This is a genomic window from Streptomyces sp. NPDC020489 (genome assembly GCF_044386545.1).
In the GTDB taxonomy this organism is placed as follows: Bacteria; Actinomycetota; Actinomycetes; order Streptomycetales; family Streptomycetaceae; genus Streptomyces.
Genome location: NZ_JBIRUZ010000011.1, coordinates 100,128 through 326,523 on the forward strand (window position 1 = coordinate 100,128; position 226,396 = coordinate 326,523).

Genomic DNA, 226,396 nt, shown 5'->3' on the forward strand with positions numbered 1-226,396 from the left:
CCGGCTCCCGGCTCCCGGCTCCCGGCTCCCGGCTCCCGGCTCCCGGCTCCCGGCTCCCGGCTCCCGGCTCCCGGCTCCCGGCTCCCGGCTCCCGGCTCCCGGCCAGGCGTGGCAGATACCAGCGCTCTCGTCTACGTCGCGAAAAGGATCACGGCCATGCCGATGCCGAGTGCGATGCCCGCGGCCCCGCAGATGACCCCCGCGAGAGCCTGACCGGGGTTGGTGGCCACGCCCCTGCGGGCCTTGCCCCTGCCGATCGCGCCGAAGATCACGCCGAGGACGCCGAGGACGATCGCCAGCGGCCAGAGGCAGAAGACCAGGGCGGACAGCACACCGAGCACCAGACCGGCGGTGCCCATCCCGTTGCTCGGCAGAGCCTGCGCACCGGGCCAGCCGTAGTACCCCTGCGGCGCGCCACCCGGGTATCCGTACCCACCGCCGCCGGGATACCCGTAGGGCAGCCGGCCCGGGCCGTCGGGGGCGATGGGGGGCGGCGGGACGTGGCTGTCCTGGCCGTAGGGGGTCGGGCCGGTCTGCGGCGGGGCGAAGGGGTTCGCGGGAGACGCCTGCTGCGGTGGGGCGAAGGGGTTGGCCGGTCCGCTCGCCGGGGTTTCCGTCCGGCCGTAGGAATCGAACCCGGCGTTCACCGGGGCGGAGGGCGGGGCGAAGGGGTTCGCGGGCGCACCGCCCGGACCCGACGGACGCGCGTCAGGCTCGGCCGGACCACTCACCAACGTCTCCGGTGGCCCGAAGGAATCGAACCCGGCGCTCACCGGACCGGCGGCGTCGCCGGTCACCCCCGGCGCCGCGGAGGGCCGGTCGGGCGAGGCGGACGGATCGGCCCACGGTCGGGTCGGCGGCGGCGGCGTGCCGGGCTGCCCCGGGGCCGTGCCGTCGCCGCCGGGCATCGACGCGACCGTCCGCTGGTCGTGCACGGAGGGCGGCGGCCAGGACCGAGAGGTGTGCTCGGCGAGGGTGTCGCCACCGGCGGGTGCGAACGGCACGTCCTCCGCGGACGCGGCCGGCTCGGCGGCCTCGTCCCTCACCGGCGGGGCCCAGGAGGCACGCTCGCCCGGACCGTCCGCGCGGGCCCCCGGCGACGACGGCTCGCCCGGACCGTCCGCGCGTGTCCCCGACGACGGCGGCTCACCCTGACCGTACTGGGCGGACACCGCGGGATGCTGCTCACCCTGACCGTCCTGGGCCGACACCACGGGATGCTGCTCACCCCGGCCGTCCTGGGCCGACACCACGGGATGCCGCTCACCCCGGCCGTCCTGGGCCGACACCGCAGGACGCCGCTCTTCCCGACCGTCCTGGGACGCCCCCGCGGGATGCTGCTCACCCCCACCGCCCTGAGCCGACACCACGGCACGCCGCTCACCCCGGCCATCCTCAGCCGCCCCCGCAGGCGACCGCTCGCCCCGGTCCTCCCCCGCCGACGCCGAGCGCCGCCCCGCGTCCTCCGCGCCCCGCTTGTCCAGCCCGACCCCAGGAGTCCGGGTCTCGTCCCGTCCGTCCCCGGACCCCGGTGACGCGGTCGCCCCTCGCGCCTCGTCCTGCGGTCGTCGCGCCTCGTCGGACATGGTCGGGGCCCCCTCCGTCGTCTGCCCGTCATGCTACGGGCAGGGCTCCTTCGCCCACCCCGGCGGCCTACGATGATCCCGAGTCATCGATCAGCCGATCACCCGCGCCCCGCCGCTCGCCGGCCGAGGGCGCCGTTCCGGGGAGGAACCTTGACCGAGCACCTCATCGACCCCAGCGTCCCGCGCGACCTGCACGCCTTCATCGCCTCGCTGCCCAAGGCCGAACTGCACGTCCACCACGTCGGCTCCGCCTCCCCCCGGATCGTCTCCGAACTGGCCACCCGCCACCCCGACTCCAAGGTCCCCACCGACCCCGAGGCCCTGGCCGACTACTTCACCTTCACGGACTTCGCCCACTTCATCGACGTGTACCTGTCCGTCGTGGACCTGATCCGCACCCCGGAGGACGTGCGCCTGCTGACGTACGAGGTGGCCCGGGAGCTGGCGAGGCAGCAGGTGCGCTACGCCGAGCTGACCATCACGCCGTTCTCCTCCACCCGCCGGGGCATCGACGAGCGGGCCTTCATGGACGCGATCGAGGACGCCCGCAAGGCGGCCGAGGCCGAGTTCGGGACCGTGCTGCGCTGGTGCTTCGACATCCCCGGCGAGGCGGGGCTGGTCTCCGCCGAGGAGACGGTCCGGCTCGCCACCGACGACCGGCTGCGCCCCGAGGGCCTGGTCTCCTTCGGACTCGGCGGACCCGAGATCGGCGTGGGCCGCCCGCAGTTCAAGCCGTACTTCGACCGCGCGATCGCCGCCGGTCTGCACTCCGTGCCGCACGCCGGTGAGACGACCGGCCCGCAGACGGTGTGGGACGCGCTGACCCACCTCGGTGCCGAGCGCATCGGACACGGCACCAGCGCCGCACAGGACGAGAAGCTCCTCGCGCACCTCGCCCGGGAGCGAATCGCGCTGGAGGTGTGCCCCACCTCCAACATCGCCACCCGCGCGGTCCGCACCCTCGACGAGCACCCGATCAAGGAGTTCGTGAAGGCCGGGGTCATCGTCACCGTGAACTCCGACGACCCGCCCATGTTCGGCACCGACCTCAACAACGAGTACGCGGTCGCCGCCCGGCTCCTCGACCTCGACGAGCGGGGTCTGGCCGAGCTCGCCAAGAACGCGGTCGAGGTCTCCTTCCTCGACGAGCCCGGCAAGGCCAGGATCAAGGACGAGATCGACACGTACACCGCGGCGTGGCTCGCGCCCTGACCCCGCCCCGCCGGGACCGGACCACCACAATGGGCGCATGCAGAAGCTGACCGCCGTGGCGCATCGCGGCGACCCCTACCGCGTCCGTGAGAACACGCTCGACTCCGTGCGCTCCGCGCTCGACCTGGGCGCGGACGCCGTCGAGATCGACGTACGCCTCACCCGGGACGGCGTCCCCGTGCTGCTGCACGACCACACGCTGAAGCGGCTGTGGGAGCACGACCGGCCGCTCACGTCCCTGTCGTCGGACGAGGTCCGCGGCCTCACCGACGGCAGGGTGCCGACGCTGGCCGAGGCGCTGGCGGTCTCCGAAGGGGCCCGGCTGATGCTCGACCTGCCGGGCGCACCGGACGTGCGGGCGGCCCGCCGGGTCGCGGACGTCGTCCGGGAGTGCGGCGCCGAGGACCGGGTGTACTACTGCGCCGGCGCCCAGGCCATGCTCGCCGTACGGGCCGCCGACCCGGCCGCCGAGATCGCCCTGACCTGGACGTCGCTGGCCCCGCCGCGGCCCGCGCTGCTGGCGGCGGTCCGCCCGCGCTGGCTCAACTACCGCTTCGGGCTGGTCGACAAGGCCCTCACCGGGCGCGTCCACCGCGACGGCTACCTCGTCTCCGTCTGGACCCCCGACACGGTCCGCTCGATGCGCCGTCTCATCGCGGCGGGCGTCGACTCGATCACCACGAACCGCGTCGACGCCCTCTGCGCCCTGCGCGACGCCGGCTGACAGCCCTGAGCCCGGGCCTTCGAGCACGGCGGCGAGGCGACGGAGGCGCGGGGCCGTTACACGCGGGAGCGCTGGGGCACCGTCGCCGGATCGGCGGGATTCTCCCGGGTGACGTACTGCGGGACCGGCGCGGTGTCCTTGCCGTTGTCGCGGACCAGGCCGTAGCGGACCGCGCCCTGCGGGGGGCCGTACCGGACGTCGTCCTGGGCCGCCTGCCAGGTGGAGGGGAAGACGATGAGGCCGTAGTCGGCGCCGCGTTCGTTCTGGTGGAGGGTGACGGTGCCGTCCAGGTAGAAGTACTCGTTCTGCCACATCTGCTGGGTGCCGTCTGGCAGGACCGTCCAGCCGAGGGATGGGCTGCCCATGCCCGTCGTGTCGGTGCCGGTGTAGACGTCGTCCATACGGCGGCCGCCGCCGGACGCGACGTGGAAGAGCTCGCCCTTCAGGCCCGTCCAGGTCGGCATGGTCAGCCCGCCGGCGCGTGACTGCGGGGCGATCTGCCAGCGGACCAGGACGTAGCCCTGCCCGCTGAGCGTCACCTTCTCGCCGCGGTGCTGCATGACGGCCTTGGCGCCCCAGGTGCTGGTGATGCCGGACTCGGGGCGGTGCGGCAGGGCGGCGGGTTCGGCGGACGGGTCGGGGGCCTGATCCACGGCGTCGACGACCGTGCCGTAGAGGCCGTAGGGGCCATGGCGATCGGCCTTCTCCCGCGACGGGGTGGGCGACGGCGAGGGGGGCGCCACCGCCGACGGTGAGGCCGTCACCGGCGGTCGGGCCGTGCTCGCCGCCGTGGGGTCGGCGGTGACGCGCGGCGGCGGGCTGTCCGGGGGCTGGGTGACGACGTACGCGCCGCCCGCCACGATCGTCGCCCCCGCCGTCACCGCGACGAAGGGCTGGGTGAGCGCGGCCATCGCCTTCGCGGACCAGCCCACGGAGGCGGCCCCCGCCGCCGCTGCCGCCGTCTTGCCGCCGAGGGCCACGGAGAGGGTGAGGCCCGCGGGGAGCGGGACGAGGGCGATACCGACGAGCAGGCGTTCCGCCGGTACGACGGTCTCGCGGGTGATTCCGCAGGAGCCGCAGCCGCGAATGTGCCGGGCCAGTCGCTTGCGCCAGACGGAGTCGGGCCGCCCGTCCCAGCGGCCGGTCGCCTCGCGCAGGTCGGGGCAGGCGCCGTCGAGGGCGCGGACGATGCCGCGGGAGGTCTCCAGGCGCTCCTTCATCCGCTGGACGCGCACCGCCGCGTGCTGCCGGCTGATGCCGACGGCGGCGGCCAGTTCCCGCCGGGTCAGCTCGCCCGCGACCTCCAGCCACCACAGCGACAACAACTGCCGGTCCTCGTCGTCGAGCCAGCGCACCGCCTCCGCGACCTCGCGCCGCTGCCCGTCCAACTGGAGCCTGAGGACGGTGAGTTCGGCGAAGTCGACGGTGTCGCGCGCACCGGACTCGTCGAGCGGGGCAGGAGCGGCCCGGCGCCGGGACCGGTCCCGTATCTGGCGCATGGCGATGGCGACGAGCCAGGACCGGAAGCTGTCCGGGTCCCGCAGCGAGACGAGGTTGTCGACCGCCCGCAGCATGGTCTCCTGCACGACGTCGTCGACGTCGGCGTGGCCGTTCAGGGCGCGGCCGACGATGTTGTAGACCAGCGGCAGCCAGCCCGCGACCAGGTCGTCCAGCGCCTGCCGGTCACCGGCCTGCGCGGCCGCGATGGTGTCGCGCCACTGCCGCGTGTCCACGTCGTTCCGTCCCTCGGTTCGGTTCTGCACGCACCCTCTCAGGCGGCCCCGGGGTCCGGCTGTGCCGGGGATCACAAGGTGGAGACGGCGTGAAGGCTTCCGGGATAACGGTTTTTCGTGCGCCGCAGCCTCCCCTAGGGGCCGGCCCCGCACAACACCCTTACCGGGCAGGGAAGTTGCTCAGGGTCCCGCCAGGGTGCGGTGCCCTCCTCGCCGACGATCCCGGGGGGCGCGTACCGGCGGACGATGATCACCACACCGATCGCTTGGAGCATCAGATGCGCACCCGGACGTCTGCCGTCACCCTCTCCCTGGCTCTCGCCCTCGCCGCCGGGCCCCTCGTGGCCCCCGCGTTCGCCGCGGCACCGCCCGCCGCCGAGTGCACCTCGAAGGCGCCGGACGCCAAGGCTCTGAGCGCCGCGCTCACCGGGCTCCCGAACGCGGACGCGACCGCCGCGCTCGTCCGGGTCGGTGGGTGCGGCGGCAGGTGGCGGGGCAGCGCGGGCGTGCACGACCTGGCGAGCGGCCGGGCGGCTGACCCGGACGCGCGGTTCCGGGCCGGATCGACGACGAAGGTGGTGACGGCGGCGGCCGTGCTGCGCCTGGCGGCCGAGGGACACATCGACCTGGACAGGCCGGTCCAGCACTATCTGCCCGGCCTGCTCGGCAAGCAGTTCCGGCCCATCGCCGTACGGCAGTTGCTCGACCACACCAGTGGCATCCCGGCCGGCGACGGCCTCGGCACCACCTTCGAGGAGGTGTACGCCCACCGCTTCGACACGCTCACCCGCAGCGGGTCGCCGCGTCGGCGGGTGCGAAGAAACCGGAGTTCTGCCCCGGGAAGCAGCAGCACTACCTCAACATCAACTACACGTTCCTCGGCCTGCTGATCGAGAGGGTGACCGGGCGGCCGTACGCCTCCGAGGCCACCCGGCTGGTCCTCGCGCCGGCCGGCATGCGGGACACCTACTTCCCGGGCACCGACCCCCGCATACGCGGCCCGCACAACCTCGGCTACCAGAGGGTCGAACGGGCCGACGGGACCGTCGAGTTCCTGGACGTCACGGAGTGGAACCAGGCGGACCGGTTCGCGGCCGGGGACATGATCTCCACGACCGCGGACCTGGAACGCCTGATCACCGCGCTCTTCCAGGGACGGATCGTGCCGAAGTCACGGATGGAGGAGGTCTTCGCGGTCCCGACGGACGTCACCGGCGCGAGCTACAGCGCGGGCGGCCTCCAGCGCTTCGAGATCGGCGGGACGGTCTACTGGGTCAAGTCCGGCGGCCGGTACGGCTACAACTCGGCGATCGCCGCGACCAAGGACCTCAGCCGCACCCTCGCCTACTCGGTCAACGCCACCGACGCGAAGAGCGCGGACGCGAACCCGGTCGTCACCGGGATCATCATGGCCGCGCTCAAGTAGCGGGCACGGCCCAGGCGTTGCCCGGAGTGAGCGCCTCCAGCCGCTTGATCTTCCGGCGGACGACATACAGGGGGATCACCCCGAACACCCCGAACGACATGTCGATCACGCTCCACCAGAACGGGATGCCCCGGATCGGCCCGCAGATCAGCGCGAGCGGGATGATCCCGGCGCAGGCGATCATCGCGAACTCGACGACCCAGATGTTGCGGACGGGGTCGCGGTACACGCCGTAGAAGGCGACCGCGATGACGAGGTGGGCGAAGGCCAGCCAGTCGGTGCCGTAGAGGAGGAAGGGGTAGTCGCTGTCGGCGGTGTCGAGGCCCTGGCGGACCCGCACGATCCAGTCCATCAGGGGGTCGGGGGCGGGCAGGTGCCGCAACAGGTCCTCGGTCCAGCGCAGTTCGTGGACGAGGGGGAACGCCGTGGCGCCGCTGAGCACGAGGCACACGACGAACAGGACCAACCAGGCGCGAATGCCCTTCAGCAGGGCGGCTCTGTCGCTCATGGCAGGAGCGTACGCCCGGAATTGAACATGTTCAAAATATCTTTCGACGGTCGCTTCTACGGCTGCTCCGTGGGCGTCGGCACCATGGGCGTCGGCGCGGCGGTGGCGGTGGGCGCCGTGGACGGCGAGGCGGAGGGGACGCCGGGGCTGACGGGTACCGACGTCGCCGGCGCGGACGGCACGGCCGAAGGCTGGTCGGCCGTAGGCGGGTCGTCCGAGGGTCGGTCACCCGATGGGGGCGGCGGCACGGTCGGGGAGCTGCTCGCGGGTGGCGGTGCGAGCGGGACCGCCGGGGACGCGGGGGCCTCGGACGTCGACAGCCTCAGCGGCAGCAGGACGGCGGCGGCGAGCCCGCAGACCACGGCGGTTCCCGCCGCCGCGCGCAGCAGCTTGCGCCGGGTCGCGCCGCGGCGGATCGCCTCGTAGCGTCCGGCGGGCGGGCCGAGGTGGTCGGCGGGGGGCCGCAGGAGGATGGTGAGCGGGTCGTCCGGGTCGAGGTCCGGGTCGTCGTCAGGGCGCGTGATCAAGGCTTCTCCTCAGGTGGGCGCGGAGCAGTTCGCGGGCCGCGTGGAGGTCGGCCTTGACGGTTCCTTCCTTGCGTCCGGTCAGCACGGACACCTCTCGGATCGGCATGTCAGCGTAGTAGTGGAGCAGGATCGGGACGCGCAGTCGCTCGGGGAGGGACTGGACCAGCAGTCGTACGGCGGGGTCGGCCTGCTCGTTGTGCGGGCTGACCGCGGCCTCGTTGCCGGCCCGGCGCACCGCCCGGCGCTCGCGCTCCAGCTTGCGCCAGTGGTCGCGGACGAGGTTGGCCGCGGTGACGTAGAGGAAGCCGCGCGGTTCCTCCACGGCCGTCCAGCGTGCCCACAGCCGGGTGAAGGCCTCCGAGGCGATCTCGTGGGCCGTCTCGTCGTCGTCGACGAGCCGGCGGCACCAGCCGGCGAGGCGTGGGTAGAGGGCGGCGAACAGCTCGGACGCCGCCCTCTCTCGGGACCGTTTCAACGTTCTCCCGCAGAGGTGGACGCGGCGAAGACGATCACGTTGTCGCGGTACCCGGCACCGTCACGGGGTCCGCCGCAGGTGATGAGACGCAGCTCCGGCCGGTCGACGTTCCCGTAGACCGCCTCGGCCGGGAAGTCGGCCTTGGCGACGGTACGGACCTGCGTGACGGCGAACCCGACCGTCGTGCCGTTCTCCAGGCGTGCCTCGACGCGGTCGCCCCGGCGCAGTTCCCCCAGCCGCCGGAACACCCCGTCCCCGTACGCGCCGACCGTGACGTGGCCGAGGAGGACCGAGGGTCCGGTCTGTCCCGGGGTCGGGGAGTGCTCGTACCAGCCGACGCGGTCGTGTGCGGTGACCGGGGGCACCCGTACCGTGCCGTCCGGGGCCAGCCCCAGCCGTATGACGGGGCTGTCGACCCCGATCCCCGGTATCCGCAGCCGCACCGGGGCCGAACGGCCGTGCCGCGTGGCCGACTCGGCGGCCGAGGGGGTACCCGAGCGGCGGCTCGCCGCGGCCCCGTTCCCGGTCTCCTCGCCCGCGCACCCCGCGACCAGCGTGGTCAGCGCCGCCGCGGTGAAGGCACGCCTGGAGAGCGGGCTCACGCGCCGGTCGCCCGCCGACGCCGTACGAGGAGGACGGCCCCGCCACCCAGGACGACGGCCGAGGCGGCACCCCCGCCGACCAGCACGCCCGAGCCGCCGGACCCGGACGAGGCCACACCCGTGTCGGGCGCTCCAGTGGGCACCACGGAGACCTGCCCCTCGGAGGGCGCCACGGTCGGGACGGCACTGGGTTCGGCGGACGCGGAGGGCGCCACGGTCGGGACGGCACTGGGTTCGGCGGACGCGGAGGGCGCCACGGTCGGGACGGGGCTCGGAGCCGCGGTCTCGTCGGCGAACGCGGGTACCACACCCGCCAGGACGGCGGCGCACGCAAGGGCCAGGGCACTGAGGCCGGTTCGGCGCATCAATCGCTCTCTTTCGTCGGTCCACCCGCGGGCTGCGGGACAGATCGAGCGAAGAGACGAACCAACCCCCAACCGGGTTGCAAAGAGATGGCAAAGCCACGCAAGCCCCACCCAGGGGCGCGGGGAACTGCGCGACCAGCCCCCACCCACCCGCACACGAAACACGACGCCCCCGGACGGGAGCCCACCCCCACCCAGGGCCACCACAACACCCTTAGGGGCGCGGGGAACTGCGCGACCAGCCACGACGCACCCGCAGACGAATCACGACGCCCCCGGGCGAAAGGGGCGCGGGGAACTGCGCAACCAGCCCCCACACCCCCGCAGACGAATCCGCCCCCCTCAGCGAAGCGTCACGCGTCCAGCGACGTCATGACGTGCTTGATCCGCGTGTAGTCGTCGAACCCGTAACCCGACAGGTCCTTGCCGTACCCCGACTTCTTGAACCCGCCGTGCGGCATCTCCGCCACCAGCGGAATGTGGGTGTTGATCCACACGCACCCGAAGTCCAGCTTCTTGGACATCCGCATCGCGCGCCCGTGGTCCTTGGTCCACACCGACGAGGCGAGCGCGTAGTCCACGCCGTTGGCCCACTCGACGGCCTGGTCCTCGTCGGAGAAGGACTGGACGGTGATGACCGGCCCGAAGACCTCGTTCTGGATGATCTCGTCGTCCTGCTTCAGCCCGGAGACGACGGTCGGGGCGTAGAAGTACCCCTTGTCGCCGACCTGGTGGCCACCGGCCTCGACCTTGGCGTGCGCGGGCAGCCGCTCGATGAACCCGGAGACCTGCTTGAGCTGGTTGGGGTTGTTGAGGGGGCCGAACAGCACGTCCTCGTCGTCCGGCTGGCCCGTCTTCGTCTCCGCCGCGGTCTTCGCCAGCGCCGCCACGAACTCGTCGTGGATGGACGACTGCACCAGCACGCGCGTGGCCGCCGTACAGTCCTGCCCGGCGTTGAAGAAGCCGGCCACGGAGATGTCCTCGACGGCCTTGGCGATGTCGCTGTCCTCGAAGACGACGACCGGCGCCTTGCCGCCCAGCTCCAGGTGGACCCGCTTGAGGTCCTTGGAGGCGGACTCGGCGACCGACATGCCGGCGCGCACGGACCCGGTGATGGAGGCCATCGCGGGGGTCGGGTGCTCGACCATGAGGCGCCCGGTGTCACGGTCGCCCGTCACCACGTTGAACACGCCCTTGGGCAGGATCGACCCGATGATCTCGGCGATGAGGACCGTCGAGGCGGGCGTGGTGTCCGACGGCTTCAGCACGACCGTGTTGCCCGCGGCGATCGCCGGCGCGAACTTCCACACCGCCATCATCATGGGGTAGTTCCACGGCGCGACCTGGGCGCAGACACCGACCGGCTCACGGCGGACGATCGAGGTCATCCCCTCCATGTACTCACCGGCGGAGCGGCCCTCCAGCATCCGCGCCGCACCGGCGAAGAACCGGATCTGGTCGACCATCGGCGGGATCTCCTCGGACCGCGTGAGCCCGATCGGCTTGCCGGTGTTCTCCACCTCGGCGGCGATGAGGTCCTCGGCGCGCTCCTCGAAGGCGTCCGCGATCTTCAGGAGGGCCTTCTGGCGCTCGGCGGGGGTGGTGTCGCGCCAGCCGGGGAAGGCGGCGGCGGCCGCGGCCATCGCGGCGTCCACGTCCGCCTGTCCGGACAGCGGCGCGGTCGCGTACGCCTCGCCCGTCGCGGGGTTGACCACCTCGGTGGTCCGTCCGTCGGCGGCGTCCCGGAACTCACCGTCGATGTAGTTGCGCAGACGACGCAGCTCGGTGCTCACTGACCGGCCTCCTGTGTCGGGTCGAACTGTCCATTGGTTGAGACACCCACCCTAATCGCCAGTCCCACGTTTTCAACACCCCCGATCGCGCCAAGGCTGCGAAATCCGCAGATGCGACTAAGGTAAACAACGAATTTCATCGCTATGGGCTTGCGAAACCGTCGAGACGTCATGCAGAGTGAGGTCGTGGCCAGTCGAAGCGCAGAGCACAGGGACTCCCGCGAGTCCAGGAGCGGCAGTCCCCAGCTGGATGCCGTCTCCCTCGCCATCATCGAACAGCTCCAGGAGGACGGCCGCCGGCCGTACGCCGCGATCGGCAAGGCCGTCGGCCTGTCCGAGGCGGCGGTGCGCCAGCGCGTCCAGAAGCTGCTCGACCAGGGCGTGATGCAGATCGTCGCCGTCACGGACCCGCTCACCGTGGGTTTCCGGCGCCAGGCGATGGTCGGCATCCATGTCGAGGGCGATGTCGAGTCCGTGGCCGACGCGCTGACCTCCATGGCCGAGTGCGAGTACGTGGTGATGACCGCGGGCTCCTTCGACCTGATGGTGGAGATCGTCTGCGAGGACGACGACCACCTGCTGGAGGTCATCAACCGACGCATCCGCGCCATCCCCGGCGTGCGCTCCACCGAGAGCTTCGTCTACCTGAAGCTCAAGAAGCAGACCTACATGTGGGGAACCCGATAACCGTGAGGACCCGATAACCGTGAGCTCCAAGGACCTCAGCCGCACCGCGTACGACCACCTGTGGATGCACTTCACCCGCATGTCCTCGTACGAGAACTCCCCGGTCCCCACCATCGTCCGGGGCGAGGGCACCTACATCTACGACGACAAGGGCAAGCGCTACCTCGACGGTCTCGCGGGCCTGTTCGTGGTCCAGGCCGGCCACGGCCGCGTCGAACTCGCCGAGACCGCCTCCAAGCAGGCGCAGGAGCTCGCGTTCTTCCCGGTGTGGTCCTACGCCCACCCGAAGGCCGTGGAGCTGGCCGAGCGCCTCGCGCACCACGCGCCCGGCGACCTGAACAAGGTCTTCTTCACCACCGGTGGCGGCGAGGCGGTCGAGACCGCCTGGAAGCTCGCCAAGCAGTACTTCAAGCTCACCGGCAAGCCCACGAAGTACAAGGTCATCTCCCGCGCGGTCGCCTACCACGGCACCCCGCAGGGCGCCCTGTCCATCACCGGTCTGCCGGCCCTGAAGGCCCCCTTCGAGCCGCTGGTGCCGGGCGCCCACAAGGTCCCGAACACCAACATCTACCGCGCCCCGATCCACGGCGACGACCCGGAGGCCTACGGCCGCTGGGCCGCCGACCAGATCGAGCAGCAGATCCTCTTCGAGGGCCCGGACACCGTCGCCGCGGTCTTCCTGGAGCCGGTGCAGAACGCGGGCGGCTGCTTCCCGCCCCCGCCCGGCTACTTCCAGCGCGTGCGCGAGATCTGCGACCAGTACGACGTGCTGCTCGTCTCCGACGAGGTCATCTGCGCCTTCGGCCGCCTGGGCACCATGTTCGCCTGCGACAAGTTCGACTACGTCCCGGACATGATCACCTGCGCCAAGGGCATGACCTCGGGCTACTCCCCGATCGGCGCCTGCATCATCTCCGACCGCCTGGCCGAGCCGTTCTACAAGGAGGACAACGTCTTCCTGCACGGCTACACCTTCGGCGGCCACCCGGTCTCCGCCGCCGTGGGCCTCGCCAACCTCGACCTGTTCGAGCGCGAGAACCTCAACCAGCACGTCCTGGACAACGAGGGCGCCTTCCGCTCCACGCTGGAGAAGCTGCACGACCTGCCGATCGTCGGCGACGTCCGCGGCAACGGCTTCTTCTACGGCATCGAGCTGGTCAAGGACAAGGCGACGAAGGAGTCCTTCAACGACGAGGAGACCGAGCGCGTCCTGTACGGCTTCCTCTCCAAGGCGCTGTACGACAACGGCCTGTACTGCCGTGCCGACGACCGCGGCGACCCGGTCGTCCAGCTCGCCCCGCCGCTGATCTCCGACCAGGGGACCTTCGACGAGATCGAGCAGATCCTGCGCGCGACCCTGACCGAGGCCTGGACGAAGCTCTAGCCTCCGGCGATTCAGCGGATTGTACGGCCCGGGGTGCACCCGTCCGAGTGAGAAGGGCGCACCCCGGGCCGCGTGCTGTCCGGGGTTTCGGCCCCGTCTCTCTAGCGTTCCTGGTAACCGATCGGCTCTGTCTTCGTTCCCCCGCACGGGGGATTTGGCAAGGCAAAAGGATCAGAACCGAGGTGTACGCCATGGTGGCCCCGCCCGACAACGACGTTCTCTGGGCACGCGCCCTGCACTTCACCCACAAGGACGGCTCCCCCGGCCTGGGCGGGGTCTCGCTCGGCGTCCGGGAGGGCGAGATCCTCGCCGTCAGCGGCCCGCGCGGCAGCGGCAAGACCACGCTCCTGCGCTGTCTGTCGGGCCTGCTCCCCGCCCAGCGCGGTGAGGTCTGGTTCAACAGCGTGCCGGTGCACACGATGGGCCCGATGGCCCGCGAGCGCCTGCGCCGCGACCGCTTCGGCTGGATCGACCCGGCCCCGGTCCTCGTCCCCGAGCTGAACGTCTGGGAGAACGCCGCCCTCCCCCTGATGCTCCGCGGCACCGGTCGCCGTCGCGCCAAGGCGGCCGCGCTGGAGTGGCTGGAGCGCCTGGACGTGGGCGACAAGAGCCGCAGACACCCGCACGAACTGCGGCAGTCGGAGCGCCAACGGGTCTGCGTCGCGCGGGCGCTGGCCCCGGCGCCGACCGTCCTGTTCGCGGACGAGCCGACGGCCCCGCTGCACCGCGCCGACCGGGGTCACGTCCTGCGCACTCTGACGACCGCGGCCCGCTCGCACGGCATCACGGTGGTGCTGGCCACGCACGAGGCGGAGACCGCGGCCCTCGCCGACCGCACGGTCTCCCTGCTGGACGGCCGCCGCGTGCACACCGTCCACCTCCCCCCGGTGACCGAGTCGGAAGGCCGGGCCGCGTGCTCGCTCTCCGTCTGACGCGCGGGGCCAAGCCGGCCGTACAGCTGCGCCGCCTGCTGGTGGCACTGGCCTCGGCGGGCACGGGCTTCCTCCTGCTGTGCACCCTCGGCTACGCGATGACCCACCAGGACGACCCGACCGGCTCGCTGCTCCGGCTGGCGTGGTGCCTGACGCCGCTGGCCGCCACGGTCCACTTCGCGGCGGCCGTGGCCCGCACCGACCCCGGCACCCGCCCGCGCCCCGGTCTCGCGGCCATCGGCCTGGGCCCCGCCCGCCTGATGGCCGTCTCGGCGGCGACGACGGCCCTGTCCTGCACGCTCGGCTCGATGCTGGCGCTGCTGTTCTTCCTCCATCTGCGGGGCGATCTCACCGGGATGCCCTTCGACGGAGCCGCCGCGGAGTTCCTGGCCGCGGGAGTGCCCCTGCCCCTGCCGGCGGCCCTGACCCTGCTGGCCCTGATCCCGGTGATCGCGTCGGTCACGGTGGCCCTGCTGCACCGCCCGAAGGACACCCGCACGGCCGCGACCCGGCGGGCGGCACGGTCGTACGGGAGGTTCGGGGCGTACGAGCGGACGGCGGCACGGGAGACGTTCGGGGCGTACGGCAGGTTCGGGTCGCAGCTGCGACGCCGAGGCCGGGAGGCGAGCGCCGCTGTGCCGGCAGGGGGAAGTGAGACCCCCGCCGCAGCTCCCCCTGCGGCTCCCCCTGCGGCTCCTCCCCCCGCTCCCCCCGTCGAGGAGAGTCCGACGGCCCAGGACCCGGCCCCCCACGACCTGGCCCCGCACGTCCTCCCCCCGGCCCCCCGAGAGGCGCCCAAGGGCCTTCCCTGGGGCATCGCGGTCCTCGCCGCGGGCCTGGCCACGGAGGCCTACGCGACGCAGGCCTCGCACCCCCGTGCCTTCACCATGCCCGGCGGCCTCGGCACCGCCCCCACCCCCGTCCTGCTCGGCTGGCTCCTCACCGCCACCGGCCTCGCCCTCGTCGGCCCCGGTCTCACCCACCTCTGCGGCCGTCTCCTGCAGGCCGCCCGCCCCGGAGCCCTCCGCCTCCTCGCCGGCCGCGTGCTGATGGAGGAGGCCACCCGCATCGGCCGCCCCCTCGGCGTGGTGTGCGCGGTGGCCTCCGCGACCTATGCCATGGCGGAGCTCCACACCCCCGGCACCGAGGCCTTCGGCCCCCTCACCACCCTCGGCACCCTGCTGGTGACCGGCTGCACGATCGCGACCCTGCTCACCGCCGCGGTGGAGGCTAAGCACGCCCGCGCCGACACCACCGCGGCCCTGCTGCGCCTCGGCGCCCCCGCTGCCACGCTCCGCAGCGCCGCGGCCCTGCGCGCGGGCGCGGTACTGGCCCTGTTCGCCCCGCTCACCCTCGTCGTCGCCGAGCTGGCGGCGATGCCTCTGACCCGCTGAAGAACGCGTGCGAAAAAAAGATGACCATCCGCCGATGAGTTCCGCCCGGGGCCCCGGTCTACCCACCGAACACACCAACCCCGATGGGAGAGCCCGGACATGACCGCCACCCCCTACCAGCAGATGATCTTCCTCAACCTGCCGGTCGACGACCTCGACGCCTCGAAGGCGTTCTTCACCGCGCTCGGCTACTCGATCAACGCCCAGTTCAGCGACGAGAACGCGGCCTCCGTCGTGATCAGCGACACCATCGTCGCGATGCTGATGACGAAGCCGTTCTACGCGACCTTCACCGACAAGGAGATCGCGGACGCCAGGAAGACCAGCGAGGTGCTGATCTGTCTGAGCGCCGAGAGCCGCGAGAAGGTCGACGAGCTGGTCGACAGGGCCGTCGCCGCCGGCGGCACCGCCTCGGACAAGGTCCAGGACCCCGGCTTCATGTACGGCCGTTCCTTCGACGACCTCGACGGCCACACCTGGGAAGTCGTGTGGATGGACCCGGCCGCGATCCAGGGCTGAAGCCGGTCCGGCCGTTCCGCCGCGGCAGAGGCCACGTTCGCCACAGGCCCTAGCATGGGCGGGTGCAGACGATGCCCGCCCATGCGGCCCACCACGGCGACGGTGAGATCGAGAGCCTCGAGGAGTTCGACGCCACGGTGTCGGCCCGCGGCTCACTCGCCGGCTTCCGTGTCCAGGCCGTCGATCTGACCGACCGCACCCGGGAGTTGCTCGCCACCGACACCTCGGGCGCCGTCTTCCTCGGCTGCCCGATGCGCGAGGAGGCGGCCGCCAAGGTCCACGCGGACGGCGCGCTGGTCTTCCCGCCCGTGCCGGACCTTCCCTTCAACCCCTACCGGGGCCTGCTCTATTCGCCGGAGGAGCTCTTCGACGGGCTCTCCCAGGGCTACGAGGAGACGCTGGACGCCCGGGCGTACGCCTGGTTCCAGCGGACCAAGGCCGACGGCGACATCCTCGCCTCGATGCTGCGCGCCATCCACGACGACGCCGTCTCCGACGCCCTCGACGAACTCCTCCGGGGCGCCCGGGTGGTGGGCGTCATGGGCGGCCACGCGATGGGCCGCGGCACGGACGCCTACGCCGGTGCCGCGCGGCTCGGCCGGGAGCTCGCCCGCGCCGGCCTCACGGTCGCCACCGGCGGCGGCCCGGGCGCGATGGAGGCGGCGAACCTGGGCGCGTACGCCGCTCCCTTCGATGACGAGATGCTCACCGAGGCCCTCGAACTCCTCGCCAAGGCACCGAAATTCACGCCCTCGATCACCGACTGGGCGGCCGCCGCCCTCGAGGTGCGCGCCCGCCGGCCGCGCGGCGGTATGTCCATCGGCATCCCGACCTGGTTCTACGGCCACGAGCCGCCGAACCCGTTCGCCTCGCACATCGCCAAGTACTTCGCCAACGCCACCCGCGAGGACGGCCTGTTGGCCCGCTGCAACGCCGGGGTGGTCTTCCTGCCGGGCGCCGCAGGGACCGTGCAGGAGATCTTCGACAACGCCACGCCCAACTACTACGAGTCACGCGGCGAGCCGACGCCGATGGTGCTCGTCGACCGGGCGCACTGGACCGAGAGGCTGCCCACCTGGCCGCTGTTGCGGTCGCTGGCCCGGGAGCGGTCCATGGAGTCGCGAATCGCCCTGGTTGACCGAATCGAGGAGGCTCCCGAGGCGTTGAAACGTCTTGGTGGTTAATAAGACGGCAAAGCAAGTGCCCAAGGAGCCTCTACACATTGACACTTCTTATGGCGCGCTTATAAACCTGTGAGTCTCGTGGGGATCGTGATGTCACATCACTTCTCCCTCAACCCCCCGCATTTGCGCATCCCGTAAAGGACAAACGTGGCAGTTCTGTCCATATCCCGCCGCACCATCGCCCGTTCCGCTCGCGTCCTCGGAGTCGCCTCCGCCTCGGCCGCGCTCGCGCTGGGTGTCGCCGGCAACGCGCTGGCCTGCAACATCAACGAGTTCTCCGCCGAAGCCAAGTGCGAAGGCACCCAGGGCGTCATCACGGTCACCGACGTCGACAAGGCCGGCGTCGAGGCCACCGTCTCCGTGTACCTCGTGGAGAAGAACGCCGACGTCCGCAAGGTCGGCGAGCAGAAGGTGAAGGGCTCCAAGGAGGGCACCACCATCACCTTCGAGGAGGACTGGGCTCCCAACGCGGAGTACCGCGTCCACGTCGAGGCCCTGCCCTACATCAAGGGTGAGGACATCAAGCCGAACCTGACCACCCCCTCCACGGCCTGCAAGACCGAGGAGGAGTCCCCGACCCCGACGGCCACCCCGTCGCCGTCGGACTCCGCCACCCCGCCGGCCGAGGAGGAGAGCCCGAGCCCGACCCCGTCGGCCTCGGAGAGCGACAGCACCGCCCCGGCGGCCACGCCGAGCAACGCCCCGACCCCGGCCGCCGGTGAGTCCAACCTCGCCGAGACCGGTGCGAACTCCAACACCGGTGTCATCGCCGGTGTCGCGGTCGCCCTGGTCGCCCTCGGCGGTGGCGCGGTCTTCTTCGGCCTGCGTCGCCGTGGGGCGAGCAGCGGCCGCTGACGTCCCGCTCGCAGTACCGCTGTGGCCCGTCCTCCGTCAGGGGACGGGCCACGGTCGTAGGGCCCCTCGGCGGCCGCCGGAGGCCCACGGTCGTACGGCCCCTCGGCGACCGCCGCGCGGCTCAGTCCAGTACGACGACCTCGGCCGCGTCGAACTCCACCCCCACCCGGTCCCCGACCTCCGGCGCCTCCCGCAGCGCGCACGCCGCCTCCAGCCGCGGCGCGTCCCCCTCCGGCCGCAGCCGTACGGCGACATGCGTGCCCCGGAACGTCCGGGCGGTGACCGTGCAGGGCAGCCCCTCGCCGACGCCCACGAGCCGTACCCCCGCGGGCCGCACCAGCAGGTTCCGGACGCCCTGCGCGGCCCCCTCGGGCACGGGCAGCTTCCCCCAGGGCGTGTCCGCGGCCTCGCCGCCGACCAGGCCCTCCACCACGTTCTCGAAGCCGAGGAAGCGGGCCACGAACTCGTCCACCGGCTGCTGCCACACCTCCAGCGGCGTACCGGACTGCGCGATCCGCCCGTCCCGCATCACCACGACCCGGTCCGCGAGCGCGAACGCCTCGCCCTGGTCATGGGTGACCGCGAGCACGGTCGTGCCCAACCGCCCGAACAACTCCCTGAGTTCGACGACCAGCCGCTCCCGCAGCGAGCGGTCCAGCTGCCCGAGCGGCTCGTCCAGCATCAGCAGCCGGGGCCGGGGCGCGAGGGCCCGGGCCAGCGCGACGCGTTGCTGCTCACCGCCGGAGAGCGAGGCGACGGCCCGCCGCTCGGCGCCGGGAAGGCCGACGAGGTGAAGCAACTCCCGCACCCGGTCGCCCCGTTGCTCACGGGCCACGCCGTGCATGCGCAGCCCGAACGCCACGTTTCCGGCCACGTCCCGCTGCGGGAACAGCTGGTGGTCCTGGAACATCAGCCCGACCCCGCGCTTGTGCGCGGCCACGCCCGTCTGGTCGTGCCCGTCCAGCGACACCCGCCCCGCGTCCAGGTGTTGCAGCCCGGCCACGGCCCGCAGCAGCGTGGACTTCCCGCTCCCGCTCGGTCCGAGCACACACACGATCTCGTGCTCGGCGACCGCCAGGTCGACCCCGTCCAGCACGGCCCGGCCGCCGAAGCGGACCGTCGCGCCCTGAAGGCTCAGCAGCATCAGAACTCACCCGTCCGATCGGTCCGCAGCCGCTCGAGGACCAGCAACGACACCGCGCACACCACCATCAGAATCGTCGAAAGGGCCATCGCCTGCCCGTAGTTGAGCTCGCCGGCCCGCCCCAGCAGTCGTGCCACCGCGACCGGCAGCGTCGGGTTGTCGGGCCGCGCGATGAACACGGTCGCCCCGAACTCCCCCAGCGACACCGCGAACGCGAACCCGGCCGCGATCAGCAACGCCCGCCGCACCAGCGGCAGATCGACCTCCCGCCAGACCCGCCAGGGCGACGCCCCGAGCACGGCCGCGGCCTCCCGCAGCCGATGGTCGACGGCCCGCAGCACGGGCAGCATGGTCCGCACCACGAAGGGCACCCCGACCAACGCCTGCGCGAGCGGCACCAGGATCCAGGAGGCCCGCAGGTCCAGCGGCGGCTCGTCGAGCGCGATCAGGAACCCGAACCCGACGGTCACCGCGGACACGCCCAGCGGCAGCATCAGCAGCGCGTCGAAGCCCCGCACGAACCGTCCCGCGTCCCGCCGGGTCAGCGCGGCCGCGGCGAGGCCGCCGATCACCACGGCGATGAGGGTGGCGGCGACGGCGTACTCCAGCGAGTTCCCGACCGCCTCGATGGGCGGGACGAGGAAGACCCCGCCGTCGCTGTGGGTGAGGGCGCGGTAATAGCCGAGGTCGGGGGCGTCGAGCGAGCGCTCCACCAGCACGGCGAGCGGCAGCAGGAGCAGGACCAGCACCGTGAGCAGCACCCCGCCCAGCAGGGCCCACTGCCCCGCCCCGCGCGGCCGCCGGGCCGTCCCGGACGCGTCCACCAGGCGCAGGGCCGTCTCCCGTCGCCGTACGGTCCAGGCGTGCAGGGCGAGGATCGAGCCGACGGCCAGGAACTGGACGATCGTGAGGACCGCGGCCGTGGGCAGGTCGAAGATCTCCGAGGTCTGCCGGTAGATCTCCACCTCCAGGGTGGAGAAGGTCGGCCCGCCGAGGATCTGCACCACACCGAAGGAAGTGAAGGTGAACAGGAAGACCATCAGGGTGGCGGCGGCCACCGCGGGCCCGAGCGCGGGCAGCGTGACCTGCCGCCACGCCCGCGCGCGCGAGGCACCCAGCATCCGCGCGGCCTCCTCCTGCCGCGGGTCCAGCTGGGACCACAGCCCGCCCACCGTGCGGACGACGACCGCGTAGTTGAAGAAGACGTGCGCCAGCAGGATCGCCCACACGGTGGTGTCCAGCCGTACGCCCCACAGCTCGTCGAGCAGTCCCCCGCGCCCGACCAGCGCCAGGAACGCCGTACCGACGACGACCGTCGGGAGCACGAAGGGGACGGTGACCACCGCCCGCAGGATCTGCTTGCCGGGGAAGTCGAGGCGGGCGAAGACATAGGCGCCGGGCAGCGCGAGCAGCAGGGTGAGGGCGGTGGAGGCGAGGGCCTGCCAGGTGGTGAACCACAGCACGTGCCGGATGTCGGACTGGCCGAGCACCTCGGTGATCCGGCCGAACTGCCAGACCCCGTCGGCCTTGAGCCCGCGCGCCACGATGGCGGCGACGGGCCATGCGAAGAAGAGCCCGAAGAACGCGACGGGGACGGCCATCAGGCCGAGCCGTACCGCCGCGCTCCTCCTCCGGCCCTCGCGGGGGGCTACTTCAGTACGAGCGAGGTCCACGACTTGACCCACTGGTCACGGTGGTCGGCGATCTTCGCCGGGGCCATGGTCTCGGGGTCCTTGGCGGCGGGCCCGTACTTCGTGAACTCGGCGGGCACGGCCGCGCCCTCGGTCACCGGGTAGACGAACATGTTGAGCGGCATGTCCTCCTGGAACCTCTTGCTGATCAGGAAGTCGATGAGCGCCTTGCCGCCCGCGCTGTTCTTCGCGTTGCTCAGCAGCCCGGCGAACTCGATCTGCCGGAAGCAGGTGCCCTCGGCGACCCCGGTGGGCGCGGTGGCCGGCTTCGGATCGGCGTAGATCACCTCGGCGGGCGGCGAGGAGGCGTAGGAGACGACGAGCGGGCGGTCGGCCTTGGCCTTCTTCCCGCCCGCGGAGCCGGAGAACTCCTCGTTGTAGGCCTGCTCCCAGCCGTCGACGACCTTCACGCCGTTGGCCTTGAGCTTGGTCCAGTAGCCCGCCCACCCGTTGTCGCCGTACTTGGCGGCGGTGCCCAGGAGGAATCCCAGGCCGGGCGAGGAGGTGGAGGCGTTCTCGGTGACGAGGAGGTTCTTGTACGCGGGCTTGACCAGGTCGTCGAGGGACGCCGGGGGCGCCAGCTCGTGCTCGCTGAAGTAGGCCTTGTCGTAGTTGACGCAGATGTCGCCGTGGTCGACGGGGGTGACCCGGTGCTTGTCGCCGTCGAGCCGGAAGCGCTCGTCGACGGCGTCGAGTCCCTTGGCCTCGTACGGCTGGAAGAGTCCGTTGTCGAGGGCCCGCGACAGCAGGGTGTTGTCGACGCCGAAGAAGACGTCGCCCTGCGGGTTGTCCTTGGTCAGGATGGCCTTGTTGACGGCCTGCCCGGCGTCGCCGTCCTCCAGGACCTTGACCTGGTAGCCGGACTCCTTCTCGAACGCGGCGAGGACGCCCTTGGAGACGGCCCATGAGTTGTGGCTGACGAGCGTGACGGTCTTGGAGCCGCCGGTGGACTCGCCGCTGTCGGACGACCCGCACGCGGACAGCGCGACGAGACCGAAGCCGACGGCGAGGACCGTGGCCTTCTTGGTGATGCTCACTGGATTCCTCCTGGGGTGACCAGGAAGAGACGCGGCCCTGCCCGGCAGCCTCCGAAAGGCTCCGGGCAGGGCGCAACAGCTCGAGTGGTGACCGATCTCCCTACCCAGAATGACCTGGGCCAGGTTCGGAGGGTCTGCGGCCGGTGCCGCACTCTCAGCGCTGTGGCGCTCCCCTGTCGGAATATGAAGATGTACGTACCGGGATCAGGTTACCGCTCGCCGGCCGCGAGCTGGCCGCAGGCCCCGTCGATCTCCTGCCCACGGGTGTCCCGGACGGTGACGGGCACGCCGTGCGCGGCGATCGCCTCGACGAACGCCTTCTCGTCCTCGGGCCGCGAGGCGGTCCACTTGGAGCCCGGGGTCGGGTTCAGCGGGATCAGGTTCACATGCACGGGCTTGCCCTTGAGCAGCCGCCCGAGCCGGTCACCGCGCCAGGCCTGGTCGTTGATGTCCCGGATGAGCGCGTACTCGATGGACAGCCGGCGGCCCGACTTCGCGACGTACTCGAAGCCCGCCTCCAGCACCTCGCGCACCTTCCACCGCGTGTTCACGGGGACCAGGGTGTCGCGCAGCTCGTCGTCGGGGGCGTGCAGCGAGATCGCGAGCCGGCACTTGAAGCCCTCGTCGGCGAACCGGTGGATGGCGGGCACGAGCCCCACGGTCGACACGGTGATGCCGCGCTGCGAGAGCCCGAGCCCGTCCGGCGCGGGATCGGTGAGCGCGCGGATCGACTGCGCGACCCGCTTGTAGTTGGCGAGTGGCTCGCCCATGCCCATGAAGACGATGTTGGAGAGCCGCGCGGGTCCGCCCGGCACCTCTCCGTCCCGGAGCGCCCGCATCCCGTCCACGATCTGGTGGACGATCTCGGCGGTGGACAGATTGCGGTCGAGCCCGGCCTGCCCGGTGGCACAGAAGGGGCAGTTCATGCCGCAGCCCGCCTGCGAGCTGATGCACATGGTGACCCGGTCCGGGTACCGCATCAGAACGGACTCCACGAGCGTCCCGTCGAACAGCCGCCACAGCGTCTTGCGCGTGGTCCCCTGGTCGGTCGACAGATGCCGTACGACGGTCATCAGCTCGGGAAGCAGCGCCTCCTGGAGCCTGCCGCGCGCACCGGCGGGGATGTCCGTCCACTCGGCCGGGTCGTGCGCGTACCGCGCGAAGTAGTGCTGCGAGAGCTGCTTGGCACGGAACGGCTTCTCACCGATCTCGGCCACGACATCCTTGCGCTCGGCAGGAGTGAGATCGGCAAGGTGCCGCGGCGGCTTCTTGGCTCCGCGCGGGGCGACGAAAGTGAGTTCTCCGGGCTTGGGCATGGTCATACCAGTGTCGCAGATCAACCGGAGTGCACCGATCGGCGTCCGTGGTGGCTACCGCCACTCCCACAGGTGGGCGAAGACCGAGCCGTCGCCGCGCTCCCGGGTCCAGAAGCCCGACGCGGGAAGGCCGGGCACCTGGACCTCGGCCTCGTGGAAGACGTACGCGGACGGCAGGCCGGGGTACGACGGGGAGGGCTGCCGGTCCGGGTCCCGGGGCCTGGAGACGCGGCCCAGCACGACTCCCGGTCCCTCGACGCCGAGTTCCTCGGCCACGCACCGCAGTGCGGCGGCGGCCGCGTCCTCGTCGCGCACGATCTTCTCGGCGGGGGGCCGGTTTCGTCGGCGCACGGTGCCGTCGCTCATCAGCTGCGAGGTCTCCACGAGCTCCCGGCCGCCCTGCCGGACGCGCAGGGTCACGACGTCGACGCGGCGCAGCGGCGGATCGTCCTCCAGCGTCGTCTCGCCGGCCTCGATCTCGGCGTACAGCTGCCGGACGGTCTTGGTGCCGTCGGTGCCCCACGAGGTGTGCGGGACGCCGTTCCGCTCCAGCCACTCCCGGAGCCCGCCCAGGCTTTCCGGAACCTCCATGCGCCCGCCCCCCTGCTCACCGCTTCCATGCCGCCGTCCGGCGCGATCCTTCCCGCCCCGCCCGCCGAGCGCCACCTCCTTCCGACAAACGGCAGGAGCCCCCGCCGAAGCGGAGGCTCCTCAGTGTGACCGGGCCGGACCGGCGAACGCTCAGCCGGAGCCGACGAACAGCACCAGCAGCAGCCATACGACCGGAGCCGTCGGCAGGAGCGAGTCCAGCCGGTCCATGATGCCGCCGTGCCCCGGCAGCAGCGTGCCCATGTCCTTGATGCCCAGGTCCCGCTTGATCATCGACTCGCCGAGGTCGCCCAGCGTCGCGCTGGCCGCCACCGCGAGACCCAGCAGCAGACCCTGCCACCAGATGCCGTCGTCGATCAGGAAGTGCATGCTCAGCGCACCTGCGACCATCGCGAAGGACACCGCGCCGAGCAGCCCCTCCCGGGTCTTGCCGGGGCTGATGCGCGGAGCGAGCTTGTGCTTGCCGAAGCGCCAGCCGACCGCGTACGCCCCGGTGTCGCTGACGACGGTCAGGACCAGGAACGTCATGACACGGAACGCACCGTCGTCCGCGGTGAGCATCATCGCGACGAAGGTCGCCAGGAACGGCACGTAGAACGCCGCGAAGACCCCCGCGGTGACGTCCTTCAGATAGCCCTCGGGCGGCTCCGTCATCCGCCAGACCAGGACGGCCAGCGCGGTCAGCGCCATCGCCACCCAGGCGCCCTCGGCACCGCGGACGTACCCGGCGACGACCATCGCCGCACCACCGACGGCCAGCGGAACGAGGGGCGCCCTGATGCCCTTGCGCTCCTCCAGCCGGGAGGTCAGCTCCCACAGGCCGACGACGACGGCGACCGCTATCACTCCGATGAAGGCGGCCTTGACGACGAACAGCGACGCGACGATCACCGCGCCGAGCCCGACACCGACCCCTATGGCCGCACCCAGGTCCCGCCCCGCGCTCTTCTTCTGCGGCGCGGGAGCCGGCTGCGGGGCGTCGGGCATGGGCTCCGGATTCTGCGGCGCCACCGCACGGGGCTGCGCCGACCTGGTCTCGTCTCGGAACAAGGGGCCGCTCAGCCGAGCGGCCCCCCGGTCGTCATCCTGGTCGTCCCCGTACCGGGGTCCGTCGGGCGCGATGGGCATGGGGCGAGTGTGCTGCGCCTCAGGCGCATCGTACGCGGGACCCGCCGGGGCAGCCCCCTGGACAGGCCCCTGGTCGGACGGCCCCCAGTACCCGGCTTGTGGCGGCGCCCCCCAGGAAGAGTCGTTCATCAGACCTCGAGAAGCTCCGCTTCCTTGTGCTTCAGGAGCTCGTCCACCTGAGCGACGTACTTGTGCGTCGCGTCGTCGAGCTCCTTCTCCGCACGGCGGCCCTCGTCCTCACCGATCTCGCCGTCCTTGACGAGCTTGTCGATCGCGTCCTTGGCCTTGCGGCGGACCGAGCGGATGGACACGCGCGAGTCCTCCGCCTTGCTCCTGGCGACCTTGATGTAGTCGCGGCGGCGCTCCTCGGTGAGCTCCGGGAACACCACACGGATGATGTTGCCGTCGTTGCTCGGGTTGACGCCCAGGTCCGAGTCGCGGATGGCCTGCTCGATGTTGCGCAGGGCCGTCTTGTCGAACGGCGTCACGACCGCCATGCGCGGCTCCGGCACGGAGAACGAAGCCAGCTGGTTGATCGGCGTCGGCGCGCCGTAGTAGTCGGCCACGATCTTGTTGAACATCGCCGGGTGCGCACGGCCGGTGCGGATCGCGGCGAAGTCCTCCTTGGCGACCACGACGGCCTTCTCCATCTTCTCCTCGGCCTCGAGGAGGGTCTCTTCGATCACCACTTGCTCCTGCGTGTCTTGAGTAGGCCCGGCTGCTGTTCCATGTGCGTGGGGCGGCGGCCGGCTGCGTCGCGTCTTCTTCCTGCACGGTTCCGGACCGGCAGGACATTGTCCATCCCCCGGTCAGGGACCGGGTGTGTCCCGGGTCAGTCCCGGCTGCCCTGCTCACCCACAAGCGTGCCGATCTTCTCACCCTTGACGGCGCGCGCGATATTGCCCTCCGCCAGGAGCTCGAACACCAGGATGGGGAGCTTGTTGTCGCGGCACAGCGTGATGGCGGTCATGTCGGCGACCTTGAGGTCGCGGGTGATGACCTCGCCGTAGCCGAGGGAGTCGAACTTGACGGCCTCGGGGTTGGACTTCGGGTCGGAGTCGTAGACCCCGTCCACGCCGTTCTTGCCCATCAGCAGCGCCTCGGCGTCGATCTCCAGGGCGCGCTGGGCGGCGGTGGTGTCGGTGGAGAAGTACGGCATGCCCATACCGGCGCCGAAGATGACCACACGGCCCTTCTCCAGGTGGCGCACGGCGCGCAGCGGGATGTACGGCTCGGCGACCTGACCCATGGTGATGGCGGTCTGCACGCGCGAGTCGATGCCCTCCTTCTCCAGGAAGTCCTGGAGGGCGAGGCAGTTCATCACGGTGCCGAGCATGCCCATGTAGTCGGAGCGGGCGCGGTCCATGCCGCGCTGCTGGAGTTCGGCGCCGCGGAAGAAGTTGCCGCCGCCGATGACGACCGCGATCTCCGCCCCGTCGCGCACGACGGCCGCGATCTCGCGGGCGATCTTGTGCACCACGTCGGGGTCCACGCCGAGGCCCCCACCACCGGAGAAGGCCTCTCCGGACAGCTTCAGCAGAAACCGGCCGCGTAGTTTGCCGTCGTCGCTCTTCTGGGCCTTGGTGGTCATGGAGTTCTCGCCTCTTTCAAGGGGTCGCACATACGAAGAAGGCCATTGCCGGTGGGAACTGGCTCGCATCCCATGCGCGGCAATGGCCTCCTCGTCAGATCTGCTGTCGTCCGCCGCGCGCGTGCGTGGCGGCGTACCGGACGACTGCCTACGACCCTATCGGGGTCCGGCGTCGTACGCGGTACGGACTCAGATGCCGACCTTGATACGCGTGAAGCGCTTCAGGGTGACACCGGCCTCGTCCAGAACCTTCTGGACAGACTTCTTGTTGTCCAGCGCGTACGGCTGACCGAGCAGCGTGGCGTCCTTGAAGAAGCCGTTGACGCGACCCTCGACGATCTTCGGCAGGGCGGCCTCGGGCTTGCCCTCGGCGCGGGTGGTCTCCTCGGCGACGCGGCGCTCGGACTCGACGACCTCGGCCGGCACGTCCTCCTTGGAGAGCCACTTCGGCGCGAAGGCGGCGATGTGCTGGGCGACACCCTTGGCCAGCTCGGCGTCGGCCTTGTCCAGCTCGACCAGGACACCGATCTGCGGGGGCAGGTCGGGCATGGTGCGGTGCATGTAGGCGAAGACGAAGCCGTCGGCGAACTGCGCGAAGCGGTCCAGGACGATCTTCTCGCCGAGGTTGGCGTTGGCCTCGTCCACGAACGCCTGGACGGTCTTGCCGGCCTCGATCTCGGAGGCGAGCAGGGCCTCGATGTCGGCTGGGGAGGTCTTGGCGACGTGCTCGGCGATCGCGGTGGCGACGGCCTGGAACTTCTCGCCCTTGGCGACGAAGTCCGTCTCGCACTTCAGCTCGACCAGGACACCGGAGGTGTTGTCGTCGGCGATCAGGGAGACCACGGCGCCGTTCTCGGCGGAGCGGCCCTCGCGCTTGGCGACGCCCTTCTGGCCCTTGATCCGGAGCGCCTCGACGGCCTTGTCGACGTTGCCCTCGGCCTCGTCCAGCGCCTTCTTGCAGTCCATCATGCCGGCGCCGGTGAGCTCACGGAGCTTCTTGACGTCGGCGGCGGTGTAGTTCGCCATGATTCTTGAAGTCTCTCTCGAAGTCTGAGGATCTACGGGCCAACGGCGGGGGCTGAGGGGCCCCCGCCGTCAGAACACCCGAAGGGGTGAGGGGTCAGGCCTGCTCGGCCTCGGCGGCCGGAGCCTCGGTGGCCTCGGCCTCGGCAGCGGGGGCCTCGGCGGCCGGAGCCTCGGCGGCGGGCGCCTCAGCCTCGGCGGCGGGGGCCTCAGCAGCGGGCGCCTCGGCGGCGGCCGGAGCCTCGTCGGCCTTCTTCTCGCCCTCGAGCAGGTCGCGCTCCCACTCGGCGAGCGGCTCGCCCGCGGCCTTCTCACCCTTGTCGCCGGTGGCGACGCCGGAGCGGGCGATGAGGCCCTCGGCGACGGCGTCGGCGATCACACGGGTGAGCAGGGTGACGGAGCGGATCGCGTCGTCGTTGCCCGGGATCTTGTAGTCGACCTCGTCGGGGTCGCAGTTGGTGTCGAGGATGGCGACGACCGGGATGTTGAGCTTCCGGGCCTCACCGACCGCGATGTGCTCCTTCTTGGTGTCCACGATCCAGACGGCGCTGGGCACCTTGGACATCTCGCGGATACCACCGAGGGTCTTCTCCAGCTTGGCCTTCTCGCGCGAGAGCACGAGAAGCTCCTTCTTGGTCAGACCGGAAGCGGCGACGTCCTCGAAGTCGATCTGCTCGAGCTCCTTGAGGCGCTGCAGACGCTTGTAGACGGTGGAGAAGTTGGTGAGCATGCCGCCCAGCCAGCGCTGGTTGACGTAGGGCATGCCGACGCGGGTGGCCTGCTCGGCGATGGCCTCCTGCGCCTGCTTCTTCGTGCCGACGAACATGACCGTGCCGCCGTGGGCGACGGTCTCCTTGACGAACTCGTAGGCGCGGTCGATGTACGACAGCGACTGGAGCAGGTCGATGATGTAGATGCCGTTGCGCTCCGTGAAGATGAAGCGCTTCATCTTCGGGTTCCAACGACGGGTCTGGTGACCGAAGTGGACGCCGCTTTCCAGCAGCTCCCGCATCGTGACGACGGCCATGGCCGTTCTCCTTGTTTTTCTCGGTTATGTACCTGACGCCCACATGCGCCGTGCCACGAAGGACCGAGGGGCGCTGACAGGGACGGGTCGTTGCCGACCGCCGTGTCTGTCGGGGCGTGCGAAGTCGACCCGGTGACCCGGATCGCCAGAAGAAGTGTACGGGACCCGCGGGGCACCGGGTGACGCCGCTGTCCACAACCGGGGTCCGGTCCACAGGTCCCGGCCATGATCGGCGGGCGTGCGGGACGGTTCGGGCATGCGAGCGAAGCGAAGCGTGTGCACGTTGCTGCTGGGACTGGCGCTGCCGGTGCTGACCCCGGGCCCGGTGGCGGGCGACCCGGCTCCACCACCGCCGGCGGCACCGCACCCCTCGGTCCCGGCCATCGGCCGCGCCTGGCCGGTGGGGGTGCGCCCCGCGGTCCTCCGCGCCTGGGAGCCCCCGGCGACGGCCTACAGCCGCGGCCACCGGGGCGTGGATCTCGCGGCGACTCCGGGCACACCCGTACGAGCGGTGGCGCCCGGCCGGGTCGCCTTCGCGGGCCGGGTGGCGGGAAAGGGGGTGGTCTCCGTGGACCTGACGGACACGAACCTGCGGACGACGTACGAACCGGTCACGGCGACGGTGGAGAAGGGCGCCGAGGTGGCGGCGGGCGAGGTGATCGGCACGGTGGATGCGACGGGCTCCCACTGCACGGCCCCGTGCGTGCACTGGGGCTTGCGCAGCGGCGCCACCTACCTGGACCCCCTGACCCTGCTACCACCGTGGCTGCTGCACCGGGGGCCGTCGAGACTGCTACCGGTACTGGGCGTGCCTCTGCCCTGACCCCGGCGCGGTGCGATCGCGGCGGAAGCCGTACCGGCCGACAAGCACCGCCTCCCGGCCCTGGTCACGGGCGCGGCACCGGCCGAGACAGCCACCGGCCCTGGGCGTCGCCCTGCCACAGTCGCGGGCGTCGTACCGGTCCAGACTGCCACCGGCCACGGCGTCACCCTGTCCTGGGCCCGGGCGCCGTACTGGCCGAACAGCCACCGACCCTGGGCGCCGCCCGCCTTGGGTCCGGGGGTCGTGCCGGCCGAGACAGTCACCGCCGCAGGCAGAGTCTCGCCAGCAGGGGGAGCAGCTCGCACCCCAACCGAGGCGGACACCCCGCGGACCTCAGCCCCCCACACCCCGCAGAACCATGGTCACCGCAGCCTCGGTGATCGCCGAAGGCTCCTCCGCCGCCCCCAGCTCGATCCTCCGTACAGCCGCGTCCACCACGCCCTGGAGCAGCATCGCGGCGAGCCGGGGCTCCGTGTGCCCCATCTCCGCCAGCGCCTCGACGATCATCGCGACCAGGCCTCCGTGCGCGGCGCGGATCTTCTCCCGGGCCCCGGCGTCGAGCTCGCTCGCGGAGATGGCGACCACGGCCCGGTGCCGGCGGTCCCCGACGAGAGCGAGCTGTCGCCGCACGTACGCCTCGACCTTGGCCTCGGGCCCGTCCGCCGCGGCCATCGCCGCCGAGACCTCCGCGGCCCAGACCGGGAAGTCGACCTCGCACAGCTCCTCGACGACCGCGGCCCGTGACCGGAAGTACTCGTACACGGACGACCGCGCCAGCCCCGTCCGCTCGGCGAGAGCCGGGAACGTCAGCGCCTCCGTCCCACCCTCGGACAGCAATGACCTGGCCGCGTCCAGCAGGGCGGCTCGCTGCATCGACCGGTGCTCGGCCACGGAGGCCGCTCGAATCCTTGGCACGTCGTCCACTTTACGGACGGACCGTCCCCGACGGGAGACACTCACGCCGACGAAGGTCATCCGGCCAGGTCAGCGACCGAAGGCGGCCAGTTTCGCCCGCAATTGCAGCACCGACTTGGTGTGGATCTGGCTGACCCGGCTCTCGGTGACCCCGAGGACGTTGCCGATCTCGGCGAGGGTGAGGCCCTCGTAGTAGTAGAGCGTGACCACGGTCTTCTCCCGCTCGGGCAGGGTGTTGATCGCCCGCGCCAGGAACCGCCGCAGCTCCCTGTCCTCGGCCACCTCGACGGGGTTGTCGGCGGCGGTGTCCTCCAGCGTGTCCATCAGGCTCAGCCGGTCGCCCTCGCCCCCGACGTGCAGCAGTTCCTCCAGCGCCACCACGTTGGCCAGCGACAACTGGCTGAAGACCGCGTGGAGTTCGTCCACTGCGACCCCCATCTCGCCGGCCACCTCGAGCTCGCTCGGCGTCCTGCGCAGCCGCGCCTCCAGCGTCGCGTACGCCCGCTCGACGTTGCGCGCCTTCTGCCGCACCGAGCGCGGGATCCAGTCCAGCGCCCGGAGCTCGTCGATCATCGCGCCCCGGATCCGGGTGATCGCGTACGTCTCGAACTTGATCTCCCGGTCGATGTCGAACTTCTCGATCGCGTCGATGAGCCCGAAGACCCCCGAGGAGACGAAGTCGGCCTGCTCCACATTGGGCGGCAGACCGACGCTCACCCGGCCCGCCACGTACTTCACCAACGGCGAGTAGTGCAGGATCAGCTGCTCCCGCAGCCGCTCGTCGCCCGTCGCCTTGTAGGAACGCCACAGTTCGTCGAGCGTCGAGGGAGCGGGCGGCCGCACGCTACCGTCGCGGGCGGCTGGGGGGATCGCCGCCCGGTCGGACCCGGAGGTGTGCTGGGGCATTCGTCGCCTTGTGCCGTTCTGCCGTGAAGTGGGGCTGCCTGGGGGAGCTGTCTGTCTGGTGTCGAGTTCGATGCCGAGGTGCCGGTCTGTGCCGGAATCCCCGTGAGCGTAGCGTGACTGGAGTGTCGCAGTGTGCGAAGGGCGGGGCCGGGGGCGTGCGCAGATACGTTCCTTTGACCGCCCCACCGAGTCACGGCGGTAGCCCTGTGTGACCACCGTCCGTCGGTCAACTACGGGAAACCCCAAGGCTTTCGGGGTTCCCCCGGACGGCCGAACACGCTCGGTCAACATCGACGTCCACCGTCCCGGACGGAGATCATCGCCTGGCGTGTCAACTTCCAGCCGTCGCCGTGTCGTTCGACGTAACCAAGTGCTCGGAGTTCGTACAGTCTCGCGATCGCGTCGTCCACCGTCGTCTGCGCGCCCCGCCCGACCTCGGCGGCGGTCGCCGCCCGGCGGGACGGCAGCGCGGCCAGGACCCGCCGGGCGTCCGGCGCGAGCAGGTCGCGCGGCAGGACGGGCCCCCGCCGGTCCGGGGCGAGCTCCCCCATGTCACCGACCAGCTCCACGACTTCCTCGGCGTCGGTGACGAGCACGGCCTCCCCGCGCAGCAGTTCATGGACCCCGGCGGAGAGCCCGCTGGTCGCGGGTCCGGGCACGCCCATGGTGTGCCGGCCGAGCCGCTGCGCCGCCCGCGCGGTGACCAGCGACCCGCTCCGACAGGCCGCCTCCACGACCACGGTTCCCCTGGTCAACGCGGCGATCACCCGGTTACGCAGCACGAACCTGCTCGGCGTCGGATGATCCCCCGGCGGCAACTCCCCGATCACCAGCCCCTGTTCCGCGATCCGGTTGATCAACTCGGTGTGCCCCTGCGGGTAGGGCCGGTCCACCCCGCAGGCCAGCACGGCGACGGTCGCCCCGCCGGCGCCGAGGGCACCGCGGTGGGCGGCCCCGTCGACGCCGTAGGCCCCGCCGGACACCACGACCCAGCCCCGCTCGGCGAGACCGCCGGCGAGCGTGGCCGCCATGTGGGCGCCGTACTCGGTGCAGGCGCGGGCGCCGACCACGGCGACCGACCGGAGCGCCCACATCCGCAGACTGGGTGCCCCGCGCACCCACAGCCCGAGCGGCCGCGCGTCCCCGAGGTCGTCAAGCTGACCGGGCCACTCGGCGTCCCCGGGACACACGAACCGCACCCCCGCACGCCGCGCGGCCTCGAGGTCCGCCCGCGGCTCGGCCCGCCCGGCCCGCGCGAGCAGCCCCGCCCACCGCTTCCCGCTCACCCCGGCCGGCGCGACCTCCCGACCTTCCCGCAGCCACCGGGCCACCTCCCCCACCCCGGCCTCCCGCACCCACCGCCCGGCGACCTCGTCACCGGGCTCGATGACACGGGTGAGGAAGATCCGGGCGAGGAGTTCGTGCTCCGGGTCCTGATCGGCGTTCACGCCGGCGCTCCGAGGGCCATCGGCACGCCCCTGGGGACCCCGGTGCGCAGTTGCAGCGCGAGGGCGACGTCGGTCGCGTCGGGGCGGTCGTGCCCGACCAGGTCGGCGACGGTCCAGGCGACCCGCAGGACGCGGTCGAGGCCCCGGGCCGTCAGGACGCCGCGTTCGAGACAGCGCTCGGCGTCGTCCATCGCGCCCGGTAGCGGGTGCCAGCGGCTGCGCAGCTCACGTCCCGGCACGTCGCTGTTGGTCCGCCACGGGGTGCCGGTGAGGCGCGCCGCCGCCCGCGCCCTGGCGGCCCGCACCCGGTCGGCCACGACCGTGGTCGACTCGCCCCGGGCTCCGCGCCCCGCGAGCTGGGCGCGCGTGACGCGGTCCACCTCGACCCGCAGGTCGACGCGGTCGAGCAGCGGTCCGGAGAGCCGGGCCTGGTAGCGGCGGATCACCGAGGGCGGGCACTCGCAGAAGTCGTCGGTCTGCGAGAAGCGTCCGCACGGGCACGGATTGGCAGCGAGCAGCATCAGGAACTTCGCCGGGAACCGCACGACACCGGCACTGCGCGCGATCACCACGTGCCCCGCCTCCAGGGGCTGCCGCAGTGCGTCGAGTGCCCGGCTGCTGAACTCGGGGGTCTCGTCGAGGAAGAGCACTCCTCGGTGGGACAGCGACACCGCGCCCGGCCGGGCGAAGCCGGGGCCGCCGCCGACGAGCGCCTGCATGGTGGCCGAGTGGTGCGGGGCGCAGTAGGGCGCGACGTCGATGAGGGGTTTGCCGGGTGGCAGCAGACCGGCCACCGAGTGCACGGCGGTGACCTCGAGCGATTCCTCGCGGGTCAGCGGGGGCAGGACGCCGGGCAGCCGTTCCGCGAGCATCGTCTTGCCGGCGCCGGGCGGCCCTTCCAGGAACAGGTGGTGGCCGCCGGCCGCCGCGACCTCCACGGCCGTCCGCGCGGAGAGCTGGCCCACCACGTCGGACAGGTCGTGCCCCTGGTCGTGCTGCGCGGCGCCCATGCTGTGCGTGCCGGTGGCCGCGCCGGCCCCCGGTACCCGCAGCCCGGCCAGGAGCGGGTCGGGGCGGCCGGGTTCGTGCGGCTCCTCGTCGGGGACGGGCTCGTCCGCGAGGACCGCGATCAGCTGGCGCAGGCTGCGCACGCCGAGCACGGAGACGCCCGGCACCAGCGAGGCCTCGGCGGCGGCGCACTCCGGCACCACGACCTGTTCGTAACCGGCGTCCGCGGCGGCCAGCACGGCCGGCAGGATGCCCCGGACCGGGCGCACCCGCCCGTCCAGGCCCAGCTCACCGATCATCATGATGTCGGCGAGCACCCGCGGATCGATCCGCTCCGAGGCACCGAGCACCGCGCACGCGATGGCGAGATCGAACCCCGAGCCCGCTTTTGGCACCGACGCCGGGCTGAGTCCCACCGTCAGCTTCTTCTGGGGCCACTCACCGCCCGAGTTCACCACCGCCGCCCGAACCCGGTCCCTGCTCTCCGTCAGGCTCTTGTCCGGCAGGCCCACCAGCGTGAACGCCGCCACGCCAGGCTCCAGGTCCGCCTGGACCTCGACCACCACGCCCTCGACGCCCACCAGCGCCACCGAGCACGTACGAGCGAACCCCATCTCAGGCCACCCCCCGCGCGTGCTCGACGACGGGTGCGCCGCGGCTCGGCAGGACCACGCCGACCAGGTCGATGCGGACGCCGCCCGGTGGCGCTCCTCCGTGGGCGTGGATCCAGCACGCGGCGAGGCCCCGCAGCCGCTCGGCCTTCTCGGGGGTCACCGCGGCCATCGGGTGCTCGAAGGCACCCGTCCGCCGGGTCTTCACCTCGCAGACGACCAGGACGTCCCCGTCCCGCGCCACGATGTCGATCTCACCCGTCCTGCCACAACGCCAGTTGCGCTCCAGGACGGTCATCCCGGCCGCCGCCAGCCGCCGCGCGGCCAGCGTCTCGCCGTACTTGCCGAGGGCACTTCGTGCGTTCATGTCGGCACCACCTCCGGCACCCACCGTCACGCGAACCGGCCCACCAAGTTGATCTTGGTGGGCTACTCGGCGGTTGTGGACAACTCCGTCACCCGATCGGCGACGGGCGGCATCAGCTGCCCGGAAGCTCCAGGTCGCTCTTGTTGAGCTCCTCGATGTTCACGTCCTTGAACGTCAGCACGCGCACCTGCTTCACGAACCGGGCCGGCCGGTACATGTCCCACACCCACGCGTCGGCCATCGACACCTCGAAGAAAACCTCACCCTGGACCGAGTGCACCTGCATCTCGTAGTCGTTGGTGAGGTAGAAGCGCCGCTCGGTCTCGATCACGTACTTGAACAAACCGACGACATCGCGGTACTCGCGATAGAGCTTGAGCTCCATCTCGGTCTCGTACTTCTCGAGGTCCTCGGCGCTCATGGCATGTTCCCCTTCAGCCGTGCGGTCCCACCATTGTGCGCCAGACCCGTCAGCCCCTAGACGATTTCGGGGTCAAGGGTCACGGGCCCGGCCGGGGGGCCTTCGTCGAGCAGCCTGCGCAGCAGCCCGGCGAGTCTGGTCGGATACACCGTCTCATGCGCCCGGGTCAGTTCCTGACACGTCCACCAGCGCGCTCCGGCGACGCTGCGCCGCTCGAGTTCGGTGAGGGCCACGGCCCGGGTGGCCGTCTGGGTCGTGCGGGCCAGGTAGTACCACTCGTCCTGGTCCCACCGGCGGCCCGCGAACGGGAAGGAGCACATCCGCCGCCACAGCACCGGCCCGAGCTCCACCTCGGTGATGCCGGTCTCCTCCACGAGTTCCCGCAGAGCGGCCTCTTCACGAGTCTCGTCGCCCTCGACCCCGCCACCCGGTGTGAACCACCAGTCGTCGCTCGGATCGTCCGGTTCATGGCCGTGCAGCAGGAGGATGCGGTCGTCCGGGTCGAGCAGCACCACCCGGGCGACCTTGCGCAGCCCGCCCTCGTAGCTGTCCGCCGCGGCCTCAGCGCGCACCCGCGGGCTCCGTCCGGGTCCGGGCGCGCCGCTTGGCCAGCAGACCGGCGACCGGACCGTAGGCCCCGCCGCCGAGGACCAGCACGGCACCCACCACGATCGCGACGGTGATCAGCCGCAGCGGCCCCGGCGAGGACAGCGCGCCGAGCCTCTCGAAACCGGTCGGCCTCTTCAGCATGCCGTCCATCGGCCATACGACGGCGTCGACCCGGGCCGTCACGGCGGACCGCGCGACCGTGCCGCTGGCCGCGTCGGTCAGGTGGGCGCTGGAGTCCAGGGAGCCCTGCCGCTCGTCGCCGAGCAGGAACAGCCGCCCCTCGGGAACCTTCACGGTCGGGATGTTCTTCCACTCGGCCGCGGTGCCCTCGGGCAGATACGGTTCGTCGATCTGCTTGCCGTTGACCGTCAGCTTGCCGTCCGTGCAGCAGGCGACGGTGTCGCCGCCGACCGCGACCACGCGCTTGACCACGGGGGCGTTGGAGACCCAGTTCTTGTCGGTGAAGACGACGACGTCGCCCCGGCGGACCTCGCCGCCGTCGACCCGCTGCGCCAGGACCCGCTGGCCGGCGTCGATCGTGGGCGCCATCGAGCTGGTGGGCACGGTGTACGGCCGGTAGACGACCGCTCCCCAGGCGAACCCGCCGAGGAACAGCACCAGGCCCAGCGCGACGGCCAGCCCGGACAGTCGCTGCCCGGTCCGGCTGCCCACCGGGCCCCTGTTCGTGCCCCCGCCGCGCGGGACCGTACGTGTCGTGCTCTCGCCACCCATGGGTCCGCACCCTACCCGGCGGTACCTGACCCGGTCAGCCCCTTCCCGGGCGACCTCGGTCACCCGTTCCGTAAAGCTTTCACCGGGTCGCCGAGCCCCACGACCAGCGAGCTTTCACCGGAACCGACGGGACCCCGCGATCAGCGAACCACGGCCGGCCGAACCGCCGCCGAGATCACCGCACCATGGCCGGGGCCGAACCACCGCCGAGATCACCGACGTCCCGGCCGGCCGACCGACCGGCCCCTCCCGCTCAGCGCGTCTCCGCCGACGCCGTCCTCCGGCGCCGCCACAGCACCAGCGGCACTGCACCGGCCAGGGCGAGGCCCTGCGGGGCCACCGTCAGAGCGGTGGACGCGGCGGACTGGGTGTTCAGGCCGTCCTGGTCGAAGGTGTCCGGGACGGGCAGGGTGCCCCAGCGGTTGATCGGCCAGGCCTTGACGATGGCGCGGCCGACGACCTCGTCGACCGGGACCATGCCGTGGTACTTGTCGTCCTGGTTGTACCGCGAGTCGCGGGAGTTCTGGCGGTGGTCGCCCATCACCCACAGGAAGCCCTTGGGCACCTTGACCTTGAACTGGCCCATCTCGTCGTCGGTGCACGGGGTGTTGCCCGGGTAGACGTACGACGCCTCGTTCAGCGCCTTGCCGTTCACCTTCAGCGGGCCGGTGCCCTTGCACTCGACGGTGTCGCCGCCGACGCCGATGACGCGCTTGATGAGGTCCTTCTCCTCGGCGGACGGCATCAGGCCGATCCAGCTGAGGAAGGTCTGCACGATGTTCGGGTCGGCCGTCGGCTCGCCGTACAGCCACTTGCTCGGGTCGTGGAAGACGACGACCTCGCCGCGCTCGGGCTCGGAGCCGAACCACGGGGTGAGCTTGTCGACGAGAACACGGTCGCCCTGCTGGAGCGTGTCCTGCATCGAGTCCGAGGGGATCGAGAACGCCTGCACCAGGAACGTCTTGATCAGCAGCGCCAGGACGAGCGCGATACCGATGAGGATCGGCAGCTCCTTCCAGAAGGAGCGCTGGGCCTTCTTCTTGGGGGCCGAGTCGCCCGGCCCGTCCTCGCCTGGCTGTGTCCGCTCGTCCGCGGCGTCACTCCCGGAGGTCACGGCGTCGTCCGTGGCCGGGTCGGCCGCGTCCGCGGGGCGCCCGCGGTTCTCCTCGCCGTCGTGCCCGGACCGTGCGCCAACCGCCACATCCCCCACGCCAACTCCTTACTCTGTGCCGCCGCCTGCCCCATGCGCGGCGCAGGCCCACCACTCCCATAACGAGCGGGAGTTCCGCAGGGCTCGGGAGCTGGATCGTTCTGTTCGGATCGTCGGAGGCAACCCTATGCGACAGTCGGGGAGCCGCAGTCGACCCGGCGGCCGAGTCGGTAAGGGATGAGTATGTTTTCGGCTCCTCCAGGGTGTTCCAGTGGCCGAAGGGCCAGGCGATGACCCTCGCCCGCCCCACCACCGAGTCCTCCGAGACCGTACCCCCGTAGTCGGTGTCCTGATGCGCGCGGGAGTCCGCGGAGTTGGCCCGGTGGTCGCCCATCACCCACAACCGCCCCTGGGGGACGGTGATGTCGAACTCCTGCGTCGACGGGGCGTTGCCGGGATAGAGGTAGTCGCCCTCGGTGAGCGGAACGCCGTTGACGGTCACCCGTCCTTGCGCGTCACAGCACTTGACCCGGTCACCACCGACGCCCACGACCCGCTTGATGAGGTCCTTCTCGTTCTCGGACGGCAGCAGACCGATGAAGGTGAGCCCTTCCTTGACCTGCTTGATGACGACGGGGTCGTCCTTCTTCGGCGTGGTCTGCTCGTCCTGGAGCCAGCCGCCGGGGTCCTTGAAGACCACGACGTCCCCGCGCTGCGGCTTGGAGCCGAACCACGGGGTCAGCTTGTCGACCAGGACGCGGTCGCCGATCTGGATCGTCTGCTCCATGGAGCCGGACGGGATCACGAAGGCCTGGACGAGGAAGGTCTTCAGCACCAGGGCTATCAGCACGGCGACGCCCACGAGGAGCGGTATCTCCTTGACGGCGGAGCGCCTGCGGCGCCGCTTGACCTTGCGCTGGAGCTTGCGCCGCTCCGCGCGCGTACGGCCGCTCCCGGCGGAGCCGGCGGTGCGCCGGGAGCCGGTGGGCAGCAGGTCCTCGGCGGCGCTGCTGGGCACCCCGCGCGGTTTGCCACGGTTACCCATCCGCGCCCTCCGCGGCGGGCACGCGCGCGTAGGCGTCCGGGCGCTCCAGGCGGGTCCAGTGGGCGGTCGGCCACAGGATCCAGTCGGCTCGGCCGATCACCTCGCCGACGGGGACCATGCCGCCGCCGGGCGAGCCGAGGTGGTCGCGGGAGTCGCTGGACCCGCTGCGGTGGTCGCCGAGGAGGAAGAGGCTGCCGTCGGGCACGACCACGTCGAAGTCCACCGAGGACGGGCTGTCACCGGGATACAGGAACGTCGACTCGTCGACCGACCGGCCGTTCACCTCGATCCTGCCCTCCTTGTCGCAGCAGACCACGTGGTCTCCCCCCACCCCGACGACGCGCTTGACGTAGTCCGCGTCCCCGAAGTACCCGGTCCCGTCGAAGACCACCACATCTCCGCGCCGCGGCTCGGCTCCGAAACGGTACGCCAACTTATTTACGAGAACCCGGTCCCCGATCCTCAATCCGTTCTCCATGGATCCGCTGGGAATCTGGAACGGTTGCACCACGAAAGCGTTGAGGAGCAGCAGGAACACCAGACCGAGCAGCGCGCTCAGGGTGATCCGCCCGCCGGGCAGCCACGCGGCGATCCGCGGCACCAACGCGAAACGCGACCGTTCCTCCGACCCCTCTGTGTCCGAGATCTCCTCGGACTCGGAAGGGCGGGAGGAGCGGTCGCGCTCCGTGTGCTGTGCTTCGGTGTCCATCGGGGCCAGATGCTATCCGGCCCCTCTGTGAACTCCCGAACGCGCGATCAGTTGTCGCGCTTCTCCTTGATCTTCGCGGCCTTACCACGCAGCTCGCGCAGGTAGTAGAGCTTGGCGCGACGCACGTCACCGCGGGTGACGAGCTCGATCTTCTCGACGATCGGGGTGTGCACCGGGAAGGTGCGCTCGACGCCGACGGAGAACGAGACCTTGCGGACCGTGAAGGTCTCGCGGACACCGGCACCCTGGCGACGGATGACTACGCCCTTGAACTGCTGCACACGGGAGCGGTTGCCCTCGATGACGCGGACGTGGACGTTGACGGTGTCACCCGGGCGGAACGCCGGGATGTCGCTGCGCAGCGACGCGGAGTCGACGGAGTCGAGAAGGTGAGACATGTCGTCTGCTTTCTTCACCCATGCCACAGGTCATAGGCGGGAGCTAGGTGTATCGGAGGATGCTGTCCGTGTCGGGACGGGCGTCGTGTCCCCCTGTGGCAGGGGCGCACGCCGGACTACGCACAACAGCGACCTATTCTTCCACGCCGTCCACCCGACGCCAAAATCGGCCGTACGGCTCCCCCGCCGGATCGGGCGCCCAGCCCAGGATGGAGAGCACCTCGCGGTCCTTCTTGTCGAAGGCCTTGGGGTCGCAGCGCTCGATGAGGTCGGGCCGGTGGACCGTGGTGCGCTTGAGCGCCTCGTCCCGGCGCCAGCGGGCGATCTTGCCGTGGTGGCCGCTGAGCAGCGTCTGGGGGATCTCCCGGCCGCGCCAGGCGGGCGGCTTGGTGTAGACGGGGCCCTCCAGGAGGTTCGCCATCGCGCCGGGCGCGAAGGAGTCGTCCCGGTGGGACTCGGCGTTGCCCAGGACGCCCGGCAGCAGCCGCGCCACGGCCTCCGTGACGACCAGGACGGCGGCCTCACCGCCGGCGAGGACGTAGTCGCCGATGGAGACCTCGTAGACCGGCATCCGGGTCGCGTACTCGTCGACGACCCGGCGGTCGATGCCCTCGTAGCGGGCCGGCGTGAAGATCAGCCAGGGGCGTTCGGAGAACTCCACGGCGAGTTCCTGGGTGAAGGGACGGCCGCTGGGGGTGGGGACGATCAGGGCGGGCCGGGCGGCGCCGGCCTCGTACCCCTGGGCCAGCACGTCGTCCAGCGCTTCCCCCCAGGGCTCGGTCTTCATGACCATGCCGGGCCCGCCGCCGTACGGGGTGTCGTCGACGGTGTTGTGGCGGTCGTACGTCCACGCGCGCAGGTCGTGCACCTGGACGTCGAGCTGTCCACGGGCGCGCGCCTTGCCGACGAGGGAGACGTTCAGCGGGTCCAGGTACTCGGGGAAGATCGTGACGACGTCGAGGCGCATCACGCCTCGTCCCGGGACGAGGCGATCTCGGCCTGGTCGTCGATCAGACCGGGCGGCGGGGTGATGACCGCCCGCTGCTCCTCCAGGTCGATCTCGCTGACGATCTCCGCCACGAACGGGATCATCACCTCGCTGCCGTCGGGCCGCTCCACGATGAAGAGGTCCTGCGAGGGCAGGTGCGAGATCTCGGTGATCCGGCCCACGACCACGCCGTCCGCGGTGACGACGTCGAGGTCCATCAGCTGGTGGTCGTAGTACTCGTCCTCCTCCTCCGGCAGCTCCTCCGGGTCCACCTCGGCGATCAGCAGGGTGTTGCGCAGCGCCTCGGCGGCGGTCCGGTCATGGACGCCCTCGAAGCGCAGGAGGAGGCGGCCGCTGTGGACGCGGCCGCTCTCGATGGTGAGGGGGCCCGTGGCGGCGGGGTCCGTGAACAGGACGGCGCCGGGGCCGAGCCGCAGCTCCGGCTCGTCGGTGCGGACCTCGACGGTGACCTCGCCCTTGATGCCGTGGGCACGGCCGATGCGAGCGACTACCAGCTGCACTGTGCTTGATCTCCTGGACGACGGTTGAGTACGACTACGGGCCGGGGACGGCCCAGAGGCCCTCCCCGGCCCGAGCCGGTGCTGCGTGCGGCGTCAGCGGACGTGATCGACGTCGACCAGGTCGACGCGGACACCACGGCCGCCGATGGCGCCTACGACGGTACGCAGAGCGCGTGCGGTGCGGCCGTTGCGACCGATCACCTTGCCGAGGTCGTCCGGGTGGACCCGGACCTCGAGCACACGCCCGCGGCGCAGGTTGCGGGAAGCGACCTGCACATCGTCAGGGTTGTCGACGATGCCCTTCACGAGGTGCTCGAGAGCCTCCTCGAGCATGCTCAGGCCTCGGTCGACTCAGACGAAGAGGACTCGGCCGCGGCCTCGTCCTTCTTCTCAGCCTTCTTCTTCTGGGTGATGGCCTCACCCTTGCCCTCGTCGTCGCCGCCGAGAGCCTCGAACGACGGACGCGCGGCCTTCGGAGCCGGCTGGAGCAGCGGAGCCGGGGCGGGCTCGCCCTTGAACTTCTGCCAGTCGCCGGTCAGCTTCAGGATGGCGAGGACGGGCTCGGTCGGCTGCGCGCCGACACCCAGCCAGTACTGCGCGCGCTCCGAGTCGACCTCGATGCGCGAGGGGTTCTGCACCGGGTGGTACAGGCCGATCTCCTCGATCGCACGGCCGTCACGACGGGTGCGGGAGTCGGCGACGACGATGCGGTAGTGAGGCGAACGGATCTTGCCCAGACGCTTCAGCTTGATCTTGACTGCCACTGGAGTGGGTTCTCCTGGTTTTGACGTGATTGGGCACGGCAGATTGCCGCGTGGGGTTGCGGTACCCGAGTGCCCGATGGACGCGTCAGCCGGAGGAGAGAGGGGTCCTGTGCGACTGTCGAGTACAGCTAGCCATTGTGCCACACCCCGCGGGTCGCGTCCGACCCGGGCCGCGGGGAGGCACGCCTGAGGGGCACCCGGCGGTGCAGGGTGCCCCGGGCGTCGTCCGGCACCCACGAGATGCCGGGACTCCACCGGTCGTGGCTAAGCCGCTCCGACGACCTCGGGAATCCGGAACGGCTTGCCGCAGCCGCCGCAGACGATGGGCGCCTGCGCCAGGACCGACGGCACGACGCGCACATTGCGCCCGCAGTCGCAGACCGCCTTCACGCGTACGCCGCCGCCGGAGGAGCCGTGGCGTGCGGCCGGGCCGCGGAAGGAGCGGGCCGTGTCGGAGGAGGTGGCCGCGGTGTGGGCCTTCAGGGCGCGCTGGAGCCGCTCGATGGTCGGGCGGTAACGGCGCTTGGCCTCGGGGTTGAGCGTGACCAACGAGAAACCGCTGCTGGGATGTGGCTCCTCGGGGTGGTCCAGGCCCAGTTCCTCGGCGATCGCGAGGAATCTGCGGTTGTGGTAGCGGCCGGCGCGGGAGGTGTCACGGACGCCGCGCGCGGCGGCGATCCCATGGACTGCCTCATGGAGCAGTCGCTCGAAGGAGAGTTCGTGCCCGCACGCGGACGACGACTCTCCGATCAGGGACTCGGGCGCGGCGAGGTCGGGCAGCTCGGGGTGGTACCGCTGAATGTCGGCCCACGCCTGCGCCAGCTCGGCGGCGAGAACAGGTGGTGTCTGTGTCGTGCTCACGTAATGACAACGAGCGTGGGTGCCCCTGTGTTCCTATTCCGGGGCATCCCAAATAATTTGCACGTACCCGTCAGTTGCCGCTGATGCGTCCTGACGAGGGCGGGTGCGCTGATCTGCGGAGAAGCCTCACAGCTCATACCAAGGCGGTACGTAGTCCGATATACGCCCCGGCGCGTAGACGCCGTACGCGCCCCCGGGGCGGCTGTGGTCCGCGCATGCGCAAGGGGCGTTTCGGTCGCTCTCCCACCGGAAGGGCACTGCCTCGGTAAGCGCTCGCGACGACCGCGACATTACCGCTCCCCCGATCGCCTCCCGCGACCGCCCCGCCCCCGCGACCAGACACCGTACGGTCCTGCCGCCCTCGACCCCCTGGCCTTGCCTTCTTCCCCCGAGGACGGCACGGGCGCCCGCCCGGCCCGCGCCGGTGACGACCTTGGCCGAATCCGCCCCGGCGCCCTTGCCCACGAGGACGAGGCCCCCGAGGGTGACCTCGCCACGCCGTGATCGTACGGGCCCAGGTTGCCGGGACGTGAAATCTCGCCCCGGGCCCACGGATCCCTCAAGCCGGACCCCACAGACCCTGGACGCGCGCTCGAGTGCGGAGTTATCTGGCATACGGGGGAAGTGCGAGCGCACATCACGGGGGCCATGGAAACGGGTACAGCGGTAACTCTCGTCTGATTGGGGCGCTTTCGATGACACCTACGCTCGTGCGGCAGCACCCGACCCGTGCGGGAGCGTCACCCCGTGTGGACCGGCGGGCACGCGCGCGTGACTGGTCCGAGATCCAGGAGCGGATGCTGGTCCCGCTCTACGAGACCGTCTACGAGCGACTCGAAGTCGGTTCCGGCACCCGGCTGTTGGGCCTCGGCTGCGGCAGCGGGCTGGCCCTGCTGATGGCGGCGTCCCGAGGTGCCGCGGTCACCGGTGTCGACTCCTCGTTCCCCGAGCGGGTCACCCTCGCGCGGGAGCGGTTGCTGACCGAGGCGCGGGGCACGCGCGCGCCCGCGGACACCCGGCTCATCGACGGTCAGCCCGGGGACGCGGCCGGCGCGGAGACGCCCGCGTACACCCTGGTGACCGCTTTCGAGCCCATCGGGTGTCTCGCGGGCGACTCGGAGGGGCTCGCCGGGCTCCTCGCCGCCGCGACGCCGCTCGTCGAGCCGGGGGCGCCCGTGGTGCTCGCCGGCTGGGGTCCACCGGAACGGTGCGCCACGTCGTCCGTGCTGCGGGTGGCCACGAAGCTGGCGGACCCGCTGCGCAGCGCGGGCAGTTGGCGCCCCGCCCGCCGTGACGACCTGGAGGAGGTCGCCCAGCGGGCCGGTCTGAAGCCGGACGGCTCCGGCCGGGTCGCCTGCCCCTTCGGCTACGCCGACCTCGACAGCGCCCTGCGGGGGCTGCTGTCGACGGGCCTGTTCGACGCGGCGATATCCGCCACGGACCAGGCGCAGGTGGACAAGGAGGTGACGGAGGCCCTGCACCCGCACCAGCGCCGGGACGGGACGGTGTGGATGCCGAACGTGTTCCGGTACCTGATCGCACGCGTGCCCTGAGGAGGGCCTGCGGAGGCAGCCGCGCGCAAACGCCCTTGGGGGCGCCCCTGCGAAGAGGGGCGCCCCCAAGGGCGTGGACCGGGCCGGGCCGGAGGGCCGTCAGCCCATGAACTTCTTGAACTCGTCCGGCAGTTCGAAGTCCTGCGGGACCTGCTGGCCCGGGACGCCGAAGGCGTTGCCGCCCTGAGCCGCGGCGGCCCGGCGCGCGGCCTCCTCCTGCTCCTGCTGCTTGCGCTTCATCGGGTTGCCGGAGCGCTGCTTGCCCTTGGCCTTCTTCGGCTGCTTCTTGGCGCGGCCGGGGCCGCCGCCCATGCCCGGGATCCCCGGCATGCCGGGCATGCCGCCGCCCTGGGCCATGCGGGACATCATCTTGCGGGCCTCGAAGAACCGCTCGACGAGGTTCTTGACCGCGCTGACGTCGACGCCGGAACCCTTGGCGATACGGGCGCGACGGGAGCCGTTGATGATCGTCGGCTCCTGGCGCTCGGCCGGGGTCATCGACTTGATGATCGCGGCCGTGCGGTCGACGTCCCGCTCGTCGATGTTGTTGATCTGGTCCTTGATCTGGCCCATGCCCGGGAGCATGCCGAGCAGCTTGGAGATGCTGCCCATCTTCCTGACCTGCTCCATCTGGGCCAGGAAGTCGTCGAGGGTGAAGTCCTGGCCCTTCTTGGAGGCCAGCTTCTCGGCCATCTTCTGGGCTTCGGCCTGGTCGAAGGTCTTCTCCGCCTGCTCGATCAGGGTGAGCAGGTCACCCATGTCGAGGATGCGGGAGGCCATCCGGTCCGGGTGGAAGGCGTCGAAGTCGTCGAGCTTCTCGCCGTTCGACGCGAACATGATCGGCTTGCCGGTGATCTGCCGGATCGACAGGGCGGCACCACCGCGGGCGTCACCGTCGAGCTTGGAGAGCACCACGCCGTCGAAGCCGACACCGTCGCGGAAGGCCTCGGCGGTGTTGACCGCGTCCTGGCCGATCATCGCGTCGACGACGAAGAGGATCTCGTCCGGGGAGACCGCGTCCCGGATGTCCGCGGCCTGCTGCATCATCTCCTGGTCGATGCCGAGGCGGCCGGCGGTGTCGACGATGACGATGTCGTGGACCTTGGACTTCGCGTGCTCGATGGAGTCCTTGGCGACCTTGACCGGGTCCCCGACGCCGTTGCCCGGCTCCGGGGCGTAGACGGCCACGCCGGCGCGGTCGGCCACGACGCTGAGCTGGTTCACGGCGTTCGGGCGCTGGAGGTCGGCCGCGACGAGGAGCGGGGAGTGCCCCTGCTCCTTCAGCCAGCGGCCGAGCTTGCCCGCGAGGGTGGTCTTACCGGCACCCTGCAGACCCGCCAGCATGATCACGGTGGGCGGCTGCTTGGCGAACCGCAGGCGCCGGGTCTCGCCACCGAGGATGGTGACGAGCTCGTCGTTGACGATCTTCAGAACCTGCTGGGCGGGGTTCAGCGCCTTGGAGACCTCGGCCCCCATCGCCCGTTCCTTGACGTTCTTGATGAACGTCCGGACGACAGGCAGGGCCACGTCCGCTTCGAGGAGGGCGATGCGGATCTCGCGCGCGGTGGCGTCGATGTCCGCCTCGGAGAGCCGTCCCTTGCCGCGCAGGTTCTTGAAAGTCGCTGAGAGGCGATCGGAGAGAGTATCGAACACGGCGCTCGCGGTCCTCGGGGTCGGTGGCTGCTGGGAATCGCCCTCCAGGGTATCCCGGCGGCACACGTCGCCGGGATCCCCGTTCAACCTCGCAGCGCCTCCTCCAGCTTCCGGGCCACGGAAGCCGCCTCCTGTGACGGCAGCGGCACGTTCCCGTCGCTCGTGACGTAGAAGGCGTCCACCGCGTTGGCGCCCAGCGTCGACACATGCGCGCTGCGCACCCGCACGCCCGCGTCCTCCAGGGCCCGGCCGATCCGGAACAGCAGCCCCGGGGCGTCCTGGGCGCGTACCTCGATGACCGTGGCGAGGCGGGAGGCGGCCGGGTGGACCGAGACACGGGCGGCCGGCGGGATCACACCGCGGCGGCGCGGATACGCCGCGTCCCGTTCGGCGAGGCGGCCCGCGATGTCGAGCGAGCCGTCCAGCGCCCGGACGAGGTCGGCGCGCAGCCGCGCGGCCTGCGGCAGGGAGCCGTACTCCGCCGCCACCCGCCAGTTCAGCAGCAGCACCGCCCCCTCGACACCGTCGGGCAGGTCCTGGGCGCGCAGCTCGGCCGTGCGGACGGTCAGCCGGTGCATGGCGAGCACCCCGGCCACCGCGGGCAGCACACCCGGCTGGTCGGGGACGGCGATCAGCAGCTCCACGCCCAGCGGCTCGGGGTCCGCGGGCGACTGGTCCTCCGCGGCGGCCGGCGGTTCGGTCTGCGCGCGCAGCGACAGCACCGGGCTGCCCGTCGCGGCGGCCTCGATGGCGAGCCGTTCCTGCTCCGCGGTGGGCGCGGCGGCCTCGGGCTCGTCCGGCTCGTCCCCGGCGAGCACGGCCGCCACCCGCTTGACCAGGTCGGCGACGAGGGAACCCCGCCAGGACGACCAGGCGGCGGGGCCGGTGGCCAGCGCGTCCGCCTCGGTCAGGGCGTGCAGCAGTTCGAGGGTGCCCTGCGAGCCGACCGCCTCGGCGACCGAGCGGACCGTGGCGGGGTCCTCCAGATCGCGCCGGGTGGCGGTGTCGACCAGCAGCAGGTGATGGCGTACGAGGCAGGCGAGCACCGCCACGTCCTCGCGGTCGAAGCCGATGCGGGCGGCCACGTCCTTGGCGATGATCTCGCCGGCCACGGAGTGGTCGCCGGGCCAGCCCTTGCCGATGTCGTGCAGCAGCGCCGCGACGAGCAGCAGGTCGGGACGGTGGACGCGGCGGGTGAACTCCGAGGCGCGGACGGCCGTCTCGATGAGGTGCCGGTCCACGGTCCAGATGTGCACGGCGTTGCGCTGCGGCCGGCAGCGCACCCGCTCCCAGTCGGGCAGGAGCCGGGTGATCAGCCCTTCCGCCTCCAGTGCCTCCCAGACGTCGATCGTCGGCTGGCCGGAGCCGAGCAGGGTCACGAGCTGCTCGCGCGCCTCGGCGGGCCAGGGCGTGGGCAGGGGACGCACATGGGCCGCCATGCGCCGTACGGCGTGCAGGGAGAGCGGCAGTCCGGCCTGCGCGGCGGCCGCGGCGGCGCGCAACGGCAGCACGGGGTCGCGCTCGGGGCGGGCGGCGCGGGCGAGCACCACCTCGCCGTCCATCTCCACCACGCCCTCGGCCAGCGGCGAGCGCTCGCCGACCGGCTTCCCGCCGCCCAGCATGGCGCGCAGCCGCGGCCGCACGGCCCGCGACCTGAGCACGCGTCCCACTTCGCGCCAGGTGACGTCACTGGCGTACGAGACGACCCGCGCCGCCTCGTACACCTGCCGCAGCAGTGTGTCCGCGTCGAGCAGTCCGAGCTCGGCGGCGACCTGGTCCTGCTCCTGGAGCGCGAGCCGGTCGGTCGCGCGCCCGGTGGTCAGGTGCAGCGCGTCGCGGACGTCGAGCAGCCGGCGCCGGGCGTCGTCGAGGCCCTCGCGCGGGGCGTCGGCCAGCCAGGAGGCGGCGACGGCGCGCAGGGCGGTGGCGTCCCGCAGTCCGCCGCGGGCCTCCTTCAGGTCCGGCTCCAGCAGGTACTGCAACTCGCCCTGGCGCTCGGCGCGCTCGGCGCACAGTTCCTGGAGTTCGGGCAGGCGCTTGGGGGCCTGGTTGCGCCAGTCGGCGAGGACGGCGCTGCGCAGTCCGGCCGTCAGCCCGAGGTCACCGGCGAGGTGTCGGGCGTCCAGGAGACCGAGCTGGACCTTCAGGTCCTCGCCGGCCGTCTTGCGCGCCTCGGCCGGGGTCCGCACGGAGTGGTCGAGGGCGAGGCCCAGGTCCCAGACCGGGTACCACAGGCGGTCCGCCAGGGTGGCGACCGCGCCGGGGTCGCCGCCGTCGTGCAGCAGGAGCAGGTCCAGGTCGCTGCGCGGGGACAGTTCTCCGCGGCCGTAGCCGCCGACGGCGACCAGGGAGACCCCACGTGCTCCCTGGGCGCCGGAGTCGAACAGCCCGGACAGCCAGTCGTCCGTCAGCTCGGAGAGGGCCGAACGGCGCGGCGGCCCGGACCGCGCCTCCTCGGTGAGGAGGCGCAGCCGGGCCGCCGCGTAACCGCTGGGTCCCGAGTCCTCTGCTTCTTCACGCACGTCCGTACTCGACACCCAGCAGCTCCTGTTCTTCTTCTGTCAGAGCGCGTCGGGACCGCGCTCGCCGGTGCGGACCCTTACGGCCGTCTCGACCGGCAGGGACCAGACCTTGCCGTCACCGATCTTGCCGGTGCGGGCGGCCTTGACGATCACGTCGATCAGCTGCTCGGCGTCGTCGTCCTCGGCGAGGACCTCGATGCGGATCTTGGGGACCAGGTCGACGGTGTACTCGGCACCGCGGTAGACCTCGGTGTGGCCCCGCTGACGACCGTAGCCGCTCGCCTCGGTGACGGTCAGGCCGTGCACCCCGAAGGCCTGGAGGGCTTCCTTGATCTCGTCGAGCCGGTGCGGCTTGACGACCGCGGTGATGAGCTTCATGCGTCCACCTTCTTGCTCGCTCCCGCGGCGGCCGGGGCCCCGACGGTGGCCTTGGCGGCACCGCCACCGGCGCCGCTGAAGTCGTATGCGGTCTCGGCGTGCTCGGCCTGGTCGATGCCGGTCACTTCCTCGTCCTCGGTGACCCGCATGCCGATGGTCTTGTCGAGGAGGAAGGCGAGGATCGCGGAGGCGATCAGGGAGTAGGCGAGGACACCGCCGACACCGGCGAGCTGCTTCCACAGCTGGGTGAAGGAGTGGTCGCCGTAGAAGACGCCGGTCGCCTCGGACTGGCCCTTGCCGCTGGCGAAGAAGCCGATCAGGACCGAGCCGGCGATACCGCCGACGAGGTGGACGCCGACGACGTCGAGCGAGTCGTCGTAGCCGAACTTGTACTTCAGGCCCACGGCCATGGCGCACAGGACACCGGCGATGGCGCCGACGCAGATCGCGCCGATCGGGGTGACCGCGCCACCGGCGGGAGTGATGGCGACGAGGCCCGCGACCGCGCCGGAGGCGGCGCCCAGCGTGGTGAACGCGCCGTGGCGGATCTTCTCGTAGATGAGCCAGGCCAGCATGGCGGCGGCGGTGGCGACCTGCGTGTTGACGAACATCAGCGTGCCGACGCCGTCGTCGTTGCCGAGCCACGAGCCGGCGTTGAAGCCGAACCAGCCGAACCACAGCAGACCGGCGCCGAGCATGACCAGCGGGAGGCTGTGCGGGCGCATCGGGTCCTTCTTGAAGCCGACGCGCTTGCCGATGACGAGGATCACGCCGAGGGCCGCGGCACCGGCGTTGATGTGCACCGCCGTACCACCGGCGAAGTCGATCACGCCCAGGTCGAAGGCCCAGCCACCGGTGCCCCAGACCCAGTGGGCGACGGGGAAGTAGACGATCGTGGCCCACAGCGCGATGAACAGCGCCCAGGCGGAGAACTTCACCCGGTCCGCCAGCGCACCGCTTATCAGGGCGGGCGTGATGATCGCGAACATCAGCTGGAAGACCATGAAGGCCAGCACCGGGATGTTGTACGGCAGCCAGAGGTCGGCCTTGTCGATGCCGCTGAGGCCGACGTAGTCCGACGTCCAGCCGATGAGGCTGCCCTTGTCGGTGCCGAAGGCGAGGGAGAAGCCGTACAACACCCACAGGATGGTGACGATCCCCATGCTGATGAAGCTCATCATCAGCATGTTCAGGGTGCTCTTGACCCGGACCATGCCCCCGTAGAAGAAGGCCAGACCCGGGGTCATGAGCAGCACCAGGGCGGAACAGATGAGCATGAAGCCTGTGTTGGCGGGCGACAGCTCTACGTCTGCCGCCATCGTGATGGCTGGTGCCATCGGCGTCTCCTCGTCGTTGGTACGGCCCCGTGCGGGCGAAGCCTGAGCGGATTGAGGGGTGGGCCGGTTATGCGCCATGAGATTGGCGCAGCGCGGTTTCGGTGGAAGCCCCTCGTTGTTTCGCCGCCGTGACGAAGGCGCCATGCGTGTTACGCGTCGATGAACTGGCGGATATGGGCCGCGACGATCGTTATCGTGGCGCAACCTTCGATGAAGGAAGAAAACCGGCCGCGGTCGGCCTTCCGATGACCTGGCATGGGGGAGCCGAGTCGGGCAGTTCGGGAGGGCCGGCCGCGGCCGGGGTTCGGGGGATTCAGACCGCCTCGGCGGTCTCCGGCAGCTCCACCGCGAGCTTGTCGGTCAGGTCGACGACCTCGGCCAGGTCACCGAAATCGCGTACGGCCGTGTCGACCGTTTTTCGGATACGAGTGTTCACACGCTCGGAGCGGACCTTCTTGGCGATGTGCATGGCCTGTTCCACGAGGACGGTGCTCTGTCGCGGCTCGCGTTGCAGCAGGTGCACGGTGGCCATGCCGATCAGGTTGAGCGCGTACGACCGCTGGTGCTCGGTGTCCCGGGCGAACAGCTCCACGGCCCGCTCCATCAGCGGCTCGGCCAGCGAGGCGTAGGTGGGGCTGCGACCGGCGACATAGGCCAGGTCGCGGTAGGAGTGGGAGTTCTCGCCGTAGAGCTCGGCCTCGGAGAAGAAGCGGATCCAGTCGGGGTCCGGCTCGTCCCAGTCGTCGGCGTCGGTGAAGGTGTCCTCGGCCATCCGAACCGCGCGCTTGCACTTGCCGGGCTGTCCCATGTTGGCGTAGGCGCGGGCCTCCATCGCATACAGCATCGACTGGGTCCGCGGGCTCGCGCAGTCCCGGCTGCCGTACTGCGCGAGGTGGATCAGCTCCAGGGCGTCGTCGGGCCGGCCGAGGTGGATCATCTGGCGGCTCATGCTCGACAGGACGTACGAGCCGAGCGGCTTGTCCCCGGCCTCCTTGGCGGCGTGCAGGGCGAGCACGAAGTACTTCTGCGCGGTGGGCTGGAGCCCGACGTCGTACGACATCCAGCCCGCGAGCTCGGCCAGCTCGGCGGCGACCTTGAACAGCCTGCGGGTGGTGGCCTCGGGCTGGGGTTCCTGGAGGAGGTCGGTGACCTCGTGCAGCTGGCCGACGACCGCCTTGCGGCGCAGTCCGCCGCCGCACTGGGCGTCCCACTGCCGGAACATCACGGTGGTGGACTCCAGGAGGTCCAGCTCGGGCTTGGAGAGCCGGCCGCCGCGCCGGGAGCCGGGGTCCGGCTCGTGGGGCGGGGCGGCCTGGGAGGGCACGAGCCAGCGCTGCATGGGCTCGATGAGGGACGGGCCCGCGGAGAGGGCCAGCGAGGTCCCGAGGAAGCCGCGCCGCGCCAGCATCAGGTCGCTGCGCGAGAACTCGCTGAGCAGGGCCACGGTCTGCGGGCCCGTCCAGGGCAGGTCCACCCCGGACACGGACGGTGCCTGGCGGGCGGCGCGCAGGCCGAGGTCCTCCACGGAGACCACGCAGCCGAACCGCTCGGAGAACAGCTCCGACAGGATCCTGGGGATCGGTTCGCGGGGGTTCTCGCCGTCCAGCCAGCGGCGGACGCGCGACGTGTCCGTGGAGATGTGGTTGGCCCCCAACTGGCGGGCCCGGCGGTTGACTTGGCGGGCGAGTTCGCCCTTGGACCAGCCGCTGCGCACGAACCACGAGGTGAGCAGCTCGTTGGGGCGCTTGTCGCCGCTCGCCGCGCTGCCGGCGCCTGTCACGCTCTCGCCGTTGCCGCTCACTGGAACGCCCCCATCCCTGAGACCACTTGTCACTGAGTGCGCCAAGCCCTATCAGAATGCCGGTAAATACGGCCGCGCGTCCGCTGGTTCTCACCCTTCGAACGGGATACCGACTTGCCTCCGGCATACCCCGAAGTGCATGTGCCCTCAGGCCTCGTGCACTCACAGTAATCCTACGATCACGCCTCCAGCCATGGCGATCCCGGAATCGCCACCATTCGCCACCCCTTCGAATGAACTCACCGTCGCTCACACGCGATTCACTTGACAGAGGACGGCCGGGAGTGGGCGGAGCGGTGCACTCAGGGGCGCACGCGGCCAGGTGCACCACCCGGGGTGCGCCGGAGCGCCGAGCGAGGGCCGCGACACCGCTCAGGTCACTTTCCGTGCGCGTCTCGTAACCACCGGTGCGTCGGACCCGTTGGAGGGGGCATGGGCTTCACGATCGGCAGCAGTCGGGGCATCCGCGACATCCGGTCCTCCTCGCGTCGCCGCGGCCGCTCGTCGGAGTGCACCGCCGTGGCCGAGTTCACCGGACTCTGGGGCTGGGACGTGGTCCCCGGCGCCCGGGCCGCGGCGGGCGCCTGCTCCTGCGGCCGGGCCGACTGCCGGGCACCGGGCGCGCATCCCCTGGACTTCGCCCCCGAGGTGCCCGCCGGGGCGACGCTGGACGAGGTGAGCGGCGCCTGGGCCGAGTTCCCCGGCGCCTCGGTGATGCTCCCGGTCGGCCGGGCCTTCGACGTGATCGAGGTCGCCGAACCCGCCGGGCGCCGCGCCCTGGTCCGCCTGGAGCGCATGGGCCTCCCCCTCGGCCCGGTCACCGCCACCCCCGAGGGCCGCGCCCACTTCTTCGTCGCCCCCGGCGCCGCCGCCGAACTCCCCGCGCTGCTCTACCGCATGGGCTGGGACGACCCCACCTCCCTGGACCTGCGCGGCCTCGGACCCGGCACCCACATCACGGCTCCGCCCTCGGACCGGGGCGGCCTGGGCCCGGTCCAGTGGCTGCGACCCCCGGCCCTCGACTCGGCCACCCAGCCGCCAGAGGCGCGCCTGCTGCTGGGCACGCTGGCCTACGTGGCGCACCGGTCGCGGGCCTAGCGCCGCGACCGGCCCTGTCGTGGACGGCGAAGTGCCCGCTCCCCACTGCACCGTGGGGGCGGGCACTTCTTCGCTTGGCCGACCGCCTACTCCCCGATCAGCGCGTCGACGAACGCCTCCGGCTCGAACGGCGCCAGGTCGTCGGCGCCCTCACCGAGGCCCACCAGCTTCACCGGCACCCCCAGCTCCCGCTGGACCGCGATCACGATGCCGCCCTTGGCGGTGCCGTCGAGCTTGGTCAGCACGATGCCGCTGATGGCGACGACCTCGGCGAAGACGCGGGCCTGCACTAGCCCGTTCTGCCCGGTCGTGGCGTCCAGCACCAGCAGCACCTCGTCGAGCGGCGCCTGCTTCTCCACGACCCGCTTGACCTTGCCGAGCTCGTCCATGAGGCCGGTCTTGGTGTGCAGCCGCCCGGCGGTGTCGATGAGCACGACGTCGGCGCCGGCCTCCTTGCCCTCCTTCACCGCGTCGAAGGCGATGGAGGCCGGGTCGCCGCCCTCGGGCCCGCGCACGGTGTGGGCGCCGACCCGGTCGCCCCAGGTCTGGAGCTGGTCGGCCGCGGCGGCACGGAAGGTGTCGGCGGCACCGAGGACGACCGACCGGCCGTCGGCCACGAGCACGCGCGCGAGCTTGCCGGTGGTGGTGGTCTTGCCGGTGCCGTTGACACCGACGACCATCACGACGCCCGGCTTGCCGGTCTCCGGCTCGGTCCGCACGGTGCGGTCGAAGTCGGTGCCGACCAGCTTCAGGAGCTCCTCGCGCAGCAGGGTGCGCAGCTCGGCGGGGGTCCGGGTGCCGAGCACCCGCACGCGCTCACGCAGGCTGTCGACCAGTTCCTGGGTGGGGGCGACGCCGACGTCGGCGGTGAGGAGGATGTCCTCGATCTCCTCCCAGGTGTCCTCGTCGAGGTGCTCGCGCGACAGGAGCGTGAGCAGCCCCTTGCCGAGGGCGTTCTGGGAGCGTGAGAGGCGCGCGCGCAGGCGGACGAGCCGTCCGGCGGTGGGCTCGGGGACCTCGAGGGCGGGAGGTTCCTCGACGACGACCGGGGCCGAGCCGTCCGGGAGGTCCACCTCCTCTATGGTCCGGCGCGGTTCGTCGCGAGGCGTCTCGGCCTCGTCGCCGACGTGCGGCTCGGTCGGAGGGGCGGTGATGTCGGGCGCTGCGGGAGGCGGCGGGGGCAGCGGCTTCTTACGTCGGCTGCCGACGACGAGCCCGCCGAGCGCACCGAGCACGACCACGGCGATGACTACAGCAAGGATGACGGTTTCCATAACCCGTCCAGTATCGGCCATGGGTCCAGCCCGCACCCCGTACCTGTGCCCCGAAGGGACAAACCACCCTAAAAGCCCCTCCGGCCGCGCTCGCGCAGACCCGCGCGCATGGCCATCTGACACGCCGTCAGCTACCGTCCCCCACCACCGACTGAAGGGGGACCCCCATGCCCGTCACGGTCGTACGCTTCAACCTCGTCGAGCCCGACGCGACCCCCGGCTCCCTGCGCGCCCGCTACCAGGCCGCCCTGGAGATGGCCGCGTACGCCGACGAGCACGGGATCACCACCGTGCAGACCGAGGAGCACCACGGCGTCGCCAACAACTGGCTGCCCTCGCCGTTCGCCTTCGCGGGGGCCGTCTTCGGCGCGACCCGGCGTCTCGCGGTCACCGTCAGCGCGGTCATCGGCCCGCTGCACGACCCGCTGCGCCTGGCGGAGGAGATCGCCGTACTGGACCTGCTCAGCGGCGGCCGGCTGGTGACGGTCGCCGGGATCGGCTACCGGCCCGAGGAGTACGCCCAGTTCGACGTGGACTGGAAGCGGCGCGGGGCGCTCCAGGACGAGCTTCTGGAGACCCTGCTCAAGGCGTGGACCGGCGAGGAGTTCGCGTACCGCGGCCGTACGGTACGCGTCACCCCGCGCCCCTTCACCGACCCGCACCCGCTGCTCCTGGTCGGCGGCTCCTCCCGGGCCGCCGCACGCCGGGCCGCCCGGCTCGGCCTGCCCTTCTTCCCCAGCGCGCACCTGCCGGAGCTGGAGGCGTACTACAAGGAGCGGCTGGTGGAGTACGGCACCGAGGGCTGGACCATGATGCCCGCCGCCGAGACGCCGCTGCTGCACATCGCCGCGGACCCGGAGCGGGCGTGGGCCTCCTGCGGCCCGCACTTCCTGCACGAGGCCCGGACCTACGCCTCCTGGCAGTCCGGTGACATCCGGTCGGCCGTGAGGTCGGCGGCGACCAGCGTGGAGGAGCTGCGCGCGGAGGGCGTGTACCGGATCCTCACGCCGGAGCAGTGCCTGGCCCAGGGGCTCGACAACCTCGTCCTGCATCCGCTGGCGGGCGGGATGCCGGTGGCGGAGGGGTGGCGCAGCCTGAGGCTCTTCGCCACGGAGGTGCTGCCCGCGCTGAAGGGCTGAGCGGCCCGCGACGCACCGCCGCCCCGGCTCGGGCAGTGGCCGAGCCGGGGCGGCGGCAGGATCCGGGGAGAAGGGCAGCGGGGATGGGCCCGTCCCCCCGAGTTCGGGGGGGGCCTCAGCCCATCTCCTCCAGCGTCTTGCCCTTCGTCTCCTTCACGAACTTCAGGACGAACGGGATGGAGAGCGCGGCGAAGACCGTGTAGATCACGTAGGTCGCGGAGAGGTTCCAGTCGGCCAGCGACGGGAAGCTCGCGGTGATGGCCCAGTTGGCGATCCACTGCGCGGAGGCGGCCACGCCCAGGGCGGCGGCGCGGATGCGGTTGGGGAACATCTCGCCGAGGAAGACCCAGACGACCACACCCCAGGACAGGGCGAAGAAGAGGACGAAGACGTGGGCGGCGATCAGGGCGGTCCAGCCCTGCGCGGCCGGCAGCTTGCCGTCGACCAGGTCGAAGGAGAAGGCCCAGGCCTCCAGCGCCAGACCGATCACCATGCCGACCGAGCCGACGAGGGCCAGCGGCCGACGGCCGACGCGGTCCACGAAGATCATGGCGATCACGGTGCCGACGATGTTCACGATCGACGTGGTGAACGAGTAGAAGAACGAGTCCGTCGGGTCCACACCGACCGACTGCCACAGCGTCGAGGAGTAGTAGAACGCGACGTTGATGCCGACGAACTGCTGGAAGACCGACAGGCCGATACCGATCCAGACGATCGGCTTGAAGAAGAAGCTCCCGCCGAGCAGGTCCTTGAAGGACGACTTGTGCTCGGACTTCATCGCCTGCTCGATCTCGCCGACCCGGGCGTCCAGGTCCACGGTCTCGCCCTCGACCTCCTTGAGGATCTGCCGGGCGCGCTCGTGCTTGCCGACGGAGATCAGAAAGCGCGGGGACTCGGGGATCGCGAAGGAGAGCAGGCCGTACAGGACGGCCGGGACCACCATGACGCCGAGCATGACCTGCCAGGCCTCCAGGCCCATCAGCTTGCCGCGCTGGTCGCCGTCGGCCGCGTTCAGCAGGCCCCAGTTGACCAGCTGCGAGATCGCGATGCCGATGACGATCGCGGCCTGCTGGAAGGAGCCGAGGCGACCGCGGTAGGCCGGCGGGGCGACCTCCGCGATGTAGGCGGGGCCGATCACGGAGGCCATGCCGATGGCGAAGCCGCCGACCACGCGCCAGAAGGCGAGGTCCCACAGGGCGAAGGGCAGGGCCGAGCCCACCGCGCTGACCGTGAAGAGCACGGCCGAGATCTGCATGCAGCGGATACGGCCGATGCGGTCGGCGATCCGTCCGGCGGTCGCCGCGCCGATGGCGCAGCCGATCAGAGCGATGGCGATGACCTGGGCCAGCGCCGCGGAGCCGATGTCGTAGCGGTCCCGGATGGCCTCGACGGCGCCGTTGATCACGGAGCTGTCGTAGCCGAAGAGGAAGCCGCCCATCGCGGCCGCCGCCGCGATGAAGATGACATGTCCGAGGTGCTCGGGATGAGCCGCTCCGGCCCCTGACTTCTGCGCCTGTTGCGCTGTGCTGGTCACGTTCAACTCCTAAGGCCATCGGCAACGCTGCCTGAAGGCAAGAACAACGATGCAGACCTTATGCCTTCAAGTTATGAAGTCAACAGGGAGAGGGGTGTGAGAAAACAGGCATCAGTGAGGGGCTTGGGTTCAAGGATTGAATAAATTGAAAAGGGGTAGACGCTACCGCAGCCGTTGGCTGATCACCTTCGAGACACCGTCGCCCTGCATGGAGACGCCGTACAGCGCGTCGGCCACCTCCATGGTCCGCTTCTGGTGCGTGATCACGATGAGCTGGGACGCCTCCTGAAGCTCCTGCATGATCCGGATCAGTCGCTGCAGGTTGGTGTCGTCGAGCGCGGCCTCGACCTCGTCCATGACGTAGAACGGACTCGGCCGGGCCTTGAAGATCGACACCAGCAACGCTACGGCGGTGAGGGAACGCTCGCCACCCGAGAGCAGGCTGAGCCGCTTGACCTTCTTGCCCGGCGGACGCGCCTCCACGTCGACACCGGTGGTGAGCATGTTGTCGGGGTCGGTGAGGATCAGCCGCCCCTCACCCCCGGGGAACAGCCGGCTGAAGACGCCCTCGAACTCCCGGGCGGTGTCGCGGTAGGCCTCGGTGAAGACCTGCTCGACCCGCTCGTCGACCTCCTTGACCACCTGGAGCAGGTCGGCGCGGGTCTTCTTCAGGTCCTCCAGCTGCTCGCTGAGGAACTGGTGCCGCTCCTCCAGCGCCGCGAACTCCTCGAGGGCGAGCGGGTTGACCTTCCCGAGCTGCTGATACGCCCGCTCGGCCGCCTTGAGCCGCCTCTCCTGCTCGGCCCGGTGGAACGGCTTCGGCTGGTTGCGCGGATGGTCGGGGTCCTCCGGCAGCTCCTCGCCCTCGGCGGGCGGGGAGGGCGGGACGAGCTGGTGCGGGCCGTACTCCGAGACGAGCCCGGCCGGCTCGACGCCCAACTCCTCCAGCGCCTTGGTCTCCAGTTGCTCGATCCGCATCCGCTTCTCGGCGCCGAGCACCTCACCGCGGTGCACCGAGTCGGTGAGCTTGTCCAGCTCGGCCTTGAGGTCGCGCCCGGTGCCGCGGGCCACGGTCAGCTCCTGCTCGCGGCGCGCCTTGGCGGCCTCGGCGGCGGCCCGCTCCTGCTGCGCCCGCCCGAGCGACACCTCGACGTGCGCGAGAAGCTGCCGGGCGCCCAAGGCGACGGCCTCGGCGACGGCGGCCTCATGGCGCAGCCGGGCCCGCCGCTGCTCGGCACGCGCGCGTGCGTCGCGCTCCGCCCGGGCGGCGCGGTCCAGGGAGTCGGCCCGGCCGGCGAGCCCCTTGACCCGCTCCTCGTGCGTACGGACCTGGAGCCGGGCCTCCATCTCGGTCTGCCGGGCGTTGGCGCCGTCGGCGGCGAGACGGTCCCGTACGGAGGTGTCGGGTTCCTCCTCGACCGGCATCTCCTCGGCGACGGCGAGACGTTCGGCGAGTTCCTCGACGTCCTGGAGCGCCTTGTCGAGCGCGTCCTGCGCCCGTGCGGCGGCCGCGGTGGACCGCTCGGCCTCCCCCGCGGCGCCCCGCGCCTGGCCGGCGAGGCGACCGAGCCGCTGGGCCACGGCCGACTTCTCCCGGTCGGCGGCACGGCGGCGCTCCCCGAGTTCCTCGACGAGGGCGGCGGCCTGCGTGCGCCGCTCCTGGGCCTCGTGCTGGGCCTCGGTCAACTCCTCGCACCGCACCGCGAGTTCCTCCAGCTCGGCGGCTGCCTCGTCCACGGAGGCCTGGACCTCGAGGAGGCTCGGGGCACCCGCGGAGCCGCCGTGGGCGAAGTGGGCGCCGAGGAGGTCGCCCTCGGCGGTGACGGCGGTGAGGTGGGGGTGGGAGTAGACCAGTTCCTCGGCGTCCTCCAGGGTGGCGACGACGACGATGCCTCGCAGCAGCCGTCGTACGGCGGGCATGAGGTCGGCAGGACCGCGGACGAGATCCGCCGCGTACCGTCGCGTGGTGTCCGCGGGGGCGTCGGGGCCGGTCGCCTGGCTGCCCGCACCCCGCCCGGGCCCGTCCTCGGGGCCGCCCGCCAGCAGGAGGGAGGCCCGTCCACCGTCCTGCTTGCGCAGCAGGCGGATCGCGTCCGCCGCGGCCGAGGGTGACGTGACCGCCAGTGCGTCCGCCGCCGCTCCGAACGCCGCCGCCAGCGCCACCTCGTGGCCCGGGGTCACGCTCAGCAGCTCCGCCGCCGGGCCCAGCAGGCCGGTGAGGCGGTCCTTCGCGCCCAGCAGTATCCCCGTCCCGTCCTTGCGGCGCAGCCCCAGTGCCAGCGCCTCGTGCCGGGCCCGCGTCGCCGCGCGTCTGCGTTCCGCGGTCGTCGCGGCCTCCCGGGCGGCCGTCAGTGCCGCCTCCGCGTCCGCCAGCGCCGCCCTCGCCGCGTCGTGCTGTTCGGCGAGCTCGGCGTCGCCCGCGTCCAGGCCGTCGACCTCGGCCTGGAGAGCCTCGTACTCCTCCTGCGCGGTGACGGCGCGCTCCTGTGCCTCGTCCCGGGCGGCGGCCAGGCGGTCGATCTCGGCCTGGGCGGAGGCGGCGCGGGAGCGGGCCGCGTTGACCTGGCCGCTGAGGCGGGCGAGGCCCTCACGGCGGTCGGCGATGGCGCGGGCGACGTCCTTCAGGCGCCGTTCCTCGTCGGCGAGCGAGCGCTCCAGTTCGGCGCGGTGGGCGACCGTGTCCTCCAGGGCGCGCTCGGCAGCCTCCAGGGCCGCCTCCAGCTCGGCCTCCTGCTCCCGGATCCGGGCCGCCTCACGCTCCATGTCCTCGGGGTCACGGCCCCGGCGCTCCTCCGGGGGCGCCGAGGTCGCGCTCTTCACGCGCGCGTCGGCCAGCGAGACCGTGCCGCGCACCCGCTCGGCAAGCTGGGAGAGCTCGTACCAGGTCTGCTGGGCGCGCTGGAGGCGCGGGGCCAGCCGGCGCACCTCGTCCTCGAGGAGGGCCTCCTGCTGGAGGGCCTTCTTCAGCTGCTGCTCGGCGGCGTCCTTGCGCTCCTTCAGCGCGGCCTCGTCGGCGACCTCGGCCCTGAGCGCCTGGCGCAGCCGTACGAGGTCGTCGGCGAGCAGCCGCAGCCGCGCGTCGCGCAGGTCCGCCTGGATCACGGCGGCCCGCCGGGCGACCGCCGCCTGGCGGCCGAGGGGCTTGAGCTGCCGGCGGAGTTCGTCGTTGAGGTCCTGCACGCGCGCGAGGTTGGCCCGCATCGCGTCCAGCTTGCGCAGGGCCTTCTCCTTGCGCTTGCGGTGCTTGAGCACACCCGCGGCCTCTTCGATGAAGGCCCGGCGGCCCATCGGATCGGCGTGCAGGACGGAGTCGAGCTGGCCCTGGCCGACGATGACGTGCATCTCGCGGCCGATGCCGGAGTCGGACAGCAGGTCCTGGATGTCCAGCAGGCGGCAGGTGTCACCGTTGATCTGGTACTCGCTGCCGCCGTTGCGGAACATGATCCGCGTGATGGTGACCTCGGCGTACTCGATGGGCAGCGCCCCGTCGGAGTTGTCGATGGTCAGCGACACCTCGGCCCGGCCCAGCGGGGGCCGCCCGGTGGTGCCGGCGAAGATGACGTCCTCCATCTTGCCGCCGCGCAGCGACTTGGCGCCCTGCTCGCCCATGACCCAGCTGAGGGCGTCGACGACATTGGACTTCCCCGAGCCGTTCGGGCCGACGACGCACGTGATCCCCGGCTCGAACCGGAGGGTGGTCGCCGAGGCGAACGACTTGAACCCGCGGAGGGTCAGGGCCTTGAGGTGCACGCCGCCGGACTCTACCCGGCGCGGTTGTCTCACTCCATGAACGCGCTGTGTCCCGCGGTTTCACCCATGAACGCGCAGGGCACATCAGACGTTATAGAGGGTGAGGGAGCGCGGGGGAAAGAAAGAAGGGACGCCGAAGCGTCCCTTGCAACTCTGACAACTTAGCGGTTGATACGGGCCGCCCAACCACTGCGTGTGTCGTGCGCGATGCAGTGATCAGGTGAGCGCAGGCTCCGCCTGGTGTGCGTCGATGCTCTCCAGAAGCGAGTCATGAGAAGCGGCAGCCGCGAGCGCGTCGTTCTCGGCCTGGATCCGTACGAGCTCGGATTCGAGGTCCTGAACACGCTGCTGGAGCCGTCGCATCTCGGCGATGAGTCGCGGGTCGGAGCCGCCGACGTAACCGAGAAGCGCCTTTGCCATGATGGATGGTCCTCCACACTGAGTGACCGACCGAAGCGGTGTGGGTCGTGAGGGATGGCACCCGTGTTGCTTGGCACTGTTGAGTTTGTACTGCCGTTCAACCATGCCAAACAGCTAAGGTGCGTGGGGTGTATTTAGCGTCTCACCAAAAAGTTTGACGGTCAACACGATCACGCCCTGTATTGGCGGGCAACCCGGGTGCGCGCGGCCGGGAACGGCGGCGCCGAGACTCCTGCGGGGCCCTCAGGGCGTAGCGATCATTCTTCAGTGCGGAGCCTCCCAGGAAATGCCGTTCTTGGCAACCACCTGGGGCTTTCTGCTTCAGGCAGGTGCCCGTGGCATGCCCCTCCGCTTCCACCCGCCCCGTTTTACCGAACCGACTCAACGGATGGCGAAGCCGTCGTACCCGCCCCGGGGTGTGTCCCAGATCTCGGTGACACCGTCCACGCGTCCGGGCGTGTCGTCACCCTGGAGCCAGTCGAGCAGTCCCTCACACCCCCGCCGGGGGCCCTCGGCGACCACCTGGACCCGTCCGTCGTCCAGATTGAGAGCAAAACCACTCAGCCCGCCGAGCTCCAACGCCTTGGCCCGGGTGAACCAGCGGAAACCCACACCTTGGACACGCCCTCGCACCCACGCAACCAGTCGCACATCCTCGCTCATGAGTGCAACCTAACCAACCAATGTCTCTCTGGACTCTCCCTCCCCTGGCGCCATGCGGTACCGTCCCCTGCCAATGAATCTCATACGAAACTCACTCCATCGTGTGAGTTTTGTGAGTTCGGTCCGACCGCTGGGGACGAGTCGGCCACACAGGACGAGGAAGGCCAGGACACATGGGACGCCACCGACGCTCCGCCGCCGGCCGCGCCGCCACGGGCCGCGCCACCACAGGGGTACCGACCGACGGCTCTTACCCGAGCGGCTACGACCCGCAGCACTCGTACAGCTTGGACCAGCAGTTCTCGTACGACTTCGACGCCGACGCCCGGGGTCCGCACACCGAGTACCCCACGATGGGCATCGCCCCCTATCTGAACCCCGAGGCCCACGCCGCCCGCAGCGACGCCTACCTCTACGCGACCGACGACGAGTACGCCCAGGTGACCGGGACCGTGGCGTTCGCGAGCGAGGGCTTCTCGCCGGACGACGGCCCGCGGCGCGGATCCTCGCACCGCAGGCGCCGCAAGAAGGTCGTGACGCCGGTCAGGACCGGTCTGCTCGGCGTCTCCGCGGCGGTCGCGATCGGCACGGTCGCGGTGGCCACGGGCGTGGTGCCCGGCCTCGACAACTACCAGCTCGGCGGCGGCAACGCCGACAAGGTGCAGGCGGCGGACACCCCGACCAACTCGGCGACCGAGCAGGGCGGCAACTCCGGCAGCGCCGACAGCACCGGCACCGCCGACGGCCGGGACGACGAGGCCGCCAGCCGCGCCGGCGAGCGCGCGTCCTCCCCGACGCCGTCCACCTCGGCCTCGCCCTCGCCCTCGACGGCGGCGCCCACCAAGACGCCGTCGAAGAAGCCGTCGACCACGCCCAGCAAGAAGCCGGAGACCGCGCCGTCGCGCGTGGCGACCAAGGCACCGGCGAACACCAAGGCCCCGGTGACGGTCTCCGCGGAGGCACAGGCCGAGGCCGAGGTGCTGAAGCTGGTGAACGAGGAGCGGGCGAAGGTCGGGTGCAGCCCGGTCGCCGCCAACAGCGCGCTCGGCAAGCTCGCCGAGGACTTCAGCGACGCGATGGCCGCACAGGGCTTCTTCGACCACACCGACCCCAGCGGCAACACCCCTTGGGACCGCGCCGAGGCGGCGGGCATCACCGGCCTCGGCGGCGAGAACATAGCCCGGGGGCAGGCCGACGCGGCCGCGGTGATGGAGGCCTGGATGAACAGCCCGGGCCACAAGGCGAACATCCTGAACTGCGACTTCCAGACCCTGGGGGTCGGCGTGCACTTCGGCCCGGGCGGCCCGTGGTGGACCCAGGACTTCGGGTACTGATCGCACGAGGAACACGCGGGGGACAAGCAAGGTCCACACGAGGGTCACACGAGGGAGCACTAACTCACGGTTAGTGCTCCCTTCTGGTGAGCGCTGTGTTCGCGTACGCTGGAGGTATGGACACCACGCAGGATCTCGCCCTCCCGTACGACGTGTTCGCCAAGGCCTGTCCCTCGCGCGGCACGCTGGAGCATGTGACGGGACGCTGGGGCGCGCTGACGCTCGGCGCCCTGTACGAGGGGTCCCTGCGCTTCAACGAACTGCGCCGACGCGTCGATGGCGTCAGCGAGAAGATGCTCTCCCAGACCCTGCACGCGCTGGAGCGCGACGGCCTGGTGCACCGCGAGGCCCAGCCCACCAACCCGCCCCGCGTGGACTACGAACTGACCCCGCTCGGCCACGGTGTCGCCGAGCGCCTGATCGGCCTGATCCACTTCGTCGAGGGCCGCATGGACGACGTGCTCGAAGCCCGCAGGAGCTACGACGAGGCGCGCGGCGCCCGCTGACACGTCGGGCAGAAGTAGCTGGACCGGTTCATCCAGGGCCGTCGGCGCATCGGTGTGGCGCACCGCTTGCAGGGCAGCCCTTCGCGGCCGTACGCGTCGAGCGAGCGGTCGAAGTAGCCCGACTCCCCGTTGACGTTGACGTACAGGCTGTCGAAACTCGTGCCGCCCACCGACAGGGCCGCGTTCATCACGTCCCTTACGTGGCCCAGGAGTTCCGCCGTGCGCGGGCGGGTGAAGCCGGCGGTCGGGCGCTCGTAGTGGATACGGGCGCGCCAAAGGGCCTCGTCCGCGTAGATGTTGCCGACTCCGCTGATCAACGACTGGTCGAGCAGGGCCCGTTTGATGGTGCTGCGCTTGCGGCGCAGGGCCTGGTGGAAGGCCTCGTCGTCGAACAGCGGGTCGAGGGGGTCGCGGGCGATGTGCGCGATGACGTCCGGCAGGCCGTCCTCGGTGTTGTCGTGCAACGACAGTCCGCCGAAGGTGCGTTGGTCGACGAACCTGAGCTCGGTGCCCAGGCCGTCGGCGAAGCGCACCCGGATCCGCAGATGCTTCTCGTCGGGCGCCTCGCACGGCTGGACCAGAAGCTGCCCGCTCATGCCGAGGTGCGCCAGGACCGACTGGTTGGTGTCCTCGAGCGGCAGCCACAGGTACTTGCCGCGGCGGCTCGGCACACCGACGCGGTGACCCTTGAGGCGGTGCGTGAAGTCGTCGGCGCCGGCGACGTGACGGCGTACGGCGCGCGGGTGCAGCACCTCGGCCGCGGCGACCGCGCGGTGGGCGACCCACCGCTCCAGACCGCGTCGTACGACCTCGACCTCGGGCAACTCGGGCATCGGATCCCCTGTGGCAAGCCGGTGGATGAACCGAGCGCCCGCCCCGGTGCGGGACGGGCGCTCGGTGTACTGCGCTGTGCTGTCAGGCGGAGGCGGGCGCTTCGTCGGCGCCGGCTTCGGCCTCGGCGGCCTTCGCTGCGGCCACCTCGGCACGCTCGTCCGCCGCGGCCCGGATGGAGCGCCAGGCGGACTCGGCGGCCTGCTGCTCCGCCTCCTTCTTGCTGCGGCCGGTGCCGGTGCCGTACGAGACGCCTCCGACGCGGGCGGCAGCAGTGAAGGTCTTCTCGTGATCGGGGCCGGTCTCCGAGACCAGGTACTCGGGCACGCCGAGTCCTTCGGTCGCGGTGAGTTCCTGGAGACTGGTCTTCCAGTCCAGGCCGGCACCGAGGTTGGAGGACTTCTCGATCAGGGGGTCGAAGAGCCGGTGGACGAGTTCGCCCGCCGCGTCCAGACCCTGGTCGAGATAGACCGCGCCGATCACCGCTTCGAGGGTGTCGGCGAGGATGGACGCCTTGTCCCGGCCGCCCGTGCCCTCTTCACCGCGGCCGAGCCGGATGAAGGAGCCCAGGTCCAGCCCGCGGCCGACCTCCGCCAGCGCACGAGAGTTGACCACCGCGGCCCGCAACTTGGCCAGTTGGCCTTCGGGCAGGTCGGGGTGGGTGCGATACAGCGTGTCCGTGACCACCAGGCCGAGCACGGAGTCCCCGAGGAACTCCAGGCGCTCGTTGGTGGGCAGACCGCCGTTCTCGTACGCGTAGGACCGGTGGGTCAGCGCACGCACCAGAAGGGCGGACTCGAGTTGGTACCCGAGCCGCCCTTCCAACAGCGTGTGGGACGAGGCCGTGTTGTCCGCAGAGTTCTTCTTCGGAGTGGACACAGTGCCTCTCACCAGCCGCTCAGACCTCGAGGACCTGGCGCTTGTTATAGGTGCCGCAAGACGGGCACGCGATGTGCTGCAGCTTGGGCTCGTGGCAGCGCTCGCACGCAACCAGGGTGGGGACCGCAGCCTTCCACTGCGACCGGCGGTGGCGCGTGTTGCTGCGCGACATCTTCCGCTTCGGAACAGCCACGGCTACTTCTCCTGCTTCTCGTCGGCGCCCGGTTCGGCGCCGCTGATCTCGTCCTTATCGCCGGGTTCGAGTGAACCGGCGAGTCCCTGCAGTGCCGCCCAACGAATGTCGACGGCGTCATGGTGGTGGTCCGGGTCGTCCGCCAGCCGCGCTCCGCACTCGGAGCACAGACCGGGGCAGTCGTCCTGGCACACCGGCTGCATCGGCAGGGCAAGCACCACCGCGTCACGCAGCACGGGTTCGAGGTCGAACAGGCCGTCCTCGAGATAGAGCGTGTCCTCGTCTTCCTCGGCGTCGTCGGCCGGTTCCGCCTTGGGGCGGCCACGGTCGTCGGCGTCAGGGTACGAGAACATCTCCTGGAAGTCCGCTTCGAGCACCAGCTCCAGCGGCTCCAGACACCTTACGCACTCCCCCTCGGCCTGTGCACGGGCGGTGCCTGTGACGAGCACCCCTTCCATGACCGACTCGAGTCGGAGCTCGAGCTCCACCGGGGCGCCTTCCGGCACTCCGATGACTCCCTGGATACCGAGATCCTTGGGGGCGTCGATCTCGCGGGTCAGGCGCTGCAGCGCACCAGGACGTCGCCCCAGCTCGTGCGTATCGAACACGAGAGGGTTGCGGTGGTCGAGGCGGGCGTTCAGGGCCATTCCTGCTTTCGATCTTCGAGCTCAGAGGGACGCTGCCCCACGGTGTTCCCGGGCAGCGTTAATCGCGGACGTACACGCGACCGAAGAGCCAGGATACTGGACCTTTCCCTCACGGCCCAATCCGGTGGTTCCTTACTGGCCGCGACCCTGCTCGTAGGCCCTCAGCTGCTCCGGCGTGATCATGCCGGTGTCGAAGAGGCTGGTCTCGTCGAGGGCGTACGACTGCTGGGCGTGCTGCGCCTGCCGGTCGTGCGACGCCTGCTGGGACTGCTGGTCGTGCTGGGCCGGTCCGGAGTCGTAGGCCGCCTGCTGGGTGTCGTAGCCCTGGTAGGCGTACGGATCGGCCTGCTGGTAGCCGTAGGGGTCCGGCTGCTGGGCATAGGCGGGCTGCTGCGGGAAGCCGCCGCCGTAGGTGTCCGTCTGCTGGTAGCCGTACGCCGGCTGCTGGTCGTACTGCTGCGGTACGGACTGCTGCTCGGCCTGGGCCCGGTTGTCCTGTTCGGCCAGGGCCGCGAGGTCGGCGAGGTAGTCGGCGTCGCTGGAGTGCTGGACGGTGCCGGTGTCGTCGGCGAGGGCGCCGAGGTCGTCGGAGGCGATCCGGCCGTGCAGCTTCAGGCGGCCCTTGCCGACGGCCTCCAGAGTCTTGGTGAGGACCGCCTCGAAGGCGCCCAGCTTGGTGTCCACGTAGGCGTCGGCGTCCCGGCGCAGGGTCTCGGGGTCGTGGCTGCGCTCGGGGGCGTCCTCGTCCTCGTAGCCCTGCTCGTCGAGGCCGGGGCCGGTCCCGAGGAGCTTCTCGCGGCCGCGGCCGACCGAGCCGATGGTCTTGGTGAGGACGACCTCGAAGTTGGCGAGCTTGGAGTCGACGTAGTCGTCGGCCTCGGCGCGGATCTCCTCGGCCTCCTGGCGGGCCTCGGCGAGGATGCGGTCCGCCTCGGCGCGGGAACGGCGGGCGACCTCGGTGTCGGAGATCAGCGAGCCGCGCTCGGCGTGCGCGGTGGAGATGATCCGCTCGGCCTCCTGGCGGGCCTGCTCGACCATCGACTCCCGGTCGCCGATCAGCTCCTGGGCCTGGGCGAGGGAGTCGGGCAGGGCGGCCCGGACCTCTTCCAGCATCGCGAGCAGTTCGGCGCGGTTGACCACGCACGAGGCCGACATGGGCATCGACCGGGCGCCCGAGACCGAGGCGACGATCTCGTCGAGCTTCTTCTGCACGTCCACCTGTGCTCGCCACTCTCTACCGATGTGTTGGAGACGGACGGGACGACTGTAGCCCCCTCAGCCCCGCAGCCCCATCAGTCCTTGCGCAGCCGCTCGTTGAGCGCCTCCAGGACCACCGGCGGCACCAGGTGGGCGATGTCCCCGCCCCAGGTCGCGACCTCCTTGACGAGCGAGGAGGACAGGAAGCTGTAGGTGGGGTTGGTGGGCACGAAGAGCGTCTCCACGCCCGACAGGCCGTTGTTCATCTGGGCCATCTGCAACTCGTAGTCGAAGTCGCTGACCGCGCGCAGGCCCTTGACGATGGCCGGGATGTCGCGCTGCTTGCAGTAGTCGACGAGCAGGCCGTGGAAGGCCTCCACCCTGACGTTGCCGTACTCGGCGGTGACCTGGCGGATCAGATCGATCCGCTCGTCGATCTCGAACAGGCCCTTCTTGGACTTGTTGATCATGACCGCGACGTAGACCTCGTCGTACAGACGGGAGGCGCGGGAAATGATGTCGAGGTGTCCGTTGGTGATCGGGTCGAACGACCCGGGACAGACGGCGCGGCGCACTTGTGATCCCTCGCTCTCCGGTCCGGTCATCGTGCGTCTTCGCACGTAGAGGCGGCGCGACCGTACCAAAAGGTTCCCTCGCCGTAGCGACGGGACCGGAGCGGCTCGAAACCGTCCGGCCAGAGGAATGCGCCGCCTCTGGTGCTGCGCTCCACGGTGACGAGCGCGTCCGGCGCGAGCCAGCCCCCCGAGCGGAGTGTGAGGAGAATCTCCCGAAGATCGTGATCCGTGACCGCGTACGGGGGGTCGAGGAAGACGACGTCGTACGGCTCGTCGGGCGCCGGTTGCCGGATGATCTGCTCGGCCTTGCCCGCCCTCACCTCGGCGCCGGGCAGGCCGATGGAGCGCACGTTCTCGCGGATGACGCGGGCGGCGCGGGCGTCGGCCTCGACGAGGAGGGTGTGGCTCGCGCCCCGGGAGAGGGCCTCCAGGCCCACCGCGCCGGAGCCGGCGTAGAGGTCGAGGACGCGTTCGCCGTCCAGGGGGCCGCCCAGCAGGGACTGCCAGGTGGACAGGAGACCTTCGCGTGCGCGGTCGGAGGTGGGGCGGGTTCCGTTTCCCGGCGGTACCGCCAGGCGGCGACCGCCGGCTGCGCCGGCGATTACGCGGGTCATCTTCGGTCCTTGCTCGGGGGTGGTGTCAGGTTCAGTGTGGCTGGTCGCGCGGTTCACCGCGCCCCTGGGGGCCTTCCTCACCCCTTGTCCAGGTACTGCTCCCGCTCCTCGTCCAGGAGGGCGTCCAGGGCCGTGCGCAGGGCCGGGAGGTGCTGGAGTTCCGGGTCCGCCGCCACCACCGCCACCGCTTCCTCCCGGGCCTCCGCGATGACCTCCTCGTCCTCGATGACGGCCAGCATCCTGAGGCTGGTGCGGGCCCCGGACTGGGCCTGGCCGAGGACGTCGCCCTCGCGGCGCTGTTCGAGGTCGATGCGGGACAATTCGAAGCCGTCGAGGGTCGAGGCGACCGCGTTCAGGCGCTGGCGGGCCGGACTGGCCTCGGGCATCTCGGAGACCAGCAGGCACAGGCCCGGCGCCGAGCCACGGCCCACGCGGCCGCGCAGCTGGTGGAGCTGGGAGACGCCGAAGCGGTCCGCGTCCATGATCACCATGGCGGTGGCGTTGGGGACGTTGACGCCGACCTCGATGACCGTGGTGGCGACCAGGACATGCGTCTCGCCGGCGGCGAAGCGGCGCATGACCGCGTCCTTGTCGTCGGGGTGCATCCGGCCGTGCAGCACCTCGACCCTGAGGCCCTTGAGCGGGCCCTTGGCCAGCTGGTCGGCCACGTCCAGCACGGCGAGGGGCGGACGCTTCTCGGCCTCGTCCTCGGCGGACTTCTTCTTCCTGGGGTCCACCTCCTCGTCGCCGATGCGGGGGCAGACCACGTACGCCTGGTGGCCGTTGTCCACCTCCTCGCGCACCCGTTCCCAGGCCCGGGCCAGGAAGTGGGGCTTGTCGGCGGCCGGGACCACATGGCTGGCGATCGGGGAGCGGCCGGCCGGGAGCTGGTCCAGGACCGAGGTCTCCAGGTCACCGAAGACCGTCATGGCGACCGTGCGCGGGATGGGGGTGGCGGTCATGACGAGGAGATGCGGGGGCTGCTTGCCCTTGCCGCGCAGGGCGTCGCGCTGCTCGACGCCGAAGCGGTGCTGTTCGTCGACCACGACCAGTCCGAGGTCGTGGAACTGCACCTTGTCCTCGATCAGCGCGTGCGTGCCGATGACGATCCCGGCCTCGCCGGTGACCAGGTCCAGCATGGCCTGCCGGCGCGCGGCCGTGCCCATCGACCCGGTGAGCAGCACGACCTTGGTGGCGTGCTCGGACCCGCCCAGCATGCCGCCCTCGGCGAGCTCGCCCATCATCTCGACGATCGAGCGGTGGTGCTGCTGGGCGAGCACCTCGGTGGGGGCGAGCATGGCGGCCTGACCGCCCGCGTCGACGACGGCGAGCATGGCGCGCAGGGCGACCATCGTGTTGTGGGTGACGGTGAAGTTGTCGGTGACGTAGGTGTGGCTGGGGTGCGCGACGCTGATGCACTGGACACGCTTGCGTCCCACGTGTTCGACGGCCCTGACCCCACGTCGGAAGGTGTTGTACTTCGGCCGACGTCGCACACGCGCGGCCTTGCGAGCCAGCCGGAACGGCGCGTACTCCTCGGGCAAGGCGATGGAGACGTTGTAGGCGGCCCGCTTCGGCAGCACCCGTGCGAGGCCGCCCAGCGAGCGCACGATCCAGGCGACGTCGTCCGCGAGCCGGCGAGAGGCGGAACAGAACGAGATGCTCAGGCCATTCCTCTGGACGGTGCCGTCTGTGTCCAGGAGGCCCTGAAGCATTGCCCAACGATTTTTGACCGAGGTGTTCTTGAACTCGTCGGGCACGAACTTGCCGTGGGACGTCACGCCCCACAGATTCAGGTCGCGCAAGGTCTGGATCACGGGATTACGGGCGCCCCCAGCACGCTGCGCCAACTGGATGGTGTAGTCGTACCGTGAGCCCTTGACGGGAACCAGACGGCATTCAGGTGCAATCGCGGCGGACGCGGCGTCGTGGATTTCCGCGTCGGCCGTAGACAGCCGAAGGTTGTGCCGGAACGAGCCGTCCCCCAGCAGAAGGCCGAACAGGTAGGGATCCAGCGGAAGCGTGCCATCCCCTCCCAGGTCGACGGGTGTGGCACTGGGGAGGTACCACTTCGAGGAGCCGTTCGCCTTGAGCGTGTCGAGACGGATCTCCCGGGTCGTCATGACCTTGGGCGCCTGACCACGGTGCCACCCACAGCTCGTCCCGACGACCCAGAGGTGTTCGTCGTCGCACTCCACGGTGCTGCCATCGGACAGCACCAGCCGCCAGACGTCACGCTCTCCTTGCGGGAAGACGCCGTCGATGAGCGCGATCTCGCCGTTCGGTACGACCACCTCGTCCCCCACGGTCACCTCGCCCATACGCCGGAAACCGGCGGGTGTGAGCACCAACGCGTCGAGGGGCTGGGCCTTGCCCGATCCCACCTCTCCCTGCAACAGCCGGTGCATCGGGTGCTCGGTGGCCAGGTCGTCGAAGATCTCCTTCGACACCTTCCGCTGGCCCTCGGTGAGGGTGAAGGGCAGGCGCGCGTCGAAGGCCGTCAGCAGGCCGTCCGGCCCGGGTCTGCGGGCGACGGCCGGGAGTTGGGCGTCGGCGTGCCGGCGGCGGGCGAGGGCCACCTGGAGGACGAAGGCCTCGTCCCACTTCAGGCGGGAGCGGGCGTCCTCGATGTCGGCCTTGGTGTGCGGGCGGTGGATCTTGAGGAGGGCCTCGGGGAGGGACACCAGGCCGCGGCCGTCCCGGAGGGAGTCCGGGAGCGGGTCCACCGCCTCCTGGGCGTGGGGCAGCACCGTCTGGACCGCCTTGCCGATCTTCCAGGACTCCAGCTTGGCCGTGGCGGGGTAGATCGGGATCAGAGCCCCGGCCCAGGTCTCGACCGTCTCCTCGGCGTCGGAGCGCAGCAATTCGTAGGCGGGGTGCGCGAGTTGGAGGCGGCGGTTGAAGACGGAGACCTTGCCGGCGAACATCGCGCGGGTGCCCGGCAGCAGTTCCTTGTGGGGCTTGTGGACGCCCGCGCCGAAGAAGACCAGTTGGAGGCGGCCGTTGCCGTCGGTGATGGTGACTTCGAGGCGTTGGCCCTTGCCGCGGGGGGCCTTGGCCGAGGCGAAGGTGTGCAGACGGGCGTCGGCGACCTGGGCGACCACCGTGACGTGCTCGTCCATGGGGAGGTCGGCCAGGTGGGTCAGCTGGCCCCGCTCCTCGTATCTGCGCGGGTAGTGGTGCAGGAGGTCGCCGACGGTGTGCAGGCCGAGATGCTCGGCCATCACCTTCGCGGTGGCGGGGCCGAGCACTGACTTCAGCGGCTGTTTCAGTGGTTCTTCCAGTGCGGGCACGAGATCCATTGCACACCACCGCACTGACAATGCCGTATACGTCTGGGAAACCCCTGGTCAGGCGGGCTGTTCCGGCTCTAGGATGGCGCGCTCCGGCCATCTAGCGGTCACCGCCCCACCGGGACCGCCCGACCCCGCGCCGACGACCTCCCCACCCGCGGCGCTCCAGCGATGGACTCCCAGACCTCACAGGCATCCCAGGCCCCTCAGGCATCCCATACGTTCCAGGTCGACCTGCGTGGTCTGGTGGACCTGCTGTCCCATCACCTCTACTCCAGTCCGAAGGTCTATCTGCGCGAGCTGCTGCAGAACGCCGTGGACGCCATCACCGCCCGGCGGGCCGAACAGCCCGACGCCCCGGCCCGGGTGAGGCTGTACGCCGAGCACGGCACCCTGCGGGTCGAGGACTCCGGCGTGGGGCTCACCGAGGCGGACGTGCACACCCTGCTGGCGACGATCGGGCGCAGTTCCAAGCGTGCCGAGGGCCTTCAGGAGGTGCGCTCCGACTTCCTCGGGCAGTTCGGCATCGGTCTGCTCGCCTGTTTCGTGGTGGCCGAGCGGATCCGGGTCGTCAGCCGCAGCGCCCGCACGCCCGGGGCGGCGCCCGTGGAGTGGACGGCGAGCGACGACGGTTCGTACACCGTGCGCACGCTGGCGCCGGAGGCCCGGCCCGAACCCGGCACCACCGTGCATCTGACGGCGCGGGCCGGGGCCGCCGAGTGGCTCACCCCGGAGCGGGTGCTCACCCTGGCACGGGACTTCGGCTCGCTGCTGCCCTACGACGTCCGGGTGGGCGACGAGGCGGTCACCGACCTCCCCGCCCCCTGGGACCGGCCCTATCCCTCCCCCGCCACCCGCAGGGTGGCCCTGGCGCGGCACTGTCACGACCTGTTCGGCTTCACCCCGCTGGACTCGATCGAGCTGACCGTGCCGCTCGCCGGGGTCCGCGGGGTGGCGTACGTGCTGCCGTCGGCGGTCAGTCCGGCCACGCGCGCGACGCACCGCGTGCACCTCAAGGGCATGCTGCTGACCGAGCGCGCCGAACAGCTGCTGCCGGACTGGGCGTTCTTCGTGCGCTGCGTCCTGGACACCGACAGTCTGCGGCCGACGGCCTCGCGCGAGTCGCTGTACGAGGACGAGACGCTGGCCGCCGTGCGGGAGGCGCTGGGCGAGCGGATCCGGGGCTGGCTGACGGGGCTGGCCGCGGGCGACCCGGAACGGTTGGCGGCCTTCCTGTCCGTGCACCACCTGGGCGTGAAGTCGCTGGCCCGGCACGACCGGGACATGCTGCGCACGATGCTGCCGTGGCTGCCCTTCGAGACGACCGACGGCCGGCTGTCCCTGGAGGAGTTCGCGCAGCGGCACCGGGTCGTGCACTTCACCCGGACCGTGGAGGAGTTCCGCCAGGTCGCGCCGATCGCGTCCGCGCAGGGCGTCGGGGTGGTCAACGGCGGTTACACGTACGACAGCGACCTGGTCGAGGCGCTGCCCTCGGTGCGGCCGGGGACGGTGGTGGCCGAGCTGGACACCGACACCGTGACCGCGCACCTGGACGCCGTCGACCCGGCCGAGGAACTGGCGCTGTCCGGCTTCCTGGCCGCCGCGCGGGCCGCGCTGGACCCGCTGGGCTGCGATGTCGTGCTGCGCGCCTTCCGCCCCCTGTCCGTGCCCGCGCTGCACCTGGACGACCGGGCCGCCCGGCACGAGCAGGCGCGCGCGGAGGCCGAGGCGCAGGCCGACGACCTGTGGGCGGGCATCCTCGGCTCGCTGCGCGGCGGCGCGCCCCGCGCGCGTCTGGTGCTCAACCACCTCAGTCCCCTGATCCGGCGGGTCAGTTCGCTCGGCGATCCCGAGCTGATCGGCACCGCCACGGAGTCGCTGTACGGGCAGGCGCTGCTGATGGCCCAGCGCCCGCTCAGACCCGCCGACTCGGCGCTGCTGAACCGGGCCTTCATCGGCCTTCTGGAATGGGCCACGAACGGCGAGGAGGGTCGCTGATGAGCGAGATCACGGACTTCGACACCCTGCGCCGGGCCCTGGCGGAGAACGGGGAGCAGCCGGAGGGCCCCGCCCGCAACGCGCGCGCGGAGCAACTGCTGGCGGCGGCCGAGAAGCTGGACATCCCGCTGGCGGTGATCGAGGCGCTCGGGCACCAGCTGAAGGTCTACAACTACAGCTCCGAGAAGGACAAGATGTTCGTCCCCTTCGCGCGCCTGCTGCGCATGTGGGACGAGCGGCCCGAGGACTTCGACGAGTACGAGACGCACACCCTGCACTGGGTGTTCAAGTGGGTGTCGGCCGGCATGCTCGACCAGCCGCACGTGCCGCTCGCCGCCATCGAGAAGTGGCTCGGCGAGATGGAGCACCGCTACCGGCTCGCCGGACACTCCGAACGCGCGGTGCGCAGCGCCGAGTTCAACGTCGCCGCGCATCTCGGGGACGTGCCGCGCGCGGAGCGGGCGTACGCCGCGTGGCTGGCCGCCGACCGGGACATGATGGCCGACTGTCACGCGTGCGAGCTGCACGGACAGGGCTGGTGGCAGGCCGAGCAGGGCCGGGACGAGGAGGCTCTGCGGCTGTGGGAACCGGTCCTGGAGGGCGAGCTGACGTGTGCCCATGAGCCGCACACCGCCCTCGCGGCCTCCCTGCTGCCGCTGCTGCGGCTGGGCCGCCTCGACGAGGCACGCGCGCACCACCTGCGGGGTTTCCGGCTCGTGCGGACCATGGAGAGCATGCGCGGGGCGTACGCCGACCATGTCGAGTTCTGCGCCCTCAGCGGCAACGAGGCACGCGCGCTGGAGCTGCTGGCGGAGCGCCCCGCGTACTTCACGGACTTCGGGCAGCCGCGCAGCCGGCTGGAGTTCCTGAGCGTGGTGGCGCTGCTCATGGACCGGCTGAAGGGGCTCGGCCTCGGTGACCGGCAGGTGCCGGGACCGGCCGGACGCGTGTGGACGGCCCGTGAACTCGCCGCGCACGCGCGTGCGGAGGCCCTCGACCTGGCCGCCCGCTTCGACGCGCGCAACGGCACGGCCCATGTCAGCGAGCGCACGCGCGCGCGGATGGCGCAGGAGCCCCTGGTGGAGCGGTTGCCGCTCGGGGTGCGCACGACGAGGACCGCCACCCCCGTCGCCGCGTCCTCGCCCCCGCCGCCGGTGCGTGAGGACGCCGAGCCGGATCTGACGGCCCTGATCGCCGAGGCACGGCGGCTGTCGGACGGGCTGCGCCCGCACGCCGTCGAGGCGTGGGCGGCGGTCGCGCGGGCGGCCGAGGGCGTCGATCTCGACCCGCGCGACCGGGCCGAGATCGCCGACCACCAGGCCATGGACCTCGGCCCCGAGGGCGTCGAGCTGTTCGAGCGCGCCGCCGAGCTGTACGCGCAGGCGGGCGACCCGGGCGAGGCGCTCGCGGCACGCGCGCGCGGAGCGTTCGTACGCGCTCTGGGCGGCGACACGCAGGCGGCGCTCACGGCGATCGCCGACCCCTACGACGAGATCCTCGCGCTCTACGCCGAGAACGCCACCGGCGTACGGCAGACGGCGTCGGTGCTGATGGCCCGGGCGCGGATCCTGATGCGGCGGATGCACGAGGGCGGCGAGGCTCCGGAGGGAGCCGACGCCGGGGTGCCGGGCGGGGCGGCGGCCGACGAGCCGGTGACCTACGAGGACGCGGTGATCCAGGAGGGGATGAACGGCGGCGAGGGGAGCCCCTTCGCCCCCGGCCTGGACGTCGCCTTCCACGAGGAGCCGGCCGGGACGAAGGCGTCCCATGAGTTCTCCGACGCCGCCGGCCTCCCCGAAGGCGGCGCCAGGCCGGCCGTCCCCTCTCCCGGCCGTCCCCCCGCCACCTCGGTCCGCACCGCCGCCGAGACCGCCGTACGGGAGGTGCTCGCACTCGTCGACGGCCGCGCCGGGGACGACGTACAGCTCGCCGCGCGGGCCGCGGAGGCGCGCGCGATGCTGGCGGAACTGGCCGAGGACGCCGGGGAGCCGGCGGCTGCCGCGGAGCTGTTCGAACAGGCCGCGGCGGGTTACGTGGACGCGGGGCTGCCCTGGTTCGCGGTGGAGTACGAGGCCCGGTTGGCCCAGCTCGCGCACCATCTGGGCGACATCGCGCGGACCGAGCGGGCGCTGCGGGCCGCGCTCACGCACGGCGGTCCCCATCTGGAGGCGATCGGACGGGCCCAGCTGCACCTCCAGCTCGCCGAGGTGCTGGGCGGCCGGGGAACGGCCGAGGAGGCCGCCGAACACGCGCTGGAGGCGGCGCACTGGGCCGACGAGGCCGGTGAGGCGCGGACGCTGGGCGCGTGGGCGCGGCAGATGCTCGGCGGGCTGCTGCTGCGGCAGGGACGCTGGGCGGAGGCCGCGGAGGTGCTGGAGTCGGCGCTGGCGGACCTGAGCGCCGACCGGCACGGCGACGGCGCGGTCGTCCAGGCGCAGTGGTGGCTCGGCGACTGTCTCAGCGAGCTCGGCGAACACCGCGCGGCGGCCGAACGGCGCCTTCAGGCGGCCGAGATCGCCGCCCTGTGGCCCGAGCAGCACGACCACGCGACGCTCGCCCACCTCGCCGCGGAGTCCCTCGGCAACGCGGGACTGCCCGTCGAGGCGGACCGGGCGTACGCGCGCGCGGGCGACCTGTGGCTGTCCCTGGGCAACGTGCACGGCCTCGTCCGGTCGCTGCGCGCCCGCGCGTGGCTGGCGTTGCGCGCGGAGCAGGGGCAGGGCGAGGCCCGGGAGTTGATGGAGCGTGCGGCAGGCGCGTGCGAGGAGGCGCTGGCCGCGGGCCCCGGCGACGCGGAGGCGCGCGTGCGGCTCGTCGCCGAGCTCGGGCACACCCGTCGGCAGTTCGGTGACCTGCTCGCCCGGTCCGCCGCCGAGGACGCCGACGACGACTCCATCCAGGCCGCCCTGGAGGACGCCCTGTCCCAGGTGACCGAGGCCGTCGTGGTGTTCGCCTCGCTGGGCGACGACGCCCTGCACAGCCGCACGGGCGCCGAACTCGCCGCGGGCTGGCTGGAGGCGGACCTGAGCCGTCCCGACCGGGCGGCGGCACGCGCACGTGCGGTGCTGGCGGCGTACGAGGCCTACGACGCCCACGGGGCCCACGAGTCGGACGCCGGGAGCGAGGAGACCGGCGGCGAGGAGACGGGCGCCGACGAGACGGTGCGGGCCCGGCGCGCGGAGGCGGAGCAGATGCTCCAGGTTCTGGAGGGCCAGTAGCCGCGGGGCCTGAGGCCCGGTGGCCTCCGCGGCGTCGCAGGGCCGTCTACTCGACCCCGATGAGCAGGAGCGCCCCTTGCCGTCCGCCCCGGTAGACCACCGTGTCGACGGCGAGGTAGGTCTCCCGCACGCGTGCCTCGAGATGGTCGGCGATGGAGTCGGGTGCCTCGTCGCCCAGGACGAGGGTGACGAGCTCCCCGCCGGCCGAGAGCATGCGCTCCAGGACCGTCTCGGCGGCGGCGACGACGTCCGAGCCGATCACGGCGACGTCCCCGTCGATCAGCCCGAGGACGTCGCCCGCCTCGCAGATGCCGGCCAGCGTCCAGGACTGGCGTTCGGCGACGGTGACCTCGGCGTAGCGGGTCGCGCCGGCCGCCGAGGTCATCGACACGACGTCCTCGTCGAAGCGGCGCTCGGGCTCGTGCACGGCGAGCGCCGCGATGCCCTGGACCGCTGAGCGCGTCGGGATCAGGGCGACCCGGATGCCCTCCGCGCGGGCCTGCTCGGCGGCGGCGGCCGCGGTGTGGCGCAGGTCGGCGTCGTTGGGCAGCAGGACGACCTCGCGCGCGTGGGCGCGCCGTACGGCCTCGACCATCTCCCCGCTGGCGGGCGGCTCCCCGGGGCGCGCGAGCACGGTGGTCGCGCCGGCCTCGGCGTACAGCCCGGCGAGCCCTTCCCCGGGCACGACGGCGACCACGGCCCGCTGCACCCGTTCCCGGGGCGCCCGCTCCCCGCCCTGGGTGTGGACGTCGCCCAGCCCGAAGTGGGTGATCCGGATCCGGTAGGGCCGTCCGGCCTCGACGCCCGCCTCCACGGCGGCGCCCGCGTCGTCCACGTGCACGTGCACGTTCCACAGCCCGTCGCCGCCGACCACGACGAGCGAGTCCCCGAGCGCGTCGAGCCGCGCCCGCAGCCGGGCCACGGCGGCGTCCTCGGCCTCCAGGAGGTAGATCACCTCGAAGGCGGGTCCCCCGGCCTCCGCAGGGGCGTCCGCGCACTCCTCGGCATCCCCGGCCGCCGAGACCGGGGACGTGATGACAGAGGAGCCGGACGTGACCGCACCGGCAGCCGCTCCGGAAGACGTCCCGGACTCCCCGCGCGCGTGCGGCGCCGCGACGCCCACCGCCCCCGGCGTCTCCCCCGTGAACGTCTCCACCAGCGCCCCCAGCACCGCGACCAGCCCCCGCCCCCCGGCGTCGACCACCCCGGCCCGCTCCAGCACGGCCAGCTGCCCCGGGGTCTCGGCGAGCGCCACCCGTGCCCCCGCGTACGCGGCCCGCGCGACGGACCCGCAGTCGCAGCCGTCGCACAGCTCGGCCGCGTCGGCCGCCGCGGAGGCGACGGACAGGACCGTGCCCTCGACCGGGTGGGCCACGGCCTGCCGGGCGGAGTCGGCGGCGTGCCGCAGGGCGAGCCGCAGTCCGGTGCCGTCGGTGTGAGTCGCCTCACCCTCGGCGGTGAGCACCTGGGCCATGCCCCTCAGCAGCTGGGCGAGGATCGTCCCGGAGTTGCCCCGGGCGCCTATGAGCGCGCCGTGCGCCATCGCCCGGGCGGCGTCGGCCGGCGTCGGCCTGCCGTCGCCCTCCGCGCCGGTGCGGGGGCCTCCGGGTCCGAGCCCGTGGCCCTCGAAGACGGCCTCGACGGCCGCGGCGGCGGACTCCATGGTCAGGTAGAGGTTCGTGCCGGTGTCCCCGTCGGCGACGGGGTAGACGTTGATCGCGTCGATCTCCTCGCGGGCCCGCCCCAGGGCCGTCAACGCCAGGCCGCACCAGGTGCGTACCGCGAGAGCATCGAAGAATGTCTGCGGCACCTGCGCCACCTGCGCCTCCTTGAGCAGCCCGGATGTGGGAGGCAGCGTAGACCTTGAAGGGGTGTCCGCCGGAAGAGGGCCGGGAGCAGGGCCCTGAGCAGCCATGGTAGTTTCGTTCTGCTGGCGCAGTCGTTGTATGCTGCTCCGGTTGCCCGATACACATCGGGCCATTCCCCTGGCAGTGCCACTCAGATCTCTGATCCTACGATCTCGATCCCGGCCCGCCGGGATCCGACCGTAAGTGCATCTGAAGTCTTTGGAGTGACCCGTGGCTGCCAACTGCGACGTCTGCGGCAAGGGGCCGGGCTTCGGCAACAACATCTCGCACTCGCACCGCCGTACGTCCCGTCGCTGGAACCCCAACATCCAGCGCGTCCGTACCGTGGTGGGCGGGACGCCGAAGCGCGTGAACGCTTGCACCTCGTGCATCAAGGCCGGCAAGGTCTCGCGCTGACGCACAGCTAAGCGCGCGGCCACTGCTGGTTCGCTGCATCAAGCCGGTCCACCTCAGGGTGGATCGGCTTTTTGCCGTACCCAGGTGCCGAGGGGCGCGGGCGCCCGTGCCCTGAACCCCGCCGCACGCACGCCCTGAACCGCCGCCCACGCCCCGACCGGCGCCAGACCTACGCCTGAACCCGCGCCGCGCCTACGCCCTGAACCGCCACGCGTGATCCACGGGACCGATGCCGCCCCCCAGCGCGAACCCGGCCCTGATCGCCCCGGTGACGTACTCCTTGGCGGCCGCCACCGCCTCCGGCACGTCCCGCCCCTTCGCCAGCTCCGACGCGATCGCGGAGGCGAGGGTGCAGCCGGTGCCGTGGGTGTGCCGGTTGTCGTACCGGGGCGCCCGCAGCCAGTGCTCCTCGGACCCGTCGGTCAAGAGGTCGACCGCGTCGCCGGAGAGATGTCCGCCCTTGATCAGCACCCACCGCGGCCCGTACGCCAGCACGGCCGCTGCGGCGCGGGGCAGATCCGCCTCGGACGTGACCGTCACCCCGGTGAGTTGGGCCACCTCGTCGAGGTTCGGGGTCGCCACGGTCGCCACCGGGAGCAGCCGCCGACGCACCGACTCCAGCGCGGACTCGGCCAGCAGCGCGTCCCCGTGCTTCGACACCCCGACCGGGTCGACGACCGCCGGGGCGTCCGTCCGGCCGAGCAACTCCGCGACCGTCTCGACCAGTTCGGCCGAGGCGAGCATCCCGGTCTTCACGGCCTGGACGCCGATGTCGTCGACGACACTGCGGTACTGGGCCCGGACGGTCTCCACCGGCAGCGGCCAAGCCCCTTGCACGCCGAGGGAGTTCTGCGCGGTGATCGCGGTGACGACACTCATGCCGTGCACCCCGAGCGCGAGCATCGTCTTCAGGTCCGCCTGGATCCCGGCCCCTCCGCCGGAGTCGGAGCCCGCGACCGTCAGCACCCTCGGCGGCGCGCCCGCGGGCGTCACGACTCGATGTCCCCGAAGTGGTCCCAGCCGCCCTTGCTCGTCCAGGGCGCCCCGTCCACCGTCACCTGTGGCAGCGCCGAGGGGTTGAGGACCTCCCCGATGACCTTCCAGCGGGCGGGCAGCTTCACGTCCGGCGGGAAGGTGGCCACGATCGCGTGGTCCTCTCCCCCGGCGAGCACCCACTGCATGGGGTCGACACCGACCGCCTGCCCGATGTCGTTCATCTGCGAGGGGATGTCGATCGCGCCGGAGCGGATGTCGATCCGGACCTTGCTGGCCTCGGCGATGTGCCCGAGGTCGGCGATCAGCCCGTCGCTGACGTCGCACATCGCGGTCGCGCCGAGCCCCGCCGCCGCCGGACCCGCGTGGTACGGCGGCTCGGGACGCCGGTGCGCCTCCACGAAGGCCCGCGGCGAGCGGAACCCGCGTGACAGCACCGCGAACCCGGCCGCGGACCAGCCCAGCCAGCCGGTCACCGCGACGAGGTCGCCGGGCTGTGCGCCGCCCCGGGTCACGGGCTCCTGGTTGCGCAGGTCGCCGAGCGCGGTGATGGAGACCATGATCGTGTCGCCTCGTACGACGTCCCCGCCCACCACCGACGCGCCCGCCACCTGGCACTCGTCCCGCAGGCCGTCCATCAGCTCGCTCGCCCAGGTGACCGGGAGCTCGGCGGGGACGACCAGGCCGAGCAGGAGAGCCGTGGGCACGGCGCCCATGGCGGCGATGTCCGCGAGGTTCTGCGCGGCAGCCTTGCGGCCGACGTCGTAGGCCGTGGACCAGTCGCGGCGGAAATGCCGGCCCTCCAGGAGGATGTCGGTGCTGGCCACGACCCGGCGGTCGGGAGCGGCCACCACCGCGGCGTCGTCGCCGGGACCGACCCGGACCGCCGGGGTGGTGGTGAGACGGGAGGTGAGCTCCCTGATGAGCCCGAACTCCCCGAGCTCACCAACAGTGCCCTTCATTGCCCTTTCGCCCCTTCTGTCCCTGATCGTGCCCGGTCGCGCCGGACCAGTGTCCTCGATACGGTCGAGGAGACCGTCAACTTCTGTCATGCCTGCACCCCGGCGCGGAGGCCGCGGGCTCCGCAGGTCTCCCCGCGGCACGTGGCGACGCGATACCGTGGCGTTCCTTTTCCCCACATGATCCTCGTGGCCGCCCTGGAGGTTCCGTGGTACAGGCGTACATCCTGATCCAGACGGAGGTCGGCAAGGCGTCGACCGTCGCCGAGACGATCAGCAAGATCCCTGGAGTGATCCAGGCCGAGGACGTGACAGGACCCTATGACGTGATCGTGCGAGCGCAGGCCGACACCGTGGACGACCTGGGCCGGCTGGTGGTCGCCAAGGTCCAGCAGGTGGACGGCATCACGCGCACTCTGACCTGCCCGGTCGTCCATCTGTAGCCCCCGTCTACCCTTGGCCGGTGAACTCTTTCCGTCACCGGCACCGCACTGCCCTCGGGCTGCCCGCCCTGGCCCTGCTGATCGTCACCACAGGGTGCTCCTCAGCAGACGACAGTGAACCGGTGGCGGTTCCCAGCCCGACGGCGAAGGTCGCCGAGCTGTGCCGAAACCTCGACCGTGTCCTGCCGGACAGGGTCGACGGTCTCGACCGGCACGATCCCGAGCCCGCGTCCGCGCTGACGGCGGGCTGGGGAAGCCCGGCGATCATACTGCGCTGCGGTGTCCCCCGGCCGCCGAAGATGGTGGACCCCGAGGTGGCGACCGGGAGCGACCCGAAGGCGATAGCGGGCGCGGTGAACGGCGTCGAGTGGCTCATGGAGAAACAGGACGACGGCTCGACCCGCTTCACCACCGCCAACCGCAAGGCGTACGTCGAGGTGACGGTGGCGAAGGGACGCGACACCGCGGGGATGCTGACCGACATGGCCACGCCGGTCAAGAAGGCGATCCCCTTCGGCAAGTGAGGCGCGGGGGCCGGGGGCGCGGGGGCCGAGGGCGCGGGGTGGCTACCGCAGTCCGGTGGACCGCCGCAGCGCCGCCTGGATCAGCCGGTCCACCAGCTCCGGGTAGCTGATCCCGCTCGCCTGCCACATCTGCGGGTACATGGAGATGGGGGTGAAGCCCGGCATCGTGTTGATCTCGTTGATCACGAACTCCCCGTCCTCGGTGAGGAAGAAGTCCGCGCGGACCAGTCCCTCGCAGGACGCCGCCTCGAAGGCCTCCACGGCGAGACGCTGGACCTCGGCCGTCTCCTCGGGGGTCAGCGGGGCGGGCACCAGACCCGGGGTGGAGTCGATGTACTTGGCCTCGAAGTCGTAGTACGCGTGCGTGTCCGGCGGCGGGATCTCCGCGGGCACCGAGGCGCGCGGGCCGTCCTCGAACTCCAGGACGCCGCACTCGATCTCACGGCCGCGCAGCGCCGCCTCGACGAGGATCTTCGGGTCGTGCCGCCGCGCCTCGGCGATCGCGTCGTCGAGCCCGGACAGGTCGTCGACCTTGGTGATGCCGATCGAGGATCCCGCGCGCGCGGGCTTCACGAACAGCGGCCAGCCGTGCTCGCCGGCGAGGTCCACGATCTTCTTGCGGGCGGCCGCCTCGTCCTGCTCCCACTCGCGGGGCCGAATCACCACGTACGGGCCGACCTTGAGCCCGAAGGAGGTGAACACCCGCTTCATGTACTCCTTGTCCTGGCCGACGGCCGAGGCGAGCACGCCCGAGCCGACGTACGGGACGCCGGAGAGCTCCAGCAGGCCCTGGAGGGTGCCGTCCTCGCCGTACGGGCCGTGCAGGACGGGGAAGACGACGTCGACCTCACCGAGGGCCTTGGGCACCGATCCCGGCTCGCTGTAGACGACTTCGCGGTTCGCGGGGTCGACCGGGAGCACCACGCCGCCCTCCGGGGACTCGGCGAGCTCCTCGATGTCCGGCGTACGGCGGTCGGTGATCGCCATGCGGTCCGGCTCGTCCGCGATGAGGGCCCAACGCCCGTCCCGCGTGATGCCGATCGGCAGGACCTCGTACTTGGTCCGGTCGATGGCCTTCAGCACGGCGCCGCCGGTGACCACGGAGATCCCGTGTTCGGAGCTGCGGCCGCCGGACACGACGGCCACGCGCGGCTTGCGGGACGGCTGCTCGGGGCTCTGGGGGAGGTTCTCGGTGCTCATATCGCGTTGAGAGTACCCGGTGGTAGAGCCCCGATACAGCGTGGCTCGAGGGGTATCGCTCAGCGTCGTTCGGGCTTCGCGCTGCGCGACATCAGCTCCTTGACGGCGACCACGGGAGGCTTGCCCTCGTGCACGATGGCGACGACCGTCTCGGTGATCGGCATGTCGACGTGGTGCCTGCGGGCCAGATCCAGCACGGACTCACAGGACTTGACGCCCTCGGCGGTCTGCTTGGTGACCGCGATGGTCTCCTGAAGCGTCATGCCCTTGCCGAGGTTGGTGCCGAAGGTGTGGTTGCGCGACAGCGGCGAGGAGCAGGTCGCCACCAGGTCGCCGAGACCGGCGAGTCCGGAGAACGTCAGCGGGTCGGCGCCCATCGCGAGCCCGAGGCGCATCGTCTCGGCGAGGCCGCGCGTGATGAGCGAGCCCTTGGTGTTGTCGCCGAGCCCCATGCCGTCCGCGATGCCGACGGCGAGCCCGATGACGTTCTTCACGGCACCGCCCAGCTCGCACCCGATGACGTCCGTCTCGGTGTACGGCCTGAAGTACGGCGTGTGGCAAGCCGCCTGGAGCCGCCGGGCCACCGACTCGTCGGTGCACGCGACGACCGCGGCGGCCGGCATCCGGGCGGCGATCTCGCGGGCGAGGTTGGGTCCGGTGACCACCGCGATGCGGTCCCGGCCGACCTTGGCGACGTCCTCGATCACCTCGCTCATCCGCATGGCGGAGCCGAGTTCGACGCCCTTCATCAGCGAGACGAGGACCGTGTCGGGCGCGAGCAGCGGCACCCACTCGGCGAGGTTGCCGCGCAACGTCTGCGAGGGGACGGCGAGAACGGTGAAGTCGGCGTCACGCGCGGCCTCGGCGGCGTCCGTCGTCGCCCGCAGGTTCACCGGGAGTTCGACGCCGGGAAGGTAGTCGGGGTTGGTGCGCGTGGAGTTGACCGCTTCCGCGAGTTCGGCGCGGCGGCCCCACAGGGTGACCTCGCAGCCCGCGTCGGCGAGCACCATGCCGAACGCGGTACCCCACGACCCGGTGCCGAAGACGGCCGCCTTGACGGGCTTGCTCACTTGCCCCGCCCCTCTTCCTGCTCGACCTTCGGCAGAGTCTGCGCGGAGGTCCTGCGCCGCTGCTCGATCCGCTCCTGGCGCGGGTCGTAGGGTGTCTCGGGCGCCTTCGCGCCGCGGATCTCCTCCAGCTGGCGGGTGATGGCGGCCATGATGACCTCGGTCGCCTCCTTCAGCAGTTCCGGGGTCATCTCCTTGTCGTAGAAGCGGGAGAGGTCCACCGGGGGGCCCGCGAGGACGTGCGAGGTCTTGCGGGGACGGAGGTTGAGCTTCTTGGCGTACGGCGGCAGCAGTTCGTTGGCGCCCCACTGCGCGACCGGGATCACCGGGCACCTGGTCTGCAACGCCACGCGCGCGGCGCCCGTCTTGCCGGTCATGGGCCACTGGTCGGGGTCCCGGGTGATGGTGCCCTCGGGATAGAAGGCGACGCACTCACCGCGCTCCACCGCGGCGATCGCGGCCCGGAAGGCGCTCAGCGCGTCCGTGGTCTCGCGATAGACGGGGATCTGCCCGGTGCCGCGCATGACGGCCCCGACGAATCCCTTCTTGAAAAGAGCGCTCTTCGCGAGGAATCGCGGAACACGGCCGGTGTTGTACTGAAAGTGTGCGTAGGCGAAGGGATCGACGTGCGAATTGTGGTTCACCGCGGTGATAAATCCACCGTCGGCCGGAATGTTCTCCATTCCGCGCCAGTCCCGCTTGATCAGAACCACCAGCGGCGGTTTGGCGATCACCGCTGCCAGGCGGTACCAGAAGCCGATTCTGCGGCGGGGCACGCGGACACCTTCCTCTAGGGCCTTGAGGGCCGCACAAGTGTCGCCCCAGGCCGCCGGTCTGTCGAGAACACCGTACGCCTAGCGGCGACGACCGCCAGATGGACCAGGTGACGGCTGAGTGACAATGCTCGCGACAAGAGAGGGACGGAACGCTCGTGCAGTGGACCTTGGTCATACCCCTGAAGCCCTTGGCGCGGGCGAAGAGCAGGCTCTCGGACACCGCCGACGACGGGCTGCGCCCGGGCCTGGCCCTCGCCTTCGCCCAGGACACGGTGGCAGCCGCGCTGGCCAGCCCCGCCGTCAGGGATGTGGCGGTCGTCACGGACGACGCCCTGGCCGCACGGGAGCTGGCAGCCCTGGGGGCCCGGATCGTGCCGGACGAGCCGCTGGGCGGCCTGAACGCGGCGCTGGCGTACGGGGCGGCGGCCGTACGGGCCGCGCACCCGGAAAGCGCGGTGGCGGCCCTCAACGCCGATCTGCCGGCCCTGCGCCCCCTGGAATTGGCCCGGGTCCTGGACGCGGCCACGGAATTTCCCCGTGCTTTTCTCCCGGATGCGGCCGCAATCGGTACGACACTGCTGGCCGCCGGGAAGGGGCAGGAATTGCGCCCGGCATTCGGCACGGATTCCCGGGCCCGGCATCGCGGGTCGGGGGCGGCGGAACTGAGCCTGCCCGGGGTGGACTCGGTACGCCAGGACGTGGACACCGCCGAGGACCTGCGGGCGGCGTTGGCGCTCGGGGTGGGGCCCCGGACGGCGGCGGCGACGGCCCGGCTGCTGATCCCCGGGCAGTAGGCTGCCTGCCATGCAGGCGACCGCTTACACGTACGACCCCGAGACCCGCAGCGGCCAGGTGCTCCTCGACGACGGCACTCCCGTGCCCTTCGACGGACCGGCGTTCGACGCGGGCGGTCTGCGGCTGCTGCGCCCGGGGCAGCGGGTGCGCATCGAGATGGACGGCTCCCGGGTCACTCTGGTGACCCTCCAGACCTTCTGAGACCGGAGCTCGTGAAAGCCCCCTGAACACGCCGCGGGCCGGACTCCGTCACGGAGTCCGGCCCGGCGCGTGAGTACCGGTGCGCCCTTACCTCTTGCGGGCGGTGGTCTTCTTGGCGGTGGTGGTGCGGGCCGCCGACTTCTTGGCGGGGGCCTTCTTGGCCGTCGCCTTCTTCGCCGGGGCCGACTTGTTGGCCGTCGCCTTCTTGGCGGTGGTCTTCTTCGCGGTGGTGGTCTTGGCGGCGCCCGTGGTCTTCTTGGCGGTCGTCTTCTTCGCCGTGGTCTTCTTGGCGGTCGCCGTGGTCTTCTTGGCGGTCGTCTTCTTCGCCGTGGTCTTCTTCGCGGCCGCGGTCGCCTTCTTCGCCGGGGCGGCCTTCTTCGCGGCGGCCTTCTTGACCGTCGCCGAAGAACCGCCGGTCAGGCTGCCCTTGGGAGCCTTCTTGACGGCGACCTCGCCGCCGCGCGGGAGCTTCTTCGAGCCGCTCACCAGGTCCTTGAAGCCCTGGCCGGCGCGGAAGCGCGGAACAGAGGTCTTCTTGACCCGAACCCGCTCGCCCGTCTGGGGGTTGCGGGCGTACCGGGCCGGCCGGTCGACCTTCTCGAACGAACCGAAGCCGGTGACCGAGACCCGGTCCCCGCCGACGACCGCGCGGACGATGGCGTCCAGGACCGCGTCGACCGCGTCGGCGGCCTGCTGACGGCCACCGACCTTGTCGGCAATCGCTTCTACGAGCTGCGCCTTGTTCACGTCTTCCCCTTCGGAGACATTGCCAGAACGTAAGTGTTCAAGCGTTTTCGCACGTTAGGCAGATATATACCGCAAATCAAACACGAAACGGGCTTATCACCCTTGTGCCGCAACGGGTTCGGTGGTCTCGGACTTGTTCAGCGTTCCTCTTCGGGGATTCGACCCGCGTCGAGGTCCGCCGTGAAGGCCTCCAGACGCCTTGCCGCATCGGCGAGATCGTGCTTGGCCGCGGCCGTAATGACCAGCAGCTTCCGGGTCAGCGCCATCCGTACGCCCTCCGGGACTTGCAGTGCGCGCACTGTTGTGTGCGCTTCCTTGAGTTGGTCCGCGACTGCCGTATAGAGCTCGAGTTGGCCGTCGTGTTCCATGCACAGATTGTGCCATCTGGGGCGAGTTGTCGCCTGCTCAGGGTGCAACTGCCGCCTCAAACGGCCTTCCGGGCTCTTGCGGAAGTCGCGGCTGTACAGGTCGCGTACCCCGGCAACACCCCGCCTAACGTGGGAAGTTGAGGGCGCCCGCGCGGGCGTGCAGGGCCGTTCGGGTGCAGACACAGCCGTACCCCCGATCGGGCTGATCGGGGGTACGGCGGGGGTGTTGCGGTGGCCGGAATTCGACCTGTTGGGCGGCTCCGGGTCAGACCTGCAGCGTCCGCGGCTTGTACGAGGGGCGCTTGGCCTCGTAGGCGGCGATGTCCTCCTCGTTCTGGAGGGTGATGGAGATGTCGTCCAGACCGTTCAGCAGCCGCCAGCGGGCGTTCTCGTCGAGCTCGAAGGCGGCGGTGATGCCCTCGGCGCGCACCTCGCGGGCCTCAAGGTCGACCGTGACCTCGGCCGTGGGGTCCTTCTCGGTGAGCTCCTGGAGGGCGTCCACGATCTTCTGGTCCAGAACCACCGTGAGCAGGCCGTTCTTGAGCGAGTTGCCGCGGAAGATGTCGGCGAACCGGGAGGAGATGACGGCCTTGAAGCCGTAGTTCTGCAGGGCCCACACCGCGTGCTCGCGGGAGGAACCGGTGCCGAAGTCGGGACCGGCGACCAGGACCGTGGCGCCCTTGCGCTCCGGCTGGTTGAGGATGAACGTCTCGTCCTTGCGCCAGGCCTCGAACAGCCCGTCCTCGAAACCGTCCCTGGTCACCTTCTTGAGCCAGTGAGCAGGGATGATCTGGTCGGTGTCGACGTTGGAGCGGCGCAGCGGGACGGCCCGGCCGGTGTGCGTGGTGAATGCTTCCATGACTGATCAGACTCCAGCGGCGACAGGGGCGTCGGACAGGTCGGCGGGCGAGGCCAGATGGCCCAGCACGGCGGTCGCGGCCGCGACCTGCGGTGACACCAGGTGCGTACGACCGCCCTTGCCCTGCCGGCCCTCGAAGTTGCGGTTGGAGGTGGACGCGGAGCGCTCACCGGGCGCCAGCTGGTCCGGGTTCATGCCCAGACACATCGAGCAGCCCGCGTGCCGCCATTCGGCGCCGGCCTCCTTGAAGACGACGTCCAGGCCCTCGGAGACGGCCTGGAGACCGACCCGCGCGGAGCCCGGGACGACCAGCATCCGTACGCCGTCGGCGACTTTGCGGCCCTTGACGAGCTCGGCCGCCGCGCGCAGGTCCTCGATACGGCCGTTGGTGCATGAACCTACGAAGACGGTGTCCACCTTGATGGAGCGCAGCGGCTGACCGGCCTCCAACCCCATGTATTCCAGGGCCTTTTCGGCGGCGAGGCGCTCCGAAGCGTCTTCGTACGAAGCGGGATCGGGGACGTTCGCCGAAAGCGGCGCGCCCTGGCCGGGGTTGGTGCCCCAGGTGACGAACGGCGACAGTTCGGCGGCCTCGATGACGACCTCGGCGTCGAACTCGGCGTCGTCGTCCGTCTTCAGGGTCCTCCAGTACGCGACGGCCGCGTCCCAGTCCTCGCCCTTGGGCGCGTGCGGGCGGCCCTCGAGGTAGTCGAAGGTGGTCTGGTCGGGGGCGATCATGCCCGCGCGGGCACCGGCCTCGATCGACATGTTGCAGATGGTCATCCGGGCCTCCATCGAGAGCTTCTCGATGGCGGGGCCGCGGTACTCCAGGACATAGCCCTGGCCGCCACCCGTACCGATCCTGGCGATGATCGCCAGGATCAGGTCCTTGGCGGTGACGCCGTCGGGCAGTTCGCCGTTGACCGTGATGGCCATGGTCTTCGGGCGGACCAGCGGCAGCGTCTGGGTGGCCAGCACGTGCTCGACCTGGGAGGTGCCGATGCCGAACGCCAGACCGCCGAAGGCGCCGTGCGTGGAGGTGTGGGAGTCACCGCAGACCACGGTCATGCCGGGCTGGGTCAGGCCCAGCTGCGGGCCGACGACGTGCACGACGCCCTGCTCGACGTCGCCCAGCGGGTGCAGGCGCACACCGAAGTCGGCGCAGTTCTTGCGCAGCGTCTCCAGCTGGATCCGGGAGACCGGGTCCGCGATGGGCTTGTCGATGTCGAGGGTCGGGGTGTTGTGGTCCTCGGTGGCGATGGTCAGGTCGAGCCGACGCACCTGGCGACCGCTCTTGCGCAGACCGTCGAAGGCCTGCGGGCTGGTCACCTCGTGCAGCAGGTGCAGATCGATGAAGAGGAGGTCGGGCTCGCCCTCGGCGCGCCGGACGACATGGTCGTCCCAGACCTTCTCCGCGAGTGTCCTACCCATCGCTTTCCCTCCGGCCGGCAAAGGTGCGCCGACCCAACTAGAGATCTTCAGGAAGCGGTGCCCGTGCCCCCTGTTGTCCGGGCAGCCGCCGCCAGGCCCGTTTGGTCCGCGGGCCGCTGTATGTCCAAGGGTTGCGCGTCTCACGAAAAAAGGAACTTGCGTTTCACAGAGTGAGACGTGAGTATCGTTGCATGGACAACAGTAGCGGCGTCGGCGTTCTGGACAAGGCAGCCCTTGTCCTCAGCGCCCTGGAGTCCGGTCCGGCCACCCTCGCGGGGCTTGTGGCGGCCACCGGACTGGCACGACCCACGGCCCACCGGCTGGCCGTGGCCCTGGAACACCACCGCATGGTGGCGCGCGACATGCAGGGCCGTTTCATTCTCGGCCCCCGCCTGGCGGAACTGGCTGCGGCCGCGGGTGAGGACCGCCTCCTCGCCACCGCCGGCCCGGTCCTCACCCACCTGCGGGACGTCACGGGCGAGAGCGCGCAGCTCTACCGCCGCCAGGGCGACATGCGCATCTGCGTCGCCGCGGCCGAGCGCCTGTCCGGCCTGCGGGACACCGTCCCGGTCGGCTCGACGCTCACCATGAAGGCCGGCTCCTCGGCCCAGATCCTGATGGCCTGGGAGGAGCCCGAGCGCCTGCACCGGGGGCTTCAGGGCGCCCGCTTCACGGCGACGGCCCTGTCGGGCGTACGGCGCCGCGGCTGGGCCCAGTCGATCGGCGAGCGCGAGCCGGGCGTCGCGTCCGTCTCCGCGCCCGTGCGCGGCCCCTCCAACCGCGTGGTGGCCGCCGTGTCGGTCTCCGGCCCCATCGAGCGCCTGACGCGCCACCCGGGCCGTATGCACGCCCAGGCGGTCATCGACGCCGCCGCCCGCCTCTCGGAGGCGCTGCGCCGCACCGGCTGACCTCGGGACACGACCAGCGGGGAGGACCTGCCCCAACGCCGCGGCAGGCCCTCCCCGTCCCCCGATCCCCCCGTCAGTTGGCTCCTTCGGCCACCTTCGCCCCCGCCGACCGGTGCGCGAACCGGTCGTTCGCGGTACGGCCCCGCCGCTCCAGCGGCACCTGACCGTGCGCGGCCGCCAGCCCGAAGGCCGGCATGTCGACGTAGATCGACTCGTACGACCCCTCGGGCACCACGTAGGCCTCGTGCCACAGCCCCACATGCTGCCGGAGCCTGCCCTTCCGTTCCTTGCGGTTGAGGGCTCCCCAGGCCCGCCGGTGGAACATGTCGGGCGCGTGCGCGTAGGCGTACAGCTTCTCCTTGGACTCCCAGTACTGAACGACGTAGTACGTCCGCGGCGAGGCCGTCAGCAGGACGTGGCCGAGCAGACCGCGCTCGGGCGCCTTCCCCAGCTCGCGCAGCATCCGCGGCATGCCCGCCAGCACCGGCAGCCAGTGGTGCACCGCCCAGAAGTGGTTGATGCGCATGCCGATCAGCAGGACGACCACGTCGCCCTCGGCGTCCGCGGTGGTACGGCCCGAGACCGGCCTGGCGAACATGACGAGCCCCCGTTTCCCCTGTCGGATAGCGGCACTATCCTTGTAAGCGGTGCTTGGATAGTGGCACTCCCCAATGAAAGGCGCAAGGCATGCGGCTGGCCGAACTGAGCGAGCGCAGCGGGGTGTCCACCGCGACGATCAAGTACTACCTGCGCGAAGGGCTGTTGGCCCCCGGCCGGCAGGTCAACGCGACGACGGCCGAGTACGACGAGGAGCACCTGCGCAGGCTGCGGCTGATCCGCGCGATGATCCAGGTCGGCCGGGTGCCGGTGGCGACGGTGCGGGAGGTGCTTGGACACGTCGACGACGACTCACTGCCCCGCGCCCTCCGCCTGGGCGCCTCGGTCTGGGCGCTGCCCCAGGTGCCGGAACCGGACGCGGAGGACGAGTTCGTCCAGGGCGCACGGCTCGCGATGGAGGAACTGCTCGCCACCCTGGGCTGGTCCAACGCGCAGTCCCTGGCCCCGCTCTCCCCCGCCTTCCGCTCCCTGGTGGTGGCGGCGGCCGCGCTGCGCCGACTCGGCTACGACTGGAGCCCCGAGACCCTCGTGCCCTACGCCCGGCTGATGCACCAAGTGGCGCGGCTGGACCTGGAGTTCATGGAGTCGCACGTCTCCGAGGCGGAGAAGGCGGAGGTCGCGGTGCTGGGTGTGGTCCTCGTCGACCCGATGCTGCGGGCGCTGCACCGGCTGGCACAGGAGGAGGAGTCGACGCGGCGGTACGGCTTCGAGTAGGTCCCGCGGGAACGACGAAGGCCCCCCACCGAAGTGGAGGGCCTTCTCGCTGCGTACCCCCGACCGGATTCGAACCGGCGCTACCGCCTTGAGAGGGCGGCGTGCTAGGCCGCTACACAACGGGGGCGTGGAGCCTGCTGGCGTTGAGTACTACATCGCCGCAGGTCCGAGCTGGTCTACCTGGACTCGAACCAAGACTAACTGAACCAGAATCAGTCGTGCTGCCAATTACACCATAGACCAATGTGGTTTAGACCAGTCAGTACCCCCGACCGGATTCGAACCGGCGCTACCGCCTTGAGAGGGCGGCGTGCTAGGCCGCTACACAACGGGGGCCCTAGCGATCCTGCGTCGATGGTGGTGGGAGCTACCCGAGCCACCTTCGCGGGAAGGATCTGTACCCCCGACCGGATTCGAACCGGCGCTACTGCCTTGAGAGGGCAGCGTGCTAGGCCGCTACACAACGGGGGCTTTGCAGATGAGCTCTGCGAGCTGGCCTACCTGGACTCGAACCAAGACTAACTGAACCAGAATCAGTCGTGCTGCCAATTACACCATAGGCCACTGGAACGCAAGCCCCGAGGGGGATCTTGTTCTAGTTGTACGCTCCGGGTTTCCGACCTCTCGGCCCGCTCCCCTCGGCGCAGGAAGAACATTACCCGAAGGTGGACGGGGCTCCAAAACGGGTATCCGCGCCGAGGAGCGCGGGGAGTTCGCCGAGGGTGGCGATCCGGTGGAGGCCGGCGGGCAGGACGTCGGGGAAGAGGCCGGGACGGCGACCTGACGCTGCTGGCACGCTGGGGCCATGAGCGAGTACCGGGTCCAGTTCACCGTCGAGGCCCGCGCGGCGTACGACGCCCTGCCCGGCGAGCGCAGGGCCCAGGTGGCCAGAGCCGTGCGCGTACTGGCCCGCGACCCGTTCCGGAAGACCTCGACGGCGCAGCTCGGCCCGGACGAACACCTGCGCAGGGCGTACGTCGCCCGTGGCGTGATGCTGGAGTACATGGTTGCCGGCGCGGTCATGGTCGTCGTCGTGCTGGAGATCTTCGACGAGAGCGCCTACCTCGTCGACGAGACGGACGCGGTGTAACCGACACGCCAAGGGGCGGTACCCGGAACCACCGGGTACCGCCCCTCAGGTGTCCGCTACGCGGCCAGCTTCGCCAGGGCCGCGTCGATGCGGGCCAGCGTCGTCTCCTTGCCCAGGATCTCCAGGGACTCGAAGAGGGGCAGGCCGACCGTGCGGCCGGTGACGGCCACGCGGACCGGGGCCTGGGCCTTGCCGAGCTTGAGGCCGTGCGCCTCGCCGGCGGCCAGGACGGCCTCCTTCAGGGACTCCGCCGAGGTCCAGTCCGCGGCCTGGAGCTTCTCGCGGGCCGTCGCGAGGAGGGCGTCGCTGCCCTCCTTCATGGCCTTCGTCCAGCTCGGCTCGTCGAAGACCGGCTCGGGCAGGAACAGGAAGTCGACGTTGTCCGTGATCTCCGACAGGACCTTCAGACGGGTCTGCGCGTGCGGGGCGACCGCCTGCCACTTCGCCTCGTCGAAGTCCTCCGGCGCCCACGGGGCGAACGGGGCCCTGAGCCAGGGGGCGCAGCGCTCGGTGAAGTCCTTCACGTCCAGCAGGCGGATGTGGTCGGCGTTGATCGCCTCGCACTTCTTCAGGTCGAAGCGCGCCGGGTTGGGGTTCACGTCGGCGACGTCGAAGGCGGCGACCATCTCGTCCATCGTGAAGATGTCCTGGTCGGCCGAGAGGGACCAGCCGAGCAGCGAGAGGTAGTTGAGCAGCCCCTCGGGGAGGAAGCCGCGCTCGCGGTAGAGGTTGAGCGAGGACTGCGGGTCGCGCTTGGAGAGCTTCTTGTTGCCCTCGCCCATGACGTACGGCAGGTGGCCGAAGTGCGGGATGCCCTTGGCGATGCCGAGCTCGATGAGCGCCTTGTAGAGGGCGATCTGGCGGGGCGTGGAGGAGAGCAGGTCCTCGCCGCGCAGGACGTGGGTGATCTCCATCAGGGCGTCGTCGACCGGGTTGACCAGGGTGTAGAGCGGGGCTCCGTTGGCGCGGACGATGCCGTAGTCCGGGACGTTCTCCGGGGTGAAGGTCAGCTCCCCGCGGACCAGGTCCGTGAAGGTGATCGTCTCGTCGGGCATGCGGAAGCGGACGATCGGGGCACGGCCCTGGGCCTGGTACTCCTCGACCTGCGCGTCGGTCAGGTCGCGGCAGTGGCCGTCGTAGCCGGAGGGCTTGCCGGCGGCGCGGGCGGCCTCGCGGCGGGTGTCCAGCTCCTCCTGGGAGCAGTAGCAGCGGTAGGCGTGGCCGGCGTCCAGGAGCTTGGCCGCGACGTCCTTGTAGAGGTCCATGCGCTGCGACTGACGGTACGGCGCGTGCGGGCCGCCGACCTCGGGGCCCTCGTCCCAGTCGAAGCCCAGCCAGCGCATCGAGTCGAGCAGCTGGGTGTAGGACTCCTCGGAGTCGCGGGCCGCGTCGGTGTCCTCGATGCGGAAGACGAGCGTGCCCTGGTGGTGCTTGGCGAACGCCCAGTTGAACAGGGCGGTGCGGACCAGGCCCACGTGGGGGTTGCCGGTGGGCGAGGGGCAGAACCGGACGCGGACGGGGGGGACGGGTGCGCTAGCCACGCTTGACAACCTTGTTGGTGAGAGTGCCGATGCCTTCGATGGTGACGGCGACCTCGTCGCCGACGGTGAGCGGTCCGACGCCTGCCGGGGTGCCCGTGAGGATGACGTCGCCGGGGAGCAGCGTCATGGCCTCGGAGATGTTGACGATCAGATCCTCGATGCCGTGGATCATCTCGCTGGTGCGGCCGAGCTGGCGCTGCTCGCCGTTGACGGTGAGCTGGATCGTCAGGTCCGAGGCCGTCTTCAGGTCCAGGTCCGTCTCCACCCAGGGGCCCAGCGGGCAGGAGCTGTCGAAGCCCTTCGCCCGGGCCCACTGCTTCTCGCGCTTCTGGACGTCACGGGCGGTGATGTCGTTCGCGCAGGTGAAGCCGAAGATGACGTCCTTGACGCGGTCACGCGGGACCTCGCGGCACATGCGGCCGATGACGACGGCCAGTTCGGCCTCGTGGTGGACGTCCTCGGAGAAGGAGGGGTACCGGATCTCGTCGCCGGGGCCGATCACCGAGGTGGAGGGCTTGAAGAAGGCGAACGGGGCGTCGGGGACCTCGTTGCCGAGTTCGCGCGCGTGCTCGGCGTAGTTGCGGCCGAAGGCCACGACCTTGTTGGGGAGCACCGGCGGCAGCAGCCTGACCTTGCTCAGCGGGACCTTGGTGCCGGAGAGCTCGAAGTCCGCGAACGGGATGCCCTTGATGATGTCGAGGACGAGCTCCTCGGGCTTGTCACCCTCGACCGCGCCGAAGGCGACGTTCCCGTCGATGGAGAATCTGGCGATGCGCACGGGATTCCTGGGCCCCTCACTGAGCTGGCTGGAGTCTGACGCTCCAGGCTAACGCGGGGAGGGGTGCCCAGAGCCTTTGGGCACCCCTGCGGGTGGGCGCCTCGGAGTCACGGCGGGCGCCCGGACGGTCGTACGGCTGTGATCTACTCGGCGGCGGCGGTGACCGGGACGTCCATCAGGACCGTGCGGCGCGGGTTGGCCGTCTGGGCCGGGAGGTCGACGGCGTGCTCCGGGAGCTCCGGGGTCCGCAGGTCGTCGGCGTCCTCGAGGTGCGCCAGCGTCGTGCGCCGCGGGTTGGCAATGTTGCGGAACATCATCGTCGTCTTCACGGTTGTACGGAACCTTGTCGTCGTCGGGCGCCGGGCGGGGCCTCAAGGGGCCGCCGGGGGGCGCGGGTTGTCAAAGTGTTACGTCTTGTAAAGCGTCAGGCTAAACATGGGATTCCCCTTCGAAGGCGTGAAGACCCCATGATCCCCGTGTGAGTTTGCTCACCAGCCTGGGCGCAAACCGGTCAATTCAGGCCCGCAACTCACCCTAACGAAACGGACATTGACCCCCTGAAGCCACCATTCCGCTCCTGATCATGGCGACTGGGACACCCGTGCCATGACAGGGTTCCGCCCGGGTACGTCCGGTTTGGGGCGGATCACTTTCTACGGCTGGTAACCCATCCCTCACGTGCTGTCACGGAGGTCACAGCCTGGCCTACGGCCCTTGTTGGAGATCCGGCACTGTGCTGGAATCTCACGGACCGCCGCAGGAACGAGCCGGCGCACAGGGGGCGCTTCGCGCGCCGAGTGGCGGCGAGAAGGGGGAACCAGCGCCGGTCACTCACGACCATCGGGGGGCGTAATTCAGGACGCCCCCTAGTACGCCGACACCGTGCTCCTGCGTTCACGCGGAGGGGCGCCTGGTCCAGAGGTTGCGACGCTAGTGCAGGGACGTTTCAAGAGGGATGGCAGCGCTTCGGCGGAGCCGGAGCCGCACGGCGGGACTGGCCCCGTGAAAGGCAGCTCCGCGCCCCAGCACGCCCAGAACCCGGGCCCGGCGGCCCCGTCCGGCGACGGAGGCGACCGCTCCGGGCGTCCCGGCACGGCGTCCTCCGGCCCCGCGAACCCCGCCGCCCCGGCGGGCAAGCCGGCGAAGAACCCGACCGGTCCCGGCTCGCGCATGGCGCTGCGCAACTGGCGTATCTCCACGCGTCTGGTCTCGCTGCTCGCGCTGCCCGTGGTCGCGGCCACCTCGCTGGGCGCGCTGCGCATCAGCGACAACATGGACGACATCCAGCAGCTCGAGAACATGAAGCTGCTGACGGACATGACCAAGCAGGCGACGGCGCTGGCCGACGCGCTCCAGGCGGAGCGCGACCAGTCGGCCGGACCGCTGGCGCACGGCTCCAGCGCGACCGACTACACGATCAAGGGGCTGCGGGACAAGACCGACCGCGCCAGGGAAGACTTCGTCGACGCCTCCGAGGAGATCGACGACAGCAACGACGGCAGCCTCCAGGGCATCCGCGAGAACCTGGTGCTGCTCGTCCACAACCTGAGCGACATCGAGCAGGTCCGCAACTCCGCGTACGAGTCCCAGGGCAACTCCACCCAGACGGTGGAGGCGTACCACCGCCTCATCACGCAGCTGCTCGGTCTGTCGCAGGACATGGCGCAGGCGACCAGCAACCCCGAGATGATCCAGCGCACGCGTGCCCTGGCGGCCTTCTCCGCCGCCAAGGAGTACGCCTCCGTGCAGCGCGCGGTCCTCGCCGCGGCCCTGCCCGCGAACAAGAACGAGTTCGGCGACCTCTCCGAGAACGACCGCCTCTACGGCCAGTCGGCGTTCGAGAACGAGGAAGCCGACATCAAGAGCTTCGTCGCGATCTACGGCAAGAGCAGCGGCGCCGCCGAACTGCTCGACCCGATCAGCGACAACAACGCGACCATCGAGTCCGCCGAGACCTACGCCAGCCGCGCCCTGCGGTCCGAGGACGGTCTGGAGAACCTGGACAAGCGGTCGTACAAGGACTGGCTGGACGACAGCTCCACCAAGATCGACCAGATGGGCAAGATCGAGCACACGCTGCTCGAGGAGATGGAGCAGAAGGCCCGCGAGCTGCGCAACGAGTCCGAGCGGGAAGCGATCATCTCCGGTGCGCTGATCCTGCTCGTGCTCGGCATCTCGCTGGTCGGCGCCTTCGTCGTGGCCCGCTCCATGATCCGCTCGCTGCGCCGGCTGGAGGAGACCGCCACCAAGGTCGCCACGGACCGGCTGCCCGAGCTGGTCAAGCAGCTGTCCGAGTCCGACCCGCAGGACGTCGACACGTCCGTGGAGTCGGTCGGTGTGCACTCCCGTGACGAGATCGGCAAGGTGGCCGCGGCCTTCGACGACGTGCACCGCGAGGCCGTCCGCCTCGCCGCCGAGCAGGCCCTGCTGCGGGGCAACGTCAACGCGATGTTCACCAACCTCTCGCGCCGCTCCCAGGGCCTCATCCAGCGCCAGCTGTCGCTGATCTCCGAGCTCGAGTCCCGTGAGGCCGACCCGGACCAGCTGTCCTCGCTGTTCAAGCTGGACCACCTCGCGACCCGTATGCGCCGGAACGGCGAGAACCTCCTCGTCCTCGCCGGTGAGGAGCCCGGCCGCCGCTGGACCCGCCCGGTCCCGCTGGTCGACGTGCTGCGCGCCGCCGCCTCCGAGGTGGAGCAGTACGAGCGCATCGAGTTGTCCTCGGTCCCGACCACCGAGGTCGCCGGCCGGGTCGTCAACGACCTCGTGCACCTGCTCGCCGAGCTGCTGGAGAACGCCACCTCGTTCTCCTCCCCGCAGACCAAGGTCAAGGTCACCGGTCACGCGCTGCCCGACGGCCGCGTCCTGATCGAGATCCACGACACCGGCATCGGCCTCTCCCCCGAGGACCTCGCCGCGATCAACGAGCGGCTCGCCTCGCCGCCCACCGTGGACGTCTCCGTCTCCCGCCGCATGGGTCTGTTCGTGGTCGGCCGGCTGTCGCAGCGCCACGGCATCCGCATCCAGCTCCGCCCGTCCGACTCCGGTGGTACGACCGCGCTGGTCATGCTGCCCGTCGACGTCGCCCAGGGCGGCAAGAAGCCGCAGCCCAAGCCCGGTCAGGGTGCCGGTGGCGCCCCGTCCGCCGCGCAGGCGGCCGCCGGTGTGGCCGCGGCCCGCCGCGGTGGCGGCCAGCAGGGCGGCGGCCCGCTCGGCGCGGGTGCGCCCGCCGGTGGCGGTGTCCTCGGCGCGGGTACGCAGTCCGGTGGCCGGCTCGGTACCGGTCAGGGGCCGCGGGCCGCGCTGCCGGGCACGGGCAACGGCGGTCGTCCGGGTGCGCCGGGTGGCGCGCGCGGTCCGCAGTCCCCCTCGGCCCCCGCGCAGGGCCGGCCCTCGCCCGCCGGTGCGGGCGCCGGGTTCGGCGGTCAGGCGCCGGGCGCCCCGCAGGGCCTCCAGGCCGCGGGCACGTCCGCGCCGCAGAACGCCTTCGGCGGCGGGCGCGGTCCGGTGCCGCCGCAGCAGTCCCCCGCCGTCGGCAACTCCGGCAACTCCGGCAACTCCGGCAACGAGCAGCAGGGCCGTCGCCGTGGGCGTCAGCTCCCGGGCCGGGGCGGTCCGCGGGCCGAGCTGCCCGGCGGCAACGCCCAGCAGCCCCGGACGCCGAGCTGGAGCGACGAGAACGCCCAGCCGCAGGTCTCCCGGGCCTCGCTGGACACCCCGCGCGGCCATGACGAGCAGGACGCCTCGCAGACGTCCCGCATGCCGCGGATCGACGACCGGCAGGGTCCGGGCGCCACCACGGAGATGCCCGCGATCGGCCGGTTCGACGGTCACCAGGGTCCGGGCTCCACCTCGGAGTTCGCCCGCCCCGACTTCGACGCGCCGCAGAACGCGCCGCAGAACACCGGTCAGTTCGCCCGCTCCGAGTTCGACGCCCCGCACAGCGGCACGGACGCGTACGTCCGCCCGGACGTCTACGGCTCCCCGGCGCACAACGGCCCTGCCACGACGGGCCAGTTCGCCAGTCCGCAGGGTTACGACAACGGCTCCACGGGCCAGTTCCCGATGCCGGGCCAGGACGGCGGCTCCAGCACCGGCCAGCACGCGCTGCCCGGTCACCACAACCCCCAGCAGACCGGTCAGTTCGAGCGGCCGCAGCAGAACGTCGGGCACGGTCCCGCCGACTTCGGCGCCCCGCGTCCCCCGGTCCCGCAGCGTCCGCAGCGCCCCGTCCGCCAGGAGCCCGAGGCACTGCCTCCGGCGCCCCCCGGTGGCGGCGACGGGCGGACGCCGCTGTACGACACCCTGGAGACCAACTGGTTCCACGGTCAGCAGGGTCAGCAGGACCAGCGGCAGGACAGCGCTCCGGCCGAGGCGCCGCAGCAGCAGACCCCCGCGGCCCCTGCCCAGCGTCCGGCGGCCACCGCCGGGTGGCGCAGCTCGCCGAACGACGACCTCGTTCGGCAGGCGGAGCGCGTACGGCAGCCGGCCGCCGGCGGTGTCACCACCTCCGGTCTGCCGCGCCGGGTGCCCCGGGCGAACCTCGTCCCGGGCACGGCTCAGCAGCAACAGCACCAAAGCGGTCCGGCGGTCTCGCGTGCGCCTGATGACGTACGCGGCCGGCTGACCAATCTCCGTCGGGGTATCGCACAAGGTCGTCAGGCCGGCACCGGCCAGACGGGCAGCTTCCCGAGCCCCACTCACCAGCAGGAGCGTTAGTTGAGCCCGATGAGCCAGGCGGCACAGAACCTGAACTGGTTGATCACCAACTTCGTGGACAACACCCCCGGGGTGTCCCACACCGTCGTCGTGTCCGCCGACGGCCTTCTGCTGGCGATGTCCGAGGGTTTCCCGCGTGACCGTGCCGACCAGCTGGCGGCCGTCGCGTCGGGACTCACCTCGCTGACGGCCGGGGCCTCCCGGATCTTCGAGGGCGGCAACGTGGCACAGACGGTCGTCGAGATGGAGCGGGGCTTCCTGTTCCTGATGTCCGTCTCGGACGGCTCTTCGCTGGCCGTGCTCGCACACCCCGAGTGCGACATCGGCCTCGTCGGCTACGAGATGGCACTGCTCGTCGACCGCGCGGGAGCGGTGCTCACGCCCGATCTCCGCGCCGAACTACAGGGCAGTCTGCTTCACTGACCGGCCCGGATCCACCCGTCTCACCACATCACCGTCCGGCCGCCACAATCCCCCCACAGGCCATGTCAGACGGCTTGACCGACCGACTTGCTGTCCCGCCCGGAGGATTCATGACCCCGCCCACCGCCTCTCATGATCCGTACGCGGAGCCGTACGAGGATGAGGGCGACCAGCCGCTGGTACGTCCGTACGCGATGACCGGCGGCCGGACCCGGCCGCGCTACCAGCTCGCCATCGAGGCCCTGATCAGCACGACGGCCGACCCGGCAGCGCTCATGGGGCTGCTCCCGGAGCACCAGCGCATCTGCCACCTGTGCCGTGAGGTCAAGTCGGTGGCGGAGGTGTCGGCACTGCTGGCCATGCCGCTCGGCGTGGCCCGCATCCTCGTCGCGGACCTCGCCGAGGCCGGACTTGTCGCCATTCACCAGCCGGGCGGCGACGAGAGCACCGGCGCCCCGGACGTGACACTGCTCGAAAGGGTGCTCAGTGGACTTCGCAAGCTCTGACGGAGGCCGGGCGACCACCTCCGCGAAGATCGTGGTGGCCGGCGGCTTCGGCGTCGGCAAGACCACGTTCGTGGGCGCCGTCTCCGAGATCAACCCGCTGCGCACCGAGGCCGTGATGACCTCGGCGAGCGCGGGGATCGACGACCTCACGCACACCGGGGACAAGACCACCACCACGGTGGCCATGGACTTCGGCCGCATCACGCTCGACCAGGACCTGATCCTGTACCTCTTCGGTACGCCGGGCCAGGACCGCTTCTGGTTCATGTGGGACGACCTGGTCCGCGGCGCGATCGGCGCGGTCGTGCTGGTGGACACCCGCCGTCTCGCCGACTGCTTCCCCGCGGTCGACTACTTCGAGAACAGCGGTCTGCCCTTCGTCGTGGCCCTCAACGGCTTCGACGGGCACCAGCCGTACGCCCCGGAGGAGGTGCGCGAGGCGCTCCAGATCGGACCGGACACCCCGATCATCACCACGGACGCCCGGCACCGTTCGGATGCGAAGAGTGCGCTGATCACGCTGGTGGAGCACGCTTTGATGGCACGCCTGCGCTAGCACCCAAATCGTCCCTTGTATACGGCAGTTGTCGTAGGAGTCCCGGAGCCGGCTGTGTCCTTTGACACGGTCGGCCCCGGTGTTCATAACGTTTCGGCAGAGGAATCGGGTGGTATGGCCACGCGTCGTTGTCAAGCGGTGTCGCTGCGCGCACGAAGGCCCCGTCTTTTGACGGGGCTCGCTCTTTATGACCGTTTTATCTAGGACTTACCACCGTGGGTCCCACCGGTCTCCCATGTTTGGAGGTCCGCAGGCCCCCATGCTGGAATGCCTGAACTGCCCAATAGTCAAAGACGTACTCATGAGTCGATGGCGAACCGGGCTCTGAGAGACTGCGGCACAACGTTGGTGCCGACCCCGCCGAGAGGTTGTTGGTCGAGTGAGGCGAAGCAAGAACGGTCCCGAGCCGTCGGCGCGGGGCAACTTCACCCCGCCGCCGCGCGGAGCGGCGCCCGCCCCTGTGCCCGGTTCGGAACCGACGGCCGCTCCCGCCCCGAGCGGCGGCCGTCTCTCCCCGCGCAACTGGCGTGTGCCGACCCGGCTGAACGCGATCCTGCTCATACCCGTGCTGGTCGGCCTCGTCATGGGCGGCTTCCAGGTGAAGAGCTCGATCGACACCTGGCAGGAGGCCGAGGACGCGGAGAAGACCGCCCGCCTGGTCCAGGCCGCCCTGACCTACGGCGACGCCCTCTACACCGAGCGCGACACCACCGCCGCCCCGCTGCTTCAGGGCCTGGGCGCGGACGACAAGACGGTCGTCGCCGCCCGCAAGGCCACGGACACCGCCGCCGACGCCTTCGACCAGGCCGCGCAGAACATGCCGCAGAAGGCGGGCCTCAAGCGCCGCCTGGAGCTGTTCCGCGAGGAGGAGCCCAAGCTCCAGTCCCTGCGCACGGCCGCGTACACCAAGCGGCTCACGGGGGTGAAGACCGAAGAGGGGTACGTCGAGGTCGCGCACCCCCTGATGGAGTTCGCCAACGAGCTCGGTCTCGGCACCGGAAACATCACCAGCTACGGCCGTACCGTCTACGCCATCGCGCTGACCAAGGCCTCCCTGTCGCTCGAGCGCGCCATCGGCATGCACCTGCTGATCAAGCCGGGCCCCGAGGACTCCGACCTGGCCGCCCAGCGCACCGCGCTCACCTCGTACGCCTACCTCGAGGGCATCGCCATCGAGGAGTACATCGGCGGTGGCACCGAGGCCGACGCGCAGAAGCTGACCACGCTGCAGAAGCAGGCGGCGGCGGACGGCGCGGCGATGGCCCAGCAGGCCAAGCAGAAGAACCCCGACTACGTGGCCCCGCCGGAGAACCCGGTCACGATGGTCAAGTACATCGGTTCGCTGACCTCCACGGACAAGTCCGAGCGGGACGCGCTCGCCACGAAGGGTGTCACCGCCGAGAACTGGTGGGCGGTCAACACCCTCAAGTACAACGCCTACCGCACCATCGAGTCCGACATGGCCGACAAGGCGGTGGCCGAGGCCGCGAGCATCGCCGACGACGCCAAGCGGGACGCCTTCATCACCGGCGCCGCGGTCGTGGTCGCCCTGCTCGCCGCGTTCATCCTGGCCGGCATGGTCGCCCGCCAGATGTCCCGCGCCATGCGCCAGCTGCGCAACGCCGCCTTCGGCATCGCCGAGCAGCGCCTGCCGATGCTGGTCGACCAGCTCTCCCGTACCGACCCCGGCCGGGTCGACACCCGGGTGGCGCCGATCCCGATCAACTCGACCGACGAGATCGGCGAGGTCGCCCGGGCCTTCGACCAGGTCCACCGCGAGGCCGTCCGGCTCGCCGCCGAGCAGGCCCTGCTGCGGGGCAACATCAACGCGATCTTCACCAACCTCTCGCGCCGCAACCAGTCCCTGATCGAGGGCCAGCTGACCCTGATCACCGAACTGGAGAACAACGAGGCCGACCCCGACCAGCTGGAGAACCTCTTCCGCCTGGACCACCTCGCGACCCGCATGCGCCGCAACGGCGAGAACCTCCTGGTCCTCGCCGGCGAGGAGCCCGGTCGCCGCTGGGACCAGCCGGTCCCGCTGGTCGACGTGCTGCGCGCCGCCTCCTCCGAGGTGGAGCAGTACGAGCGCATCGAGCTGTCCGGTGTCCCGGAGGCCGAGATCCACGGCCGCGCCGTGACCGACCTCGTGCACCTGCTCGCCGAGCTGCTGGAGAACGCCACCACGTTCTCCTCCCCGCAGACCAAGGTCCGCGTCACCGCGACCCGTCTGCCCGACGGCCGCGTGATGATCGAGATCCACGACAAGGGCATCGGCCTGACCGCCGAGGACTTCGCGGACATCAACCACAAGCTGGCCAACCCGCCGACCGTGGACGCCGCGATCTCGCAGCGCATGGGCCTGTTCGTGGTCGGCCGACTGTCCGACCGGCACGGCATCCGCGTCCAGCTGCGCCCCTCCGGCGAGCAGGCCGGCACGACCTCGCTGGTCATGCTGCCCGACGCGATCACCCACGGTGGCGGTGGCGAGCAGCAGCCGGCCGCCGACGAGTTCACGGTCTCGCAGATCATCCCGGAGCAGAGCTTCGGCGGCGAGGACTTCAGCAACGGCGGCCTGCCCATGCGCACGGCCGCGGAGCTGGGCTTCGACGACAGCCGCTACACCGAGGTCCCGGACGACATCCGTGAGCTGGACCCGGTGGGCCGCTCCCTCATGCGTGAGGAGCGCCGCGCGGCCCTGGAGGCCCAGGCCCAGGGCGAGCAGTCCCTGGAGGGCACCGCGGGCCAGTCGTACGGCGACGGGTTCGACACCCGGCCGACCGGCTACGACAACGGCCACGGCGGTTACCAGCAGCCCGGCGCCTACGAGGAGCAGCAGCAGTCGGCCTACGCCGAGCCGCAGCACGCCCCGTACGAGGAGCAGCAGCAGCCGTCGTACGACGAGCAGTACTACGCGCCGAACGGCGGGCTGCCGCAGAACGACGCCTACTCCGCAGGCGGGGGCTACCCCGAGTCGGCCGCCACCGGCTATGCGGAGTCGGGCCAGGAGGAGCAGACGGGTGCGCACGCCTCCGTCCCGGACTCCATCCCGGCCTTCGAGGAGCGGCGCTACCAGGACGACTGGCCGCAGCAGGACGGGTACCAGAACGGCTACCAGGAGCAGTACGCTCCCGAAGCGGAATCCGCGCAGGCCGCTGACGTCAGTGAGCGCGACCGCGTAGGCTTCGACCGTCCGGGTCCGGCCCCGTCGGCCGTCCACGACCTGACCGAGGCAGGGCTTCCCCGCCGCGGATCCACCGGGGGCGGAGCGAACGGCGCGGCTCGGGCGAACGGCACGGGCAGCACGACCGACATGTTCGGCTCGCGGCCCGTGAACCAGGAGCCGGCGTCCTCCGCGCCGGAGAACAACGCAACCGGCAACGGCGACTGGCGCTCGGCCAACGACGAGCGCTGGCAGCAGGCATCGGCGCTGCGCAAGCCCAAGGCGGGCGGGGTCACCTCCTCCGGTCTGCCGAGGCGGGTGCCCAAGGCCAACCTGGTCGAGGGCGCCGCCGAGAACACCCCCCAGGGCGGCCCACAGGTCTCCCGCGCTCCCGAGGACGTCCGGGGCAGGTTGAGCAACCTGCGCCGCGGTGTCGAGCGGGGCCGCAGCGCAAGCAGTGAAACGAACGGTCAGGGCTTCGGTTCTGACAGCACCTACAACCAGGAGCGTTAGTGTGAGCCCGATGAGCCAGGCGGCACAGAACCTGAACTGGTTGATCACCAACTTCGTGGACAACACCCCCGGGGTGTCCCACACGGTGGTGGTCTCCGCCGACGGACTCCTTCTGGCGATGTCCGAGGGTTTTCCGCGTGACCGCGCCGACCAGCTTGCGGCCGTCGCCTCCGGTCTGACCTCACTGACCGCCGGTGCCTCGCGCATCTTCGAGGGCGGCAGCGTGAACCAGACGGTTGTGGAGATGGAGCGGGGATTCCTCTTCATCATGTCCGTCTCCGACGGATCCTCGCTCGCAGTTCTCGCACATCCCGAGGCGGACATCGGTCTCATCGGGTACGAGATGGCACTCCTGGTGGACCGTGCCGGAACGGTCCTGACGCCCGATCTGCGTGCGGAGCTCCAAGGGAGCCTGCTCAACTAGTAGACAGACGGTGCGTTTTGGCGTCCCGGGGCCGTAAGGTTTCGGGACGCGGCTCCACAGTGATGCGGTGCCCGGCGCAGTCGGAGGAGGAGAGAGAGTGGCAACACCCCCAGGCGGTTCATCGTCCGGTAATTGGTCGTACGGCCCTGGCCAGGGTCAGAACGACGGTTCCCAGAACCCGAACCGTTACAACTTCCCCTCCGCACCCAGCCACCGGCAGCCGTACGCGCCCCAGGGCCCCGGCCCCTCGCCGTACGACCAGCCGTCGGCACCGCGCATCCAGCCTGTGCAGCCGCAGCGACGTGCCCCTGAGTCGGCGCCCGCAGGGTCGTCGCACAACCCCCTGGTGCGCCCGTACGCCATGACCGGCGGCCGGACGCGCCCCCGCTACCAGCTCGCCATCGAGGCACTGGTGCACACCACCGCGCAGCCGCATCAGATGCAGGGCCAGTTGCCCGAGCATCAGCGGATCTGCAACCTCTGCCGTGAGATCAAGTCGGTAGCCGAGGTCTCGGCCCTGCTGACCATCCCTCTCGGCGTGGCCAGGATCCTCGTCGCCGACTTGGCGGAGGCAGGCCTGGTCGCCATTCATCAGCCCGGCGGCGACGAGAGCGCCGGCGGCCAGCCAGACGTGACACTGCTCGAAAGGGTGCTCAGTGGACTTCGCAAGCTCTAGCGGCGGTCCTTCCCGCTCCACCACCTCGGCGAAGATCGTGGTGGCGGGTGGCTTCGGCGTGGGCAAGACCACGTTCGTCGGGGCCGTTTCGGAGATCAACCCGCTGCGCACAGAGGCCGTCATGACGTCTGCTTCGGCGGGCATCGACGACCTCACCCACACCGGAGACAAGACCACGACGACCGTGGCGATGGACTTCGGCCGTATCACCCTGGACCAGGACCTGATCCTGTACCTCTTCGGTACGCCCGGTCAGGACCGTTTCTGGTTCATGTGGGACGACCTGGTGCGTGGTGCGATCGGCGCGATCGTCCTCGTCGACACGAGGCGCCTCGCCGACTGCTTCCCGGCGGTCGACTACTTCGAGAACTCGGGGCTTCCCTTCGTGATCGCCCTGAACGGGTTCGACGGGAACCAGCCGTACAACCCGGACGAGGTCCGCGAGGCCCTTCAGATCGGCCCGGACACCCCGATCATCACGACCGACGCGCGCCACCGGGCGGACGCGAAGTCGGCGCTGATCACTCTCGTGGAGCACGCGCTGATGGCGCGCCTGCGGTAGGTGGTTCCTCACGGCCGCTGGGCTGCCTGAGACGGTTGTTGGCCGTCTGTGGCAGCCCGGTGGTTTTTCACGCGGTTCCCCGCACCCCTTCAGGACGCGAGAAGGGCCCCTCTCCTTCGAGAGGGGCCCTTCTGCATGCGGTGGAGGCTCAGTGCCAGCTGTGCGGGGCTCGGAAGCCGCCCTCGCGCTCCAGGCGGCGCCAGCCGGCCTTGGGGTGGGGGCGGTGGCCCGGGGACGCGGGCTGGGCGGCGGCGCGGGCGAGGAGGACGGCCGTGATGGCGGCGACCTCCTCGGGCCCGGCGTGGCCCTTCTCGACGCGGATGTCAGGGGTGTTCATAGGTCTCAGTCTCCGTGAGAGAGGTTTCCGCAGCGGTACCGGTGGGTTACTGCGGGGGGTTGCCGTGCTTGCGGGAGGGCAGGTCGGCGTGCTTGGACTGGAGCATCGCCAGGGACCGGATCAGCACCTCGCGGGTCTCCGCCGGGTCGATCACGTCGTCCACCAGGCCGCGCTCGGCCGCGTAGTACGGGTGCATGAGCTCGGACTTGTACTCCTTGACCATGCGGGCCCGCATGACCTCGGGGTCCTCGGCGTCGGCGATCTGACGTCGGAAGATGACGTTGGCGGCGCCTTCCGCGCCCATCACGGCGATCTCGTTCGTCGGCCAGGCGTAGGTGAGGTCCGCCCCGATGGACTGGCTGTCCATGACGATGTACGCACCTCCGTAGGCCTTGCGCAGGATCAGCGAGATCCGGGGCACGGTCGCGTTGCAGTAGGCGTAGAGGAGCTTGGCGCCGTGGCGGATGATTCCACCGTGCTCCTGGTCGACGCCGGGGAGGAAGCCGGGTACGTCCAAAAGGGTGAGGATCGGGATGTTGAAGGCATCACACATCTGGACGAAGCGGGCCGCCTTCTCCGAGGCCTCGATGTCCAGGACGCCCGCCAGGGACTGCGGCTGGTTGGCGACGATGCCGACGACCTGGCCGTCGAGACGGGCCAGCGCGCAGATGATGTTCCGCGCCCAGCGCTCGTGGACCTCCAGGTACTCGCCGTCGTCGACGATCTCCTCGATGACCTTGGCCATGTCGTACGGCCGGTTGCCGTCCGCGGGGACCAGGTCGAGCAGGACCTCGCCCCGGCGGTCGGCGGCGTCCGTGGCCTCCACGCGCGGGGGGTTCTCGCGGTTGTTCTGCGGCAGCAGCGACAGGAGGTAGCGCACCTCCGCGATGCAGGTCTCCTCGTCGTCGTACGCGAAGTGGGCCACCCCCGAGGTCTCGGCGTGCACGTCGGCGCCGCCGAGGCCGTTCTGGGTGATCTCCTCGCCGGTGACCGCCTTGACGACGTCCGGGCCGGTGATGAACATCTGCGAGGTCTCGCGGACCATGAAGACGAAGTCGGTCAGGGCGGGGCTGTAGGCCGCGCCGCCCGCGCAGGGGCCCAGCATCACGCTGATCTGCGGGATGACGCCCGAGGCCTTGGTGTTGCGCTGGAAGATGCCGCCGTAGCCGGCCAGCGCGCTGACGCCTTCCTGGATGCGGGCGCCCGCGCCGTCGTTGAGGGAGACCAGGGGCGCGCCGGCCGCGATGGCCATGTCCATGATCTTGTGGATCTTGGTGGCGTGGGCCTCGCCCAGGGCGCCGCCGAAGATCCGGAAGTCGTGGGCGTACACGAAGACCGTGCGGCCCTCGACGGTGCCCCAGCCGGTGATGACACCGTCGGTGTACGGCTTCTTGGACTCCAGACCGAATCCGGACGCCCGGTGCCGGCGCAGCTGCTCGACCTCCCGGAAGGAACCCGCGTCCAGCAGCAGCTCGATGCGCTCCCGGGCCGTCAGCTTGCCCTTGGCGTGCTGTGCCTCGGTCGCCTTCTCACTGGGGCCGGCCAGCGCCTGCGCACGGATCTCGTGCAGCTCGGCCACTCGCCCGCGTGCGTCCGTCGGCTCACCCGGCGCGTCATCCAAAACGGTCATGTAGTGACCTTACGAAGCGCGGCAAGGAAAGCGAGCCGTCGACTCCGTACAGTCTCCGGCCCGTTTTCCTGGTACCCCTGAACAGAACCTCGGCGGCATGCAGGCGTTCTGACTGCTCAGGGGGCATCCAGCTTGTAGAGATCGCACAAAGCCGTCAGCTGAGAGTCACCTCACATTCCCGTGTCTCACATGCCCTCGACGGAGTGACACGCAGACGCAGACGGCGGCCCGTGGCGAGGACCTCGACCGAGTCGTCGGCCCGGACCACCATGCCGACCGGGTGGTCCCAGGTGATCTCCAGCGGCTCCCCGGTGCGCGGCGGCTCGCTCACGCAGAGGGTAGCGGTGCGGCCCCGCCGACGGAGCAGCACGCTCGCGCCCGCGGAGGCGGTGAGCCCGCCCGCCGTGCCGGCCTGCCAGAACGTGGCCGCGGTGAGGCCGAGCGAGGGGACACGGACCGCCTGGCACGCGGCGTCGTTGGCGAGGACGGACAGCCACCGCCGGTCGGCGGCGCGGGCGGCCACCTCCCGGCGGGAGGCTCCCGGCAGCAGGACGTAGACGTAGGAGGCGTCGGTCGGGTCCGTGCCGTGGTCCAGCCAGAGGGTCTGCCAGCGGCGGGTGGCCCGCTCCGTCGTGCTGGTGGTGTTGATGTCCGACCAGGCGCCGGTGCGGTCCTCGCGCAGGGTGCGCAGTTCGCCGTACGGCACCACCCAGCCGCCGTGTCCCTCCAGATGCGCCCACCCGTGGCCCTGCACGAAGGTCTGGGTGCCGCCCTCCCCGAGGTTCCGGTTGTCGACGACCGTCTCGACGGGGACGCCGTCGGCGCAGCTGATCCCGGCGCCCAGGCAGACCACCGCGTCGGCGACGCAGAACCACGACTTGCGGGCCTGGAGCGTGGAGCCGAGGCCCTTGAGGTGCTGCCCGATCGCCGCGTACTCGCCGTCGGTGGCGCCCCCGACCCAGCGCACGTCGGGCCTGGGCTCGCCCCACTCGCCGCCGGCCCGGTCGGGGAGGCGTCTGGTGGAGACGGTGGTGCCGGGCAGGCGGTACCAGTCGACCGTCGGCCAGTACCAGTCCGTGTACTGGTCGCCCAGGCCCTCGGCCCACCAGGAGAGCATGCCGGATCCGGTGTGCCAGCCGCGCGGGTTCTCGCCGTTGCCGCACTCGTAGTGGGCGATCCGGTCGCTGGCCATGGCGAGGGTGGCGACGAAGCCCGGGCGGCGGTGGACGGCCCGGTCCATGGCGGCGAAGAGGTGGTGGCCGACCGGGTCGGGCGCGGCGGGGACAGGGGAGGCGGCGACGGCGTGCAGGCGGGCGAGATCGCCCGTGCCGAACTGACGTGCCGTCAGTATCGGTGCCACGGTGTCCCGTTCGATCCATCCCTTGATCCGTCCGTACCAGCGCTCGCGCTCCTCCTCGCTCGCCCCCTGGGCGAGCAGGGCGATGGCGGCGATGATCCCCTGGCCGTGGAAGTGGTCGCCGCGCAGTACGTGGCGGTCGTCGCTCTTGAGGTAACCGCGGCTGATGGCGCGGCCGTTGACGCAGTCCATCATCAGGCCGTCGTGGATCAGGGGCGCGTAGGCGTGCTCGACGCTGTCCAGGACGATCTGCCGGCCGGGGTCGGTCACCTCCCACTCGGATCCGGCGAGCAGGGCGAAGAGCCGGCCGAGGCCGTCGAGGAGGACCTGGCCGTAGGTGCCGGAGTAGGCGACCCAGGTGTGCTGGACGAAGGAGCCGTCGGCGTAGAGGCCGTCACCCCGGGTCACGTACGGGAAGACCGGGGAGAGGGCGTCGCGGGCGAGGGCGATCCGGTCCGGGGCGCGGCCGAGGATGCCGCGCAGGGCGACGGAACGGCACAGGTCGACGCGGTTGGCCCCGGTGGAGGTGCCGGAGTAGTCGGTGAGCACGGCGTCCGGGATGAAGTGGTCGACGGCGGCGCAGGCCGCTTGCCGCTGCTCGTCGGTGAGGTGGTCGTACAGGGCGACCGAGAGGTCCATGAGGAGGCGGGGGCTGCCGATCTGCCACTCCCACCAGTTGCCGTAGCGGTTGGTGGCGGGGTGGTAGATCGTGGCGGAGAGGTGGTCGAGGCCGCGCAGGACGGCCGCGAGGAGGGTGTCGTCGCCGGTGGAGCCGGTGCCGGGCTGGAGGTGGGCCTGGGCCATGGTCCACAGGCGGCCGTAGCTCTGGGTGATGCCGGAGGGCGGGTCGTAGGGGCGGTCGGGCCAGAGGGAGCGCGAGCCGGGGGCCATGGTCGCGCGGAAGCCGCGGGCCAGTTCGCCGGTCCCTGCGAGGCGGGAGGCGTAGGGCTCGGCGGTCGGGTCGTAGCCGGTGCCGAGGGCGATGTCGAGCCAGCGGCGCCGCAGGGTGGCGTAGGGATCGGGGTCGGGTGCGGCGTCGGGCGGGGCGGCGAGCGAGGGCGGGGCGGCCGTGGCGAGGAGCGCCGCGGCGAGGAGGACGGCTCGGCGGGCGGGGCGGAACAGGGCTCTGCGGTCCGGGTTCATGTCCTGGGCATCTACCACCTCAGCGTCACCGCGCCAACACGGAGCGGATGATGTTGAAAGTCGAACGGAATAGGTCTACCGTCGTTCCCGTTGAGTAGTTCAAGCTTCAACAACCACTCCCAAGGAGCACATCATGACGAACCTCGACCTGACCGCGCTGACCGGCGACTACACGATCGACACCGCCCACTCCACGATCGGCTTCACCGTCCGCCACGCCATGGTGACCAACGTCAAGGGCAAGTTCCTCGACTTCAGCGGCTCGCTGCACCTGGACGGCGGCGACCCGTCCGCGTCCACGGCGTCCATCGACGTCAAGATGGACAGCATCGACACCGGGTCGGCCGAGCGGGACGGGCACCTCAAGAGCGCGGACTTCTTCAAGATCGAGGAGTACCCGACGATGACCTTCCGCTCCACGTCCGCGGAGGCGCTCGGCGGCGAGGACTACCGCATCACCGGTGACCTGACCATCCTCGGCACCACCAGGCCGCTCACCATCGACCTCGAGTTCAACGGCGCCGCCAAGGACCCCTTCGGCAACGAGCGCGTGGGCTTCGAGGGCAAGGCGGAGATCAAGCGCTCCGACTGGGGCCTGACCTGGAACGCCGCACTGGAGACCGGCGGCGTGCTGATCTCCGACAAGATCAAGCTGAGCTTCGACATCTCCGCGATCAAGAACGCGTGACCCCTCCGCGTCGGCGCCGGTGAGTCCTCTCGTGACTCACCGGCGCTTTCGCGTTCCGTCGAGGAAGCGGGCGACCCCGGGTGGGGCAGCGGTGGCGCATCCGGCCGGTCTCGCGTCGGCCTGGCCGAATCACACCCCTTGTGCGGTGTCTCACAGCATTCTCATAATCCAGCAACAGATTTGACCTGCCCATGCCATCGGAGGGGCGTCACTTCGCTGTCCTGATTGGCATGCGCACGACACCTCTGCTCTGTCCTCGAGCACTTCCACCCCCCACGGAAGGCATCACGGTGAACAGACTCCTCACGGCCCTCAAGAGATGCGCGGTGCTCGGCGCCGCCGCGCTCGCGATCGCCAGTCTTCAGCCCGTCTCGGCCGCGCAGGCCGCCCCCGCCCCCGTCGTCGGCGGAACCCGGGCCGCGCAGGGCGAGTTCCCGTTCATGGTGCGGCTCTCCATGGGCTGCGGCGGCGCGCTGTACACCCAGCAGATCGTGCTGACGGCCGCCCACTGCGTGAGCGGTACCGGCCCGAACACCAGCATCACCGCGACCGCGGGCGTCGTGGACCTTCAGTCCACCAGCGGGCGGGTCCAGGTCAGGTCGACGTATGTGTACCGGGCTCCCGGCTACAACGGGGACGGCAAGGACTGGGCGCTCATCAAGCTCGCCTCGCCGATCAACCTGCCGACGCTGAAGATCGCCACGACGACGCAGTACAACACCGGGACGTTCACCATCGCCGGGTGGGGGGCCGCCCGGGAGGGCGGTGCTCAGCAGCGGTATCTGCTGAAGGCGACCGTGCCGTTCGTGAGTGACGCGACCTGCCGTTCGTACAGCGGCTACAGCGGGCTGATCGCCAACGAGGAGATCTGCGCGGGATACACGGCCGGCGGGGTCGACACCTGCCAGGGCGACTCCGGCGGCCCGATGTTCCGGCGGGACGCCAACAACGCGTGGATCCAGGTCGGCATCGTCAGCTGGGGCATCGGGTGTGCGCGGGCCAACGCGCCCGGTGTGTACACCGAGGTCTCGACGTTCGCCTCGGCGATCGCGTCGGCGGCCGCGTCGCTCTGACGGACGGTTGCTCCCGTACGAGGTTCACGGGCCCGGCGCATGGTGCGCGCCGGGCCCGTCGCTCGTGGTCGGGGAGCCGCCCTCGCCCGGCAGAGGCGCGCCCCGGCCCTCGGGCACCGGCGGTCGCCGTGCGCCGTTCCTCAGAAGCCGCCGCCCCCGAAGTCGCCGCCACCCCCGAAGTCGCCCCCTCCGCCGAAGTCACCGCCTCCGCCAAAGTCACCGCCCCCGCCGAAGTCGCCGGGGTCGAAGTCCGCGCCCGAGACGTCGCCGCCCTCATGTCCTCCGCCGAAGTCGCCGTAGCCGCCGCCGTAGTCGGCCCCGTAGGCCGGGGTGGCCATCATGCTGCCCAGCATCGTGCCGACGAGGAGGCCGGGCAGGAGGCCGCCGCCGAAGTAGCCGCCGGCCCAGGGGCCGTAGGCGGGGCCCGCGTCCCAGTAGGGGCGGCGGCCCTGGTCGGTGTCGACCTCGCGCATCACGGGGTCGCGGCCGTCGGCCAGGCGGGTCGCGTCGGCGGCGCAGACCGGGACCTCGCGGGGCGCGCCGGACGGGGGTGTCCAGGTCGCGTCCGTCACCGAGGGGCCGTGGCGGGGGTCGAAGAAGCAGGGCGGGCGGCGTTCCGGGAGGGGGCGGCCCTCTCGGCGGGCGGCCAGGCGGGCGAGGGAGAAGCGGCCGTCCTCCAGGGCCTGGGTGACGGCGCGCACCTCCTCCGGGTGCCCGGCGGCCGCCATGAAGGACTTCGCCTTCTCGTAGGCGTCCAGCGCGCGCTCGTAGTCCTCGCGCATCGCGTCGTCCGCGCCGGGCTCGCCGGGGTGGAAGTCCAGGCGGTCCAGTTCCTCGCCGAACGCCGTGATGTCCTCGTCCACCACCACCCGCAGCTTCTCCAGCGCGGCCCGCTGCTCCTGCGCGTGGCGGCGGCGGTTGCGGCGGACCAGGGCGTACGCGCCCGCGCCGCCCGCCGCCAGCACGACGCCGGTGGTGACCAGCGCGCCCGTGGAGACGCCCGCGTCGTCGCCGGAGGACCCCCAGCTCGCCGGGGCCGAGCCGCCCATGTTGGCCAGCGCCCGGTCCGTGAAGTCGGCCAGCTGGGTCTGCGCGTCCCGCTCGCCCTGGACGCTCGTCACCAGGTTGCGCACGGCCGCGCGGGGGAGCACGGAGGAGTCCGCGCCGGCGTCGAAGCGGTCCCCGACGCGGGCCGCGTACAGCCCTGTCACGCCGGTCGCGGTGCGCAGGTCGCGCAGGAGGTTCTCGGTCGGCTGGTCCGCGGGCAGGACCGCCACGAAGAGGGCCTTGTCCGCGTCCTCGATCTGCTCGGCGAGCGCGGTGGCCTCCCCCGCGGACATCTGCGCGGAGGCGGCCGGGTCGACGTAGACCGGGCTCTCGCGGAGCGCCTCGGCGATCGCGGAGACGTCGGTGGCGGCGGAGGCGGGCGCGGGGGCCGGCCCCAGGACGGTCAGGGCCGCGAGCGCCAGGGCGGCCAGCAGCCCTGGGAGGCTTCGGGTCCGTAGGACGGACTTCATACTTCGAAGCTACCCGAAGCCTCCCGGAACAGCCTCAGTCCGTCGCCGCCCGGTACGCCTCCGTCAGCCGCTGGACCGCCGCCGCGTACCGTCCGGTCAGCAGCAGGTGATCGGCCTCGGCGAAGGGTTTCGCGAGGGCCGCCGTGACCGGCCGCTGCTGGACGATCAGCCGTGCCCGCGTCACGAGCGCGCGACCCGCCTCGTCGGCCCCGGCCTTCTCGGCCACCGCCGCCGCGACGCCGAGCGCCTTGAGGGTGGTGGCGCCGCCCCCGGGCACCTTGGTCAGGGTCGTCAGGCCCCAGCCGTAGGGGAACTGCGGGTCGTACGTCGGGTCGCCGACGTTGATCGGCAGCTGGGACTCCGACCTGGGCCAGGTGACGGGGAGTTGGCCGGTGAAGGCCCGCTTGCCGTAGAGGACGTCGGCCACGCCGTCGCCCTCGGTCCCCGGCAGCCAGGAGGCGACCAGGGCGTCGATCGTGTCCAGTCGGTCGCCGACGAGCTGCGGGCGGCCGGAGACGACGAGCACCGCGCACCTCATGGCCGCGCACACCTTGTCGACGGCGGCCTGGTCGGCGGCGGACAGCCGCAGGTCGTGTCCGTTGCCGACATCGCCGACGCCCTCGGCGTAGGGGGTCTCGCCGACGACGACCACGCCGACGTCGTGTCCGCCGAGCGGCGCGGAGGCGTCCTTGGAGTAGGTCAGGTGCTCGGAGTTCTCGCGCATGGCCTCCAGGATCGTCGTGCCGGGGGTGATGGCGCCGGAGGAGCCCTGCCAGGTCACGGTCCAGCCGCCGCTCTGGTTGCCGATGTCGTCGGCGTTGGAACCGGCGACGTACACCTTCTGGGACTTCTTCAGCGGCAGCAGCCCGCCGCTGTTCTTCAGCAGCACCTGCGACTCGGCGGCCGCCCGGCGGGCGACGGCCCGGTGTCCGGCGGAACCGATCGCGGCGGCGCCGCTCGTGTCGGCGTACGGCTTCTCGAAGAGGCCGAGGCGGAACTTCTGCGTGAGGATGCGGGAGACCGCGTCGTCGATGCGCTGTGCGCTGATCCGCCCGGCCCGTGCCTCGGCGACGAGGGTGGCGTGGAAGTCCCGGTAGGCGTACGGGACCATGACCATGTCGAGGCCCGCGTTGATCGAGGTGCGGACGTCGGAGGCGCGGTCGCCCGGGATCTGGTCGATGCCGTCCCAGTCGCTGATCACGAAGCCGTCGAAGTCCATACGGCCCTTCAGCACGCCGTTGATCATGTCGGCGCGGGCGTGCATCTTGACGGGGCCCTGTCCGTCGCCGACGAGGTCGAGCGAGGAGTACGAGGGCATGACGGTGCCGACACCGCGGTCGACGGCGCCCTGGTACGGGGCGAGGTGGACGGCCTCCAGCTGCTGCCGGGTGACCTTGGTGACGCCCTGGTCGATGGTGTAGGTGCCGGTGGTGGAGGAGCCGTAGGCGGTGCCGCCGTCGCCGACGAAGTGCTTGGCGGTGGCGAGGACCTTGTCGTCGTCCTTCAGGTCCTTGCCGTTCGGGGCGCCTTGCAGGCCCTGGATGACGGTCTCCATGGACTCGACGAGCGCCGGGTCCTCGCCGAAGGACTCGTAGGAGCGGCCCCAGCGTTCGTCGCGGGTGACGCAGAGGCAGGGGGCGAAGTCCCACGGGACGCCGGTGGCCCGGACCTCGGCGGCGGTCACCGCGCCGGTGCGCTCGACCAGTCGCGGGTCGCGGGAGGCGCCGAGCCCGATGTTGTGGGGCATGACGGTGGCGCCGACGAGGTTGTTGTGGCCGTGCACGGCGTCGACGCCGTAGACGAGGGGGATCTGGAACCGGGTGGCCTGGGCGCGGAGTTGGAATCCGTCGATCATCTTCGCCCAGGCCTCGGGGGTGTTGGGCGTGGGCGTCGATCCGCCGCCGGACAGGAGCGAGCCGAGGGCGTAGGCGGCGACGTCTCCCCCGGCGCCCACCGCCCCGCGCTCGGCCTGGGTCATCTGACCGGCCTTCTCGGCGAGGGACATCCGGGACAGGAGGTCGGCGACCCGCCGTTTCACGGGCAGTTCGGCGTCGAGGTACGGCAGTCCGTGGGCGTCGACGACGATCTGCGGGCTCTCCGCCGGGGGCTTGGCGCCGGTGACGGTGAGCTTGAGCGGGATGGTCTCGGCGTTCTCGGCGGCCTTGTCCCTGAGGGTGGGGACGCGCAGGGTGCGGGTGGCACCGGAGGCGGTGCCCGCGGGGAAGGTCAACTCGCCCTTGACCGGGGTGTAGTCGCCGTTCGACGCGGTGCCGCCGGTCGTCTCGTAGGCGACGGTGACCGGTTCCTCGATCGGGGCCGAGCCGGTGGTGGCGACGGAGATCTCGACGGTGGCGGTGTCGCCCTCCTTCACCGGGTACACGGCGGCGTCGGTGAGGACGCTCGCCCGCAGCGACTGGTCGGCCCTGCCGTACAGTTCGACGCCGTCCATGGCGAACCGGCCCGGGGCGCCGGCGGGCAGGGTGACGGCGTACCCCCAGGTCTCGGTCAGTCCGAGGATGTGGTCGATGCCGCCGACGGGCTGGTAGTCGGTGCGGTAGACGAAGTCGGTGAAGGGGATCTCGATCTGCTTCCAGCCGCTGAAGTCGTCGGTGAAGGACGTCGTCCACAGCTCGGAGGCCTCGCCGTCGGCGCCGCCGTCCTTGAGCTCGAAGGCGATCTTCCGGCCGTTGTCCTGGCCCTCCCACCAGAACCGCACCCCCTTGTGGGCGGACCAGTCGTGGGCGGGCTCGGCGAAGGCGAAGTCGTGGGTGAAACCGCCGTAGCCGCTGATGTCGTAGGTGCCGGAGAGGACGTGGTCGCCCTCGGGGGCGTCGTCGCGGGCGCTCAACCGGAGTGCGGGCGGGTCGTCGTTGTCGCCGCCCCAGGTGAACAGGCCCCCGGCGGGCGGGTTCGCGAAGGGCACCTCGCCCTCGAAGCGGTCGACGGGCGTCGGGACGGGGTCGTCGGCGGCGGCCTGGGCCGACACCATCGGCAGCAGTGTCGCCAGAAGCGCGGCTGAGGCGAGCAGGGCGGTTCTTCGCATGGAGCTTCCCCCTTGGCTCTCTTGGTCCACTCACGGCTTACCTCACGCCGTGAGTTAACTGGCGCCCCGCAGGCCCGTCAAGGCACCGCACCGGCCATTCCGGCTCCCCGGCCCGACGTGACCCGGGTGCGGGTGCGGGGCCTCGGCGAACTCGGGGAGTTCGCCGAGGACTCCTGCCGGGGGTGGGTCACTCGGCGGGCTCGACGCCGGCCCGCAGCAGACCGTAGGTGTACGCGTCCTCCAGGGCCTGCCAGGACGCCGCGATCACGTTCTCCGCCACGCCCACCGTCGACCACTCCCCCGTGCCGTCGGACGTGGAGATGAGGACGCGGGTCGTGGACTGGGTGCCGTGGACGCCCTCCAGGATGCGGACCTTGTAGTCGACCAGCTCGAGCTTGGCGAGCTGGGGGTAGATCTTCTCCAGGGCGACCCGCAGCGCGCGGTCCAGAGCGTTGACCGGGCCGTTGCCCTCCGCCGTGGCGACGATGCGCTCGCCCTTGGCGAAGAGCTTGACCGTGGCCTCGTTGGCGTGGCTGCCGTCGGGGCGGTCCTCGACGATCGCGCGCCAGGACTCGACCTGGAAGTACGTGAGGGGTTTGCCCTCCACCTCGGTCCGCAGCAGCAGCTCGAAGCTCGCGTCGGCCGCCTCGTACGTGTAGCCCTCCAGCTCGCGCTCCTTCACGCGCTCCACGACCCGGCCGACCAGCTCGCGGTCGCCGCCGAGGTCCACGCCCAGCTCCTTGCCCTTGAGCTCGACGGAGGCGCGGCCGGCCATGTCGGAGACCAGCATGCGCATGGTGTTGCCGACCTGCTCGGGGTCGATGTGCTGGTAGAGGTCCGGGTCGACCTTGATCGCCGAGGCGTGCAGGCCGGCCTTGTGAGCGAAGGCGGAGACGCCCACGTACGGCTGGTGCGTCGACGGGGTCAGGTTGACCACCTCGGCGATCGCGTGGGAGATGCGGGTCATCTCGCGGAGGCGGCCCTCGGGCAGGACCTTCTTGCCGTACTTCAGCTCCAGGGCCGCGACCACCGGGAACAGGTTGGCGTTGCCGACCCGTTCGCCGTAGCCGTTCGCGGTGCACTGCACGTGGGTCGCGCCGGCGTCGACCGCCGCGAGGGTGTTCGCGACCGCGCAGCCGGTGTCGTCCTGGGCGTGGATGCCGAGGCGGGCGCCGGTGTCGGCCAGGACCGTGGAAACGACCGCCTGCACCTGGGCGGGGAGCATGCCGCCGTTGGTGTCGCAGAGGATGACCACGGAGGCGCCGGCGTCCGACGCCGCCCTGACGACCGCCTTCGCGTACTCCGGGTTGGCGCGGTAGCCGTCGAAGAAGTGCTCGCAGTCGACGAACACCCGGCGGCCCTGCCCGACGAGGTAGGAGACGGTGTCGCGGACCATCTCCAGGTTCTCGTCCAGCGTGGTGCGCAGAGCGAGTTCGACGTGCCGGTCGTGGGACTTGGCCACCAGGGTGATCACCGGGGCACCGGACGCCAGCAGCGCGTTGACCTGCGGGTCCTGGGCCGCCTTGGCGCCCGCCCGGCGCGTCGCGCCGAAGGCGACCAGCTGGGCGTGCCGGAACTCGATCTCCGCCTGCGCGCGGGCGAAGAACTCGGTGTCCCGCGGGTTCGCGCCGGGCCAGCCGCCCTCGATGAAGCCCACGCCGAAGTCGTCCAGGTGCCGTGCGATGGCCAGCTTGTCCGCGACGGTGAGGTTGATGCCCTCCCGCTGGGCGCCGTCGCGCAGGGTGGTGTCGAAGACGTGGAACGAATCGTCGAGCTCGCTGGTTGCGGTCATGGTCTCAAGGCTCCTGAGGATCAGATCTCGGTCGTACCGGAATGACCGGCTCCACCGCCCCCACATACTCCCTCGCGCTCTCGTCTCCGGCTGCGGGTGGGCCAGAAATGCGAAAAACCCCTCGCGGGTGCGAGAGGTCTGCGCGCGGGTCGAGGACGACGGTGTCCACCCGTACCTGGTCGTACGTGGCGGTCACTGCGGACCGGCGCGCCTGCTGCCAATAATCATGGCGAACGAGAGCACGGGGGCAGTCTGGCACACCCCCCGCACCCCGCTCACGCCTGTCTCAGGATGCGGTCGCTCACTCGAGATGCTCGGGGTCACGCGTCCGCGAGGAGGTTCTCGTCCAGGAATTCCTGTACGTGGCCGAGAATGTGCGCTCGGTCGGTGCCGCGCAGGCCGAGCGCCACGTGGATGGAGAAGCCGTCGAGGAGGGCGCGCAGCCGGGTGGCGAAGCGGTCCGGGTCGAGCGGGCGGAACTCACCCCTCGACACCCCCTCCGCGAGGAGCGCCACCAGGTCGCGGTGCCAGGCGCCCTCGATGGCGACCTGCCGGTCGCGGGCGGTCTCGTCGGCGTTCTGCGAGCGGTTCCAGACCTCCAGCCAGAGGATCCAGTGCGGGTCCCGGTGGCCGTCGGGGACGTACAGGTCGACGTACGCGTCCAGGCGTTCCCGGGCCGTGCCGGTGCGCGCCAGCAGCCGGCCGCGCTCGCCGCCGAGGCGGCCCTCGCTCCACTCCAGGGTCTGGAGCAGCAGCTCGTCCTTGGAGTGGAAGTAGTAGAGGAGGTGGCCGCTGCTCATGCCGACCTCGCGGCCGAGCGCGGCCATGGTGAGCTTCTCCAGGCCGAGTTCGGCGATCATCTCCATGGCGGCGGCGAGAACGTCCCCGCGCGGCGGCGCGTTCCGGCGCGCACCGGCCATCGGTCGGCTCCTAGCTCTTCGGCTGCTGCTGTGTGATGCAGTGGATGCCTCCACCACCCGCGAAGATGGTACGGGCGTCCACCAGCGTCACCGTCCGCTCGGGGAACAGCCGGCGGAAGATGCCGGCCGCGATCTCGTCGCGCGGGTCGTCGAAGGCGCAGAGCACGACCCCGCCGTTGCACAGGTAGTGGTTGATGTAGGAGTAGTCGACCCAGTCGCCGTCCGCGTCCTTGAGGACGGTCGGCGCGGGGACCTCGACGACCTTCAGACGGCGGCCCCGGGCGTCGGTCTCGCCGCGCAGGATCTCCAGGTACTCCCGGGAGCGGGCGTGGTCGGGGTGGCCCGGGTTCTGCTGGCTGTGCACGACGACGGTGCCCGGCCCGGCGAAGGCCGCGACGATGTCGACGTGGCCCTGGGTGCCGTAGGTCCCGTAGTCGCCCGCGAGGCCGTGCGGGAGCCAGATCGCCTTGGTGGTCCCGAGCCTGGCGTGGATCTCCGCCTCGACCTGCGCGCGGGTCCAGCCCGGGTTGCGGCCGGCGCCGAGCTGGACGGTGTCGGTCAGCAGGACCGTGCCCTCGCCGTCGACGTGGATCGCGCCGCCCTCGTTGACCAGCGGCGAGGAGAGCACGGGGACGCCCGCGAGGTCCGCGACATGGCGGGCGATCTTGGAGTCGTGCTCCCAGCGGGCCCAGTCCTGGCCGCCCCAGCCGTTGAACACCCAGTCCACGGCGGCCAGTCGGCCCTCGCGGTCCTTGACGAACGTGGGGCCGATGTCACGCATCCACGCGTCGTCGAGGTCTCGCTCGACCAACTCGACGTCCGGGCCGAGCAGTTCGCGGGCCGAGCGGCCCTGGCCGGGACCGTGCACCACGGTCACCGGCTCGAACCGGCGCACCGAGCGGGCCACGTTCGCCCAGGCGGCGCGGGCCTCGGCCAGTTCCGTGTCGTCGGTGAAGGTCGGGTTGGGGCCGGGCCAGGCCATCCAGGTGCGTTCGTGCGGGGCCCACTCGGGGGGCATGCGGAAGGTCACGCGAAGTCCTAGAGGAAGTAGAGGCGGTTGAGGGAGACCGAGTCGGCGGGTTCCGAGCGCAGCGGCTCGCCGTCCAGCGTGACCAGTCCGGTGCGCTGGTCCACGTCGACCGCGCCGGTACGGGAGTTCAGGCGCAGGTCCGCGGGTCCGATGCCGCGGGTGCCGCGGACGGCGACCCTGCGGCGGCGGGTCGGCATCGAGTCGCCGCCCTGGTCGAGCGCGGCCCGCGCGACGAAGGCGACGGAGATGTCGGCGGGGGTGGCGCCGTACGCGCCGAACTGCGGTCCCAGGACGAGCGGTTCGCAGGTGTCGGTGGCCGCGCCCGGATCGCCGGTCACGCCGTAGGCCGGGAAGCCGGACTTCAGCACCAGCTGCGGCTTCGCCCCGAAGTACTCCGGGCGCCACAGCACGATGTCGGCCAGCTTGCCGACCTCCAGGGAGCCGACCTCGTGGGAGAGGCCGTGGGCGAGGGCGGGGTTGATGGTCAGCTTGGCCATGTAGCGCAGGACGCGTTCGTTGTCGTGGCCGACGCCGGGGTCGCCGAGTTCCGCCTTCATCTTGCCCGCCATGGCGAAGGTACGGCGGACCGTCTCACCGGCCCGCCCCATGCCCTGCGCGTCCGAGGAGGTGATGCCGATCGCGCCCAGGTCGTGCAGGACGTCCTCGGCGCCCATGGTCCCGGCGCGGATGCGGTCGCGGGCCATGGCGGCGTCGCCGGGCAGGTCGGTCTTCAGGTCGTGGACGGAGACGATCATGCCGTAGTGCTCGGCGACCGCGTCCCGCCCGAAGGGCAGGGTGGGGTTGGTGGAGGAGCCGATGACGTTCGGGACGCCGGCCATCTTCAGCACGTTCGGGACGTGTCCGCCGCCGCAGCCCTCGATGTGGAAGGCGTGGATGGTGCGGCCCTCCAGGACACGGAGGGTGTCCTCCACGGAGAGGCTCTCGTTCAGCCCGTCGCTGTGCAGGGCGACCTGGACGTCGTGCTCCTCGGCCACCCGGAGGGCGGTGTCCAGTGCCCGGGCGTGGGCGCCCATGTCCTCGTGCACCTTGAACCCGGACGCGCCGCCCTCGGCGAGGGCCTCCACGAGAGGCGCCTGGTGGGACGACGAACCCCGGCCCAGGAAGCCGATGTTGACCGGCCAGGCGTCGAAGGCGTTGAAGGCGTGCCGCAGTGCCCAGGGCGAGTTGACGCCCACGCCCCACACCGGCCCGAACTCCTGGCCGATGACCGTGGTGACCCCGGACGCCAGCGAGGCCTCCATGATCCGCGGCGACAGCAGATGAACGTGGGTGTCCACGGCTCCGGCGGTGGCGATCAGACCCTCGCCGGACACGATGGACGTGCCGGTGCCGACGACGACGTCGACCCCGTCGAGGGTGTCGGGGTTCCCGGCCCGGCCGATCGCGCAGATCCGCCCCTCGCGGATGCCGAGGGAGACCTTGCGGATGCCGAGCGCCGCGTCGATCACGACGACGTTGCTGATCACGACGTCGCAGGTCTCCCGGACCTCGGCGGCCTTGAGGTGCAGTCCGTCCCGGGCGGTCTTGCCGAACCCGGCGAGGAACTCGTCGCCGTAGCGCTGGGAGTCGGACTCGACGCGGATCGTCAGACCACTGTCACCGAGCCGTATGCGGTCGCCGGCGCGGGGGCCGTGGGTGGCGGCGTACTCGTACGGGGTGAGGCGGCGGGCCTCGGCGGGGTGTCCTCCGGGACGGCTCATCGGTCTGCCTCCTCGTCTCGTGCGGTAGGGCGCGCACCGCGCTGTGTCCCCGGGCGGCCGTCATCCCGCCCGCCGTCCCCCACCCCCAGATACCCGCAGGCCGCAGCCCGGCGCAGGGCCTCCTCGCGGGTGCCGGGGGCGTCCAGGGGGCCGTCGACGAGTCCGGCGAAGCCGATCGCGACCCGGGCGCCGCCGATCGGCACGAGGCCGACCTCCAGAGACTCCCCCGGGCCGAAGCGCACCGAGGAGCCGGCGGGCACGGCGAGCCGCAGGCCGTAGGCGGCGGAGCGGTCGAAGGCGAGGCGGGGGTTGGCCTCGAAGAAGTGGAAGTGGGAGGTGACGGAGACCGGGACGGTCGCGGTGTTGGTGACCGTCAGCCGCACGACCGCCTCGGGCTCGGTGTGCGCGGGCCCCGGCAGCAGGGCACCCGGCGCCCGCTCGCCCAGCCCGCCGCCGATCGGGTCGCTGACGACCGCCAGCCGCGAGCCGTCGTCGAAGACGGCCTCGACATGGACCTCGGTGACGACGTCCGCGACGCCGGGCAGCACGTCGTCCGGGCCGAGGACCGCGCGGGCCCGCTCGACCGCCTCGGCGAGTCGTGCCCCGTCGCGGGCGGCCTCGCACACGGTGTCCGCGATGAGGGCGGTGGCCTCCGGCACGTTGAGCCGCAGGCCCCGGGCGCGGCGGGCGCGGGCCAGTTCGGCGGCTCCGAAGAGCAGCAGCCGGTCGCGCTCGGTGGGGGTGAGCCGCATGTCGATCCCTTCCTTTAGAACGTCACTCTAAACAAGACTTCCCAAAGAAGAAAGCCTTGACGTCTCCGCCCGAGCCCTCCACATTGAGTGGCGTTCTAAGTGTCAGCGAAGGAGCCCAGGTATGCCGATGGAACAGCGCGGAGTCGACACCGTCCCCGACGAGGAACGCACCAGCGGGCCGCGTGACCTCGTCTCGATCCTGCTGGGCTCGAACCTCTGCCTGGGCGTGATCGTCTTCGGCTGGCTGCCGCCGTCCTTCGGGCTCGACTGGTGGGCCTCGGTGACCTCGATCGTGGCGGGCACGGTGGTCGGGACGCTGCTCACGGCCCCGCTCGCGCTGATCTCCCTGCGCACGGCGACGAACCTGTCCACGTCCTCCGGCGCCCAGTTCGGGGTGCGCGGCCGTCTGGTCGGCTCGGTGGTCGGGCTGCTGCTGGCGCTCGGCTACACCACGCTGACCGTGTGGATCGGCGGCGACGTGATGGTGGGCGTCCTGGGCCGGCTGGTAGGGATGCCCGCGAACGACATGGCGTACGGCGTCGTCTACGGGCTGCTCGCGGCGGCGACGGTGGCGGGCGCGGTGTACGGCTACCGGGTGCTGCTGGCGATGTCACGGGTGCTGGCGATCGGCATGACCGCGCTGCTGGTCCTCGGAGTCGTGGCCTACGCCCCGCACTTCACGACCGCGGCGCTGCCGGAGGCGGGCGGCTACCTGCTGGGCGGGTTCTGGCCGACGTGGCTGCTGGCGACGGTGGCGGCGGGCCTGTCCGGACCGATCGCCTTCATCACCCTGCTCGGCGACTACACCCGCTACATCTCCCCGGCCCGCCACGCCCCGCGCCGGGTGCTGCACGCGACCTGGCTCGGCCTGCTCCTCGGTCTGCTGGTGCCGCAGCTGTTCGGCACCTTCACGGCGTACGCGGCGCGCGCGGCCCTCGACTACGCGGGCCCGCTGGTGGACGCCTCCCCCGTCTGGTACCTGCTCCCGCTCCTGCTGGCCGCCTCCGCGGGCTCGGTCGGCAACGCGGGCCTGATGCTCTACTCCATGGGCCTCGACCTGGACGCGATCCTGCCGCGCGCGTCCCGGGCCCAGGCCACCTGCGCGGTCGCCGTCGCCGCCACGGCCTGCGTGTTCGTGGGCCACTACGCCTCGACCGCGCAGACCGCGATGACGTCGTTCGTCCTGCTGCTCACGGCCATCGGCACGCCCTGGGCGGTGATCACCCTCATCGGCTTCGCCCGCTGCCGAGGCGTCTACGACGCGGAGGCCCTCCAGGTCTTCAACCGCCGTGCGCGCGGCGGCGTCTACTGGTTCAGCGGCGGCTGGAACATCCCGGCCACGGCGGCCTGGGCGGTGGGCGCCACGGTCGGCCTCCTCGCGGTCTCCCTGCCGTCCTACGAGGGACCGCTGGTGGCATGGACCGGCGGGGTGGACTGCAGCTTCCTGCTGTCGGGGCTGGTCGGCGGTGTCACGTACCTGCTGCTGGCCCCGGCACGCGCGAGGGCCGCCACGGAGACGAACTCCGTGACGGCCCTGACGGCGATGGCCGACGACTAGGGCCGCGACAGAGGCCACTTTCGCAACAGGACTAGCCCAGCTGGTGCATCCAGCCGTGCTTGTCCTCGGCCGTGCCGCGCTGGATGTCCAGGAGGGCCTGGCGGAGCCTCAGGGTGACCTCGCCGGGCTCGCCGCCGCTCTGCCGCCACTCGGCGTTCGCGCGCTTGACGGTGCCGACCGGGGTGATCACGGCGGCGGTGCCGCAGGCGAAGACCTCGGTCAGGCTGCCGTTCTCGGCGTCGCGCTGCCACTGGTCGATGGAGACGCGGCCCTCCTCGGCCTCGTAGCCGAGGTCACGGGCGACCTGGAGGAGGGAGTCGCGGGTCACGCCCTCCAGGATCGAGCCGGTCAGCGAGGGCGTGACGATTTTGTCGCCGTACACGAAGTACAGGTTCATGCCGCCGAGTTCCTCGATCCACCGGTGCTCGACCGCGTCGAGGTAGCAGACCTGGTCGCAGCCCTTGGCGGCGGCCTCGGCCTGGGCGAGGAGGGAGGCGGCGTAGTTGCCGCCGGTCTTCGCGTCGCCCATGCCGCCGGGGACGGCGCGGACGCGGTCCTCGGAGAGCCAGATGGAGACCGGCTTGACGCCGCCGGGGAAGTAGGCGCCGGCCGGGGAGGCGATGACGATGAAGAGGTACTCGTTGGCCGGCTTGACGCCCAGGCCAACCTCGGTGGCGATCATGAACGGGCGCAGGTAGAGGGACTCCTCGCCGCCGTGCGCCGGGACCCAGCCCTGGTCCTGCCGGACGAGCGCGTCGCAGGCCTCGATGAACGTCTCGACCGGCAGCTCGGGCATGCCGAGCCGGTGGGCGGAGCGCTGGAAGCGCTCGGCGTTCTTCTCGGGCCGGAAGGTGGCGACGGTCCCGTCGGGCTGGCGGTACGCCTTGAGGCCCTCGAAGATCTCCTGGGCGTAGTGCAGGACCATCGTGGCGGGGTCGAGCTGGAGCGGGGCGTACGGCACGAGCTGACCGTCGTGCCAGCCGCGGCCCTCGGTCCACTTGATGACGACCATGTGGTCGGTGAAGTGGCGGCCGAACCCGGGGTTCGCCAGGATCGCGGCGCGCTCGGCGTCGGAAAGTGGCGAGGCTGAGGGCTTGAGCTCGATCGTGGGCGTCGTCATGAGTGGTTGTCCTTCACCGGTTGTGTAGTGACGGGCCGCGCTCACGCCCCGTTACTGTCAGTTGCCAGTGCTAGGACGTCCGAGCATTCCCTCATTCCGCGGCTCCGCGTTCGATTATCGCGCGCGGGGTGCCGTGGACGAAAACAGCGTGAATGCGACCCAGGGGATGATGGTGGCACCCGGCGGGGACATAAGGAAAGCCGCCGGGTGCGGTTGCGACCCGGCGGCTTCGAGTGTGCTGTGAGTGCCGCGGGTCAGCCGGCTACTCGTACGGCGAGCGCGTCACCGATCTCGGACGTGCTGCGGGCGGGCTTGCCGGTGCGCTCGGCGAGGTCGGCGGAGACCGCCTCGTCGATCCGGGCGGCCTCGGCCTCGTAGCCGAGGTGGCGCAGGAGCAGCGCGACGGACAGGACCGTGGCGGTGGGGTCGGCCTTGCCCTGGCCGGCGATGTCGGGGGCCGAGCCGTGGACGGGCTCGAACATCGACGGGAACTCGCGGCTGGGGTTGATGTTGCCGCTCGCCGCGACGCCGATGCCGCCGGAGACGGCCGCGGCGAGGTCGGTGATGATGTCGCCGAAGAGGTTGTCGGTGACGATGACGTCGAACCGGCCCGGGTCGGTGACCAGGTAGATGGTCGCCGCGTCCACGTGGATGTAGTCGGTGGTGACCTCGGGGAACTCCTCGGCCACCTTGTTGAAGACGTTCGTCCACAGGTGGCCCGCGAAGGACAGCACGTTGTTCTTGTGGACCAGCGTGATCTTCTTGCGGGGGCGGGCCTGGGCACGGGCGAAGGCGTCGCGCACGACACGCTCGACACCGAAGGCCGTGTTCACGGAGACCTCGGTGGCGACCTCGTGCGGGGTGCCCTTGCGGATGGTGCCGCCGTTGCCGGTGTACGGGCCCTCGGTGCCCTCGCGGACCACCACGAAGTCGATGGCGGGCTCGCCCTTGAGGGGAGTCTCCACACCCGGCAGCAGCTTGCTCGGCCGCAGGTTGACGTGGTGGTCGAACAGGAAGCGGAGCTTGAGCAGGAAGCCGCGCTCCAGGACGCCGGAGGGGACCGACGGGTCGCCGATGGCACCGAGGAGGATCGCGTCGTGCTGCTTCAGCGCCTCCGCGTCGGCGTCGGTGAGGGTCTCACCGGTGGCGTGGTAGCGCCGGGCGCCGAAGTCGTACTCCTTCGTCTCCAGCTTCACATCCTGCGGAAGGACGGCGGAGAGGACCTTCAGGCCTTCGGCCACGACCTCCTGGCCGATGCCGTCACCGGGAATCACTGCGAGATTGATGCTGCGAGACATGTCGGCACCCTACTCCGCGTCCCATGGGATGACACGACACGTCCGCCATACGGACAGCCAGGTACACCTGGGCGTCAGCCCTTCGACCGGCGTTCACCCGTACGTATCGAGGCTGTTGGGGTGCGCTGGGAACTTCACCGTCATGGACCTTCCCGACGTCGGCATCCCGCCGCGGCTCGCACGCCGGATGAGCATGGCCGAGCAGTACGAGTACCTGCGCACCAAGCTGACCCGGCGTCGCACCCTGGTGACCGCCGGCGCGGTGGCGGGCGGCCTGCTGACCGGCTGCGCGGGCGACGGTTCCCCGTCGCGGAGCACGCGCGCCTCCGCCTCCCCCGCCGCCGGGGTGCACGGCTCGGTCGTCGCCCCCTTCGGCCGCCACCTCGCCCTCGGTGCCGACCCGAGGACGCAGATGCGGATCTCCTGGCAGGTCCCGCTCGCGGTGCGCAGGCCGTTCGTCCGCGTCGGCACCCGCCCCGACGACCTGGGCCGCCGGATCGAGGCCGAGGTCCGCGATCTGCACACCCCTGGCGTGACGGGCGTCCGCCCTGCACTCGACCAGTACTACCTGCATGCCGCCCTGGACGGCCTGCGCCCCGGCACCACGTACTACTACGGCGTCGGCCATGACGGCCTCGACCCGGCCGCCGCCGCGCACCGCTCGACGATCGCGTCCTTCCGCACCGCCCCGGCGAGCGCCGAGAGGTTCGTCTTCACGGCCTTCGGCGACCAGGGCGTCAGCAAGGCGGCGGCCGCGGGCGACGACGTCATCCTGCGCCAGGACCCGGCCTTCCACCTCCACGCGGGCGACATCTGCTACGCGAACGTCAACGGCCGGGGCGAGAAGACCGACGGCTACGACCCGGGCTACTGGGACCTGTTCCTGAAGCAGAACGAGGAGGTCGCGCGCTCGGTGCCGTGGATGGTGACGACGGGCAACCACGACATGGAGGCCTGGTACTCCCCCGACGGCTACGGCGGTCAGCTCGCCCGCTGGTCCCTCCCGGACAGCGGCTTCGACCCGCGCGCGGCGCCGGGCGTGTACGCGTTCACCTACGGCAACGTCGGCTTCGTGGCGCTGGACGCCAACGACGTGTCGTACGAGATCCCCGCCAACCTCGGCTACACGGGCGGCAGGCAGACGGCCTGGCTGGACGACAAGCTCGGTGAACTGCGGGGCGCGGTGGACTTCGTGGTGGTCTTCTTCCACCACTGCGCGTACTCGACCTCCTCCCACGCCTCGGACGGCGGGGTGCGCGAGGAGTGGCTGCCGCTGTTCGCCAAGCACCAGGTGGACCTGGTGATCAACGGGCACAACCACGTCTACGAGCGCACCGACGCCATCAAGGACGGCACCGTCGGCAGGCGGGTCCCCATCGGCGGGTCCACCGACCCGACGCGGGACGGGACCGTGTACGTCACCGCGGGCGGCGGCGGCAAGGACCTGTACGGCTTTCCGGCGGGGGTGAAGGAGAGCTACGAGGGGCATGTGCGCGACGCCGAGTCCGTGGACACCTTCCGGTGGACGAGGTCACGGGCCGCGGACGCCGAGACCGTGGAGTGGTCGCGGGTGCGCTACCGGGGCTTCTCCCTGCTCAGGGTGGAGGCGGTCAGCGGTGGCACGCCGAGGCTGGAGGTGTCGGCGCTGGCGCAGAACGGCGAGCGGATCGACCATTTCGAGGTGCGGCGCGGAGGGTGAGTCCGCGCCGCACCCCGTCGGGCGCGGCTCCCGGTACAGGGGTGGGGGTGCGTCAGGCGCTGGGGCCGTGCGGGCGGTGCGTGCGGGGCGGCGCGTGCGGCCTCAGTGGCCGGTCGAGCCGCCGTTGTCGCGGCGGTCGAGGGCGCGCTGGAGGGCGGCCGCGGCCTGCTTGCGGTCGGACTCGCTCGTACGGGAGAGGTGACGGACTCGTCGGCGGGCGGTCGTCTCGGCCATGAGAAATCGACTCCTTCGAATTCATGGAGTGCGGAAGGGGATTGCGAGACGCCGGAAAGGGGCGGGGAGCGGGGGCCGCAGGGGTTGCCTGCATCGGGCCCGGCTCACGACCGCCATTCGCTTGATCGAGCGAGACGTTCGGCTCCTACAAAGCTAAGGGAGGAGGGCCGGTCTGTCTCCACAATTACTCGGACTTCCTACTATCTGAGACAGTGCACTGGGTCACACGCCGCTGACCTGCACTTTCGCATGAGCGCGCAGCTCACGGACCAGGGCTCGGACGGCGGCACCGGCCGCGAGTTCGGGGGTGGTGACATAGCCGACGCGACGGGTCGGGCGGTCCGACCCGAGGTCGGTGATCTCCAGACCGGCGGGCGCCCCGCCGAGGGACAGCGCGGGCATGATCGCCATGCCCAGGCCGCTGCCCACCATCGACAGCACCGCCCCGTCGTCCTCGGCACGGACGGTCGCGGCGGGGATCCAGTCCTGGGCCGCCCACCAGGTGCGGGTGTGGGAGGAGCAGTTCTCGCGCCAGTCGACCAGCGGCAGGGAGCGCGGGGCGGGGTGACCGGCGGGGTGCACCAGCGAGTACGGCTCCTCGACGAGCACGTCCCCGACGAGTTCCGGCGGGATCGGGTGACTGGTGCCGAAGGTGGCGATCCCGAGGTCGGCCCGCCCCTCGGCCACCTCCCCGGCCGCCCCGGGCCCGACCTCCCGCACGACGGTGACGGTGGGCTCGATCGCGGGGTGCCGTGCGGTGAGGCGTTCGAGGACGGGCGGGAGGAGGTACAGGGCGGCGCTGCGGAACGCGGCGATCCGCAGCGGTCCGGCGACCTCCTGGGACTGCGCGGCGCGGGTCTCCCTGACAAGCGTCTCCAGCAGACGCAGCACCCGGCGGCCGTGCGCGACCGCCCGCGCCCCGGCCGGAGTGGGCCGGGCGCCGTGCCGTCCGCGCTCGAACAGCACGACCCCGAGCTTGCGTTCGATGCCGCGTACGGCGTGCGAGACGGCGGACTGGGTGGTGCCGAGCCGGTCGGCGGCGGCCGAGAACCCGCCCTCCTCGGCGACGGCGACGAGGGTACGCAGTTCCCGGGGCGCGAGATCGACGGTCAGGTTCATTCCTCGGGTCCCCCACCTGCTGCTATGAGCGAAAGCTCATGGACGCGTGCGTTGCATGAGGGCAACCCTCTGCTGCGGTGCGGCATTCCTCCGTACGGTCCCGTCCATGACCGACACCGCGCTCGCCGTGCACCAGACCGCCCGCCCGACGGGGTTCCCCTCCGCCGACCACTTCGCCTTCGTGGAGTCCCCGCTCCCCTCCCCCGCCCCCGGCACCGCGCTGGTGGAGAACCTGTACTGGTCGGTCGACCCCTACCACCGCGAGATGATGGACGGCGACTTCGCGTTGAACGCCCCGCTGGAGGGCCGCGCGCTGGGCCGGATCACAGCCTCGCGGGACCCGGGGCTGCCCGAGGGCGAGATCGTCTTCCACCGCCAGGGCTGGCGCACCCACTCCCTGGTGACCCCACGGGAGGCCAGGATTCTGCCCCGGTACGAGGGGGTGCCCCTCTCCGCCCACCTGAGCGTGCTGGGCGGCACGGGCCTGACGGCGTACGTGGGTCTCACCCGCGTCGCACGCCTGCGGGAGGGCGAGGACGTCTTCGTCTCGGCCGCGGCCGGCGGGGTGGGCACCGCCACGGGCCGGTTCGCCCGGCTGCTGGGCGCGGGCAGGCTGATCGGCAGCGCGGGCTCCGCGGAGAAGGTGCGGTACCTGACCGAACGGGTCGGCTACGACGCGGCGTTCGACTACCACACGGGCCCGGTGTCCGACCTGCTCACCGCGGCCGCCCCGACCGGTGTCGACCTCGCCGTCGACAACGTCGGCGGCGACCACCTGGCCGCGGCGATCGGCGCCCTCCGGAACCACGGCCGCGTGGTCCGCGTCGGCACGGTGAGCCAGTACAACACCCCGGACGCGCCCCCGGTCGTCTTCAACCACGCCGACGTGGTGGAAAAGCGCCTACGCATCGAGGGCTTCCTGGTCAGCGACCACCGCGACCTCCAGGACGAGCTGTACGACTTCGCCGTACCCCACCTCCGCAGCGGCGCACTCACACCGGACGAGACGGTGGTGGACGGTTTCGGCTCGATCGTGGAGGCGTTCCTGACGATGCTGCGAGGCGGGAACACGGGAAAGATCCTGGTGCGAGCGAAAGCCTGAGCCTTGCGGCCAAGTGTGCCCGCGACGGCGTGCGGGGCCGAGTGGATTACCCGGCCCCGCAGACTGTCTGCCGAGCCGTCAGCCCATGTGCGGGTAGGCGTAGTCGGTCGGTGGGACCAGCGTTTCCTTGATGGCGCGGGTCAGGGTCCAGCGCATCAGGTTCTGCGGGGCGCCCGCCTTGTCGTTGGTGCCGGAGGCGCGGCCGCCGCCGAAGGGCTGCTGGCCGACGACGGCGCCGGTGGACTTGTCGTTGATGTAGAAGTTGCCGGCCGCGTACCGCAGCTTCTCCATCGTGTACGCCGCCGCCGCGCGGTCACCGGCGATGACCGAGCCGGTCAGGGCGTAGTCGGAGACGGACTCCATCTGGGTCAGCATCTCGTCGTACTGGTCGTCCTCGTAGACGTACACGGCGAGGAACGGGCCGAAGTACTCGGTGGTGAAGACCTCGTTCTCCGGGTCGCTGCACTCCACGACCGTGGGGCGCACGAACCAGCCCACCGAGTCGTCGTAGGAGCCGCCCGCGACGATCGTGCAGGTGGGGTCCGCCTTGGCGCGCTCGATGGCCGCCTTGTTCTTGGCGAACGCGCGCTCGTCGATGACCGCGCCGAGGAAGTTGGACAGGTCGGTCACGTCGCCCATGGTCAGGTAGTCGACCTCGGCGGCGAACTCCTCCTTGAAACCGGAGTTCCAGATGGAGGCGGGGATGTACGCCCGGGAGGTCGCCGAGCACTTCTGGCCCTGGTACTCGAAGGCGCCGCGGGTCAGGGCGGTCTTCAGGATCGCCTTGTCCGCGCTCGGGTGGGCGACGACGAAGTCCTTGCCGCCGGTCTCGCCGACCAGGCGCGGGTAGGAGCGGTACTTCTCGATGTTGTTGCCGACCGTCTTCCACAGGTACTGGAAGGTCTTGGTCGAGCCGGTGAAGTGGATGCCCGCCAGATCCCGGTGCTCCAGGGCGACCTTGGAGACCTCGATGCCGTCGCCGGTGACGAGGTTGATGACGCCCTTGGGCAGGCCCGCCTCCTCCAGGAGCTGCATGAGCAGGACGGCCGCGTGGGTCTGGGTCGGGGACGGCTTCCAGACGACGACGTTGCCCATCAGCGCGGGCGCGGTCGGCAGGTTGCCCGCGATCGCCGTGAAGTTGAACGGTGTGATCGCGTAGACGAAGCCCTCCAGCGGGCGGTGGTCCAGGCGGTTCCAGACGCCCGGGGAGTTCGCCGGGGGCTGCTCGGCGAGCAGGTCGCGGGCGTACTTGACGTTGAAGCGCCAGAAGTCGACGAGCTCGCAGGGGGTGTCGATCTCGGCCTGCTGGGCGGTCTTGGACTGGCCGAGCATGGTGGAGGCGGCCAGCGTCTCGCGCCAGGGGCCGGCGAGGAGTTCGGCGGCGCGCAGGATGATCGCGGCCCGGTCGTCGAAGGACATCGCACGCCAGGCGGGCGCGGCGGCGAGGGCCGCGTCGATGGCGTCCTGGGCGTCCGCCTGCGTGGCGTTGCGGTAGGTGCCCAGCACCGCCTTGTGGTTGTGCGGCTGCACGACCTGGAAGGCCTCACCGCCGCCCATCCGCTTCTCGCCGCCGATGGTCATCGGCAGGTCGATCGGGTTCTCGGCCAGCTCCTTCAGCTTGACCTCGAGACGGGCGCGCTCGGGCGAGCCGGGGGCGTAGCCGTGCACCGGCTCGTTGACGGGGGTGGGGACCTGGGTCACAGCGTCCATGGGATCCGTAACTCCTTGTACGTGAGCGGGTGTTCGGGTCAGCCCTTGGTGAGGGTCGAGCGGACGAAGAAGAGGAGGTTCGCCGGCTTCTCCGCCAGCCTGCGCATGCTGCGCCTTCCCGGGGGACGACCCCCGGACCCCCGGCAGGAAAATCTCTGCGCGTGCGTCATGTCTCAGCCCCGGGTGGCCATGCTGCGGACGAAGAAGCGCAGGTTCGCCGGCTTCTCCGCGAGCCTGCGCATGAAGTAGCCGTACCAGTCCGTGCCGTAGGCGGTGTAGACGCGCATGCGGTGGCCCTCGGCGGCGAGCCGCAGATGCTCGTCGCCGCGGATGCCGTACAGCATCTGGAACTCGTACTCGTCGAGCTTGCGCCCGGCCTTGCGGGCGAGTTCCTGCGCGATGGAGATCAGGCGCGGGTCGTGGGAGCCGACCATCGGGTACCCGGCGCCCTCCATGAGCGTGCGCAGGACACGGACGTACGCCTTGTCGATCTCGTGCTTCTGCTGGTAGGCGACCTCGGCGGGCTCCTTGTAGGCGCCCTTCACCAGCCGCACCCGGCTGCCGGCGTCGGCGAGGCGGCGGGCGTCGGCCTCGGTGCGGAAGAGGTAGGCCTGGATGACGCAGCCGGTCTGCGGGAAGTCCTTCCGCAGCTCCTCGTGGATGGCGAACATCGAGTCGAGGGTGGTGTGGTCCTCGGCGTCCAGCGTCACCGTCGTACCGATGGCGGCGGCGGCCTCGACGACGGGGCGCACGTTGGCGAGGGCCAGCCCGTGGCCGCCGGGCAGCGCCTGGCCGAACATCGACAGCTTGACCGACATCTCGGCGCGGGTGCCCAGCTCCAGCTCACCCAGCCGCTCGACGAGCTCCAGGTAGGCGTCGCGGGCGGCCTCGGCCTGCTCCGGGGTGGTGATGTCCTCGCCGACGACGTCCATCGTCAGCTCCAGACCCCGGTCGGTGAGGTCCCTGACGATCGGCACGATGTCGTCGACCGTCTCGCCCGGGATGAAGCGGTCGACGACCTGCCTGGTCACCGGGGCCGCCGAGATCAGACGTCGCATCCGGTCGCTGCGCGACGCGGCAAGAATCACGGGACCCAGCACGGGGCACCTCCACAAACCAGCAGATAGAACCACCGTGAAACCTAAGGATCCCTCCGATCGTCGGCCATCGACAGCTGTCACGCATCCGTGCCGCAGATCTCAGACAGATGTATGAAGAGCCGGGGTTGTGCGGGAGAATGCCGGAGTGACAGCCGACGCCTCGTCCTTCCGCCGAGCCGGTGACTACCAGGAGCTGGTCGACGAGATCTCCGAGCTCCTCGGGGTTCCCGCGACCCTGGAGAACCGTGACTTCGAGCTGATCGCCTTCGGGGCGTACGACAGTGAGGGCGACCTCGACCCCTCGGCGCTGGACCCGGTGCGCACCCGTTCGATCCTGACCCGCCGCTCGACGGCCGCCGTCCGGACCTGGTTCGAGGGCTTCGGCATCACCCGGGCGACCGCCCCCGTCCGCATCCCGCCGACACCGGAGGCGGGCGTGTACCGCGGCCGGATCTGTCTTCCCGTACGCCATCGGGGTGTCGTCCTCGGCTACGTCTGGCTGCTGGAGTCCGAGCCCGGCCCCACCGACGCCCAGCTCGCCGCCGCGATGGAGGTGACGGTCCGGATCGGCGCGCTGCTCGCCGACGAGGCCCAGCACGGGGCCGACCTGAGCCGGGAGCTGCGGGCGGTGCTGACCGCCGAGCGGGGCTGGCGGGGCGAGATGGCGGTGGCGGCGCTGCACGCGGCCCTCGGCCCGCGCGGCGACGGCCCGCACGCGGTGGTGTGCGTCGCGCCCTGGCCGTCCGCCGACCCGGACGACGCCCCGTCCGCGCGTACGGTGCCGCACGCGACCGCGCTGTGCACCGTCCCCTGGGGTGCGACCGCGCAGAGTCTGGCGGTCCTGGTCCGGCTGCGCTCGCCGGAGGTGCCCGCCCCGGCGCTGACGGCGGCGCAGCGGCTGCTCGGGGAGGGTGCCCGCGCGGCCGGTGTGGGAGAGGCCCGCACCGGTCTCACCGATCTCGCGGCGTCCTGGCGGGAGGCCTCGGCGGCGGCCCGCGCGGCGCTCGCGGAACCGGCGCTCGGCCCGGTCGCCCAGTGGTCGCGCATCGGCCCGTACCGCCTCCTGACCGCGCTCCCCCCGGACTCCGCCCACGACCCCGCCGTACGCCCCCTGCTCTCCCCCGCCCACCGTGAACTCGCCCGCACCGCCGAGACCTACCTCGACTGCGCGGGCCAGGCCGGCCGCACGGCGGCGGAGCTGGGCATCCACCGGCAGACGCTCTACTACCGCCTGTCCCGGGTCGAGCAGCTGACGGGCCTCGACCTGGACGACGGCGAGGACCGACTGCTGCTGCACATGGCGCTGAAGGGGGCGCGGCTCTAGTCGTGCCGTCCGGACGGCACGACTAGACCCCGTCGAGCGGACGGAGGAAGCGGCGTTCGTACCGCTTGATGCAGCGTGTGCGGCGCGCCAGTTCAAAGGCGTCCTGGCACTCCGGATCGGACGCGCTGTCCGTGCGGTATCGCTCGTAGGCGGCGAGGCTGGGGAACGAGAAGAGGGCGTAGGCGATGTCGCTGTCGCCCTCGCTCGGCAGGAAGTAGCCGTGGTGCGTCCCGCCGAAACGGTTGACGAGCCCCACCCAGCGGCGACCGTACTCCTCGAAGTCCTCGATCTTGTCGGCGTCGATCTCGTACGTCAGATGAACCGTGATCATGCCCCCATCATGCAGCGGGCCGGCCGTTGACCGCCGCACCGCGTACGGACGTCCGGCGGGCCAGGGCCGGTGAGCCGGACGGCGGGACCGTCACCCTCGGCACCTGCACCGGCCGCTCTTCGCGGACCGGGTGATCGGGATGCGGGACGGGCGGATCAGCCCCGGCCGAGCCCGTCGACGACCCGGCGCAGTCCCTCGGTGAGCTGCTCCGCGGTGGGCGCGGTCCTCGGGTCGAAGGTCCACTGGGCGATGAGGCCGGTCATCAGGGTGTTGTAGAGCTGCCCGACGGAGTCGACGTCCTCCTCCTTGACGTCCTCCTCGCGGCCCCCCATGAACAGCGGGATGATCCCGCGCGCGGCCTCGCGCTGAGCGTGCGCCAAGTGATCGCGCACCTCGGGCAGTTGGTCGCCCATGGCGATGATCTCCATGCTGAGGTGCCACATGGAGTCGGGCTGCCGCAGGCTGCGGATGATGCTCGCCCAGACCTCCTGGAAACGCTCGATCGAGCCCGGCGCGGCACCCGTGCCGGACTCCAGGGCGTCGGAGACCTCCCAGTCGTCGGACACCTCGCCCACCAGGGCGATGTAGGCCTCCGCGAGGAGCTTGTCCTTCGAGCCGTAGTGGTAGCCGATCGAGGCCAGGTTGGTCCCCGACTCCTTGACGATGTCGCGCGCGGTCGTGCGCACGAACCCCTTCGCCAGCAGGCAGCGCTTGGCGCCTTCCAGCAGATCCTCGCGGTGTCCCATGCCGGCCACCCTACCCCGTGTCCATACAGCCGTCCCATACGACCGTCCCATACGACCGTCCCATACGGTCGTTCTAGACAAACGTTTAAGACGCCCGTACATTCCTCGGCATGACGAACCCGACGAGCACCACCCCACGCGCCGGACGCCGCGAATGGACAGCGCTCACCGTGCTGATGCTCCCGCTGCTGCTGGTCTCGATGGACGTCTCCGTCCTCTACTTCGCGATCCCCTCGATCAGCGCCGAGCTGGAGCCGACCGGCACCCAGCAACTGTGGATCTTCGACATCTACGCGTTCGCGCTGGCCGGCCTGCTGATGACGATGGGCTCGCTCGGCGACCGCATCGGCCACCGCAGACTCCTGCTGATCGGCGCCGCCGCCTTCGGCACCGCCTCGCTGGTCGCGGCGTACGCGAACAGCGCCGAGACCCTGATCGCGGCCCGCGCGGTCCTCGGCATCGGCGGCGCCACCCTGATGCCGTCGACCATGGCGCTGCTGCGCACGATGTTCACCGATCCCGGCCAGCGCGCGAAGGCGATCGGCATGTGGTCCGGCGTGATGACCGCCGGGATCGCGCTGGGCTCGGTGCTCAGCGGTGTGCTGGTCGAGTACTTCTGGTGGGGCTCGGTCTTCCTGGTCAACCTGCCCGCCATGGTCCTGCTGCTGGTCCTCGGCCCGGCGCTCCTCCCCGAGTCGAGGAACCCCGCCCCCGGCCGCTTCGACTGGCCGAGCGTCCCGCTGTCGATGGCCGCCGTGCTCCCCGTGGTCTACGGCCTCAAGGAGCTCCCCTCGGAGGGCTGGAACGTCCGCTACGTCGTCGCGATCACCGTCGGCCTGCTCTTCGCGGCCCTCTTCGTGCACCGCCAGCGCACCATCGCCTCACCCATGATCGACCCAGCCCTGTTCCGTGGCCGCGGCTTCGCGCCGTCCGTCGCCCTGAACCTGGTCTCGGCGTTCGGGATCATGGGGTCGACCTACTTCACCACCCAGTACCTCCAGTCGGTCCTCGACAAGAGCGCGCTGGAGGCGGCCCTGTGGGCGCTTTTGCCGTCCGTCCCCATCGGTGCGGCGGCGCCGGTCGCGACCGCTCTCGTCCAGCGGGGGGTGGCCCGCGCACACATCGTCACCGCGGGCTTCGCGGTCTCCGCGGGCGGCTTCGCGCTGCTGTCCCTCGCCGGGACGGACTCGATGGCGCTGGTGCTGGTCTCCTGCGGGGTCCTCGCCGCCGGTGGCGTCACCGTGATGTCCCAGATCATGGACCTCGCCCTGGGCACCGCCCCGGTGGAGCGGGCCGGCAGCGCGTCCTCGCTGATGGAGACCGGCGCGGAGTTCGGCGGGGCGCTGGGGATGGCGGTGCTCGGCTCGATCGGTACGGCCGTCTACCGCCACGAGATGCCGGGCACGGCCCCGGACGGGGCCCGCGAGACGCTGGGCGGGGCGCTGGCCGTCGCCGACCGGGTGCCGGGACTGGCGACCGTGGCGCGGGAGGCGTTCACCAGCGGGATGTCCGGGGCGGCGATCGCGGGAGCGGTGGTCCTCGCGGCGGCCGCGGGACTGGCGGCGGTGACGCTGCGGGGCGTCGAGGTCCGGCCGCAGGCATGCGAAACGCCGGACGAGCCGAGCAAGCTCAACCCGTCCGGCGTGTGAGGACGAGGCCCCGTCAGGGCCGAAGCGGGGTCTGGGGGCGGGCGCCCCCAGTACCGGCCGCGACCTCAGACCAGGTTCACCGCACGAGCCGAGGTCGCGCCGATCTCCGTCTCCAGCTCGGTCAGCACCGCCGGCGGCACCGTGTCGTCCACGGTCAGCACGGCCAGCGCCTCGCCACCGGCGACCGAGCGGGACACCTGCATCCCGGCGATGTTGATGCCCGCCTCGCCGAAGACGCGGCCCACGGTGCCGACGACACCGGGACGGTCCTCGTACTTGAGGACGACCATGTGGTCGGCGAGCGCCAGGTCGACGTCGTAGTCGCCGACGGCCACGATCTTCTGGAGGTTCTTCGGGCCGGCCAGCGTGCCGGAGACCGCGACCTCCTCGCCGTTGCCGAGCGTGCCGCGCACGGTCACGACGTTGCGGTGGTCGGCCGACTCCGAGCTGGTCGTCAGCCGCACCTCGACGCCACGCTCCTGTGCGAACAGCGGGGCGTTGACGTACGACACGGTCTCGTCGACGACGTCCTCGAAGACACCCTTGAGCGCGGACAGCTCCAGCACCTTCACGTCGTGCTGGGTGATCTCGCCGTAGACCTCGACGTCGAGGCGGACCGCGACCTCACCGGCGAGCGCGGTGAAGATCCGGCCCAGGCGCTCGGCGAGCGGCAGACCCGGCTTGACGTCCTCGGCGATGACGCCGCCCTGGACGTTCACCGCGTCGGGGACCAGCTCACCGGCGAGGGCGAGGCGCACGGAGCGGGCGACGGCGATGCCGGCCTTCTCCTGGGCCTCGTCGGTGGAGGCGCCGAGGTGCGGGGTGCACACGACCTCGTCGAGCTCGAAGAGCGGGGAGTCCGTGCAGGGCTCCTTCGCGTACACGTCGAGGCCGGCACCGGCGACCCGGCCCTCCTTCAGCGCCGAGAACAGCGCCGCCTCGTCGACGATCCCACCGCGCGCGGCGTTGACGATGCGCACGCTCGGCTTGACCTTGTGCAGGGCCTCGTCGCCGATGAGACCGAGGGTCTCGGGGGTCTTGGGCAGGTGCACGGTGATGAAGTCGGAGACCTCGAGCAGCTCGTCGAGCGACAGCACCTTGACGCCCATCTGCGCGGCCCGCGCGGGCTGCACGTAGGGGTCGTAGGCGACGACCTTCATGCCGAACGCGGACATGCGCTGCGCGACCAGCGCGCCGATGCGGCCGAGGCCGACGACACCGAGGGTCTTCTCGGCCAGCTCGACGCCCGTGTACTTGCTGCGCTTCCACTCGCCGTTCTTCAGCGCGGTGTTGGCCTGCGGGATGTGGCGCGCGGTGGCGAGCAGCAGACCGCAGGCCAGCTCGGCGGCGGTGACGATGTTGGAGGTCGGGGCGTTGACGACCATCACGCCGGCCTTGGTGGCGGCGGAGACGTCCACGTTGTCCAGGCCGACGCCGGCTCGCGCGACGACCTTCAGCTTGTTCGCGGCGGCGATCGCCTCGGCGTCGACCTTGGTGGCCGAGCGGATCAGGATCGCGTCGACGTCGGCGATGGCGGGCAGCAGCTCGGCGCGGTCGGCGCCGTTGCAGTGCCGGATCTCGAAGTCGGGGCCAAGCGCGTCGACGGTCGCGGGCGACAGCTCTTCAGCGATGAGTACGACAGGTTTCGAGCTCACGTGAGTCCTCACAAGTCCAGTGCGGTCGGCCGTCCCGACGGCCGCAGGCGGTGGAGGGAGCGGCGCCGGGGAAGTGCGGGTTTCGTTCCCGGTGTCGCTGTAGCCGCGTGGAAGACGCACGACGCTGTGGGCCTGACGCGTATTAGTGCAGCAGTGTAGTGGCGCCGCCGACGTCGCTCCGCGCCGCTACGGAAGTATCACCCGTCCGTGGGTGGACGGGGTGGACAACGCCTCGGGCCGCTCTGGACCGGGGTGTCGTCCGAGGTGGCCGAAGGGGCCGGGGCCGCTCGCCCCGGCCCCTCGGGCCCGAGGCTCACGCCTCCTCGTTCACCCAGCTCATCAGCTTGCGCAGCTGCTTGCCGGTGGTCTCCAGGAGGTGCTCGGAGTCCTGCTGCTTGTACTCGTTGTACTTCTTCAGACCGCCGTGGTACTCGGCCATCCACTCACGCGCGAAGGTGCCGTCCTGGATCTCGGCGAGGACCTTCTTCATCTCGGCCTTGGTGGCGTCGGTGATGATCCGCGGGCCGGTGACGTAGTCGCCCCACTCGGCGGTCTCGGAGACCGACCAGCGCATCTTCTCCAGGCCGCCCTCGTACATGAGGTCCACGATGAGCTTCAGCTCGTGCAGGCACTCGAAGTACGCGATCTCCGGCTGGTAGCCCGCCTCGGTCAGCGTCTCGAAGCCGGCCTTGACCAGCGCGGCCGTACCACCGCAGAGAACGGCCTGCTCGCCGAAGAGGTCGGTCTCGGTCTCCTCGGTGAAGGTCGTCTTGATGACGCCCGCGCGGGTGCCGCCGATGCCCTTGGCGTACGACAGGGCCAGCGGGAAGGCGTTGCCCGTGGCGTCCTGCTCGACGGCCGCGATACACGGAACGCCGCGGCCCTCCTCGTACTGACGGCGGACCAGGTGGCCCGGGCCCTTCGGGGCGACCATGCAGACGTCGACGCCGGCCGGGGGCTTGATGAAGTCGAAGCGGATGTTCAGACCGTGGCCGAAGAACAGCGCGTCGCCGTCGTTGAGGTTGTCCTTGATGGACTCCTCGTAGACCTGGGCCTGGATCGGGTCCGGCACCAGGATCATGATGACGTCGGCCTCGGCGGCGGCCTCCGACGGGGTCACCACGCGCAGGCCCTGCTCCTCGGCCTTGGCCTTGGACTTCGAGCCCTCGTGCAGACCCACGCGGACGTCCACACCCGAGTCGCGCAGCGACAGCGCGTGGGCGTGGCCCTGGCTGCCGTAACCGATGACCGCGACCTTGCGGCCCTGGATGATGGACAGGTCGGCGTCGGCGTCGTAGAACAGCTCGGCCACTTTGGGTTCTCTCCTTGAGTGCAGATGGTGCGTCCCACCGTATGACGGCGGGCTGAGGTGAGGTCTCGGGGTCTCGGTATACGGGCGGCCGGTGTCACCCGGCCGCCCGGAGCCGCGTCACGCGGAACGGTCGAGGGCGCGCAGCGAGCGGTCCGTGATCGAGCGGGCGCCGCGGCCGATGGCGATCGTGCCGGACTGGACGAGCTCCTTGATGCCGAACGGCTCCAGCATCTTCAGCATCGCCTCCAGCTTGTCGCTGCCGCCGGTGGCCTCGATGGTGACGGCCTCCGGGGAGACGTCGACGGTCTTGGCGCGGAACAGCTGGACGATCTCGACGATCTGCGAGCGCGTCTCGTTGTCGGCGCGCACCTTCACCAGAACGAGTTCGCGCTGGACGGCGTGCGACGGCTCCAGCTCGACGATCTTGAGCACCTCGACGAGCTTGTTGAGCTGCTTGGTGACCTGCTCCAGCGGCAGCGCGTCGACGCTCACCACGATCGTGATGCGGGAGATGTCGGCGTGCTCGGTGACCCCCACGGCGAGCGAGTCGATGTTGAAGCCGCGGCGGGAGAACAGCGCGGCGATCCGGGCCAGGATGCCCGGCTTGTTCTCCACCAGGACGGAGAGCGTGTGCTTGGACATGATCTTTTACGTCTCTCTCGCTCAGTCGTCTTCGTTGTCGCCGAAGTCGGGGCGGACGTCCCGGGCGGCCATGATCTCGTCGTTGGAGGTGCCGGCGGCGACCATCGGCCAGACCATCGCGTCCTCGTGGACGATGAAGTCGATGACGACCGGGCGGTCGTTGATGGAGTTCGCCTCTTCGATGGCCTTGTCGAGCTCGTCCGGGGACTCGCAGCGGATCGCGTGGCAGCCCATGGCCTCCGACAGCTTGACGAAGTCGGGGACGCGGGTGCCGCGGGCCTCGGGGTTGACGTCGTCGGGCCCGGAGTGCAGCACGGTGTTGGAGTACCGCTGGTTGTAGAAGAGGGTCTGCCACTGGCGGACCATCCCGAGGGCGCCGTTGTTGATGACCGCGACCTTGATGGGGATGTTGTTCAGGGCGCAGGTGGTGAGTTCCTGGTTGGTCATCTGGAAGCAGCCGTCGCCGTCGATCGCCCAGACCGCCTTGTCCGGCGCTCCGGCCTTGGCGCCCATCGCGGCCGGGACCGCGTAGCCCATCGTCCCGGCGCCGCCGGAGTTCAGCCAGGTCGCGGGCTTCTCGTACTGGATGTAGTGCGCGGCCCACATCTGGTGCTGGCCGACGCCCGCGGCGAAGATGGTGCCCTCCGGCGCGAGCTGCCCGATGCGCTCGATGACCTGCTGCGGGGAGAGCGTGCCGTTGGTGGGGTGGTCGTAGCCCAGCGGGTAGGTGTCGCGCCAGCGGTTGAGGTCCTTCCACCAGGCGCTGTAGTCGCCCTGGTGACCCTCGCTGTGCTCCTTCTGCACCGCCTGGATCAGGTCGGCGATGACCTCGCGCGCGTCACCGACGATCGGCACGTCCGCGGCCCGGTTCTTGCCGATCTCGGCCGGGTCGATGTCGGCGTGGACGATCTTGGCGTACGGGGCGAAGCTGTCCAGCTTGCCGGTGACGCGGTCGTCGAAGCGGGCTCCGAGGGCGACGATCAGGTCGGCCTTCTGCAGCGCGGTGACGGCGGTGACCGCACCGTGCATGCCCGGCATTCCCACGTGCAGCGGGTGGCTGTCGGGGAACGCGCCGAGCGCCATCAGGGTGGTGGTGACGGGCGCTCCGGTGAGCTCGGCGAGAACCTTGAGCTCGGCGGTGGCGTGTGCCTTGAGGACACCGCCGCCGACGTAGAGGACGGGCCGCTTGGCGCTGGTGATGAGCTTCGCGGCTTCGCGGATCTGCTTGGCGTGCGGCTTGGTGACGGGCCGGTAGCCGGGCAGGTCCATGACGGGCGGCCAGGAGAAGGTGGTTTTCGCCTGGAGGGCGTCCTTGGCGATGTCGACCAGGACCGGGCCGGGGCGGCCGGTGGAGGCGATGTGGAACGCCTGCGCGATCACGCGCGGGATGTCCTCGGCCTTGGTGACGAGGAAGTTGTGCTTGGTGATCGGCATGGTGATGCCGACGATGTCCGCCTCCTGGAAGGCGTCCGTGCCGATCGCCTTGGACGCGACCTGGCCGGTGATCGCCACGAGCGGCACCGAGTCCATGTGCGCGTCGGCGATCGGGGTCACCAGGTTGGTGGCGCCGGGTCCGGAGGTCGCCATGCAGACGCCGACCTTGCCGGTGGCCTGCGCGTAGCCGGTGGCCGCGTGGCCGGCGCCCTGCTCGTGGCGGACCAGGACGTGGCGCACCCGCCGGGAGTCCATCAGCGGGTCGTACGCGGGCAGGATCGCACCGCCGGGGATGCCGAATACCGTCTCGGCGCCGACCTCCTCGAGAGAGCGGATGAGGGACTGCGCGCCCGTGACGTGCTCGGGGGCGGACTGCTGTCCTCCGGATCGGGGCCGCGGCTGCGGATGGTGGGCCCCGGTGGCCTGCTCGGTCATCGTCATTCTCTTCTCGATGCTGAGGGTTTTTGCGAGGTTTGTACGGTGTGCTGGTTTTTACGCCTGGATCCTGTGCAACAAAAAACCCCTCGTGCCAAGAGGCAAGCGAGGGGAGCGCGCCGGGTGTGGTCGCTGGGAGTTCCGGGTCCGCCCGGACGTCACCAGCTCAGCCGACGCGCTTGCCAAGTACGAGAATTCGGGTGCGCATGGCACTGACCCTCCCCCCGGCGCACACCACGTGTCAAGTGGGTGGGACGGGAGTCTCATTATGTGAGCGCCGGGCACTGCCGCCTCCGAGAACAGCGGGGACCCCACTTGTGTACACCCCCACACCTCCTCCCGCGAACGCGGGCTCCGCCGGACCGTTCGGCACCGGATAATGGCCGGAAGCGAGCGCTCGGCGCAGCCGGTACTCGTCCAGCGGACCGGAGAACGCCATCCCCTGCCCATGGGTGCAGCCCATCGCCCGCAGCGCCACGACCTGCTCGGGCAGGTCCACACCGTCGGCCACGGATTGCAGCCCCAGATCCCCGGCGATCCTGAGCAGCCCGTTGGTGATCTTGTGCAGCCGCGCGGACTCCACGACCCCGTCCACCAGGCTGCGGTCGAGTTTGAGCACGTCGACCGGGAGCCTGCGCAGGGCGGTGATCGCCGCGTATCCGCTGCCGAAGCCGTCCAGGGCGATCCGCACGCCGAGTCGGCGCAGCGCGCTCAGCCGGCGTTCCAGGTCGTCCAGGGAGACCCGGGGATCGGTTTCGGACAGTTCGATCACCAGGGACCCGGACGGCAGCCCGTGCCGGGTCAGCAGCGCCTCGATCGAGCCGAGCGGCAGCGACCGGTCCAGCAGTCGTCTGGCGCTCATCCGGACCGTCACCGGCACGGACAGCCCGGTCGCGGTGCGCTCGGCGGCCTGCTCGACGGCCCGCTCCAGCATCCAGCGGCTCAGCTCGGCGGTCCTGTCGCTGTCCTCGGCCACCCGCAGGAACTCGGCCGGCGTGAAGAGCACCCCTTGCGAGGACCGCCAGCGGGCCTGGGCGGCGACCGATGTGATCCGGCCGTCCTCCAGGCAGACCACCGGCTGGTGCAGCAGCGCGAACTCGCCGTCGTGCAGGGCGGCCCGCAGACGCGTGGCCAGCTCCGCCTTGCGTACGACGTCCTGCTGCATCTGGGGCGCGTACAGCTCGACGCGTCCCTTTCCGGCCGACTTGGCGCGGTACATCGCGAGGTCGGCGTTGCGCAGGATCTCGCCCGCGCCCAGGCCCGGCTCGGCGAAGGCGACACCGATGGAGGCGGCGACGCGGACATCGTTGCCGTCGATGAGGTAGGGCTGCGAGAGGGTGATTCTGAGGCGGTCGGCGAGCTCCAGGATGTGGCGCTCCCGGGCGGCGCGGTCCCGGCTGCCGTCCCCGACGATCAGGGCCGCGAACTCGTCGCCGCCCAGCCTGGAGGCGGTGTCGCCGTGCCGGACGGCGTCCTGGAGTCTGCGGGCGGCCTGGACGAGCAGTTCGTCCCCGGCCTGGTGCCCGATCGTGTCGTTGACGGCCTTGAAGCCGTCGAGATCGATGAAGAGAACGGCGGTGCCGCGGTCGGAGGAGCGGCGGCCGGAGAGCGCCTGCTGGACCCGCTTGGTGAACAGGGCGCGGTTGGGCAGGTCGGTGAGCGGGTCGTGCTCGGCGTTGTGCTGGAGCTGCGCCTGCAGACGTACCCTCTCGGTCACGTCCCGGCTGTTGAAGATGAGCCCGCCGTGATGACGGTTGACGGTGGACTCGACATTCAGCCAGCCGCCGTCGCCGGACCGGAAGCGGCACTCGATGCGCGTGGTGGGTTCCTCCAGAGGGTTGGCGGCGAGGAAGCGGCGCACCTCGTGCACCACGCAGCCCAGGTCCTCCGGGTGGATGAGATGGGCCAGTTCGGTGCCCACCAGGTCCTCCGCGGGGCAGCCGTAGACACCCGCGGCGGCCGGGGAGACGTACCGGAGGATGCCGTTGGGCGCGGCGATCATGATGACGTCGCTGGACCCCTGCACCAGGGAGCGGAAGTGGTTCTCCTTCTGCGCCAGTTCCTGGGTGAGGGTGATGTTGTCGAGCAGCATGATGCCCTGGCGCACCACGAGGGCGAGCACGACGGTGCCACCGGTGAGGAGCACCACGCGGTCCACGCTGTGGCCGTCGAGGACGTTGTAGAGGATCCCCAAGGTGCAGACGGCGGCGGCGAGATACGGCGTGAGGGCGGAGAGGGACCCGACGATGGGTCCCGCGGCCGGATACCGGCTGTGATCACCTCCCTGCGGGGGCGCGTGGTGGTGGTTGCCGCCGCGCTGCCCCGGCAGGTGTTCGTGGACCACGCGCGTGTACCCGCTGCCGTCCTGCCGCGCCCCGTCCGGGTTCGCACCGGGCGGCTGCCCGTGCCGGGGTGCGGCCCAGGGCGCGTAGGCAAGCAGGAGCGAGCCCGCGAACCAGCCCGCGTCCAGCAACTGGCCGGAGCGGTAGGCGTTCTGCACCAGCGGTGAGGTGAACAGGGCGTCGCACATGACGGTCAGCGCGAGCGCGCCGATCGCGGTGTTGACCGCGGAGCGGTTCACCGCCGAGCGCCGGAAGTGCAGCGCGAGCACCATGCTGACCAGGGCGATGTCCAGCAGCGGGTACGCCAGCGACAGCGCGGTCTGCGAGACGCTCGGCCCCTCGGACCGCGCTGCCTGGGCGAGGGCGAGGCTCCAGGAGAGCGTGAGCAGCGAGCCGCCGATCAGCCAGGCGTCCAGGCCCAGACAGACCCAACCCGCCTTCGTCACCGGCCGCTTGGCGAGGACCAGCAGGCCCACGATGGCGGGCGGCGCGAAGCACAGGAAGAACGCGTCGGCGAAACTGGGGCTCGGCACGGGCCGTTGCAGCACGACCTCGTACCAGCCCCAGACCAGGTTGCCCAGGGACGCCATGGCCGAGGAGAGGGCGAACAGCGTCCAGGCGAGCCGGAAGCGGACGCGGCGGTTACGGGCGTAGAGGAAGCAGGAGACCGCGGCGATGCCCGCCGCGGCGCTCAGCCCGAAGTCGCCCATGATCAGCGCGACTTCCTCGGAGCCCCAGCCGACCGCGGAACCGACGGCGTACACCGCGCACACCAGGGCCAGCAGGAGTTGGTGGACCATACTCGTGCGGCTGCCGGGGGACGGCGACCGAGGGAGCAGCGACCCTGGCGAAGGCTGTGCCCGCAGCGCTCCGTTGAGGGTGGTCGTGGGAGGCGGCGGCGAGGTCACCGGGTCCTCCCGGTCCGCGCCGCTCCAGGGTCCCGGGCGTCCGGGGTCGCTGGATGCGCATGCCTCCTGCGGCTGTTGTGCCGGCGGTGGTGATGGCTGTGACGGCAGGTGTGGCTGCCGTGGTGACCGCGTCTGCGCGCGGCCGTGCGCCAGGGTCGCCGTCGGCGGCTTCGCCGCGTCGGATCGTTCGTCCATAGGCCGTGCATCGCCCGTCGCCCCCCTCACAGTCTGAAATGTCCATCCCCGGCGCCGAACGGTGCGCGGCGCAGCCCCTGTCGGGACGATACACCAGTCTCGTCACTCAGGGACATAGTTCCTCTACGCTCCGTGACCGCCCACGGGGATGCGGGCACGGACCGCGTCCGGGAGGTGGCGGACGGTGCCGGAAACGGATTGCGCGCCTCTCGCTCCGGGGCTCAGGCGTCGGCGGAACCCGTCGTGAGGATCACGTTGCGCAGGGGCTCCTGGTTCACGAAACGCCCCAACTGGTCCACCAGCAGCCGCTTTGCGCGCGGCAGGAACGCGGACGTCGGGCCGCCCACGTGCGGGGTGATGAGCACGCCCGACGCCTGCCACAACGGGTGCCCCGCGGGCAGCGGTTCGGGGTCGACGACGTCCAGTGCCGCCGTGATGCGGCCGCTCTCCAGTTCGGCGAGCAGCGCCTTGGTGTCGACCACGCCACCGCGCGCGACGTTCACCAGGAGGGCGCCGTCCTTCATCCGGGCCAGGAACTCGGCGTTCACCAGGCCCCGGGTGGTGTCGTTCAACGGCGTCGAGAGGATGACGACGTCCGCCTCGGGAAGCAGGGCGGGCAGGTCGGCGAGCGGGTGTACCGGTCCGCGCTCCGTGGTGCGCGCGGAGCGCGCGACGCGCACCACCCGCGCGACCTCGAACGGTACGAGCCGGTCCTCGATCGCGGCGCCGATGGCGCCGTAGCCGACGACGAGCACGCTCTTGTCGGCGAGTGCGGGGTGGAAGTCGCCCTGCCAGTGCTCCTGTTGCTGGGCGCGCACGAAGCCGGGGACGCCGCGCAGCGAGGCCAGCGTCAGGGTCAGGGCGAGTTCGGCGGTGCTCGCCTCGTGCACACCGCGCGCGTTGCACAGCGGTACGCCGGGGGCGACGTCGTCCAGCCGTGCGAGGACGTCGTCGACCCCGGCCGTGAGGGTCTGCACGAGCCGCAGGTTCGGCATCTCCCTGAGCGGGCGGACCTTCACGTCCTGTCGCTTCATGTAGGGCACCACGTACACGGCGCAGTCGGCCGGGTCGCCGGGGAAGGGCTGCCGCCCGTCCTCGCCGCCGTCCCAGAAAAGGTAGGTGGGCCCTTCGGGGAGCCCGGCGATCTCGTCCGGCGGGATAGGGAGCCACACGTCAGCAGCGGTCATGGGCATGAGGCTATGTCAGGCGTGTGAGGGCGCAGAGGTTAGGTTGTGGGGTGCCGGAAGAGGGAGGGTCACGAGCAGGTGGAGCGCAGGACGATCGGGGCGGCGGCGCTCTCGGTGGGGGAAGTCGGACTCGGGTGCATGCCGATGAGCTGGGCCTACAGCGGGTCGCGGCAGCGGGGCGAGGAGTCGGTCAGGGCCGTGCACCGGGCGCTGGATCTGGGCTCCACCCTGCTGGACACGGCCGACATGTACGGCCCGTTCACCAATGAGCTGCTGCTGGGGCGGGTCCTGAAGGAGCGGCGCCAGGACGCCTTCGTGTCGACGAAGGTGGGTCTGCTGGTCGGCGAGCAGCACATCGTGGCCAACGGCCGCCCCGGTTATGTGCGGCGGGCGTGCGACGCCTCCCTGCGGCGGTTGCAGACGGACGTGATCGACCTCTACCAGCTGCACCGCGCCGACCCCGAGGTCCCGGTCGAGGAGACCTGGGGCGCGATGGCGGACCTCGTACGGGCCGGGAAGGTGCGGTCGCTGGGCCTGTGCGCGGTGGGCGCGCGCGGTGGGCGCCGTTCCGGAGCCCGGCTGCACGACGCGACGATCCGCCAGCTCCAGCGCGTCCAGCAGGTCTTTCCGGTGAGCGCGGTGGAGGCGGAGCTGTCGGTCTGGTCCCCCGAGGCCCTGGAGGCGCTGCTGCCGTGGTGCGAGGCGCGCGGCATCGGCTTCCTGGCGGCGATGCCGCTGGGCAACGGCTTCCTGACCGGCACCCTCGTCCCCGGCGAGGGCTTCGAACCGGACGACGTCCGCGCCCGCCATCCCCGCTTCACCGCCGAGATGATGGCCGCCAACCAGCCCATCGTCGCCGGCCTGCGCCGCATCGCCGCCCGCCACGGCGACACCGTCACCCCGGCCCAGATCGCCCTCGCCTGGGTGCTCTCCCGCGGCCGGCACGTCGTCCCGATCCCGGGCGCCAAGCACGAGCGCTGGGTGACGGAGAACGCGGCCGCGACCGCGCTCCGCCTGTCCACGGAGGATCTGACGGAGGTGGCGGAGCTGCCGGGGGCGCGGGGGTCCTGGGACTGAGGCGGGGAACGGGGTCGGGGGACCTCAGGGGACCGAGGTGAGCGGCCAGGGCCCGGGGTCCGAGGCGGGGAGCCGGGGTCCGAGGCGGGAAGCCGGGGTCCGGGGCTAGGTGAGGGGACGGGGTCCGGGGCTCGCTGTCCAGGGCCCGGGGTCCGGGGGCTCGACGTTCCGTCGCGGGTCCTCGCGTCGCCTCCCCCGGACCGGGAACCCGGGTGCCGAGCGGCACCTCCCCGCATCGGGTCCCGGAGATCGGGAACCTGGGAGGCGCGAGCGGTGTAAGAACAGTAGAACTCGCCGCGTCGAAGGGACCGAGATCGTGCAACGTCGAGTGGTGACGGCCGTGTTGGCCGTGAGCACCCTCCTGCTGACGGCCGGCTGCTCGTCGGACGGCGGCCCGGGGGAAGGCCCCGCGACAGGCGGGACACCCCCCAGCAGTACGGCCGCCCCGTCCTCCCCCACCCGGCCGGCCGCCGAGGAGACACCGCCCGCGAAGGGCACCGCGAAGGTGCTCCGCACGGTCGCCACCGGTTTGGACACCCCGTGGGGCCTGGCCCCGCTGCCCGACGGCGACCTGCTGGTCTCCTCCCGTGACGAGGCGACGATCACCCGGGTCGACCCGGAGACGGGCAGGAAGACCGAACTGGGAGAGGTGCCCGGGGTCTCCCCCGCCGGCGAGGGCGGGCTCATGGGCCTCGCGCTGTCGCCGGACTACGCCTCGGACCACCTGGTCTACGCCTACTTCACCTCCGCCTCGGACAACCGCGTCGTGCGCATGCTGTACGAGGAGAAGAAGCCCGCCGGTGAACAGCTCGGCGCGCCCGACACCCTCTTCAAGGGCATCCCCAAGGGCTTCATCCACAACGGCGGCCGGATCGCCTTCGGCCCCGACAAGATGCTGTACGTGGGCACGGGCGAGAGCGGCAACACCGGTCTGTCCCAGGACGAGAAGTCCCTGGGCGGCAAGATCCTGCGGATGACCCCGGAGGGCGACCCCGCCCCGGGCAACCCGCTCCCGGAGTCCCCGGTGTACTCGCTCGGGCACCGCAATGTGCAGGGGCTGGCCTGGGACGCCCGACAGCGTCTGTTCGCCTCGGAGTTCGGCCAGGACACCTGGGACGAGCTGAACGCGATCAAGCCCGGCGACAACTACGGCTGGCCGGAGGCCGAGGGCAGGACGGACGACCAGGAGTTCCACAGCCCGGTGTCCCAGTGGGCGACGGACGACGCCTCCCCCAGCGGTATCGCGTACGCGGAGGGTTCGATATGGATGGCGGGCCTGAAGGGCCAACGTCTGTGGCGCGTCCCGCTGAAGGGCACGGAGGCCGCCGCCGACCCGCAGGCCTTCCTGGAGGGCGAGTACGGCCGCCTGCGCACGGTGGCGTCGGCGGGCGGCGACAAGCTGTGGCTGGTCACCAGCAACACGGACGGCCGGGGCGACCCCGGGAAGGACGACGACCGGATCCTGGAGGTGCGGGTGAGCTGACCGCGAGCGGCTCCGCCGCCGCCCCGGTCACCCCTCGGACGGCTCCTCGGCCGTCGGGGGCCGTACGACGACCTTGCCGGACGCCAGGTCTATCGGTCCGTGTCCGGGATCGCTGTCGCCGACGTCCTCCCGTGTCAGTTCCAGCCGGTTCTCTTCCTCCCGGGTGTGTTTGCGACCCGGCGCGAACAGTTCCTCAAAGGCGTTGAACACAGGATCTCCCTCGGCCGGCGTCTTTGACAGCGTAAGCCTGATGCCGCGCGGCCGGACGGTGAGCTTGTGCGTCCCCACCCTGGCGGGGCGGGGGCCTCACCCCGCCGTACGGCTGGTGAGGGGCTCGGACGGGAACAGCTCCAGCCGGTGCGCGACGGCCGCCGCCTCGCCCCGGCCCGCGACGCCGAGCTTGGCCAGGATGTTCGAGACATGGACGCTGGCCGTCTTCGGGGAGATGAACAGTTCCTCGGCTATCTGACGGTTGGTGCGGCCGGCGGAGACCAGGCGCAGCACATCGCGTTCCCGGCCGGTCAGGCCGAGGGCCTCGGCGGGATCGGCGGGCTCGTCGGGGGCCAGGGCCCGCTGCGGGGCGTGGGTCAGGATGAGGCGGGCCCGCTGGGCGAGGTGGGTGACGGAGTCGACCAGCGGTCGGGCGCCGAGATGGCGGGCGGCGGCCAGGGCGAGCCGGAGCAGCTCGGTGGCCCGGTCGCGTTCGTCCTCGCCGCCGGTGGTCAGGAGGGACTCGGCGAGGCGGTGGCGGACGAGGGCGAGGTCGTAGGGGCGGTCCAGAGTTTCGAAGGCTGCGGTCACCTCGGACCAGTCCTCGGGGTCACTGGTGCCCTCGGCGCGCAGGAGTTCGGCGCGGACCCAGCGCTCGTAGGCCTGCCAGACGGGGGCGTTGGTGGCCAGCGACCTGGCGGTCCGGCGGATGCGTTCGAGGAGTGCGGCGCGGCCGGGGGCGGCGGCGGGCAGGCCGAGGGCGTCGGCCTCCATGGTGGCGGCGGTCAGCAGCAGGGGCCAGGCGTAGCGCTGGGTGTCGGGCGGGAAGCCGGTGTCCATGGCGCGTTCGAGTTCGGCTCGGGCGTCCAGGAGGCGGCCCTCGCCGGCGGCGACGCCGATGGCGACGCGGGCGAGGGGGATCTCGTTCTGCGGCGGGCGGTCGTGGCTGCCGAAGTGGCCGCGGGAGGCGATCAGTTGCCGGCCGGCCTCGGCCAGGTCGCCCCGGGCAAGGGCGAGTTCGGCGCGCAGGAGGGCGTGGAAGCCGCTGGGCTTGGCGCTCTGTCCGGCGCGTCCCGCCTTGCTTGCTGCTTCGGCGGCCTCGTCCCAACGGCCCAGGCTGCACAGGGACTCGGCGAGGTTGCCCCAGGCCCAGGCCTCGCTCTCCGTCAGGCCGTACCGCCGGGTGTAGGCGAGGCCCTCCTCCAGGACGGGTACGGCGTCGGCGGAGCGTCCGACGGCTTCGAGGGCGTCCGGGAGGTTGACGTAGACGCGGGCGGCGACGGCGGAGAGGCCGCGTTCGACCGTCTGCCGCTTGACCTCCAGCATCTCGGCGAGGCCTGTCTCGATGTCACCGGCGTGGACCTTGAGGCTGCCGAGGGTGAGCCGGGCGTTCATCTCGATCTCGTCGGCGCCGAGCATGCGCGCGTACTCCACGGCGCGCTCGGCGGCGGAGAAGGCGTCCGGGCCGGGCACGTGGACCATGGACCAGTTGGCGACGTTGGCGAGGACCTCGGCGTGCACCTCGGAGGGCGGCAGACCGCGGACCAGGTCCTGGGCGGTGGCCAGTTCCTGCCAGCCGTCGCCGCGGGACAGGGCCGACACCAGCCGGGAGCGCTGGACCCAGAACCAGGCGCTGCGCAGCGGATCGCCCTCCTCCTCCAGGAGGTGCAGGGCGCGCTTGGTGATCTTCAGGGCGCGTTCCCGCTCGCCGCAGAGCCGGCCGGCGACGGCGGCCTCGGCCATCAGGTCGAGGTAGCGCAGCGGGGTGGTGGCGGGGTCGCAGCCGCAGGGCGGGTAGACCTCGGTGTAGTCGACGGGGCGCAGGGCGGCCCGGACGTCCTCGGGGGTGGTGTCCCACAGCTCCATCGCGCGTTCCAGGAGCCGCAGTTGTTCGGAGTAGGCGTGCCGGCGGCGGGCGGTGACGGAGGCGTCCAGGACGGCGGGCAGGGCCTTGGCGGTGTCGTGGGCGTGGTACCAGTAGGTGGCCAGGCGCATGACGCGGCTGTCGGCGGCCACGAGTGCGGGGTCGGCCTCCAGGGCCTCGGCGTAGCGGCGGTTGAGGCGGGAGCGTTCGCCGGGCAGCAGGTCGTCGCTGACGGCCTCGCGGACCAGGGAGTGGCGGAAGCGGTAGCCGTCCCCGTCGGGTGCGGCGGTGAGGATGTTGGCGTTGACCGCGGCCCGCAATGCCTCGATGAGGTCGTCCTCGGCGAGTCCCGCGACGGCGGCGAGCAGCCGGTACTCCACGGTGGAGCCGCCCTCGGCGACCACCCGGGCGACCCGCTGGGCGCTCTCGGGCAGTCCCTCGACGCGGACCAGGAGCAGGTCGCGCAGGGAGTCGGTGAGGCCGGCGCAGCAGCTGTCGTGGCCGGCGACGGCGAGTTCCTCCACGAAGAAGGCGTTGCCGTCGGAGCGTTCGAAGATGTCGTCGACCTGGGCGGGGTCGGGTTCGCAGGCGAGGATGCCGGCGATCTGGCGGCCGACCTCGGTGCGGTTGAGGCGGCCGAGTTCGAGGCGGCGGACGGTGCGCAGCCGGTCGAGTTCGGCGAGCAGGGGGCGCAGCGGGTGGCGGCGGTGGATGTCGTCGGCGCGGTAGGTGGCGAGGACGACGAGGCGGCCGGTGCGCAGGGTGCGGAAGAGGTAGGCGAGGAGGTGGCGGGTGGAGGCGTCGGCCCAGTGCAGGTCCTCCAGGGCGACGACGACCGTGCGGGCGGCGGCGACGCGTTCCAGGAGGCGGGCGGTGAGTTCGAAGAGGCGGCCCATGCTCTGTTCGTCGTGGCGTCCCGAGGGTGCCTCACCCAGTTCGGGCAGCAGCCGGGCCAGTTCCTCCTCCTGTCCGGCGGCCGCGGCGGCCATCTCCGCGGGCAGGTCGCGGCGCAGGGCGCGCAGGGCGGTGGAGAACGGGGCGAAGGGCAGCCCGTCGGCGCCGATCTCGACGCAGCCGCCGAGCACGACGAGCGCGCCCTCGGCGCCCGCGGCGGTGGCGAACTCCTCGACGAGCCGCGTCTTGCCGACGCCGGCCTCGCCACCGATGAGCAGTGCCTGGGGCTCGCCCTCGGCGGCTCGGGCGAGCGCGTCGCGCAGGGCGTTCAGCTCTTCGGTGCGGCCGACGAACACGGGACTCACGGACCTGGTCTGCACGGGCCCGAGCATCGCACGGGCGTCCGACAGGGCGGCACCGGTTTTCCCGTGCGCCGTGGTCACGGCCGCCTCCCTCGCACGCGGAACGGAAGCCTCCGGCGCGGCACCGCTCGACGCCGCCCCGGCGTGCGGGACGGCGTCGGTCGTGCGGTGGGCGCGGGAGGCGGTTGTGCCGGAGGCGGCTGTGCCGGGGTCCGGTTTCTCGTGTGGTCCGGTGATCGGGAGGACGGCCGCGGTCAGGTGACCTCTACGGCCGTCCTCCTTGCCCGGCGTCACGCGGCGCGCGGGAACCGGAGCCGCCAGGGGCGCCCGGTATGCGCCTCGCCCTCGGCCTCGTGGCGCAGTGCCGCGCGGCGGGCCGCTCGACGGCCGCGGATCGCCTCGCGGGCCAGCCGCTCCTGCGCGGCCTGACGGAGCAGTTCGGCGGAACGGAGCTGGGAGATCTCGTACTCGTACATGGTGTCCCCTGGGAGAGTCGGTTTCGTGCTTCGCTTTCTGCGATGCCTCTACCTTCGTCTCCCAGGCGGGTCCGCCACATCGGGAGAGTTCCGCATTGTGGGCCGCGCCAGGGGCCCGGGACACGCCTAAGGGGCCTCAGGACGCGGCATAAGGTGCTCCGCGCCGCCCTAAGGCCCCCCGGGATCGGCGGTGAGTCAGCTCGCCGACGGCAGACTGACCAGTACGTCGCTGTACTTGAGTACGGCGATCAGCAGCCCGATGACGCCGAGCGAGACGCCCGCCCAGGCGACCGACCTGGTCCAGCCGGCCTGCGGCTTGCCGGGCGCCCCGAAGGCGGGCCGGACCAGCACGAAGACGCCGATCAGCAGGGCGGCCAGGGCGAAGAACCCGGCGTACAGGGCCTGGACGTTCCAGACGTCGCCGTAGCCCTCCTTCAGCAGCGTCGCGACGCTGGAGTTCTGCGAGGAGTTCTGGAGCTGGCTGAGCAGGTTCTCCTTCTGCGCGGCCACCGAGCCGATCCAGCCGCCGGTGAGCGAGACGAGACCGAGCGCGGCGGACACGACGGCACCCGCGCCCTGGCCGACTCCGGAAGGACCCTCCTGCTCGTCGACGGCGGTCTCGTCGACGACGACGGTCTCGCCGTCCTGGAGGGCGTCGGCCCCGGCGTCGGCCTCCGGCACCCCGTCGGTGCCGGCGTCGCTCTTCGTGACGTCCACGTTCTCCTCATCGGTCGTCGCCGCGGGGCCTGTCTCGGCCCCGGTCTGGTCAGCAGTCCTGGTTCCCATACCTCGCACCGTACGGACGCAGTCTGAGAGGTCTCTTAATGATCGCTGTGGGCGGCACGCGCGCGTGCCTCACGCCATTCGGGCGCCAGCACCGACCACACCTCGAGGTCGTGCCGCACCCCACGATAGAGCTGGCCCTCGCGGCGGACGCCGTCGCGGGTCATGCCGAGCCGCCGGGCCACGTTCAGGCTCGGGGTGTTGCCGGCCGCGGCGACCCATTCGACGCGGTGGATACCGCGCCGCTCCACGGCGAAGTCGATGAGCACCCGCATCGCGCGCGTGACCAGGCCGCGCCCGGTACCGGCGGGTTCCAGCCAGCAGCCGACCTCGCAGGTGCCCTGCTCGGCGTCGAAGTTGAGGAAGAGCACCCCGCCCACCAGCCTCCCCTCCAGCCACAGACCGTGCAGGGAGCCGGTGTCGGCGGCGCGCATGTCGGCGTAGCGCTGAAGCACCTCGCGGGCGCCGGCGACGTCCTGTGCCCTGGAGCCGAAGGGGACGTACTGGTTGATGAACTCCCGCCCGCGGTCCAGGTGCGCGAGGAACTCCTCGGCGTGCCAGGGCTCCAGGGGCCGCAGCTCGACGTCGTCACCCAGCGATATCGCGTACATCCTCGTCCCGCTCCCTCTCCAGCTCCGCCACGACGTCGTCCAGCCTTTCACGGGCCGGGCGGCACTCGGGCGGCTCGATGCTGATGCGGGGCATCCGGCGGTCCAGCCAGCCCGGCAGCCACCAGTTGGCGCCGCCGAGCAGGTGCATGAGGGCGGGCACCAGCAGGGTGCGCAGCACGAAGGCGTCCAGGGCGACGGCGGCGGCGAGCGCGATCCCGAACATGGCGATCACGCGGTCGCCGCTGAGGACGAAGGCGAGGAAGACCGAGATCATGATGACCGCGGCGGAGTTGATGACCCGGCTGGTCTCGGCGAGGCCGACCCGTACGGCCCGCCGGTTGTCGCCGGTCTCCAGCCACTCCTCGTACATCCGGCTGACCAGGAAGACCTGGTAGTCCATGGAGAGCCCGAACAGGACGGACACCATGATCACGGGGAGGAAGGGTTCGATCGGTCCGGCGCGGCCGAGGCCGAGGAGCTCGCTCCCCCAGCCCCACTGGAAGACCGCGACGACGATCCCGAAGGCGGCGGCCACCGCGGCGACGTTCATCGCGGCGGCCTTCAGCGGGATGCCGACGGACCGGAAGGCGAGCAGGAGCAGCAGACAGCCCAGGCCGATGACGACCCCGACGAACAGGGGCAGCTTGTCGACGATGACCTCGGCGAAGTCGTCGTAGGAGGCCGTCACCCCGCCGACCTGGAGGTCGAGGGAGGTGCCGGTCTCGGCGCGCGGCAGCACCTCGGTGCGCAGCCGGTCGACGAGGTCGCTGGTGCGCTGGGACTGCGGGGACGAGGTCGGGACGATCGTGAAGTACCCGGTGTCGCCGCCGGTGTTGTAGGTCACCGGGGTGGCCGAGGCGACGCCCTCGGTGGTGCGGATGGTGGCGTCGAGGTTGTCGAGGAGCAGCTTGTCCTCGGCGCCGTCGACGTGGGTCACCAGGGTGAGGGGGCCGTTGACGCCGGGGCCGAAGCCGTCGGCGAGGAGGTCGTAGGCCTGGCGGGTGGTGGCGGACTCGGGGTTGTTGCCCTGGTCGGAGGTGCCGAGGTGGAGGCCCAGGGTGGGCAGGGCCAGGACGGTCATGACGACCAGCGCCACCGCGCCGAGCAACTTGGGGTGCCGTTCCACGAACGCCGACCAGCGGGCGGCGAGCCCCGTGGGCAGTTCGGGCTGGGGGCCGTGCTCGTCCAGGTGCCGCCGCTCGCGCCGGCTCAGTGCCCGCATGCCGATGAGGGAGAGCAGGGCCGGCAGCAAAGTGACGGAGGCCGCGACCGTGAGCACGACGGTGAGGGAGGCGGCGATCGCGACGCCGTTGAGGAAGCCGAGCCGGAGGATCAGCATCCCCAGCAGGGCGATGCACACCGTGGCACCCGCGAAGACGACGGCCCGTCCGGTGGTGGCGACGGCGTTGGTGACGGACTCGGCGACGCTCAGTCCGCGTTTCAGCCCGCGCCGGTGTCGGGTGACGATGAACAGGGCGTAGTCGATGCCGACGCCGAGACCGATCAGCATGCCGAGCATGGGCGCGAAGTCGGCGACGGTCATGGCGTGCCCGAGCAGCACGATCCCGGCGTAGGCGGTGCCGACGCCGACCAGCGCGGTGGCGATGGGCAGCAGCGAGGCGGCGAGCGAGCCGAAGGCGAGGAACAGCACGACCGCGGCGACGACCACCCCGACGGCCTCGGCCAGATGCCCGCCGCTCGACTCGGTGAGCGCGATCGCGCCGCCGCCCAGCTCCACCTGGAGCCCGTCGCCCTGGGCGGCCTTGGCCGCGGTGACCACGGCCTGCGCCTCGGCCTTGTCGATGTCGTCAGCCGGGGCGTCGAAGGTGACCGTGGCGTACGCGGTGCGGCCGTCCTCGCTGATCCGGGCGGCGCCCTGGTCGTCGTAGGGGCCGACGACGGTGGCCACGCCGGGCAGGTCGGCGATCTCGTCGAGGGTCCGGGTCATGGTCTGCTCGACGGTGGAGGCGCGGACGGTGCCGGAGGAGGTGTGCCAGACGACGGTGTCGCTGTCGCCGCCGAGTCCGGGGAAGCCGTCCTGGAGCAGCTGGGTGGCGCGGCCCGACTCGGTGCCGGGGACCTCGTAGTCGTTCGAGTACGCCGAGCCCGCGACGGCGGCGGCCGCGGTGACCCCGCCGAAGGCGAGGAGCCACAGCAGGACGGTGACGAGGCGGCGCTGGACACACCAGCGTGCGAGGGCTGCCACGAGTCGTGCTCCCGGGTGGATGTGTGGATCTTTGACCGGGAACAGTCGTCCATGGTGTGAACAGCCCGCAAAGAACGCATGAGCAAGGTGCAGACCACTCTTGCAGCCAAAAGTGATCGTTTATGCCGTTCGTGGGCTTGTTCACAGGAGTGGGAGGCAGATCACAGGACAGTAACGGCCCCTCTGTCATGTCAGTCGAACTGGTCGCCCAGCGCCATCACCATCACGCCCGCGATCAGCAGCCACAGGGCTCTACGGGTCCGGCCCCGGGAGCCGAGAAGCGCCGCCAGCGCGCAGACGGCGGCGCCGAGGCCGTAGGCGGCCGGGACCAGCGCGGGGGCGGCGTCGCTCAGCCGCAGCGCCGACGCGGCCAGACCGGCGAGGGCGAGCAGGGCGCCGGTGCCCGACGCCGTCCAGCGGGCCCGCCGGGCGTCCAGCTCCTGGTCGTCGTACTCCCCCTGTATGTCGGGCTCGGAATTCGCAGGACCGTTCATGGCGGGCGAGCGTAGCGTGTTCCGCTGAGAGAACCCGGGCCCGTCCGGCCCCCGACCGAAGCAGGTGCGTTGTTTGAGCGTCCGACCGAGCTCCGCCGTATCCCTTTCCGTCCTCCCGGACTCAAGGAGCCCGTTCACCGATGCCAGACATCACCCCGGGGACCTCGGATGAGGCCCTCACCCAGCGGCTGACCCACGCCCGCCACCCCCGCAGCAACACCTACGACGTCCGCTGGGTCATCGAGAACCAGATGGGCCCGAACGCGCTGTGGCTGCTGGAGTGGCTCGCGCCCGCGCTCGGCCTGGACACCCTGCGCCCCTGCGCCCGCGTCCTCGACCTCGGCTGCGGCCGGGCGATGACCTCGGTCTTCCTGGCCAGGGAGTACCACGCCCAGGTCACCGCGGCCGACCTGTGGATCACGCCGGACGAGAACGCGCGGCGCATCGCCGAGGCCGGTTTCGCCGACCGGGTGCTGCCCGTGCACGCCGAGGCGCACGACCTGCCGTTCGCCGAGGGCGGCTTCGACGCGATCGTGAGCGTCGACGCGTACCAGTACTTCGGCACCGCCGACCTCTATCTGCCCACCCTGACCCGGCTGTTGAAGCCGGGCGGGCGGATCGGGATCGTCGTGCCCGCGCTGCGCGAGGAGCCGGCGGGGACCGAACCGCCGGAGCACCTCAAGCCGTACTGGGACCCCGGTTACTGGGCGTTCCACTCCGCCGAGTGGTGGCGTCGCCACTGGACCCGCTCCGGGGCCGTGGAGGTCGAGGCCGCCGACTGGCAGGAGGACGGCTGGCGGGACTGGCTGCTGTGGTGCGAGGTGATCGCCGAGGAGAGCCCGGAGGAGTTCCACCGCACCATGGCGCGCGAGGTCGGCGAGATGGTGCGCGTCGACCAGGGCCGCTCGCTGGGGTTCGTACGGGTCGTCGGACGCCGTAAGTAGCACACGCCACGGCCCCGGAGGGGATTCCCTCCGGGGCCGTACGCGCGTGTGGGCTCAGCCCTCGCTGACGCCCAGCTTCTCCAGGATCAGCTCCTTGACGCGGGCCGCGTCGGCCTGACCGCGGGTCGCCTTCATGACCGCGCCGACCAGGGCGCCGGCCGCGGCGACCTTTCCGGAGCGGATCTTGTCGGCGATGCCCGGGTTGCCGGCGATGGCCTCGTCGACGGCGGTGCCCAGGGCGCCCTCGTCGGAGACGACCTTCAGACCGCGCTTCTCGACGACCTCGTCCGGGGTGCCCTCGCCCGCGAGGACGCCCTCGATGACCTGGCGGGCCAGCTTGTCGTTGAGGTCGCCCTTGGCGACGAGCTCGGTGACCCGGGCGACCTGCGCCGGGGTGATCGCCAGCTCGTCGAGCGCCTTGCCCGACTCGTTGGCGCTGCGGGCCAGTTCACCCATCCACCACTTGCGGGCGGAGGCCGCGTCGGCACCGGCGTCGATGGTGGCGACGATCAGGTCGAGGGCGCCGGCGTTGAGGATCGCCTGCATGTCGAGGGCCGTGATGCCCCACTCCGCGACCAGCCGGTTGCGGCGCACCAGCGGCAGCTCGGGCAGAGCCGCCCTGATCTCCTCGACCCACTCGCGCGAGGGGGCCACCGGGACGAGGTCCGGCTCGGGGAAGTACCGGTAGTCCTCGGCCTCCTCCTTGACGCGGCCCGAGGTCGTGGACCCCGTGTCCTCGTGGAAGTGCCGTGTCTCCTGGACGATCGTCCCACCGCTGTTCAGGACCGCGGCGTGCCGCTGGATCTCGAAGCGGGCGGCGCGCTCCACGGACCGCAGGGAGTTGACGTTCTTCGTCTCCGAGCGCGTGCCGAACTTCTGCGTGCCGTTCGGGCGCAGCGACAGGTTCACGTCGCAGCGCATCTGGCCCATCTCCATGCGGGCCTCGGAGACGCCGAGCGCCTTGATGACCTCGCGCAGCTCACGGACGTACGCCTTGGCGACCTCGGGGGCGCGCTCGCCGGCGCCCTCGATCGGCTTGGTGACGATCTCGATGAGCGGGATGCCGGCGCGGTTGTAGTCCAGCAGGGAGTGGGACGCGCCGTGGATGCGGCCGGTGGCGCCGCCCACGTGGGTCGACTTGCCGGTGTCCTCCTCCATGTGGGCGCGCTCGATCTCCACACGGAAGGTCTCCCCGTCCTCCAGCTGGACGTCGAGGTAACCGTTGAAGGCGATCGGCTCGTCGTACTGGGAGGTCTGGAAGTTCTTCGGCATGTCCGGATAGAAGTAGTTCTTCCGGGCGAAGCGGCACCACTCGGCGATCTCGCAATTCAGCGCGAGACCGATCTTGATCGCCGACTCCACGCCGGTCGCGTTGACGACCGGGAGCGCGCCGGGCAGGCCGAGGCAGACGGGACAGGTCTGCGTGTTGGCGTCCCGACCGAGTTCGGTCGAACAACCGCAGAACATCTTGGTCTTGGTGCCGAGTTCGACATGGACCTCGAGGCCCATGACGGGGTCGTACGACGCGAGTGCGTCCTCGTACGACACCAGGTCGGTCGTGGTGGTCACGGTGAAACTTCCCTCTCAGCCCAGCAGGACGTCGTCGTCGCCCAGCCGCTTCAGCTCGCGGTACAGGATGGCGAGGCCGGTGACGATCGCGACCGCGGAGACGGTGGCGTCGATCAGGACGAGCGTGTCCTTCTCGGCGCGGGCCTTCCTGAGCCGCTTGGCGACGCCGATCGCGCCGAACGCGGTTCCGGCGATGGACAGGTACGTACCGGACTTGGACTTCTTGAAGTCCTTGGCCTTGGTCAGCTTGCTCACAGCGACGGTGCCTCCTCCAGGAGCGGGTGCCCCCACTTTTCCACGAAGGCGGCCTCGACGGCGGCGCCGACCTTGTAGAGCCGGTCGTCCTTCAGGGCCGGGGCGATGATCTGGAGACCCACGGGCAGGTTGTCCTCGGGCGCCAGACCGCACGGCAGCGACATGGCCGCGTTGCCCGCCAGGTTGGTCGGGATGGTGCACAGGTCGGCGAGGTACATCGCCATCGGGTCGTCGGCGCGCTCGCCGATCGGGAAGGCGGTGGTGGGCGTCGTGGGCGACACGATCACGTCCACCTGCTCGAACGCCTTCTCGAAGTCGCGCGTGATGAGCGTGCGGACCTTCTGCGCGGACCCGTAGTAGGCGTCGTAGTACCCGCTCGACAGGGCGTACGTGCCGAGCATGATGCGGCGCTTGACCTCGGGGCCGAAGCCCGCCTCACGGGTGAGGGAGGTGACCTCCTCGGCCGAGTGGGTGCCGTCGTCGCCGGTCCGCCGGCCGTAGCGCAGGCCGTCGAAGCGGGCGAGGTTGGAGGAGCACTCGGACGGCGCGATCAGGTAGTACGCGGAGAGCGCCAGGTCGAAGGACGGGCAGTCCAGCTCGACGATCTCGGCGCCCAGCTCCTTGAGGAGGGCGACCGACTCGTCGAAGCGCTGGATGACACCGGCCTGGTAGCCCTCGCCGCGGAACTGCTTCACGACACCGACGCGCATCCCGGCGACGCTGCCGTTGCGGGCGGCCTCGACGACCGGCGGGACCGGGGCGTCGATGGAGGTGGAGTCGAGCGGGTCGTGCCCGGCGATGACCTCGTGCAGGAGCGCCGCGTCCAGGACCGTACGGGCGCAGGGCCCGCCCTGGTCGAGGGAGGAGGAGAAGGCGACCATGCCGTAGCGGGAGACCGCGCCGTACGTCGGCTTCACACCGACCGTGCCGGTGACGGCGGCCGGCTGGCGGATGGAGCCGCCGGTGTCGGTGCCGATGGCGAGGGGGGCCATGTGCGCGGCCAGCGCGGCGGAGGAGCCGCCGCCGGAACCGCCGGGGATGCGGGTGAGGTCCCAGGGGTTGCCGGTCGGGCCGTAGGCGCTGTTCTCCGTCGAGGACCCCATGGCGAACTCGTCCATGTTGGTCTTGCCGAGGATGACGACGTCGGCGGCCTTGAGGCGCTGGGTGAGGGTGGCGTCGTAGGGCGGGATCCAGCCCTCGAGGATCTTCGAGCCGACGGTCGTCGGGATGCCCTCGGTGGTGAAGATGTCCTTCAGCGCGAGGGGCACACCGGCGAGCGGGCCGAGCTTCTCGCCCCGCTCGCGCTTGGCGTCGACGGCGCGGGCCTGCGCGAGGGCGCCCTCGCGGTCGACGTGCAGGAAGGCGTGCACCTTCTCGTCGACGGCCTCGATACGGGCCAGGTGGGCCTCGGTGACCTGGACCGCGGTGAGCTCGCCTGAGGCGATCTTGGCGGCGGTCTCGGCGGCGGTGAGCTTGATGATGTCCGTCATGACTTCTTAGTCCTCCCCCAGGATCTGCGGCACCTTGAAACGCTGCTGCTCCTGGGCCGGGGCGCCGGAGAGCGCCTGCTCGGGGGTGAGCGACGGACGGACCTCGTCAGCCCGCATGACGTTCGTCAGCGGGAGCGGGTGCGAGGTCGGCGGTACGTCTTGGTCGGCGACCTCACTGACGCGTGCGACCGCGCCGATGATGTCGTCCAGCTGTCCCGCGAAGTGCTCGAGCTCTTCGGGCTTCAGCTCCAGACGCGCCAGCCGTGCGAGGTGGGCGACCTCCTCGCGCGTGATGCCAGGCATGCAGCGATCCTCTGGGTGAGTGCGTGTGGTTCGGGCGGGGCCGGCGCCGGGGCGGGCCCTGGCCGTGACGGCTGGCACCAATCCTATGGGGCGCCGCTGTGTGCCCGTGAAACGGTTTCCCCGGGATCAGTGCCGCCCGTCCCAGGTCTCGCTCCTGAGGAAGTGGTTGTCGTAGAGCTCCTGGACCTCCAGCAGGCTCTCCGGACCGGCCTCGCCGAGGCGGATGCGCTGGAGGTGGCGGAAGTACTCGAAGCGCTCGACGCCCGGGGTGATCACGATCAGCAGGTCGGCGGTGGCGCCGGGGACGGCGGCGAAGGCGTGGGGTCTGCCCGGCGGGACGATGACCAGGTCACCGGCCTCGGCGGTGACGACGTCGTCGCCGGAGAGGAGTTCCGCCGCGCCGTCGAGCAGGAAGAACATCTCGGCGGAGTGGCGGTGCAGATGCGGTTTCGCGCCGTCGGCCCCCTCGCCGAGGGTGACGCGCACGGTGGACAGCGCACCGCCGGACGCACTGCTGTCGGCCAGCAGCTTCACGGCCACGGGAGCGCCGCCGAGGGTCTCGGCCTCGGCGTCCCGCACGATCACGGACTCGTCGAACTTCGGTACGAACAGCGACATCTGTCATCCCCCTGGTGACCGGTGCGGACTCGGCGCTCACCACCAGGATCCCCGCAAGGCGCCTGCGGGTGCTACTCGTCGGCGGCGGCCGCCGGCAGCGCCGCCCTCGGCCGCTGCCACCCGCGCGAACCGCGCGCCCGCAGCCAGGCCGTCGCCTCCTCCGCGGGCATGGCGGCCGCGACCAGCCAGCCCTGTACGGCGTCACAGCCCAGGTCGCGCAGCCGCTCCCAGGTCTCGTCGTCCTCGACGCCCTCGGCGACGACGAGCAGGCCCAGCGAATGCGCGAGGTCGACCGTGCAGCGCACGATCGCGGCGTCCTCGGTGTCCACGGCCAGCCGGGCGACGAAGGAGCGGTCGATCTTCAGCTCGCTGACGGGCAGCCGCCGCAGATGGACCAGCGAGGAGTAGCCGGTCCCGAAGTCGTCGAGGGACATCTTCACGCCGTGCCCGGTCAGACCGGCGAGGGTGTCGGCGGCGCGCTGCGGGTCCTCCAGGAGCACGTGCTCGGTGATCTCCAGCTGGAGCGAGCCCGCGGGGACGCCGTGCCGGGCCAGCCGGGCGGCGACCGAGCCGGCGAAGCCGGGGGTGTGCACGTCGCGAGGGGAGACGTTCACGGCGACCGGGACGTACAGGCCCTGGGCCCGCCATACGGCCACCTGGGCGAGGGCGGTGTCCAGGACGTACTCGGTGAGGTGCGGCATCAGCCCGGAGGACTCGGCGATCGCGATGAACTCGTCCGGGGGGACCCTCCCGCGCTCCGGGTGCACCCAGCGCACCAGGGCCTCCAGGCCGGCCACCTGTCCGTCGAAGCGGACCTTGGGCTGGTAGTGCAGTTCGACCTCGTGCGCGTCCAGGGCCCGGCGCAGGTCGCCCAGGAGCCCGAGGCGGTCCGGGGTGTTGGAGTCCCGCTTGGACTCGTAGACCTCGACGCCCGTACGGTCCCGCTTCGCCTGATACATCGCCACGTCGGCCCGGCGCAGCAGCCCCTCGGCCTCCAGGGCGTGGTCGGGGAAGACGGCGACTCCGGCGCTGGCCTCCAGGACGAGGGTGAGTCCGTCCAGGTCGAGCGGTGAGCTGAGGGCCGCGACGAGGCTCCGGGCGACGCGGGTCGCGGACGTCGTGGAGTCGGCGACGGGGAGTAAGACGGCGAACTCGTCACCGCCGAGCCGCGCGGCCTCCGCCCCGCGCGGCAGGGCCCGCTGGAGCCGGTCAGCGATCTGGAGCAGCAGCCGGTCGCCGGCCAGGTGGCCCAGGGTGTCGTTGACCGAGCGGAAGCGGTCGAGGTCGATGAGCATCAGGGCGGACCGGGCGCCGATGCGCTCGGCGTCGTCCAGGGCGCTCCAGGTGCGTTCCAGCAGCCACTGCCGGTTGGGGAGCCCGGTCAGCGGGTCGCGCAGTTGCTCCTCCGCCCGGGCCCGCGCTATCCACAGGGTGGAGTCGAGGGCGATGAGCGGGATCGCGAACAGGGGCAGCAGCACCGGTTTGGCGACGGCGACGACGCAGACCAGCGGTGCGATACCGAGCAGCGCGACCGCGACCAGGCCCTGTCTGACCAGGGCGGTACGGGCGACGGTGGGCACCGCGCCGGTGCGCGGCGCGTGCAGGTGCCACAGCAGGGTGCGGGTGACCGCGAGATAGGCGACCGCGACGAGGATCACCTCGGGGGCGGTGTAGAGCGTCCAGCTGTCCGGGTTCCAGGGGGTCTCGACCGACGGGACACGGCCGAAGGCGGCCAGCACCAGGGCGCCGGCGCCGATGCCGAGGGTGTCCACCGCGCCGTGCAGGACGCCCTGCCGCCAGCGGTGGCGCCTGGCGGTGCCGACCAGGACGACGACGGTGAGGCTGACCATGCCGGCCGGCACCCAGCCGTACAGCACCAGCACCGCGAGGGTGAGGGCGGCGCCCGAGCCGGTGCCGCCCCACCAGCGGGCGCGGCCGAGCGCGACCAGGTGGCCGACGATGACGCCGGTCAGCACGGCCAGGGACCAGCCGACGGTGCCGGAGGGGAAGAGCGCCTGGCTGCCGGTGAAGGCCCGGTAGAAGCCGGCGCCGAGGACGAACCCGGCGACCGCGACGACCGCCGTGGGCAGGGCGGGCCAGGACAGGTGCCGCTCGGGTCCGACGCCCGGGATGCCGGAGGCGTGCTCGGCGGTGAGCGGGGCGGGCGGGCGTTCGTCCACGGCGGTGTACGGTCCGGCGACGCGCGCCTCCTCGCCCGGACGTGTCACGGCGCCCGGCGCGCGCCGGCTCCCCCGCCAGGCGCCGGTCATCCGGCGCAGCCGTGAGTCCGGGGCGGCGCTCTCGGTCGGTTCCATTCCCGTCCCTCTCACAGCCGGCGGTGCCCACGCCACACGGCCCGTTGCCCGACACACCCGCTGCGGCGCCGCGTTGGAAAACCCTTCCCCCTGCTCCTGAGGAGCAAAGGGATGCCCCCACCGCAGCTGGGCACGGCAGGCGCACATCTCAACAGTAGGCCGCAGAAGGCTTCCACGGGCAGCGGTCGTCGCCGGTTGCCCGAATGCGCCCCGGCCACCCGTATGCCTCTGGTATGCGCCGATCGGGTGGCCTTCAACCGCGGCTCCGCCTGTTCGTCGACTGCTTCTCGCCTACTCCTCGACCGCCAGCGCGACGTCGGCGGCGGCCTCGGGGCCCCGCTCCAGCAGGACGTCGAACCCGTCCTCGTTCAGAACGGGCACCTTGAGCTGCATCGCCTTGTCGTACTTCGAGCCAGGATTGTCACCCACAACGACGAAAGACGTCTTCTTCGAAACCGAACCGGTCACTTTCGCCCCCCTGCTTTGCAGGGCCGCCTTGGCACCGTCGCGGGTGTAGCGCTCCAGGGTGCCGGTGACGACGACCGTGAGGCCTTCGAGCGGACGCGGGCCCTCGTCCTCGCCCCCGGCCTCCTCCTCCATCCGCACGCCGGCGGCCCGCCACTTGCGGAGGATCTCCTGGTGCCACTCCTCGGCGAACCACTCCTTGAGCGACTTCGCGATGATCCCGCCGACGCCGTCGGTGCCGGCCAGCTCCTCCTCCGTCGCCTGCTCGATCCGCTCGATCGAGCGGAACTCACGGGCCAGCGCCTCGGCCGCGACCGGACCGACGTGCCGGATCGACAGCCCGGTCAGGACACGGGCGAGCGGGCGCTCCTTGGCCGCGGCGATGTTCTCCAGCATCGCGACCGCGTTCTTCTTCGGCTCGCCCTGCTGGTTGGCGAAGACCGTGGCGATCTTCTCCTCGCCGGTCTTCGGGTCGCGCTTGGGCAGTCCGCTGTCCTGGTCGAGGACGTACGCCTTGATGGGGAGCAGCTGCTCGATGGTCAGGTCGAACAGGTCGCCCTCGTCCTTCAGCGGCGGCTCGGCGGGCTCCAGCGGCTTGGTGAGGGCCGCCGCGGCGACGTACCCGAAGTGCTCGATGTCCAGCGCCTTGCGGCCGGCGAGGTAGAACAGTCGCTCGCGCAACTGGGCGGGGCAGCCCTGCCCGTTGGGGCAGCGCAGATCGACGTCGCCCTCCTTCATCGGCCGCAGCGCCGTGCCGCACTCGGGGCACTCGCTCGGCATCACGAACTCGCGCTCGTCGCCGTCCCGCAGGTCCACGACCGGACCGAGGATCTCGGGGATGACGTCACCGGCCTTGCGGATCACTACCGTGTCGCCGATCAGGACGCCCTTGGCCTTGACGACGTCCTGGTTGTGCAGGGTGGCGAACTCCACCTCCGAGCCCGCGACCGTGACGGGTTCGACCTGGGCGTAGGGAGTCACCCGGCCCGTACGGCCCACGCCCACGCGGATGTTGATGAGCTTGGTGTTGACCTCTTCGGGCGCGTACTTGTACGCGATCGCCCAGCGCGGCGCGCGGGAGGTGGAGCCGAGGCGTCCCTGGAGCGGGATCTCGTCCAGCTTGACGACCGCACCGTCGATCTCGTGCGCCACCGAGTGCCGGTGCTCACCGTAGTACGCGATGAACTCCCGTACCCCGTCGAGGTCGTCGACGACCCTGTTGTGCTGGGCGGTGGGCAGGCCCCACTCCTTGAGCAGGTCGTAGGCCTGGGACAGACGGGTCATGCCGTCGAAGCCCTCCAGCGCGCCGATGCCGTGGACGACCATGTGCAGGGGCAGGGTCGCGGTGACCTTCGGGTCCTTCTGCCGCAGCGAACCCGAGGCGGAGTTGCGGGGGTTGGCGTACGGCTTCTCACCGGCCGCCAGGCGGCGGGCGTTGAGGCCCTCGAAGGCCTCCATCGGGAAGTAGACCTCGCCGCGGATCTCGACGAGGCTCGGCACCCGGTCCCCCTTCAACCGGTGCGGGATCTCGGCGATCGTCATCACGTTGGGCGTGATGTCCTCACCGATCCGGCCGGTGCCCCGGGTGGCCGCGCGGGTGAGCCGGCCGTTCTCGTAGGTCAGGTTCACCGCCAGGCCGTCGATCTTGAGCTCGCACAGGAAGTGGTGGTCGGAGGTACCGACGTCCTTGTGCACGCGCTCGGCCCATGCGGCGAGCCCCGCGTCGTCGAAGACGTTGTCGAGCGACAACATGCGTTCGCGGTGCTCGACCTTGGCGAGGTCGGTCTCGAACTCGACGGCGACCTTCTGCGTCGGCGAGTCCGGTGTGCGCAGCTCGCTGTACTCCTCCTCCAGCGCCTCGAGCGACCGCAGGAGCTGGTCGAACTCCGCGTCGCTGACGACCGGAGCGTCCTGCACGTAGTACCGGAAGCGGTGCTCCTCGATCTGCTCAGCGAGCTTCGCGTGCTGCTCCCGTGCCTCTGCGGGCACCGTCGTCTCCGCTTGCTTGTCGCCGGCCACCGTGTGGTCCTCCCGTTACTCTGGGTTGTCCGCGAGGGATCTCGCCGCCTGGGCGCAGTGGGCGAGGGCCTCCCGCGCGTAGCTCGGGGAGGCGCCCGCGAGCCCGCACGCCGGAGTGATCGTGACCGCCTCCGCGAGAAGCCCGGGATGCAGCCCCAACCTGCGCCACAGCGTCCTGACACCCATGACGCTACCGGCAGGGTCCGACAATGCCGTGTCCGTGCCGGGTACGACACCGGTGAAGAGCCGGGTGCCGCTCTCGACCGCCTCCCCGATCGCGTCGTCGTCACGCTCGGTGAGCAGGCCGAGGTCGAAGGAGACGGCCGCCGCGCCCGCCCTGCGCAGCAGCGCGAACGGGACGTCCGGTGCGCACGAGTGGACCACGACGGGTCCGTCGGCGTGAACCCCGACGACGTCGCGGAGGGTCGACTCGACGACCTGCCGGTCGACGGCCCGGTGGGTGCGGTAGCCGCTCGCGGTCCTCACCCGGCCCCGCAGGACCGCGGTCAGCGAGGGTTCGTCGAGCTGGAGGACGAGCCGGGCACCGGGAATGCGGCGTTGCACCTCGGCGAGGTGCTCGCGCAGCCCCTCGGTGAGGGAGGCGGCCAGGTCGCTGCAGGCGCCGGGGTCACCGAGGGCGGCCTCGCCGTTCCTGAGCTCCAGCGCGGCGGCGAGGGTCCAGGGACCGACGGCCTGCACCTTGAGCGGGCCCTCGTAGCCCTGCGTGAACTCCTCCAGTGCGTCCAGGTCCTCATTGAGCCAGGACCGGGCGCGCTTGGTGTCCCGGCCGGGCCGGTCCCCGATCCGCCAGCCGCTGGGCTCCACGCGCGCGTAGACCTCGACGAGCATCCCGGCGGTCCGCCCGATCATGTCCGCGCCGGGTCCGCGCGCGGGCAGCTCGGGCAGGAACGGGAAGTCCTCGAAGGACCCGGTGGCCGTCCTGGCGGCCTCCCTGGCGTCACCGCCGGGCAGGGAGCCGATGCCGGTGGCGGGGGCGAAGGTGAACTGACTGTCTGCACTCACCGGGACAGCGTATGCAACCCTCCGCCAGGACCCGGCCGCCGGAGCGCGCAAGGCCTCACCGCGAGTACGCGCCGTACCGTGTCAGGAAGTCGAGCAGCCGCTCGGGCTCGGCGACCCGGAGGTTGTTGCCGAAGTCCGCCCAGGAGACGTCGGTGCGGCCGTGGTAGCTGCCGCTGCCGATGAACTCGGCGTCGACGTCGAGCAGGGCGATGGTCAGGGAGCCGTGGCAGCGGCAGCGGTCGTCGAGGAAGTCGCCCGCGGTGGTGAGGGTCCGCAGCTCCCCCAGGTCCGCCGGGTCCGTGACCTCACCGAGCACCCGGCGCCCCGCGAGCGGACCGCCGTCGTCCCCGCCCTCCAGGATCAGCGCGGCCTCGGTGCGGTCCCACACCCGCGCCAGCCAGCCCCGTATCTCGTCGCCGCCCGTCACCTCGGGCATCCACGACTGGGTCATCGGCCCGGGCGGACCGTCAGGTCGTTGATCTCCGCGTCGCGGGGCAGGTCCAGCGCGGTCAGGAGGGCCGTCGCGACCGACTCGGGGTCGATCCACTTCGAGGCGTCGTACTCCTTGCCCTCCTGCTGGTGGACCTTGGCCTGCATGGGGCTGGCGGTGCGGCCGGGGTAGACCGAGGTGACGCGGACGCCGTTCGCGTGCTCCTCGTGGCGCAGGGAGTCCGCGAGGGCCTTCAGGCCGTGCTTGGAGGCCGCGTACGCGGACCAGTCGGCGTGGGCGTTCAGTCCGGCGCCCGAGTTCACGAAGACCACGTGGCCGCGCGCCGCGCGGAGTTGGGGCAGGAAGTGGCGGGTCAGCTCGGCGGGTGAGACCAGGTTCACGTTGAGCTGGTGCCGCCAGGACTTCGGGGTGAGGTCGCCGACCGGACCGAGGTCCACCACGCCGGCGATGTGCAGCAGGGAGTCGACCCGGTCGGGCAGCGACTGGTGGGAGAAGGCCCAGGACAGCTTGTCCGGGTCCGCCAGATCGCCGACGAGGGTCTGCGCGCCGGGGAACTGGGCCGCGAGTTCCTTCGCCCGGCCCGCGTCGCGCGCGTGCAGCACGAGGTCGTCCCCGCGCGCGTGGAGGCGGCGGGCGACGGCCGCGCCGATGCCGGAGCCCGCCCCGGTGATCACATGAGTAGCCATGGGCGTCATCGTCGCATCACGCGATGCCCCGGCTCTCCTCCAGATAGGCCAGCGCCCCCACCGGCTCCTCCGCGAAGAACACCAGCTCGGTCAGCGGGCGCGGCAGGAAGCCCTCGTCCTCCATGCGCCGGAACTGCTCCTTCAGGCCGTCGTAGAAGCCCGCGGTGTTGAGCAGGACCACGGGCTTGTCGGTGTGGCCGTGCTTCTTCAGCTCCAGGATCTCCGTGGCCTCGTCGAGCGTGCCGGTGCCGCCCACCATGATCACCACCGCGTCGGACTTCTCCAGCAGGAGCCTCTTGCGCTCGGCGAGGTCCTTGGCGATCACCATCGCGTCGACTCCCGGGCGGACCTTGGCGGACAGGAACTCCACGGAGACGCCGACGAGCCGGCCGCCCGCCTCCTGCACGCCGTCCGCGACGACCTTCATCAGCCCGACGTCCGAGCCGCCCCATACCAGCGTGTGGCCGCCCTTGCCGAGCAGTTCGGCGAACTCCCGCGCGGGGCGGGTGTAGCGCTCGTCGAGGTCGGCGGCCGAGAGGAAGACGCAGATGTTCATGGGCCCACGGTACGGGCCCGGTCGGACATCGCGGTCAGCCGCATCCGAGAAGTCTCCGCGCCCGGCGTCGGCGCTCCCCTGCGGCCTCCCTGGGAAGAACTCGGGCCCGGCGCGCGCTGCACCTTCCACAACGGCTTCACCCGAGGAGGCAGATCGTGACCCAAGGGCACCGCATCACCGTCGAGCGGAGCGCCGAGCACGTGCGCGTGGTGCACGGCGACCATGTCCTCGCGGAGACCGACCGTCCGCTCGTCCTGCGCGAGACGGGCTGTCCGGTGCGCTACTACATCCCCGCCGAGGACGTCCGCCTGGATCTGCTGACCCCGTCCGACACGCACTCGTACTGCCCCTTCAAGGGCACGGCGTCCTACTGGTCGCTGCCGGACGCCCCCGACCTGGTGTGGGCGTACCCGGAGCCGAAGCCGGAGGTGGCCGAGATCAAGGACCACCTGTGCTTCTACGAGGTGGAGGTCACCGGCTAGCGGCGGTCACCGGCCGGGGGCCTGGCACGGCCGGCCCGGCCGGTGGCGGGCGACCGCGTCACGCCGGGGCGCCCGCCGTCGCGCGCGTGGTCGAGGCGATCGTCGCCGAGCCGACCACGCGCGTGCCGTCGTAGAGCACGATCGCCTGGCCGGGGGCGACCCCGCGGACGGGCTGCGTGAACGACACCCTCAGCTCGCCGTCCACCAGTTCCGCACGCACCTCGGTCTCGCCGCCGTGGGCGCGGAGCTGGGCAGTGTAGGTGCCGGGACCGGTCGGGGCGGCGCCGCACCAGCGGGGCTTGATCGCGGTGAGGCCGCTGACGTCGAGGGAGGCGGCCGGGCCGACCGTCACGGTGTTGTTCACCGGGGAGATGTCGAGGACGTAGCGCGGCTTGCCGTCGGCGGCCGGGGTGCCGATCCTGAGCCCCTTGCGCTGGCCGATGGTGAAGCCGTACGCGCCCTCGTGGGTGCCGATCCTTGCGCCGGACTCGTCGACGATGTCGCCCTCCGCCTTGCCCAGGCGGTTCGCCAGGAAGCCCTGGGTGTCGCCGTCGGCGATGAAGCAGATGTCGTGGGAGTCGGGCTTCTTGGCCACCGCCAGGCCCCGGCGCTCGGCCTCCGCGCGGATCTCCTCCTTGGTCGTGACGGTGTCACCGAGCGGGAAGAGCGCGTGCGCGAGCTGCCTGTCGTCGAGGACGCCGAGGACGTACGACTGGTCCTTGGCCATGTCGGAGGCGCGGTGCAGTTCGCGGGTGCCGTCCTCGCGGACGATCACCTGGGCGTAGTGGCCGGTGCAGACCGCGTCGAAGCCGAGCGCGAGGGCCTTGTCGAGCAGCGCGGCGAACTTGATCTTCTCGTTGCAGCGCAGGCACGGGTTGGGGGTGCGGCCGGCCTCGTACTCGGCGACGAAGTCCTCGACCACGTCCTCACGGAAGCGGTCGGCGAGGTCCCACACGTAGAAGGGGATGCCGATGACGTCGGCGGCACGGCGGGCGTCGCGGGAGTCCTCGATGGTGCAACAGCCACGCGCGCCCGTGCGGAAGGACTGCGGGTTCGCCGAGAGGGCGAGGTGGACGCCGGTCACGTCGTGGCCGGCTTCCGCGGCGCGGGCGGCGGCGACGGCGGAGTCCACGCCACCGGACATGGCGGCGAGGACGCGGAGGGGGCGCTGCGTGGAGTTCGTCATAACCCTTCCAGGGTACGGGGGCGCGGGAACCGCGGCCGCCGGATATCCGTTGACGATCGCATGGGGGCGAAAAGGGCATCCGAGGACGGCGACCGGCGCATCGGCCGGCGCGCGCTGATCGTGGGCGGGGCGGCCGCCGCGGTGGGCACCGGTGTGCTGGCCCGCGACGAGCTGGCGCGCCTGTGGTGGCGTACGCCCGGTGTGGACAAGCCCCGCAAGGAGGGCGAGGTCGACTACACCGGCGCGCGCTGGATCGCCGCCTCCGACGCCAACTGGCGGCGCGCGGACCGGCCCGACGACTACGGCATAGACCGGGTGATCGTCCATGTCACCCAGGGCAGCTTCGCCAGCGCGGTCAAGGCCTTCCAGGACCCGGGGCACCGGGCGGCGGCGCACTACATCGTCGGCCGGGACGGCCGGGTCACGCAGATGATCCGCGAGCTGGACGTCGCGTACCACGCGGGCAACCGGGACTACAACGAGCGCAGTGTCGGCATCGAGCACGAGGGGTTCGTGGACCGGCCGGAGGACTTCACCGACGCGATGTACAAGGCCTCGGCGCGTCTGACGGCGCGGATCTGCGCGCGGTACGACATCGCCGTGGACCGCGAGCACCTCATCGGGCACGTGGAGGTGCCGGGGACGGACCACACGGACCCCGGCGAGCACTGGGACTGGGACCGGTACCTGCGCCTGGTGCGCGCGGCACGCGCGAGAACCGCCTGACACCAGGCAGCCCGTCCGCCTTCCGTCAGGTCAGTCCTGCCGCGCGGGCGCGTTCGACCGCCGGGCCGATCGCCCGGGCGACCGCCTCCACGTCGGCCTCGGTGGACGTGTGGCCGAGCGAGAAGCGCAGGGTGCCGCGGGCCAGGTCCGGGTCGGTGCCGGTGGCGAGCAGGACATGGCTGGGCTGGGCGACCCCGGCGGTGCAGGCGGAGCCGGTGGAGCACTCGATGCCCTGGGCGTCGAGGAGCAGCAGGAGGGAGTCGCCCTCGCAGCCGGGGAAGGTGAAGTGGGCGTTGGCGGGGAGCCGGCCCCCGGGCGCGGGGTCGCCGCCGAGGATCGCGTCCGGGACCGCCGTACGGACGGCGTCGACGAGGGCGTCGCGCAGGGCGCCGATCTCCCGGGCGAACCACTCGTGCTGCTCGGCGGCGAGGCGGCCGGCGACGGCGAAGGAGGCGACGGCGGGGACGTCGAGGGTGCCGGAGCGGACATGGCGCTCCTGACCGCCGCCGTGCAGAACGGGGACGGGGGTGTACTCGCGGCCCAGGAGCAGGGCTCCGATGCCGTAGGGGCCGCCGATCTTGTGGCCGGAGACGGTCATCGCGGCGAGCCCGGAGGCGGCGAAGTCGACGGGGACCTGGCCGTACGCCTGGACCGCGTCGGCGTGCAGCGGGATGCCGAACTCCCGTGCCACGTCCGCCAGTTCGCGGACCGGCATGATCGTGCCGATCTCGTTGTTCGCCCACATCACGGTGGCGAGGGCGACGTCGTCGGGGTCGCGGGCGATGGCCTCGCGCAGGGCCTCGGGGTGGACGCGGCCGTGGGCGTCGACCGGGAGGTACTCGACGGTGGCGCCCTCGTGCTCGCCGAGCCAGTGCACGGCGTCGAGGACGGCGTGGTGCTCGACGGGGCTGGCCAGGACGCGGGTGCGGGCCGGGTCGGCGTCGCGGCGGGACCAGTACAGGCCCTTCACCGCGAGGTTGTCGGCCTCGGTGCCGCCGGAGGTGAGGACGACCTCGCTGGGGCGGGCGCCCAGGGACTCGGCGAGGGTCTCCCGGGCCTCCTCGACGGTGCGCCGGGCGCGGCGGCCGGATGCGTGGAGGGAGGAGGCGTTGCCGGTGACGGCCAGCTGTGCGGCGAGTGCCTCGACCGCCTCGGGAAGCATCGGGGTCGTCGCGGCGTGGTCGAGGTAAGCCATGGTGACCCGATTCTACGGGCCCGGCCGGTCGGGTCCGTGTGCGGTCCCGGGCTAGAAGCTCCAGGAGACCGTGCTGTCCATCTGCATGAAGGCGACCAGGACGAGCAGGTCGGCGACGCCGAGTCCGAGGCCGAGGAAGGCACGGCCGCGGCGGGCGGTACCGCGCCACAGGGCCACCGACGCCAGGGCGATGGCGACCGGGCCGAGGAAGACGTTCAGGACGAGGAGGCCGACGAGGCCGAGGATGAAGGAGGCCACGGCCATGCCGTCGGCGTCGCGGGCTCCGGTGCGCCGGCCGGCCTGGGTGGCCTGGGCGGTGAGCTGCATGGTGATCAGTCCCCTGGGGTCGATGGGTCGGGCGGGCCGGAGGTCAGCGGGTCGACGCGTGGCGGCGGGAGTTCCGCTCGCGGAGCGCGAAGATGCCGAGCCAGGCGGCGATCACGGTTGCGGCGACGGCGGTGAAGGCGAACGGCGCGTGGGCGACGGTGCCCAGGACGGCGCCGAAGAGCAGGAGTGCGGCGACGAGGAACAGCATGGGATGAGATCCCCCTCCGAGATGTTTGCGTGGGTGCTTCTCGTGACAAGTCGGTGAACAGTTGTAGTAACAGTTGTTCACCGAGTACCCAGTCTAGCGCTCCCGACGACTTCTCAATTCCAGAGAACAGTTGTTTACTGCATGGTATGAGTCACACCCTCGGCATCCGGCAGGCCCAGAAGCTCAAGACCCGACAGGCGCTCCTCGACGCCGCGTTGGGGTTGCTGGAGGAGCAGAGCCTGAGCAGTCTGGGCCTGCGCGAGGTCACGCGCGCCGTCGGCGTCGCGCCGACCGCCTTCTACCGGCACTTCCGGTCCACCGCCGACCTCGGCGTCGCCCTCGTCGAGGAGGCGCTGGGCAGCCTGCACCCGATGATCCGCACCACGGTCACGGTGGCCGACACCGCCGGCGAACGCATCGACCGCGCCGTCGAGTTGATCTCCCACCACGTCCGCACGCACCCCGCCCACGTCCGCTTCATCGCCCGGGAGCGGCACGGCGGCGTCCAGCCGGTGCGGGAGGCCATCCGCGGCCAACTGGCCCGGTTCGCCGAGGAGGTGAAGGAGGAACTCGCCAAGGACCCGGAGTCCGAGGGCTGGAGCGACGACGACCTGCTGATGCTGGCGCATCTCTACGTCGACCAGATGCTCATCACCGCCTCCCTGTTCCTGGAGGCACTGGAGGCCCCGGAGGAGGAGCGGGAACGGGTCACGCAGGTCGCCACCCGCCAGATGCGCCTCATCAGCATCGGACGGGAACACTGGCGGGACTGACCGGCCGGCGGCGACCCCTGCGGCCCCACGCCGAGGGACGGCGCCCCCGTTCACCGGGAGGGCCGTCCCTGTCGTACGACGTGAGGCGTCAGCCCTCGGTCGCCTCCGAGGTCGCCGCCTGGCTCGGGGCGCCGCTGGGTGCCCCGCTCGGCACTCCACCGCCCCCGCCGCCGGGCCCACCACAGCCGCCGCCCATGCCACCACCGGGACCGCCCTGCCCGCCGCCGGGTGCTCCGCTCGGCATGCCCGAGGGGGCACCGGAGGGCTGGGCGGTGCCGTTCGCCGTGGGAGCGCCGGACGGGGCGCCGGACGGGGCCCCGGACGGCATCCCCGACGGGTTGCCGCTGGGCGCGCCGGAGGCACAGGCCCGCTGACCGGAGTTGCCGCTGTTCGAGGAGGACGACGAGTCGCCCGAGCCGCAGGCCACCAGGGCGAGGGGCGAGAGCGCCAGCAGGGCCACCGCGGGGACGAGACGCACACGCTTCATGAGAGACAACTCCAGGAACGATGAGGGAGTCTTGAGTGCTGGAACTCAACCAACGCGGCTTAGGGCTCCCTTGAGGACGCGCTGTCCCCTGCCTGTGCGCCGGGCAAAGGCCGCCTAAAGCACCCCGCCTGACCTGCCGTTCTCCCCCGCGCCGCCTCCTGGTCGCTGGTACAGGTCCGTGACAGAGGCGGCCGCCCGGGCCAGTTCCGCGCGCACCTCGGGCGGGTCGAGCACCTCGATCCGGTCGGAGAACTGCAGCAGTTGACGGGTCTCGCCGAGCACGCCGTACGACAGCCGGACCGTCACCCAGTCGTCGTGCACCTCGTCCTCGTCCTCGTCCTCGGGGAGTTCGGCGAGATAAGGGGCGTTGAGGCGCAGGAAGAGGTCGAGGCGGTCGCGCCGGACGCGTACGACGACGTCGATCCCGCCGGGGCGTTCCTCGACCTCGCGGCGCAAGACCTCCCAGACGTCGGCGAGTTCGACGCCCTGCCGCCGTCGCACGGGCTCGTCGAGGACGGTCGCCGTACGCACCCGGTCCGCGCGGAACAGCCGTGGCCTCCCCCGCCGGTCGGCGACCAGGTACCAGACACCCGCCTTGGAGACGAGACCGTACGGGTCGACGGTGTACGTCCGCGGTTCGCGCCGCCCGCTGTGCAGGTAGCGCAACCGCAGCCGGCGGTCGGCGAAGACGGCGTCCTGGAGCGCCGCCAGGTCGACGGCCGGCCGGGGTCCGCCCTTCCAGCGGGTGGCGTCGACCAGGATCCGGCGGGAGGCCACCTCGGCGGCGGGGCGGTGCGGGGCCGGAAGGGCGGCCATCACCTTGCGCAGGGCCGAGCCGAGGGCCGCGTCCAGGCCGAGCGCGGCGTGCGCGCCCTGCGCCGCCAGGATGAACAGGGCGCGGGACTCGTCCGCCGTCAGTCCGGTGACGTCCGTGCGGAAGCCCGCGAGGAGTTCGATGCCGCCGTGCCGCCCACGCTCGGCCCAGACGGGGACGCCCGAGGCGGAGAGCGCCTCGATGTCCCGGTAGATCGTGCGGACGGACACGTCGAGGCGGTCCGCGAGTTCGCGCGCCGGGACACGGCCGCGGGTCTGGAGGAGCAGCAGGATCGACAGCAGACGGTCGGACTTCACCCCACCAGGATCCCTGCCGCGGGGCGGCGTCCGTGCCGGGGCGGGCGCCGCTCAGCCGAGCCGGGCGCGGGCGAGCTGACGGGACTGGGCCACCAGACGGTCCGCGCTGTCCCAGACCTCGGCGTCCTCCTCCAGGAACCCGTGGGCGAGGTTGCGGGTGGTGATGGAGACGCGCAGGGGGCCCGGGGCGGGACGGCAGCGGACGTGGACCGTCAGCTCGACCGTGGGCACCCAGCCCTTCAGGCCGATCTCGAAGGCGGTGGGCGGCAGCGCGTCCACCGCGAGCAGCAGCGAGAACGGGTCCGGGTCGCGGCCGTCGGCCAGACCGAACCAGGCGCGCATCTCACCCTTGCCGGAGGGGGCGCCGAGAGCCCAGCCGAGCGTGCTCGGGTCGAGCTTGAGCATCAGGCGGTCGGCGATGGCGGAGCTGCCGTCGACGGGGGCCGGCCCGTCCTCGGGGCCGAAGCACTGGTCCATGGGCGGGATCGCGGGCGGCGTCGCCGTCGTACGGACGTCGTCGGGCAGGGCGTCCAGGTCGCCGTACGACGCCAGGACCCGGATGCGCTCGATCTCGTTGCCCTGCTCGTCGTACTGGAAGAGCGAGGCCTGGCCGGTGGAGAGGGTGCGGCCGGTGCGGGCGACGTCGGTGCGGACGACCGCGGGGCCCGGCTGGGACGCCGTCAGGTAGTGCGCGGAGATCGTGAACGGGTCGTGGTGCGGCAGGGCGTCGGCGAGGGCGCGGCCCAGCACGGCCAGAAGGTAGCCGCCGTTGACGGCACTGATGATCGTCCAGCCGGCGGACAGGTCGATGTCGTAGACGCCGGGTGCGCGGCGGGTGAGTGCGGTGTCCCGGTCGAACTCGCTGTCGCCGATCGTGGCCTGCGTGGCGGTAGCTGCTTCTGGCATGGCTGAACGCTACAACAAATGACTACTAAGCGGTAGCTTTTCTCGGCGGATCAGACGGAGCCGGTAGAACAGACGGAGGCCGTCCTCACTCCTCGCTCACGGTCGACCGCCGGTTCCAGGCCCGCGGCGCTCGCCAGTGGTACCGCATCGCCAGCAACCGCAGGACGAAGGCGGTGACGACCGCCACTCCGCTGGTGACCGGGTTGAGGGCGTCGTAGCGGATGCAGAGCACGACCAGGGTGGCGCCGACCATCGCCGGGACCGCGTACAGGTCGCGGTCCCAGCGCAGCAGTGACGGCACCTCGTTGGCGAGCACGTCCCGGAGCACACCCCCGCCGACCGCGGTGGCCAGTCCGAGGGTGGCCGACTGGGTGAGTCCGAGCCCGTAGTCGTACGCCTTCGTCGTGCCCGTGACGCAGAAGAGGCCGAGGCCCGCCGCGTCGAAGACGTTCACGCCGAGCTGGATGCGCTCCACCTGCGGGTGGAGGAAGAAGACCAGGGCGGCGGCGAGCAGCGGGGTGATGAAGTACCCGAGATCGGTGAAGGCGGCGGGCGGGACGGCGCCGATGATCAGGTCGCGGAACAGTCCACCGCCCAGGGCCGTGACCTCGGCGAGGACGGCGATGCCGAAGACGTCGAAGTTCTTGCGGACGGCCAGCAGCGCGCCGGAGATGGCGAAGACGAAGATGCCGACGAGATCGAGCGTGTGCTGGACGGAAGGGGTGAACAGGTTCTGGAGCACCCGTACATTCTCACCCAGCAGCGAGCCCCCGCCTTGCAAATGAAGGCGGGGGCTCGCTGACAGGGCCTACTGAAGGACCTACTTCTCCTTCGACGGAGCCTCGGGCTCGTCGGTGACCGCGGCACTCTCAGCCGCGTCGGGAGCCTCGGGCGCCTCGGGAGCCTCGGGCGCCTCGGACGACGGCTCCGCGGCCCCGACCTCCGCCGCCACCGCGGCCGACGTCTCCGCCGACTCCGCGAGCACCTCGTCCGCGACCAGCTCGGCCGCCTCCTTGGCGACCGTCAGCAGGACGGTGTCCTGCGGCGCCTGGTCCTCGAAGTTCTCCGGGTGGTGGCAGGCCACCTGCTGACCGGGCTTGAGCTCGGTGAGCTTCGGCTCGGTCGTCGTGCAGATCTGCGTCGCCTTCCAGCACCGGGTGTGGAAGCGGCAGCCGCTCGGCGGGGAGATCGGCGAGGGCACGTCGCCCTTGAGCAGGATGCGCTCGCTCTTGGCGTTCTTGCGCCGCGGGTCCGGGATCGGCACCGCCGACATGAGCGCCTTGGTGTACGGGTGCATCGGCGCCTTGTACAGCGACTCGCGGTCGGCCAGCTCCACGATCTTGCCGAGGTACATCACCGCGATCCGGTCCGAGACGTGCCGCACCACCGAGAGGTCGTGCGCGATGATCACGTACGTCAGACCGAGTTCCTGCTGGAGGTCGTCCAGCAGGTTCACGACCTGGGCCTGGATCGACACGTCGAGCGCGGAGACCGGCTCGTCGGCCACGACCAGCTTCGGGTTCAGGGCCAGCGCGCGGGCGATGCCGATGCGCTGGCGCTGACCGCCGGAGAACTCGTGCGGGTAGCGGTTGTAGTGCTCGGGGTTGAGACCGACCACCGACAGCAGCCGCTGGACCTCGGCCTTGATGCCGCCCTCGGGCGTGACGCCCTGGAGCTTGAAGGGGGCGCCGACGATCGTGCCGATGGTGTGGCGCGGGTTCAGCGACGAGTACGGGTCCTGGAAGATCATCTGCACGTCGCGGCGCAGCGGACGCATGCCGCTGACCCCGAGGTGCGTGATGTCCTGGCCCTCGAACTCGACCGTGCCGGCCGTCGGCTCCAGCAGGCGGGTGATCAGCCGGCCCATCGTCGACTTGCCGCAGCCGGACTCGCCCACGACACCGAGCGTCTCGCCGGACTTGACCTCGAAGTCGATGCCGTCGACCGCGCGCACCGCGCCGACCTGGCGCTGGAGCAGGCCCTTCCTGATCGGGAAGTGCTTCTGGAGCCCGGTCACCTTGAGCAGGGTCTCGCCGGGGGCGGCACCGCTCTTGGTGATCACCGTGCCTTCGCTCGGCGCAGGGATGCTCACTTTGTCCTCGCTCACAGCTTCGGCGCAATCTCTTCGGTCCAGATACGCTCCCGCTGCTCCTGGGTCATGTGGCAGGCGGCCCAGTGCTGGCTGCCGACCTCGGTCAGGTCGGGGCGGACCGTGCGGGTGACGTTGTCCTTGGGGACGTCCGCGTACGGGCAGCGCGGGTTGAAGGCGCAGCCCGACGGGATGTTGATCAGCGAGGGCGGGGAGCCCTTCACCGGGATGAGGCGCTCCTGCTGGTCGCGGTCGAGGCGCGGCATCGAACCGAGCAGACCCCAGGTGTAGGGGTGGCGCGGCTCGTAGAACACCTTCTCCGCCGGACCGCGCTCGACACAGCGTCCGCCGTACATCACCAGGATGTCGTCGGCCAGCTCGGCGACGACGCCCAGGTCGTGGGTGATGACGATGACCGCGGAGCCGAACTCCTTCTGCAGATCCCGGATGAGGTCGAGGATCTGCGCCTGGACGGTCACGTCCAGGGCGGTCGTCGGCTCGTCCGCGATGAGCAGTTCGGGGTTGTTGACCAGCGACATCGCGATCATCGCGCGCTGGCGCATACCGCCGGAGAACTCGTGCGGGTAGCTGTCCACCCGCTTGTCCGGCTGCGGGATGCCGACCCGGTCGAGCATCTCCACCGCGCGGCGCTTGGCGGTCTTCTTGTCCACGTTGTGGTGGATGCGGTACGCCTCCACGATCTGCTGCCCGATCGTGTAGTACGGGTGCAGCGCGGACAGCGGGTCCTGGAAGATCATCGCCATCTCGCGGCCACGCAGCTTGCGCACGTGGTCGGGGTCGGCGGAGAGCAGCTCGGTGCCGTCCAGCCAGATCTCGCCGGAGATCTGCGCCTTGCGCTTGCCGTACTGGCCGGCGGTGTGCAGGCCCATGATGCCGAGCGAGGTCACCGACTTGCCGGAGCCGGACTCGCCCACGATGCCGAGGGTCTTGCCCTTCTCCAGCTGGAAGCTGAGCCCGTCCACGGACTTGACCAGACCGTCGTCGGTCGGGAAGTGCACCTTCAGGTCGCGCACTTCCAGGAACGCGGTCGGCGCGGGCGAGGCGGGGGTGGGCTCGCCCACGGCCGCTCCGCTCTTGCTGAGTTCGGTCATGCGAGCCTCACTCGGGGGTCGATCACGGCGTACAGGACGTCCACCACGAGGTTGGCGATCAGCACGGCGACGGAGGTGATCAGGGTGACGCCCAGGATGATGGGCAGGTCCTGGTTCTTGATGCCGTTCAGCACGGCCTGGCCGAGGCCGGGGAGGCTGAACGTGGTCTCGGTCAGGATCGCGCCGCCGATGAGGGCGCCGAGGTCCATGCCGAGCATGGTCAGGATGGGGGTCATCGTCGAGCGCATGGCGTGCTTGCTGATGACGACCCGTTCCGTCAGGCCCTTGGCACGGGCCGTACGGATGTAGTCCTCACCGAGGATCTCCAGCATGGTGGCGCGGGTGATCCGGGCGTACATCGCGGCGTAGAGGAACGCCAGGGTGATCCAGGGCAGGATCATGCCGCCGAGCCAGCCGGTGAAGCTGTCCTCGAGGGGCACGTACTGGCCGTCGATCCAGCCCAGACCGTAGGAGAAGATCGCGAGGCTCAGCAGGCCGGTGAAGTAGATCGGGAGCGAGACACCCGACAGGGCCACGACCATCGCGCTGCGGTCCCACAGGCTGCCCCGCTTGAGCGCGGAGAGCACACCGGCGGCGACACCAAGGATCAGCCACAGCACGGCGGCACCGAGCGCGAGACCCAGGGTCACCGGGAAGCGGTCGGTCAGCACCGGCCAGACGGCCTGCTCGCTGCGGAAGGAGTAGCCGAAGCACGGCGCGGAGCAGTGCACGGTGTCGCCACCGCCCACGTAGGTGCGGCCCGCGAAGATGCCCTTGAAGAACTCCCAGACCTGGGCGTAGATCGGGTCGCCCAGACCCAGCTTCTGCCGCACGCCCTCGACGGCGGCGGGGTCGGCCTGCTTGCCCACGAAGCTCAGGGCGACGTCGACGCCCGCCCACTTGGGGACGAGGAAGAAGATGCCGAAGACCACCATGATGATGACCACGAGCATCACTGCGGCGGCGAACAGCCGCCTGATGAGGTAAGCGAGCACAGCTCTCGGCCCGCCGCGGACCGCGGGCCACCGGAGGTCGTCCGGTGGCCCGCGATCACGCGTCGCCGGCCTTCACCTGCCTTTCGTGCCGTTCGGCGGGTGTGCCGGGGTTACTTCGAGGACTTCAGGCCGAGGTTGACGAAGTCGTACATGCCGCTGTAGTTGTCCGACGTGTAGACGTTCGCCAGACGGTCACCGCGCCAGTTCACGAACTTCTCGAAGACGAAGGGCAGGTAGTAACCGCCCTCCATCACCGCGTGGTTGATGTCCTTCGCGATGGCCAGCTTGCCCGCGTCGTCCTGCGTCTTGACGTAGGTGTCGAACAGCCCGTTGATCTTCTTGTCGTCGATCATCGCGAAGTTGTTGTTGCCGCTCTCCAGGATGTAGCTGCCGTCCCACAGCGGGAGACCGAAGCCCTGGACGGACGGGAAGTCGGCGCCCCAGCCCATGATGATGATGCCGTAGCCCTTCTTCTTCACGTTCGAGGGGCTACCGATGATGCCGGAGGTCTGCGAGCCGTCGTACTGGTCGATGTCGACGGTGATGCCGACCTTCTTCAGCGAGGCCTGGAGGGACTCGGCCGTGGCGACCTCGACCGGCTTGTTGTTGCGCACCGCGATGGTGGTCTTGAAGCCGTTCGGCTTGCCGCAGGCCTTCAGCTCTTCCTTGGCCTTGGTGACGTTGCCGTTCTTGTTGGCACCGGCGAGCTCGTACGGGTCGTACTTCTGGCCCTCGGAACCGGGGACGGTCGGGGGCAGCATGTTGGTGCCGATGTCACCACCGGCGACCGGGCCACCGCGCGCGGTCTGCAGCGAGACGTGGTCGGCGCCGTAGATCACGGCCTTGCGGCAGTGCTCGTTGTCGAACGGCTTCACCGTCTGCGGGAAGACCGCGTACCGGATGTAGCCGGAGACCGGGTTGTCCAGGTTGGCCTTGTGCTCCTGCAGGGCGGTGGTGCGGCCCTGCGGCGACAGACCGGTCTGGTTGATGTCCAGGTCGTAGTCACCGGCGAGCAGACGGGCGTCCAGGTCGTTGGCGTTCGAGAAGAACTTGACCGAGATCTTGTCCGGGTAGGCCTTGCGGATCGGGTCCGAGGCCTGGTTCCACTTGTCGTTGCGGACCAGGACCAGGTCCTTGCCCGGGCTGTACGACTGGAACTTGTACGGGCCGGAGGAGAACGGCTTCAGGCCGTACTTGGACTTGGTGTCCTTGTCCTGGCGGACCGGGGAGGCCGAGACCAGGGCGAGGATCTCCTCGAAGTCCGCGTTGGCCGCGGGCAGCTTGAAGACGATCGTCTTGTCGTCCGGCGTCTCGATGGCCTTCAGGCCGAGCTTGTCCGCGGACTTGTCCTTGTACGGGCCCTTGTACTCGCCCTTGGGGTCGAGGACGTCCTTGAGGTAGACCGGGCCGCCGGACAGCACGTCCTGCGCCCAGACGCGCTCGATGCCGTACTTGATGTCCTTGGACGTGATCGGCTTGCCGTCCTCCCACGTGATGCCGTCACGCAGGGTGTACGTGTAGGTCTTGCCGTCGTCCGTGACCTTGGCGAGGCCGGTGGCCAGGTCCGGGGAGAGCTTCGTGCCCTCTTCGCCCGGCGCCGGGGCGCCCGTGACGAGCTGGCGGCTGTAGTAGCGCGCGAAGTTCCACATGAAGCCGTAGTAGCCACGCGTGGTGTCCCACGAGTCGGCGTCCTGGGCACCGGCGAACTTCAGCTCGCCGCCCTTCTTGGCCAGCGAGGCCTGGGCGACCTTGTTGTTCGCGGCGTTGAAGCCGGCCGCGCCCGTCGCCGAGCCCTTTTCACCGCCGTCGTCGTCGCCGCCGCCGCACGCCGCCGTGGTCAGCAGCGCGGCGACCGCGGCGACAGCGGCAAATGCCTGCTTGCGCCGCCCTGAGGTGCGTTGGGTAGTCACGATCTCGGATCCTCCGAATTTGATGAGAGACCCCGTGTCAGTGCCACGGGACGCTTTGGGTACGGCAGTTCAGCGGGAACCCTTCGGGTCCAGCGCGTCCCGCACGCCGTCGCCGAAGAGGTTGAAGGCAAGAACGGTGATGAAGATCGCTACACCGGGCACCACCATGTACGTGGGGTCCGACTTGTAGTAGTCGATCGCGTTCGAGAGCATCTGCCCCCAGGAGGCCGTGGGGGGCTTGACGCCCACGCCCAGGAAGCTGAGCGCCGCCTCGGTGAGGATGTTGGTGGGGATCATCATCGTCGTGTAGACGATGATCGGCGCGACCAGGTTGGGCAGCAGTTCCTTGAACAGGATGTAGAGCCGCCCGGCGCCGAGCGAGCGGGCCGCCTCGACGTATTCACGCTCCCGGAGCGAGAGCGTCTGGCCGCGCACCACGCGTCCGATGTAGGGCCAGCCGAAGAAGCCGATGACCAGGATCATCACGAACAGGCGGACGCCCGTGCCGGTGAGGCCCAGCATCTCGTTCGGCATGACGGAGACCAGGGCGATGATGAAGAGCAGCTGCGGGAAGGCCAGCAGGCCGTCCATCACGCGGCTGACGGCCGAGTCGATCCAGCCGCCGAAGAAGCCGGCCAGGATGCCGAGGACCGTACCGATGACCACGGCGACGATCGCGGACAGGAAGCCGACGAGCAGGGAGATCCGGGCGCCGTAGACGACGCGCGCGAAGATGTCGCGGCCGTTGACCGGCTCGACACCCAGCCAGTGGTCGCCGCTGATGCCGCCGAAGGATCCCTTGGGGGTGCCGAAGAGCGGGTCGATCAGGTCGGCGTCGTGGTAGGTGTTCGGGTCCTGCCCGTACAGGTTCGTGATCACCGGCGCGAGCAGCGCGACCGCGATCAGGAACAGCACGACGATTCCGCCCGTGAGGGCAAGCTTGTCCCGCTTCAGGCGCTCCCAGGCGATCCGCCCCAGGGAACGTCCCTGTACGGCCTTCGCGTCGGCGCTCACAACCGCCGCTTCTTCGGCCGCGCTCGGGGCCGCTTCCGCGGTCGGCTCGTGCAATGGTGCCGTCATCTGGCAGGGGCCCCTCTCAACCGGCGGTAGCCGGCCCTCACTTGCCGCTGTAGCGGCGTGATCAGTCCGTCGTACACAGGGGCGAACCCACCCCTGCTGCGGGAGTCTTCAACGCTTTGGTGATCTGTTGCCAGACTTGGCGGGGAAAGGATGCGTAAACGTGATGCGGGCTGGGGGGTTCCGTTATCCGGACGGCGGGTAACGGCCGCCGGACGGGGATCAGTTGGGACATTCGGTGCCGCATAGGTACCTTCTGCCCACATCTACGCGCGCAGATACACTCCCGTAACAGAAGAGCCTGTGGCCGGTCGGGCTCAGTAGCCGCCGGGCGCCGGAGGGTAGCCGTACCCCGCCGCAGGGGCCTGGGCGGGGGCCGCGGCGTGGGCCTCACGGTCGTAGAAGGGGCGGGCGCTCGCGCGCATCCACATCGCGATCGGGTCGTACTCGTCGGACATGGCGACGGTCGACACCGGCAGCCCGTCCGGGACCGCGCCGATCGACTGCTGCATCATCGCGCGCACCGAGTCCACGGCGGCCGGGCTGGTGTCGTAGACGTCCAGGCCGATGGCGAGGTACGGCGCCCCGAGCGCGGGCTGCACCCAGGCGCGGCGCAGCGAGCGGACCGCCGGGGTGCGGTGGGCGTTGTGCGCGATCAGGGCGTAGAACTGCGGGATCTCGATGCCGGGCTCCGAGAGCCGGAGCGGGCCGGCGGGCTGGCGCTCCAGACCGGTGGCGATCCGGCGCAGGTCGAGCCAGGGGATGCCGACACCGCCGCCGGGGGCGTGCGGGTTGAGCCAGAGGCCGAAGTGGTCGGGGTAGAGGGTGCGGGCCACGTCGACCCCGTCGACGACCTCGTAGGAGCGGTTCCAGCCGCTGGCGCTGAGCTCCTGGGCGGAGGTGACACAGGGGGCGTAGCCGTAGCCGTCGACCTCCATGTTCCCGTACTGGGCGTCCGGCGACCCCGACTGGCCGTGCCACAGGAGCATCCAGACCTGGCCGGAGGAAGGGGCCGCGAGGGCACGGAGGAGTGCCTCGTAGGCGTCGTAGCGCCCGGGCGTCACCTGGCGCAGCATGTGCTCGACCGTGCCGGTCGCGGTGCCGGTGCCGCTCACGTCGTCCGCCCCTTCGGGAAATCTGCGTATTCGGAAACAGCTTAAGCGTTGGGAGCCCGGGGCTTGCGTGGTCTGCGGGGTGCGGGTCGTGGCGGGCCTGTCGGACGGTTTCCCGTGCCCTCAGGAGGTCGCGAAGCCCTGGGGGTAGAACGGGCGTACCTTTTCGCGCATCCAGTGGCCCACCGGGTCGTCCGCCACGTCCAGCAGGACCAGGTTCACCGGCCACGGCACCGGTGTGCGGCCCAGGGCCCGGCCGAGGGCGTCCATCGGGAGGGTACGCAAGTCGCCCTCCCACCGGGAGAGCTCGACGCCCACGAACATCACGGGGTCGGCCGTCTCGATCGCGGCGAGGCAGCGGCGGGCCGTCAGGACCACGCCGGTCGCGGCGAACTCGGCGGAGGCGGCGGCGAGGAAGTCGACCGGGTCGTCCTTCCAGTCGGGCTCGTACAGCTTGACGCGGCCACCGGTGTTGGGGCCGTCCAGCGGGGTGCGGCCGATGCGGCACAGCTCGGCGACGGCGGCGGGCGGCAGCGGGACGCCGACCACGCCGTCCGGGTTCACGGCGATGCCGACCTGCGGGGGCAGGCCGCGAGCGAACTCCACGGCGGGCGCGACGGTGTACGCCATGTGCCCGCCGGCGACCTGCCGGAACTGTTCCTCGGAGCTGAAGACGGGGACGAACGCCTGGCCGCCGATCTCCATGGTGGGCAGGTCCAGGGGGCCGCTGTGCGGGCCGCCGCCGTTGGGCAGCGGGACCCAGACGAAGCTGCGGCCGAGGACCTCGATGATCCGGCCGCCCGCCCCGGGTATGCCGAGGGAGGCCGAGAGGACCTCCTCCAGCTCGTTGCCGGGCCAACCGCCGCCGTGCGGATGGGGGTGTGCCTGTGCCGGGAATGCCATCTGTCCGTCCGCCTGCCGAGAACCGCCGCCTGGGGCCTGCCTGTGGCTGAAAAGGCTAGCGGGTGCCCCGACCGCCGACGCCCGTCCGTACCCGCGAAGCGGCTGAGGCGCCGGACCGCGGGTGCTTGGCCGTGCTCCTCAGCCCGTGAAGCCGGTGCGGCGCCGGGCCGCGGGTGCCTGGCCGTGCCCGGCCGCGGACCTCAGGCTGTGAAGCCGGTGCGGCGCAGGACCGCGGGTGCCTGGCCGTGCCCGGCCGCGGACCACCTCAGCCTGTGAAGCCGGTGCAGAGCCGGATTGCCGGTGCCCGGGCCGTGGTCCCCGCGGTCCGATGGGACGCCGGACCGCCGGTGCCCGCCCCCGGCCCCCATGACCCTCAGCCCGTGGAGCCGATCCGACGCCGGACCGCCAGTGACCGGCCGTGGCCCTCAGCCCCGCTGGAGCCGAAGCGGCGCCAGACCCGCCGGTGCCCGACCGCGGCCTCAGCGCGCCCGCTGGAGCCTAAGCGGCGCCGGACCCTCCCGTGTCCGCCCGCGCTCCTCAGCCCGTGAAGCCGATGCGGCGCAGGGTGTTTGCCGCGTCCCGGTCGAGGAGGAGGGCGGAGCCGACGCCCGGGGGCAGGTCGCCCTCGGCCACGGAGCGGATCAGACGGGCGGCGGCCGTGCGGTGGCGCAGGAAGGCGTACGTCGAGACACCCCGGCCGCGCTCGCGCTGGCCGGCCAGGGCGGTGTCCGGGGTGACGTCGAGGAGCAGCAGGTGCAGGGTGCCGCCGCGGCGCCGGGCCGCGCGGGCCAGCCAGCCGCGCACCCAGGACTGCGTGCCGCAGTCGTGCACCACGACCCCCTCACCGGAGCGCAGGGCGCGGTACAGGCCGAGGTAGTGGGCGGCCCGGACGAGCGGGCGGTAGACGGCGTACGGCAGGAAGCGGGGCATCCGCTCGTCCCAGCGGTCGCGGGTGTCCTGGGAGTCGACGCGCAGGCCCTTGACGGTCCGCTTCATCAGGGTGGACTTGCCGCTGCCGGGCAGTCCGGTGATCACGACGAGGTCGGCCGGGGCGAAGAGCAGGGCGTGCGGGCTGTGTCCGGCGCGCTCACGCAGGTCGCGGACGACCGGCCGCGGTGCGCACGTCTCCCGGGCCGTCTCGCGGAGCGTCTCCGGGAGCGGGGCGGCCGGCTGCGCGGGCAGCGCGACGGCCGAGGTGGCGGCGTACGCAGAGGTCCTGTTCACCGTGATCGTCCTCCCCTGGAGTGGGTCACGAGTTCCCCTCCCCGTCGAGTGTAAAGAGAAGGTAATCCGCGACGCCTCCTGTTTCCGTCCGCTTCTCGCTACAGGCCTGCTACAGGGTGCCTTTCGTGTCCGTGGAGCCCGAGCGGCCCCCGCGGGGAGCCACCCCTGCCGCCCCGGACGGATGCGTGCAATGATGTCCGCGCCAACTGCATACCGGCCGTTTGAATCCGCGCGGGAGAGTTCCGGGCCGTACGTCCTCGTACGAGTGCCCGGGCGCCGAAGGAGCAAGTCCCTCCCTTGAATCTCTCAGGCCCCGTTACCGCGCGGGCGAGGCACATCTGAAAAGCGAGCCGCCCTCCGGCGGTTCCACCCAAGGTGCAAGTCATGTCCCCTACGGTCATGGCGAACCTCTCAGGTTCCGATGACAGATGGGGAGGAACGACCTCGCCTGTCATGCCTTGGGAGACAACCGTCCGATGAGCACTGAACCCCGCCTGACCGCGCTCGATGCCCTGCATCGCTCGCTCGGCGCGACGATGACCGACTTCGCCGGCTGGGACATGCCCCTGCGCTACGGCTCCGAGCGCGACGAGCACAACGCCGTGCGCACGAAGGCCGGCCTCTTCGACCTCTCGCACATGGGCGAGATCACGGTGACCGGCCCGCAGGCGGCCGCGCTGCTGAACTACGCCCTGGTCGGCAACATCGCCTCCGTCGGTGTCGGCCGCGCCCGCTACACCATGATCTGCCGCGAGGACGGCGGCATCCTGGACGACCTCATCATCTACCGGCTCGACGAGACCGAGTACATGGTCGTCGCCAACGCCTCCAACGCCCAGGTCGTCCTGGACGCGCTGGTCGAGCGTGCGGCCGGGTTCGACGCCGAGGTCCGCGACGACCGGGACGCGTACGCGCTGATCGCGGTCCAGGGCCCGGAGTCCCCCGGCATCGTGAAGTCCCTCACCGACGCCGACCTCGACGGCCTGAAGTACTACGCCGGCCTGCCCGGCACCGTCGCGGGCGTCCCGGCCCTGATCGCGCGCACCGGCTACACCGGCGAGGACGGCTTCGAGCTGTTCGTGAAGCCCGAGCACGCCGTGGAGCTGTGGCAGGCCCTGACCAAGGCGGGCGAGGGCGCCGGCCTGGTGCCCTGCGGGCTGTCCTGCCGGGACACCCTGCGCCTGGAGGCGGGCATGCCGCTGTACGGGCACGAGCTGACCACGTCCCTGACCCCCTTCGACGCCGGGCTCGGACGCGTGGTGAAGTTCGAGAAGGAGGGCGACTTCGTGGGGCGGGAAGCCCTGCGGGAGGCCGCCTCCCGAGCGGAGAGCAACGCTCCGCGCGTCCTCGTCGGCCTGGTCGCCGAGGGCCGCCGCGTCCCGCGTGCCGGGTACGCCGTGGTCGCGGACGGCGAGGTGATCGGCGAGGTCACCTCCGGCGCCCCCTCCCCGACGCTGGGCAAGCCGATCGCGATGGCCTACGTCGACGCCCCGCACGCCGCGCCGGGCACCCCCGGGGTCGGCGTGGACATCCGGGGCGTGCACGAGCCCTACGAGGTCGTGGCTCTCCCGTTCTACAAGCGCCAGAAGTAGACACTGGGCGCACGGGCACGCTCCCGCGTGACCCTGCGCACATTCGCGCTGCTCACGCGCGTTTTCCGCACTCCCCGGCATTCACCATCACCCGCGTACAGGAGAATTCAGGCCATGAGCAACCCCCAGCAGCTGCGGTACAGCAAGGAGCACGAGTGGCTGTCGGGCGCCGAGGACGGCGTCTCGACGGTCGGCATCACGGAGCACGCGGCCAACGCGCTCGGCGACGTCGTCTTCGTCCAGCTCCCGGAGGTCGGTGACTCGGTGTCCGCGGGCGAGACCTGCGGCGAGCTGGAGTCGACCAAGTCGGTCTCCGACCTGTACTCCCCCGTCTCCGGTGAGGTCACCGAGGTCAACGAGGACGTCGTCAACGACCCGTCGCTGGTGAACTCCGCCCCCTTCGAGGGCGGCTGGCTGTTCAAGGTACGCGTCACGGAGGAGCCGGCCGACCTGCTCTCCGCCGACGAGTACACCGCCTTTTCCGCCGGCTGAGGAGTCGTACACCTGATGTCCGCACTGAACACGCCCCTGCACGAGCTCGACCCGGAGATCGCCGCGGCGGTCGACGCCGAGCTGAACCGTCAGCAGTCCACGCTCGAGATGATCGCCTCGGAGAACTTCGCTCCGCTCGCGGTCATGGAGGCCCAGGGCTCGGTCCTGACCAACAAGTACGCCGAGGGCTACCCGGGCCGTCGCTACTACGGCGGCTGTGAGCACGTCGACGTCGCCGAGCAGATCGCCATCGACCGGATCAAGGAGCTGTTCGGCGCCGAGTACGCCAACGTCCAGCCCCACTCCGGTGCCTCCGCCAACCAGGCCGCCCTGTTCGCGCTGGCCCAGCCCGGCGACACCATCCTCGGCCTGGACCTGGCCCACGGCGGCCACCTCACGCACGGCATGCGGCTGAACTTCTCCGGCAAGCAGTTCAACGTGGTCGCCTACCACGTGGACGACGCCGGCCTGGTCGACATGGCCGAGGTCGAGCGGCTCGCCAAGGAGCACCGCCCGAAGGTGATCATCGCGGGCTGGTCGGCGTACCCCCGCCAGCTGGACTTCGCGGAGTTCCGGCGGATCGCCGACGAGGTCGAGGCGTACCTGTGGGTCGACATGGCGCACTTCGCCGGTCTGGTCGCGGCGGGGCTGCACCCGAACCCGGTGGAGCACGCGGACGTCGTCACCTCCACGACCCACAAGACCCTCGGCGGCCCGCGCGGCGGGATCATCCTGGCGCGGAAGGAGTTCGCGAAGAAGCTGAACTCCTCGGTCTTCCCGGGCTTCCAGGGCGGTCCGCTGGAGCACGTGATCGCGGCCAAGGCGGTCTCCTTCAAGGTCGCCGCGAGCGAGGAGTTCAAGGAGCGCCAGCGGCGTACTGTGGAAGGGGCGCGGATCCTCGCCGAGCGGCTGACGGCCGAGGACGCCCGTGCGGCCGGGGTGAACGTCCTGTCCGGCGGCACCGACGTGCACCTGATCCTGGTGGACCTGCGCGAGTCCGAGCTGGACGGCCAGCAGGCCGAGGACCGTCTCCACGAGGTCGGCATCACGGTCAACCGCAACGCCGTCCCGAACGACCCGCGTCCGCCGATGGTCACCTCGGGCCTGCGGATCGGCACGCCCGCCCTCGCCACCCGCGGCTTCACGGCCGAGGACTTCGCCGAGGTCGCGGACGTGATCGCGTCGGCACTGAAGCCGTCGTACGACGTCGAGGCTCTCAAGGCGCGGGTGACGGCCCTGGCCGACAAGCACCCGCTGTACCCCGGCCTGAACAAGTAGTTCCCCGGTGGGGGCACCCGACGACGTGTGCCCCCACCCCCTAGCAAGGAGTTCCCGTGGCCATCTCGGTCTTCGACCTGTTCTCGATCGGCATCGGGCCGTCGAGCTCGCACACGGTCGGCCCGATGCGTGCGGCCCGCATCTTCGCCCGCCGACTGCGCAACGAGGGCCTGCTGCCCGCCGTCGCCTCGGTCCGCTCGGAGCTCTACGGCTCCCTGGGCGCGACCGGTCATGGCCACGGCACCCCGAAGGCGGTGCTGCTGGGACTCGAGGGAGCCTCCCCCCGCACGGTCGACGTGGAGGGGGCGGACGACCGGGTCGCGGCGATCAAGGACGCGGGACTGCTGAACCTGCTCGGTGAGCACGAGATCCCGTTCTCCTTCGACGACGACCTGGTCCTGCACCGCCGCAAGGCCCTGCCGTACCACGCCAACGGCATGACGCTGTGGGCGTACGACGCGGCCGGCGCCGAGCTGCTGTCGAAGACGTACTACTCGGTCGGCGGCGGCTTCGTCGTCGACGAGGACGCGGTCGGCGAGGACCGGATCAAGCTGGACGACACGGTCCTGAAGTACCCCTTCCGCACGGGCGACGAGCTGCTGCGTCTGACGAAGGAGACGGGCCTGTCGATCTCCGCGCTGATGCTGGAGAACGAGCGCGCCTGGCGCACCGAGGACGAGATCCGCGCCGGTCTGCTGGAGATCTGGCAGGTCATGCGGGCCTGCGTCTCGCGGGGCATGTCACGCGAGGGCATCCTGCCGGGCGGCCTGCGGGTCAAGCGCCGCGCCGCCGTCACGGCCCGCCAACTGCGCGCGGAGGGCGACCCGTTGGCGCACGCGATGGAGTGGATCACGCTCTACGCGATGGCGGTGAACGAGGAGAACGCGGCGGGCGGCCGGGTCGTGACCGCCCCGACGAACGGCGCGGCGGGCATCATCCCGGCGGTCCTGCACTACTACATCAACTTCGTGCCCGGCGCCGACGAGGACGGCGTGGTCCGCTTCCTGCTGGCCGCCGGCGCGATCGGCATGCTCTTCAAGGAGAACGCCTCCATCTCCGGCGCCGAGGTCGGCTGCCAGGGCGAGGTGGGCTCGGCCTGCTCGATGGCGGCGGGCGCGCTGGCCGAGGTCCTCGGCGGCTCCCCCGAGCAGGTGGAGAACGCGGCCGAGATCGGCATGGAGCACAACCTGGGCCTGACGTGCGACCCCGTCGGCGGGCTCGTGCAGATCCCCTGCATCGAGCGCAACGGCATGGCCGCGGTGAAGGCGGTCACGGCGGCCCGGATGGCGATGCGCGGGGACGGCTCGCACAAGGTGTCCCTCGACAAGGTCATCAAGACCATGAAGGAGACCGGCGCCGACATGTCGGTGAAGTACAAGGAGACCGCGCGCGGCGGGCTCGCGGTGAACATCATCGAGTGCTGAGCGGCACCGCGTTCACCGCCTCACCAGCGTGACCAGCAGGGCCACCACGGACCGCGCGTCCTCGCCCTCAGCGACTTCGCCCGTGTCGTCGGCGCCGAGGCGCTCTCGGACCGCGTGGTCCGGGTCCGGCCGCGCTCGCGTCCCGCCGGGGCGCCGCGGGGACCGAGCCGCGCACCCTCCGCCCGGCGGGCGGACGCCTAGGGCGTGTTGTGAAAGTGGCCTCGTCGCCCGGAGGGCGGCCGCGCGGCGTTCGGTGCGTGCTCTCGGCGTGCCGCCCGGAAGCCCTCGTACTGGGCGTACTCGGGCTTTCGGGCGGTGCGGCGAGAGTGCGTGCCGGGCGTCGCGCGGCAGAGGCCACTTTCACAACAGGCCCTAGGGTATGGGTGCTGCAACTCCTGTCCCCCCAACGGCACTTCAGGGAGTCCCCATGCTGCGCGGCATCGACGTGAGCTCCTACCAGCCCTCCTCCTACGACACCGACGGCCTCTCCTTCGTCTTCATCAAGGCGACGGAGGGCCGCACCTACACGAACCCCAGGCTGGCGGCCCAGACGAAGACGGCCCGTGACGCCGGTCTGGTCGTCGGCTTCTACCACTTCCTGTGGCCGGGCAACCTCACCGCCCAGGCGGAGTACTTCGTGGCCAAGGCCCCTGAGCGGGCGGGCGACATCCTCGCCGTCGACTGGGAGACGACCGGGGAGGGGACCCACGCGAGCAACGCCGAGAAGGACAGCTTCATACGCAAGGTGAAGGCGCTGCGCCCGCACCACCGGGTCCTGCTCTACTGCAACCGCAACTACTGGCTGGACATCGACAGGACGTCCTACGCCGGGGACGGTCTGTGGATCGCCGACTACGTGACGGCGGGCAAGCCCCGCATCAAGGCGACGTGGCGCTTCCACCAGTACACGGACGACCCGGTGGACAAGGACGTGGCCGACTTCGCGAGCCGGGCCGCGCTGCGCGAATGGGCCGGGGCGAGCTGACCTCGCCCTCCTCGCCGTAAGCTCCGACCTGCGGCGCAGCAGCGGCCGCGTCGCAGAGGGGAGCTTCGTCATGGGTGGGTCGGTCGCCGCGGTCAGCAGCAGTGGGACGTACTCGTTCACCAAGCCGAACCGGGAGAGCATCACCCTGCTCGCCGGCCTCGGGGTGGAGGGGGACATCCACGCCGGGCAGACGGTGAAGCATCGGTTCCGGATGCGGAAGGACCCTTCGCAGCCGAATCTGCGGCAGGTGCACCTCATCCACGAGGAGTTGTTCGAGGAGGTGCGTCAGGCCGGGTTCGAGGTCGGCGCCGGTGAGCTCGGGGAGAACGTCACCACGCGCGGGATCGATCTGCTGGGGCTGCCCGCCGGGACGCGGCTGCGCCTCGGCGAGCGGGCCGTGGTCGAGGTGACCGGGCTGCGGAACCCGTGCGCGCAGATCGACGGCTTCCGGAAGGGGCTGATGAAGCAGGTGGTCGGGCGGGACGCCGACGGCACGCCACGGTTCAGGTCCGGGATCATGAGCGTCGTCGTCGAGGGCGGTGTCGTGCGGCCCGGGGACGCCGTCGAGGTCGAGCTGCCCGACGGGCCGCACGTGCCCTTGGAGATCGTCTGACCTCGGGCGGGTCTCAGGCGCGGAACTCCGGTGTGCGCTCGGGGCTCGCCTGCGCCAGCGCCTTCGTGACCGCCTCGACGCCTTCCCGCAGCCCGTACACCGGCGTGTTCGGCTGCTGGCGCCAGGACTCGTCGAGGCCGCCCGCGTCGACCGTGTCGAAGCCGAGTTCGTCGATCAGGGCGCGGACCTTCGCCTTGGCGGGCTCGTCGTCGCCCGCGACCGGGAGCGCCTGGCGGTCGGGGGCACCGGCCGGGCGGTGCCGGTCCAGGATGTCCTGGGCGTAGGTGCCGTTGAAGGCCTTGATCACGGGGTGGCCGAGCCGGCGTTCGGTCCAGCGGCTCTCCGTCACCCCGTCGTCCTCGATCTCGTCGATCCGGCCGTCCCGCGTCGGGTAGTAGTTGCCGGTGTCGATCACCGCCACGCCCTCGGCCGCACCGTCGAGCACCCCCTTGGGCAGGTCCGGGATCGCCTTCAGCGGGATCGTGACGACGACCACCTCGGCGCCCCGCGCCGCCTCCTCGACCGGTACGGGCGTCGCGCCCGTCTCCTGTGCCAGGTCGGTGAGGGTGTGCGGGCCGCGCGAGTTGGCCACGTTCACCTCGTGCCCGAGTGCGGTGAGCCGCCGCGTGAGGTTGCCGCCGATGTTTCCCGCGCCGATGATGCCGATCTTCATGACAGGCCCTTCAGGTCGATGCATGTGCATACGTCTGAGGGTCACAACCGGGGCAGACCGACGGATATTCCGGTCCGCGGGTCCTGAACCTCGCCGGACCCCGCGCGGCACCCCTCCGGCGCGACGAAGGGGGCGCCCCGGCCGAGACCCGGGCGCCCCCTTTCCGCGTGCGTCACTTGCTGAGGTACGCCCAGAACTCCTCGAAGGACAGGACCTTGTCGCCGTTCAGGTCACGGGTCTTGATGATGACCTCGGCGACCGAGTCGGTCACGTTCCAGTCGCCGGCCTGGGCCAGGGCGGTCTTGAACTCGGCAGCGGTGATGAACCCGTCACCGTCCGTATCGATCCGCTCGAACTCCTTGCGCGCTTCCTCGATGTTCGCCACCGGTCCGCCCCTTTTTCTCGTTCCTTGCCGTCTTGCTGACGGAGGTCAGGTTAACCGGCGTCCCGAGCACGCAACGCGGCGACCACCCAGGAGTCCGGTGCCGTCGTCGATCATGTCTGCGAGTCTGGGGCTTGCAATGGGTGGAGACTCAAGGAGCACAGAGGTGGAGACCCTCCGGGACATTCTCGACGCGGCCGCCCGCGGCGTCTTCCCGCCGGCCGACGGCGGCACCACCGTCGTACGCCCGCACGCGCACCGGGACGCCGGCGTCATCGCGTTCACCGCGCACTCCGTGGTCTTCACGGACGAGGACCCGGACTGGGTGCGCGCGACCCTGCGCGGCCTCGACTGCGATCCGCTCGCCGCGACGATGAACCCGCTGTTCCTCGCCGCGCTGATGCGGCGGACGGGCCGCAGGACCGAGACGATCGACGCGCTGCTGGTCGCCGCCCCGCTGCCGGGCGACCCGCCGCTCGCTCTGGAGGAGATCGAGGACGCCGGCCATGCGCGCGTCGCGTACGCGCGCGGGCGCCGGGACGACGTACGGGCCTGGACCACCGACGGCGGGGTGCTGGTGACCGGGCGCGGGGTCGGTGGGCGGCTGGAGGTCTCGGTCGAGGTGGACGACGGCGCACGCCACCGGGGGCTGGGGCGGGCGCTGGTGACCGCCGCCCGGCATCTCGTCGAGGAGCCGCTGTGGGCCCAGATCGCCCCGGGGAACGCCCGCAGCACGCGGGCGTTCCAGGCGGCCGGCTACCGTCCGGTCGGCGCGGAGGCGCTGCTGCTCGGTGCCGGGCCGCGGGGGGCGGCGGGTCAGCGGAAGATGCCCGTGTGACCCAGTGAGTACCGCCCGGGCTGGGGGTAGACCGCGAGTCCGTGCGGGCCGCGGCCCACCGGGATCCGGGCCAGCTGCACGCCGGTGCGGGTGTCGATGGCGTACACCTCGGCGTCGTAACGCCCCGACAGCCACAGGACCTTGCCGTCCGCCGAGACGCCGCCCATGTCCGGGCTGCCGCCGTCGGGCAGGCGCCACTTCTTGGTGAGCTTGTCCTGGGTGAAGTCGAAGACGGAGACGGTGCCCTCGCCGCGGTTGGAGACGTACATCTCCCGCGAGTCGCGGCTGACGTAGAGGCCGTGGGTGCCTTTGCCGGTGGGCAGGAGCTTCGGCTTGCCGAAGGTGTCGCCGTCGAGGACCCACATGCCGTCGGCCATCATGTCGGCGACGTAGAACCGCTTGCCGTCGGGCGAGATCTTCACGTCCTGCGGCATGGCCCCGTCGAAGGGGAGCTTCTGCTGGCCGACGACCTTCATCTTCTCGGTGTCGACCTTCAGCAGCTCGCCGCTGAACTCGCAGGAGACGATGAAGTACCTGCCGTCCAGGGAGAAGTCGGCGTGGTTGACGCCGTAGCAGCTGACCGGGACGGTCTTCTTGCGGTCCATGGTGTGCGGGTCGCGGAAGACGAGTTCGCGGTCGAGGGAGGCCATCACCACGGCGTACTTGCCGTTGGGCGTGAAGTAGAGGTTGTACGGGTCGTGCACCTCGACCGGCTTGCCCGCCTTCCCCGTCCTCGGGTCGACGGGCGTGAGGGTGTGGCCGCGGTTGTTGTTGACCCACAGGGTCTTCATGTCCCAGGAGGGCACGACGTGTTGGGGCTGCCGCCCGACCTTGATCGTCTCGATCATCTCGTACGTCTTCGGGTCGATCACGGAGACCGTGTCGGACTCGGTGTTGGGGACGTAGACCCGGGACGGGAAGTCCTTGACCACCGGGGAGAGCTTGTTCGGGCGATCGGCGGCGTACACGTCCTGCGGGTCCAGGACGGGCGGCATGCCGGGCAGCCCGTGGACGGGCTTCCTCTTCGGCGGGGCGGGGACCGCGGCCTTGGTGGTGCGTGGGTCGGTGGCCTGGTCACGGGTGTCGGTGCCACAGGCGGCGAGGGCGGTGAGGACGGCACTCGCGGCCAGGACGTGCTTCACAAGGCGGTGCATCAGCTGAACAGCTCCGTGGTCGTCACCGCGGCCAGGCCGCGGCGGTCGAGTTCTTCCAGTACGGCGGGGAGGGCGGCGACCGTGTCGGCGTACCCGAAGTGCAGGCTCACCACGGACCCGGCTCTGACCTCGCGCAGGACCGTGCGGGTGACCGCCGGGGCGCCGGGCGAGGTGAAGTCGAGGGAGTCGACGTCGTACGACAGGACGTGCGGGTAGCCGGTCTCGCGGGCCAGCCGTTCCACGAGCGGGGAGGCCCGGGCGGCGCGCGAGGGCCGGAACCAGCTGCCGATCGACCCGGTGAGCCGCCGCAGCCGCTCGGCGCAGCCGGTGATCTCGGCGCGGGCGTCGGCCTCGGACATGTCGTTGACGCCGAGGTGGTGGAGGGTGTGGTTGCCGAGGTCGTGGCCGCCGTCGAGGATCCGGCGGGCCAGTTCGGGGTGGTCGTCCAGCCAGGTGCCGACGGCGAGCACGGTGAGCCGGGCGCCGGAGCGTTCGGCCTCGCCGAGGAGGGCGCGGGCGGTGGCGGGGTCGCCGTTGCCGTGGAAGGTGAGGGCCACCCGGGGGCGGGTGCGGGGGCCGTGGGTGAGCTGGGCGGGGAGACCGGGGAGGCGGCGGGGGCCGGGGGCGGGCGAGGGGGTGGCCGGTGCGCGGGAGCGGGTGGGGTGGGTGACGGCGCCACTGGTGGCACAGCCGGTGGTGAGGACGAGCCCCGTGCTGAGGCGGAGCAGCGTCCGACGATCGGTCGTGGTCACCCGCACCATTTAAGGGGGGTTACGGGCGAAAACCCCCGATTCACCCGTTCGATGGCGCTACCGGATCAGCGGTCCGCGACCCGCATCTCGAACCAGGTCGTCTTGCCGCGCGGCAGCAGGTCCACGCCCCATCGGTCGGACAGCTTGTCCACCAGGAACAGGCCCCGGCCGCTGAGGTCCATCTCCTGCACCGGCATCAGACAGGGCAGTCCGCGGGAGGGGTCGCGCACCTCGACCCGGATCCAGCCTCGGCGGCGCCGCATCCGGAGCCCGAAGACCCGGGCGCCGGTGTGCCGTACGGCGTTGCCCACGAGTTCGGAGACGAGCAGGACGGCGTCCTCGGTCATCTTCGGGGTCAGTCCCCACTGCCGCAGGACCACCACCTGGGCCAACCGGCGGGCCGTGGCTGCGGATTCGGGGCGGCTGGGGAGCGGGACCTCCGCCTCGGTGGGGTTGCCGAACAACTCCAGCACCTTGAGCGCGTGTTCGTCCTCGACCGTGGGAGACCAGCGCGCCGCGGTCGCACGGCCGTGTCCCCGCGGCTGTTCGCTGCCCTCCAGCCCCGCCATGCCCCCATCATGGCCGCACCGGCTCCCCCGCGGGGTAGTCTCCGCGGAATACGCCCCCCGGAAGCCACCGTTCCGCTGGTTGCGATCGGCATGTGCCAGAGGCAGGTCGGAGGGTGTCGCAGCCTGGCTGACCTGCGACGGAGGCTCGGCTGGAGGCAATCGACGGCTCCCTCGACAAGGCAGGGTTAAGGTTGCCTTAAGGCTCCCATAAACCGCCCCATCGAGGGACCCGGATCAGACATCCCGTCAACAGCAAGTGCCGCAGCGGTTTTTCTCGAGCGACCCTCAGACGAACTCAGACGAACTGAGACGACCTCGGGCGACCTCAGACGCCGTCAGAGGAACTTCGCCTTGCCGGGGCCTTCCTCGACGAAGCTGCGCATGCCGGTCTCCCGGTCGGCGGTGGCGAACAGGCCCGCGAACCAGTTCCGTTCGACGGCCAGTCCGGTCTCGATGTCCGTCTCCAGGCCGGTGTCGATCGACTCCTTGGCCGCCCGCAGCGCGATCGCCGGACCCTGCGCGAGCTTCGCCGCCCAGGCGTGCGCCTCGGTGTAGACGTCGGCCGCCGGGACCACCCGGTCCACCAGCCCCAGCCGCTCCGCCTCCTCGGCCTTGACCATCCGGCCGGTGAAGATGAGGTCCTTCGCCTTGGACGGGCCCACCAGCCGGGCCAGGCGCTGGGTGCCACCGGCGCCCGGGATCAGACCGAGCAGGATCTCGGGCTGGCCCAGCTTGGCGTTGTCGGCGGCGATCCGGAAGTCCGCGCACAGGGCCAGCTCGCAGCCGCCGCCGAGGGCGTAGCCGGTGACGGCCGCGACGACCGGTTTGGGGATGCGGGCCACCGCCGTGAAGGAGTCCTGGAGGGCGCGGGCGCGCAGGACCATCGCGGTGTGGTCCATGGCCTGCATCTCCTTGATGTCCGCGCCCGCCGCGAACACCTTCTCCCCGCCGTAGATCACCACGGCTCGTACGTCCTCGCGGCGCGCGGCCTCCTCGGCGAGCTCCTTGAGGCGGTCCTGGATGGCGATGTCCAGCGCGTTCATGGGCGGGCGGTCCAGGCGCAGGGTGCCGACGCCGTCGGCCACTTCGAGAGTCACGGTCATGAGGGAAGGTTAACGGCCACTAACGGCGACGGCCCCGGTGCGGTAGCTCACACCGGGGCCGTCGCCGTCGTACGGACCGCTACTTCTTCCACTCCGCCCAGGACAGGTTCCAGCCGTTGAGCCCGTTGGCCGGGTCGACCGTCGGGTCGGTGGAGTTCTTCACCGTCACCACGTCGCCGACCATGGAGTGGTTGAAGAACCAGGCGGCCGGCACCGACTTGTCGTAGCCGCCGCGCACATCGCGCAGGCCGATGCAGCCGTGGCTGGCGTTGTAGTTGCCGAAGGCTCCGCCGCCCCAGTAGTTGCCGTGCACGAAGGTGCCGGAGTTGGTCAGGCGCATCGCGTGCGGGACGTCCTTGATGTCGTACTCGCCGTCGTAGCCGACGGTGTCGCCGTTCATCCGGGTCACCGTGAACTTCTCGCTGATGACCATCTGGCCGTTCCAGGTGGCGTAGCCGGGCTTGCCGGTGGTGACCGGGATGGTCTTGTAGAGCTTTCCGTCCCGCATGACCTTCATCGTGTGCTTCTTGGCGTCCACGACGGAGACCTGGCTGCGGCCGATGGTGAAGGAGACGGTCTTGGTCTGCTTGCCGTAGACGCCCTCGCGGCCCTCGACGCCGTCCAGGTTCAGCTCGACGGTGACCTTGGTGCCGGCCTTCCAGTACTTCTCGGGGCGGAAGTCCAGCCGGTCGTTGCCGAACCAGTGGCCCTCGACCTCGACGGCCGGCTCGGTCTTGACGGTGATGGCCTTCTCGACGTCCTCGGGGCTGGTGATGCCCCGGGTGAAACGGACGGAGAACGGCATGCCCACGCCGACGGTCGAGCCGTCCTCGGGCGTGAAGGTGCCGACGAAGGTGTTCTTCGGCGTGAGCGTGGTGAAGCTGGAGTCCTCGGCGGCCGTACGGCCCTCGGAGTCCTTCGCGACCGCGTGCACCGTGTACTTGGTGGCGGCGGCCAGGTGGCTGGACGGCGTCCAGGAGGCGCCGTCCGCGGATATCTTGCCGGCGATCTTCTCGCCCTTGGAGTCCTTGACCTCGACCGTGGTCAGCCTGCCCTTGTCGGCGCTGACCTTCAGGGCCCCGCTGGTCCCGACGGACTTGGCGCCGTCCGCCGGCGCGATGGCCACCACGGCCACGGACTGCTTGCTCTCGGCCGAACCGCCGTCCTCGCCCTTGCCGGAGCCGGTCCCGGAACCGGAGCCCCCGTCCCCTCCGCCGCACGCCGTGACGGCGGTCAGCATGACCCCCAGCAGCAGCGCCGCCATGCGCTTGCGGCCACGCCCGTGTGCGTCAACCGACGCCCCCGATATCGGTCGCACGTTCAAGTCCGTTCTCCCCTCGCCGGGCCCGGTCACAGGCCCGCAACCCCCGCGCTCCCCGCGCGTCCGGTGATATTAACCGCAAGATCAGGCCCCTCGGCGGGGTGCGATTGTCACCGTTCGGTCCCAACCGCGCCCGCGCTCCGGGGCCCCGACCCGGCCCCCCACCTGGCTACTTCGCCGCACTGCCCGCCTTCCAGGCCTTCCACCCCATATTCCACCCGCCGAGGCCGTTGTCAGGAGCGACCTTTTTGTCATTGCTGTGGACGACCTCGACGACGTCACCGATGAGGCTGCGGTCGAAGAACCAGCCCGCCGGGGTGTCCGAACCGCCGCCCTTGACGTCCCTGAGGCCCACGCAGCCGTGGCTGACATTGACCTTGCCGGGGGCGTTCGGTGCCCAGTAGTTGCCGTGCAGGAAGGTGCCGGAGTCGGTGAGGCGCATGGCGTGCGGGACGTCCGGGATGTCGTACTCGCCGCCGAAGCCGACCGTGCGGCTGTTCATGCGGGTCACCTCGAGCATCTCGGAGACGACCATCTTGCCGTTGTACGTCGTCGTCCTCGGGGCGCCCGCCGTGATCGGGACGGTCGCGAGGAGCGCGCCGTCCCGGCGGACCTGCATGGTGTGCTTCGCGGCGTCGACCAGGGAGACCTGGCTGCGGCCGACGGTGAAGGAGAACGTCTTGTACTGGAGGCCGTAGACCCCGGGCGCCCCCTCGACGTCCCGCAGCCGGAGTGCGACGGTGACCTGGGTGCCGGGCTTCCAGTAGTGCTCGGGGCGGAAGTCGAGGCGGCCCTTGCCGAACCAGTGCGGGCGGATCTCCACGGGCGGCTCGGCGCTGACGTGGACGGCGCGTTCGACGGCCGCGCGGTCCTCGATCTCCCGGTTGAACTCCAGGGAGACGATCATCCCGGTGCCGACCGTGGAACGGTTCTCGGGGGTGACGTAGCCGATGAACCGCTCGTCGGGGACGTAGGTCGTGAAGGTGGTGTGCCGTGCGGAGCGGCGGCCGTGGCCGTCCAGGGCGACCACGTCGACGGTGTACCGGGCGGCCAGCGCGAGCCGTGCCTCGTCGGGCTCCCAGCGCAGGCCGTCCTCGGAGGTGTGGCCGGACACCGGGGTGTCCTGCGCGTCCTGGGACTTGACGACCTCGACGGACTCCAGTCGTCCGCTGGCCACCCGGATCAGCAGCCGGCTGTCCGGCCGGACGCCCTTGCTGCCGTCGTCCGGCGAGACGCGGATGACGTCCTCGGGTGCGGGGGGTTTGCCGAGCCCGCCGAGATCGATCCCTCCCGGGGAGCCGGAGGTGCAGCCGGCCAGCAGGCCGGCCCATGTCAGTACGGCGGCCAGTGCGGTCCCCGCGCGCCGAGCGCGCCGGTGTACGTGCCCTTGTAGGTGCCTCACGCCGGGCCCAACGATCGGGCCCGCCCTGGGGAAACGTGAGTGCGACGCAAGCTCTGGGCAGAACAGTGGGGAGGACGACTGGAGGGGGTACCGCGGCCGGGACGCCGTACGCCCTGGTGCCGGTCGTTCCGCGAGCCGTGGGAGGCCTCAGGTGTCCAGCGCAGCCGAGCAGAAGGCGGTGGCCGGGAAGCAGTCGCCGGCCGCCGTCGTCAATGGTGCGCGACCGGCGGCACCGCCGCCGCCCGTCCCCGTGTGGCCGGGTGCGTCGACGCCGCTGGGGGCCCGGTTCCGGGTGGGTCCCGACGGGGTCGCGGGCACCAACTTCGCGCTGTGGGCGGGCGGGGCGGAGGGCGTGGAGCTGTGCCTGTTCGACGAGCGCGGCAAGGAGACCCGGGCCCGGCTGACCGAGCTGACGCACGAGATCTGGCACGGCTTCGTGCCGGGGGTCATGCCGGGGCAGCGGTACGGCTACCGGGTGCACGGCCGCTGGGACCCGTGGACCGGCGGCCGCTGGAACCCGGCGAAGCTGCTCCTCGACCCGTACGCGCGTGCCGTCGACGGCGACTTCAGCCTGCCGCCCGAGGTGTACGGGCACGTCCGCGACTGGCCGCAGCAGCACGTCGCCGACACCGTGCGCGACGAGCGGGACTCGGCGCCGTACGTCCCGAAGGGGGTCGTCGTCCACGATGACGACGACTGGGCGGACGACCGCCGGCCGAAGACGCCGTGGGCGGACTCCGTCATCTACGAACTGCACGTGCGCGGCTTCACCAAGCTGCACCCGGGGATCCCGGAGGAACTGCGCGGCACCTACGCCGGGTTGGCGCATCCGGCGGCGATCGAGCATCTCGTCGGGCTGGGTGTCACCGCCGTCGAGCTGCTGCCCGTGCACCAGTTCGCGCACGAGGACCATCTGCTGCGCCGCGGCCTGAAGAACTACTGGGGCTACAACTCCGTCGGCTACTTCGCCCCGCACGCCGCGTACGCGGCCTCCGGTACGACGGGGCAGCAGGTCGGCGAGTTCAAGCGGATGGTGCGCGCGCTGCACGAGGCCGGCATCGAGGTCATCCTCGACGTGGTCTACAACCACACCGCCGAGGCGGGCGAGTTGGGCCCGACGCTGTCGCTGAAGGGCATCGACAACCGCGGCTACTACAGGCTCCAGTCGGACGCCCGGAGGTACGCCGACTACACGGGCTGCGGCAACACGCTGCACGTGGTGCAGCCGCACGTCCTGCGGCTCATCACCGACTCGTTGCGCTACTGGGTCACCGAGATGGGCGTGGACGGCTTCCGCTTCGACCTGGCCGCCGCGCTGGCCCGCTCCATGCACGACGTCGACATGCTGTCCCCGTTCCTGGCGGTGATCGCCCAGGACCCGGTGCTGCGCCGGGTGAAGCTGATCGCCGAGCCGTGGGACGTGGGCTCGGGCGGCTACCAGGTCGGCGCCTTCCCGCCCCTGTGGACGGAGTGGAACGACCGGTACCGGGGCGCCGTCCGGGACTTCTGGCGGGGCGCGCTGCCGGACGTGCGGGACCTCGGCTACCGGCTGTCGGGATCCAGCGACCTCTACGCCTGGGGCGGGCGCCGGCCGTACGCCTCGGTCAACTTCGTGACCGCGCACGACGGTTTCACGCTGCGGGACCTGGTGTCCTACGAGCACAAGCACAACGAGGCCAACGGCGAGGGCAACCGGGACGGCTCGGACGACAACCGCTCGTGGAACTGCGGGGCGGAGGGCGAGACCGACGACGAGCGCGTACAGGGCCTCAGGCGCCGCCAGTTGCGCAACCTCCTGACCACCCTGCTGCTGTCCACGGGCGTGCCGATGCTGGTGGCCGGCGACGAGCTCGGGCGCACCCAGCGCGGCAACAACAACGCCTACTGCCAGGACAACGAGATCAGCTGGCTGGACTGGGGACTGCTGGAGGAGCCCCGCTGGAAGGCCCTGTTCGACCTGACCGCGCGGCTGATCGCGCTGCGGCACCGGCATCCGGTGCTGCGCCGCCGGGCCTTCTTCTCGGGGCGGGCGCACTCCGTGGACGGGCTGCGGGACCTGGCCTGGTTCACCGCGCGGGGCACCGAGATGACCGAACGCGACTGGTACGCCCCCGCCGCCACCCTCGGCATGTACCTCTCCGGCCGGGACATACCCGGCCGCGACGAGCGGGGCGCCCCGATCCTCGACGACAGCTTCCTCGCGGTGCTGCACGCCGGCGACCGCCCGACAGGCTTCGCCCTGCCGGGCCCGCCCTGGGCGGAACGCTACGAGGTCGTCGTGGACACCTCGCGGGAGGAGCAGGAGAACCCACCGGGGGTGACCCACCGCGCGGGAACGACGATCACGGTGCCGGCGCGGGCGGTGCTGCTGCTGAGGGTGACGGCGTAGCGGATGCCGCGGGGCCAACTGCCTTTCCACACAATGCCGTTCGGCGGCCCGGGTCGAGCCGGTAGCCTCGCTCCGTGAGCGGACAGATCCAGACTCTTCTGGGTTCCGCGGTCGGTGTCGCCGTCCTGGCGGTGGTGCTGTTCGTGGCGCGCCCGTACTTCACCACCCTGGCCAACGCGGCCGCGCAGGCGACCCCCCATGCCGTGCGCCGCGTGTACCGCCGGCTGCGTCCGGTGGGGGGACGCCGGCTGAGGCGCTACCGCGATCAGGTCCGGGTCGAGTGCTCCCGGGTGCGTCTCGGCCTCTCCCCCGGCGACCGGGACGGCGACGGCGGACGGCCGCCCGGCCTGCGGGACGTCTATGTGCCACTCCGGTGCGAGCACAGTGGCGGCCGCAGCGACGCCGCGACGCTGTTGCGGGGGCGCCGCCGCACCGTGCTGCTCGGGGATCCGGGGGCGGGCAAGACCCTGCTGCTCAAGCACGAGATGCTGGAGTGGGCGGACGGCGGGGACGACAAGGTCGTACCGGTGATCGTCGAACTGCACGCCTGCAACCGCCGCAAGGAGTCCTTCGAGGAGCTCATCACCGAGACGTTCCAGCAGGCGGGCATCGCCACCGCCGCGGACATGGTGGAGCGCCGCCTGGACTCCGGCGGGCTGCGGGTCTTCCTCGACGGGCTGGACGAGGTCGGCAGCGAGGAGTTCGAGCGGGTGGTCCGCGCACTGCGTGACTTCGCCGTCCGGCACCCCGAGTGCGACATGGTCGTCTCCTGCCGGACGGCCGCCTACGACCAGCAGCTCCAGGACGTCTTCGACCAGGAGATCCGCATCGCCGAGTTCGACGACGCGTCGGTGCTGCGTTTTCTGTCCAAGTGGCCCGACCTGGCCGACCAGGTCACGGCGGCCAGGATCTTCCAGGCGCTCCAGGACGACCCGGAGCTGATGGTGCTGGCGCGCAGCCCGCTGATGCTCACCCTGATCGCCTACCTGCAGTCCGGCGACCGCCCCGAGAGCGTCGGCCCGCTGCCCAACTCCCGGGCCCGCTTCTACGACATGGCGGTCGCCCACCTGCTGGACCGGGACCGGTTGCTGAACCGCAGCGAGGCGATCGGCACCTATCACGCGGGCCGCAAGACCCTGGTGCTCCAGCAGCTCGCCCTGAAGCAGCTGAGCGAGTCCTCGGCGCGAGGGGACCAGCAGGAGATCAGCCGCGAGCAGTTCGAGTCCGTCATCGAGGAGCTGCTGCCCGGCTTCGACCTGGACCGCAGTCCTCATCTCCAGGGCATGCTGCGGGAGATCGTCAGCCGCAGCGAGCTGATCAAGGACATCGACCGCGGCCGCCACTTCCAGTTCACCCACCTCACCCTGCTCGAGTACCTCGCCGCCTGCGCACTGCGCGCCGACGAGCAGACGTTGATGCACCACTACCGGCGGGACCCCAAACCGTGGCGGGAGACCGTGCGCATGTGGTGCGCGGTCACCCGGGGCTCCTGCACCCGGGTGGTGCGCGAGATCTTCGAGGACGCCGACATGTGGCGGAAGGTGCTCGCCCTGCAGTGCCTCGCCGACGCCGTGCACATAGAGGAGGCACTGGCCGAGGAGATCCTCACGTTCTTCCTGGACCGCCTGGGCGGGCCCGCGGACCCGCACGGTCATGTCGCCAAGGGTCTCGGCACGCTGGCGGCCGGCAACAGCCCCCGGGGGCGGCGGGTGCTGGAGGCGCTCGTCGAGACGGCCCGGGGGCCCGCCTCGGCGCGACGGACGGGCGCCCTGCGTGCCCTGACGGTGTCCGGGCGCCAGGAAGCGGCCCGGGCGCTGGCGGGGCAGCAGGACGACGAGGCGCGTGCGGCGCTGAAGGCGATGGGCGACGTCGCGGTGTCGTCGCTGGCGGCCCGGGCCGAGCTGGGCGAGACGTGGGCGGTGCGCTCGCTCGGGGCGGTGGGGACACCGGCGGCGGCGACGGAGCTGGCGGGGTTGCTGTGGAGCGGGCACCCGGTGGTCTACCCGACCGCGCGGGCGGCGGCATGGAACCTCGCGTCGCTGATGGGCAACCCGGACGTACGCGACGCGCTGAGCGACTGGACCGGCCCGTCCGACGTGCCCCGCGACCAGCAGTACGGCTGGATCTGGAGCGGACTGGCGTACACGGACACCCTGAGGACCATCGCGGCCCGGGTCGCCTGGCTGATGGACTGCGGGCGGCTCGACGGTCATCCCGCCGCCAGCCTGGCCACCGACCTGGAACCGGCCGCGGACATCACGACCGTGCACCCGCACGTCGGGATCCCCCTGTTCGCCTGTGCCGGGTTCCGCTGGGCGAGGCTGCCCAACGGGGACAGCACCTGGCAGGAGGTCGACCGCCCGCTCGACGATGCCTGGGAGGCCCTGGAGCTGCCGTCGCACGTCTTCGCGATCGGCCAGTTGGACCGTCGGCGCCTGTGCGAGTTCGCCTTCAGGAGTCCCGCGGCACCGACGAGCCGCGGCCGTCAGGCCCTGCAACCGCTGCGCGACGTGCTGCTGAGGATCCACGGTGTGACACCGACGCACCAGGCCGTCCTGCGGGCGTTGCCCTGGGCCGTGCAGGTGGAGCTCGTCAAGGTCCGATTCGGCGAGCGGGTCCGGTTCGGGGCGCGGCTGCGGCACACCGTGCAGGACCTGCGGACCAGGTGGTGCCAGATCGAGGAACAGCCGGATCCGCCGCGCCTGCTGAACGCCACGGCCTGGGCCACGGGAGGTCTCCTGGTCCTTCTCAGCGTCGGTATCGGTGGCATGCGCATCGCGGCGCGGGTGTTCGGCCGGCACCCGTTCGGCCTCGGTCCGTGGGGCTCCGAGGAAGTGGCGATCCTGGTGTTCGTGCTCCTTCTCGCCGCCCTGGCCGTACTGCTCGGCGGGCTCGGTCCTCTGCGGGAGCACGACCGGGCTGACGGCATGGCCCTCACCGGCGTCCTCATCGGCGCGGTTCTCCTGCCCGTCCTGCTGTGGGTCGCGATCGACACCGGTAGGGAGCTGACGGGCAGCCGGCCGATCCCGCCCCTGGTCGCGGCCGTGCTGATCGGGTGCTGCGCTGCGGCGGCACTGCGGACCTCGCAGATCAACGGGAAGCGGAACAACCCCCTGCGCGCCGCCTTCGCGGCCCGGTCGGACCTGCCCTGAGGGGGTCCCGTCCGGCCTGGCCCGGGGCGGCTCGGACCGGCCCGAGGACGGTGGGTCCGGGCGACGCTTCAGGCGGGTGCGCGCGTCGTGCGGTGGGCTCGGTGTGGCGGCGGGCGGGTGGGTGGGGGTGGCGTACGGCTTCTCGAACGTGCAGGTCGTAGGAGCGTGGCCGGATCGGGGTCCGGCCAAAACTCGATCGTCGTCGTCAGTGCCGGTCCGTAGGCTCGCTGCTGATGCCCACGACACCCGCACCCGCCCAGAAACGTTCCGCCGTCCGCACCCTGCTGCGCCTGTGGCCCTATGTCCGGCCCGTCCGGGCCCGGTTGGCCACCGCCGCGTTCGTGGCGGTCGTCGCCTCCTGCACGGGGCTGGTGATCCCGCTCGTCCTGAAGTGGATGGTGGACGGCCCCGTGGCCGACCAGGACCCGGCGGGTGTCTGGCTCGGCGCGCTGTACCTGCTGCTGCTCGGGTGCGCGGAGGCGCTGCTGTTCGGGCTGCGGCGCTGGCTGGTGGCACGGCCGCTGTCGCATGTCGAGGCCGAGATGCGGGCGGACCTGTACCGGCACCTCCAGCGGCTGCCGGTGTCCTTCCACGACCGGTGGTCGTCGGGACAGCTGCTGTCCCGGGGCACCACCGATTTGATGCTGCTGCGCATGTTCCTGGCCTTCCCGCTGACGTTCCTGCTGGTCAACGGGATCACCATCCTCGTCGGCGTGATCATCATGCTGCTCCAGGACTGGACGCTCGGGCTGGTGATCCTCGGACCGGCGGTGCCCGTGATGATCACCTGTGTGCTCTTCGAGCGCCGGTACTTCGAGGTGGCGCGGCTCGCCCAGGACCAGGTCGGCGATCTGACCACGGTCGTCGAGGAGAGCGTCCTCGGCATCCGGATCATCAAGGGCTTCGGACGGCACCGGAGCCAGGCGCGGGCGTTCCGTGAGCTGTCGCGGACCCTGCGCGGCACGGAACTGCGCAAGGCCCGGCTGCTGGCGTCGATCTGGGGTGTCATCGTCACGCTGCCGGAGGTCGCCATCGGGGCGACCCTGGTGCTGGGCTCCGTGCAGGTGGCGGACGGGGACCTGTCGGCGGGGACCCTGGTGGCGTTCCTGTCGACGGCTCTGGCACTGCGCTGGCCCGTCGACTCCATCGGCTTCCTGCTGGCGATCAGCCAGGACGCGGCGAGCGCGACGCAGCGGTACTTCGAGGTGATGGACGAGGTGCCGGAGGACGAGACGGTGACCGTGGCCGACAGCGGCCGCGGGGACAGCGGGCTGCGGTTCGAGCAGGTCGTCTTCCGCTACCCCGACGCCCCGGAGGACTCCGCGCCCGTCCTCGACGGCATCGACCTGCACATCCGCCCCGGCGAGTCCATGGCGCTGGTCGGTGCCACCGGCAGCGGCAAGACCACCCTCACCGCGCTCGTCCCGCGCCTCCACGAACTCACCTCGGGGCGCATCACGCTGGACGGCGAGGACATCACCGCCATGTCCCGCCAGGAGCTGCGCTCCAAGGTCGCGGTCGCCTTCGAGGAACCCACCCTCTTCTCCGCCACCGTCGGCGAGAACGTCCTCATGGGCGACGAGGCCGGGGACCTGGACCGGGCCCTGGCCGTCGCCCAGGCCGGCTTCGTGCACGACCTCCCCCAGGGCACCGCGACCCAGGTCGGCGAGCAGGGCCTCAGCCTGTCCGGCGGACAGCGCCAGCGGCTCGCCCTGGCCAGGGCGGTGGTCGGACGGCCACGCTTCCTCGTGCTCGACGACCCGCTGTCCGCGCTGGACGTGCACACCGAGGCCGCCGTGGAGGCCGCGCTGCGGGAGGTGCTCGCGGAGACGACCGCGCTGATCGTCGCGCACCGCCCCTCGACCGTGCTGCTGGCCGACCGGGTCGCCCTGCTGTCCGGCGGCCGGATCACCGCCGTGGGCACCCATCACGAACTGCTGCGCGCCAACGCCGAGTACGCCCACCTCATGGCGGGGGCCGGGGAGACGGAGGACGACCGATGACCGCGCCGACGAAGGCCGTGCCCGCCACCGCCGACGAGGAACCGGACGTCCGCGCGGGGAAGGGCGACCCCTTCGACCGTGACGTCCTGCCCACCCCGGCGCGCGCCACCGCCGACCTGCTGCGCTCCCTGCTCGCACCGATGCGGGCGCGGGTCCTCGGCGCCGCGCTGCTGCTGCTGTTGCAGCAGGCGGCGGTGCAGGCGGGCCCGCTGCTGGTGGCCTACGCGATCGACCGCGCGGTGCCCGCGTTCCGCGAGGACCGGCACGGGCCGCTGGTCGCCGTGGGCGTCGGCTATCTGCTGTGCGCGCTGGCCGCGGGCGGGTTCCAGTACCTGTTCATCCTCGTCTCGGCCCGGGTCAACCAGGACGTGCTGCTCGACCTGCGCGGCCGGATCTTCCGGCACGCCCAGGCCCTCAGTGTCGACTTCCACGAGCGCTACACCTCGGGCCGGCTGATCTCCCGCTCCACCGCGGACGTGGAGTCGCTGCGCGAACTCCTCAGCGAGGGGCTCCAGGAGCTGGTGACGGTCATCCTGTCCTTCGTGTTCATCGCGGCGCTGCTGCTCTGGCTCGACCTGGGCCTCGGCGCGGTGGCGGTGGCCTCCTTCGTGCCGCTCCACCTCCTGGTCCGCGTCTACCAGCGGCGCGCGGGCGAGGTGTACACCCGGCGCTCCACCGCCATCGCCGCCGTCATCGTGAAGTTCGTCGAGACGATGAACGGCATCCGCCCGGTGCGGGCCTTCCGCCGTGAGGCGGCCAACGACGCCGACTTCGCCGTGCTCAACCGGCGCCACGAGCGCACCAACGGCGACGCGCTCATCGAGATGGCCCGCTATGTGGTCGGCTCCCGGCTGGTCGCCAACGTCGCGGTCGCGCTGATCGTGCTGTGGGGCGCCTACCGGGTCGCGGGCGGCACGCTGGAGCTGGGGGTGCTGGCGGCGGCGGTGCTGTATCTGCGGCGGCTGTACGACCCGATCGACCGGCTCGGCATGTTCCTCAACTCCTACCAGTCGGCGGCGGCCTCCCTGGAGAAGATCGCGGGCCTGCTCGCACAGACGCCGTCCGTGCCGGAGCCGTCCGCTCCCGCGCAGTTGCCCGCCCTGAAGTCCGAGCACCCGGGCCGCGAGGTCGTCTTCGACGGTGTGTGCTTCGCCTACCGCACCGGGGGCGAGGTCCTGCCGCGCTTCGACCTCACCCTGCCCGCCGGGCAGACCGTCGCGGTGGTCGGCTCGACCGGCGCCGGCAAGTCGACCCTCGCCAAGCTCCTGGCCCGCTTCTACGACCCCTCGGAGGGCCGGGTCCTGCTCGACGGCGTCGACCTGCGCGATCTGGCCGTGCCCGAACTGCGGCGCGGGGTCGTCATGGTGACGCAGGAGGCCTTCCTGTTCTCCGGCACGGTCGCCGACAACATCGCCATCGGTCGCCCGGAGGCGACCCGCGAGGACATCGAGCAGGCGGCGAAGGCCATCGGCGCCCACGAGTTCATCAGCGCCCTGCCCGACGGCTACGACACGGACGTCCGCAAACGGGGTGGCCGGATCTCCGCCGGCCAGCGCCAACTCGTCGCGTTCGCGCGGGCTTTGCTGGCCGATCCGGCGGTGCTGATCCTGGACGAGGCGACCAGTTCGCTGGACATCCCGGGTGAACGGGCCGTGCAGCGCGCGATGTCGACGGTCCTGCACGGCCGTACCGCCGTGGTGATCGCCCACCGGCTCTCCACGGTCGAGATCGCCGACCGGGTGCTGGTGATGGAGCACGGCCGGATCGTCGAGGACGGCCCGCCCGCCGAACTCGTCGCGGGGACGGGCAGGTTCGCGGATCTGCACCGGGCGTGGCGGGACAGCCTGGCGTAGGGGATCGGGGGAACGACAGGTGATCGACGCGTACGAGGATCCCGGCACGCCCGATGCGCGGGGCGGCTGGAGGTACCTGTGGTGGCTCGTGCGGTGCCAGGCGGGCCGGTCGGCGGCCGGGGCACTGCTGGGCAGCGTGTGGATGGTGCTGCTGGCGGCGACGCCCTTCCTGATGGCCCGCGCCGTGGACGAGGGCCTCCAGAAGGACGACAGGGGTGCTCTCGTCCTGTGGACCGGGCTGCTGATCGTGGTCGGCGCGTTCAACGCCTGGCTGAGCATCATGCGGCACCGCACGATGACCCGGGTGCGGATGGACGCCAACTTCCGCACGGTCAAGGTCGTCGTGGGACACGCGGTACGGCTCGGGGCCGCGCTGCCGCGGCAGGTCAGGACCGGGGAGATCGTGACGATCGGGGTGGGGGACGTCGCCCAGATCAGCTCCGCGCTGACCGTGGTCGGCCCCGGCGTCGGCGCGGTCGCCGCCTACCTCGCGGTCAGCACACTGCTGCTGACCGTCTCCGTCCGGCTCACCGTGGTGGTGCTGCTCGGGATGCCGCTGATCGCCCTGCTCGTCGGCCCTCTGCTGCGCCGGCTCCAGGACACCGAGGCCGAGTACCGGGAGCGCCAGGGCCTTCTCACGGCCCGCATCGGCGACCTCGCGGGCGGCCTGCGCGTCCTCAACGGTCTCGGGGGCAAGGGCCTGGTCGCCGACGCCTTCCGTCGCGACTCGGCCCGTCTGCGCCGCCAGGGCTACCGGGTCGGCTCGGTCACCAGCTGGATGCAGGCCCTCGGCGTCGGCCTGCCGACCCTGTACCTCGCCGTGGTGACCTGGATGGCGGCCCGGACGGCGGCCCAGGGCGCCCTCACCGTGGGCGAGCTGGTCTCGGTGTACGGCTATGTCGCGGTCCTGGTGCGCCCGGTGTCGTACTTCGTGGACTGGGGCTACCAGCTCGGCCGGGGTGTGGTGGCCGCGCGGAGGGTCGTAGCGCTCCTGCGCCTGGAACCGGAACCGGACACGGGGACCCGCGAGGCACCCGCGGGACCGTCGGTCCTGTACGACCCCGAGTCGGGTGTGCGCGTCCTCCCGGGTCGCCTGACGGCTCTGGTCAGTGCCCGCCCGGCGGACGCGACTGCGGTGGTGGACCGCCTGGGACGGTACGGGCCGTCGGGGGTCCTGTGGGGAGGCGTACCCCTGAACGACATCCCCCTGCCCCAGGTACGGGCCCGCATCCTGATGGCGGAGCAGGAGGCGGACCTGTTCGCGGGAAGACTCTGGGAGGTGGTAGCGCCCCGAAGAGGCGTGGGGAACGGCGCGACCGGCCACGACAGACCGGCACCCGCCGACGGACCACACGACGCACTCTCCAAGGCGCTCCACACCTCCGCGGCCGAGGACATGGTCCAAGCCCTCCCCGACGGCCTCGACTCCCCCATGGACGCCCAGGCCCGCAACCTCTCCGGCGGCCAGCGCCAACGCGTCCGCCTGGCCAGAGCCCTCCTCGCCGACCCGGAGACACTGCTCCTCACAGAGCCCACCTCCGCCCTGGACGCCCACACCGAGGCCAGGGTCGCCGAACGGCTCAAGGCGGCCCGCACCGGCCGTACGACCGTGCTCACCACCACCTCCCCGCTCCTGCTCGACCGCGTCGACACCGTGCACTACCTCGTCGACGGCAAGGTCGCCGCCACCGGCACCCACCGGCGCCTGCTCACCGAGGAACCCGGCTACCGCGCCCTGGTCGCCCGTGACTCCGAGGAGGTCCTGGGATGACCGGCGGCCGACTTCCCGTCGCCGAACCCGCCGACGTACGCAGGGCCTCCGTGCGGCTGGTCCGCGCCGACGGCCGGGCCTTCCTCGGTGTCCTCTCCCTGAACGCGGCCGCCGCTGCCGCCGCTCTCGCCGGTCCCTGGCTGCTGGGCCGGATCATCGACCAGGTCCAGGCGGGAGCCGGCGTCGGTGCCGTGGACCGCGCGGCGCTCGGCATCCTCCTCTGCGCGGCGGTCCAGCTGCTCCTCGCCCGCTGGGCCCGTTACGCGGGGCACCGCTTCGGCGAGCGCACCCTCGCGCGCATCCGTGAGGAGTTCGTCGACCGTGCCCTGGCGCTGCCCGCGTCGGTGGTGGAGCGGGCCGGGACCGGCGACCTGACGGCCCGGGGGACGGCCGACGTGGCCACCGTCGGCACCACGCTCCGCGACGCCGGGCCCGAGCTGCTCATCAACATCGTGCAGGCGTTGTTCCTGCTGGGCGCGGTCTTCCTGATCGACCCGCTGCTCGGTCTGATCGGGGTGTTCGGCCTCACGCCGATCTGGTTCGTGTTGCGCTGGTATCTGCGGCGGGCCCGGGCCGCCTATCTCGCCGAGGGCGCGGCGGCCTCGGAGGTGGCCGAGATCCTCGCGGCGACGGCCGCCGGCGCCCGCACGGTGGAGGCGTTCGGGCTGCGGGAGCTGCGGGTCGCGGCGAGCCGGGACGCCCTGGAGGAGTCGCGGCGCCGGCGATTCCACACGCTGTATCTGCGCTCGGTGTTCTTCCCCGTGGTGGAGGTGTCGTATCTCCTCCCGGTGGCGGGCGTGCTGCTGATCGGCGGGATCCTGCACGCGCACGGCACGGTGAGTCTCGGGGCGGTCGTGGCGGCCGGGCTGTACCTCCGGCAGTTCGAGGGGCCACTGGACGAGATCCTGGTCCGGATCGAGCAACTCCAGAGCAGCGGCGCCTCGTTCGCCCGGGTCGAGGGGCTCGCACAGGCCCCGAGGAACACCCGTGAGGACGCCCGCGCGCCGGTCGGCGACCGTATCGACGTGACCGGTGTGCGCTATTCCTACGGGCGGGGCCGGGACGTGCTGCACGGCGTCGACCTGACCGTGCGGCCCGGGGAGCGGCTCGCCGTGGTGGGGCCCTCGGGTGCCGGGAAGACCACCCTGAGCCGGCTCGTCGCGGGCGTCGACGCGCCCACGGAGGGCACCGTGACGGTGGGCGGGGTACCCGTGGTCGAGCTCGGCCCCGAGCAGCTGCGCCGCCAGGTCGTCCTCGTCACCCAGGAGCACCACGTCTTCCTGGGCTCGGTCCGGGACAACCTGCTGATCGCCGAACCGTCCGCCGGGGACGAGGAGGTGTGGTCCGCGCTGGCCGCGGTCGGGGCCGACGGCTGGGTGCGGGAGCTGCCGCAGGGGCTGGACACCGCGCTGGGCGAGGGCGGTCACCCCACCGACGGCTCGCAGGCCCAGCAACTCGCGCTGGCCCGGGTGGTCCTGGCCGATCCGCACACCCTGATCCTCGACGAGGCGACGGCGCTGCTCGACCCGGCCACCGCCCGGCACACCGAGCGCGCGCTGGCCGCCGTGCTGGAGGGGCGTACCGTCATCGCGATCGCGCACCGGCTGCACACCGCGCACGACGCGGACCGGGTGGCAGTGATGGCGGACGGCCTGCTGACCGAACTCGGCCCGCACGAGGAGCTGGTGGCGGCGGGCGGGGCGTACGCGGCGCTGTGGCGGTCGTGGCACGGGGACCGGTCGCCGTGACCCCGGTGGCGAACCGCCGTGGCGTGGAGGTGAATTGCCCGTATAACGAACATGACCATCCGGGCAACGGACGATTTCCGGCCAACTTCCTGACGCGGTCCTGACAGAAACCGCGAACTGCTGCCACTCTTCCCACGGTCACGACACAGCAACCCCACAGCATCCGCACAGTGCTGTGCCGTGGCCGGACTTCCGCACGCGTAACGCCCGTTCTGCCCGGCCGGCCACACGCGCCGCCCGGTCTCCCCCGGCCGCGCGACCCGCGGCCCGCAGACGCAGGAGTCAGTGTTGAGAGAGAGTTCCTCCCACAGACGCACCTCCCACACCATGCACCGCAGGGCCGCCGCCGTGGCCCTGGTCGGTGTGTCCGCCCTGATCGCCGCGGCCGTCCAGTCGGGCGCCGCGTCCGCAGCCCCGGAGAAGGCACCGTCGGCCGCGGGCAAGGTCATTCCGGGCGCCGAGTCGGTCAGGCTCACACCCGCCCAGCGCGCCGAACTGCTGCGCACGGCCAACGCCGCCAAGGCCGACACGGCCAGGGAACTGGGCCTGGGCGCCAAGGAGAAGCTGGTCGTCCGTGACGTCCTCAAGGACGGCAACGGCACCATCCACACCCGGTACGAGCGCACCTACGACGGTCTGCCCGTCCTCGGTGGCGACCTCGTCGTGGAGTCCACGAAGGCGGACGCCACCGAGGCCGTGGTGAAGGCGACCCGCGCCGCCATCAAACCGGCCACCACCACGGCCGCCGTGCCCGCCGCCAAGGCCAGGACCCAGGCCCTCGGCGCCGCGAAGGCCGAGGACGCCAAGAGCCCCGACGTCAACCGCGCCCCGCGCAAGGTGATCTGGGCCGCCGACGGCAAGCCGACGCTGGCGTACGAGACGGTCGTGGGCGGCTTCCAGCACGACGGCACCCCGCAGGAGCTGCACGTCGTCACCGACGCCGCCACGGGCGCCAAGCTGTACCAGTGGGAGGCCGTCGAGACCGGCACCGGCAACACGGTGTACTCGGGCACGGTCAACCTCACCACCACGCAGTCGGGTTCGACGTACAACCTCACCGACGGCGCGCGCGGCGGTCACAAGACGTACAACCTCAACCGCGGCACCTCGGGCACCGGCACCCTGTTCTCCGGCCCGGACGACGTGTGGGGCAACGGCAGCCCGTCGAACCTGGAGTCGGCCGGCGCGGACGCCCACTACGGCGCCCAGCTGACCTGGGACTACTACAAGAACGTGCACGGGCGCAGCGGTATCCGCGGTGACGGCGTCGGGGCGTACTCCCGCGTCCACTACGGCAACAACTACGTCAACGCGTTCTGGTCCGACAGCTGCTTCTGCATGACGTACGGGGACGGCTCGGGCAACGCCAACCCGCTGACGTCGATCGACGTGGCCGCGCACGAGATGACCCACGGGCTCACCTCCAACACGGCCGGGCTGAACTACAGCGGGGAGTCGGGCGGTCTGAACGAGGCGACCTCGGACATCTTCGGCTCGACCGTCGAGTTCTACGCCAACAACTCCTCCGACGTCGGTGACTACCTCATCGGCGAGGAGATCAACATCAACGGCGACGGCACGCCGCTGCGTTACATGGACAAGCCGAGCAAGGACGGCTCGTCCAAGGACAACTGGTACTCGGGGATCGGCTCCGTCGACGTGCACTACTCGTCGGGTCCCGCCAACCACTTCTTCTATCTGCTGAGCGAGGGCAGCGGCGCCAAGACCATCAACGGCGTCAGCTACAACTCGCCGACCGCGGACAACCTCCCGGTCACCGGCATCGGCCGGGACAAGGCGGAGAAGATCTGGTTCCGGGCGCTGACCACCAAGTTCACGTCCACGACCAACTACGCGGCGGCCCGTACCGGCACCCTCGCGGCGGCCGGTGAGCTGTACGGCACCACGAGCGCCGAGTACAAGGCCGTGCAGGACGCCTGGGCCGGTGTCGCGGTCGGTTCGCGCTCCGGTGGCGGCGGCGGTGGCGGCACCTCCTTCGAGAACACCGCCGACGTATCGATTCCGGACAACGGCGCCGCGGTGACGTCCTCCATCACCGTCTCGGGCCGTACCGGGAACGCGCCGTCGAACCTCGCGGTGGCGGTCGACATCGTGCACACCTACATAGGTGACCTCCAGGTCCAGCTGATCGCGCCGGACGGCTCGGCGTACACGCTGAAGGCCTATGGCACCGGTGGCAGCGCGGACAACATCAACACCACCTACACGGTGAACGCGTCCTCCGAAGTCGCCAACGGGACCTGGCAGTTGAGGGTCCAGGACAACGCGGCGATCGACACCGGCTACATCAACAGCTGGAAGCTCACCTTCCCGTAGGCCGCACGGCCTGCCGGCTTCCCTGGACAGGGCGCCGCCCCGGTGGTTCGACTCCCCGGGGCGGCGCCCTCTTTTTGCCAGCGCCTTACCGAGGGCTTGTTGGGCCTTGACCGAGGTCACGCCGCTTTACATTGCGGAAATGTTCACCCGGTCGCCGGTTTTCGGCCAACATCACGACGGGGTCATGACATTTATGCGGCCCTGATGCCACTCTTCCTCACACCCGCCGCACAACTTCACAACCACCCCGGGCCGGTTGCCCCACAACCTGGCCGGGCTCCCCCACTAAGGAGCTTGTGTGACCCCCCTCTACGCGCGTCGCAAGCGCACCACTCTGGCCATCGCCACCGCCGTGGCGGCCGGAGCTCTCCTCACCACCGGCCTGACCAGCGGCAGCGCCGCGGCGCAGAGCCCGGCGGAAGCGACGAGCAAGGCCCCCCTCGCCGCCGCCCCCCTCCAGCTGTCTCCCGCCGCGCGCACCACGCTCATCAAGCAGCAGCAGGCCGACGCCTCCGACACCGCCCGGGAGATAGGCCTCGGCGCCAAGGAGAAGCTGGTCGTCAAGGACGTCGTGAAGGACGCCGACGGCACCGTCCACACCCGTTACGAGCGCACCTACGCCGGTCTGCCGGTCCTCGGTGGCGACCTGGTCGTCCACGAGTCGAAGTCCGGTGCGGCCAAGGGCGTCTCCAGGGCGACGACCAGGACCATCAAGGTCGCCTCCCTGACCCCGAAGCTCACCGTCGCCAAGGCCGAGAAGCAGGCGCTGTCCGCCGCCAAGGCCGCGGGCTCGGAGAAGACCGCCGCCGACGGCGCGCGCAAGGTGATCTGGGCCGGCTCGGGCACCCCCGTCCTCGCCTACGAGACGGTCGTCGGCGGCTTCCAGGACGACGGCACCCCGAACCAGCTGCACGTCATCACGGACGCCGCCACCGGCAAGAAGCTCTTCGAGTACCAGGGCGTCGAGAACGCGACCGGCACCGGCAAGAGCCTGTACTCGGGCACGGTCAGCCTGACGACCACCCTGTCGGGCTCGACGTACCAGCTGACCGACGGCACGCGCGGCAGCCACAAGACGTACAACAAGGCCCACGGCACCAGCTCCTCCGCGGGCACGCTCTTCACGGACGCCGACAACACCTGGGGCACCGGAGCCGCCTCCAGCTCCACCACCGACCAGACCGCGGCCGTCGACGCCGCCTACGGCGCGGCGACCACCTGGGACTTCTACAAGTCCACCTTCGGCCGCTCCGGTATCAAGAACAACGGTGTGGCGGCCTACTCCCGGGTCCACTACGGCAACGCGTACGTCAACGCGTTCTGGGACGACAGCTGCTTCTGCATGACGTACGGCGACGGCGAGTCCAACACGCACCCGCTGACCTCGCTGGACGTGGCCGGCCACGAGATGAGCCACGGTGTCACCTCGAACACGGCCGGTCTGAACTACAGCGGCGAGTCCGGCGGCCTCAACGAGGCGACCTCGGACATCTTCGGCACGGGTGTCGAGTTCTACGCGGCCAACTCCAGCGACGTCGGCGACTACCTCATCGGCGAGGAGATCGACATCAACGGCGACGGCAGCCCGCTGCGCTACATGGACAAGCCCAGCAAGGACGGCGGCTCGGCGGACTCCTGGTCCTCGTCGGTCGGCAGCAAGGACGTCCACTACTCGTCCGGCGTCGCGAACCACTTCTTCTACCTCCTCTCGGAGGGCAGCGGCGCGAAGACGATCAACGGCGTGAGCTACAACTCGCCCACGTCCAACGGCTCCACGGTCACCGGCATCGGCCGCGCGAAGGCGCTCCAGATCTGGTACAAGGCGCTGACGACGTACTTCACGTCGACGACCAACTACAAGGCGGCACGCACGGGCACGCTCTCGGCGGCCTCCGCCCTGTACGGCTCGACCAGCACCGAGTACAAGGCGGTCGCCGCGGCCTGGTCCGCGGTCAACGTGAGCTAGCACGAGCAGGGCTCGCTGGGCGGCACCCGGGACGAAGGCATTCCGGGGTGCCGCCCTACCCTTGTCTCCCATGTCCTTCACGTACGACGACGTAGGCGCCACCCGGCGGAACGGTTTCTGCCCGCCCGGCTTCCGCCCCCTGCACGTCCGCACCCGCATCGGCGAGGGCGAGCAGGTCTTCCGCCGGGCCGCCGAGGCCGTGCTGACCTGGGAGATGCACCGCGCGATGGGCGTCGGCATCGACGCCGGCGCGGACCGCGCGGCACCCGACGTCGACGTCACGGTCACCCTCGCCGGGGTCATCAAGGCCCCGTGCCGCGTGGTCTGGACGGTCGAGGAGCACCGCCGCGCGGGCTGGGCCTACGGCACGCTCGCCGGCCACCCGGAGTCCGGCGAGGAGGCGTTCGTCGTCGACCGGACCGGGGACGGGACGGTGTGGCTGACCGTGAACGCCTTCAGCCGCGCCGCCAAGTGGTACTCCAAGGCGGGCGGACCGGCGACCCGGGGGTTGCAGCACGCCTACGCGCGACGGTGCGGGCTGGCGTTGCGGAAGCTGTGCGGCGAGGAGGACTGAGCCGGACCTTCCGCCGGCCCAGTCCCTCCGCGTCACCGCATCAGCACCCCCGCCGCCTCCACCACATCCTCCGAAGGCACCGCCAGCAGTCCCAGCTCCGCCCCGGACGCCAGCAGGCGGTGCGCCGGGAGGATGCGGACCGTGTATCCGAAGGGCCCTGTCCGGTCCAGTGACAGCGGTCCCTCGTAGACCCACCGGCCCTCGGGGTCCGGGCCGCCCACGGGTTTCAAGGGGACCGTCATCGCGTGCGTGATCCGGTCCTCCTCGTCGACCCGTCCCGACACCGCCTGCACCTCGACGTCCTCGGAGCTCAGCTCGCCGAGCCCCACCCGGACCCGGAGTCCGAGGGTGGAGCCGAGTTCCGCCGTGGTCGTCGCGACCGAGGTCTCGACGTGGTCCACGGTGACCGCCGACCAGGCGCCGCGCACCCGGGCCTTCCAGCCGGCCAGTTCGCGGGCCAGGTCCGGGGTCATCGCGCGGTGGGCATGCGCGGCCGGGGTGTAGAGGCGCTCCACGTACTCGCGGACCATACGGCCCGCCAGCACCTTCGGGCCGAGCAGCGTCAGCGTCTGGCGGACCATCTCGATCCAGCGGTCCGGCAGACCGCTCTGGCCGCGCTCGTAGAACCGCGGGGTCACCCGCTGTTCCAGCAGGTCGTACAGGGCCGCCGCCTCGACGTCGTCCCGGTGGTCGGGGTCGGTCCCGGTGCCGTCCGCCGTCGGGATCGCCCAGCCGAAGCCGGGCTGGAACCACTCGTCCCACCAGCCGTCCAGGACCGAGAGGTTGAGGCAGCCGTTGAGCGCCGCCTTCATCCCCGAGGTGCCGCACGCCTCCAGCGGCCGGAGCGGGTTGTTCAGCCAGATGTCGCAGCCGGGGTAGAGCTTCTGCGCCATCGCCATGCCGTAGTCCGGCAGGAACACGATCCGGTGGCGGACCCGCGGGTCGTCCGCGAACCGCACCAGCTCCTGCACCAGGCGCTTGCCACCGTCGTCCGCCGGGTGCGCCTTGCCCGCGACGACGATCTGGATCGGCCGCTCGGGGTGCAGCAGCAGGTCCATCAGCCGGTCGCGGTCGCGGAGCATCAGCGTCAGCCGCTTGTACGACGGGACGCGGCGCGCGAACCCGATCGTGAGGACGTCCGGGTCGAGGACGCCGTCGATCCATCCCAGCTCGGCGGTCCCGGCGCCCCGCTGGCGCCAGGAGACCCGGAGCCGTTCCCGTACCTCCGTCACCAGTTGCTCGCGCAGCACCCGGCGCAGTTCCCAGATGTCCTGGTCCGGTATCTCCCCCACCGCGTCCCAGCGGTCCGAGGCGCCGACCGTCAGCGCGTCCTCGGTGCGCTGGGCGCCGATCTGACGGGCGCCGAGGCGGAAGACCTCGGGGGCCACCCAGGTCGGGGCGTGGACGCCGTTGGTCACGGAGGTGATGGGGACCTCGTCGGGGTCGAATCCCGGCCAGAGTCCGGAGAACATCTCACGGCTGACCTGGCCGTGCAGGAGGGAGACACCGTTCGCGCGCTGGCCCAGCCTCAAGCCCATGACGGCCATGTTGAAGAGGTTGGGTTCGCCTCCGGGGTAGGTCTCCATGCCGAGTTGCAGGATGCGTTCGACGTCGATGCGCGGCAGTTCGGCGTCCGCCCCGAAGTGCCGGGCGACCAGCTCCCGGTCGAAGCGGTCGATGCCGGCCGGGACCGGGGTGTGGGTGGTGAAGACCGTCCCGGCCCGGACCGCCTCCAACCCGGCATCGAAGTCGAGCCCCTCGGCGCACAGTTCGGCGATCCGCTCCAGGCCGAGGAAGCCCGCGTGGCCCTCGTTGGTGTGGAAGACCTCGGGGGCGGGATGGCCGGTGAGCCGGCAGTAGGCGCGGACCGCGCGGACCCCGCCGATGCCGAGCAGCATCTCCTGGAGCAGGCGGTGCTCGCTGCCGCCGCCGTAGAGCCGGTCGGTGACGCCGCGTTCGCCGAGGTCGTTCTCCTCGACGTCGGAGTCGAGCATCAGCAGCGGGACGCGGCCGACCTGCGCGAGCCAGATGCGGGCGTGCAGCTGCCTGCCGCCGGGGAGGGCCAGGGAGACCTGTGCCGGGTCGCCGTCGGCCTCCCTCAGCAGGGCCACCGGCAGTTCGTGGGGGTCGAGGACGGGGTAGTGCTCCTGCTGCCAGCCGTCCCGGGACAGGGACTGGCGGAAGTAGCCGTGCCGGTACAGCAGGCCCACACCGATGAGCGGGACGCCCAGGTCGCTGGCCGCCTTCAGATGGTCGCCGGCGAGGATGCCCAGACCGCCGGAGTACTGGGGCAGGGCGGCCGTGACGCCGAACTCGGGCGAGAAGTAGGCGACCGCGGCGGGGAGTTCGCCGGACTGGGCCTGGTACCAGCGCTCGCCGGAGACGTAGTCGTGCAGATCGTCGGCGGCGGCCGTCAGACGGCTCAGGAAGCGGGGGTCCTCGGCCAGCTCCGCGAGCCGCTCGGGCGGTACGTCGCCCAGCAGTCGTACGGGATCGCAGCCGGAGGCCGCCCAGCACTCCGGGTCCACCGACTGGAACAGGTCACGGGTCTCCGCGTGCCAGGACCAGCGCAGGTTGCGCGCCAGATCGCTGAGCGGGCGGAGGGGGGCGGGCAGGACGGGTCGGACGGTGAAGCGACGGATAGCCTTCATTGCCACCCTCGTCAGGCGTGCGGAAACGGACGCACCGCGTTGTGCGTCCCGTCGTCACGGTCGACGGTATCGGTGCGAGGGCGTCGTAACCATGGCGCCGAACCGTGCCGGACCGTCCGAAAACGGTCGTAACCCCTACGTACCCTCCATGGCCGATATGGCCGGTTCCGCACCTGTGGGCGCCCGGGGCGACACCGCCGAGGCCGGCCGCCCGGGTACGTCGGCGGCGCCCCCGAAGCGGCGGGAGCGGCCGCGCTCCCTGTCACCGGCCGTCCGAAATGACACCCTCGCGGACGTCAAGGCCCTTGCCTCACAGGTGATTTCCGGCAAAATCTACGGCCGCGGTTCCTCTTCGCCGGACAAACTCCGCCAGTTCCCGGCGCTTTGAGGACGGAGTTCAGGCACCGGGCCCCTCCGGCTCGAAGAGGGTCAATCTTGTGTGTAGATATACGCGTGGGTAGTTAACAAAGTGCCGGATTGCGCACCCGAATAGGGTGGGAAGGCTCCTGCGGTACAAGCCGAGCCAGATCCGGGAACACCCCGCAGGACCCCCTCCCCACAGCCATCCGCCCACCTACGTTGACGCGGACAGGAGCGGTCATGCCCGCCACGCACCACTCGTCAGCACCCCCGACGACCGGCATCGAGCCATCCCCCGAACGGCGCCCGGCCGCAGCCGGACCCCCGCCCCCGGAGCCACCCTCCACGGGCGACGGCATCGGGCGCATACCCGTCCTGGACGTCCGCCCGGTCGTCCAGAGAGGCCGCCGCCCCGCGAAGGCGGTCGCCGGAGAGACCTTCGAGATCTCGGCCACCGTGTTCCGCGAGGGCCATGACGCGGTCGCCGCCAATGTCGTACTGAGAGACCCGGAAGGCCGCCCCGGCCCCTGGACCCCGATGCGTGAACTGGCCCCCGGCACCGACCGCTGGGGCGCCGACGTCACCCCCGACGCCGTGGGCCGGTGGACCTACCAGGTCGAGGCCTGGGGCGATCCCATCGCCACCTGGCGCCACCACGCCCAGATCAAGATCCCGGCCGGGATGGACACCGAACTCGTCCTGGAGGAGGGCGCGCGCCTGTACGAGCGGGCCGCCGCCGGTGTCCCCAAGGGCGAGGGCCTGCGCAAGGTGCTCCGGGCCGCCGCGGACGCCCTCCGGGACGAGACGCTGCCTGCCTCGGCACGGCTCGCGGGGGCGTTGACACCGGAGGTGGAGGCGGTGCTGGCCCGGTATCCGTTGCGGGAGCTGGTGACCGCTTCGGAGGTGTTGCCGCTGCTGGTGGAGCGGGAGCGGGCGCT

At 71.4% G+C, this 226,396-nt stretch carries 199 protein-coding genes, 5 tRNA genes, 2 pseudogenes and 2 riboswitches; of the genes and pseudogenes, 66 read left to right on the plus strand and 140 right to left on the minus strand.

The window, feature by feature from the left end:
• Positions 1–131 precede the first annotated feature (131 nt).
• Complete coding sequence (locus tag ACH41F_RS27895; protein WP_398837982.1) at positions 132–1,172, minus strand: hypothetical protein; 1,041 nt, start codon at positions 1,170–1,172, stop codon at positions 132–134.
• A gap of 6 nt (positions 1,173–1,178) precedes the next feature.
• Between ACH41F_RS27895 and ACH41F_RS27900 the strand changes: the two genes are divergently transcribed.
• The 3 genes from ACH41F_RS27900 (at position 1,179) to ACH41F_RS27910 (ending at position 3,522) form a co-directional block, all read left to right on the plus strand.
• Positions 1,179–1,535 (plus strand): hypothetical protein, encoded by a 357-nt coding sequence (locus tag ACH41F_RS27900; RefSeq protein WP_398837984.1) that lies wholly within the window; start codon positions 1,179–1,181, stop codon positions 1,533–1,535.
• Between the two features lie 201 nt (positions 1,536–1,736).
• A complete protein-coding gene (locus tag ACH41F_RS27905) occupies positions 1,737–2,798 on the plus strand; it encodes an adenosine deaminase (protein ID WP_391232442.1) in 1,062 nt (353 codons plus the stop codon).
• Positions 2,799–2,835: 37 nt separating this feature from the next.
• On the plus strand, positions 2,836–3,522 hold the full coding sequence (locus tag ACH41F_RS27910; RefSeq protein WP_398837985.1) for a glycerophosphodiester phosphodiesterase: 687 nt from the start codon (positions 2,836–2,838) through the stop codon (positions 3,520–3,522).
• A gap of 56 nt (positions 3,523–3,578) precedes the next feature.
• On the opposite strand, the gene ACH41F_RS27915 is transcribed toward ACH41F_RS27910, so the two are convergent.
• The gene (locus tag ACH41F_RS27915; protein WP_398837986.1) at positions 3,579–5,255 is read right to left on the minus strand and encodes a sigma-70 family RNA polymerase sigma factor; all 1,677 of its coding nucleotides are present in this window, start codon (positions 5,253–5,255) and stop codon (positions 3,579–3,581) included.
• A 278-nt stretch (positions 5,256–5,533) separates the two neighbouring features.
• On the opposite strand from ACH41F_RS27915, the pseudogene ACH41F_RS27920 reads away from it, so the two are divergent.
• Positions 5,534–6,681, plus strand: a pseudogene (locus tag ACH41F_RS27920) (serine hydrolase domain-containing protein).
• Here ACH41F_RS27920 and ACH41F_RS27925 read toward each other — a convergent pair.
• The 6 genes from ACH41F_RS27925 to ACH41F_RS27950 form a co-directional block, all read right to left on the minus strand.
• Entirely contained in the window at positions 6,674–7,189 is a 516-nt protein-coding gene (locus tag ACH41F_RS27925) for a hypothetical protein (RefSeq protein WP_398837988.1), read from the minus strand. The pseudogene ACH41F_RS27920 and the gene ACH41F_RS27925 sit on opposite strands and share 8 nt — an antisense overlap.
• A gap of 56 nt (positions 7,190–7,245) precedes the next feature.
• Positions 7,246–7,716, minus strand: a complete 471-nt coding sequence (locus tag ACH41F_RS27930; protein WP_391232447.1) for a hypothetical protein — start codon at positions 7,714–7,716, stop codon at positions 7,246–7,248.
• A complete protein-coding gene (locus ACH41F_RS27935) occupies positions 7,700–8,191 on the minus strand; it encodes a sigma-70 family RNA polymerase sigma factor (RefSeq protein ID WP_391232448.1) in 492 nt (163 codons plus the stop codon). The genes ACH41F_RS27930 and ACH41F_RS27935 overlap by 17 nt, the downstream gene beginning before the upstream one ends.
• The gene (locus tag ACH41F_RS27940) at positions 8,188–8,793 is read right to left on the minus strand and encodes a class F sortase (protein WP_398837990.1); all 606 of its coding nucleotides are present in this window, start codon (positions 8,791–8,793) and stop codon (positions 8,188–8,190) included. Before ACH41F_RS27940 ends, ACH41F_RS27935 begins: the two co-directional genes overlap by 4 nt.
• Positions 8,790–9,158: a sortase-dependent protein gene (locus ACH41F_RS27945; protein WP_398837991.1), complete on the minus strand. Its 369-nt coding sequence runs from the start codon at positions 9,156–9,158 to the stop codon at positions 8,790–8,792. Before ACH41F_RS27945 ends, ACH41F_RS27940 begins: the two co-directional genes overlap by 4 nt.
• A 353-nt stretch (positions 9,159–9,511) precedes the next feature.
• Positions 9,512–10,951: an aminobutyraldehyde dehydrogenase gene (locus ACH41F_RS27950; RefSeq protein WP_391232451.1), complete on the minus strand. Its 1,440-nt coding sequence runs from the start codon at positions 10,949–10,951 to the stop codon at positions 9,512–9,514.
• Between the two features lie 171 nt (positions 10,952–11,122).
• Here ACH41F_RS27950 and ACH41F_RS27955 point away from each other — a divergent pair, with 171 nt between their 5' ends.
• From ACH41F_RS27955 to ACH41F_RS27985, 7 genes are all read left to right on the plus strand, one after another.
• Positions 11,123–11,638, plus strand: coding sequence for an Lrp/AsnC ligand binding domain-containing protein (locus tag ACH41F_RS27955; protein ID WP_391232452.1), 516 nt, complete (start codon positions 11,123–11,125; stop codon positions 11,636–11,638).
• Between the two features lie 19 nt (positions 11,639–11,657).
• Positions 11,658–13,022, plus strand: a complete 1,365-nt coding sequence (locus ACH41F_RS27960; protein ID WP_391232453.1) for an aspartate aminotransferase family protein — start codon at positions 11,658–11,660, stop codon at positions 13,020–13,022.
• A gap of 191 nt (positions 13,023–13,213) precedes the next feature.
• Complete coding sequence (locus tag ACH41F_RS27965; protein WP_391232454.1) at positions 13,214–13,954, plus strand: ATP-binding cassette domain-containing protein; 741 nt, start codon at positions 13,214–13,216, stop codon at positions 13,952–13,954.
• Positions 13,936–15,348 (plus strand): hypothetical protein, encoded by a 1,413-nt coding sequence (locus ACH41F_RS27970; protein WP_398837994.1) that lies wholly within the window; start codon positions 13,936–13,938, stop codon positions 15,346–15,348. Before ACH41F_RS27965 ends, ACH41F_RS27970 begins: the two co-directional genes overlap by 19 nt.
• A 99-nt stretch (positions 15,349–15,447) precedes the next feature.
• Positions 15,448–15,867, plus strand: a complete 420-nt coding sequence (locus ACH41F_RS27975; protein WP_398837995.1) for a VOC family protein — start codon at positions 15,448–15,450, stop codon at positions 15,865–15,867.
• Between the two features lie 62 nt (positions 15,868–15,929).
• Entirely contained in the window at positions 15,930–17,051 is a 1,122-nt protein-coding gene (locus tag ACH41F_RS27980) for an LOG family protein (RefSeq protein ID WP_398837996.1), read from the plus strand.
• Positions 17,052–17,198: 147 nt separating this feature from the next.
• Positions 17,199–17,906: an LAETG motif-containing sortase-dependent surface protein gene (locus tag ACH41F_RS27985; RefSeq protein WP_391232461.1), complete on the plus strand. Its 708-nt coding sequence runs from the start codon at positions 17,199–17,201 to the stop codon at positions 17,904–17,906.
• 121 nt (positions 17,907–18,027) lie between these two features.
• Here ACH41F_RS27985 and ACH41F_RS27990 read toward each other — a convergent pair whose 3' ends face one another.
• The 10 genes from ACH41F_RS27990 to rpsB form a co-directional block, all read right to left on the minus strand.
• Complete coding sequence (locus ACH41F_RS27990) at positions 18,028–19,050, minus strand: ATP-binding cassette domain-containing protein (protein ID WP_391232462.1); 1,023 nt, start codon at positions 19,048–19,050, stop codon at positions 18,028–18,030.
• Complete coding sequence (locus ACH41F_RS27995) at positions 19,050–20,651, minus strand: ABC transporter permease subunit (RefSeq protein WP_391232463.1); 1,602 nt, start codon at positions 20,649–20,651, stop codon at positions 19,050–19,052. Before ACH41F_RS27995 ends, ACH41F_RS27990 begins: the two co-directional genes overlap by 1 nt.
• 47 nt (positions 20,652–20,698) lie before the next feature.
• Positions 20,699–21,778, minus strand: coding sequence for a thiamine ABC transporter substrate-binding protein (locus tag ACH41F_RS28000; RefSeq protein ID WP_391232464.1), 1,080 nt, complete (start codon positions 21,776–21,778; stop codon positions 20,699–20,701).
• Positions 21,779–21,857: 79 nt separating this feature from the next.
• Positions 21,858–21,963, minus strand: a riboswitch (TPP riboswitch).
• Positions 21,964–21,987: 24 nt separating this feature from the next.
• Positions 21,988–23,094, minus strand: a complete 1,107-nt coding sequence (gene rlmN, locus ACH41F_RS28005) for a 23S rRNA (adenine(2503)-C(2))-methyltransferase RlmN (RefSeq protein ID WP_391232465.1) — start codon at positions 23,092–23,094, stop codon at positions 21,988–21,990.
• Positions 23,095–23,148: 54 nt separating this feature from the next.
• Positions 23,149–23,685, minus strand: coding sequence for a hypothetical protein (locus tag ACH41F_RS28010; RefSeq protein ID WP_391232466.1), 537 nt, complete (start codon positions 23,683–23,685; stop codon positions 23,149–23,151).
• A 150-nt stretch (positions 23,686–23,835) separates the two neighbouring features.
• Positions 23,836–24,960 carry a phosphatidate cytidylyltransferase gene (locus tag ACH41F_RS28015; protein WP_391232467.1) on the minus strand — a complete coding sequence of 375 codons (1,125 nt, stop codon included), beginning with the start codon at positions 24,958–24,960 and terminating at the stop codon, positions 23,836–23,838.
• Positions 24,960–25,517: a ribosome recycling factor gene (gene frr, locus ACH41F_RS28020; RefSeq protein WP_391232468.1), complete on the minus strand. Its 558-nt coding sequence runs from the start codon at positions 25,515–25,517 to the stop codon at positions 24,960–24,962. Before frr ends, ACH41F_RS28015 begins: the two co-directional genes overlap by 1 nt.
• 146 nt (positions 25,518–25,663) lie before the next feature.
• Complete coding sequence (gene pyrH / locus ACH41F_RS28025) at positions 25,664–26,422, minus strand: UMP kinase (protein ID WP_391232469.1); 759 nt, start codon at positions 26,420–26,422, stop codon at positions 25,664–25,666.
• A 189-nt stretch (positions 26,423–26,611) separates the two neighbouring features.
• Positions 26,612–27,448, minus strand: coding sequence for a translation elongation factor Ts (tsf, locus tag ACH41F_RS28030; protein ID WP_391232470.1), 837 nt, complete (start codon positions 27,446–27,448; stop codon positions 26,612–26,614).
• Positions 27,449–27,542: 94 nt separating this feature from the next.
• Positions 27,543–28,472, minus strand: a complete 930-nt coding sequence (gene rpsB / locus ACH41F_RS28035; protein ID WP_391232471.1) for a 30S ribosomal protein S2 — start codon at positions 28,470–28,472, stop codon at positions 27,543–27,545.
• A 256-nt stretch (positions 28,473–28,728) separates the two neighbouring features.
• On the opposite strand from rpsB, the gene ACH41F_RS28040 reads away from it, so the two are divergent.
• Complete coding sequence (locus tag ACH41F_RS28040) at positions 28,729–29,295, plus strand: peptidoglycan DD-metalloendopeptidase family protein (RefSeq protein ID WP_391232473.1); 567 nt, start codon at positions 28,729–28,731, stop codon at positions 29,293–29,295.
• A gap of 333 nt (positions 29,296–29,628) precedes the next feature.
• Here the strand turns inward: ACH41F_RS28040 and ACH41F_RS28045 are convergent, their stop codons facing one another.
• From ACH41F_RS28045 to ACH41F_RS28125, 17 genes are all read right to left on the minus strand, one after another.
• Positions 29,629–30,186 carry a TetR/AcrR family transcriptional regulator gene (locus tag ACH41F_RS28045; protein WP_398838127.1) on the minus strand — a complete coding sequence of 186 codons (558 nt, stop codon included), beginning with the start codon at positions 30,184–30,186 and terminating at the stop codon, positions 29,629–29,631.
• A 93-nt stretch (positions 30,187–30,279) separates the two neighbouring features.
• Entirely contained in the window at positions 30,280–31,116 is an 837-nt protein-coding gene (gene whiG / locus ACH41F_RS28050) for an RNA polymerase sigma factor WhiG (RefSeq protein WP_391232474.1), read from the minus strand.
• Positions 31,117–31,400: 284 nt separating this feature from the next.
• Positions 31,401–32,564, minus strand: a complete 1,164-nt coding sequence (dprA, locus tag ACH41F_RS28055) for a DNA-processing protein DprA (RefSeq protein ID WP_398837999.1) — start codon at positions 32,562–32,564, stop codon at positions 31,401–31,403.
• Positions 32,561–34,186, minus strand: coding sequence for a YifB family Mg chelatase-like AAA ATPase (locus tag ACH41F_RS28060; protein ID WP_398838001.1), 1,626 nt, complete (start codon positions 34,184–34,186; stop codon positions 32,561–32,563). Before ACH41F_RS28060 ends, dprA begins: the two co-directional genes overlap by 4 nt.
• A gap of 1 nt (position 34,187) precedes the next feature.
• Entirely contained in the window at positions 34,188–34,550 is a 363-nt protein-coding gene (locus tag ACH41F_RS28065) for a YraN family protein (RefSeq protein WP_391232478.1), read from the minus strand.
• Between the two features lie 112 nt (positions 34,551–34,662).
• Entirely contained in the window at positions 34,663–34,971 is a 309-nt protein-coding gene (locus ACH41F_RS28070) for a DUF2469 domain-containing protein (RefSeq protein WP_005311352.1), read from the minus strand.
• 56 nt (positions 34,972–35,027) lie between these two features.
• Positions 35,028–35,543 (minus strand): NUDIX domain-containing protein, encoded by a 516-nt coding sequence (locus tag ACH41F_RS28075; protein WP_391232480.1) that lies wholly within the window; start codon positions 35,541–35,543, stop codon positions 35,028–35,030.
• Positions 35,533–36,312, minus strand: a complete 780-nt coding sequence (lepB, locus tag ACH41F_RS28080; RefSeq protein WP_398838003.1) for a signal peptidase I — start codon at positions 36,310–36,312, stop codon at positions 35,533–35,535. Before lepB (ACH41F_RS28080) ends, ACH41F_RS28075 begins: the two co-directional genes overlap by 11 nt.
• Positions 36,313–36,565: 253 nt before the next feature.
• Entirely contained in the window at positions 36,566–37,522 is a 957-nt protein-coding gene (gene lepB / locus ACH41F_RS28085) for a signal peptidase I (protein WP_398838004.1), read from the minus strand.
• Positions 37,410–38,507, minus strand: coding sequence for a signal peptidase I (gene lepB, locus ACH41F_RS28090; RefSeq protein ID WP_391232483.1), 1,098 nt, complete (start codon positions 38,505–38,507; stop codon positions 37,410–37,412). The genes lepB (ACH41F_RS28085) and lepB (ACH41F_RS28090) overlap by 113 nt, the downstream gene beginning before the upstream one ends.
• Positions 38,500–39,216, minus strand: coding sequence for a signal peptidase I (lepB, locus tag ACH41F_RS28095; protein ID WP_391232484.1), 717 nt, complete (start codon positions 39,214–39,216; stop codon positions 38,500–38,502). The genes lepB (ACH41F_RS28090) and lepB (ACH41F_RS28095) overlap by 8 nt, the downstream gene beginning before the upstream one ends.
• 47 nt (positions 39,217–39,263) lie before the next feature.
• On the minus strand, positions 39,264–39,614 hold the full coding sequence (gene rplS, locus ACH41F_RS28100; RefSeq protein ID WP_013000407.1) for a 50S ribosomal protein L19: 351 nt from the start codon (positions 39,612–39,614) through the stop codon (positions 39,264–39,266).
• 133 nt (positions 39,615–39,747) lie between these two features.
• Positions 39,748–40,581, minus strand: coding sequence for a tRNA (guanosine(37)-N1)-methyltransferase TrmD (gene trmD / locus ACH41F_RS28105; RefSeq protein ID WP_398838005.1), 834 nt, complete (start codon positions 40,579–40,581; stop codon positions 39,748–39,750).
• Positions 40,581–41,123: a ribosome maturation factor RimM gene (gene rimM, locus ACH41F_RS28110; protein WP_391232486.1), complete on the minus strand. Its 543-nt coding sequence runs from the start codon at positions 41,121–41,123 to the stop codon at positions 40,581–40,583. Before rimM ends, trmD begins: the two co-directional genes overlap by 1 nt.
• A 93-nt stretch (positions 41,124–41,216) precedes the next feature.
• Positions 41,217–41,456, minus strand: coding sequence for an RNA-binding protein (locus ACH41F_RS28115; RefSeq protein ID WP_003973401.1), 240 nt, complete (start codon positions 41,454–41,456; stop codon positions 41,217–41,219).
• Positions 41,457–41,458: 2 nt separating this feature from the next.
• Positions 41,459–41,887: a 30S ribosomal protein S16 gene (rpsP, locus tag ACH41F_RS28120; RefSeq protein ID WP_391232487.1), complete on the minus strand. Its 429-nt coding sequence runs from the start codon at positions 41,885–41,887 to the stop codon at positions 41,459–41,461.
• A 264-nt stretch (positions 41,888–42,151) separates the two neighbouring features.
• Positions 42,152–42,748 (minus strand): hypothetical protein, encoded by a 597-nt coding sequence (locus ACH41F_RS28125; RefSeq protein WP_127177749.1) that lies wholly within the window; start codon positions 42,746–42,748, stop codon positions 42,152–42,154.
• 375 nt (positions 42,749–43,123) lie between these two features.
• On the opposite strand from ACH41F_RS28125, the gene ACH41F_RS28130 reads away from it, so the two are divergent.
• Positions 43,124–43,252: a hypothetical protein gene (locus ACH41F_RS28130; protein WP_391232488.1), complete on the plus strand. Its 129-nt coding sequence runs from the start codon at positions 43,124–43,126 to the stop codon at positions 43,250–43,252.
• 191 nt (positions 43,253–43,443) lie between these two features.
• A complete protein-coding gene (locus tag ACH41F_RS28135) occupies positions 43,444–44,301 on the plus strand; it encodes an SAM-dependent methyltransferase (protein ID WP_391232489.1) in 858 nt (285 codons plus the stop codon).
• A gap of 99 nt (positions 44,302–44,400) precedes the next feature.
• On the opposite strand, the gene ffh is transcribed toward ACH41F_RS28135, so the two are convergent.
• The 5 genes from ffh to ACH41F_RS28160 all read right to left on the minus strand — a co-directional run bounded on the left by ffh (position 44,401) and on the right by ACH41F_RS28160 (position 51,992).
• Positions 44,401–45,954: a signal recognition particle protein gene (gene ffh, locus ACH41F_RS28140; protein ID WP_391232490.1), complete on the minus strand. Its 1,554-nt coding sequence runs from the start codon at positions 45,952–45,954 to the stop codon at positions 44,401–44,403.
• Between the two features lie 83 nt (positions 45,955–46,037).
• Entirely contained in the window at positions 46,038–48,491 is a 2,454-nt protein-coding gene (locus ACH41F_RS28145; protein ID WP_391232491.1) for a [protein-PII] uridylyltransferase, read from the minus strand.
• 24 nt (positions 48,492–48,515) lie between these two features.
• Positions 48,516–48,854, minus strand: coding sequence for a P-II family nitrogen regulator (locus ACH41F_RS28150; RefSeq protein ID WP_003997576.1), 339 nt, complete (start codon positions 48,852–48,854; stop codon positions 48,516–48,518).
• Positions 48,851–50,191 (minus strand): ammonium transporter, encoded by a 1,341-nt coding sequence (locus ACH41F_RS28155; protein ID WP_391232492.1) that lies wholly within the window; start codon positions 50,189–50,191, stop codon positions 48,851–48,853. The genes ACH41F_RS28150 and ACH41F_RS28155 overlap by 4 nt, the downstream gene beginning before the upstream one ends.
• A 313-nt stretch (positions 50,192–50,504) precedes the next feature.
• Positions 50,505–51,992, minus strand: a complete 1,488-nt coding sequence (locus ACH41F_RS28160; RefSeq protein ID WP_398838008.1) for a hypothetical protein — start codon at positions 51,990–51,992, stop codon at positions 50,505–50,507.
• A gap of 432 nt (positions 51,993–52,424) precedes the next feature.
• On the opposite strand from ACH41F_RS28160, the gene ACH41F_RS28165 reads away from it, so the two are divergent.
• On the plus strand, positions 52,425–53,090 hold the full coding sequence (locus ACH41F_RS28165; protein WP_391232495.1) for a bifunctional DNA primase/polymerase: 666 nt from the start codon (positions 52,425–52,427) through the stop codon (positions 53,088–53,090).
• A gap of 86 nt (positions 53,091–53,176) precedes the next feature.
• Here the strand turns inward: ACH41F_RS28165 and ftsY are convergent, their stop codons facing one another.
• A complete protein-coding gene (gene ftsY, locus ACH41F_RS28170; protein ID WP_398838009.1) occupies positions 53,177–54,364 on the minus strand; it encodes a signal recognition particle-docking protein FtsY in 1,188 nt (395 codons plus the stop codon).
• Positions 54,365–54,531: 167 nt separating this feature from the next.
• Between ftsY and ACH41F_RS28175 the strand changes: the two genes are divergently transcribed.
• Complete coding sequence (locus tag ACH41F_RS28175; RefSeq protein ID WP_391232497.1) at positions 54,532–55,503, plus strand: LLM class flavin-dependent oxidoreductase; 972 nt, start codon at positions 54,532–54,534, stop codon at positions 55,501–55,503.
• 115 nt (positions 55,504–55,618) lie between these two features.
• On the opposite strand, the gene ACH41F_RS28180 is transcribed toward ACH41F_RS28175, so the two are convergent.
• From ACH41F_RS28180 to ACH41F_RS28195, 4 genes are all read right to left on the minus strand, one after another.
• Positions 55,619–57,040, minus strand: coding sequence for a sugar porter family MFS transporter (locus tag ACH41F_RS28180; RefSeq protein WP_391232498.1), 1,422 nt, complete (start codon positions 57,038–57,040; stop codon positions 55,619–55,621).
• A gap of 162 nt (positions 57,041–57,202) precedes the next feature.
• A complete protein-coding gene (gene smc, locus ACH41F_RS28185; protein WP_398838011.1) occupies positions 57,203–60,790 on the minus strand; it encodes a chromosome segregation protein SMC in 3,588 nt (1,195 codons plus the stop codon).
• A gap of 216 nt (positions 60,791–61,006) precedes the next feature.
• Entirely contained in the window at positions 61,007–61,210 is a 204-nt protein-coding gene (locus ACH41F_RS28190) for a hypothetical protein (RefSeq protein ID WP_037649730.1), read from the minus strand.
• Between the two features lie 381 nt (positions 61,211–61,591).
• Positions 61,592–61,873 carry an acylphosphatase gene (locus tag ACH41F_RS28195; protein WP_391232500.1) on the minus strand — a complete coding sequence of 94 codons (282 nt, stop codon included), beginning with the start codon at positions 61,871–61,873 and terminating at the stop codon, positions 61,592–61,594.
• Positions 61,874–62,046: 173 nt separating this feature from the next.
• On the opposite strand from ACH41F_RS28195, the gene ACH41F_RS28200 reads away from it, so the two are divergent.
• Both ACH41F_RS28200 and ACH41F_RS28205 read left to right on the plus strand, forming a co-directional pair.
• Complete coding sequence (locus ACH41F_RS28200; RefSeq protein WP_398838014.1) at positions 62,047–63,207, plus strand: CAP domain-containing protein; 1,161 nt, start codon at positions 62,047–62,049, stop codon at positions 63,205–63,207.
• 116 nt (positions 63,208–63,323) lie between these two features.
• Positions 63,324–63,713 carry a winged helix-turn-helix transcriptional regulator gene (locus ACH41F_RS28205; protein WP_391232503.1) on the plus strand — a complete coding sequence of 130 codons (390 nt, stop codon included), beginning with the start codon at positions 63,324–63,326 and terminating at the stop codon, positions 63,711–63,713.
• Here ACH41F_RS28205 and mutM read toward each other — a convergent pair.
• The 8 genes from mutM to ACH41F_RS28245 form a co-directional block, all read right to left on the minus strand.
• Positions 63,686–64,546 carry a bifunctional DNA-formamidopyrimidine glycosylase/DNA-(apurinic or apyrimidinic site) lyase gene (gene mutM / locus ACH41F_RS28210; RefSeq protein WP_391232505.1) on the minus strand — a complete coding sequence of 287 codons (861 nt, stop codon included), beginning with the start codon at positions 64,544–64,546 and terminating at the stop codon, positions 63,686–63,688. The genes ACH41F_RS28205 and mutM overlap by 28 nt on opposite strands.
• A gap of 82 nt (positions 64,547–64,628) precedes the next feature.
• Complete coding sequence (gene rnc, locus ACH41F_RS28215) at positions 64,629–65,423, minus strand: ribonuclease III (protein WP_391232506.1); 795 nt, start codon at positions 65,421–65,423, stop codon at positions 64,629–64,631.
• A gap of 19 nt (positions 65,424–65,442) precedes the next feature.
• Positions 65,443–65,616 (minus strand): 50S ribosomal protein L32, encoded by a 174-nt coding sequence (gene rpmF / locus ACH41F_RS28220; RefSeq protein WP_007493396.1) that lies wholly within the window; start codon positions 65,614–65,616, stop codon positions 65,443–65,445.
• Between the two features lie 2 nt (positions 65,617–65,618).
• Positions 65,619–66,263, minus strand: coding sequence for a YceD family protein (locus ACH41F_RS28225; RefSeq protein WP_391232508.1), 645 nt, complete (start codon positions 66,261–66,263; stop codon positions 65,619–65,621).
• Between the two features lie 132 nt (positions 66,264–66,395).
• Positions 66,396–67,481: a cell division initiation protein gene (locus ACH41F_RS28230; RefSeq protein WP_391232509.1), complete on the minus strand. Its 1,086-nt coding sequence runs from the start codon at positions 67,479–67,481 to the stop codon at positions 66,396–66,398.
• 74 nt (positions 67,482–67,555) lie between these two features.
• Positions 67,556–68,035 (minus strand): pantetheine-phosphate adenylyltransferase, encoded by a 480-nt coding sequence (gene coaD, locus ACH41F_RS28235; protein WP_391233006.1) that lies wholly within the window; start codon positions 68,033–68,035, stop codon positions 67,556–67,558.
• 26 nt (positions 68,036–68,061) lie between these two features.
• Positions 68,062–68,649 carry a 16S rRNA (guanine(966)-N(2))-methyltransferase RsmD gene (gene rsmD / locus ACH41F_RS28240; protein WP_398838016.1) on the minus strand — a complete coding sequence of 196 codons (588 nt, stop codon included), beginning with the start codon at positions 68,647–68,649 and terminating at the stop codon, positions 68,062–68,064.
• A 77-nt stretch (positions 68,650–68,726) separates the two neighbouring features.
• The gene (locus ACH41F_RS28245) at positions 68,727–71,951 is read right to left on the minus strand and encodes a helicase-related protein (protein ID WP_398838018.1); all 3,225 of its coding nucleotides are present in this window, start codon (positions 71,949–71,951) and stop codon (positions 68,727–68,729) included.
• A gap of 162 nt (positions 71,952–72,113) precedes the next feature.
• Here ACH41F_RS28245 and ACH41F_RS28250 point away from each other — a divergent pair, with 162 nt between their 5' ends.
• Both ACH41F_RS28250 and ACH41F_RS28255 read left to right on the plus strand, forming a co-directional pair.
• On the plus strand, positions 72,114–73,940 hold the full coding sequence (locus ACH41F_RS28250; RefSeq protein WP_391232512.1) for an HSP90 family protein: 1,827 nt from the start codon (positions 72,114–72,116) through the stop codon (positions 73,938–73,940).
• Entirely contained in the window at positions 73,940–77,158 is a 3,219-nt protein-coding gene (locus ACH41F_RS28255) for a tetratricopeptide repeat protein (RefSeq protein WP_398838020.1), read from the plus strand. The genes ACH41F_RS28250 and ACH41F_RS28255 overlap by 1 nt, the downstream gene beginning before the upstream one ends.
• 46 nt (positions 77,159–77,204) lie before the next feature.
• Here ACH41F_RS28255 and ACH41F_RS28260 read toward each other — a convergent pair whose 3' ends face one another.
• Positions 77,205–78,977 carry a DAK2 domain-containing protein gene (locus ACH41F_RS28260; protein WP_391232515.1) on the minus strand — a complete coding sequence of 591 codons (1,773 nt, stop codon included), beginning with the start codon at positions 78,975–78,977 and terminating at the stop codon, positions 77,205–77,207.
• Between the two features lie 259 nt (positions 78,978–79,236).
• Here ACH41F_RS28260 and rpmB point away from each other — a divergent pair, with 259 nt between their 5' ends.
• Complete coding sequence (gene rpmB, locus ACH41F_RS28265; RefSeq protein WP_003993230.1) at positions 79,237–79,422, plus strand: 50S ribosomal protein L28; 186 nt, start codon at positions 79,237–79,239, stop codon at positions 79,420–79,422.
• Positions 79,423–79,614: 192 nt separating this feature from the next.
• On the opposite strand, the gene thiD is transcribed toward rpmB, so the two are convergent.
• Positions 79,615–80,415 (minus strand): bifunctional hydroxymethylpyrimidine kinase/phosphomethylpyrimidine kinase, encoded by an 801-nt coding sequence (gene thiD / locus ACH41F_RS28270; RefSeq protein ID WP_398838022.1) that lies wholly within the window; start codon positions 80,413–80,415, stop codon positions 79,615–79,617.
• Complete coding sequence (locus ACH41F_RS28275; RefSeq protein WP_391232518.1) at positions 80,412–81,377, minus strand: thiamine-phosphate kinase; 966 nt, start codon at positions 81,375–81,377, stop codon at positions 80,412–80,414. The genes thiD and ACH41F_RS28275 overlap by 4 nt, the downstream gene beginning before the upstream one ends.
• A gap of 206 nt (positions 81,378–81,583) precedes the next feature.
• Between ACH41F_RS28275 and ACH41F_RS28280 the strand changes: the two genes are divergently transcribed.
• A complete protein-coding gene (locus ACH41F_RS28280; protein WP_020121007.1) occupies positions 81,584–81,817 on the plus strand; it encodes an Lrp/AsnC family transcriptional regulator in 234 nt (77 codons plus the stop codon).
• Between the two features lie 20 nt (positions 81,818–81,837).
• A complete protein-coding gene (locus ACH41F_RS28285) occupies positions 81,838–82,341 on the plus strand; it encodes a DUF3515 domain-containing protein (protein WP_398838024.1) in 504 nt (167 codons plus the stop codon).
• 42 nt (positions 82,342–82,383) lie between these two features.
• On the opposite strand, the gene ACH41F_RS28290 is transcribed toward ACH41F_RS28285, so the two are convergent.
• Genes ACH41F_RS28290 through ACH41F_RS28300 form a run of 3 tightly spaced genes read right to left on the minus strand, consistent with a single transcriptional unit; the run spans position 82,384 to position 85,384 of the window.
• Positions 82,384–83,541, minus strand: a complete 1,158-nt coding sequence (locus ACH41F_RS28290; protein WP_391232521.1) for a D-alanine--D-alanine ligase — start codon at positions 83,539–83,541, stop codon at positions 82,384–82,386.
• 59 nt (positions 83,542–83,600) lie between these two features.
• Positions 83,601–84,611 (minus strand): NAD(P)H-dependent glycerol-3-phosphate dehydrogenase, encoded by a 1,011-nt coding sequence (locus ACH41F_RS28295; protein WP_391232522.1) that lies wholly within the window; start codon positions 84,609–84,611, stop codon positions 83,601–83,603.
• The gene (locus ACH41F_RS28300; RefSeq protein WP_391232523.1) at positions 84,608–85,384 is read right to left on the minus strand and encodes a 1-acyl-sn-glycerol-3-phosphate acyltransferase; all 777 of its coding nucleotides are present in this window, start codon (positions 85,382–85,384) and stop codon (positions 84,608–84,610) included. Before ACH41F_RS28300 ends, ACH41F_RS28295 begins: the two co-directional genes overlap by 4 nt.
• Positions 85,385–85,539: 155 nt before the next feature.
• On the opposite strand from ACH41F_RS28300, the gene cofC reads away from it, so the two are divergent.
• Positions 85,540–86,178: a 2-phospho-L-lactate guanylyltransferase gene (gene cofC / locus ACH41F_RS28305; RefSeq protein WP_398838026.1), complete on the plus strand. Its 639-nt coding sequence runs from the start codon at positions 85,540–85,542 to the stop codon at positions 86,176–86,178.
• A gap of 10 nt (positions 86,179–86,188) precedes the next feature.
• A complete protein-coding gene (locus ACH41F_RS28310; RefSeq protein WP_391232525.1) occupies positions 86,189–86,380 on the plus strand; it encodes a hypothetical protein in 192 nt (63 codons plus the stop codon).
• A gap of 87 nt (positions 86,381–86,467) precedes the next feature.
• On the opposite strand, the gene ACH41F_RS28315 is transcribed toward ACH41F_RS28310, so the two are convergent.
• The 4 genes from ACH41F_RS28315 to leuC form a co-directional block, all read right to left on the minus strand.
• A complete protein-coding gene (locus ACH41F_RS28315) occupies positions 86,468–87,127 on the minus strand; it encodes an HU family DNA-binding protein (protein WP_398838029.1) in 660 nt (219 codons plus the stop codon).
• Between the two features lie 137 nt (positions 87,128–87,264).
• Positions 87,265–87,495 (minus strand): hypothetical protein, encoded by a 231-nt coding sequence (locus ACH41F_RS28320; protein WP_391232527.1) that lies wholly within the window; start codon positions 87,493–87,495, stop codon positions 87,265–87,267.
• Positions 87,496–87,760: 265 nt separating this feature from the next.
• Complete coding sequence (leuD, locus tag ACH41F_RS28325) at positions 87,761–88,354, minus strand: 3-isopropylmalate dehydratase small subunit (protein WP_391232528.1); 594 nt, start codon at positions 88,352–88,354, stop codon at positions 87,761–87,763.
• 6 nt (positions 88,355–88,360) lie between these two features.
• A complete protein-coding gene (gene leuC, locus ACH41F_RS28330) occupies positions 88,361–89,785 on the minus strand; it encodes a 3-isopropylmalate dehydratase large subunit (RefSeq protein ID WP_398838031.1) in 1,425 nt (474 codons plus the stop codon).
• 191 nt (positions 89,786–89,976) lie between these two features.
• Here leuC and ndgR point away from each other — a divergent pair, with 191 nt between their 5' ends.
• Positions 89,977–90,693 (plus strand): IclR family transcriptional regulator NdgR, encoded by a 717-nt coding sequence (gene ndgR, locus ACH41F_RS28335; protein WP_015036427.1) that lies wholly within the window; start codon positions 89,977–89,979, stop codon positions 90,691–90,693.
• A 73-nt stretch (positions 90,694–90,766) separates the two neighbouring features.
• On the opposite strand, the gene ACH41F_RS28340 is transcribed toward ndgR, so the two are convergent.
• Positions 90,767–91,291, minus strand: coding sequence for a DUF4188 domain-containing protein (locus ACH41F_RS28340; protein WP_398838033.1), 525 nt, complete (start codon positions 91,289–91,291; stop codon positions 90,767–90,769).
• A gap of 89 nt (positions 91,292–91,380) precedes the next feature.
• Between ACH41F_RS28340 and ACH41F_RS28345 the strand changes: the two genes are divergently transcribed.
• Entirely contained in the window at positions 91,381–92,025 is a 645-nt protein-coding gene (locus ACH41F_RS28345; protein ID WP_398838034.1) for a MerR family transcriptional regulator, read from the plus strand.
• Positions 92,026–92,079: 54 nt separating this feature from the next.
• Here the strand turns inward: ACH41F_RS28345 and ACH41F_RS28350 are convergent.
• The 6 genes and pseudogenes from ACH41F_RS28350 to ACH41F_RS28375 all read right to left on the minus strand — a co-directional run.
• Positions 92,080–92,152: transfer RNA gene (locus tag ACH41F_RS28350), tRNA-Glu, on the minus strand.
• A 44-nt stretch (positions 92,153–92,196) separates the two neighbouring features.
• Positions 92,197–92,268 (minus strand) — tRNA-Gln (locus ACH41F_RS28355).
• Between the two features lie 20 nt (positions 92,269–92,288).
• A tRNA-Glu gene (locus ACH41F_RS28360) sits at positions 92,289–92,361 on the minus strand.
• A 62-nt stretch (positions 92,362–92,423) separates the two neighbouring features.
• Positions 92,424–92,496 (minus strand) — tRNA-Glu (locus ACH41F_RS28365).
• A gap of 21 nt (positions 92,497–92,517) precedes the next feature.
• A tRNA-Gln gene (locus ACH41F_RS28370) sits at positions 92,518–92,589 on the minus strand.
• 91 nt (positions 92,590–92,680) lie between these two features.
• Positions 92,681–92,773, minus strand: a pseudogene (locus ACH41F_RS28375) (HAD family hydrolase); the annotation flags it as partial.
• A gap of 57 nt (positions 92,774–92,830) precedes the next feature.
• Between ACH41F_RS28375 and ACH41F_RS28380 the strand changes: the two are divergent.
• Entirely contained in the window at positions 92,831–93,115 is a 285-nt protein-coding gene (locus ACH41F_RS28380; protein WP_398838035.1) for a hypothetical protein, read from the plus strand.
• Between the two features lie 56 nt (positions 93,116–93,171).
• Here ACH41F_RS28380 and gltX read toward each other — a convergent pair whose 3' ends face one another.
• From gltX to ACH41F_RS28395, 3 genes are all read right to left on the minus strand, one after another.
• On the minus strand, positions 93,172–94,656 hold the full coding sequence (gltX, locus tag ACH41F_RS28385) for a glutamate--tRNA ligase (protein WP_391232534.1): 1,485 nt from the start codon (positions 94,654–94,656) through the stop codon (positions 93,172–93,174).
• On the minus strand, positions 94,649–95,434 hold the full coding sequence (locus ACH41F_RS28390; protein ID WP_391232535.1) for a fumarylacetoacetate hydrolase family protein: 786 nt from the start codon (positions 95,432–95,434) through the stop codon (positions 94,649–94,651). Before ACH41F_RS28390 ends, gltX begins: the two co-directional genes overlap by 8 nt.
• Before the next feature lie 143 nt (positions 95,435–95,577).
• Positions 95,578–95,763 (minus strand): hypothetical protein, encoded by a 186-nt coding sequence (locus ACH41F_RS28395; RefSeq protein WP_391232537.1) that lies wholly within the window; start codon positions 95,761–95,763, stop codon positions 95,578–95,580.
• A gap of 604 nt (positions 95,764–96,367) precedes the next feature.
• On the opposite strand from ACH41F_RS28395, the gene ACH41F_RS28400 reads away from it, so the two are divergent.
• From ACH41F_RS28400 to ACH41F_RS28435, 8 genes are all read left to right on the plus strand, one after another.
• Entirely contained in the window at positions 96,368–100,153 is a 3,786-nt protein-coding gene (locus tag ACH41F_RS28400; RefSeq protein WP_398838036.1) for a nitrate- and nitrite sensing domain-containing protein, read from the plus strand.
• A 9-nt stretch (positions 100,154–100,162) separates the two neighbouring features.
• The gene (locus ACH41F_RS28405) at positions 100,163–100,576 is read left to right on the plus strand and encodes a roadblock/LC7 domain-containing protein (RefSeq protein ID WP_003973453.1); all 414 of its coding nucleotides are present in this window, start codon (positions 100,163–100,165) and stop codon (positions 100,574–100,576) included.
• A gap of 110 nt (positions 100,577–100,686) precedes the next feature.
• Positions 100,687–101,082 carry a DUF742 domain-containing protein gene (locus ACH41F_RS28410; RefSeq protein WP_030611532.1) on the plus strand — a complete coding sequence of 132 codons (396 nt, stop codon included), beginning with the start codon at positions 100,687–100,689 and terminating at the stop codon, positions 101,080–101,082.
• Entirely contained in the window at positions 101,063–101,638 is a 576-nt protein-coding gene (locus tag ACH41F_RS28415) for an ATP/GTP-binding protein (RefSeq protein ID WP_015657619.1), read from the plus strand. The genes ACH41F_RS28410 and ACH41F_RS28415 overlap by 20 nt, the downstream gene beginning before the upstream one ends.
• A gap of 379 nt (positions 101,639–102,017) precedes the next feature.
• Positions 102,018–105,314, plus strand: a complete 3,297-nt coding sequence (locus ACH41F_RS28420) for a nitrate- and nitrite sensing domain-containing protein (RefSeq protein ID WP_391232541.1) — start codon at positions 102,018–102,020, stop codon at positions 105,312–105,314.
• Between the two features lie 10 nt (positions 105,315–105,324).
• Positions 105,325–105,738 carry a roadblock/LC7 domain-containing protein gene (locus tag ACH41F_RS28425; protein ID WP_005479603.1) on the plus strand — a complete coding sequence of 138 codons (414 nt, stop codon included), beginning with the start codon at positions 105,325–105,327 and terminating at the stop codon, positions 105,736–105,738.
• A gap of 97 nt (positions 105,739–105,835) precedes the next feature.
• A complete protein-coding gene (locus ACH41F_RS28430; protein ID WP_391232542.1) occupies positions 105,836–106,414 on the plus strand; it encodes a DUF742 domain-containing protein in 579 nt (192 codons plus the stop codon).
• Positions 106,395–106,976, plus strand: coding sequence for an ATP/GTP-binding protein (locus tag ACH41F_RS28435; RefSeq protein ID WP_026248371.1), 582 nt, complete (start codon positions 106,395–106,397; stop codon positions 106,974–106,976). Before ACH41F_RS28430 ends, ACH41F_RS28435 begins: the two co-directional genes overlap by 20 nt.
• A gap of 148 nt (positions 106,977–107,124) precedes the next feature.
• Here ACH41F_RS28435 and ACH41F_RS28440 read toward each other — a convergent pair whose 3' ends face one another.
• The 3 genes from ACH41F_RS28440 to ACH41F_RS28450 all read right to left on the minus strand — a co-directional run bounded on the left by ACH41F_RS28440 (position 107,125) and on the right by ACH41F_RS28450 (position 111,443).
• A complete protein-coding gene (locus tag ACH41F_RS28440; RefSeq protein ID WP_391232543.1) occupies positions 107,125–107,313 on the minus strand; it encodes an acyl-CoA carboxylase epsilon subunit in 189 nt (62 codons plus the stop codon).
• Positions 107,314–107,359: 46 nt separating this feature from the next.
• Positions 107,360–108,943 (minus strand): carboxyl transferase domain-containing protein, encoded by a 1,584-nt coding sequence (locus ACH41F_RS28445; RefSeq protein ID WP_391232544.1) that lies wholly within the window; start codon positions 108,941–108,943, stop codon positions 107,360–107,362.
• A 154-nt stretch (positions 108,944–109,097) separates the two neighbouring features.
• Positions 109,098–111,443 carry a polysaccharide lyase 8 family protein gene (locus tag ACH41F_RS28450; protein ID WP_398838039.1) on the minus strand — a complete coding sequence of 782 codons (2,346 nt, stop codon included), beginning with the start codon at positions 111,441–111,443 and terminating at the stop codon, positions 109,098–109,100.
• A gap of 133 nt (positions 111,444–111,576) precedes the next feature.
• Here ACH41F_RS28450 and ACH41F_RS28455 point away from each other — a divergent pair, with 133 nt between their 5' ends.
• Together ACH41F_RS28455 and ACH41F_RS28460 are read left to right on the plus strand one after the other, a co-directional pair.
• A complete protein-coding gene (locus tag ACH41F_RS28455) occupies positions 111,577–112,131 on the plus strand; it encodes a YceI family protein (protein ID WP_391232547.1) in 555 nt (184 codons plus the stop codon).
• A gap of 290 nt (positions 112,132–112,421) precedes the next feature.
• Positions 112,422–113,204, plus strand: coding sequence for a trypsin-like serine protease (locus ACH41F_RS28460; protein ID WP_391232548.1), 783 nt, complete (start codon positions 112,422–112,424; stop codon positions 113,202–113,204).
• Between the two features lie 140 nt (positions 113,205–113,344).
• Here ACH41F_RS28460 and ACH41F_RS28465 read toward each other — a convergent pair whose 3' ends face one another.
• The 7 genes from ACH41F_RS28465 to ureA all read right to left on the minus strand — a co-directional run bounded on the left by ACH41F_RS28465 (position 113,345) and on the right by ureA (position 123,979).
• On the minus strand, positions 113,345–114,721 hold the full coding sequence (locus ACH41F_RS28465) for a hypothetical protein (protein WP_398838042.1): 1,377 nt from the start codon (positions 114,719–114,721) through the stop codon (positions 113,345–113,347).
• Positions 114,722–114,755: 34 nt separating this feature from the next.
• Positions 114,756–117,764 (minus strand): glycoside hydrolase family 3 protein, encoded by a 3,009-nt coding sequence (locus tag ACH41F_RS28470; RefSeq protein ID WP_398838043.1) that lies wholly within the window; start codon positions 117,762–117,764, stop codon positions 114,756–114,758.
• A 187-nt stretch (positions 117,765–117,951) separates the two neighbouring features.
• Entirely contained in the window at positions 117,952–119,556 is a 1,605-nt protein-coding gene (cimA, locus tag ACH41F_RS28475) for a citramalate synthase (RefSeq protein ID WP_398838045.1), read from the minus strand.
• A 320-nt stretch (positions 119,557–119,876) separates the two neighbouring features.
• On the minus strand, positions 119,877–120,476 hold the full coding sequence (locus tag ACH41F_RS28480) for a TetR family transcriptional regulator C-terminal domain-containing protein (RefSeq protein ID WP_391232553.1): 600 nt from the start codon (positions 120,474–120,476) through the stop codon (positions 119,877–119,879).
• Positions 120,477–120,486: 10 nt separating this feature from the next.
• A complete protein-coding gene (locus ACH41F_RS28485; RefSeq protein ID WP_398838048.1) occupies positions 120,487–121,506 on the minus strand; it encodes an agmatine/peptidylarginine deiminase in 1,020 nt (339 codons plus the stop codon).
• Between the two features lie 8 nt (positions 121,507–121,514).
• On the minus strand, positions 121,515–123,227 hold the full coding sequence (locus ACH41F_RS28490; protein WP_398838050.1) for an urease subunit alpha: 1,713 nt from the start codon (positions 123,225–123,227) through the stop codon (positions 121,515–121,517).
• Positions 123,224–123,979 (minus strand): urease subunit gamma, encoded by a 756-nt coding sequence (gene ureA, locus ACH41F_RS28495; RefSeq protein WP_398838051.1) that lies wholly within the window; start codon positions 123,977–123,979, stop codon positions 123,224–123,226. The genes ACH41F_RS28490 and ureA overlap by 4 nt, the downstream gene beginning before the upstream one ends.
• Positions 123,980–124,100: 121 nt before the next feature.
• Here ureA and ACH41F_RS28500 point away from each other — a divergent pair, with 121 nt between their 5' ends.
• Positions 124,101–125,537: a cytosine permease gene (locus tag ACH41F_RS28500; RefSeq protein WP_398838053.1), complete on the plus strand. Its 1,437-nt coding sequence runs from the start codon at positions 124,101–124,103 to the stop codon at positions 125,535–125,537.
• Positions 125,538–125,568: 31 nt separating this feature from the next.
• Here ACH41F_RS28500 and ACH41F_RS28505 read toward each other — a convergent pair whose 3' ends face one another.
• Positions 125,569–126,657, minus strand: a complete 1,089-nt coding sequence (locus ACH41F_RS28505) for a branched-chain amino acid aminotransferase (protein WP_398838055.1) — start codon at positions 126,655–126,657, stop codon at positions 125,569–125,571.
• Positions 126,658–126,911: 254 nt separating this feature from the next.
• Entirely contained in the window at positions 126,912–127,955 is a 1,044-nt protein-coding gene (locus ACH41F_RS28510) for a 3-isopropylmalate dehydrogenase (protein WP_391232558.1), read from the minus strand.
• Positions 127,956–128,097: 142 nt separating this feature from the next.
• On the opposite strand from ACH41F_RS28510, the gene ACH41F_RS28515 reads away from it, so the two are divergent.
• Positions 128,098–129,654, plus strand: a complete 1,557-nt coding sequence (locus tag ACH41F_RS28515; protein WP_398838057.1) for a purple acid phosphatase family protein — start codon at positions 128,098–128,100, stop codon at positions 129,652–129,654.
• Positions 129,655–129,756: 102 nt separating this feature from the next.
• On the opposite strand, the gene ACH41F_RS28520 is transcribed toward ACH41F_RS28515, so the two are convergent.
• Together ACH41F_RS28520 and ACH41F_RS28525 are read right to left on the minus strand one after the other, a co-directional pair.
• Entirely contained in the window at positions 129,757–129,888 is a 132-nt protein-coding gene (locus ACH41F_RS28520) for a hypothetical protein (RefSeq protein WP_391232560.1), read from the minus strand.
• Between the two features lie 222 nt (positions 129,889–130,110).
• Positions 130,111–131,007 (minus strand): LysR family transcriptional regulator, encoded by an 897-nt coding sequence (locus ACH41F_RS28525; RefSeq protein WP_398838058.1) that lies wholly within the window; start codon positions 131,005–131,007, stop codon positions 130,111–130,113.
• Positions 131,008–131,113: 106 nt separating this feature from the next.
• Here ACH41F_RS28525 and ACH41F_RS28530 point away from each other — a divergent pair, with 106 nt between their 5' ends.
• Positions 131,114–132,109 carry a zinc-binding dehydrogenase gene (locus ACH41F_RS28530; protein WP_391232562.1) on the plus strand — a complete coding sequence of 332 codons (996 nt, stop codon included), beginning with the start codon at positions 131,114–131,116 and terminating at the stop codon, positions 132,107–132,109.
• Between the two features lie 78 nt (positions 132,110–132,187).
• On the opposite strand, the gene pruA is transcribed toward ACH41F_RS28530, so the two are convergent.
• Entirely contained in the window at positions 132,188–133,819 is a 1,632-nt protein-coding gene (gene pruA, locus ACH41F_RS28535) for an L-glutamate gamma-semialdehyde dehydrogenase (protein WP_391232563.1), read from the minus strand.
• A gap of 173 nt (positions 133,820–133,992) precedes the next feature.
• Positions 133,993–134,919 (minus strand): proline dehydrogenase family protein, encoded by a 927-nt coding sequence (locus ACH41F_RS28540; protein ID WP_398838060.1) that lies wholly within the window; start codon positions 134,917–134,919, stop codon positions 133,993–133,995.
• Positions 134,920–135,046: 127 nt separating this feature from the next.
• Between ACH41F_RS28540 and ACH41F_RS28545 the strand changes: the two genes are divergently transcribed.
• Positions 135,047–136,243 (plus strand): helix-turn-helix domain-containing protein, encoded by a 1,197-nt coding sequence (locus ACH41F_RS28545; protein ID WP_391232565.1) that lies wholly within the window; start codon positions 135,047–135,049, stop codon positions 136,241–136,243.
• A 22-nt stretch (positions 136,244–136,265) separates the two neighbouring features.
• On the opposite strand, the gene ACH41F_RS28550 is transcribed toward ACH41F_RS28545, so the two are convergent.
• Together ACH41F_RS28550 and ACH41F_RS28555 are read right to left on the minus strand one after the other, a co-directional pair.
• Positions 136,266–136,574: an NIPSNAP family protein gene (locus tag ACH41F_RS28550; RefSeq protein ID WP_391232566.1), complete on the minus strand. Its 309-nt coding sequence runs from the start codon at positions 136,572–136,574 to the stop codon at positions 136,266–136,268.
• A 155-nt stretch (positions 136,575–136,729) separates the two neighbouring features.
• Positions 136,730–137,320 (minus strand): TetR/AcrR family transcriptional regulator, encoded by a 591-nt coding sequence (locus ACH41F_RS28555; RefSeq protein WP_398838063.1) that lies wholly within the window; start codon positions 137,318–137,320, stop codon positions 136,730–136,732.
• A 110-nt stretch (positions 137,321–137,430) separates the two neighbouring features.
• Here ACH41F_RS28555 and ACH41F_RS28560 point away from each other — a divergent pair, with 110 nt between their 5' ends.
• On the plus strand, positions 137,431–138,969 hold the full coding sequence (locus ACH41F_RS28560) for an MFS transporter (protein WP_398838065.1): 1,539 nt from the start codon (positions 137,431–137,433) through the stop codon (positions 138,967–138,969).
• Between the two features lie 65 nt (positions 138,970–139,034).
• Here the strand turns inward: ACH41F_RS28560 and serA are convergent, their stop codons facing one another.
• From serA to ACH41F_RS28590, 6 genes are all read right to left on the minus strand, one after another.
• Positions 139,035–140,624: a phosphoglycerate dehydrogenase gene (gene serA, locus ACH41F_RS28565; protein WP_391232569.1), complete on the minus strand. Its 1,590-nt coding sequence runs from the start codon at positions 140,622–140,624 to the stop codon at positions 139,035–139,037.
• Positions 140,625–140,937: 313 nt separating this feature from the next.
• Complete coding sequence (ilvC, locus tag ACH41F_RS28570) at positions 140,938–141,936, minus strand: ketol-acid reductoisomerase (RefSeq protein ID WP_391232570.1); 999 nt, start codon at positions 141,934–141,936, stop codon at positions 140,938–140,940.
• A 117-nt stretch (positions 141,937–142,053) separates the two neighbouring features.
• Positions 142,054–142,578, minus strand: coding sequence for an acetolactate synthase small subunit (ilvN, locus tag ACH41F_RS28575; protein WP_391232571.1), 525 nt, complete (start codon positions 142,576–142,578; stop codon positions 142,054–142,056).
• 21 nt (positions 142,579–142,599) lie between these two features.
• Entirely contained in the window at positions 142,600–144,453 is a 1,854-nt protein-coding gene (locus tag ACH41F_RS28580; protein WP_391232572.1) for an acetolactate synthase large subunit, read from the minus strand.
• Positions 144,454–144,688: 235 nt separating this feature from the next.
• Positions 144,689–147,697 carry a putative bifunctional diguanylate cyclase/phosphodiesterase gene (locus tag ACH41F_RS28585; RefSeq protein ID WP_398838068.1) on the minus strand — a complete coding sequence of 1,003 codons (3,009 nt, stop codon included), beginning with the start codon at positions 147,695–147,697 and terminating at the stop codon, positions 144,689–144,691.
• A 416-nt stretch (positions 147,698–148,113) separates the two neighbouring features.
• Positions 148,114–149,079: a 2-hydroxyacid dehydrogenase gene (locus ACH41F_RS28590; RefSeq protein ID WP_398838069.1), complete on the minus strand. Its 966-nt coding sequence runs from the start codon at positions 149,077–149,079 to the stop codon at positions 148,114–148,116.
• Between the two features lie 78 nt (positions 149,080–149,157).
• On the opposite strand from ACH41F_RS28590, the gene ACH41F_RS28595 reads away from it, so the two are divergent.
• Together ACH41F_RS28595 and ACH41F_RS28600 are read left to right on the plus strand one after the other, a co-directional pair.
• Positions 149,158–150,156 (plus strand): aldo/keto reductase, encoded by a 999-nt coding sequence (locus ACH41F_RS28595; RefSeq protein ID WP_398838071.1) that lies wholly within the window; start codon positions 149,158–149,160, stop codon positions 150,154–150,156.
• 331 nt (positions 150,157–150,487) lie between these two features.
• Complete coding sequence (locus ACH41F_RS28600; protein ID WP_398838072.1) at positions 150,488–151,639, plus strand: PQQ-dependent sugar dehydrogenase; 1,152 nt, start codon at positions 150,488–150,490, stop codon at positions 151,637–151,639.
• A 27-nt stretch (positions 151,640–151,666) separates the two neighbouring features.
• Here ACH41F_RS28600 and ACH41F_RS28605 read toward each other — a convergent pair whose 3' ends face one another.
• The 7 genes from ACH41F_RS28605 to ACH41F_RS28635 form a co-directional block, all read right to left on the minus strand.
• The gene (locus ACH41F_RS28605) at positions 151,667–151,849 is read right to left on the minus strand and encodes a DUF6191 domain-containing protein (RefSeq protein WP_398838074.1); all 183 of its coding nucleotides are present in this window, start codon (positions 151,847–151,849) and stop codon (positions 151,667–151,669) included.
• A gap of 96 nt (positions 151,850–151,945) precedes the next feature.
• Positions 151,946–154,999, minus strand: coding sequence for an AAA family ATPase (locus ACH41F_RS28610; protein ID WP_398838129.1), 3,054 nt, complete (start codon positions 154,997–154,999; stop codon positions 151,946–151,948).
• Between the two features lie 260 nt (positions 155,000–155,259).
• Positions 155,260–155,445: a hypothetical protein gene (locus ACH41F_RS28615; RefSeq protein WP_391232578.1), complete on the minus strand. Its 186-nt coding sequence runs from the start codon at positions 155,443–155,445 to the stop codon at positions 155,260–155,262.
• Positions 155,446–155,640: 195 nt separating this feature from the next.
• On the minus strand, positions 155,641–156,231 hold the full coding sequence (locus ACH41F_RS28620; RefSeq protein WP_398838075.1) for a hypothetical protein: 591 nt from the start codon (positions 156,229–156,231) through the stop codon (positions 155,641–155,643).
• A 35-nt stretch (positions 156,232–156,266) separates the two neighbouring features.
• Positions 156,267–156,839, minus strand: a complete 573-nt coding sequence (locus ACH41F_RS28625) for a GNAT family N-acetyltransferase (RefSeq protein WP_391232581.1) — start codon at positions 156,837–156,839, stop codon at positions 156,267–156,269.
• A complete protein-coding gene (locus tag ACH41F_RS28630; RefSeq protein WP_398838077.1) occupies positions 156,817–159,045 on the minus strand; it encodes an MMPL family transporter in 2,229 nt (742 codons plus the stop codon). Before ACH41F_RS28630 ends, ACH41F_RS28625 begins: the two co-directional genes overlap by 23 nt.
• A 191-nt stretch (positions 159,046–159,236) precedes the next feature.
• On the minus strand, positions 159,237–159,539 hold the full coding sequence (locus tag ACH41F_RS28635) for a hypothetical protein (protein WP_391232585.1): 303 nt from the start codon (positions 159,537–159,539) through the stop codon (positions 159,237–159,239).
• Positions 159,540–159,679: 140 nt separating this feature from the next.
• Here ACH41F_RS28635 and ACH41F_RS28640 point away from each other — a divergent pair, with 140 nt between their 5' ends.
• Positions 159,680–160,483 (plus strand): methyltransferase domain-containing protein, encoded by an 804-nt coding sequence (locus tag ACH41F_RS28640; protein WP_391232586.1) that lies wholly within the window; start codon positions 159,680–159,682, stop codon positions 160,481–160,483.
• Between the two features lie 54 nt (positions 160,484–160,537).
• Here ACH41F_RS28640 and gatB read toward each other — a convergent pair whose 3' ends face one another.
• The 11 genes from gatB to ACH41F_RS28695 all read right to left on the minus strand — a co-directional run bounded on the left by gatB (position 160,538) and on the right by ACH41F_RS28695 (position 172,233).
• Positions 160,538–162,052 carry an Asp-tRNA(Asn)/Glu-tRNA(Gln) amidotransferase subunit GatB gene (gatB, locus tag ACH41F_RS28645; RefSeq protein WP_398838078.1) on the minus strand — a complete coding sequence of 505 codons (1,515 nt, stop codon included), beginning with the start codon at positions 162,050–162,052 and terminating at the stop codon, positions 160,538–160,540.
• A 15-nt stretch (positions 162,053–162,067) separates the two neighbouring features.
• Positions 162,068–162,307 (minus strand): hypothetical protein, encoded by a 240-nt coding sequence (locus ACH41F_RS28650; protein ID WP_391232590.1) that lies wholly within the window; start codon positions 162,305–162,307, stop codon positions 162,068–162,070.
• Positions 162,304–163,797: an Asp-tRNA(Asn)/Glu-tRNA(Gln) amidotransferase subunit GatA gene (gene gatA / locus ACH41F_RS28655; RefSeq protein ID WP_391232592.1), complete on the minus strand. Its 1,494-nt coding sequence runs from the start codon at positions 163,795–163,797 to the stop codon at positions 162,304–162,306. Before gatA ends, ACH41F_RS28650 begins: the two co-directional genes overlap by 4 nt.
• Positions 163,798–163,803: 6 nt before the next feature.
• Entirely contained in the window at positions 163,804–164,100 is a 297-nt protein-coding gene (gatC, locus tag ACH41F_RS28660; protein ID WP_007384860.1) for an Asp-tRNA(Asn)/Glu-tRNA(Gln) amidotransferase subunit GatC, read from the minus strand.
• Positions 164,101–164,226: 126 nt separating this feature from the next.
• Positions 164,227–164,718 (minus strand): cupin domain-containing protein, encoded by a 492-nt coding sequence (locus ACH41F_RS28665; protein WP_391232594.1) that lies wholly within the window; start codon positions 164,716–164,718, stop codon positions 164,227–164,229.
• 71 nt (positions 164,719–164,789) lie between these two features.
• Entirely contained in the window at positions 164,790–167,033 is a 2,244-nt protein-coding gene (locus ACH41F_RS28670) for a putative bifunctional diguanylate cyclase/phosphodiesterase (RefSeq protein WP_398838080.1), read from the minus strand.
• A gap of 291 nt (positions 167,034–167,324) precedes the next feature.
• Positions 167,325–169,517, minus strand: coding sequence for an NAD-dependent DNA ligase LigA (gene ligA, locus ACH41F_RS28675; RefSeq protein WP_398838082.1), 2,193 nt, complete (start codon positions 169,515–169,517; stop codon positions 167,325–167,327).
• Positions 169,518–169,532: 15 nt separating this feature from the next.
• Positions 169,533–170,540 (minus strand): methionine synthase, encoded by a 1,008-nt coding sequence (locus ACH41F_RS28680; protein ID WP_391232599.1) that lies wholly within the window; start codon positions 170,538–170,540, stop codon positions 169,533–169,535.
• A 55-nt stretch (positions 170,541–170,595) separates the two neighbouring features.
• Positions 170,596–170,976 (minus strand): hypothetical protein, encoded by a 381-nt coding sequence (locus ACH41F_RS28685; protein WP_391232600.1) that lies wholly within the window; start codon positions 170,974–170,976, stop codon positions 170,596–170,598.
• Between the two features lie 11 nt (positions 170,977–170,987).
• The gene (locus ACH41F_RS28690) at positions 170,988–171,686 is read right to left on the minus strand and encodes an SDR family oxidoreductase (protein ID WP_398838083.1); all 699 of its coding nucleotides are present in this window, start codon (positions 171,684–171,686) and stop codon (positions 170,988–170,990) included.
• Positions 171,687–171,693: 7 nt separating this feature from the next.
• The gene (locus ACH41F_RS28695) at positions 171,694–172,233 is read right to left on the minus strand and encodes a TIGR00730 family Rossman fold protein (protein WP_391232603.1); all 540 of its coding nucleotides are present in this window, start codon (positions 172,231–172,233) and stop codon (positions 171,694–171,696) included.
• 155 nt (positions 172,234–172,388) lie between these two features.
• On the opposite strand from ACH41F_RS28695, the gene ACH41F_RS28700 reads away from it, so the two are divergent.
• Positions 172,389–172,715: a DUF427 domain-containing protein gene (locus ACH41F_RS28700; protein WP_391232604.1), complete on the plus strand. Its 327-nt coding sequence runs from the start codon at positions 172,389–172,391 to the stop codon at positions 172,713–172,715.
• A 58-nt stretch (positions 172,716–172,773) separates the two neighbouring features.
• Here ACH41F_RS28700 and mnmA read toward each other — a convergent pair whose 3' ends face one another.
• Positions 172,774–173,901 (minus strand): tRNA 2-thiouridine(34) synthase MnmA, encoded by a 1,128-nt coding sequence (mnmA, locus tag ACH41F_RS28705; RefSeq protein WP_398838085.1) that lies wholly within the window; start codon positions 173,899–173,901, stop codon positions 172,774–172,776.
• Positions 173,902–173,961: 60 nt separating this feature from the next.
• Here mnmA and ACH41F_RS28710 point away from each other — a divergent pair, with 60 nt between their 5' ends.
• Entirely contained in the window at positions 173,962–174,627 is a 666-nt protein-coding gene (locus tag ACH41F_RS28710; protein WP_391232608.1) for an N-acetylmuramoyl-L-alanine amidase, read from the plus strand.
• A 25-nt stretch (positions 174,628–174,652) separates the two neighbouring features.
• On the opposite strand, the gene ACH41F_RS28715 is transcribed toward ACH41F_RS28710, so the two are convergent.
• Genes ACH41F_RS28715 through ACH41F_RS28725 form a run of 3 tightly spaced genes read right to left on the minus strand, consistent with a single transcriptional unit; the run spans position 174,653 to position 176,357 of the window.
• Positions 174,653–175,822, minus strand: a complete 1,170-nt coding sequence (locus ACH41F_RS28715) for a cysteine desulfurase family protein (protein WP_398838087.1) — start codon at positions 175,820–175,822, stop codon at positions 174,653–174,655.
• 51 nt (positions 175,823–175,873) lie between these two features.
• Entirely contained in the window at positions 175,874–176,149 is a 276-nt protein-coding gene (locus ACH41F_RS28720) for a DUF4190 domain-containing protein (RefSeq protein WP_391232610.1), read from the minus strand.
• Positions 176,150–176,192: 43 nt separating this feature from the next.
• Complete coding sequence (locus ACH41F_RS28725) at positions 176,193–176,357, minus strand: hypothetical protein (protein WP_391232611.1); 165 nt, start codon at positions 176,355–176,357, stop codon at positions 176,193–176,195.
• A gap of 146 nt (positions 176,358–176,503) precedes the next feature.
• On the opposite strand from ACH41F_RS28725, the gene ACH41F_RS28730 reads away from it, so the two are divergent.
• Complete coding sequence (locus tag ACH41F_RS28730; protein ID WP_391232612.1) at positions 176,504–177,130, plus strand: TetR family transcriptional regulator; 627 nt, start codon at positions 176,504–176,506, stop codon at positions 177,128–177,130.
• A gap of 88 nt (positions 177,131–177,218) precedes the next feature.
• On the opposite strand, the gene ACH41F_RS28735 is transcribed toward ACH41F_RS28730, so the two are convergent.
• The 12 genes from ACH41F_RS28735 to ACH41F_RS28790 all read right to left on the minus strand — a co-directional run bounded on the left by ACH41F_RS28735 (position 177,219) and on the right by ACH41F_RS28790 (position 190,076).
• Positions 177,219–177,617, minus strand: a complete 399-nt coding sequence (locus ACH41F_RS28735; protein ID WP_398838089.1) for a hypothetical protein — start codon at positions 177,615–177,617, stop codon at positions 177,219–177,221.
• 114 nt (positions 177,618–177,731) lie between these two features.
• Positions 177,732–178,748: a helix-turn-helix transcriptional regulator gene (locus ACH41F_RS28740; RefSeq protein WP_398838091.1), complete on the minus strand. Its 1,017-nt coding sequence runs from the start codon at positions 178,746–178,748 to the stop codon at positions 177,732–177,734.
• Positions 178,749–178,799: 51 nt separating this feature from the next.
• Positions 178,800–179,654, minus strand: a complete 855-nt coding sequence (locus ACH41F_RS28745; RefSeq protein ID WP_391232617.1) for an acyl-CoA thioesterase domain-containing protein — start codon at positions 179,652–179,654, stop codon at positions 178,800–178,802.
• 85 nt (positions 179,655–179,739) lie between these two features.
• A complete protein-coding gene (locus ACH41F_RS28750) occupies positions 179,740–180,396 on the minus strand; it encodes a TRIC cation channel family protein (RefSeq protein ID WP_391232618.1) in 657 nt (218 codons plus the stop codon).
• Positions 180,397–180,474: 78 nt separating this feature from the next.
• A complete protein-coding gene (locus ACH41F_RS28755; protein ID WP_398838093.1) occupies positions 180,475–181,746 on the minus strand; it encodes an ABC transporter ATP-binding protein in 1,272 nt (423 codons plus the stop codon).
• Positions 181,747–181,757: 11 nt separating this feature from the next.
• On the minus strand, positions 181,758–182,855 hold the full coding sequence (locus ACH41F_RS28760) for an oligopeptide/dipeptide ABC transporter ATP-binding protein (RefSeq protein WP_391232620.1): 1,098 nt from the start codon (positions 182,853–182,855) through the stop codon (positions 181,758–181,760).
• Positions 182,852–183,850 (minus strand): ABC transporter permease subunit, encoded by a 999-nt coding sequence (locus ACH41F_RS28765; RefSeq protein WP_391232621.1) that lies wholly within the window; start codon positions 183,848–183,850, stop codon positions 182,852–182,854. Before ACH41F_RS28765 ends, ACH41F_RS28760 begins: the two co-directional genes overlap by 4 nt.
• A gap of 110 nt (positions 183,851–183,960) precedes the next feature.
• Entirely contained in the window at positions 183,961–185,760 is a 1,800-nt protein-coding gene (locus ACH41F_RS28770; RefSeq protein ID WP_391232623.1) for an ABC transporter substrate-binding protein, read from the minus strand.
• 69 nt (positions 185,761–185,829) lie between these two features.
• Positions 185,830–186,840, minus strand: coding sequence for an ABC transporter permease subunit (locus ACH41F_RS28775; RefSeq protein ID WP_391232625.1), 1,011 nt, complete (start codon positions 186,838–186,840; stop codon positions 185,830–185,832).
• Positions 186,841–187,154: 314 nt separating this feature from the next.
• The gene (locus ACH41F_RS28780) at positions 187,155–187,952 is read right to left on the minus strand and encodes an enhanced serine sensitivity protein SseB C-terminal domain-containing protein (protein ID WP_391232627.1); all 798 of its coding nucleotides are present in this window, start codon (positions 187,950–187,952) and stop codon (positions 187,155–187,157) included.
• Positions 187,953–188,072: 120 nt separating this feature from the next.
• On the minus strand, positions 188,073–188,852 hold the full coding sequence (locus ACH41F_RS28785) for an enhanced serine sensitivity protein SseB (protein ID WP_398838096.1): 780 nt from the start codon (positions 188,850–188,852) through the stop codon (positions 188,073–188,075).
• 537 nt (positions 188,853–189,389) lie between these two features.
• Positions 189,390–190,076 (minus strand): AAA family ATPase, encoded by a 687-nt coding sequence (locus ACH41F_RS28790; protein WP_391232629.1) that lies wholly within the window; start codon positions 190,074–190,076, stop codon positions 189,390–189,392.
• Between the two features lie 222 nt (positions 190,077–190,298).
• Positions 190,299–190,408: riboswitch (glycine riboswitch) on the plus strand.
• Between the two features lie 144 nt (positions 190,409–190,552).
• On the opposite strand from ACH41F_RS28790, the gene gcvT reads away from it, so the two are divergent.
• The 6 genes from gcvT (at position 190,553) to ACH41F_RS28820 (ending at position 196,460) form a co-directional block, all read left to right on the plus strand.
• Positions 190,553–191,668 carry a glycine cleavage system aminomethyltransferase GcvT gene (gene gcvT, locus ACH41F_RS28795; protein ID WP_398838098.1) on the plus strand — a complete coding sequence of 372 codons (1,116 nt, stop codon included), beginning with the start codon at positions 190,553–190,555 and terminating at the stop codon, positions 191,666–191,668.
• Positions 191,669–191,782: 114 nt separating this feature from the next.
• Positions 191,783–192,160 (plus strand): glycine cleavage system protein GcvH, encoded by a 378-nt coding sequence (gene gcvH, locus ACH41F_RS28800; RefSeq protein WP_391232631.1) that lies wholly within the window; start codon positions 191,783–191,785, stop codon positions 192,158–192,160.
• 15 nt (positions 192,161–192,175) lie between these two features.
• A complete protein-coding gene (glyA, locus tag ACH41F_RS28805; protein WP_398838100.1) occupies positions 192,176–193,438 on the plus strand; it encodes a serine hydroxymethyltransferase in 1,263 nt (420 codons plus the stop codon).
• Positions 193,439–193,494: 56 nt separating this feature from the next.
• Complete coding sequence (locus ACH41F_RS28810) at positions 193,495–194,862, plus strand: L-serine ammonia-lyase (RefSeq protein WP_398838102.1); 1,368 nt, start codon at positions 193,495–193,497, stop codon at positions 194,860–194,862.
• Between the two features lie 427 nt (positions 194,863–195,289).
• The gene (locus tag ACH41F_RS28815) at positions 195,290–195,847 is read left to right on the plus strand and encodes a glycoside hydrolase family 25 protein (protein ID WP_398838103.1); all 558 of its coding nucleotides are present in this window, start codon (positions 195,290–195,292) and stop codon (positions 195,845–195,847) included.
• A 70-nt stretch (positions 195,848–195,917) separates the two neighbouring features.
• Entirely contained in the window at positions 195,918–196,460 is a 543-nt protein-coding gene (locus ACH41F_RS28820; RefSeq protein WP_391232637.1) for an MOSC domain-containing protein, read from the plus strand.
• A gap of 13 nt (positions 196,461–196,473) precedes the next feature.
• On the opposite strand, the gene ACH41F_RS28825 is transcribed toward ACH41F_RS28820, so the two are convergent.
• Both ACH41F_RS28825 and ACH41F_RS28830 read right to left on the minus strand, forming a co-directional pair.
• Positions 196,474–197,157, minus strand: coding sequence for an NAD(P)-binding domain-containing protein (locus ACH41F_RS28825; protein WP_391233008.1), 684 nt, complete (start codon positions 197,155–197,157; stop codon positions 196,474–196,476).
• A 148-nt stretch (positions 197,158–197,305) separates the two neighbouring features.
• Positions 197,306–197,518, minus strand: a complete 213-nt coding sequence (locus ACH41F_RS28830; protein WP_391232638.1) for an EF-hand domain-containing protein — start codon at positions 197,516–197,518, stop codon at positions 197,306–197,308.
• 163 nt (positions 197,519–197,681) lie between these two features.
• Between ACH41F_RS28830 and ACH41F_RS28835 the strand changes: the two genes are divergently transcribed.
• The gene (locus ACH41F_RS28835; protein ID WP_398838105.1) at positions 197,682–198,353 is read left to right on the plus strand and encodes a GNAT family N-acetyltransferase; all 672 of its coding nucleotides are present in this window, start codon (positions 197,682–197,684) and stop codon (positions 198,351–198,353) included.
• On the opposite strand, the gene ACH41F_RS28840 is transcribed toward ACH41F_RS28835, so the two are convergent.
• The 6 genes from ACH41F_RS28840 to ACH41F_RS28865 all read right to left on the minus strand — a co-directional run bounded on the left by ACH41F_RS28840 (position 198,332) and on the right by ACH41F_RS28865 (position 204,654).
• Positions 198,332–199,507 carry a YncE family protein gene (locus ACH41F_RS28840; protein ID WP_398838107.1) on the minus strand — a complete coding sequence of 392 codons (1,176 nt, stop codon included), beginning with the start codon at positions 199,505–199,507 and terminating at the stop codon, positions 198,332–198,334. The two genes, ACH41F_RS28835 and ACH41F_RS28840, sit on opposite strands and share 22 nt — an antisense overlap.
• On the minus strand, positions 199,507–200,268 hold the full coding sequence (locus ACH41F_RS28845) for a polysaccharide deacetylase family protein (RefSeq protein ID WP_398838108.1): 762 nt from the start codon (positions 200,266–200,268) through the stop codon (positions 199,507–199,509). The genes ACH41F_RS28840 and ACH41F_RS28845 overlap by 1 nt, the downstream gene beginning before the upstream one ends.
• Positions 200,269–200,324: 56 nt before the next feature.
• A complete protein-coding gene (locus ACH41F_RS28850) occupies positions 200,325–200,828 on the minus strand; it encodes an ATP-binding protein (RefSeq protein ID WP_391232645.1) in 504 nt (167 codons plus the stop codon).
• A gap of 335 nt (positions 200,829–201,163) precedes the next feature.
• Positions 201,164–201,931, minus strand: coding sequence for an enoyl-CoA hydratase-related protein (locus ACH41F_RS28855; RefSeq protein ID WP_391232648.1), 768 nt, complete (start codon positions 201,929–201,931; stop codon positions 201,164–201,166).
• A gap of 79 nt (positions 201,932–202,010) precedes the next feature.
• Positions 202,011–203,195: an Ig-like domain-containing protein gene (locus ACH41F_RS28860; RefSeq protein ID WP_391233009.1), complete on the minus strand. Its 1,185-nt coding sequence runs from the start codon at positions 203,193–203,195 to the stop codon at positions 202,011–202,013.
• Positions 203,196–203,421: 226 nt separating this feature from the next.
• Complete coding sequence (locus ACH41F_RS28865; protein WP_398838111.1) at positions 203,422–204,654, minus strand: Ig-like domain-containing protein; 1,233 nt, start codon at positions 204,652–204,654, stop codon at positions 203,422–203,424.
• 151 nt (positions 204,655–204,805) lie between these two features.
• On the opposite strand from ACH41F_RS28865, the gene glgX reads away from it, so the two are divergent.
• From glgX to ACH41F_RS28910, 9 genes are all read left to right on the plus strand, one after another.
• Positions 204,806–207,043: a glycogen debranching protein GlgX gene (glgX, locus tag ACH41F_RS28870; protein ID WP_398838112.1), complete on the plus strand. Its 2,238-nt coding sequence runs from the start codon at positions 204,806–204,808 to the stop codon at positions 207,041–207,043.
• Positions 207,044–207,117: 74 nt separating this feature from the next.
• Positions 207,118–210,195 carry an NACHT domain-containing protein gene (locus ACH41F_RS28875; RefSeq protein WP_398838114.1) on the plus strand — a complete coding sequence of 1,026 codons (3,078 nt, stop codon included), beginning with the start codon at positions 207,118–207,120 and terminating at the stop codon, positions 210,193–210,195.
• Positions 210,196–210,428: 233 nt separating this feature from the next.
• Positions 210,429–212,198, plus strand: coding sequence for an ABC transporter transmembrane domain-containing protein (locus ACH41F_RS28880; protein WP_391232655.1), 1,770 nt, complete (start codon positions 210,429–210,431; stop codon positions 212,196–212,198).
• Complete coding sequence (locus ACH41F_RS28885) at positions 212,195–214,051, plus strand: ABC transporter ATP-binding protein (RefSeq protein ID WP_398838116.1); 1,857 nt, start codon at positions 212,195–212,197, stop codon at positions 214,049–214,051. Before ACH41F_RS28880 ends, ACH41F_RS28885 begins: the two co-directional genes overlap by 4 nt.
• A 19-nt stretch (positions 214,052–214,070) precedes the next feature.
• Positions 214,071–215,822: an ABC transporter ATP-binding protein gene (locus tag ACH41F_RS28890; protein ID WP_398838117.1), complete on the plus strand. Its 1,752-nt coding sequence runs from the start codon at positions 214,071–214,073 to the stop codon at positions 215,820–215,822.
• Positions 215,819–217,570: an ABC transporter ATP-binding protein gene (locus ACH41F_RS28895; RefSeq protein WP_398838118.1), complete on the plus strand. Its 1,752-nt coding sequence runs from the start codon at positions 215,819–215,821 to the stop codon at positions 217,568–217,570. Before ACH41F_RS28890 ends, ACH41F_RS28895 begins: the two co-directional genes overlap by 4 nt.
• A 327-nt stretch (positions 217,571–217,897) precedes the next feature.
• Positions 217,898–219,907 (plus strand): M4 family metallopeptidase, encoded by a 2,010-nt coding sequence (locus tag ACH41F_RS28900; protein ID WP_391232661.1) that lies wholly within the window; start codon positions 217,898–217,900, stop codon positions 219,905–219,907.
• Between the two features lie 298 nt (positions 219,908–220,205).
• Positions 220,206–221,873 carry a M4 family metallopeptidase gene (locus tag ACH41F_RS28905; RefSeq protein ID WP_398838120.1) on the plus strand — a complete coding sequence of 556 codons (1,668 nt, stop codon included), beginning with the start codon at positions 220,206–220,208 and terminating at the stop codon, positions 221,871–221,873.
• A gap of 70 nt (positions 221,874–221,943) precedes the next feature.
• On the plus strand, positions 221,944–222,447 hold the full coding sequence (locus ACH41F_RS28910; RefSeq protein ID WP_391232663.1) for a DUF1990 family protein: 504 nt from the start codon (positions 221,944–221,946) through the stop codon (positions 222,445–222,447).
• 32 nt (positions 222,448–222,479) lie between these two features.
• On the opposite strand, the gene ACH41F_RS28915 is transcribed toward ACH41F_RS28910, so the two are convergent.
• Positions 222,480–225,098, minus strand: a complete 2,619-nt coding sequence (locus tag ACH41F_RS28915; RefSeq protein ID WP_398838122.1) for a glycosyltransferase family 1 protein — start codon at positions 225,096–225,098, stop codon at positions 222,480–222,482.
• Positions 225,099–225,698: 600 nt separating this feature from the next.
• On the opposite strand from ACH41F_RS28915, the gene ACH41F_RS28920 reads away from it, so the two are divergent.
• Positions 225,699–226,396 (plus strand): maltotransferase domain-containing protein (locus ACH41F_RS28920; RefSeq protein WP_398838123.1); only part of this gene is annotated, 698 nt, incomplete at its 3' end.

Bases quoted from the DNA above. Each gene is read 5' to 3' on its own strand.
- ACH41F_RS27900 (WP_398837984.1), top strand. From the start codon at position 1,179: ATGCTGCTCACCCTGACCGTCCTGGGCCGACACCACGGGATGCTGCTC.
- ACH41F_RS27910 (WP_398837985.1), top strand. From the start codon at position 2,836: ATGCAGAAGCTGACCGCCGTGGCGCATCGCGGCGACCCCTACCGCGTC.
- ACH41F_RS27925 (WP_398837988.1), bottom strand. From the start codon at position 7,189: ATGAGCGACAGAGCCGCCCTGCTGAAGGGCATTCGCGCCTGGTTGGTC.
- ACH41F_RS27945 (WP_398837991.1), bottom strand. From the start codon at position 9,158: ATGCGCCGAACCGGCCTCAGTGCCCTGGCCCTTGCGTGCGCCGCCGTC.
- ACH41F_RS27955 (WP_391232452.1), top strand. From the start codon at position 11,123: ATGCAGAGTGAGGTCGTGGCCAGTCGAAGCGCAGAGCACAGGGACTCC.
- ACH41F_RS27965 (WP_391232454.1), top strand. From the start codon at position 13,214: ATGGTGGCCCCGCCCGACAACGACGTTCTCTGGGCACGCGCCCTGCAC.
- ACH41F_RS27975 (WP_398837995.1), top strand. From the start codon at position 15,448: ATGACCGCCACCCCCTACCAGCAGATGATCTTCCTCAACCTGCCGGTC.
- ACH41F_RS27990 (WP_391232462.1), bottom strand. From the start codon at position 19,050: ATGCTGCTGAGCCTTCAGGGCGCGACGGTCCGCTTCGGCGGCCGGGCC.
- ACH41F_RS27995 (WP_391232463.1), bottom strand. From the start codon at position 20,651: ATGGCCGTCCCCGTCGCGTTCTTCGGGCTCTTCTTCGCATGGCCCGTC.
- rlmN (WP_391232465.1), bottom strand. From the start codon at position 23,094: ATGCCCAAGCCCGGAGAACTCACTTTCGTCGCCCCGCGCGGAGCCAAG.
- ACH41F_RS28010 (WP_391232466.1), bottom strand. From the start codon at position 23,685: ATGGAGGTTCCGGAAAGCCTGGGCGGGCTCCGGGAGTGGCTGGAGCGG.
- ACH41F_RS28015 (WP_391232467.1), bottom strand. From the start codon at position 24,960: ATGAACGACTCTTCCTGGGGGGCGCCGCCACAAGCCGGGTACTGGGGG.
- pyrH (WP_391232469.1), bottom strand. From the start codon at position 26,422: ATGACCACCAAGGCCCAGAAGAGCGACGACGGCAAACTACGCGGCCGG.
- tsf (WP_391232470.1), bottom strand. From the start codon at position 27,448: ATGGCGAACTACACCGCCGCCGACGTCAAGAAGCTCCGTGAGCTCACC.
- rpsB (WP_391232471.1), bottom strand. From the start codon at position 28,472: ATGGCCGTCGTCACGATGCGGGAGCTGCTGGAAAGCGGCGTCCACTTC.
- ACH41F_RS28040 (WP_391232473.1), top strand. From the start codon at position 28,729: ATGCGAGCGAAGCGAAGCGTGTGCACGTTGCTGCTGGGACTGGCGCTG.
- whiG (WP_391232474.1), bottom strand. From the start codon at position 31,116: ATGCCCCAGCACACCTCCGGGTCCGACCGGGCGGCGATCCCCCCAGCC.
- ACH41F_RS28060 (WP_398838001.1), bottom strand. From the start codon at position 34,186: ATGGGGTTCGCTCGTACGTGCTCGGTGGCGCTGGTGGGCGTCGAGGGC.
- ACH41F_RS28065 (WP_391232478.1), bottom strand. From the start codon at position 34,550: ATGAACGCACGAAGTGCCCTCGGCAAGTACGGCGAGACGCTGGCCGCG.
- ACH41F_RS28070 (WP_005311352.1), bottom strand. From the start codon at position 34,971: ATGAGCGCCGAGGACCTCGAGAAGTACGAGACCGAGATGGAGCTCAAG.
- lepB (WP_398838003.1), bottom strand. From the start codon at position 36,312: ATGGGTGGCGAGAGCACGACACGTACGGTCCCGCGCGGCGGGGGCACG.
- lepB (WP_391232483.1), bottom strand. From the start codon at position 38,507: ATGGGTAACCGTGGCAAACCGCGCGGGGTGCCCAGCAGCGCCGCCGAG.
- lepB (WP_391232484.1), bottom strand. From the start codon at position 39,216: ATGGACACCGAAGCACAGCACACGGAGCGCGACCGCTCCTCCCGCCCT.
- rplS (WP_013000407.1), bottom strand. From the start codon at position 39,614: ATGTCTCACCTTCTCGACTCCGTCGACTCCGCGTCGCTGCGCAGCGAC.
- trmD (WP_398838005.1), bottom strand. From the start codon at position 40,581: ATGCGCCTCGACGTCGTCACGATCTTCCCCGAGTACCTGGACCCGCTG.
- ACH41F_RS28115 (WP_003973401.1), bottom strand. From the start codon at position 41,456: ATGCTCGAGGAGGCTCTCGAGCACCTCGTGAAGGGCATCGTCGACAAC.
- ACH41F_RS28135 (WP_391232489.1), top strand. From the start codon at position 43,444: ATGACACCTACGCTCGTGCGGCAGCACCCGACCCGTGCGGGAGCGTCA.
- ACH41F_RS28150 (WP_003997576.1), bottom strand. From the start codon at position 48,854: ATGAAGCTCATCACCGCGGTCGTCAAGCCGCACCGGCTCGACGAGATC.
- ACH41F_RS28155 (WP_391232492.1), bottom strand. From the start codon at position 50,191: ATGGCACCAGCCATCACGATGGCGGCAGACGTAGAGCTGTCGCCCGCC.
- ACH41F_RS28165 (WP_391232495.1), top strand. From the start codon at position 52,425: ATGGGCTTCACGATCGGCAGCAGTCGGGGCATCCGCGACATCCGGTCC.
- ftsY (WP_398838009.1), bottom strand. From the start codon at position 54,364: ATGGAAACCGTCATCCTTGCTGTAGTCATCGCCGTGGTCGTGCTCGGT.
- ACH41F_RS28175 (WP_391232497.1), top strand. From the start codon at position 54,532: ATGCCCGTCACGGTCGTACGCTTCAACCTCGTCGAGCCCGACGCGACC.
- ACH41F_RS28190 (WP_037649730.1), bottom strand. From the start codon at position 61,210: ATGGCAAAGGCGCTTCTCGGTTACGTCGGCGGCTCCGACCCGCGACTC.
- ACH41F_RS28195 (WP_391232500.1), bottom strand. From the start codon at position 61,873: ATGAGCGAGGATGTGCGACTGGTTGCGTGGGTGCGAGGGCGTGTCCAA.
- ACH41F_RS28200 (WP_398838014.1), top strand. From the start codon at position 62,047: ATGGGACGCCACCGACGCTCCGCCGCCGGCCGCGCCGCCACGGGCCGC.
- ACH41F_RS28205 (WP_391232503.1), top strand. From the start codon at position 63,324: ATGGACACCACGCAGGATCTCGCCCTCCCGTACGACGTGTTCGCCAAG.
- mutM (WP_391232505.1), bottom strand. From the start codon at position 64,546: ATGCCCGAGTTGCCCGAGGTCGAGGTCGTACGACGCGGTCTGGAGCGG.
- ACH41F_RS28225 (WP_391232508.1), bottom strand. From the start codon at position 66,263: ATGGCCCTGAACGCCCGCCTCGACCACCGCAACCCTCTCGTGTTCGAT.
- rsmD (WP_398838016.1), bottom strand. From the start codon at position 68,649: ATGACCCGCGTAATCGCCGGCGCAGCCGGCGGTCGCCGCCTGGCGGTA.
- ACH41F_RS28245 (WP_398838018.1), bottom strand. From the start codon at position 71,951: ATGGATCTCGTGCCCGCACTGGAAGAACCACTGAAACAGCCGCTGAAG.
- ACH41F_RS28250 (WP_391232512.1), top strand. From the start codon at position 72,114: ATGGACTCCCAGACCTCACAGGCATCCCAGGCCCCTCAGGCATCCCAT.
- ACH41F_RS28255 (WP_398838020.1), top strand. From the start codon at position 73,940: ATGAGCGAGATCACGGACTTCGACACCCTGCGCCGGGCCCTGGCGGAG.
- ACH41F_RS28275 (WP_391232518.1), bottom strand. From the start codon at position 81,377: ATGAAGGGCACTGTTGGTGAGCTCGGGGAGTTCGGGCTCATCAGGGAG.
- ACH41F_RS28290 (WP_391232521.1), bottom strand. From the start codon at position 83,541: ATGAGCACCGAGAACCTCCCCCAGAGCCCCGAGCAGCCGTCCCGCAAG.
- ACH41F_RS28310 (WP_391232525.1), top strand. From the start codon at position 86,189: ATGCAGGCGACCGCTTACACGTACGACCCCGAGACCCGCAGCGGCCAG.
- ACH41F_RS28320 (WP_391232527.1), bottom strand. From the start codon at position 87,495: ATGGAACACGACGGCCAACTCGAGCTCTATACGGCAGTCGCGGACCAA.
- leuD (WP_391232528.1), bottom strand. From the start codon at position 88,354: ATGGAAGCATTCACCACGCACACCGGCCGGGCCGTCCCGCTGCGCCGC.
- leuC (WP_398838031.1), bottom strand. From the start codon at position 89,785: ATGGGTAGGACACTCGCGGAGAAGGTCTGGGACGACCATGTCGTCCGG.
- ndgR (WP_015036427.1), top strand. From the start codon at position 89,977: ATGGACAACAGTAGCGGCGTCGGCGTTCTGGACAAGGCAGCCCTTGTC.
- ACH41F_RS28340 (WP_398838033.1), bottom strand. From the start codon at position 91,291: ATGTTCGCCAGGCCGGTCTCGGGCCGTACCACCGCGGACGCCGAGGGC.
- ACH41F_RS28345 (WP_398838034.1), top strand. From the start codon at position 91,381: ATGCGGCTGGCCGAACTGAGCGAGCGCAGCGGGGTGTCCACCGCGACG.
- ACH41F_RS28380 (WP_398838035.1), top strand. From the start codon at position 92,831: ATGAGCGAGTACCGGGTCCAGTTCACCGTCGAGGCCCGCGCGGCGTAC.
- ACH41F_RS28405 (WP_003973453.1), top strand. From the start codon at position 100,163: ATGAGCCAGGCGGCACAGAACCTGAACTGGTTGATCACCAACTTCGTG.
- ACH41F_RS28410 (WP_030611532.1), top strand. From the start codon at position 100,687: ATGACCCCGCCCACCGCCTCTCATGATCCGTACGCGGAGCCGTACGAG.
- ACH41F_RS28425 (WP_005479603.1), top strand. From the start codon at position 105,325: ATGAGCCAGGCGGCACAGAACCTGAACTGGTTGATCACCAACTTCGTG.
- ACH41F_RS28440 (WP_391232543.1), bottom strand. From the start codon at position 107,313: ATGAACACCCCTGACATCCGCGTCGAGAAGGGCCACGCCGGGCCCGAG.
- ACH41F_RS28445 (WP_391232544.1), bottom strand. From the start codon at position 108,943: ATGACCGTTTTGGATGACGCGCCGGGTGAGCCGACGGACGCACGCGGG.
- ACH41F_RS28450 (WP_398838039.1), bottom strand. From the start codon at position 111,443: ATGAACCCGGACCGCAGAGCCCTGTTCCGCCCCGCCCGCCGAGCCGTC.
- ACH41F_RS28455 (WP_391232547.1), top strand. From the start codon at position 111,577: ATGACGAACCTCGACCTGACCGCGCTGACCGGCGACTACACGATCGAC.
- ACH41F_RS28465 (WP_398838042.1), bottom strand. From the start codon at position 114,721: ATGAAGTCCGTCCTACGGACCCGAAGCCTCCCAGGGCTGCTGGCCGCC.
- ACH41F_RS28470 (WP_398838043.1), bottom strand. From the start codon at position 117,764: ATGCGAAGAACCGCCCTGCTCGCCTCAGCCGCGCTTCTGGCGACACTG.
- cimA (WP_398838045.1), bottom strand. From the start codon at position 119,556: ATGACCGCAACCAGCGAGCTCGACGATTCGTTCCACGTCTTCGACACC.
- ACH41F_RS28480 (WP_391232553.1), bottom strand. From the start codon at position 120,476: ATGGCCGGTGCGCGCCGGAACGCGCCGCCGCGCGGGGACGTTCTCGCC.
- ACH41F_RS28490 (WP_398838050.1), bottom strand. From the start codon at position 123,227: ATGAGCCGTCCCGGAGGACACCCCGCCGAGGCCCGCCGCCTCACCCCG.
- ureA (WP_398838051.1), bottom strand. From the start codon at position 123,979: ATGCGGCTCACCCCCACCGAGCGCGACCGGCTGCTGCTCTTCGGAGCC.
- ACH41F_RS28500 (WP_398838053.1), top strand. From the start codon at position 124,101: ATGCCGATGGAACAGCGCGGAGTCGACACCGTCCCCGACGAGGAACGC.
- ACH41F_RS28505 (WP_398838055.1), bottom strand. From the start codon at position 126,657: ATGACGACGCCCACGATCGAGCTCAAGCCCTCAGCCTCGCCACTTTCC.
- ACH41F_RS28510 (WP_391232558.1), bottom strand. From the start codon at position 127,955: ATGTCTCGCAGCATCAATCTCGCAGTGATTCCCGGTGACGGCATCGGC.
- ACH41F_RS28515 (WP_398838057.1), top strand. From the start codon at position 128,098: ATGGACCTTCCCGACGTCGGCATCCCGCCGCGGCTCGCACGCCGGATG.
- ACH41F_RS28520 (WP_391232560.1), bottom strand. From the start codon at position 129,888: ATGGCCGAGACGACCGCCCGCCGACGAGTCCGTCACCTCTCCCGTACG.
- ACH41F_RS28525 (WP_398838058.1), bottom strand. From the start codon at position 131,007: ATGAACCTGACCGTCGATCTCGCGCCCCGGGAACTGCGTACCCTCGTC.
- ACH41F_RS28530 (WP_391232562.1), top strand. From the start codon at position 131,114: ATGACCGACACCGCGCTCGCCGTGCACCAGACCGCCCGCCCGACGGGG.
- pruA (WP_391232563.1), bottom strand. From the start codon at position 133,819: ATGGACGCTGTGACCCAGGTCCCCACCCCCGTCAACGAGCCGGTGCAC.
- ACH41F_RS28550 (WP_391232566.1), bottom strand. From the start codon at position 136,574: ATGATCACGGTTCATCTGACGTACGAGATCGACGCCGACAAGATCGAG.
- ACH41F_RS28555 (WP_398838063.1), bottom strand. From the start codon at position 137,320: ATGGGACACCGCGAGGATCTGCTGGAAGGCGCCAAGCGCTGCCTGCTG.
- ACH41F_RS28560 (WP_398838065.1), top strand. From the start codon at position 137,431: ATGACGAACCCGACGAGCACCACCCCACGCGCCGGACGCCGCGAATGG.
- ilvN (WP_391232571.1), bottom strand. From the start codon at position 142,578: ATGTCCAAGCACACGCTCTCCGTCCTGGTGGAGAACAAGCCGGGCATC.
- ACH41F_RS28580 (WP_391232572.1), bottom strand. From the start codon at position 144,453: ATGACGATGACCGAGCAGGCCACCGGGGCCCACCATCCGCAGCCGCGG.
- ACH41F_RS28590 (WP_398838069.1), bottom strand. From the start codon at position 149,079: ATGACCGCTGCTGACGTGTGGCTCCCTATCCCGCCGGACGAGATCGCC.
- ACH41F_RS28610 (WP_398838129.1), bottom strand. From the start codon at position 154,999: ATGCTCGGGCCCGTGCAGACCAGGTCCGTGAGTCCCGTGTTCGTCGGC.
- ACH41F_RS28615 (WP_391232578.1), bottom strand. From the start codon at position 155,445: ATGTACGAGTACGAGATCTCCCAGCTCCGTTCCGCCGAACTGCTCCGT.
- ACH41F_RS28620 (WP_398838075.1), bottom strand. From the start codon at position 156,231: ATGGGAACCAGGACTGCTGACCAGACCGGGGCCGAGACAGGCCCCGCG.
- ACH41F_RS28625 (WP_391232581.1), bottom strand. From the start codon at position 156,839: ATGTACGCGATATCGCTGGGTGACGACGTCGAGCTGCGGCCCCTGGAG.
- ACH41F_RS28635 (WP_391232585.1), bottom strand. From the start codon at position 159,539: ATGAACGGTCCTGCGAATTCCGAGCCCGACATACAGGGGGAGTACGAC.
- ACH41F_RS28640 (WP_391232586.1), top strand. From the start codon at position 159,680: ATGCCAGACATCACCCCGGGGACCTCGGATGAGGCCCTCACCCAGCGG.
- gatA (WP_391232592.1), bottom strand. From the start codon at position 163,797: ATGACGGACATCATCAAGCTCACCGCCGCCGAGACCGCCGCCAAGATC.
- gatC (WP_007384860.1), bottom strand. From the start codon at position 164,100: ATGCCTGGCATCACGCGCGAGGAGGTCGCCCACCTCGCACGGCTGGCG.
- ACH41F_RS28665 (WP_391232594.1), bottom strand. From the start codon at position 164,718: ATGTCGCTGTTCGTACCGAAGTTCGACGAGTCCGTGATCGTGCGGGAC.
- ACH41F_RS28670 (WP_398838080.1), bottom strand. From the start codon at position 167,033: ATGGAACCGACCGAGAGCGCCGCCCCGGACTCACGGCTGCGCCGGATG.
- ACH41F_RS28685 (WP_391232600.1), bottom strand. From the start codon at position 170,976: ATGCCCGAGGTGACGGGCGGCGACGAGATACGGGGCTGGCTGGCGCGG.
- ACH41F_RS28690 (WP_398838083.1), bottom strand. From the start codon at position 171,686: ATGACGCCCATGGCTACTCATGTGATCACCGGGGCGGGCTCCGGCATC.
- ACH41F_RS28695 (WP_391232603.1), bottom strand. From the start codon at position 172,233: ATGAACATCTGCGTCTTCCTCTCGGCCGCCGACCTCGACGAGCGCTAC.
- mnmA (WP_398838085.1), bottom strand. From the start codon at position 173,901: ATGACGAACTCCACGCAGCGCCCCCTCCGCGTCCTCGCCGCCATGTCC.
- ACH41F_RS28710 (WP_391232608.1), top strand. From the start codon at position 173,962: ATGGGGGCGAAAAGGGCATCCGAGGACGGCGACCGGCGCATCGGCCGG.
- ACH41F_RS28715 (WP_398838087.1), bottom strand. From the start codon at position 175,822: ATGGCTTACCTCGACCACGCCGCGACGACCCCGATGCTTCCCGAGGCG.
- ACH41F_RS28720 (WP_391232610.1), bottom strand. From the start codon at position 176,149: ATGCAGCTCACCGCCCAGGCCACCCAGGCCGGCCGGCGCACCGGAGCC.
- ACH41F_RS28725 (WP_391232611.1), bottom strand. From the start codon at position 176,357: ATGCTGTTCCTCGTCGCCGCACTCCTGCTCTTCGGCGCCGTCCTGGGC.
- ACH41F_RS28730 (WP_391232612.1), top strand. From the start codon at position 176,504: ATGAGTCACACCCTCGGCATCCGGCAGGCCCAGAAGCTCAAGACCCGA.
- ACH41F_RS28735 (WP_398838089.1), bottom strand. From the start codon at position 177,617: ATGAAGCGTGTGCGTCTCGTCCCCGCGGTGGCCCTGCTGGCGCTCTCG.
- ACH41F_RS28745 (WP_391232617.1), bottom strand. From the start codon at position 179,654: ATGCCAGAAGCAGCTACCGCCACGCAGGCCACGATCGGCGACAGCGAG.
- ACH41F_RS28760 (WP_391232620.1), bottom strand. From the start codon at position 182,855: ATGACCGAACTCAGCAAGAGCGGAGCGGCCGTGGGCGAGCCCACCCCC.
- ACH41F_RS28775 (WP_391232625.1), bottom strand. From the start codon at position 186,840: ATGACGGCACCATTGCACGAGCCGACCGCGGAAGCGGCCCCGAGCGCG.
- ACH41F_RS28785 (WP_398838096.1), bottom strand. From the start codon at position 188,852: ATGGCATTCCCGGCACAGGCACACCCCCATCCGCACGGCGGCGGTTGG.
- gcvT (WP_398838098.1), top strand. From the start codon at position 190,553: ATGAGCACTGAACCCCGCCTGACCGCGCTCGATGCCCTGCATCGCTCG.
- gcvH (WP_391232631.1), top strand. From the start codon at position 191,783: ATGAGCAACCCCCAGCAGCTGCGGTACAGCAAGGAGCACGAGTGGCTG.
- glyA (WP_398838100.1), top strand. From the start codon at position 192,176: ATGTCCGCACTGAACACGCCCCTGCACGAGCTCGACCCGGAGATCGCC.
- ACH41F_RS28815 (WP_398838103.1), top strand. From the start codon at position 195,290: ATGCTGCGCGGCATCGACGTGAGCTCCTACCAGCCCTCCTCCTACGAC.
- ACH41F_RS28820 (WP_391232637.1), top strand. From the start codon at position 195,918: ATGGGTGGGTCGGTCGCCGCGGTCAGCAGCAGTGGGACGTACTCGTTC.
- ACH41F_RS28825 (WP_391233008.1), bottom strand. From the start codon at position 197,157: ATGCATCGACCTGAAGGGCCTGTCATGAAGATCGGCATCATCGGCGCG.
- ACH41F_RS28840 (WP_398838107.1), bottom strand. From the start codon at position 199,507: ATGCACCGCCTTGTGAAGCACGTCCTGGCCGCGAGTGCCGTCCTCACC.
- ACH41F_RS28845 (WP_398838108.1), bottom strand. From the start codon at position 200,268: ATGGTGCGGGTGACCACGACCGATCGTCGGACGCTGCTCCGCCTCAGC.
- ACH41F_RS28850 (WP_391232645.1), bottom strand. From the start codon at position 200,828: ATGGCGGGGCTGGAGGGCAGCGAACAGCCGCGGGGACACGGCCGTGCG.
- ACH41F_RS28855 (WP_391232648.1), bottom strand. From the start codon at position 201,931: ATGACCGTGACTCTCGAAGTGGCCGACGGCGTCGGCACCCTGCGCCTG.
- ACH41F_RS28860 (WP_391233009.1), bottom strand. From the start codon at position 203,195: ATGGCGGCGCTGCTGCTGGGGGTCATGCTGACCGCCGTCACGGCGTGC.
- ACH41F_RS28880 (WP_391232655.1), top strand. From the start codon at position 210,429: ATGCCCACGACACCCGCACCCGCCCAGAAACGTTCCGCCGTCCGCACC.
- ACH41F_RS28885 (WP_398838116.1), top strand. From the start codon at position 212,195: ATGACCGCGCCGACGAAGGCCGTGCCCGCCACCGCCGACGAGGAACCG.
- ACH41F_RS28895 (WP_398838118.1), top strand. From the start codon at position 215,819: ATGACCGGCGGCCGACTTCCCGTCGCCGAACCCGCCGACGTACGCAGG.
- ACH41F_RS28900 (WP_391232661.1), top strand. From the start codon at position 217,898: ATGCACCGCAGGGCCGCCGCCGTGGCCCTGGTCGGTGTGTCCGCCCTG.
- ACH41F_RS28910 (WP_391232663.1), top strand. From the start codon at position 221,944: ATGTCCTTCACGTACGACGACGTAGGCGCCACCCGGCGGAACGGTTTC.
- ACH41F_RS28915 (WP_398838122.1), bottom strand. From the start codon at position 225,098: ATGAAGGCTATCCGTCGCTTCACCGTCCGACCCGTCCTGCCCGCCCCC.